Consider the following 230,686-nt stretch of genomic DNA (forward strand, 5'->3'; position numbering starts at 1 on the left):
TATATATATATATATAAATAGTTAATGGTGTATATGTATCTATTATATATACCAAATACAGTATACTTATTTTTCGTTGCCTGTGAAAATAGTAAAATTACTGAAAGCCACCTTAAGTCAATCCATAATGAAATCAAGTTTTAGCTTAAACTATCAAAATCAACGTTTAACAACTTGTTTGATTAATAATATTAGAATTTGAGCAAGGATTTTTTGAATGTTTATTTATAAGAATAGTTGCGTGTTTGTTAAGGAGGATTTTCCACAACAAATACGCAACTACACTTGTTTAAGCATTAATCCGCACTTATTTTTATGCAATGTTAATTTAAGTTGTTTCTATTTTCTTGAATGAATTAAATGTTTCGTGAGCTATTTCTTCTGCATCTTTAATCATATCAGTGCCTATCCAAGATGTCATTTTAAATCCTATACCTGCTGCGATTATTGGACCAACAAAAGGAACCCATTTTGAAGCTGTTTTTGCTGCCAACGTTGTACCTAATTTTTTCAGCAACACCATTATTGCCTCTTTTCCACCGTATCTTGAGGTATATTGAAGGACTTTCGTAGCGATGAATTTAGCGCTTTTTTTATCTAGCAGTTGCATACTATATTCTTGCTGTTCTGTATTAATTCCATAAATATTCTGAACTTGTTTTGACATTGCAATCATTAATGTGACGTCAACGCCAATGTCGAGACCGGGAATGGGGTTTAGACCATTTGCAGCAGCAAGTGCAGAATAGCGAGAAACAATTTTGTCAGCAATTTTTCTTTTTTCTAAAAGTATTGTCTCACTTGTTATATTTATATCAGCTATGAATCTTTCCTTCTTAAAATTATTCAAGCTCGAATATATATCTTCTAACAATCTACTTAAATCGTATTCTGATGGATAATCAGAAGATGTTAAATAAATGCCCTTAACTCTATATCCTTTTAACATTTCTGTTAGATTGTTAAAGATGATACCATATGTTTCTCTTTCATTAACACCCCTTTTTAACCCTCTATCTACTGAAAAGTCCATTTTAGTCCTGACAGCGTAAACTGGTTTTTTTATACGGATTAATTCCTGCATTAAAAACAAATCGTCTTCGTAAAATCTATCAGCCGTGACTAAAATAACACAGTCAAAATCCTGAATATTAAATTCTTCTATATACTTTTCTTTTGGAAAATTAGTTGTAGAACATCCTGGTAAGTCATAAAACAATAGACCTCCGTGTTCAATTGGTTCTTTAACATTCATAGTGGTTTCAATTTCTCCTACTTCTGCAACTTCTTCTCCTGCTATTGCATTAATTAGAGATGATTTTCCAGTACCGCTTCTACCAATAATTCCACACTTGATTTTTGCATTTTTAAAGCTTTCCAAATCTTCTTTTAATTTTTTTAATACATCGTTTAGTCCTAATTTATCGAATTCCATGTTTTACATTTATTAGTTATTGTTCTCTAAAGGTTTTGTTTGTTTAAAAAAGACCTCAAATTTCTTTGTCTTCTATTTTTTGCTTCATTTAAAGCCAATATAGGCTTATAGTATATACCAAAAACAGTATTTTATGGTCGCCTGTGAAAATAGTAAAATAACCGAGAGCCACATTACGGCATTCCGTAATGAAGATAAGTTTTAGCTTAAACTATCAAAATCAACGTTTAACAACTTAAAATGTTGAATCAACAACTAATTATGTTCTATAACCAAACCTTCATGGGTAATTTCAATGGTTTCTACAGCGGGTTCATTGGCATTGGCTTTTAAATCTGACCATTCTATTTTTACGGGAAAGGCATTGTCTAAACGCCAAGATATAACGGGTTCTTGCACTTCATTTAGTAAGGAAATGGTGATGTTTCTGCGTTCAATTGTATTGAATGCTACGGTGTTCATCCAAGTGTAGAACTCATTATCACTGTCCATGATGGTTCTTTTTAAAATGACGTTGCTGTATTTTAGTTTTCCGGGCATTTTTTTGGGATCGGAATCTGGCGAAGAGCCTTCTCTAAAATGGATGGGTTCTGTGCTTATGGATAGCCCTGATACTTCTGTGAATGCTATACGGGTGCCGCCCCATTGTACGGAAAAGTGGTTGGTGGTAAGTGGATACTTGTTCATAAAATGTTTGATTTTTAGGATTAGGTTGTGGATTTTTTTAGACACGGATTTCACTGATTTTCACGGATTACTTGGTTTATTTCAATTCTGTGGATTTGAATTTTTTGACACGGATTTCACGGATTACACGGATTACACGAACCCTCCTAACGGAGGGTGGGTTTCACGGATTTTCACTGATTACTTGGTTCTATTAAATTTCACGGATGCTATAGATTTCAAATTTGATTTAAATTTAAACTACAGTGATTTAGTGGATAGTAGAGGATGGGGGCGAACCAAATTATAGTCGGAGTAGATTGGCTTTATATAACTCCGTAATATAGTTTGGCTAGTTAAAAATAGTGATAATATTTAAATTAGGCGCGCAAAAGCAGATAATAAGGTGCTGTAGTTTAATGTTTTAAGGGGGATTGTTCAGCAGGGAAATTTCATAAAGCTTATTAACAAACTTTATTAATTGGTGCTGAAATATTCTATGTTATTGACAATAAGCGCCACAATACCGGCAAAAATGGCTATTTGGAGTAGGGCATTTAGAAGAATGAAAATTGGTTTCTTGCGGGTTGTAAATACGCGGCTGTTCCAAAAAAATATGAGGGCTACAAATAGCACAAAGCCATAACCGCCCAGGATGTCTCCCCAAATACTGATGATTATATCATTTACTACTGTTATGGCAATAAATAGGGAGGTGGCGATATAAATAAGGGATACGAGGTGTTTGGAAAAGCTTTTTTCTACACGGAAAAAGCTGATATAGGAGATGCTGATAAAAAAGGGATATAGAAAGATCCAGAAAGCATATTGGACGGCTAGATTATCTAATTTTAGTTCTATTCCTAAAATTTCATCTGTTACAAAAGCCACGTGAAGTGCCACAACGGCTATACCATAGACTAAAATTTGACCGGGGCTGGCATGATACTTTCGAAAGCCGTTATGGTAATTATTTACTATGGATTTGGGGTTTTTAAGAACTTTTAAAATGGTTGCAAAACCCGAACGTTCCATGGAGAAAAAGTTGGTAACCAAATCAACGAGCAGGGTTAGGGTATGGGTTTTCTTTTCAGAATATTTCTGTCCGCAATGGCTGCAGTAATTACCTGCTACGGCTGTTTGGCAAATGGAACAGGTTTTTTCTGGATTCATGATGTGCTTGGTTTGGTTTCAAGGTTTGGCATATAAGATACTTACATTATAATAAACCACTGGATTGAAGCCTGATATTAAAAGGTTCGCTTTACAAGACGCTTGGGTTTTAAATTGGGATCGGTGATTATTTCAAAGTCTATAACGCCTATTAATAAACCGTCGTCTGTTATAACATCTACTTTCCATAATCCGGGGCTTACGTTTTCTTTGAAGGTATAGCCACGGAATCCTTCATTTCGGCCGCCGGTGATGTTGTAGCCAATTTCATCTGTAATATCCCATGATTCCGTTTGTGTATTATAGGCTTTCCAACGGTGAATAACTGATTTTTTAATTTCGGTTGGTGCAAATATGGAGGTGAATACGTATACGTTTTCATTGGGTTGCTGGATGAATTCTATTCGGTGATCTCGCCAAAACACATACCAATCATCGCGCTCATAGGTTACTACATATTTATTGTCTACTTTTTCAATGTTGTGTGCTACCATACCCGCATCTAAAGCCAAAGGAACCGGTGGAATAAGATTGAAATAATAGAATAAATTAATGGTAATATACATGGTTATTATGATGCCGATTAATTTTCCTAGGCGTATTTCTTCCTGTGTGCTCGGGCTTTTTCTATAGATAATGGTTATTAACAAGAGGGTAATACTTAAACTAACCAAACCCGAAATAATGAAAACGGTGCTATTCATTTCTTTAAAGATAACCGGTATCATAAAGGTGAAAAACGTGAAACTGATAAAAAAGTAGACGCTAAATTGCAGGTATTTATTGGAGATTCGCTTTTTAAGAATTTCGTTAGCAAATAGCAAGGCTAATAAAATTACGAAGAATGATATGGTTTTTGAAAGGGACACACTTCGGGAAAAATAAATAACATAAGCGCTGGAAAGTCCACCGAAGAAAAACTGAATGGCTAGTGGGAAATATTCTTCAAAACGTTCTAGAAAGGTGTTTTTCCATTTGCCGTCATCCGCTAAATTATAGAGATACAACACAATGGTTAAGGAGGTCATGTGAGAACATAGAATGGTTAAATCGTAAGTGCGATCTATACGCCCAAGCGTTAAGGTATCAAAGATGAAACCACCTGTAAAGAAGAGGATGGGTGCATATTTGGAGTGCTGCCGAATAAATTTTCGGAAGCCACTATTTCGAAACTTAACAAATGTTCTTTTTAAACTCATTTTTAGATATTGCCGCTCAATTTATAAAAAAGTTGGCATTTATTATGGGTACTTATTAAATTTTTAAATGTCACGTGGGTTTATTAGTTGCAAAGCAAAGCTTGTGCCATTAACAAGGCGCCAATGGCCATAAAAACGGTATAAATATAATTTAAAAAAGCATTGTTTTAATAAGAATTCTTATTTTTTGCGACCCGTGAAGTGTTCCATGGTTTTATAAATTCCTAAAACATCGCCTGTAAACCAATCGAACATATTTATGGACATAATGGCTTGGCCAAAACGCGTTAATCTGTAAATATAGCCCGGAATGGTTACCATACGTTTGTTGGTTTCTATGGCTTTTATAATGGTGAGTGAGGCCGCTTCAGGATCTAGAATGGGAATTTTAGATTGTACGCCGTCAAACATTCCCGTATGAATATAATAGGGCATAATAGTAGTAACGTGAATGTCTTTTTTGAGTTCTTTCATTTCCAAGCGCAAACTATCAGACCACCCAATTAAAGCCCATTTGCTAGCAGCATAAACGGACATTTTTGGATTGGAGATGAGTCCGCCGGAAGAGGCAATATTACAGATGTGGCCGGAGTTTTGTTGCATCATATCCTCTAGAAAGACTTTGGAAATATGCATGGGTGCCAAACTGTTAATTTGCATGGTACTGTTTATTTCCTTTTCGTCATGTTCATGAAAAAACTTACCAACAATAATTCCGGCGTTATTGATAATAACATCTACCACGCCAACTTCTTGCTTCACTTTTATGGCGGTTTCTTGAACTTGTTGGTTATTGGAAATATCTAATTTATAGCTATAAAGGGCTGGGTTGTTTGAAAATTCGGTTAGGGTTGTATCCATATTGCTTTGGCTAATATCCCAGATAATTACTCGGGCCTGACGCTCCAACATGAGGCGTGTCATGATTTTTCCAATTCCAGATGCGCCGCCAGTGATTAATACCGTTTTTCCTTTTAAATTTTTCATGAGATTTGGGTGTGTAAGAGTTGCTTTAAGTAGTTGTTTTTTTGGTGAAATAATTCTTTAAATTTATAAATAAAAGTTCGGGAAATAGTCTGTTTATGAGCGGTAATTCAATATAGGTTACTAACTGCAAATATACGTTTGCTAGTACTTTATTTTTAATTGTTTTTACTTGGCGTAATTGCCGGTCCAGTTGGCATTATCATCGAATAAATTATGACCATTTTCACCATCAGAGCATAAAAATTTTCCAGTCCATTCACCATCCAAATTAAATAAATTATAATTGGATTTCGCACGCACAAAATAGCCCATCCATTCACTGTCCATATTATAAAATAAATAAACGTCTTCACTGGCATAAACCAACATGCCTATAACATCTGCCGATTCATTAAATAAGTGTTTTCCGTTCCAAGAACCGAATTGTGGATTTAGTCTGGCGTTGTATTTTGGGTTTATTTTTGAATTGAATTTGGGATTTAAACTAGAGGTATATTTAGGGTTGATACTCGAGGAATAGGTTGGATTTACAGCAGATGAATACTTTGGATTTATGTTGGAGCTATACTTGGGGTTTATTTGAGAATTGTATTTAGGATTGATGCTGGAATTATATTTCGGATTTAAACTTGAGGTGTATTTCGGATTCTGATTTGAGGGAATAAATTGGGCATGCAAAGGTATTGAGGCAAGTAAGAGCAGGTAAATTAGGTGTTTTAAGTTCATGGTTATTAATTTCTATTTGCGCAACCAACCTAAAATTTGATTATTGTTTATGCGCCATGTTCCGTTGTCGTTAATCAATTTAAACGTTTCTCTAGAACTAGCGAAAGGATCTGGATTTTGCTGAATTATTTCTATTTCATTGTCTTTTACTTTGGAAATAATAGATACATGACCATAGGAATTTAGCGGTGTGCCTTTATAAACGATTAAATCGTTAACACTTGGTTTTGATTGGCTCGGATTTGAGAATTGTGTTAAGTTTCGCTGTTTATTAATCTGTCCATCTTTAATATTGGGATTAAAAAAGCTTTTGGCGTGACCATAACTATCGGGCATTTTATGATTTAAATGCTCATAATAATAGCGCTTAACAAATTCCACACATTGAAATTTTAATCCTAAATTATAACCATCTTTTGTTACCCGACGCCCTTTTACATGACCAACAGAGCCGTTATAATAAACCGCCACGCCATTTAGGCTATCCACTTCTTCACCAATTTCATATTTCTGCATAAGGTTTAACTGTCCCGAAGCATAAAATGCGACGCTTGTTAAGGCCAAAAAGGCTACGATAAGGATGATGCGTTTTTTCAAGATACTTTTTAATTTATAGGTTTATTTAATAAATTATGTTGCTTACGTTTTCTTTAGATACCATTTTAATATAGTCTGTTCCAAAATTTAGTAATCGTTGTAAGTCTGTTTAATTTTCCCATGTCAGTTAAGGATGGCAGGGCTATTTCCGTTCTTCTTTTATTAATTTCCATAACATTAATTACTTTAGGTTTGTGTTTAAAAGCGAAATACCCAAAATTTTCAAACTTATTTTTTCCAAACGCAGCTTCAAAATCGGAGATGGTGGCGAAATGCTCATTATATAAATTTCCCGTTTTAATTTGCTCCAATAATAATGCCGAATAGGATTGATTAGGTTGACTGTAATGATGAATAAATAGGACTATTGGCATGCCAGCTGACATATTAGCGTTTGCTATTTTATCATGCATTTGGTTGGTGTCAATGCCAATGAGTTTTTCGCCAGGAAATCCATAGGTTGCCGTAATTTCTATTAGCTTCTCAACTTGTTTTTTATTTAATGTTTCCCAATCTCGACCAATTTTATTTCTTTTAAAAAGAATAGCTTCATAATACCGTTCTCTTATTTCTTGATCTTGTTGAAACATCTCGGTTATCATGTTTCTCACTTCCCAGTTTATGGATTCTTTATAACTATTTTCTAATCTATCTTTTTCTTTCTCGATTTCTTTTAGAAAATCTGCATATTGAAAACGGGAAATATTTTCTATCCTATTTATCTGATTCCATTTTAATCCTTGCTGGATGCCACGCCTTATGAAATAATCTAGTTTCAAAGAATCTTTGGCAAAGGCCGCAATTTCAATAGCGTTATAACAATCTCTGGCAAATACAAAATGGAAATTTTCAAATGTGGTATAATAACTATTTAGGCTGGCTTCCGGTTGGTTGTCTGCCAGCAATAGTTTACCGGTGTTAATTCCTTTGTAATAATCCAAGTAATTTTGAGAGCATAATACATTCGGAAGTACAGTAAGTAATATAATCCAGTATTTAAACTTCATGTCATTCTTTTGAAATGTTAAAAGTAAAAATAGGTATTTTATTTAGAGTATCCTTATGGGTTTCCATAACCACAATTGATTTTTTGAAGATAGGCTAGGGAAGAGTTGTAATTTTTAGAAGCGTATTAAAAGAAAAAAGACCTCACTTAAAAAGTGAGGCTTTTTTAAAATTTGAAAAAGCTTATTTTATTTTGGGTTTCAGAAAATCTAATTCCCCTGTTTTAATAACGTAGCCTATGCGAACCATACTTTCAAATTGCGAATAGTTTACTAAACTTTCACCATTTCCGAGATACCATTCTAACATAATATATTGATTTTTTGAATTAAATGGATTGTAATATAATCGGGATCTTAATGAGCCTTGTAAATTCCATTCCAGTCCTTTTCTTGCACTTACTTCCAAGAGCAATTTGTTTGGAATGAAATCATGAGCAACTGTAATTTCTGTAATACCGATATAATCAAATAAATCTGGGTTATCCTCTTTATAACCAAAAGGCGCCCATATTTCGGCCGTGATCAGCGTCTTTGGGTTTAAAGCTGTAGCATATTTTAAGTTTAAGCTATTCCAACTTCTAGAGAATATACTGTCCCTTCCATTCGAGTTGTGGTTAAACATTAATGTTGCTAATCCTTTTACATGTTTGTCTTTATCATAAATAAATTTTGCTAACCCGGCAGATGGATTAAAATTTATTTCTTGAAAAGGACTAGAAAATTCGTAAATGTTCCAGAATGATTTTTGGGTATAGGTAATAAAAAGGTACGTTTCCCATGGCAGTGCATCACGCGTTACCATTTGCTTAAAGCTTATTTGATATTTAGCGTCTGCTGTTTTAGATTCAATATCTTTATTGGTAGGTATTCCCGTAATAAAATAATTGTCCTTATGGATGGAAAACGCAGGTATTTCTTGAATCCCATTTTGTATTTCTTCCTGGGTCTGGGTTTGCGCTTGTAAGTTTGAATTAAAAATATACGTTCCTATTAAAAGAATGATTAGTAGTGGGTATTTCATGTTGATTTTATGTAAAGCTTAAGCTTTTTAAATATGGGTATAATATAAATTTTATTTGGTTTCCAAAAACAAAAAAAAACCACTATAATTAGTGAAGTCTTAAGAGAGCCTGGCCGGATTCGAAACTGTCACCGTTCCGATTTGCGGAATGCTCTTTTTAGTTGTGCTAATTAGATTTTCAATATAGATTGTAGATTTTTGTTTCTTAATAGTTCTTTCTCTTGCATAGGCTTCCAATTTATTGGTAAAAGTTTCAGAATAAACAATTATCGAGTCGTTTGAATGACCGGTATAACCTTTATGATTTGTGTTATGCTTTCTTAAACGTTCTTCAATAGCACCTGAAGTATGCCCAATGTAATAACGGTCTATAATTTTGGAATATAAAATATATAAATATGAAGAAATCATTTTATGATTTTAACGTAACAATAAGTTTATAACTAATTTACACAATTCCCCTTATTAACATAAAGATTTTTAGTGTTTAAAAACGAAAAAACTAATATAATAAATAAAGTCTTAAGTGAGCCCGACAATATTCGAACCTGTGACCGTTCCGCTTTTCGGAATGCGCTTTACAGTTTCACTAAGAAAATTCGTTAATGTATAAAAACAAAAAAACCCCACTATAATTAGTGAAGTCTTAAGTGAGCCCGACAGGATTCGAACCTGTGACCGCCTCCTTAGAAGGGAGGTGCTCTATCCAGCTGAGCTACGAGCCCGTAACTCTAATAAAATTTGTCGGGGTGGCAGGATTCGAACCTGCGACCTCCGCGTCCCAAACGCGGCGCGATAACCGGGCTACGCTACACCCCGAAAAAAACGGTTATCTAAAAAATTGCGGAGAGACAGGGACTCGAACCCTGGCGACAGTTACCCGTCGACAGATTAGCAATCTGCTCCATTACCACTCTGGCACCTCTCCAATAAATATAAAAGAACGTTCTTTTAATTCGGATGCAAATGTAACTATCCTTTCCAAAGAACGCAACTATTTTTGAAACTTTTTCAACTAAATAAAATTGTTTTTAGTTTCCTTCAAAATATTTTTATAATAACGTGCTATTAGTGAACTGATAACAGTTTTTTAGCGTGTTGATAAGAAATACTTTTAAAATTGTCAATTACTAAATTTGCGGACTCATAATTCTGGTTTTTGGAATGGAGGCTCTTATAACCCACACAATATATTCCCGCTGCATTTGCCGCTTTTATACCGTTTGTAGAATCTTCTATCACCAAACAGTGTTCTTTTTTAAACCCAGAAGTTTCTGCCGCCTTTAAAAATATTTCCGGGTGGGGCTTGGATGCTTTTAAATCGGCACCACTTAATTTCGCCTTAAAATAAGGATCCAACTCGAAACGATTAAAAACACTTTCTATGGTTTGCATAGATGCTGATGATGCTAAAACTAAAGTCACCCCGTTTTTATGGTAATCTTGAATCAGTTCCAAAACGCCATCAATTAATTGCAAACTCCCATCAGACACAAATAAACCTTTAAAAATATCACGTTTAATTTGCACTAATTCCTCGGGTGCAATAACTAATTCATAATGGTTGCACAACTGTCTGCACACATTTATGGTAGACTGGCCTGTGAAAGATTGATATTGCTGCTCCGTTACGTCTATTTCAAGCGTGTTAAACATGCCGTAATAGGCTTTGTGATGCAAAGGCTCGGTGTCCACAATTACGCCGTCCATATCAAATAATACTGCTTTTAACATTGTTTTCTTTTTAAGGGCATTAGTCCGTTGAAATATTAAAGCTTCTCAACTTTTTTACAAATTAAACCTATTCGTTCATCATTTAAATTCGTCGCGAAAAATATATACGTTTCGCCGCCATCGGCAATATTTAATTTCTTTCTGATAGTTGCAACCGATTCGGGAAAATTACGGGTTGCAATATTGGCTTTCGCTAAACCCGCTTTTTTGAATGCTTTTTTACTGTAAGGCAAAATTTTTAAAATTTCAAAAGAACGTCCAGGAAACGTAATTAAACCATCACTCGTGTATAAATGAGTGTGCTGATGTAATTTCTGAATCTGTAATTGGGTGGCGATACTATTAAAAGCACCCGATTTTAAAATGGCTGGATTAGGTTCATAAACATATTTTTTTGGCAAACTATAATCTGCTTGGGCACTAGTTTCGTTATTTAAGCTAAAATTAAAGGTTTGATTTTCTTCTTTGTTTAGATTGATGGTTTTTATGAAAATTTCCCCTTCATAATCCTTTTCTAAAACCCATAATAGTTCCTTTACGTCATTATTTACGGCTACTACATGAATTTCTTTTACAAATTTCAATTCTTGAATCCCTGATGAAATATCTAACAGAGGTGCCGTTTTAATCAGAATGCTTTTAGTTCGTGTAAAAAGAGGGTCTAAATGTTCTGGAACGTTAGGCAAACAATCTTTTAAGAAAAACACTTTTCCCTTACTATCATGTCTTCGGGAAGGGTCTATATAAAGCCAATCATACTGTGTGTTACCATTAATAACATAAGTTATGCCATCAGTATTAACCGTTTCAATATTGTTTACTCCTAATTGTTTGAAATTGTGCGTGGCGAGTTCCGATAATACGACGTTTATTTCACAATGCACAACTTTGTCTACTTTTTTGGCAAAGTAAAAACTGTCTACACCAAAACCACCAGTAACATCCAATACGCTATTTCCCTTTACTAATAGGGCCTTGTATTGGGCTGTAACTTCAGATGACGTTTGCTCAATATTTATTTTATTCGGATAATAAATTAAAGGCGTATTAAACCAAGTTGGCAATTTATGTTTACAACGTTTTTTAGCTTCAATTTGCTCCACTAATTCTTTAATAGAAGCTGATTGAGAAGGTGCTTTTCCGAATAATAAATGGGTGCTATCCGCCGTTAAATGCGACGCAATAAACTCTTGATTTTCGGTATTTAAGATGGCTGAATTCAAACGCTTTATAAATTCTTGGTTAAACCTTTTACTATTTTATTATCTGATAAAAACTCCTTCATAATTACTTTAATCACCGTATATGCAGGAATGGCCACAACCATGCCCACAATGCCGAATAATAATCCTGCAATTATAATGACTAAAAATATTTCTAATGGATGTGATTTTACACTTCTGGAGAAAATAATAGGCTGACTGAAAAAATTATCAATCAACTGTCCAACAGCAATGACTATTAAAACATATAACGTTTCAGGTAAAATAACATCACTGAAACTCGTTCCTAGATTACTGGTCATGGTTAAAATAATCATAATGCATGCGCCAATAATTGGACCTAGATAGGGGATTAAATTGATTAAAGCACACAGAAAAGCAATAACTACCGCATTTTGAACCCCTACAATCAGCAAACCAATAGTATAAATTATGAAGAGTACTGTAATTTGAAAAACCAGTCCTACGAAATACCGGGACAATAAATCCTTTATTTTTTCCATAGAACTTTTAACACGTTTTACTTTGTTATCCGGCACTAAAGTCAATAAACTATGCTCAAAAAGCTTGCTGTCTCTTAAAAAGAAAAATGAGATAAATAATACCGAAAACAATCCAATACTAAAACTTCCTAAACCACTAATAATAGCGTTTAAAAACTCTGGAATGAGTCCAAAATTAAGTGCTGTAAATAATCCAGATTCTTCCAAAGTATCTTCAATACGCAAATCGGTCACATTAAAATAAGAGGTAGCTTGGTTGTATAAATTTTCAATATTTAATTGGAGATTTTCAATATTTAAAAGTGATAAATTTTGACCTTGTTTAACCAAAAGTGGAATAAATAATCCCACCAAACCAACTATTAAGCCCAAAAGCAAAACCATAGTAATTATAACAGCCACGAGATTATTAAACTTTAAACGCCTTCTTAAAAATTGAACTATAGGTCTGCCCGTTAGCGAAATTATGGCTGAAATAGCTATATAAATAATTACGGACTGAATTTTATAAATAAAATATAGGAATATAAGGACGCCAACGGTTATACCGAGCGCTCTTAAAATACCGTTAGAAAGTTCTTTAGAATTCATGGCGTAAATATACAGATTGCATTATAAAAGTGATCTAATTAAGTGCCAAGAAGCTGTTTGGTCATTTCATATAAACAGATGCTTGTTGCCTGCACGACATTCATACTGCTATTTTCGCCAAACATATTTATATGAATAATGCTATCAGCAAGTTCTAAAACCGCATCTGAAATACCAAAATTTTCGGCGCCAACAATAAGTGCTATAGAATGGTTCTTCGGAAATTTTACAGCGTTTATGCTTTGGCTTTCTGCTGTAATTTCCAAAGCAACTATATATTGTCCTGCCGCTTTTAACTCGGTGATGGTTTGAAGCGTATCTTGAGTAAATTGATGAGTAACATATTTTTCAGTAGCTCGTGACGTTTTACTAGATTTCCTTCCGAATGCTATATCGCCACCGCAGAAAATTAATTTCTCTACGCCAAAAGCATCGGCTGTTCTAAAAATACTCCCAATATTTGGGGCATTCGTAATATTATCACAAACAATAGTAATTGGAAAGTTTTGAGGTTCGAATTTAGATGTGTAATGAGATAGTTGCATAAACGGGCTTAATTTTCAAAGGCATAGGTAATAATATTAGCACCCATTTTTAAAGCTTTTTCACGGACTTCTGGCGGATCATTATGAACCACTTCATCTTCCCATCCGTTACCTAAATCACTTTCATAAGTAAACAATAAAACTAAACGGCTTTCATAGAAAATACCAAAAGCTTGCGGACGTAAGCCATCATGCTCATGGATTTTTGGTAAACCTTCTGAAAATTTATAAAAGTTATTGAAAATAGGATGACTTGAAGGCAGTTCTACCAATTCAGAATTTGGAAAAATACTTTTTAAAGCTTCAACTACATACGGTCGCATGCCGTAATTATCATCAATATGTATAAAGCCACCTGAAATAAGGTAATTTCTTAAATTTTCGGAATCGGAATCATTAAAATAGACATTTCCATGACCCGTCATGTGAATAAACGGATATTGAAAAATATCAATACTGCCAGCTTCTACCGTTTCAGGTTTCTCCTTTATTTTGGTATTGATATTTGCATTACAAAAACGAATTAAATTGGGAAGTGAGGTTGGGTTACTATACCAGTCGCCGCCACCTTTATATTTTAATACTGCTATTTCTTGCCCAAAAAAGTTGAGCGATACCAACATTAAAAGAATCGTAAATGTTTGCTTCATGATTATTCATTAATAAATGCGACGCTGTGACAGGCAACAATTGCTGCTGTTTCGGTACGCAATCGGGTTGCACCCAAAGTTACAGGAATAAACTTGTTCTTAAGGGCTGTTTCAATTTCTTTAACACTAAAATCGCCTTCAGGACCAATTAAAATTGTGATGTTTTCATGCGGTTTTAAACATTCTTTTAAGGATTTTCTATCCTGTTCTTCACAATGTGCAATATATGTTGAGCCTTCAAAAGATTGCGTTATAAATTCTGAAAACGGTATAGCATCATTTAAAGTAGGCAAATAAGCTTGTAGCGATTGCTTCATAGCCGATTGAACAATTTTTTCAAACCGATCTAATTTAATATGTTTCCGTTCGCTATGATCACAAATAATAGGTGTAATGCTGGTGATTCCTATTTCCGTTGCTTTTTCTAAAAACCATTCAAAACGATCGTTCATTTTGGTAGGAGCAACGGCTAAATGAAGGTTATAGGAAAATGGCTTTTGCTGTTCTTTCTGAACTATTTTTGCCTCACATTTCTTAATAGCATCCATGGTGATTTCGGCTGTAAATAGCCAACCTTTACCATTGGTAATTTGAAGTAAATCGCCCATGTTTTTCCGAAGCACTTTAATAATATGCTTGCTTTCTTCTTTATCAAAGGTAAAACTATCAGTAGTTTCAGAAATATGTGGATTGTAAAAAAGCTGCATACTTATTTTTTTTCGACTATTTTAAGGACTTTAATCTCCTTTATTTTTTTAGGTTGATGTGAATTTAAAACCAAGTAATACCAGGATTTTTCCTTTAATTCAAAAGCAAATAAATCCCGTTGACTTCTAGGAACGTTGATAATGACTTTCTCTAAATCTGGATGAATGCTGCCTGGAGCAAACCAACCTGTATCACCATTTTTTTTCGCATTATTATCAATAGAATACTCTTGGGCTAACTTGCTAAATGGAATACCGGATTTGTATTTTTTAGTAATGGTTTTAATCAGTATTTCAGCTGCTTCAGCATCCATTTTATTACCATCAATAAAGATATAACTAGCACGATAATGGATTGTGCTAAAACGGTCTACTACTTTATAACGGGTTTTTTCAAACTGACCATCTACGGTGGCAAAACCTGTACTGAAAAGGCTCTTTGCCAATTCAGTTTTATGGTTGTCTTCATTAAAAGTAATAAAGGTATTGGCTTTACTGGGATGGGAATCTAAATAGGCTTGGGCTTCTTCGGTATTTGTAACGGCCTCAAATGTGGGCGCTACCGACTCTTGAGCGTGTAGGACGCTGTTGAGGCAAAGTAGGATTAGTAGTATTTTGGGCATGATTGGGATTGTTTAGTACACAAATCAACTAAAAAAATTGATGTTCACAGCAAAAATGTGAGAACATTATTAACAGAAGGTGATAAAAAAAACAGAATTCTCAAATTTTTAGCCTGGATGATGCTGTTACACTCTGTTCACTAAAAAGACCTTCTTTATATTTTAAATAACCCACAATGGCAATCATAGCAGCGTTATCTGTAGTGTATTCAAACTTTGGTACATAGGTTGTCCAGTCAAATTTTGTTTCGCCATCCTTTAAAGCTTGTCTAATTCCAGAATTTGCTGAAACGCCGCCGCCAATAGCAATATGGTTTATGCCCGTATCTTTAGTTGCCAATTTCAATTTATCCATTAAAATTGCGATAATAGTATATTGAATAGAGGCACAAATATCATTTAAGTTTTCTTCAATAAAATTAGGGTTCGCTTTCGTCTCTCTTTGAATAAAATATAAAATTCCCGTTTTTAATCCTGAAAAGCTAAAATTAAGGCCGTCCACTTTCGGTTTCGTAAATTTAAAAGCTTTCGGATTTCCTAATTTGGCGCGTTTGTCTATTTCAGGTCCTGCAGGATAGCCCAAACCGAGTATTTTTCCACTTTTATCAAAAGCTTCACCAACAGCATCATCAATAGTTTCTCCAATTACTTCCATCTCAAAGTAATTAGAAACGGTTACAATTTGGGTATGTCCGCCAGAAATAGTCATGGCTAAAAATGGAAATGGTGGTTTTTTAAAATCGTTCTCTTCTATAAAATGAGCCAATATATGGGCTTGCATGTGGTTAACGTCTATTAGCGGAATATCCAAACCGTATGCTAAAGATTTAGCAAAAGAAGTTCCCACCAAAAGAGATCCCATTAAACCAGGACCGCGCGTAAAAGCTACAGCGTGCAATTGATGTTTAGAAATACCAGCCTTTTTTAAAGCTTGATCTACCACAGGGACTATGTTTTGTTGGTGTGCTCTAGACGCTAATTCAGGAACAACGCCACCATATTCTTCATGTATTTTCTGACTCGCCACAATATTGCTTAAAATACGGCCGTTTAACATCACTGAAGCCGCGGTATCATCACAAGAAGACTCAATTCCTAATATGTAAATATTTTCTGTAGTCATTTCTAATAATTGGGCATAATAATTGTTAATTTTGAGGGCAAAGTTATAACTTTAAAAACGTATCAAAAAATTTTTCAAAATACTCGCACGTCTAGTGGCAACAATCTTGCTGCTCTTTATTATCTTGGTGCTTTTGCTATCTCTTCCGGTGGTGCAAACGGGTATTGCTAAACATGTTACGCAAAGATTAAATTCAGAATTTAAAACAAATATAAATATTGAGCGTATTGGCTTGCAAATAAATGGGGAAGTGGATATGAAAGGCGTGTTAATTCGCGACTTTAAAAAAGACACGCTTATAAGTGCTACAGAGTTAAATACCTCTATTATAAGTTTTCGTAACTTATATAACGGTCGTCTTGTGTTTGGAGATATCGATTTAAAAGATGTAATTTTTAATCTGGTTACTTATAAAGGTGAAACAGTAACAAATTTAGATGTATTTGTTGCGCGTTTTGATGCCGATAATAAAGAAAATAAAGAAAGTTCATTTTTCATGTCTTCTAGTGATGTCACCATCCGAGATGGTATTTTCCGTATGACCAATGAAAACAATGACGTGCCTAAAATATTGGAGTTTACCAATATTTACACCAATGCCACCAATTTGCTAATTAATGGTCCTAATGTAAGCACTCGTATCAACACATTGGCGTTTGATGATAGTCGGGGTTTGAAAATGAAAAATTTAGTCACCAATTTTTCCTATACTAAAGAGCAGATTTTTCTAGATAATTTAGATATTAAAACCGAAAACTCCATTTTAAAAGGTGACGTGAAATTCAATTATGATCGGGAAGATTTACAATTTTTCACAGACAAAGTTTTATTAGACGCGCATTTTACGGAAGCCGATATTGCTTTAAACGAGTTAAACATTTTTTATAATGAATTTGGTATCAATCAGCATGCTACTTTTAGTACACACGTAACGGGGACGCTAAATGATATGACGCTTTCCAATTTAAAATTAAACACCTCCAGTAGTCGCATTTACGGGGATTTACATTTTAAAAACCTGTTTACTAAAGACAAGGGGAATTTTTATATGAAAGGAGATTTCACCAATCTCTCTTCAAACTATAGAGATTTAAAAGCCTTGTTGCCAAATGTTCTAGGAAATTCAATTCCATCGGCTTTTGATAGGCTTGGACGTTTTACTATTGTTGGACAATCCGAAATTACAACGACTGATATTAAAGCCATTTTGCAAATTCAAACGGATTTAGGCTATATAGATTCCAATTTGGAAATGAAAACCTTTAGCGATGTAGATAATGCGAGTTATAAAGGTAAAATTGTTTTCAAGGATTTTGATATTGGACGATTCATGGAAAACCCAAAATGGGGAAAAACATCCTTAAACTTAAATGTAAACGGAAAGGGTTTTAGTTTAAAAGGTTTGAATACCAAGCTTTTGGGTGATATTTTCGCCATAAATTATAATGGATATGAGTATAATAATATAGAGGTTTCTGGTAAAATAGGTAATAATATTTATGATGGAACTATAGTTTCAAACGATGAAAATTTAAAGTTGAAGTTTAATGGTTTAGCAAATTTCAATAAAAAAATTAATGAATTCGATTTTGAAGCAGATGTAGATTATGCCAATTTGAATGCTATGAATTTTGTGAAAAATGATAGTATTTCTACATTTAAAGGTTCTATAATCATGAAAGCCACTGGTACTACGGTTAATAATGCCATTGGTACGTTGCAGTTTTATGACACGTCTTATATTAATGAGCATGATGAATACTTTTTTGATGATTTTGAAATTACCTCCAGTTTTGAAAAAGAAGTGCATTTTATAAATGTGAATTCACCAGATATTATAACCGGTCAATTAAGCGGTGTTTTCCTTTTTGAAGATATTGGGAAACTTTTTGAAAACGCCATTGGTAGTATTTACGCCAATTACCAGCCCTATAAGGTGATGGAAAATCAGTACATCGATTTTAATTTTAATATTTATAATAAGATTGTTGAGGTTTTTGTTCCAGATATAGAATTAGGCAGCAACACTTATATTCGTGGACATGTTGAGAGTAGTGAGGATGAATTTAAACTCACCTTTAAATCGCCAAAAATTAAACTTTTTGATTATTTCGCAGATAAAATTTCATTGCAAGTCGATAATAAAAACCCGCTTTTCAATACTTATGTGGAAGTGGATAGTATCAATACCAATTTTTATAATATTTCGAAATTCAACCTAATTAATGTGACCTTAAAAGACACGTTATTTATGCGTTCTGAATTTAACGGTGGCAAAAACAATAGTGATGTTTACAATTTAAGTTTTTACCATACCATAAATAAGGAAAACAAATCTGTTGTCGGTTTTAGTCGTTCGGATGCTACTTTTAAAGGAAACACCTGGTTAATTAATCCAAACCGAAATAATAAAAACCGTTTGATATTCGACAATAAATTTAAGAATGTCAAAATAGACTCTTTTTTGATGAGTCATAACAATGAGCAAATTCGTTTGATGGGAGCCTTAAGAGATTCGACCTACAAGGACATTAAAATGAACTTCAAAGACGTAGATTTGGCCAAGATTACGCCCACAATAGATCGGTTAGATTTGCAAGGAAATGTAAATGGGAAACTAGATATTTTCCAGCAAAATGGGCAATATCTGCCAGATTCAAACATAACTATTGATGATTTAGAAATTAATGGATTAGTTTTAGGTTCTTTTGATGCTCAAATTCGTGGTAATGAATCATTGACTAACTATTCAGTTTACGCCAAGATTAAAGATGATCAAACTGAATCTTTATCGGCAATTGGTATTATAGATGTAGCCGAAGATGTGTCCACGATTGATGTGAATTTGAATTTCAACAACTTCAATCTGTCGCCTTTAAATCCGTTTTTAGATGGTGTTTTATCTAATATTCGAGGCGATGTTACCGGTTTAACAAAAGTGCAAGGTAGCCTCAAGAAACCTGAAATTAATGGAGATTTGGTGCTTAATAATGGCGGACTAACAGTTCCTTATTTGAATGTGGATTTTGATTTTGCTAATAAGTCGTCGGTGACGCTGGATAATCAGAGTTTTGTTTTTAATAATATTAAAATTAGGGATACAAAATACAATTCCAACGGTGTTCTAAACGGGTTTATTAAGCATGTTAATTTTTCTGATTGGAGTTTAGGTATTGATATCACTACACCACGATTATTAGTTCTCGATACCCAAGAAGAAACGGAGCAAGCACCTTATTATGGAACTGGGTTTATTGGTGGTATTGCCAGCATTAAAGGGCCAACAAGTGATTTGGTAATTAGTGTAATAGGCGAAACCAAGGCGGGGACGTCATTTGTAATACCTCTCACAGATTCTGCCACTTTTGGTGACAATTCTTTTATTCATTTCTTAACGCCTGAAGAGAAATTAGCAAAAGCTATGGGTGAAGAAATTCGGAATCAAAATATTTCAGGACTAGAATTAGATTTTGAACTGGATATTACCCAAGATGCCGAAATTGAAATTGTAATTGATAAAGTTTCTGGTAGTACCATTAAAGGAAGCGGCGTTGGTGGTTTACTTATTGATATCAACACAAACGGTAAATTTAATATTTATGGTGATTTTGCCGTATTTCAAGGCGTCTATAATTTCATGTTTGGTGGAATCGTTCAGAAGAAATTTATTGTAGAACCAGGAGGAACATTAGCGTGGGAAGGAGATCCGTTTACGGCACAAGTGAATATTAGTGCTATTTACAAAACACAGGCTAATCCATCGCCTTTGCTGGATAACCCCATTAATAGAAGTATTCCCGTCCATGTTTTTACTAATTTAAGTGGACCTTTGGAGAAACCACAAATAGAATTTGAATTCGAATTTCCTACTGTAAACTCTACAGTGAGATCCGAGTTGAATTACCGCTTGGATTCTAAAGAAGATCGTGATAACCAAGCTTTATATTTATTAGCAACCGGGGCATTTTCTAACCGGTTAAATGATATTAATATTACAGGAACGGTAACCGAGCGTTTAAACGGAATTATTAATGGTTTCTTTTCTACTAGTGATAATAAAGTGAATATCGGTGTGAATTTTGAAGCGGGTGAAAACACGCCCGATTACCAAACCGATGACCGATTAGGTGTTACCTTGCAAACCAACATTAGCGACCGAATTTTGATAAATGGAAAAGTTGGTGTTCCGGTTGGTGGCGTTAGTGAAACCGTTATTGCCGGCGATGTGCAAATCGATTTTCTTTTGAATGATGAAGGTACCTTAACCGCTAAAGTTTTCAACCGTGAAAACAGTATTCGAAATTTTGGTGAAGAAATTGGCTATACTCAAGGCGTTGGTATAGCATGGAATGTGGATTTTGATACCTTTAGTGAGCTTATTCAAATTATTTTTAAAGGGAAACAGGAATACGAAGCTGAAAAAGCCAAGGAAGCAGAAGAATCTGAAGACAATGAAAAAGATATTCCAAAATATATAGGTTTCAAAGAAGAAGAAACGGATAAATAGAAGCGCAAAAATTCATAATTATCTTATAAAAAAGCTGAAACTTCAAATTGGTATTAATTAAAACGCTTGAGTTTTATATCAGTTATTATTTTATTAGGAATAGCACGGTTTATAGTTATTCTTTACTAGATTTACTTAAATTAGCAATACATCATGTCTAAAAAGATTAAAAAAATAGGAGTTTTAACATCGGGTGGCGACGCTCCTGGAATGAATGCTGCAATACGTTCTGTTGTTAGAACCTGTGCCTATCATGAAATAGAATGCGTTGGTATTTACAGAGGTTTTGAAGGGTTAATTGAAGCCGATTTTAAGCCACTTTCTGCGCGAAGTGTTAATAATATTATTCATACGGGTGGCACCATGCTAAAATCGGCTAGATGTCAGGAATTTAGAACGGATGAAGGTCGACAAAAAGCACATGAAAATCTTAAAAATGCCAATATAGATGCTTTGGTAATTATTGGAGGAGATGGAAGCTTTAACGGCGGTTTAGTGTTTAATAAAGCGTTTAATTTTCCAATTATTGGAATTCCTGGTACTATTGATAATGATATTTTTGGAACCAATTTCACTTTAGGTTTTGATACAGCTATAAATACGGTAGTTGAAGTTATTGATAAAATTAGAGACACGGCAAGTTCCCATAAAAGGTTATTTTTTGTAGAAGTAATGGGTCGCGATGTGGGCCATATTGCATTAAATGCGGGTGTTGGAGCAGGAGCGGAAGAAATATTAATACCAGAAGAAGATTTAGGTTTAGAGCGGCTTTTAGAATCTTTAAGACGCAGTAAAAAATCCGGCAAATCATCTAGTATTGTTGTGGTTGCTGAAGGTGATAAGATTGGAAAAAATGTTTTCGAATTGAAAGATTATGTGGAAGAAAATATGCCAGAATATGATGTGCGTGTTTCGGTTTTAGGCCACATGCAGCGTGGTGGATCACCATCGTGTTTTGATCGGGTTTTAGCTAGTAGAATGGGTGTGAAAGCTGTAGAAACACTGTTGGAAGGTAAAACCAATTTTATGGTGGGTATTATTGATAATAAAATAACGCTTACCCCATTGGAAAAAGCCGTAAAAGGTAAAACAGAAATAAATAAAGAGCTATTACGTGTGTCAGATATTATGACCACTTAATAATTAATACTAATAAGAAATAGAGAAGAAGATGTCAAAATTAAAATTAGGTATAAACGGATTTGGAAGAATAGGTCGCATTGTTTTTAGAGCAAGTATACAAAGACCAAATGTTGAGGTTGTAGGTATTAATGATTTATTAGAAGTAGAGCATTTAGCTTATTTATTAAAATATGATTCGGTTCATGGTCGTTTTGATGGAACAGTGGAAGTAAAAGATGGCCATTTGGTGGTAAATGGAAAAACGGTTCGCGTAACGGCAGAACGCGATCCAAAAAACTTAAAATGGGATGAAGTGGGTGCCACGGTTATTGCCGATTGTACAGGTATTTTTAAAAGTATTGAATCAGCGCATGGACATATTGATGCTGGCGCTAAAAAAGTGGTGATTTCAGCTCCAAGTAAAGATGCGCCTATGTTTGTAATGGGTGTAAATCATAAAGATGCTAAAGCGTCTGATACCATTGTTTCAAATGCTTCATGTACCACGAACTGTTTGGCTCCTATGGCGAAAATTATTAACGATAATTTTGGCTTTGAAGAAGGTTTAATGACCACTGTTCACGCGGCAACATCATCACAAAGCACCGTGGATGCGCCAAGTGCCAAAAACTACCGTTTAGGACGCTCTGCATTAAATAATATTATCCCAACTACTACTGGTGCTGCAAAAGCAGTTGGTATTGTGATACCAGAGTTAGATGGTAAAGTAACCGGAATGGCATTTCGCGTACCAACAGCAGATGTTTCTGTGGTAGACTTAACTGTAAGAACCAAAAAAGAAACCTCGATAGAGGAAATTAAAAAAGCATTTAAAGATGCTTCAAATGGCGCTTATAAAGGTATTGTAGGCTATACGGAAGATGCCGTTGTTTCGCAAGATTTTGTTGGTGAAACCAATATTTGTGTTTTTGATGCCGATGCATCTATAGAATTAAATTCTAAATTCTTTAAAGTAGTAGGATGGTATGATAATGAGTTTGCCTATTCCTATAAATTAGTTGAATTAGCAGAGCACATAAACAGTTTATAAATTAAACGACACCTCAATCCGCAGGATTATAATTAATTGTAGTCTGCGGATTTGTTCTTTTTAGAAAATATGATATTAATAGTTGATAGTGGTTCTACAAAATCGGATTGGATTTCAGTTGATGAAAATGGCAAGCATGTATTAAATAAGATAAAAACTAAAGGTTTAAATCCAGCCATTTTAAACAAAGATGAATTGTTTGAAATCATCAATAATCATCCCGAATTGCAAAAACATAAATTGCTTGTTGATCAGGTCTTTTTTTATGGTGCCGGTTGTGGTACAGAAAAACCACGATTACTTTTAAAATCTGTTTTGGAATCTATTTTCCCCAACGCAGAAGTGGAGGTGAAAGAAGATACCTATGCAGCCGTTCGTGCTACTTTAAATGCGCCAAATGAAGCTGCCGTAGTTTGTATTTTAGGAACTGGATCTAATTGTAGTTATTTTGATGGCAGTAATCTGCATCAAAATGTGAAATCTTTGGGTTATACAATCATGGACGATGCTTCTGGAAATTATTATGGAAGACAATTAATTCGGGATTATTATTTTAATAGTATGCCAGAATCTATCCGAAAAACTTTTGCAGATACCTATAATATAGAAGCGGATGATATTAAGTTTAACCTTTATAAACAACCTAATCCAAATGCGTATTTAGCAGGATTTGCGGAATTTATGTTCAAAAATAAAGAATCAGTATATATCCAGGAATTAATTAAAAAAGGTTTGCGTTTATTTTCAGAAACCATGATTTTGCAGTTTGAGGACGAAATCAAAAAAATTCCTGTTCATTTTGCGGGTTCTATTGCGCATTTTTCAAGAGAAGAAATTTTAGAAGTGGCCAAAGAATACAATTATACTGTTGGTAATATTGTAAGACGACCTATTGATGGTTTGGTTAATTATCACACAAACAGCAACACATAATGGAAATAGCAATTATTGCACATGATGGCAAAAAGGCCGAAATGGTTCAGTTTTTAAATGAACATAGAGACTTTTTTCATCAAGATCATATAACGTTAGTTTCTACGGGAACTACCGGAAATAAGGTTGAAAGCGCTGGCTATAAAGTAAAGAAATTATTATCAGGTCCTCTCGGTGGCGATGCCCAAATAGCAGGTCGAGTAGCCGAAGGCTTATGTAAAATGGTATTGTTTTTCAGAGATCCATTAGCCAAACATCCACATGAACCCGATGTTTTAATGCTTCTGCGTTTATGTGATGTGCATGATGTACCGTTAGCAACAAATCCGGCAACGGCCTTACTTTTAATTAAAGGTGTGTCGGCTTCAAATTAAAGTGATTCTATAACAGTTGGTTTAGATTAGTTGCCAAGGCGAAAACCAACAATTATTTTTACAAAGTGTTATTAATCAATTTTTATTGCGTTCCAAGTCCTTCAATAATATAAGATTCAGCTAATAATTTTATTTTTTCGGAATCGACTTTATTAAGTTTAAAATCAATTTGCTTTATTAGTTTCCCCTTCTTGAAATATAGTTTGGTATTTATAATTGTATCTAATTCTGTTTGTTTGTTTGAAAATTGTAGGAATTTAGCAAAAATCAATTTTTTCTCTTTATAATAAAATTCAAAGTATGCTATGGAGTCATTTGGATGAGCTGTTTCGGTTATTATACGGTAAAGTTTGTTTTTTTTGTCAGTTAACTCATATGTTGAAGTTCCACCAATAATTTCTCCGTTTAAATTCTCCGTATTGAATTCTGTTATAGATTCATTTAAGTCAGTTCGATTTTCTATTTCTTTTACGTGATTTTTGATTTCAGTAATTGTTTTATTTACTGAACAACTTGTCAGAATAACAAAAATTAATAATATGCAGATTCGTTTTTTCAAATAATTTACAACAATAAAGTACAACTAACTTCTTCCTACTTAACAGCCATCACGCTAATTTCTACATTCACATATTTTGGTAAATTCGCCACTTCTACAGTTTCACGTGCTGGTGCCGTATCTGAATTGAAATAATTAGCATAAACACTATTTATTTTTCCGAAATTGCCCATATCACTAATAAATATGGTCGATTTAATGACATTTTCAAACGTCATGTCTGCAGCTTCTAATACTGCTTTTAAGTTTTGCATAACTTGTTCAGTTTCCAATTCTATAGTTTCTAAAACCAACTCATTAGTTTCAGGATTTATAGCAATTTGTCCAGACGTATAAAGCATATTACCAACTAAAACGGCTTGATTATAAGGTCCAATTGGAGCAGGTGCGTTTTTGGTATTGATTATTTTTTTCATAATAAAAAGGATAAGAAATTTAGAATTATAACCTTTGGTCTGGTTGTCTACGTTTATCGTATTTAATATCTTTTAGGATATTAGATTTAATACCAATAAAGAAATACCAAGAGCTTCTTGAGCTAAATGGTACCCAACTTAAATTCATACGCCAGCTTAATAAATCGCGCTCAAAACGTAATTGTGTGTAGGTGAAACCTTGATTTTTAAAATCATAACCAGATGATGCGCCAATAGTCCATTGAGGTGCTATTTCAACATCACCTGAAAACATTAAAGAATGTGATGAAATTTCATTTTCTCTACGTGCATTCCCATAATTGGCAGCGTAAGCAAACTTTATATCCCATGGGATTTTTTGAGTATATAATTTACTGGGTTCCTTTTGCTTCTCATCATCTTCTTTGTCGTAATAACTTTGATCTGAAAAATCTTGGGCACGTCCAAATAAATCATCGTCACGACCACCACTTCGTAAATTTTCTTCTTGACTTCTGTCATTATCTGAACCATCAAAATCACGACTAGATATAGAATAACTCATGGTAATATTGGCGCTGGTTAATCGGAATAAACTACCGCCATTATCTGTATTAAATTTATCAATTTTATTGTTGTTGTTATCTAAAGCGTACGGATCCATTGTAGCACCAAAATTAATGGACATTTTGTTCTTTAAAATTTGTGTGCTACCAGACATTCTTAAAGGACTCCAATTTAAAGAATCGCCTGCCACGTTATATGCTGTTGAAAAATTTAAGTTATCTAATAATTTAATTTTTCGCGCTTCAGTTGCTGAAGAATCTTTATCGCGAACTTTAGCTTCAATATTATTAGATAAGCTCATACCAATGGAGCTGGAATAGCGGTTGTTAGGAACACCAAAAATTCCATTTTCAAATCGCGTATATTCTTCTTCCGTAGTTGTTAATCCGTCTGCACTAATTACTTCAAAAGTTTGATAATATTTACTAAAAGATGGGTTGATGTTATAGCTTATAGATGGTCGCATAACGTGACGAATTTGCTGAATTTTTCTGTCTTTTCCGTCTTTTCTGAAATCGAACATACCATAAACGGTAGTTCCTAAACTGGTACTAAAATTATAAGTTCTAAAGGCATCAAAGCCTTTAATACTTTGTGTTATAACCTTTTCTTCGTCTGGATCAAAATATTTTTTAACCGTTTCAAAAACCCACGTTTCATCATAAGAGGTACTGGCGCTTAAACTTAAATATTTTAAAATTTTAAAGTTGGTGGTTAAGGGAATACTATGTTTGATGCCATTTTCGGCATTATCCCACATTTCTTTTTTAAAGAATAAGGAATCCGTGGTTAGAATTTTATTTTCTGCACGCACATTATACTGAAAGTTAACATTTTGAATAATCCCTTTTTTAACGCCTTCACGAGGTGCAAAAGGGAAAATACGACTCACACTGGCTTGAACTGTAGGCAAAGTCATATTTATAACTTGCGTATTCGTGTTTTGTGAATGTGTGGCTGCTGCACTAAAATTTACTTGAGGATCTCCCTGAAAGGTTTTAGAATATGAAACGGAAGACGCCAAGGTATTATTTAAAAAACTTGGTGCGTTTACTTGGTTTATGGATGTTTGGTAGTAATTACTACTCCCTAAATTCACGGATGCAGCAAAGCGAGAACTTGGATTGGCTTTCGTATCTTGCGTATGTGACCACCGAATATTATAAATATTTGATTTCCCATAATCAGGAAAACCACGCTCACTATTAATTAAGTTTTCATAGCGGAAGCCTAAATTCCCGCGAAATCGGTATTTATTAGCATAAGAACTTTCCATACGCAAACCATAACTACCATTGGTGTAATAATCGCCTAAAACGGCCAAATCAAAATATTCACTTAAAGCAAAATAATAACCACCATTTTGAATAAAATAACCGCGATTACTTTCTTCTCCAAAAGTTGGAATTATAACACCCGAAGTTTGCTTATTCGTTAAAGGAAAAAAACCGAAAGGTAAACCTAAGGGCGTCGGAACATCGGCAATTACCATATTGGTTAAACCAACGACAATCTTTTCGCCTGGAACAATTTTTATTTTATTAGCTTGAAAATAATATTCTGGATTATCTATATCTTTAGCCGTGGTAAAACGTCCTTTTTGTAAAAAAATAACGGAATCGTTGACTTTTTTGGTGACAGGTGCAAATATTTTAATATCGCCTTGTTCGGTGTTGGAATTATAAATTAACGCTTTTTGTGTTTTGGTGTTAAACTTTATAGAATCGGGTTTTACTTCGTTATCCAATTGCTTAAAAATAGGCGCTTGCGTGTAAACACCTGTAGAATCTGTAATACCTTTAGCAAAAACCGTATTCGTATTATAATCAATTATAATAATTCCAGCCTTCAGCTCCATGTCTTCATAATACACTTCGGCTTCATTATACATGTATAATTTCTGCTCCTTATTATTAAAGGATGTATAATCTGTAGCCTTATATTTTACAGGCCCTGTAAGCATTCCTGGCTTTGGTTTTACCGTATCTTTTACTATGGAATCTTGACCTTTTTCGTTGGTAACCGGTTTAATGGCATTGCCAACACGTACATTTAAGCTATCGTTATCTTTGCTTGCTTCAACCGTAATTCCAGATTTGGGCAAATCTTGACTGAAGCCAAAAGTGTTGATAAACACTGTAAAACTTAAGGCAAAAAGTATGTGAAAGTTGTTTGTACGCAACGCTTTTAAATGTATTTTTGTAAAAGTATGGCTCGGTTTTTGAATTGTCAAAATTACATATATTTTTTGTGATTAAATTAATATAAGTGAATTTTCCAAAATTAAAATAAACGAACAAAAAAGTTGTTATATCCTATATGAAAACGAATGTATCTATAAGTTTCTTATTTTTCACCTTACTTTTAACAGTATCTTCAATAAATTCCACATTTGCCCAAGGTAAATCTGGTAAATTTGTAGTGGTTTTAGATGCCGGACACGGTGGTCATGATCCTGGGAATCTTGGAAATGGTTTTAGAGAAAAAACGATTGCTTTAAATATTGTTTTGGAAGTGGGTAAGGAGCTTGAAAAAAACAAAGAAATTACCGTTATTTATACTCGTAAAACAGATGTATTTTTAAAATTGCGTGAACGTGCCGCTATCGCTAATAAAGCGGATGCGGATTTGTTTGTTTCCGTGCATTGTAATGCGTTTTCAAATAGTGCTTACGGTACCGAAACCTATGTTTTAGGTCTGCATGTTAACGAACAAAACTTTAATGTAGCTAAAAAGGAAAATGAGGTTATATTTTTAGAGGACGATTATGAAAAACACTATGAAGGTTTTGATCCAAACTCTCCGGAATCTTTAATTGGTTTAACGTTGATGCAAGAGGAATATCTGGATCAAAGTATCCAATTGGCTAGTTTCGTTGAAAACAATTTTACAGGAAAATTAAAGCGAAAAAGTCGTGGTGTTAAACAAGCCGGATTTTGGGTGCTTCATAACACCTATATGCCAAGCGTATTGATAGAAACTGGTTTTTTAACCTATAAACCAGAAGGTCAATATTTAAACTCTAATAAAGGTCAAGATGAAATGGCCATGGCTATTAAAGAGGCTATTTTAGATTATAAGAATAATTTAGATCAAAATGTGGGCGATTTTTTTCAACCTGGAAAACTAGATAAGGCTATCGACAAAATTTTGGAAGCTCCAGTTGTTTATGAGGGGATCACGTTTAAAGTTCAAATTGCCGCTAGTTCTAGAAAAATAATGGAGAAACCTTATAATTTTAAAGGATTAGATCCTATTTCTCGTGAGGAAGTAGATGCCTTATTTAAATATTATTATGGAGCCACTTCAGATTACAGTGCTGCCAAACGTCTCAAAGCCGAAGCAGATGCCAATGGATATGAGGGTTGCTTTATTGTTGCCTTTAAAAATGGTAAGCAAATTCCATTAGATGGCGTCCTAAAATCATCTGCTAATTAGATGCATTCTTTACAAATTTATTTATAATTTTGTTTAATAACTAAATAACCCCACTTTGAAACTATCAAAAGAAGTTAAAACTGCCATATTAGTAATTTCTGGAATCGTTTTTCTCGTTTTTGGAATTAACTACCTTAAAGGAATCAATCTATTGGATGGTTCTAATACGTACTATACCGAATTTGATTATAATGCACTTGCAGAATCTTCTGCTGTAACCATCAAGGGTAACAGCATTGGTCAGATAAGATCTATTAAATATGTACCGGAAACCAGCAAAACATTGGTAGCTTTTACTGTAGATAATGATTATAAATTCCCTGTAGATAGCAAAATACGTTTGTATTCTTCAGGTTTATTGGGTGATAATGCCATTGCTATTATTACTGGAAAATCTAACGAGATTGCTGAAGGTGGTGCCAAATTTGAATCTGACATTGAAAAAGATTTAATTTCGCAACTTGCTGGCAATTTTTCAGACATTAGTTCTGATTTAGGGTCAACATTAAAATCCGCTGATACCTTATTAATAGGTATCAATAAACTTATTGAAGATGATGGTGAAAAAGGTTTAAAAAATGCTATCGCAGAATTAAATGCCACTATTCAATCTTTTAATGCTTTGTCTAATTCCGTCAATTCTTTAGTGTCTAGAAATGAAGCTAATTTAACATCTGTTATTCGAAATTTTGATTCTATAAGTGGAAATTTAGCTGTTGTAACTGCCGATTTGAAGAAAGCAGATATATCTAAAACACTTGATAATTTAGACAATACTTTAGCTAATGTAAATAATGTTTTGGCCGATTTAGAAAATGGTCAAGGCACCATGGGCAAATTGCTAAAAGATGATAAATTATATGATAATTTAGAAATTGCTTCTATGCAATTAAGAGAATTGTTGCAAGATGTAAAACTGAATCCTAAACGTTATGTAAACGTATCTGTTTTCGGTGGAAAAAATAAGAAAGACTTCGAGAAACCTGAAGACGAAAGAGAATAAACCAAGCCACCTATGAATTATATTCCAAACATACTTTTTGCCATTGCATTGATTATTGGTATTGGCTATTTTGCATCAAATGTCAAAAAACTACTCCGAAACATCAAATTGGGCCAAGATGTGGACGTTAGTGATAATACATCACAACGTTGGAAAAACATGATAAACATTGCGCTCGGTCAAAGCAAAATGGTAAAACGTCCAGTTTCTGGATTTTTGCATGTTATTGTTTACGTGGGCTTTATTATTATCAATATTGAAGTTCTTGAAATAATAATTGATGGTTTATTTGGTACACATCGTATTTTTTTAGAAGTATTACCAACGTCAGTTTATGGATTCCTTATTGGTTCTTTTGAAATATTAGCCGCTTTAGTTTTTATAGCAGTTGTAATCTTTTGGATGAGGCGAAATGTGATAAAAATTAAACGTTTTTGGAAAGCTGAAATGAAAGGCTGGCCTAAAAGTGATGGGAATATCATTCTTTATATAGAAATGGTTTTAATGACCTTGTTTTTAGTCATGAATGCCACGGATACCTCATTTCAAGCTATGAATTCCGGAAACATTATAAGTCAATTTATTGCGCCAATGTTTAATGGTTTACCTGAAGCAACAATTATTATTATTGAACGTGCTGCATGGTGGGTGCATATTTTAGGAATACTAGCATTCTTAAACTATTTATATTTTTCGAAGCATTTACACATTCTATTGGCTTTTCCAAATACCTATTATGGCAAAGTGAGACCAAAAGGGCAACTAGATAATTTAGCAGCGGTAAGCAAAGAAGTTAAAATGATGATGGATCCAGATGCTGATCCTTTTGCTGCTCAACCGGAAGAAGATGAAAATGACGTTCCAGCTAAATTTGGTGCTAGTGATGTTCAAGATTTAAATTGGGTTCAACTTTTAAATGCCTATACCTGCACAGAATGTGGACGTTGTACTAGTGAATGTCCTGCAAATATTACGGGTAAGAAATTATCACCGCGTAAGATTATGATGGACACGCGTGATAGGCTAGAAGAGGTAGGTAAAAACATGGATGCCAATAAAGGTGTTTTTGTAGATGATGGTAAACAACTATTAGACGATTATATTACTCGTGAAGAATTATGGGCTTGTACTTCATGCAACGCGTGTGTAGAAGCTTGTCCAGTAAGTATTGATCCGCTTTCTATAATAATGGATATGCGTCGTTATTTAGTTATGGAGCAAAGTGCTGCGCCATTGGAGTTAAATAATATGATGACAAATATTGAGAACAATTCAGCACCTTGGCCATACAACCAAATGGATCGTTTAAACTGGAAAAACGAATAAACTATAATTTATAAACTTAAAAATCATTAAGAATTCAACTTTCACATATAGCTTATTAGTTGCTTCATTTCTTTTTTTTGGAATGGAAGTAATACAAGCGCAAAATTATGCGAAAGATTCATTACAGATTAAAGTTTATACCCAAATTACTTATAAAAGCAAAGAAGCCAAAGACATTAAATTGATAAAGGTTTTTTGCGATTATTGTTCAGATGAACAAACAAGTAAAATAGGTTATGCCGCATTGCGTCGGTCTTATGACGAACGCTATGATCCGGAAAATATATTGATAAATGGCAAAAAGAAACTCGCTATCATTATTCGTATTGATAAAAGTGATTTTTTAGCCATGAATGAGGAGATAGAAAACGAAAAGTCGCCATAATAACAAGTTTAAAGGTCGATTATAATGAAAAGAGAAGACGCAGATAAATTTTTACATGAGAAAGTAGAAGCAGGCGAAAAAGTGAGTCCTATTTTACCTGAAGGTGTAAAAAATTATTTAATAGACATTGATGGTACCATCACAGATGATATACCAAATGAAGAACCGGAGCGTATGGAAACTTGTGCGCCATATCCAGACGCTTTAATTACTTGCAACAAATGGTTTGATGAAGGCCATTTAATATGCTACTTCACTTCCAGAACAGAACAGCACCGCGAGGTTACTGAAAAATGGCTAGTAAAACACGGATTTAAATTTCATAGTTTATTAATGGGAAAACCACGAGGTGGAAATTACCATTGGATAGATAATCACTTAGTGAAGGCCACACAATACAAAGGAAAATTTACAGATTTAGTTGATAAAAAAGTCACCATTCAAGTTTTTGATGATGGTAAACATGAATAATAATATTATGAGCGAGCAACTTAGAGTGCCAACTATGGCGGAATATATGGCAGAAGGCAAACAACCAGAGGTTTTATTCTGGGTTGGTTGTGCGGGAAGTTTTGATGACAGAGCCAAAAAAATAACAAAAGCATTTGTACGAATTTTAAATAAATCAAATGTGGATTTCGCGGTTCTTGGTACCGAAGAAGGTTGCACAGGTGATCCAGCTAAACGTAGTGGAAATGAATTTTTGTTTCAAATGCAAGCGGCTTCAAATATTGAAGTTTTAAATGGTTACGAAATAACTAAAATTGTAACTACCTGTCCACATTGCTTTAATACCATGAAAAATGAGTATCCAGAGCTTGGTGGAAAATATGAAGTTATGCACCATACCCAATTTTTAAAGTCCTTATTAGAAGATGGACGTTTAACTATTGAAGGTGGTCAATTTAAAGGCAAACGCATCACGTTTCATGATCCTTGTTTTTTAGGTCGTGGAAATGGTGTTTATGAAGCTCCTCGGGAATTAATTCGCAAATTAGATGCTGAATTAGTTGAAATGAAAAGCTGTAAAAGTCGTGGCTTATGTTGTGGAGCTGGTGGTGCACAAATGTTTAAGGATGCTGAAAAAGGCGATAAAGAAATTAACGTGGAACGCACCGAGCAGGCCATGGAAATTAAACCAGAAATTATTGCTGCTGGCTGTCCATTCTGTAACACGATGATGACAGATGGTGTTAAAGCCAAAGACCAAGAGGCAAATATTCAAGTTATGGATATTGCGGAACTAATTGCAAATGCTGAAGATTTATAGAACCTATGAGCTTTTTTGAAAGAAATAAAACATATATCAAATTAGGAGTTATTTCCGGAATCATGTTTGCCCTTATTATGGTGGCATTCGATTATTTTATGGACAGAGACTTCCTATTTTGGAAATTCGCATTACATTTTGTGCTTTTCGGATGTTTTAACGGTTATATGGCGTATAGAAAGGTGAAGAAAGAAGAAAATAAACGTAATAAGTAAAACGGAATGTCGTGAAAAGTGAGAAAACTTCGTTCAAATCACGTCTTATTTTTGGTCTGGTTGCTGGTTTTTTTAGCGGTTTTGGAATTTTTCTTTGGGATTTTTTTGAAGAAGAACCCATTGTCATAGAAAAATATGTTTTTCAAGCAGTTTTTACTGGACTTTTTATGGCATTAGCCTTTGGCTATAAAGTGGATAAGAAGAATGAACCATGAGATTCAATTCAAAAACCATTAAAATAGGATTGATTTCTGGTGCTATCCACGGTCTCATTTTTGCTTTAGGTATGGCAGGTTTTGACTATGCAGATAAGCAGCCTTTTCATTTAAATCAGTTTTTGTTTTATTTCATCACTTTTGGAATAATAATGGGACTTACAGCAGTTTATACGAATACTAAAAAGAAAAATAATGTTAGTAGATTTTAATACATTACCCGAAGAATCACGTGTTTGGATATTTCAAGCCAATCGCACATTTACAGATGTTGAAATTGAAGAAATTACTTCAAAACTGGATGTATTTGTTGAAAATTGGACGGCTCACGGAAGTGATTTACAAGCTGGCTATACTATTGAGTATAAACGATTTATTATTTTGGCGTTAAACCAAGATTTAAATAAAGCAACGGGTTGTTCAATTGATGCATCCGTGCATTTTATCCAACAATTGGAAAAAGAATACGACGTGGATTTAATGGATAAAATGAATGTATCCTATAAGCAAGGTGAATTTGTAGCCTATAAAACGTTAACCAATTTCAGAAAAATGGCTAAAGAGCGTGCGGTTTCTAAAAACACCATCGTTTTTAATAATTTAGTGAATACTATTGCTGAATTTAAAGAGCATTGGGAAGTTCCTGCAAGTGAAAGTTGGCATGCGCGCTTTATGAAATAGTAGCTATAAATATTGTTTTATTCTCCTAATTTGAAAGTTTAACCTTTGAATTTTCAGGAGGATTGAAATCAAATAATTTTCGGGAAAATTTCTTTCTTATTTTCTTGAAAAATTAGGCGTCTTATATCAATAATTCTTCAATAGCTTCGTTATAAATCTATCTTAAAGTCTGTTATTATTCCTACTAAAATTGGTAATTTGGCACAGAATCTGAATCATATCTTAAAAATAATTCCTCTTCAAATATGCGATTACTCGTTTTTCTAGTTCTTTGTATTACGACCAATTCATTGGTTTATGGGCAAACGCCAGATCCTTTGTTAACGGCAGACGCCCAAGCACAAATGAAATGGGTAGATAGTATTTATACAGGAATGACATTGGATGAGAAAATTGGCCAACTTTTTATGGTTCAGGCTTTTTCAAATAAAGATTTACGCCATGAAAATATTATTAGTCAGATGGTGACTAATAATCATATTGGTGGCATTATATTTTCTAAAGGAGATCCAGTTAGTCAGGCTAAATTCAATAATGCTTTACAAAAAGCAGCTAAAACCCCCTTATTAGTTGGCATGGACGCCGAGTGGGGATTGAGTATGCGTTTGGATTCTACCTATGCTTTTCCGTGGAATATGACATTGGGTGCTATAAAAGATAATAAACTTGTTGAAAAAGCAGGGTTTAATATTGGCGAGCATTGCAAGCGTTTAGGCGTACATTTCAATTTTGCTCCAGATATTGATATTAATATAAATCCGAAGAACCCTATTATTGGTAACCGTTCATTTGGAGAAGATCGTGAAAACGTAACGGAAAAAGCAACGGCGTTTATGAAAGGCATGCATGATGCAGGCGTTTTATCAAGTGCGAAACATTTTCCAGGTCATGGAGACACTGATACCGATTCACATTTGGCTTTGCCAACGCTTGATTTTAATTTAAAGCGTTTAGATTCTATTGAATTATATCCTTACAAACGCTTAATTAAAGATGGTGTTTCTAGTGTTATGGTTGCGCATTTAAATGTGCCAGCTTTACAACCAGAAGTGGGCTTACCATCCTCTTTATCCAAACATATTATTACAGATATTCTTAAAGATCAAATGGGTTTTAAAGGCCTAATTTTTACTGATGCTTTAAATATGAAAGGTGTGGCTAATTTTAGTAGTCCAGGTGATATTGATTTGGCAGCTTTTCAAGCAGGTAATGATATTTTACTTATTTCTGAAGATACACCAAAAGCGATTGATAAATTGAAAGAAGCCTATGAGGCTGGAGCTATTTCAGAAGAACGTTTAGCACATTCGGTTAAAAAAATATTAAAGGCGAAGTATAAAGTAGGATTAAATAAATTGAAACCTGTTGAATTGAAAAATTTGGTTTCAGATTTAAATAGACCTCAAGACGATGTTCTTTATGAAAAATTAATTGAAAGCGCCATTACCGTTGTTAAAAATAAAGGAGATATTTTACCAATCCGAAATTTAGAAACAAAAAAAATCGCCTATTTGAAATTAGGTGATGACGATGGTTCAGATTTTTTAAGAGGACTTCAAAAATATGGTAAAGTTCACGAAGTTGTTGGTGATAATCTTAATGAAGTTATTGAGAAATTAAAGGCTTACAATACAGTAATTATAGGTTTTCACCGTTCCAACACAAGTCCTTGGAAAAGTTTCAATTTCACGGATAAAGAGCTCGTTTGGCTTTATGAAATATCAAGAACCAATAACGTTATTTTAGATGTTTTTGTAAGACCATATGCTCTATTGGATTTAAAAACGTTAGAAAACATTGAAGGTTTGGTTGTTAGCTATCAAAACAGTCCAATAGCTCAAGATGCGTCTGCACAAATTATTTTTGGAGCCGTTCAAGCTCAAGGTGTTTTGCCAGTTTCCATAGGAAACGGTTACGTTGCTGGAAACGGATTAAATTTGTCTAGTTTATCTCGTTTAGGTTATGCCATCCCAGAACGCGTGGGTATGAGCAGTGAAAAATTGAATAAAATAGATGCCATTGCTCAAAAAGCTGTAGATGGAAAAATGACGCCTGGAATTCAACTATTGGTAGCTAGAAAGGGAAAGGTTATTTATAATAAAAATTTTGGAAAACATACGTATGAACCTAATGCCGAACCAGTCAAGTTTAATGATATGTATGATGTGGCTTCACTTACCAAAATTTTAGCAACCTTGCCTTTATTGATGGAATTGGAAGAAAAAGGCGCTGTAACATTGGATACTAAATTATCTAAAATTCTTCCAGATTATGCTAATTCTAATAAAAAAGACATCACTTTAAAACAAATGCTTTCGCATTATGCGCGCTTGAGTCCATGGATTCCCTTTTACTTTAAAACCTTGGATGCTAATAAAAAACCAGACCCTAGATATTATAGAAATGAATCTGGCGGGAAATTTACCGTAAAAGTGGCCAATGAATTATACATGCGCGCGGATTATCAAGATTCTATGCAGAAAATTATTAAGGATACAGATTTGCTTAAAAGTTTAACCTACCGTTATAGCGATTTGCCCTATTTTATTCTTAAAAAATATATTGAAAATTATTATGATAAAGGTTTAGACGAGTTGGTTCAAGATCATTTTTACCAATCAATGGGCGCCAATCACACAACTTACAACCCGAGCAGTATTTTTAGTGATATTAATATTGTACCATCAGAAATTGATGATTATTACCGCTATCAAAAAATTCAAGGTTACGTGCATGATATGGGTGCGGCTATGCAAGGTGGAGTTGGCGGACATGCGGGTATTTTTAGTAACGCCAATGATGTGGCTAAAATTATGCAAACCTTCCTGCAAAAAGGATTTTATGGTGGCAAGCGCTATTTTAAACCAGAAACTTTAGATAAATTTAATACCTGTTTCTATTGTGATCAAAATAACCGTCGTGGAATTGGTTTTGATAAACCGCAATTAGGAACGTCGGGACCAACGTGTGGTTGTGTATCTATGTCTAGTTTTGGGCATTCTGGATTTACAGGAACCTATGCATGGGCAGATCCAGATGAAGAAATTGTTTATGTGTTTTTAGCGAATAGAACATTTCCAAGCGCTGGAACAAATACCTTATTAAAGGAAAATATTAGAACTGACATTCAACAATTGATTTACGAAGCTATAATCGATTAAATTTTGATTATTTGTATAGAATTTCAATGTTTTACGACCAATGGTTGAAATGTAAAAATTATAAGTTTTCGTCTCATGGAAACTTAAAATAGAACACAGATAGGAATGAAAATAGGAATCGTATGTTATCCAACTTTTGGAGGTAGTGGCGTTGTTGCAACGGAATTAGGAATTGAACTTTCAAAACGTGGTCACGAAGTCCATTTCATAACCTATAAACAGCCTGTTAGATTGGAATTATTAGGTAGTAACGTACATTTTCATGAAGTTACGGTTCCAGAATATCCATTGTTTCATTATCAACCGTATGAGCTAGCACTTTCTAGTAAATTGGTAGATATGGTAAAGCTTCATAAAATTGAAGTTTTGCACGTGCATTACGCCATTCCTCATGCCTATGCCGCTTATATGGCTAAAAAGATGTTGGAGGCAGAAGGCATCAACTTGCCATTTGTAACAACCTTGCACGGAACTGATATTACGCTTGTGGGAAGCCATCCTTTTTATAAAACAGCTGTTACTTTTAGTATTAATAATTCGGATGCAGTAACATCAGTTTCTGAAAGTTTAAAAAAAGATACTTTACGCTTATTTGATATTACAAATGAAATTGAAGTTATAACCAATTTTATTGATATTGGTAAGTATGTTAATAATTTCACGGATTGTCAACGTGCTATGATGGCTAAAGATGAGGAACGTATTATTACCCATGTTAGTAATTTCCGATCTGTGAAACGTATTCCCGACGTTATTAAAGTGTTTTATAATATTCAAAAGGAACTACCAGCAAAATTAATGATGGTTGGTGAAGGTCCCGAAAAAGAAGACGCTGAAATGTTAGCTAAAAAATTAGGTATCGAGGATAAAGTTGTGTTTTTAGGAAATAGTAATGAAGTTGACCGGATTTTATGCTTTTCAGATTTATTCCTTTTACCATCTCAAACGGAAAGTTTTGGATTAGCAGCTTTGGAGGCTATGGCTTCTGGAGTTCCTGTTATTTCAAGTAATTCTGGTGGAATCCCTGAAGTGAACGTTCATGGGGTTTCTGGTTATTTAAGTGATGTAGGTGATGTGGATGATATGAGTAAAAATGCGCTGTCTATTTTGAGAGATACAGACACTTTAAACACCTTCAAAGCTCAAGCAGCAAAAGAGGCCACTAAATTTGATATTTCTAAAATAGTACCACAATATGAAGCTATTTATGAAAAAACGTTGGCTAAAAGCAAAATCCTAAAATAACAACGCTTTCTTCAATCTAAAAAATTTTTATATAGTTTTATTTTATAACTTGAGATTTATTTTTAAAATCTCTATAAAATGAACAGAAAAAATTTCCTAAATCTAACCGCTAGAGCGGGCCTTTTTCTTGGTCTTACACCTAGTTTATTAGCAGGTAACCGTCAAGATAATTTTCAAGAAACAGAAGCTGTTAACGCTGTTTTAGAGGTTAATAAAGCCAAAGGAAATATGGTAAGCTTTGCCGATAAACCTATCGATAAAGTCCGTGTTGGAATGATTGGAATGGGAAATAGAGGAGCTGTACTTATTCAAATGTTTGAATATTTAGTAAAGCATAACCATTCTGAAATTGTTGCACTTTCCGATTTAAAAGAAGCTAAAGTCCAAAAACAAAACGATTATTTAAAAACCATTCAAGATACAGCCGCCGATTTATATTTTGGAGGTGAAGATGAATGGAAAAAAGTGGTTCAACGTGATGATATTGATTTGCTGATTATTGCAACGCCTTGGAGCTTCCACACCGAAATGTGTATTTATGGCATGGAAAACAATAAACATGTAGCCTGCGAGCAGCCTTTAGCCTTAACCATGAAAGATTGTTGGAAGCTAATAGAGGTTTCTGAACGTACTGAAAAGCATTGTATGTACATGGAAAATTGCTGTTTTAATGGCGAGGAACTTTGGGTACTTAATATGATTGATCAAGGGGTTTTTGGTGATATTAATCATGCAGAAGGCGCTTACATTCACGATCTCCGCAAACACATGTTGGATGACACCTATTATGAAGATCATTGGCGCATAAAACATCATGAAAAACATAATGGCAACTTTTATACCGGTCACGGTTTAGGACCTGTTAGTTTTTACATGGATATTGGTCGTGGTGATAATTACGATCATATGGTTAGTATGAGTTCTAGAGAGCAAAGTTTAAGTGAAGCTGCCAAAATGGAGAATTTTGAGACTCAAAAGTTTGCTTGTGGCGACATGAACACCTCATTAATTAAGACGAAGAAAGGCAAAACCATCATGCTTCAATTTGATACGCATACGGGCAGACCTTATTCCAGATTAAACACTGTTACCGGAACGAAAGCGGTTCATGAAGGTTATCCATCTCGTTTATATGTTGGACATAAGGAATTGCAATGGGGACATTCTTGGTTAAAAGATGAAGAATATCAAGATTACAGAGAGCGTTATGATCATCCCCTTTGGAAAAAATTACGAACGCAAATTGATGCCAATGCTGTTGGACATGGCGGAATGGATTTCGTGATGATTTATAGAATGATTCGTTTTTTGAATCAAGGTTTACCTTTGGATATTAACCTATACGATAGTGTTCTTTGGAGTGCTATTACGCCTTTATCGGAAATATCAGTCAATAATAATAGTGCTAGCACAAAAATCCCGGATTTTACAGGTGGAACTTGGGAGAAGCCACGTAAAAGTGAGATATTAAGAGATATTATGTAAACTGCGTTTTGGTGATTTTTTTAATAGCATCTAAATTATCAAAAACAGATTGTAAAAGGGTAAACTGATTAGCAGCACGATCTAAATTATGAGTGGGATAAGCCGTTTTATAATAGGTGTCGTTATTCAAGAAATCCGTTAAAAAGCGCAACCCCATAATATAAATGATGGTTTGAATTCCTAATGGTAGATAGGCTATTTCTTGAGAAGTAAGAATTGCTTTTGTTTTTACTGCAAAGCCTTCGCAATAAGCAGCATAAAGCTCTAAATTTATCTCAATTTTATTTAAATCGATTTCATCTTCGGTTGCAGTAGCACAAATAGAACGCACTGAATCTCCAAAATCATAATGCACCAATCCGGGCATAACGGTATCTAAATCTATAACCGCTAATCCATTGTGGTTTTCATCAAATAGAATATTAGATAATTTGGCATCATTGTGTGTAATTCGAGTAGGGAAGTGGTTTGCAGTTTGTAAAGTTGCTAATTTACACATGGCTAATTGGTGATTTTTAGCAAACAGAATCCAATCCGCTGTCTGTTCTTTTCTGTTGAAATTGGCTTGTTTTAAAGCGGTTTCAAATTGCGAAAAGCGCCAAGGAACCGAATGAAAATCTTTTAAAGTTTCGGTAATAGCTTCCGAAGAAATAGTTTCAGTGTTTACTATAAAATCGCCATACAATTTCCCGGCTTCAAAGGCGAGTTTTGATGATTCTGCTATTTCAATCGTTAACGCGTTAGGAATAAAACGCATGACATTCCAAAAGGCATTTTCATGTTTAAAAACGTATTGGTCTTGAGCTGTTTTTAAATAGGTAACCGCTTGGTAAGGTGAATTTGTCTTTTTATAATTGGCTTGTAAATGCGCGCTAACCAGTACTTTATTCGCAATGACCGCTTCAGCATTTTTAAATACAGCACTGTTTAATTTTTGAACAATAAATTTATCATCTTTTTTATCCGTTACTAAAAAGGTATCATTAATATGACCCGATTGCAACGTTTCTATTTGTATCGATGAATTGTCAATTCCGAAAATTTCACGTATATAATCAAGATTACCTATCATTACCAGAGTTTTTTAGGGTACATATTGGCATCAACAAACGTTTGGATTTGTTTTCGGGCTAATGGTTCATCAGCCAAATAGGTAATTCCAAACCAAGCATCATCCGTGGCTAGCACTTGAATGTTATTTTGTTTATTTTCAATGAGATAATTAATAATATAGGTAATGTAAAATTCATCTTTTTCAAAATCTGATATAGCATTTAAAAATTTCAGAAATAAGGCATCAGCAACATTAAAAACAGAAGCTTTAAATCCCCAGAAATTCATGGAAACTAACGTTTCGGGGTTTAATATGTTACTTTTTTTATTATTCTGAACAGTAATATCACCAACATCATTTTTAATAATGGCAGTTTGTTCATCTATAGCTGTTAAATAATTTTTAGAATCCGTTTTACAAATTCCACGAGATACAGATCCGTTTTCTGATAAGGTGTTTTTTAACGCATAACCAATCAAATAATGATTTGTATTCTCATCATTAAATAGGGCGCCAAACATCAGTTTAAAAGCCTTTCTTCCATAAAAATCGTCAGCATTAATCAATGTGAAATTAGAAGTGACGATTTTTTTTAATGCTAATAAGGCATGACCAGTTCCCCATGGTTTTATGCGAGATCTGGAATCTTTTAATTCCTTATTTTGAATCACAAAATCTACAGTAATATTTTCAGGAAATACGCAAGAATATCGAATTTTAAAAGTTTCAAAAGTTTCGTCACTGACAATAAAAACGATGTGATTATAACCCACTTGAATAGCATCATAAATACTGTAATCCATAATAGCGTAGGTGCTATAAACAGGGTGTAATTGCTTTAAGCTCCCAAAGCGAGATCCCATTCCAGCAGCCATAATTGCCAAGGTTTTTTTTGTCATAAAACAAATATAAAAAAAGCACGTCCATAAAGGGCGTGCTTTTGTGTAATTGAAAATTTTAAAGAAATTAGAATTGGTATCTGACACCTAATCCAATATCAAAATCTAAATCATTATTGTCATAATTGCTGTTTCCAAAACCTAATTCTGGTCTGAAATCTAACGATAATAATAATGGGAAATCAAAACTGTACTCAATACCCACAACGCCTGCTAAAAACACAAAGGCATCTGAATCATCACTTTTGTAAAAATCTTTGCCTCTGTAATAATCATTATCAACTGTGTAAGCCCCAAAGCCTACACCAGGTCCTGCATACCAGTTAAAACCGCCTTCAATATTCCAAACCCATTGGTACAGACCAGCTACTTTAAATCCATCGTAATATTTACCGTCTCTCCAACCTAAATCAAATTCCAAACGGTTGTTGTCTCCAATAGCGCGTTGGTAGGAAATTTCTGCACCAAAACCATCGCTATCACCTAATCGTAATCCAATAGCATTTTTAGATATTTCTTGTGAAAATCCAATTGCAATAAATCCTAAACTGGCTATAATAGCCAAACATGTGTTTTTCATAATTTATTTATTTTATTAGTTTATCTACGTTTAATACGAAACAATAGATCATTTAATTTGTAAAAAATAACACTAAAATTAATGAAATTCTTGTTAGTTTTAGTGTTATACAAATATAAGCAATTTGAAGACATTTTTACTAGGGCTAAAACAAAATTTAAAAGGGGATTTACATGATGATAATCTGATGAAATCCCTTTATGCAACGGACGCTTCCGTGTATAGAATGTTGCCGCTTGCAGTAGCGTTTCCAATGGATGAAGCTGATATAAAGATACTTATTAGTTTTGCTCAAAAACATAAAACATCTTTAATTCCTAGAACGGCAGGAACGTCTTTGGCAGGACAATGTGTAGGGACCGGAATTGTAGTAGATGTATCTAAATATTTTAACCAAATTTTAAGTTTCAACGCGCTCGAAAAAACGGTTACAGTGCAACCTGGAGTTGTGCGTGATGTTTTAAATAATTACTTAAAGCCGTTCGGTGTACTTTTTGGACCCAATACGTCTACATCCAACCGCTGTATGATTGGCGGTATGGTTGGTAATAATTCATCGGGAACTACGTCAATCCAAAATGGCGTAACCCGTGACAAAGTAAAAGCACTAAGCACAATTTTAAGCGATGGAAGTGAGGTTGTTTTCTCTGAAATTTCTTCAGAAAACTTTCAAAAAAAATTACAATTAGAAACTTTAGAGGGTGAGATTTATAAAACCATTTATTCTGAATTAGCTCCAAAAAGTGTACAATCCCATATTTTAAAAGAATTTCCAAAACCAGAAATTCACCGTAGAAATACAGGTTATGCTATTGATAAATTGCTTGATTCTGATGTGTTCAGCAATTCCGAAAATCCTTTCAACATGTGTCAGTTGCTATCTGGAAGTGAAGGCACTTTGGCTTTTACAACTTCTATAACACTTAAGTTAGACGAACTACCTCCTGCAGAATCTGCCCTTATCTGTTTACATTTTGCTTCTATTGAAGCCTGTTTAAAATCGGTTGAAACTGTTATGCAGCATAATTTGCATACTTGCGAAATGATGGATAAAACCATTTTAGATTTAACCAAACACAACAAAACCCAACAAGCCAATAGACAATTTGTGGAAGGTGATCCAGAAGCAATTTTGATGTGCGAAGTTCGCTCCAATTCAACGACTGATTTAGATTTACAAATTGAAAACTTGCTAACTGTCGTTTCAAATCTACACTTAAGCTATGCGCAAGTTGTTTTAAAAGGTGAAACCATAAATCAGGCTATGGAATTACGCAAAGCGGGATTGGGTTTATTGGGAAATATTATAGGTGATAAAAAAGCGGCAGCTTGCATTGAAGATACGGCTGTAGCCTTGTCAGATTTATCCAGTTATATTTCAGATTTCACCAAACTCATGGCTAGCTATAATCAAAAAGCAGTTTATTATGCGCATGCTGGAGCAGGTGAATTGCATTTGCGACCTATTTTAAATTTGAAGCAACAAGAAGATGTTGTTTTATTTCGAAAAATAACAACAGATGTCGCAAGCCTAGTAAAGCGTTATCAAGGCTCTATGAGCGGCGAACATGGCGATGGCATTGTGAGAGCTGAATTTATTCCGCTTATGATAGGCCAAGCTAATTATGACATTTTAAAGCGCATAAAATCAGCCTTCGATCCGCATAATATTTTTAACCCGGGAAAAATTGTAGATGCTTTTCCAATGGATGAAAATTTGCGTTATCAGCCCAATCGTGAAGAACCCCAAGTTGAAACGCTTTTAGATTTTTCAGCGTCATTAGGTATTTTACGTGAAGCAGAAAAGTGTAATGGGTCTGGCGATTGTAGAAAATTGCCTGAATTTGGCGGAACCATGTGCCCAAGCTATCGCGCCACTAGAAATGAAAAGGATACCACCCGTGCGAGAGCAAATGCCTTGCGCGAATTTTTAACAACGTCGGAAAAGGCAAATAAATTCAATCATAAAGAGTTAAAAGATGTTTTCGATCTATGCATTAGCTGTAAAGCCTGTGCCAGTGAATGCCCAAGTAGTGTAGATGTGGCTACTTTAAAAGCTGAATTTGAATACCAATATCAAAAAGAAAATGGCAGTAGTTTGCGCACCAAACTGTTTGCTTATAATAACAAGTTGAACGGATATGGTAGTCGTTTTTCGGGACTTACTAATTTTATATTTTCAAACGGATTTACGAGCATTATTATTAAAAAATCTTTGAGAATTGCAGATGAAAGAAGTCTGCCATTAATTTCAAGTAAAAGTTTAGGTGAATATATTTTAAATTCTAACAATCAAGTTAATAAAAATTTTATAAAAACTATTTATTTCTTTAATGATGAGTTTACAAATCATTTAGATACTGAAATTGGTAGAGATGCTTTACATCTTCTAAAAGCATTAAATTATGAAGTGAAATTTGTAAAACATGAGGAATCTGGTCGTGCCTTTATATCCAAAGGATTTTTGGAACAGGCTAAAAAATTAGCTAATAACAACGTTACTGTTTTTTCAGAAATCATTTCGGAAACAACGCCATTAATTGGTATTGAACCTTCGGCTATTTTAACCTTTCGTGATGAATATATTAAGTTGGCCAATAATAAAGAAGCAGCCGAGAAACTCGCAAAAAACACGTTTTACATCGAGGAATTTCTACAGCAAGAAATCGCTTTAGGAAATATAACCCCCAATCAATTTACTTCAGAAATTGAAACTATAAAATTTCATGGGCATTGTCATCAAAAAGCATTGAGCAATCAAAAAACGAGTTTTGATATATTAAATCTTCCTAAAAATTATAAGGTTACTATTATTACTAGTGGCTGCTGTGGCATGGCTGGTAGTTTCGGCTATGAAAAGGAACATTACGAAATTAGCATGCAAATAGGCGAGCAGACTTTATTTCCAGCAATTCGTAAAGCTTCAAAAGAAATAGTAATTGCAGCAAATGGCACGAGCTGTCGTCATCAAATTTTAGATGGTACTAAAAGGCAGGCTTTACACCCCATTACGATATTAAAACGGGCTTTACTTTAAAACACTTTATCCAAGGGGATTCGTTTAAGATTTCCATAAAAAAAGCAACTATTTATGAAAGGTAATTTAAATTCCATTTTTGTTTCTGTGATAATACATTTACATTAGCAATAAAATTGGTTTATGGCAGGAAATTCCTTCGGAAATTTATTTAAATTATCAACGTTTGGCGAATCGCATGGCACCGCGATAGGCGGCATTATAGATGGTTGTCCTCCGGGTTTAGAAGTCGATTTTGAAGCCATTCAAAGTGAATTAAACCGTCGGAAACCGGGACAATCTGAAATTGTTACCCAAAGAAAAGAACCCGATACAGTTGAATTCCTTTCAGGTATTTTTGAAGGAAAAACAACCGGAACGCCCATAGGTTTTACCATTCATAACGCCAATCAGAAATCCAAAGATTACGCCCATATTAGAGATGTTTACAGACCAAGTCACGCCGACTATACCTATGAAAAAAAGTATGTTATTCGCGATTTTCGTGGAGGAGGCAGAAGTTCAGCACGTGAAACAGCATCGCGCGTCGTGGCTGGCGCTTTGGCTAAACAATTTTTAAAAACTATTAAAATCCATGCATATACATCTTCAGTAGGTGATATTTTCTTGGAAAAACCTTATCAAGATTTAGATTTTTCTAAAATTGAAGAGAATGTTATTCGTTGTCCGGATTCGGAGACTGCTGAGCGCATGATTAATCGTATTAAAGTCATTAAAAAAGAAGGTAACACGATTGGCGGCACCGTAACATGTGTTATTCAAAATGTTCCCGTGGGCCTAGGCGAACCTGTTTTCGATAAGCTTCACGCCGAATTAGGTAAAGCCATGTTATCTATAAATGCGGTTAAAGGTTTTGAATATGGCAGCGGTTTTTGTGGTTCAAAAATGACAGGTACCGAACATAATGACTTGTTTAATGTAGATGGCAGTACAAAAAGTAATCTTTCTGGAGGTATCCAAGGCGGAATTAGCAATGGCATGGATATCTATTTCCGAGTAGCCTTTAAACCGGTTGCCACCATTATTCAAAAGCAAGAAGCCTTAAATGCAGCAGGCGAATTAGTAGAAATGCAAGGTAAAGGTCGTCATGATCCTTGTGTTGTTCCTAGAGCAGTGCCGATTGTGGAGGCTATGGCGGCATTAGTCTTAGCAGATTATTTCCTAATAAATAAAGTTTATAAATAGAATATTATATAACGATTATATAAAATAACGTATGAAAAAACTCGCATTACATTGGCAAATTATTTTAGGAATGCTTCTCGGTGTTGGCTTTGCTTTAATTATGGCCAATTTTGAATCTGGAAGTCAAATAGTAACGGATTGGGTAAAACCGTTCGGAACTATTTTCATTAATATGCTGAAACTTATTGCGGTGCCATTAATTTTAGGATCGTTAATTAAAGGTGTTTCAGATTTAAAAGATATTTCCAAACTATCACAAATGGGAGGTCGTACAATAGGTCTTTATATTTTAACCACTTTAGTTGCCGTTTCTATTGGTTTAACAGTGGTGAATGTAATTAAACCAGGAAAATCTATTTCAGAAGAAACGCGTAATGAGCTTGTAGAGAGCTATAAAGGTGATGCCGACGGGAAAATTGCGGATGCCGAAAAACAAAAGAATGCGGGACCGTTGCAGGCTTTAGAAGATTTAGTTCCAAGTAATATTTTTCAAGCTGCTAGTGATAATGGCAATATGCTTCAAGTAATTTTCTTTGCTATTCTTTTTGGAATAGGACTTATTTTAATTCCTGAAAAAAAGTCTGCTCCTGTAAAAGAGTTTTTTGATAGTTTTAATGAAGTGATTCTGAAACTAATAGATCTTATTATGTTGGCTGCACCTTACGGTGTATTTGCTTTATTAGCAGCTTTAGTCGTAGAAGCACCGAGTGCAGATTTATTTAAAGCGTTAGGATGGTATGCGTTCTGCGTCGTATTAGGGTTGGCCATCATGATGCTAGTATATGCATTATTGGTCTATGCCGTGACTAAAAAAACACCTAAATTCTTTTTTAATGGTATTGCACCAGCGCAGTTATTAGGCTTTTCAACAAGTAGTAGTGCTGCTACATTGCCTGTAACTATGGAACGCGTTGAAGAACATTTAGGCGTAGATGAAGAAGTTACAAGTTTTGTTTTACCAATTGGTGCCACCATAAATATGGATGGTACTAGTTTGTATCAGGCTGTAGCTGCTGTTTTTATTGCGCAAGCTTTTGGAATGGATTTAAGTTTTGGTGTACAATTAGGTATTATTGCAACGGCAACATTAGCTTCTATTGGAAGTGCAGCTGTTCCTGGCGCGGGAATGGTTATGTTAGTTATTGTTTTAGCTCAAGCGGGAATTCCTGAAGCTGGATTGGCTTTAATTTTCGCTGTAGATAGACCGTTAGATATGTGCAGAACCACGGTAAATATCACAGGAGATGCAGCCGTTTCTATGATTGTGGCAAAATCTGTTGGTAAGCTAGGTGAACCTAAAGTTAAAAATTGGGATGATGATTACGTAAAAAAACATAAGCAAAATCAGTAAACATATTTAAAATGTTATATAAAGTAGATAATCAACACATACACTTTCAAGCGAAATTTTAAAATGCATTACATATATAAATCGCACTTAATTTAACTAGGTGCGATTTTTTTTGTGACTGTTTTTGATTTCCAATTTAATATTCTGGTGGTACGAACGTATTTTTAATTGATAAGAAAAATGAAAATAACTTATCTCAAACTATTGATGCTATTTGCAGAGACGGTTTCGTAATTGCACAAGAATATGTTACAGAAGCCACGGGATGCGATACATGCTTATTTACTATGAATGGCGAAGGGTTAGAGTAGGTGATGATTATGCCATTATGAAGCGGGTGAATGCATCAGGTGAAATTAGAAGTAATATTCATGCCGGCGTCCGACCAGAAAAGCTAAAATTACGGATCAGATTATGAAGTTAACGGATATTGTGCGTCCTAAATTAGTACAAGATGGTATGTTTTTAGATGGAATTGATATTGTTGGCGAGAAGCTTATGGAAATTAACGTATTCAGTCCTGGAGGCTTAAATGTTATGATTCAAATGTGTAGTATCGATTTCGCTACGCCAGTAATTGAATCTATAGAAAGAAAAGTATATTATAAGAGTATGTATTCAAATTACTTGTATAATAGCCGTTTGGCAAGGTTGTAATAATTAAAAAACCTTAAAGTCGTTTGGGTCTATTGGAAAAAATCCCAACACTTTAATTTGTGTAGACTATCACGTATTAAAGAATTTGATTCGTTCCTAATTAACAGAAATTAGGGTCATATTAACCAACGTCTTTAAGGTTTTTTTTATAAAATTTAAGATATTTCTTTTTTTGAAAATAGTATAGCACTATTACATATAGTAGCGTTTTTAGTGAGTCAAATGCACAGTTCAATTAGATTATCTAAAATAAGAAAAGCTTAATAAGAATGGGAAAGTGGGTGTTTATAAGTGTTGTAGAATCCAGAATATGTTTAATAAATTAAAACTATTCACCACTAACAATTCGTCCATCAACCATCGTTAATTTACGGTCGGCCATATTCGCTAATTCTTCATTATGTGTAACAATTACAAAAGTTTGCCCAAATTCATCACGCAGTTTAAAGAATAAATTATGCAGATTTTCTGCTGATTCACTATCCAAGTTTCCTGAAGGTTCATCTGCAAAAAGTATTTTCGGATTGTTAATTAAAGCCCGAGCTACAGCCACACGCTGCTGTTCACCACCCGAAAGTTCATTGGGTTTATGATGATAGCGATTTTTTAAACCTAAAAAGTCTAATAATTCGGTCGCTCGCTTTTCCGCAACCGCTTTAGGTGTTTTTTTGATGAATGCTGGAATACAAACATTTTCAATGGCTGAAAATTCAGGTAATAACTGATGAAATTGAAATATAAATCCAATTTCTTCATTTCGGAATTTAGCCAAAGCTTTATCTGATAATTTACTAATATCAGTATCGTTAATCGTAAAAGTAAACGGTTCTTTTTTAGAAGGCTTGTCTAGCGTTCCTAAAATTTGCAGAAGCGTTGTTTTTCCTGCGCCTGAAGCACCAACAATGGAAACAATTTCGCCTGCTTGAATTTTTAAATTTACACCTTTTAATACGTGTAAATCATCGTAATATTTATGAAGGTTTTTTGCTAAAATCATGTTTGTAAAATGTAATGGCAATGTAATACTTTATACAGCGTTTTTCAATTATGAATATGTTTTCTTACGGAATACTTTCTTAATATTATTATAGTCAATAAAGTATTGAATTTTCAATGAAAAGGAGTTTTGAATGGGCTGCGTTAATAAACGGTCGAAGTTATTGGTGAAATTTAGTTCGGCTTCTGTGTCGTAATTAAAAAGTTGATTTCTATATAAAGCCGTTAAAAAACTTCCAGGTGCAAATTGCCAAGAGTAGCTTAAATCTAAATTCCAAGTACTAAAATTAATATTAGGATCATCTAAACCCGCATCGCTAAACGTAACATTGGTTTCCTGTAATCGCCCATTATCTTGAAGTAAATAGATGTTATCATCATACAAAACGGTACTCCAATAATTTCTAAATGTTAGGTTTAAGGAATGAAATGGATTAAAATTATAAGAACCCGTAACACTGTTTATCATTGTTTTTCTATCGCGATTACCGAATATAATAGCGTTTGGCGTATTATCAGCATAGCCGCGATCACCATTTGTTTTTTCATAATCAAATGAATAAATAATCATGACTTTTTCGCTTAATCGAATTCGAGGACTGATGCTTAAGCCAATTGCATTGGTTTCTCTGTCCTTTTCAAAAGTTGTTGTTCCACTTAAATTAATATCAATAGCAAATTTCTTATTATAATTAGAAGAAAACCAAATACCACCATTTAGTACATTTTCATAAATGAAATAGCGGCCTTCTTCGCGCGGTTCAAAATAATCATATTGTTTTCCTGCTTCAAAATTAACATTCCCTCCAAAACCATCAAGCTTTTTCAACTGGCCAGAAAATGAAACGGCTATTTGATTTCCTGTATAGGTATTAGGATTTGCCAATCTACTATAATCAATAAAAGCATTAAAATTATAATTGTTGAAAATTCCTGTAGGTTCAAATGTTCTATAAGAACCTTCTACACCGAAATTGCTAAAATTATTTCTAAACTGAAGTCCTAAATCATTAATATTATAAACGTCATCAGCATATTCATGGCCAAACCAATATTGCCAGTTTCCAAAAACTTTAGCGAATTCTACTTTATAACTGTAACCTGTTTCGTCTTCAGTTTGTAAGTTAAGATGGCTCATTTTCAATTCTGTAACCAAGTTATAGGTATTTTTCTTGGTTGTTAAATTGGCCAGAAGTCCGGTAACATTGGCATCTCGAAAATGGCCATTTCGGGTTACGTTTGTATTAATTAAACTTACAGACGAGTTTTGATTGAATTGCTGATCTATTACAAAAATATTATAATTAGCCAATGGTTCCACGAATTCATTTCGAGTGGAATTGGTATTCGTATTTCTAATTTTAGCGTTTGTTTTACCCGTTACGGCATTAAAAACGCCTACGCCCAAACCTTTTTTGGTTCTTCCAGAAACTTTAATAGCATTGATAACCTTTACATTTTCGGGAAAATCTTGAACTTCCTCGTCCGCATTTAAAGAAACAGCTCCGGTGGGTCCACTTCCAACACGACGGGAGAAAAACAAATTACCTTTTGTGAAAAGATCTACGCCTTCAGTAAAAAATTGACGTTGCTCTGAGAAAGTTTGTTCAAAGGGTCCTAAATTCAGTTCAACCTGATCAAATCCTGCCTGGCTGAAATCGGGAATAAGTGTCGCATCCAAAGTGAAATTTTCGGTGATACCATATTTCAAATCCATTCCGGCGTTAAATTGTGTTTCGGTTTCACCGTCATAGGAATTAACTATACCTGAAATAAATGGATAAAAAGTTAAACGCGTTGGCGGATTTAAGTTTTCCAATCCTTTCAATTCTCCATTGTAAATACCGGCATTACCTTTAGTAACATCAATAGGATTCCAAGTGTATTGCGAACGATCTCGATGAATATGTCTATGAATTTGCATTCCCCAAGTTGGTGTTTCCTGATTAGAAAAACGCAAGTTGCGATAAGGTATTTTCATTTCAACAATCCAGCCATCATCTACAATTTTTACAGCACTATCCCAAACGGCATTCCAACCAAAATCTTCACCAATTCCTGGCGAATTAATGGCATCAGCTTGCGTTCCTGAACTAAACACGAAAAATTCAGTGTCATTTTGTCCATCGTTATTGGGGTTTAAAATAAAGCCGAAAAAATCAGATTCACCAAAATTATCGCGACTCGTTAATTGACGCATGATGTTTTTAGGATTATCATATAAATATGCTCCAACATATATAGCATCATCATCATAGGTTATTTTAACAACCGTTCGGGTTTCAGGCGTTTCTTTAATTCCCATTTGAGGGCTAAATTGTATAAAATCTTTAGCTTCTTGGGCTTGTTTCCAAGCAACATCATCTAAAATGCCATCTATTTTTGGAGCAGTGCTAGTTCTCGCAATATTTAAGGATTTTTTCTCTTGAGTAAAAGCAGAAATATAACAAAGGGAAAATATAAAAAGGAATAGCCCGTTTTTCATGTGATTTTTTAATTGATGGTTTATTATATTCTAACAGACTCTGAAAAGACGACTTTGTTACAATTTAAATACAAATCTAAAATCCTAATGATAAAATTATTCTTAAATAAACGTTAAAACCTCGGACAAGGTATGGATGAATTAAGTTTAGAATGAATTAGAAATCCATTTATATAACAAATAGCGCTATAAATTCGTTTTCTAGCTATCTGACAGATCGCACTTTGAAATTTTTGGAATAAAATTTGTAACTATTATTTATAAATAATAAAATGTCATATGACTTTAAATAGATTAAGTAAATCAAAAAAACTGGCATTAGGTATCTTTTTCGATGCCATGGGTTATGTTTCCTTTGTTTTTCCTCCGTTTGATTTTATTTGGGCACCATTGTCTGCTTATTTAATGAGCAAAATGTATGCGGGTAGAAAAGGGAAAATAGCCGCTATTTTTAGTTTTGTAGAAGAAGCCCTGCCATTTGTAGATATAATTCCATCGTTTTCAATCATGTGGTTTTATACTTTTTATATGTCAAGAGAAAGCAAGAAACTAGATTTAGTGAGATAAAAAAAGAGTGATATAAAAATCACTCTTTTTTAGTTTCAATTTATAATGAATACGTGAGACCTAAACTAAAATTTCGTCCCATATTATAAATGCCATCTTGTTTTAAGCGTGATAGGTGATTTATATATGTTTTGTCTGTTAAATTAGTTCCGGAAACTGTTATGGCTAAATCATTTTTAAACAATTTTACATTTCCTCCGAAACCAGCACTTAATAAGTTATAACCATCTGTTTTAGTTTCAAAAGCACTTATATTTCCTTGTTTAAAAACGGACTGTAGTTTAACAAAGGCATAAGAATTTGTCACTTCCTTAATATCAAATTCCACACGAATGCTGTTACTAAAACTATTAGCTGGAATTAACGGTAGATAATTATTAGAATCCAATTTCCCTGTTACCGTTTCAAAACTACTTTCATAGTGCAACCAATCTAAAGGATGTGGATGAAAATGCAGTCCTATTTCGCCACCATAAAGTGCGGCATCATCTTGAATATAGTTATAAACCGGTTGATCCATTAAAAAAGTGCCATCTGGCGATAAAAAGATATAATCGTTAATGTGATTATAGAAACCATTCACAAAAAATTCAATATGTTCATTTTTAAACTCTAAAGCTAAATCCGTTTGGAAATTCTGTTCATTATTTAAATTAATATTTCCAACTTCATATCTATTAGTTCCATGATGCACGCCGTCTGACGTTAATTCTGCTAAATTAGGTGCTCTAAAACCAGAAGCTAAATTTAATCGAGCAGTGATATTTTGCGCTAAATCTGTTTTTAAACCAAATGCGCCGTTAAAGCTGTTAAAACTTTTATTCAAGTTATTATCTATTTGAATCCAGCGGTTGTCATATCGTGCGCCAATTTGGAAGTCCACTTTATTAAAATGAATATGTGACATGGCTAGAAACCCAAAATCATTAGTTACGGCATCTGGAACTAATTCCTCTTCCCCGTAATTAGTGTTTACTTGATTCATACCTTGAACACCAACAATAGTCTCAAATTTACCCATAACAGGTAAATGATATTTTACATCATAATTAGCCGTTTTTAGTTTCATGTGGAGTGCGGGATGCATTTCGCCATGGTCTTCCTCTAAGTGATCATCTTCGTCGTGACCTTCGTGGTCATGATCGTGCTCATCTTCAAATTCTTTTCGGTCGTTGTATATATAACCTAAATTAAATTCTAATTTGGAATTATTAAAAAACACCGTAGAACGTGAGCTAAAAATATGATTATTTAATTCTTGATATGGTAACAACGGCATTCTATTGGTAGATTGTTCGCCTATTTCTTCTGGAATACCCAATTTAGAATGGTTGACATTATAGCGGAAATCCGTTTTAAAATTCGTGTTTTGATAACCAACCCCGGCTTTAAAGTCTTGCTCTTTAAATCGTGTATTAGTTACGCGGTAATCGGCTGTTTTATAATCTGAATGCTCTGTAACACTTCCTCTGAATAATACTTTAAAAGCCTCACCAGAGGCTTTATAACCAGCACCCGTGTTGTAACCTTGTGTATTTGAAAAATAGGTTCCTCCAAAATCGGCGTTTTCAGCATTATCTCTAGCAAATCTTTCCGGATTAATATACAATACGCCTCCAAGCGCATCGCTACCATAAAGCAAGGATGCCGGACCTTTTATAACTTCAACACTTTCCACGCCAGCATCGCTTAAGCCTAGACCATGCTCATCACCAAATTGCTGATTTTCTAATCGGACGCCTTGCGTATAAACTAAAACGCGATTAGAGCTTAAACCACGAATAACCGGTTTGGTAATTCCTAATCCGGTGCTTACACCTTCCACACCAGCAATATTGGATAGGCCTTCGCCTAGTGTAACGGCTCCCGAAGCTTTTAATTCTTTAATAGTTTGCCTTTCCACCTTCATAACATTCTCACTTTGAAGTTTGTGGAATGGCGTGGAAATAATGACGGCTTCCATCTCAATAGCGGAACTTTTCAAGGTAAGTTCAATCTTTTTGGCAGTTGGAATAACGAGGTTGAAGGATTTGGTTTCGTAACCAACAAAAGAATAAACGAGTGTATAGGTTCCTGAAGGTAAGTTGTTAATTGAAAATTGACCGTTCTCGTCGGTAGTTGTTCCTTTTTCTAATTGTGGAAAATAGATGTTAACATAAGGTAAACCATCACCCATATCGGCATCTGTTACGACACCCTTAATACTGTTTTGACCAAAGGCAATTGAAACCACGGACAAAAACAACAGATTTAAAATTGTTTTCATGTTTTAAAGTATAAATAGTTATAAAGTTTTTTTTTAAATAAAACGAATACTAACTATTCTCTGGGGGACCGCGAAGGGAAAAAGGCAGCTGTTGAAATGCACTTAAAAACACGTATTGAGACGTGCTGATAGCATGATTTTCTAATGTTTCTAAAACATCAAAGTTATCAGGAATAGGAAAGAAATGATTGGATAATTTAAATTTATAGAATTCACATTCCAAATCAAGCGTATGGAAGTGTGCTGTAGATTTATTAAGGCAAACTTCATGCACATGGTTTTCAAAAACATGACCCATTTTTACAGCAGCAGGAAGCAGAACAGCCAATACTAAAAGTATCGAAAATCCTTTAAAAATAATGTGTTGCTTAATTTTTTGCATTAATCTAAAAAACGTTTTAATCCGAATCGTCGGAGCATTTTCTTTTCAAACTCCCAGAAAAATTTGAATTGTCCAAATAACCATCCATACGTTACTAAAAGAATTTGATAAAATATGAGACCAATAATAATGAATAATAACCAATAGAGTAGTGGGTTTAAGTTTTCTTTAGTAATTCCAATATATTTTATAATCGGTCTACCAATTAACAGAGAGGAACTACCCGTAATAGCGAATACAATGAAAATTCGGATAATTTCCCATCTATAGGTAACTATCCATCGGGTTTCAAGCTTTTTAAATAACCACAAAATTATTTTTAAAAGTATAACAAATAAAATGCTTATATAAAGTAGAAGAAAATTTATATTTTCTGAAAAAGGGAAAAGACCAGCTAATTTAAAACAAGAATATAAGAGTCCAATAAGTCCTAAAGCCGGAAAAAGAAGCTGCCAGTTATGTTGAATTTCCCAAGATTCTTTGAATTTTTTCATGCCGCAAATTTGGGTGCAAAGATACTTTAAAATCTAGGATTATGCGAAGATAATTGCTGATTATACTTTTCTTGGAAAAACACGAAATAATGATAGAGTAAATAATTAACATCAAAACCATAATCTATGTCTGGCTGATAATTTATACTTGTTTCATAAAGATTTGAATTATAAGAAGATGATAAAACCCGACTGTTCCATTCGGTTACATAGATCCTGTTTTTCCCCTCTAGAAAGGATTTGGTATAAAAAGATTTTGGTTTAGCGCGACTTGCCATCCAAAAATCAAAGCCGGTTTCAATAATGATGATTTCATATTCTAAATCATAATTGGCAATTTTAATAGTGTCTTGAGACTTTTCGGATTTGCTTTCAGTTTTAGAAATAATTTTTTTTGAAGTACTACAACTAACCAAAAAGAAGGTTAATAGGAGTAAGCTATATAGCGTTTTCATAATATGAATTTTATTAAAAATACGAAATTATCGAGCATTTTTATTACAAATTGATGCTATTTAATAAAAAAGTCAGACGGTGAAGTCTGACTTTGATCATTATACTATTTTATATAATTTATTTCCCAAAAAGTCCGCCCAACATACCGCCAAGTCCGCCTTTCTTTTTACCACTATTTAAAACCATATTGGCTACATCATCCATGATACTTCCGTCGCCATCAGCATCTAAAATAGATTCTAAAAAGCTTTGTTCATTGTTTTTTGAATTTCCGCCTAAAAGACCACCTAATAAATCTTCAACTCCAGAAGAGCTATTTACATTTTTTTCTCGACTCTGTTTTCCAAGAAGACCCATAAGTATAGGAGCTGCAACTTTTAATATTTGTGCAACAGAATTGGCATCCATACCTGTTTTTAAACCGATTGCTTTTTCTACATTCGATTTCTTATTACCTAAAACATGGTTAAGAATCTTATCGCCTTCGTTAGTAACCGACGTATCAACACCACCAGAGAAAAGTTCCCCTAAATTATCTAAAATACTACCATCATGTTTGCTGCTATTTAAAGCGCCCATTAAGCCTTCTGCGCCTTGAGAAGACGCCGCATTTCTTTTCATGGCTTGCATAAGTACAGGCAGTGCCATGGTTAATACATCTTGCGTTTTGCTTTCAGATTGTTTGGATTGGTCAGCAACACCACTAATAATGGTTTTGCCCATATCACTATTTAATAAGTCTAAAATACCTGCCATAATTATATGTTTTTAAAAATTTGTACCGTTCAAGATACTAAAAATTTTATAACTTTTCTGTTTTCAATATGCTGATAATTTGTGCGGCAAGTTCTGTTCCAATTCGGTCTTGTGCTTCGTTGGTTGCGGCGCCTATATGTGGCGTTAAAGACATTCTGCCATTCATTAATACTTGAATTGCTGGCGTTGGTTCCTCTTCGAACGTGTCTAAACCAGCAAAAGATACTTTTCCAGACTCCAAAGCTTTTACTAAAGCAACTTCATCAATAACACCACCACGCGCGGCATTTATAATACCAACACCATCCTTCATTAAATTGAATTCGGTTTCAGTAATAACGTACTCGTTTTGCATAGGCACGTGCAAAGTGATAAAATCGGCTTTCTTTAAAATTTCATCAGTTGGTTCGGTAAGAATTTCAACGTTAATAAACTGACCGTTATAAAACTCAACTTTAATAGTGGCTTTGCCAACATACTTGTCGCTAGCAATGACGCGCATTCCAACACCAAGTGCAATTTTAGCAACTTCACGACCAATTCGGCCAAAACCTATAATTCCAATCGTTTTTCCACGAAGTTCTACACCATTTGCATAGTTTTTCTTTAAAGATTTAAATTGTGAATCGCCATCCAAAGGCATATTTCGGTTGGAATCATATAAAAACCGAACACCTCCAAAAAGATGTGCAAAAACAAGTTCAGCAACCGAAGGAGCGGACGCAGAAGGTGTATTTATAACATGAATATTCTTTTCACGCGCATATTCCACATCAATATTATCCATACCAACGCCACCACGACCAATAATTTTTAGAGAAGGGCAGCTATCAATTAAATCTTGACGAACCGTTGTAGCGCTTCTAACCAATAACACATCAATTTGATGCTTGTTGATGTAGTTAGCTAATTGTTCTTGTGCTACAGTTGTTGTTAAAACTTCAAATCCCGCTTGTTCCAAAGCATTTATTCCACTTTTTGAAATGCCATCGTTTGCTAATACTTTCATCAAAAAACTCGTTTTTCATTCCCATAAAAACAGGAATGTTTTATTTATAAAATTTGATTATTTTTTCTACTAATGACTGAACGAATACCTTAAATTTAAGCCTTACGCTCTAAATCGCTCATAATATCAACTAAAACACCAACACTATCTAAAGGTAACGCGTTATACATAGAAGCACGATACCCACCAACACTTCTATGGCCGCTTAAACCATTGATGCCTTCTTCTTTCAGCATGGTTTCAAAAGTTTCTTTTAAATTATCGTTCGTTAAATTAAAAGTAGCGTTCATTTTAGAGCGATCGTCTTTCATAGCATATCCTTTAAACAAGGGGTTTAAATCAATTTCACTATAGATTAACTGTGCTTTTTTGTTGTTTTCTTTTTCAATAGCGGCAATACCGCCTAAATTTTTAAGCCATTCCAAGTTTAACATGGATGTGTAAACCGCAAAAACTGGTGGCGTATTAAACATACTGCCGCTGCTTATTTGAACTTTATAATCCATGATAGAAGGAATTTTACGAGATACCTTACCTAAAATATCCTCCCTAACAACCACTAGAGTCGTTCCTGCTGGACCAATATTTTTTTGTGCACCTGCATAAATTAAATCAAATTTGGTAAAATCTAATTTACGTGAAAAAATATCACTACTCATATCACAAACCATTGGAATATCGCAATCAGGAAACGAATTCATTTGCGTTCCATAAATGGTATTATTAGATGTGCAATGGAAATAATCGTAATCTGAAGGAATATCGTAGCTTTTTGGAATAAAGTTGAAATTGGCATCTTTAGAAGACGCTACTTCATAAATATCATCATAAATACGGGCTTCTTTTATCGCTTTATCACTCCAAGTTCCTGTATTTAAATAACCAGCGCGCTTTTCAAGTAAATTTAATGCCACCATCATAAATTGTGTGCTAGCGCCACCTTGAAGAAATAAAGCTTTATACCCTTTGCCTTCTAAACCTAATAATTCCAAAGCTAATGCACGTCCTTTTTCCATAACATCCACAAAGGATTTACTTCTGTGCGAAATTTCGATTAGCGATAAGCCGTTATCAAAATCTAATATAGCTTCGGATGCTTTAAGCAACACTTCTTTAGGTAAAATGCAAGGTCCTGCACTGAAATTATGTCTTTTCATGAAATAATGGTTTGATGTTTACTATAGTTTCCTCAAGAATATCTGGAGAAATATGGAAATTATTTTTAATATATGATTCTTACAAAGGTGCTAAATTCTCTTAAAACAGATGTTAATTATTCAATAACTTATCAACTAATTTTTAACAAAAAAGCCAATGTATCGACGTTATCTGCATAATCCCAAAGTTGGGGATTTTGAGTTTGTCCGAAAGGAATTTCCGTATCAAATAAACCGCTGGAAACCACACATTGTATTTTGTCTGAATCGGCCGCCAATTTTTCTTTTAAAGCAGCTGCATCTTCATAATATTCATAGAACATAGTGGCAATAGGCGAGGCGTAGCTGCTATCTTCCTTGATCATTAAGAAACCATTTTCTAACATGGCAAATTCACTCATTAAATAAACAGCTTTATTATAATCGTAATTATTAGCGTATTTATTTTGATGAATTATGGGATGCCATTTGTACATAGCTTTAAAAAATTGTTCAAAATCATAGTCTTTTGGCACTAATAGCTTGGAAACATTTCGGCAGCCTAAACCATAATATCTGAAAATATCTTCAGAAAGGCCTTCTAACTCCGCTTCCGTTTCATTACCAGAAAGCACGGCTAAAGAATTTCTGTTTTTTCGTATTATAGACGGTTTATATCTGAAATAGTATTCAAAATATCGCGCTGTATTATCGCTTCCTGTAGCAATAACGGCATCAAATTTTTCCAGTTTACCAGTTGTAAATGTTATTTTACCTTTGAATTCAGGTTCGACGGTTTCCAAATATTTCCCTAAAAAAGGGAGTAATTGTTTATCATTGCTTGACTGTTTTACTACCACATCATGACCAGAAATTAACACCGATAAAAAGTCATGAAAACCAACTAATGGAATATTTCCCGCCATAATAATTGCCACCTTATTTGGTTTTATTTCCTTAAAGCTATAGTTTTCTATCCATTGGTTAATGTTTCTTTCTGTCAATGATTTAGACCATCCATCTATTGAGTAAATAAGATTCTCTTTGGTAAACCAAGCATTGTGTTCGTGGGCTAATTTTAGTTGATGTTTAAAGCCATCAAAAAACAAGTCGTTATGCAAAACAGCGCTATTTTTTTCAAAAGGTTCTACTGAAAATTGCTTGAGAAATTTCCCTAATTCAACAAACGCGTTAATTCTTTGTTGTAAATCCATGTATGATTTGGTTATGAAAGGTTTTGGCTTTATTTTTGCAATTGCAAATTTACGTAAAGCAAACGAGCAACAAAAGGTTTTAATTCTCATAAATTTTATGAATTTTTAGAAAACCTTTATTAAAAATAAAATCGGAAGATTAAAAAATATATAAAACAATGGCAATTATAATAACAGACGAATGTATTAATTGTGGTGCCTGCGAACCAGAATGTCCTAACAATGCTATATATGAAGGGGCTGATGATTGGCGCTACAAAGATGGTACCAGTTTAAAAGGAAAAGTTGTTTTACCAAACGGTAAAGAAGTGGATGCGGAAGAAGCGCAGGAACCTATAAGTGATGAAATTTATTACATTGTTCCAGATAAATGTACCGAATGTCAAGGTTTCCATGATGAACCGCAATGCGCGGCAGTTTGCCCTGTAGACTGTTGTGTACCTGATGATGCACATGTAGAAACTGAAGAAGAATTACTAGGAAAACAACGTTTTATGCATCCTGATGCGTAAATTGAAGTTTATGTGAAAAATTAATATTGGGCTAGTCCTTATATTATAAGACCTCAAGTGAAAGCTTGGGGTTTTTTGTTTAAAATTCCAAAAACATCAGGTTTATAAGGCTTCAGATGGTTAACTATTATATGAGAAATTCCATTAAACATATTTTAAAATCCCTAATAAAACTAAACAAGTAATTACTTACCTTTGCGGCTGCTAAAAGAAAACTGAAGGCAAAAAAAATAAGTACAACATTTTAAAAATAGATTCCTGCTTTCGCAGGAATGTGAGATATGAAAGCAGGCATCGTAGGATTACCAAACGTAGGAAAATCAACTTTATTCAATTGTTTATCAAATGCCAAGGCGCAAAGTGCAAACTTTCCATTTTGTACTATAGAGCCTAATATTGGTATTGTAAACGTTCCAGATCCAAGATTGGAGAAATTGGAAGAATTAGTAAAACCTGTGCGTGTACAACCAGCGACTGTTGAGATTGTTGATATTGCTGGATTGGTTAAAGGTGCGAGTAAAGGAGAAGGTCTTGGTAACCAGTTTCTTGCTAATATTCGTGAAACAGATGCTATTTTACATGTAATCCGTTGCTTTGATGATGAAAATATTATTCACGTTGATGGCAATATAAATCCTATTCGCGACAAAGAAACCATTGATATGGAGTTGCAGTTTAAGGATTTAGAAACAGTTGATAAAAAATTAGAGAAAGTAAAGCGTGCGGCTAAAACAGGTAATAAAGAAGCCCAAAAAGAAGAAGCCGTTTTATTAAAAATAAAAGCAGGTTTAGAATCTGGAATATCGGTTCGTGCTTTGGATTTTACGGAAGATGAAGACATCGATTTTGTAAAACCAAGTCAATTTATTACAGACAAACCAGTTATGTATGTTTGTAATGTGGACGAGGGTTCAGCAACTACTGGAAATGCTTATGTAGATTTAGTTCGTGAAGCGGTTAAAGACGAAAATGCCGAAGTATTGGTTTTAGCAGTTGGAACAGAAGCAGACATCAATGAATTGGATGATTATGAAGAACGTCAAATGTTTTTGGCAGATATTGGTTTAGATGAGCCAGGTGCTGCAAAATTGATTCGTTCAGCCTATAAGTTATTAAACCAACAAACCTATTTTACAGCCGGTGTTAAGGAAGTTCGTGCTTGGACAGTTGATGCAGGTGCAACAGCGCCGCAAGCTGCAGGTGTTATTCATACTGATTTTGAAAAAGGCTTTATTCGTGCCGAAGTTATTGCTTACAATGATTTTGTTCAATTTGGTAGTGAAGCTAAAGTAAAAGAAGCAGGAAAGATGCGGGTAGAAGGGAAGAATTATGTCGTGAAAGATGGCGATGTCATGCATTTCTTATTCAACGTCTAATTTATTATTGAATTGCAAAGTGATTTTATTTTGAATGATGTGAAATAAACTCCTGATTTTCAATTATTAGCTATTAGTTCCAAGTTTCTTTCCAGATTAAGTTTGAAAATGGGATTAATCCTTCGAAAAAAAGAATTACATTTAACTTTAAAACTCGAAAATAATCATGGGTAAAAAACTTCTAATTTTTATATTAATTGCAATTGCGGCATTTGTAGTACTGGTGTATGTATTTAAAATTGTATTCATAACCGCCTTAATTATCTCCGGAGTTATCATTATTGCTCCATTGCTATATTTTGCATTTCTCGCAGGAAAGTCTCAAGATTAAAGTGCTCATTATAAATTTTTAAATGCTAGCTTTATGAATAGATTAGAATAATTTCTATTTTATCTAAAGTCATTTTGCGCGTTAATGAAATGAAAATTTCTTTTACCTATAATATGTTGGAGGTTTTAGAATATTTCTTTTAACGCCAATTTTTATAGTTTTTAGTTCGTATTCGGATACGATCCAAGCTATTTTTAGGTATTATTAATTTTAGTTCTATATCCCTAAAGCTTTTCTTTAAATGGCATATTTAGACTGATATTCTTCAAAATATTAAAAAATTGTTTCCTATTTATTATAAGGCCATGTTCTCAACAACAAGCCCTTTTTTATTGTTAATTACTTTACATAATAGAGGTTTCATTTTTTCAAGCGAAACCCTATATTAGCAACATATCCATAATAGCCCAAATTATGTCTCAAGAAACCGCATATACTGAAGATAATATCCGTTCACTGGACTGGAAAGAGCATATCCGTATGCGTCCTGGAATGTATATTGGAAAATTAGGTGACGGTTCTTCAGCAGATGATGGGATTTACATCTTAATTAAAGAGGTCTTAGATAACTCCATTGACGAATATGTTATGGGAGCTGGGAAAACCATTGAAATTTCTATTCAAGGAAGTAAAGTCACGGTTCGTGATTATGGTCGTGGAATTCCGCTTGGAAAAGTGGTAGATGTAGTTTCCAAAATGAATACTGGTGGAAAATACGATAGTAAGGCTTTTAAGAAATCGGTTGGATTAAATGGTGTAGGTACCAAAGCGGTAAACGCACTTTCTAGCTTTTTTAGAGTTGAATCTACACGAGATAATAAATCGGCTTCAGCAGAATTTGCTCAAGGAAATTTAACAAATCAAGACTTATTAGATGATACGTCACGACGAAAAGGAACTAAAGTTTCTTTTGTACCTGATGAAATAATCTTCAAAAATTATAAGTATCGTAACGAGTATGTTATTAAAATGCTTAAAAACTATGTCTACCTAAATACAGGTTTAACCATAGTTTTTAATGGCGAAAAATATTATAGTGAAAATGGTTTGAAGGATTTATTATTGGAAAACTCCAATGCTAACGATCTTTTATATCCTATTATCCATTTAAAAGGAGATGATATTGAAGTGGCGCTAACCCACAGTAAAACGCAATATAGCGAAGAATACTATTCTTTTGTTAACGGACAAAATACCACACAAGGTGGAACGCATTTAGCGGCTTTTCGTGAGGCGCTTGTTAAAACCTTTCGTGAATATTACAATAAAAACTTTGATGCTTCTGATGTTAGGAAATCAGTTGTTTCAGCAGTTTCCATTAAGGTAATGGAACCTGTTTTTGAAAGTCAGACTAAAACAAAATTAGGATCTACCGATATGGGTGGCGATTTGCCAACCGTAAGAACCTATATTAACGACTTTGTAAAAACCCAACTCGATAACTTTCTTCATAAAAACCCTGAAACCGCGGATAAAATTCTGCGCAAGATTCTTCAGGCCGAACGGGAACGTAAGGAGTTGTCTGGAATTAGAAAATTAGCAAAAGATAGGGCTAAAAAAGCCAGTGTTCACAATAAGAAACTGCGGGATTGTCGTGTACACTTTGGCGATACCAAACACCCAAGGAATTTAGAATCTACCTTGTTTATAACCGAGGGTGATTCAGCTTCTGGAAGTATTACCAAATCACGTGATGTAAACACCCAAGCGGTTTTTAGTTTAAAAGGTAAGCCTTTAAATTGCTACGGATTAACGAAAAAAATTGTTTATGAAAATGAAGAATTTAACTTACTCCAAGCTGCTTTAAATATTGAAGAATCTATAGAAGATTTACGCTATAATAACGTGGTAATCGCTACCGATGCCGATGTGGATGGCATGCATATTCGTTTGCTATTAATTACATTTTTCTTACAGTTTTTTCCAGAATTAATAAAAGACGGGCATTTATATATTTTACAAACGCCTTTATTCCGAGTTCGTAACAAGAAAAAAACCATTTATTGTTATTCTGAAGAGGAACGTAGAAGCGCCTTAGAAGAATTAAAACCTAAACCGGAAATTACCCGATTTAAAGGTCTTGGTGAAATTTCGCCAGATGAATTTGTCCATTTTATCGGAGAAAATATTCGTTTGGATCCTGTTATGTTAGATGATAATATGTCTATAGAAGATTTATTAAGTTTCTATATGGGCAAAAACACACCAGACCGTCAAGAATTCATTATTAATAACCTTAAAGTCGAACTCGATATTGTTGAAGAAGTAATATGAGAACGAGTAACGAAAAAGTAAAAAATGTCATCATATCGGTATATTTCATATTGATTGTACTTGCGGTATTGTGGCTTACTATTTTTAGAGCTTTTAGCGATATTGATAATAATCCAATCATTGCTTTCTTCGTTATTGCCGCTATTTTTATTGCCGTGTTTTTCTCGGTACATTTTATTTCTAAATATTTTGAATATGATAGCGATGGCATTAAAGTCGTGGTCACTAATAAAGGTTTATTGTTATCAGAATATTTTAATTACCGAGAACATCATATTGAGTTTGAAAAATCCCGACTTACAGCCTTCAAAATAAACAACTATTTTCTTTATAAAGAATTAGTGCTTTTTATTACTAGCAAAAACGGAAATCACGTAAAAAAAGAGCGATTTAATATCACTTTAGTAGCTAAAAAGAAATCTAAATATATGCGTCAATCTTTAAGTAAAATGGTGAAAAAGAATAGAAAAGAACAGAGTTAATGAGCGACGAAATAGACGATATCTTACCAGAACCGGAAGAGACTAAAGAAACGATTACCAGAATTACTGGTATGTACAAAGAATGGTTTTTAGATTACGCATCCTATGTTATTTTAGAGCGTGCGGTTCCTGCTATTGAAGACGGTTTTAAACCAGTTCAAAGACGAATTATGCATTCCATGAAGGATTTGGATGACGGTCGTTATAACAAAGTGGCTAATATTGTTGGGCATACCATGCAATATCACCCCCATGGTGACGCTAGTATTGCGGACGCTATGGTGCAAATTGGTCAAAAAGATTTGCTTATTGACACCCAAGGTAACTGGGGAAATATTCTAACTGGTGATAGTGCGGCAGCTTCACGTTATATTGAAGCGCGAATTTCTAAATTTGGGTTGGATGTTGTTTTTAACCCTAAAATTACGGAATGGCAATCTAGTTATGATGGTCGCCGAAAGGAACCCGTAAACCTTCCTGTTATGTTTCCGCTTTTATTAGCACAAGGTGGCGAAGGAATTGCCGTGGGTTTATCCACTAAAATATTACCACATAACTTTATAGAATTAATTGACGCTTCCATAAAACACTTGAGTGGAAAGCGTTTTATAATATATCCTGATTTTCCAACAGCAGGAATAGCGGATGTATCGGATTATAAGGACGGACTTCGAGGAGGGAAAGTTAGAGTGCGTGCAAAAATTTCGCAACTTGACAAAAACACTTTAGTAATTAATGAAATTCCCTTTGGAACCAATACCTCGTCTTTAATTGATTCTATTTTAAAAGCCAACGATAAAGGCAAAATTAAAATCAAGAAAATTGAAGATAATACAGCCGCAAATGTGGAGATTCTTGTGCATTTACCAGGCGGTATTTCACCAGATAAAACTATTGACGCTCTATACGCGTTTACCAGTTGCGAGTCGTCAATTTCGCCTCTAGGCTGTGTCATTGAAGATAATAAGCCGCTTTTTATAGGGGTTTCGGAAATGTTAAGACGTTCAACGGATCATACGGTTCTGCTTTTAAAAGCAGAATTGGAAATTCGTTTGGGTGAGTTTGAAGAACAATGGCATTTTGCATCTTTAGAGCGGATTTTTATTGAAAATCGGATCTATCGTGATATTGAAGAAGAAGAAACTTGGGAAGGTGTTATAAGCGCCATAGATAGAGGATTACAGCCACATATTTCACATTTAAAACGTAAAGTAGTTGAAGATGATATTGTGCGGTTAACGGAAATTAGAATTAAACGTATATCTAAATTTGATATTGATAAAGCTCAACAAAAAATTGATGCTTTAGAAGAGCAAATTGCTGAAGTTAAACACCATTTAGCAAACTTAATCGCTTATGCCATTGCTTATTTTGAGCGTCTTAAAAAGGAATATGGCGCTGGCAAAGAGCGCAAAACTGAAATCCGCGCTTTTGATGATGTAGATGCGACCAAAGTAATTATCAGAAACACCAAATTATACGTTAATAGGAAAGAAGGTTTTATTGGAACGTCTCTTAAAAAAGATGAATATGTTTGTGACTGTTCCGACATTGATGACATTATTGTTTTCACCAATGATGGGATTATGATGGTTACCAAAGTGGACGCGAAAACCTTTATTGGCAAAGATATTATTCATGTGGATGTTTTTAGAAAAAAAGACAAACGTACCATCTATAATATGATGTATCGCGATGGTAAAAATGGACCCACTTATGTTAAACGCTTTGCCGTAACGTCCATGACGCGTGATAAAGAATACGATATGACCAATGGTTCGAAAAATTCGGCATTGTGGTATTTTTCTGCTAACCCAAATGGAGAGGCTGAAGTAGTAACCGTTCATTTACGTCAAGTAGGAAGTATTAAAAAGTTGAAATGGGATGTTGATTTTGCAGATATTATAATTAAAGGTCGCAGTTCTAAAGGAAATGTAGTAACTAAACATGCCATTAAGAAAGTAGAACTTAAAGAAAAAGGCGTTTCGACTTTAAAACCGCGAAAAATTTGGTTTGACGATAATGTAAAACGTTTAAATGTGGATGGACGCGGCGATTTAGTTGGGGAATTCCGAGGTGAAGATCGGATTTTAATAATTAGACAGTCTGGTTTCATAAAAACTATCGTACCAGAAGTCACCACACGCTTTGATGACGATATGATTGTCATGGAAAAATGGATTCCTAAAAAGCCAATTTCAGCCATTTATTTTGATGGCGAAAAAGAACGCTATTATGTAAAGCGTTTCTTGGTGGAAAATGAAAGTCGCGAAGAATTGTTTATTTCCGAACACGAAAATTCCCAGTTAGAAATTGTTTCCACAGATTGGAAACCCATGGTAGATATTGAATTTACTAAAGAACGCGGAAAAGACCGCAAAGATAATTTGGAAGTGAATTTAGAAGAATTCATTGCTGTTAAAGGAATTTCCGCTTTAGGTAATCAATTAACGAAAGACAAGGTAAAACAAATAGATATGTTGGACCCTTTGCCTTATGAAGCACCAGAAGACATTCCTGCACAAGATTTAGATGTGGTTGATGAAACGGAAGTTAGTGCTGAAACGGATGAAATTTCAAACAGTAATGACTCTGATGAACTATATGATGAAGACGATGACGATGATACACCTACAGGCGGCGTAGATGATAAAGGTCAAGCTACGTTATTCTAATGCCAAATTAATTTCTGAAATGGGAGGAAGCGCCCCAAAGGAATGCTAAAACTCCAGCTATTATAAGCGTGTAATAAACATTAGGGTTGGATTCTTTAAAGAAAATAGAGGCAAGAATTAAAGCTGTAGAGATAAGGTATAAAGCTTTAGGATTGATTTTTTTCATAGGAATAAAATTCTAAAAATATAAATATTAAAAGGTGTTCAAATTAAATTGAACACCTTTTTTATTTTTTCTTTCTTTTTGAAATTCGAAAGTTTAAAAACTCTACAAATAACGAGAAGGCAATGGCGAAATATAAATAACCTTTTGGTATGGCACCAACCGTTTTTCCGAATAATTCGGTATCCGATAAATGCGCAGCTTCTGTAATTAGCATAAAACCAATTAAAATTAAAAATGCTAAACCTAATAATTGAACACTAGGATGGGCATCAATGAATTTCCGAATAGGATTGGCAAAACCAATCATAATGCCAATGGAAATAACGACAGCAATAATCATTAAAACTAAATTGTAATAATGATTTTCATGAAGGTTATTGGTCATACCTACTGCCGTTAGTATAGAATCGATAGAAAATATAAAATCGATAATCATTATCTGAACAATAGCTTGACTTAATGTTTTTATCTTTTTTCCTTTTACTTCATTTTCATCATGACCTGGATCTTCTACTTTCTCGCGAATTTCCGATGTACTTTTATAAATTAGAAATAAACCTCCGCCAAATAAAATAATAGCTTGACCACTAATGCCTATATGTAACCAATCCGTATCAAAAACATAAAATGGTTTGGATAGGCCAATTAGAAAACTGACAAAAAATAATAGTATAATACGCTGAACCATGGCTAATAGCAAACCAATGTTGGTAGCTTTACCGCGCTGATCTTCCGGCAACTTATTAGCTGCAATGGAAATAAATACAATATTATCAATACCCAGAATAATTTCCAGGAATGTTAATGTTAATAACGCCATGATGGCATCTGTGGTGAGCAAAAAATCTAACATATTAGTTTATGCGTGTTGCTGTTCCTTTTTGTTTCGTTTTATCTCCAATATAGGAATATTCAAAAGTATAGGTAGAATAAGTTGTGGTTAAAATTTTAAGATGAATATCCTTCTGTTCCTGCATGTTTTTAGGATTAATGGTCCTAAATATTACTTCACAGTCATTAATCCAACGTACTGTTGTCGAATCCACGTGACCTTTATAAGTTTCTACTTGTAAATCTTTTGTTCTGGTAAAAACAGAGTTGTACGTGGAATCATTAATAGTAATAGCACTTGTAAATGTACCTGTTTGGTAATCTGTGCAATTACGCTCTACTTCGTAGCAGCTTACAAAGAATACAAAAAAAAGGCATAAAAGAATTCTCATAGTTCATGTTTTGAACAAAATTAAGAAACATTACCGTACTGCAGCCTTCTTGAGAATGAATTATTTGAAAAAATATTTAGAAAGTTTTCAATTATTGAAATTTTTAAAAGTTCCATCCTTAAAGAAAATAACAATGCGCTCAATATCTTTATTCGTATCCGCAGAAAGTTGATTTAAACTTTCAGGAATATTATTGGAAATTTTTTCTGATGCAGATTTTGGAATAGGATTTACAATTGGAGTTGGAGCATTTGAAATTGGCGTCGACTCCGATTTAGGAAAAGTACCTTTCCCATTTAGTAGCCAATATAATTCTACAGTTGGATAAGTATCTAAAACTTTCATCACAAAATCCAAGCTTGGCTTATTTCTTCCCGATAAAATATGGGAAATACTCGAGCGTTGAACACCTACTTTTTCGGCAAAAGAGGAGGCTGTTTCATCATGGAATTTGATGACTTTTTCTAGTCGTTTTGAGAATTCTGGGCTGTTTATCACTGTAAACTGTTAATGCTGTTAATTGTAATTACAAATGTAAATATTATTTACAACAAACCCTTGTTAAATATCCTAAAACCACTACTTATAATAAACATAAGCTTTATATAATAAACTATAAATTACTGAAAGATAATTAAATACATAATAAATAACTAATGCGATATTTTCAACTCTTAAATTTTCGATATACCCATAGTATTCTGTATACATTCGTATACAAAGTGTCTTATTTTGTTGTTTACAAATGTAAATAAGTATTTGTTTACCTTTGTAACATGACAAATTTACAGATGTATCATAACGCCTTAAAAACCGAGTATAATAGCTACAGAGAATCCCATTTAAATGGTCGGTATATTACCGGTTCTAGGATTGCCCCTTTGCTAAAAAAACTAGGTGAATATTTTAAAATTTATGTTGAAGGATCGTCTGTCCAGAAACGTCCCATACATTCCATTCAATTAGGAAACGGTATAAAACGTATTTTGATTTGGTCACAAATGCACGGAAATGAATCCACGACGACCAAGTCTATTTTCGATTTAATAAACTTTTTGAAGGTCAATAATTCTATTTTAGAGTCTTGTACCTTACTAATAATTCCCATTTTAAATCCGGATGGCGCCGAAGTTTATACGCGTTTAAATGCTAATGCAGTCGATTTAAATAGAGATGCGCAAGCGTTAACACAACCTGAAAGTCGTATTCTTCATGAGTGTTTCCATAAGTTCAGACCCGATTTTTGCTTTAATCTGCATGGGCAACGAACCATTTTTAGCGTCGGAGCAACTTCCAAGCCAGCCACTGTGTCATTTTTGTCGCCTGCAGAAAATGAAGCGCGTACAGTTACTAATACGCGTAAAATAGCTATGGAGCTCATTGTATCCATGAATGCTGAATTGCAAAAGCTGATTCCTAATCAAATAGCTTTATATGACGATGGTTTTAATTTGAATTGTGTGGGTGATACTTTTCAGGCTTTGGGTGTTCCAACCGTATTGTTTGAAGCAGGACATTTTGAAAATGATTATAATCGGGAAGAAACGCGCTTTTTTATATATCATGCATTAGTTGTGGCTTTAAATACCATTGCTAGTCATGAATTAACAGGTTCTAATTATCAAGATTATTTTAGTGTACCTCAAAATGATAAATGCTTTTTTGATCTTATCATTAGAAATGCCATGCATAGTGGAGAACGCGTGGATATTGCTGTACAATACCAAGAGCGATTGGAGGATGGAAAGATTCTTTTTGTTCCTAAAATCGAAAAAATGGAGCGTTTAAATGGGTTTTTTGGTCACAAAGAATATGATGCGGATGGTAATGCCATCTCAAATATTGATATGTCATCTATAGAAGCTGGTCAGGAAAGCGATTTCATAATGTTAAATAATGCTAAATATTCATTATTAAAGGCTTAAACTTCATTTTATAGATATAATATTTAGAAATATTATCTTATTTTTGCTTTTTATTTAAAGAAATTATAAAAATGGCAAAATTTAAATTAGACGACGTTGATCATCAGATTCTAGAAATGTTGATTGACAATACACGAGTTCCCTTCACTGATATCGCCAAAAAATTGGTTATATCTGCTGGAACGGTTCATGTTCGCGTAAAGAAAATGGAAGAAGCAGGAATTATTAAAGGATCATCTTTAACCTTGGATTACAAGAAATTAGGATATGCTTTTATAGCTTATGTGGGCGTTTTTCTTCAAAAAACATCTCAAACAAAATTTGTTTTAGAGCGTATAAATGAAATTCCTTATGTTACTGTAGCGCATATTACTACAGGTAAATTTAATGTATTCTGTAAAATCCGCGCTAAAAATACAGAACACGCAAAAGAAGTAATCTTTATGATTGATGACATAGAAGGTGTTTATCGGACAGAAACGATGATATCTTTAGAGGAAAGCTTAAATGATAAGAAAAGATTAATGCATTCTATTTTTAATAACATGTAATTTTCTTTCTCAAAATATTAAGGACAAGCGTTTTCATTAGAAAGCGCTTTTTTAATGCATGTAAATACTAAATTTATGTTTTCAAATCAAATTCCCGATACTGAATATGCTGATTTTTATGCTAATTACATTAAAAAAAGTGGTTCTTTAAGTTTATTAAGTGGTTTGGGGCAGGGTATGCAGCAAACGGAAGCTTTTTTCAATTCGATTCCTGAAAATAGATTAGAATATCGATATTCAGATGGAAAATGGACCATAAAAGAAATTTTGCAACATCTAATTGACACCGAACATGTTTTTGTGTATCGCGCTTTACGTTTTGCAAGACAGGATAGAACGCCTTTGCCAGGTTTTGAGCAGGATGATTATGTTTTAGCTAGTGTAGCGAACCGAAGAACCCGCGAGCAATTAATAAATGATTATTTGGATTTAAGAGAATCTACTATTTCCCTATTTAGTAGTTTTTCCAAAAAAATGTTAGAGCAAATTGGTAATGCAAGTGAGGCTGATATGTCTGTAAGAGCTATCGGTTTTATTTTAATAGGCCATGAAAAACATCATATTGACATTATAAAAGAACGCTATTTATAAAAATTTAAGCTTTGTAATATTCAAAAGCTTTCATAATGATTTCGTTGCTTACTAAACATTTGATACGTGGTTTCCCCATTTCTTCTAATAGTACAAAGTTAATGTTTCCGTGTTCGTTTTTCTTATCATATTTAAGAAGTTCAATTATAGCGTCATAATCGGAGGGAAGGATTATAACATCTCCAAAAATACGTTTTATGAAACTTTTAATAGTGTCGTTTTCTTCTTTAGGGAAACCGGCCAATTCTGTTGAAATATAATTGGCTAAAATCATTCCAATGGCAATAGCTTCGCCGTGTAACAAGGCTTCTTTTTCAGGGTTACTCAAAAAATACGATTCGATAGCATGGCCTAAAGTATGTCCATAATTTAAAGTTTTTCGCAGATTTTGCTCTAATGGATCTTGACTAACAATGTTATTTTTGATAACAACAGATTCGTAAATAAGGCTGTCATAATCACTAATGGCATCTGTAGAAAATTTATTCCAATACGTTCTGCTGTAAATTAAGCCATGCTTTAGCATTTCCGCTAATCCGGAGCGCATTTGGTTTTCGGGTAACGTTTCTAAAAAACTGGTGTCAATTAAAACCATTTCTCCAGAATTTATTACGCCAATCTGATTTTTTAAATGGCCTAAATCCACGCCAGTTTTTCCACCTACTGAAGCGTCAACCATTGCTAATAGTGATGTTGGTACATTTATATAGTTAATTCCACGTTTAAATGTAGAAGCTACAAAACCTCCAAGATCCGTAACAACGCCACCTCCTAAATTTATAATGAGGCTTTTTCGGTCTGCGCCAAGTTCTGATAATGCGTTCCAAACGCCCACACAAGTATCTATAGTTTTGTGCTCTTCACCTGATTCAATTTCTATAATTTCAATGGTACAAGACGTTTCTAATTGTTCCAAAAACGGCGTTAAACATACATTGTGCGTATTTTCATCAACTAAAATAAAAATAATAGAATAATTTTGCGCCTCTAAATGACTGTTTAAAGCTGTGTAACAATTTGAATTAAAGTATATTGGGTAATTTTCGGATTGTATAAATTTCATGAGATAAATGGAAAAAAATAAAAGGTAAAATAAGGTGTTTTTTTTATAAATAAGTAGTTGAATGATAATTATCTTTGCATAATTTTCAATTGTTATGGAGGACTTAAAATTATTTGACAATACCGAAATTGCTTTTCAATTAAAAAGTAATAAGGAGTTAGACCGCGCACATTTTCTTTTCAAAATGATATCTAACGAACCCTTGGTACAAATAGGAACAGCGCTTACAAACTTCGCTATCAAGTTGCATTTGCCAGTAGAAGGCATTATTCGTGCTACGGTTTTTGATCATTTTTGTGGTGGCGTCAATGAAGAAGATTGCCTAGATGTAATTGATGATATGCATACCAAAGGTGTGAGTTCGGTTCTAGATTATTCAGTAGAAGGGAAGGAAACCGAAGCACATTTTGATGGTGCTATGGAAAAAACCTTAAAAATAATTCGTTTTTCAGATGATAGAACAGCCATGCCAATTGCTGTTTTTAAGCCTACAGGCTTTGGTCGACTCGCTTTATATCAGAAAATTGGTGAAGGGAAAACGCTTACCGAATCCGAGCAAGAAGAATGGAATCGCGTGGTTGCACGATATGATGCAGTTTGTAAATTAGGATTAGAGAAAGATGTCGAAATTTTAATTGATGCTGAACATAGCTGGACTCAAGATGCCGTAGATCATTTGGTTACAGATATGATGCGCAAGTACAACAAAGATAAAACTATTGTATATAACACCTTGCAGATGTATCGCCATGATAGAATGGCTTTTCTAAAGGAGCAACATGAGTTAGGTAGAAAAGAAGGCTTTTATTTAGGCTACAAAATTGTTCGTGGCGCTTATATGGAAATAGAGCATGAACGCGCTTTAGAATTGGGGTACCCAACACCAATTTGCGAAAGTAAATTAGATACAGATGAAAATTTCAATGCAGCTGCTCAATATATTTTAGATAATATTTCTGAAATCTCCGTATTTGTTGGGACACATAATGAATTGAGTAGTTATATGGTCATGGATCTTATGAAAGAGAAAGGTCTTAATATTACTGATAATCGTGTTTGGTTTGGACAACTGTTTGGTATGAGTGATAATATAAGTTTCAATTTAGCCAACATAGGTTATAATGTTGCTAAATATGTTCCTTTTGGACCCGTTAGAGATGTTATGCCGTACTTAATTAGACGTGCCGAAGAGAACACGTCTGTTGCTGGGCAAACAGGACGTGAACTCATGTTAATTAAGAAAGAAAAAGCAAGACGTAAAGCCGCTAAATAGATTTTCCTATTTACGCTGCCACCACTTTTTAGAGTTCGGATTTTTGCCGTAACCATAGCCGTAACTGTTGGCTTTTTTCTGGTTCACACTGTTTAAAAGTATCGCCATATTTGGTAAGCGCTTTTCTTGATACATAGTTTCTGCAATTTGCAAACGTCTCTTATCAAGATAATTGGCGCGAACAACGTAAATGAATAGATCAGCATGTTTACTTATTAAAAGTGTATCTGTAACCAAACCTACTGCAGCAGTATCTACCACTATATAATCATATTTGTTGTCTACAGCGTCAAACAATTCTTGCATGCGGCTACTCATTAATAACTCTGCTGGATTCGGTGGTATAACGCCACATGGAATAACATCCAAATAGTCATTTCCTTCTAATTTCACAATTACATCTGAAAGTTGCAAACTCGGATCACTTATATAATTCGTTAATCCCATGTCATTTTTAACATTCAAATAATTGGTTGCTTTGGGTACCCGAATGTCCGTTTCCATTAAGAGTACTTTTTTGTTAGTGTAAGAAATGGAAAGTGCTAAATTGATGGAGGTATGCGACTTTCCTTCTTTGCTAGTAGTGGATGTAATAAAAATAACTTTAGAGTGTTTGGATACGCTTTTAAGCATAAATTCAATATTGGTACGCACCATTCTGAAAGCTTCTGCTTTCGGTGAATAATCAATTTGTTTAATAAGTTGTGTGCGTTTGCTAGATTGCGGAATATCACCAATAAACGGCACATCAATTAATTTCTTAACATCTTGCGCTGTATGAACTTTGGTATCCAATAAGGTTAAAAGATAAATAATACCAATTGGTAAACTAAACCCTAAAATTAAGGCTGCTAAAATAATAATAACGGATTTCGGTGCTACTGGCGTTCCTGAAGCATAGGCTTTATCCACAATTTTAGCATTTGGAGAGGAAACACCATGTGTTATAGCAGATTCCTCGCGCTTTTGCAATAAATACAAGTATAAGGATTCCTTGATGTCTTGCTGGCGCTTAATATCTTTAAACTGACGTTCTTTTTGTGGAGCAGAATAGATTTGGGAGTTAATACGCGAATTTTCAGCAACCAAACTATTATAAGCAATCTGACTTGTGGATTTTTTACTACTTAAACTTTGAGCTAAATCTGCTTTTAATTGGCTAATCTGATTGGTTAAGTTAACAACCGTAGGATTTATTTCACTGGAATTCTTTAAAATCCGATCACGTTCTTGCACCAAACTATTGTGGCGCTTGGCTACTTGTCCAATGTTTCCATCTTCAATACCCATGTTTAAGGGTAATAAATCCGAAGGATTCTGATTACTTGCTAAATGATCACGCATATAATCTATTAATTGCAACTGCATACCAGTTTCGGTAATCTTCGATTCGTTTTCTTTTTCCGTTTGAAGGAAAATGGTGGATTGGGTAGAAAGGTTGGTCAGTTTGTTTTCCTGCTGAATATCTTCGGCCGTTAAATCTACTATGCCTAGTTCACGTGAAACACCTTCTAATCGATCATTAATGAAATTGGAAGTGGCTTCAACCACCATATTCTTGTCATTAATAACATCCTCGTTATATTTTATAATTAATTTATCTAAAAAGAGCTGGGCTTTTTCGCGAACGTTATCATTAATGGTCAGTTTTATTATACTGGATAATTCTGTGGTTTGAATTTGAAGCTTGGTTTTATAATCGCTGGTAACTTTGGCTAAAGGTTTAATGCGGATGGTGATATCTGAACCAATTTTTGTAGCATATTGACCAATATTAGGTGTTATAATAATATTGCCAAAGCCAGTTTCTACGTTCTTTCCAAAATCGTATAATACACCTTCTATATCGTCATGCTTTTGCGTATTTCCTTTTAAAATTTTGCTATCTTGAGGAATTCCTTTAAAAATGAAGTCTTTGGAAGAATTAATTCGAATATTAAATGTCGTATCAATAGTATGCAAGATGGAATCTGTTGCACTAAAATTGATGTATAATGGCGGATTTGTATAAACTTCATGAGCTTGAATGCGTCCTTCAACGAAAAACTGAATATTAAATTTTAAGTCTTTAACAACACTAGCAATAAGATTTCGGGATTTGATGATTTCAATTTCATCTAAAACATTATTCTGATCGTTACTAAACAAGCCATAATTTTGAAGACTAGAAATTTCGGGTAATTTCCCTTGAGATTTGTCGTCTCTAATTTTTATAGTAGCCTTGGCTTGATATTCGTAGCTAGCGTATCTTAAATATACAATAGCCAGAACCAATGCTGAAAGAACACATAAAAGTATAAACTTCCATCTGTTTAAATAAGGCTCGATTAAATCTCTAAAATGCGCAGTTTGTTTCATGAAGTATAACGTGTAAAAGCTTTATTTAACTAAAAATATGGCAATAATGGTTGCTAATGTGCCAATAGCTGAAATGATTACACCATTGTTCTGGTTGTAAGATGCTGAACGTACTTTGGCAGAATTTGGTTCAATTACTAACACATCATTTTGCTCTAAATAGTAGTTAGGCGATGTTACGGTGCTAATTTTTGTTAAATCGAATTTGGTGAACACTTTTTTACCATCGCGTTCGCGAATTAAAAATACATTTTCACGTTTTCCATAAATGGTTAAATCGCCTGCCAAACCTAAAGCTTCCGTCAGTGAAATACGTTCATCTTCAACCGTGAATGTTCCAGGATTTCTAACTTCACCCAAAACCGTTACCGTAAAATTTATTAAGCGAATATTGATAACCGGATCCTTAACATATGCACTAATTTTATTTTTCAAAAAAGATGTGGCGTCTTCACGAGATAAGCCACCTAGCTTAATACTTCCTAATACTGGATATTCTATAAGGCCATTTTTATCTATAATATAAGTAGGCATTTTTAAATCGGCATTTGCAGAAACGGATGACACACTATAAGAAACTGCTGGCAAATTAAAAGGCGCTACAGCTTCGGCATCACCGCCAATACTAATAAAAATTAAATCGTTTGGTTTATAAACAAGATCGGCATGCATTACCAAATCGTTATTTTTATTCACGGCTTCATCTTGAAAATAGATAATTTCTTTACTTGTTACGCAAGAAGATGCTACAACTGCGAGTAGGAGTAGACTGAAATTTTTAAGGATTTGTTTTGTAATGTTCATGGTTGGTTTGGTTTAGTTTAAAACATCATATGTTGAATTATTCGGGTGATATTCCGATACAATATCTTTAATTTTTGATACAATTTCAATGTTTTGCGAAGTAGAACTCAATAAACATAATTCTTTTATCAGATGTTCAGTTCTATTAATATTCACGGGTTTGCATTTAGCAATCATGATTTTTTCGTTATAGGTAGGCTTAATATTTTCACCTTCTATCAGTAATTCTTCAAATATTTTTTCTCCAGGTCTTAATCCGGTAATTTTTATATCAATATCTGATGGGTATTTTAATCCAGATAAAGCAATCATGTTTTTAGCTAAATCAAATATCTTAACGGGTTTTCCCATATCAAAAACAAATATTTCATGACCCAATCCCATGGCGGCAGCTTCTAAAACAAGCAAACTTGCTTCGGGAATTGTCATAAAATAACGAATAATATCTATATGGGTAACGGTTAAAGGTCCACCGGCTTCGATTTGTTTTTTGAATAGCGGAATTACCGAACCATTGGAGCCTAAAACATTACCAAAACGGGTAATTATGAATTTGGTTTTGCTTTGCGAATTTTGCTGACAACAAATTAGCATTTCGGCAATACGCTTTGTGGCACCCATTACATTTGTAGGGTTTACGGCTTTATCTGTTGAAATTAAAATGAATTTATCTGCGCCATACTTTTTAGACAAATACACCGCATTTCTAGTTCCCAAAACGTTGACACTAACAGCTTCATAAGGATTTTGTTCCATTAAAGGCACGTGTTTATAGGCGGCAGCGTGGAATACAATTTCTGGTTTGTATAAATTGAAAATAGCATCTAATCGCACTTTATTCCTAATGTCCGCTATTATAGGCGTAACATTTGGAATACCGTTTCTAGATAATTCTTGTTGCAAATCATATAAAGGCGATTCGGCATTATCAATCAGAATTAAATTTGAAAAATTAAAAATAGACAGTTTTCTAACCAATTCGCTTCCTATGGAACCAGCAGCACCTGTAATTAATATGGTGCGATTACTATATTCATCATGTAAAACGGGATTGTCAATATTAATAGGTTCACGTCCTAATAAATCTTCAATCTTAATATCTTTAATTTGTCCGATGCTTAAATCGCCATCAATCCAAGTTTGAACGGCGGGAACAATTTTCACATTTAAATTTAGTGCGAATAATTTACTCGTAATTTGAAGTAACCTCGTAGAATCAATATTCTGTATGGATATAATAACAGAATCTATTTGATGTTTTTCTATAAATTCTTTTGTCAGATTTTTAGAGCTGTAAACATATAAGAGGTTTATTTTTTTACCAACTTTACGCTCATTGTCATCAATAAAGCCAAAAACATCAATGTCGCTCTTCGCATCGCTAGTTATAGCGCTGTATGTAATAATACCTGAATCGCCCGCGCCATAAATTAGTACAATACTTTTTTTAGTATCCTCGCCATCCGTTATTAAAGATCTATAAATGGACTTAATGAAAAATTTAGCGCCGATAAGAAAAAACATATTCAACAATAAATGGATATAAATAATAGATCCGGCAATATCGAAAATGTTGTTATAGTTATATTTTCGACTTAAAAAAGTAGTAACAATTAATAGTGTTGCTAAAATATTAACTCCAATAACAATATTTACCACATCCTTAAAGCCTGTAAATCTAACCACGCCTTTATGAGAGCTGACCAGCAAAAAACTGATTATTCCAGCAAGCACTACAAATGGAATTTGCTTTAAAAACATGGAGAAATCAAAGTCGATAGCAAAATTATAGCGAATTAAATGGGCGATAAAAAAAGTAAATGCAATAATACATGAATCGAATAGGAGCACTAACCATTTAGATGCGTAGCGATTTGATAATTTCCGTAAAAGACTATATATTTTATCCAAAATAATTTTTTATAACCTGTATAACACGATCTAGTTCCATATTTGATAAATTAGAACCGCTCGGTAAACAGAGGCCGCGATCAAATAAATTATCGGCAATGCCATTTAAATAATTAGGGTAATTTTTATAAATAGGTTGTTGATGCATTGGTTTCCAAGACGGTCTTGCTTCAATGTTTTCAGATATTAGAGTATTTAAAATACCATCTCTTATTTCTTTATTAACAAATAAAATTGCTGTTAACCATCTATTTGAGTAATAATTGTCTGGTTCTGTTAAAAATTCTATTTCTGAAATATAGTGAAGTGCCTTCTTATAATAATCAAAATTTGCTCTTCTAGCGGAAATTCTATTGTCTAAAACCTGCATTTGTCCGCGACCAATGCCAGCTAGAATATTGGACATTCTATAATTATATCCAATTTCGGAATGGCTATATTCAATTCCTGGATCCTTTGCTTGAGTTGCTAAAAAAACGGTTCGTTTTTTATTCTTAATATTTCTAGAAACCAAAGCGCCACCGCCGGAGGTTGTTATTATTTTGTTTCCATTAAAAGACAAAATAGAAAAATCGCCAAATGTACCGCAGGGTTGACTGTGGTATTTGCTTCCTAATGCTTCAGCGCTGTCTTCAATAACGGCAATCTGGTGCTTTTTAGCAATGGCGTGTATTTCGGTTACCTTGTATGGCATTCCATATAAATTAATAGCAATAATTGCTTTTGGTTTTTTACCTTTTTCTATTCGGTCTAAAATTGCTTTTTCAAGCATTACAGGACACATGTTCCAAGTTTCACTTTCGCTATCAACAAAAATTGGTGTGGCACCAGCATATATTACTGGATTCACAGAAGCAACAAATGTCTTTGTTTGACATAGCACTTCATCACCTTGCGTAATATTCAAAAGCTTCAGCGCTACATGTATGGCTGCCGTTCCTGAACTTAATACTGCAACATGCGATTCGTTTCCGAGATATAGTTCCAAATCACTTTCAAAACCATCTACATTAGGACCTAAAGGCGCAATCCAATTAGTTGAAAAAGCTAGGTTTATAAAATCTTGTTCATGACCACTCATATGTGGCGCTGATAACCATATTTTAGATTTCAATCCCGAATCATTTTTTGTCATGGTAAATATCTATGTTTAAATAGTTTCCGTCAAATAAATACGACAAATAACTAATTTCTACGTTTTTTGATTTTTTGAAAATTACAAGCGTCCTTTTCATCGCGAGTATTGTCCGTTTATCGTAAAAGGACGAACTGCACATTTTTAAATTCTAAAAATATACGCATTGAACCCTATAAAAAGTGCTTTAATTTCTTAAAACCGTTTAAGTTTTTTGAATGATAAATATGATACTAATTACCGGAATCAACTTGTAAAAGTTACCGTTTATATAGTTTTTTTTCAAATACATCTAATAATTGCCTTTGGACTGATGATTATTCATTTAAATATCTAATTTTAAACTTGAGAACCAAACATTCATCATGATTAAAAATCCTTTTTCTTCAGATACTTTTGAAACTATCTGGTTAAAACATTTCAATAAAAATAATCCCAAAATCAAGCCCAACTTTATTTCGCCTGTATCTTTTTACAAGCATAATTTGCCGTCTTGTTATATAAATACGGGGAATAAATTAACCAATGGTTTAACGTACCAATTGAATAGCGATGCTGAAGATTTCAAAGGAAATGTATATTTAGTTCGTGATATTCCTTCTTATCAAGATGTGGCAGGCCCAGAACCTACAAGCGATTTAAAACGGAAAAAAATCTTTCAATATGAAGGTTATATTACACGAGTAGGCAACTACGAATCATTAGATTCCTATTTAAACACGATATATAAATCCAACACCCGCTCTAAACTTCGGAGAAACATGAGTAGGTTAGAGGCTAGTTTTGATGTGGATTATACTATGTATCATGGTTCTATTTCTAAAGAGAAATTTGATATTGTATTTTATAATTTCTATAAGCTTTTTGAAAAACGTTACACAAATAAAGGCGAGCCTTGCGGTGAATTAGAACCGTCATTATGGACTTTTTATACCGAATTAGCTTATAACATGATAAATGAAGGAACCGCCTCTTTATTTGTTATTTACTGTGATAAAAAGCCTATTGGCATTACATTTAGTTATCATTTTGATACGATTTTGGTAGAAGCATTAACTGTTTTTGATATTGATTTTTATCGCTATAACATTGGACATACCACGATTTTAAAAATGTTGGAATGGAGTTTTAATAATGGTATTAAAATTTTTGATTATACCCAAGGTGATTTTGAATACAAAAAGCGCTGGAGTGACGATTCGTATCAAACGCATTACCATATTTTATATGATTCAAAATCTTTAAAAAGTAGACTAGTAGCTAATTTTTTAGAAAAATATTTCAATTTTAAACGTGAATTTCGAGATCGGAATTACAGCACGAAAGTTCATAATTTAAAATATAAATTAGTAGGTGGTGCCAGAAGTAAAGCGGTGTTACTTGATGCTTATAAAGTTGAAGTTATAACAGATGAAAATTATTTAAATAACATTTCAGAACCGATTGATTTAGAGCTAGATATGTATTTTTCGCAACGTAAAGCTTTATATGATTATTTGTATATGAATCCAGAACCTGCCAAGAATATCAAAGCTTATTTATACCATAATAATACAGTTTTAGTGAAAGGAAAAACCAATCTTTTTAACGTGATTAAAGATGAAGCTTAATCCTTTTACATCTAAAACATATCAAGAAATATGGTTGAAACATTTTTCTGATAATCCAAATCCCAAACAGTTTCCATTTATAAAAGACTTGTTGTTTTTTAAACATCGTTTTTTGCCTTATTATATCAATTCTGGTCGAAATATGACTAATGGCGTAACGTATGAAATTGATTCTAATGTTGATAATTTGGAAGGCAAAACTCAAGTAATTTATGATGTGCCCGATTATTGTGAAACAAACGAAAAATTAGAAAAGAAAAATTTGAAAATTTGGAAAGTTCGCCAGTATAAAGGATTTTTAGCAGATTTAAGTGGATTTTCATCCTTTGAAGATTATTTTCAAAATACATTACATTCGAAATCTAGAAATAAATTCAGAAGTACCTTAAAGAAATTTGAAAGCTGTTTTGATGTGAAGTATGTCTATTACTACGGCCCCATTTCTATGGAGGTTTATGAATCCATGATGGCGAATTTCAAAGATTTGGTAGAAAGTAGGTATAGTAATTTGAAAATTGACACAACCTTAATAAATGAATGGCCGTTTTACCATGAATTGGTATTTCAAATGCTGCAAGAAAAAAAAGCATTAATTGTTAGTATTGAAGTTTCGGGAAAACCCATTTCAATGTCTTTAGCTTTTTTAGGTGAAAACACTCTAGTTGGAGCGGTTAAAGCTTTTAACACGGACTATTATAAGTTTAATGTGGGGCATATTGAGATAAGTAAGTTTATAGAATGGTGTTTTGATTATGATATGGACGTTCTAGACTTTTCAAAAGGGGAATATGAGTATAAAACGAAATGGACCAACACTGAATATGTTTATAATTGCCATGTTTTATGTGATTCATCCAGTATGACTTCAAGAACTACTGGAAACTTATTGGTGAAATATTTTGAATTAAAACAGTATTTGAGAGATAAGAATTTTAATCTATTTGTTGCCAAAACACGCTTTAAAATTAAAAATTTAGGTTCTAAAAAGGAAAATGTACTTCCATTTAAAATTCTAAAGGTAGATACAGATTTTGATGTTAATCAATTCGAATTGGTGTCATTAAACGCCGAAATAAAAAACTATCCCTTTTTGAAACGATTGGTTTTAGATGGGCTGTACCAAAAACCAGAAGCATTTTCTGGGTTAAAAGTTTATAAATCTGTTGAAAATCAATCAGAAAAACCGAAATACGCCATTACAGGAATTAAACAGAAATATCTTATTCAAATTCTTTAGCAAGGTAAAGTTCCGCCAATCCAGACATGGAGACACTTTTAAAATTATGACTTTTCTGCAAGGCGGCAAACTGTTTAAAAATATCTTCTAAATTCTTAAAGTTTTCGTCCATATTTTTTCCGAAATTATGAGGATGCCACCAAATATGGTAAATTTCATTCTTTTTGGCTGCTTGGGCTAGTCCTTTATTGATTCTGGAAATACGCAAGGGCTCTAATAAACTCAATGTTTTGCTATAAGGTCTAAAAAACTTGCTAGAAGGAATATTTACAATACCATGGCAATTTTTCAACGCAGTTATCGGATAGGTATTGTATCCAGACACGTTGCAATAGGCATCGAGCAATCTAAATGCTTTATGACTTGGCTTGTCTAATTTTTCAGTATCATGTGTGTCAAACATCCAATGTTTCTCTGTTCCGCGATAGCAAATAATCCCGTATTTGGCACAAAGCTTTAAATAGGTTTCATTTATTTGGTTTCGCGGGAACACAACGCTTTTAATGGTAATATTTTTCTGTTCGGCAATAGTTATGGCTGCTACAATGTCTGCTTCAAATTGATGCGGTGTTTGGCCTTCTTCATTAACGTAATAATGACTAAAAGTATGACTTGCTATTTCGTGATTGCCATTTTCTCGAATAAGTTCAATTAAAGAATGTGCATAATGAAATGGGTCAAGTGTTTCGCTTTCGCCTATCCCGTCAATTAAGCCGTAAGGACTAAAGCGCTCATCTAAATAAGTGGGTTTATCGTTTGGTAGCGCTGCTAATAATTCTTCCTTATTTTTCGCAAATAAGAAACCGACTGTTGCAAAACTTAAGGTTATATTATATTTATCTGCTAACGTTAAAAGCCTAGGAATGACTTGGCGCACATTGCACAAATTTATTTCATAGTCGGAAGTTGTTTTCACGTCAAATAAACCCCAGAAGAGTTCAAAATCCAATGAAATAACTAAAAAGCCGTTTTTTGTATGCATTAACCTAAAATAGTTAGAATGGTTTTAGTAATAATTTTTAAGTCTACTAGTAAGCTTGCGCTGTTGATATACTTTTTATTCAGTGCTATTTTTTGAGGTAAAATGGTATTGATATATAAATCTTCCGGGTTTTCGGCTTCCTTTAATAATTCAGCTTCATTTCGAAAAACAATTGAGGCATAGTCTGTTATGCCAGGCTTTACGGATAATATTTGCATATCATCCGCGGAGTAATAATTAACATAATGTCGAACTTCGGGTCGCGGTCCAACAATACTCATGTTTCCTATAAAAACATTGATTAATTGTGGTAGTTCATCTAATTTATACTTTCTTAAAAAAAAACCTGTTTTGGTAACTCTTGGATCGTGATCGCCAACGGTGAGTAAGCCTTTTTTATCCGAGCCAACAAACATGGTTCTAAATTTAAAAATTTTGAAATCTGAATTTCCTTTCCCAACACGAACCTGTTTGTAAAATACAGAACCCTTGGATTCTAGCTTTAAAATTACTGCTATTAGTAATAGTAAAGGTAGCAATAATATTATACCTATTAAAGAAAAAACGATATCAAAAAGACGTTTTAGCATAGGCAAGATTCCACAGCATTTTCTACTGTATTAACAATATATTCAAGCTCATGTTCTGTAAGTTGTGGGTAAATAGGTAATGATATTTCTGATTTAAAATTATCATAAGCCATTGGGTAATCCTCTATTTTATAACCCATATTTTTGAACAAAGTTAATAATGGTAAAGGCTGAAAGTGCACATTTACAGCAACGCCTTCACTAGAAATTTTGTCTATAATAGCATCGCGCTGTTCTTCAGTGATGTCTTTAATCCTTAAGGCATAAAGATGGCATGAAGACAATTTATTGGCATTTTTGCAAGGCGGAATTATAGCCCATGATTTCGTTTTAAAATAATCTTGATAGTAGTTATAAATAGTTTCACGTTTGGCTAAAATATGGGAAAAATACTCTGGCATCTGTGCAACTCCAATGGCAGCCAAAACATCTGGCATATTTATTTTCATGCCTGGATAAATAATATCGTATTTCCAACCGCCAGCTTTGGATTTGGTGAAAGCATCCTTCGTTTGACCGTTTAAAGCAAAACAGCGCATGTAATTATATTCTTCTTGATTGTTGAATGGCTCCGGAAGATTTAATGAAACTGCGCCGCCTTCAGCCGTTGTAATGTTTTTTACAGCATGAAATGAAAATACCGTAATGTCCGCAGTTAAACCAACATATCTATTTTTGTATTTGGCGCCAATAGCATGTGCGGCATCAGCAATGGTAATAATTCTATTTAAAACGGTCTGCTTTTCAGATTCCGCTTTAAAAAGTGATTTTTTATTTTCAACTAGTTCTTGAATCTCATCATAATCGCAAGGCCATCCGGCAATATCGACAGGCATAATAGCTTTAGTTTTATGGGTAATTGCTTTTTCAATGGCAGCGACGGAAATATTAAAATCTGAATTTACATCTACCATAACAGGCGTAGCGCCAACATGCATAACAGCTAAAGCCGTTGCGGAGTAAGTATATGCAGGAACAATAACCTCATCACCCGGGCCAATTCCATACCATTTTAAAGCGAGCATGAGTCCGGAAGTAGCAGAATTAACGCACAATGTATTTGGTACGCCAACATACTCACAAACTAAATCTTCCAGTTTTTTAACTTTAGGTCCCGTAGTGATCCAGCCCGATTTTAATGAATCGGTAACTTCGTCAATAACCGCTTGGTTTATATAGGGTGGTGAAAATGGAATTTTCATAATTTATGATTGTTTAATAGCTTCCTCAAATATACTTATATATTGTTTAGATACGTTTTCCAAGCTGAACGTTTCAACTCTTTTTAAGGCGTTTTCAACTAATTTATTAGCCAAATTCTTATTTGTTGCTAATTCAATAAGCGTACTTGCCAAAGCCTCAGCATTTTTTGAAGGAACTAGAAGTGCTTCTTTATTATGTTGTGCAAATTCCCGAACGCCTGTTACATTGGTTGAAACAATGGGCAAGCCAACAGCTGCCGCTTCCAATAATACGCGAGCAAAACCTTCACGAAAGGTTGGTAAAACAAAAGCATCAGCTTCTAATAGTAGACTTTTTACATCTTTTTGTTCACCTAAAAATTCAGCATGCGATTTATAGCTTTTTATAATTTTTTTATTCAGGCGTTTGGAGTTTTCTTCAATAGGACCAACAATTTGAAATTTAAAATCGTAGCCTTTTTCGTGACAAATTCTGGCAGCTTCTAATAAAAAAGTAATGCCTTTTTCATAAACAATCCGAGCTACACAGATAAATGTAAACTGTGAATTGGCTCTTTTTGCAAGACCATTATAGTTTTTTAATTCAATGCCGCTACTATAAATTAATTGGTAATTATTGTGATTTATTAAGTTGTGTTTAAGGAATAAATTCTTGTCGTCATCATTCTGAAATACGGTTTTAAAAACTCTGTTTTTTACTCTAGAATGCAAAGCTTTATACACGCTGCGTAAACTTCTATTTAGAATAGATTGAGATATAAAAACAGTGCCTAAACCTGTGATTGTTCGTGTTATAGGCGTGTTTGTTTTAAGTAGAGATAAAGGTAGTAAAAAAGCAGGCTTTGTATCAAAAGTATGAATAACATCAAATCTATTTTCAGTAAAAAAAGTACGAAACCAAGTCATGGTTTTATAATCTGAAACCAAGGATAAGCTTCTATTTAATGGGTAATTGTGATAGCTAATATTATCAGGAAAATCCATGCTGCTCGTTCCAATAATAGTCACCTCAAATCCTGCAGCAATTAAATACTGCGAGATACTGATGCGCTTGTGTACATCTTCACCACCAACTAAACATATTTTTTTCGACATGAAATTTATTTACAAATTGATTTCTCGTTTTGTTTGATAATTCTTTTAATAGGATTCTGGATTATAAAGTGAAAAATACCATTTCTGAAAACTATAAAACGTCCATACTTTGTAGCTGTTATCTTCTTTTCCTGATATATGATTCTGCACCAAAGGCCTGATATAATCACTATTAAATAAGCCCTGTTTGGTTAATAATTTAGAATTTATATAACCTTCCAATTCTGTTTTTAAGCCGGCTCGTAACCAATCACCAACAGGAACAACGAAGCCCTTTTTAGATTTCTCTAAAAAACCATCTGGAAACTCATGTTTAAAAGCTTCCTTTAAAATGTGTTTTTTACTCCAACCTTTCAATAAATAATTTTCAGGTAAACTGTTTGCGAAATCCCAGAGCGTTTTATTTAAAAAAGGCGCTCTACATTCCAAGGAATTCAACATACTCGTGCGATCTACTTTCACCAACATATCACCCTCAAGACTCATTAATTTATCAATTTCACGGTATTCATGCAAAGACTTTGGTTTATTAATATGCGCTTTGTAATGTGCAAACGGATTTGAAACCCGAAAATCTGGATTTAATAATTGCGCACTGTCATTTTCAAAACCTAACGAGATAATGTTCCAGTAATTTTCGCCTGAATAATCAATAGCTTGAATCAATTTTTTTAGTTTGAAACGCTTTCCACGATTATCATCTTTAGTAGATAATAAACTGGTGAACAAAGGTTTTGTGCTGTTGTGAATAAACTCGGGAATAAACTTGGTGTATCGCGTATTTAAACCGCCCATATAATACTTGTTGTATCCACCAAAAACCTCATCACCGCCATCGCCCGTTAGTGCGACTTTTACAAAATCACTCGTTTTTTTAGAGACTAAATAGGTTGGGAGCGCTGAAGAATCTGCAAAAGGTTCATCAAAATTCAATAAAATAGCATCAATATGTTCTTTGATATCATTTTCTGAAATTATGAATTCATGATGATTGCTATTAATTTGTTTGGCAACCAATTTAGATTTGTCGGTTTCATCAAAATCAGCTTTTTCGAATCCAATTGAAAATGTATCTATTTTGGTTGATGACAACTGCGATAATCCCAGACTTACAATAGAAGAATCTACACCGCCTGAAAGGAATGTGCCAATTGGAACATCACTAACTGTGCGGCTTTCAATACTCGTCATCATTAAATTATGCAATTTAACTTTGGCATCTTGAAATGAAATATCACTTTTATAATTTGAAATTTCATTTATTTCAGAAATTGATAAACTATGATCATCCAAGTCATAACTTATAAAATGATTGGCTTCTAATTTCTGAATTCCTTCATATATAGAAAAAGGAGCTGGAATATACGTAAGTTTAAAAAATAGATTTAAACCAATTTTTGAAATTGGAGGTTTATTTGGTAATACTTTAATAATGGATTTTAATTCCGAAGCATAATAAAAACCATTCGCTGTTTGGGTGTAATACAATGGTTTCTCCCCAAAGAAATCGCGCGCAATAATAAGTTTGTTCTTCTTCTTATCATGAATACTAAAAGCAAACATGCCATCAAGTCTTTTAAAGGAATCTGGACCTTCAGTTTCGTAAAGTTTTAAAATAACTTCGGTGTCAGTTTCTGTTTTAAAAGTGATTTTTTTTAACTCTAATTCGCTTCGTAATTTTCGGTAATTATATATTTCACCATTAAAAATAATGGTAATGCTATTGTACTCATTTGAAATAGGTTGCTTGCCTGTATGTAAGTCAATTATTGATAATCTTCTCATGGCCATTCCAACACAATGCGTTTCGGAATGATCTTGATAAAAACCAGAATCATCAGGTCCGCGATGAATGATTAATTGGTTCATTTTCTGAAGCGTATTTAAAGCATCTTCAGGAGTTGTAAAAGCTGTATTTATGAAACCGTTTATACCACACATAGACCTAAATACTATCGATTAATAGTTTCACTTGCGCACCAATATGAGAGATATCATAGGTTTTTGAACGCTCATAACTTAAGTCGCTATACTTTTCGCGGATAACCGGATTTTGCTGTAAAAACTCTATGGCTTTTGACAATCCTAAAGCGTCGTCCACATTTACTAATAGACCAAATTTTGCTTGAGCAAAGGATCCATTGGGTATACTGATTTGTTCATTATCATTTAATAACTCCAATGGACCAGACATGCAATTGGTACTAATAACTGGCAAACCAACACACATAGCCTCTAGAACTACATTAGGAAAGCCTTCTGTTAAAGAACTCAATACAAAACAATGTCCTTTTTTAATATAGGATTTTACATTGTTTACGTTCCCATTAAAATGTATACGATTGGTTACTTGACGTTCATTGGATAATTCTGTGAGTTTATCTTGTAGATGGCCGTCGCCATAAATTTCTAAATAGAATAAACTAGGAAGTTTGCTTATGGCTTCAATAATGCTTTTCTGATTTTTAACTGGAATTAACCTGCCAACTGTAACGACTTTGAAATCTTTACCTAAATCCTTGTAAGGCATTATTTCCGGCTTAATAGGTTTGGTTATAATAGGATTGTAAATAACGCTGGTATCAATTTTTAATTTGTAATTATCAATCAAATCTTTATTGATGTAGATGGAATTTGAAAATAATTTATCGTTTTTATTATAAAAGTAAGGGATTAACAATTTTGTAAAGAAATAGGTAGCTTTTCCGTCTTTGTACATAATAGAAGGGAAGCAACGCTCACTAATAATAGTTTTTAATTTGGAATTGAACATTTTTGCAATACCATTTAGAAAGTTCTGGCGTACTAAAAACGATATGGCCACATCAATTTTCTCTTCTTTTAAAACTTTTTGATATTTAAAAATGAATTTGAAATAATCTAAAGTGCGACCGAATACAGTGGTTTTAAAAGTTTCATTTTCTTTGGATAAAATAACAACTCTAGCGTCTTTGTGAATTGGTAGTTTAATTTCATTGTAGAGCAAAATTAAAGTCACATCATAATATTTAGTGAGTTCATGTAATAATAAACTGACTACTTTTTCCGCTCCACCATATCCGATAGCAGAAACAAAAAGCGAAATTTTTCGTTTTTCAGACATGCTGATTATTTTGTGATAAATTTAAAAACAGACTCGTATATTCATTTATAATATTAGTGCTATTAAATTTACGTTTCACTACCGCGCTAACGGTTTCAGGATTAAATGGAAATTCGTCATTTATTTGATTTAAATACGCTAAATAATCCTCTTTCGTATCGGCAACATAGCCATTTTTCCCATGTTCTATAATTTCGTCTAATCCACCAGGCGCATTAAACGCCAAGATGGGTGTTCCGGCTACGCAACTTTCAATAAGCACATTAGGAAAACCTTCTACGTAAGAACCTTGGAGAAACAAATCACTAGCCGCTAAATACTTTTCCACGTCATTGGTGTAATTAATATATTTGATGTTTTTTGTTAAGCCCTTGTTATCAAGCATTTCAAAAATACTATCTTTTTCCATACCAGAACCTATTATTGTGTATTCAAATGGAAATTTTAGTTCTGAAAGCACCTCAATAAGCCGTTCATGGCCTTTTTCTTTACTTAATCTACCAATAGTAATAAGCTGAAGTGGTTTTGACGAATCGCGCGCCATGCCTTTAAGCTTGAAATCTTTAGTAATCGGGTTATTGATTAAAACCGTTTTATCAATAGGAACTTTATAATTGGCCACCATATCCTTTTGCATGTCTTTGGATTGGCAAATAATACAATCCACTAATTTGTATGCCATAACAATCATAGCCTTTGGGAAGGCTGAATTGGTATATGGATTGTGCTCATTTAAAACTGTTAACACATTAGCTTCACGCGAAACAAATTTTGTTTTCCTAAAAAAGGGCGACATAAAAGCAATCATGGTATTAAGATGCACAATAGAGCTAACAACAATATCAGGTTTATGCTTTCTGAAATATTGATGTAAACGTCCAAAAGCCTTCAAAACTCGGGATTTATTTAAGTATTCTATATGTAAATTTTCTAATTGATAAACCGTATCCTTTTCATAACCTGTAATTAGCAGTGTTACTTTGAAAACTTCAGTATCTAAATTTTGAGCAACATAAGATAAAATACGCTCGGCCCCGCCTGCAGCTAATGATGGTAGAACAAATATAATATGGATTCTTCTTTTACTCATTATTTTATAGTGTAGCCTTTTCCATTGGTGTTTAACCATTGTTTTAGTACCAATAATTTCCAAATTAATGGATAACGATTCCAGCTTCCATCCATATGTTGCTGAATCATTTTATACACTTCATCAGCATCAATATTTGGAATTTGCTTTAAACTCACCATATCCAATTCTGAAAGCACATAATCTTTTAATTCGTTTTTAAACCATTCGGCAAAAGGCATGGTAAAACCTGCTTTTGGTCTATCAAATATATTTTCGGGTACATATTGATAGAGCACATCTTTTAAAATGCGTTTCTGAATTTTGCCATTATACTTAAAGTCTGTAGGTAAGGATTGCGCGAACTCTACAACACTATGATCCATAAGTGGTGCTCTTGCTTCTAGAGAATACGCCATCGTTGCCCGATCTACTTTAGTGTTGATATCCCAATTTAGATAGGTTTTTATATCAAAATCGGTTAAACGTTCATAAAGATTTTTGTTGGAGTGAAATAAATATTTCTTTTCGGGGACATCGGTATAATCGAAATCCGATTTTAACCAAGACATATTAACGCCCGTAACCGAAGCAATATAAAGTGAATTAATATCGTCATATTCCAAACCTTTGCCAATCATTTTAAGTTTATAGTAAGGTGCTAATCCAGCTGTTTTGGCTACAGTGTTTCTTATAAAATTCGGTAAATTATAGAGATGATTCACCTGTTTCATCCACTTATAACGCTCGTAGCCTATAAAACTTTCGTCGCCACCATCTCCAGACAAAGCCACTGTAACTTGTTTGCGGGTATGTTTGGCCAAAAGCATGGAAGGAATTGCGGAAGAGTCGGCAAAAGGCTCATCATAATAATGACTAAACGTGTCAATCAAATCCAATCCTTCATTATAATTACACTCTATAATATGATGATCTGTTTTTAAATGGTCGGCAACTTGTTGTGCATATAAGCTTTCATCAAAACCTTTCTCATTAAATTTCACTGAAAAGGTTTTTACTTTACTAGAAGTGGTTTGAGTTGCTAAAGCGGCAACTACTGAAGAATCCACACCGCCTGAAAGGAAAATGCCTACGGGAACATCTGCAAATAAGCGCGTAGAAACCGCATTTTTAACTAAATCATCTAATTCTGAAACAGCTTCTTTATAATCGCCTTGATAGGGTTTCTTGTTTTCTGTATCAATATCCCAATAAACTCGTTCTTTAAAATCGTAGTTGTTTAAATTCAGCGAAAAGCAATGGCCAGGCTGCAATTTTTTTATTTCATTGAAAATAGAATGTGGATCTGGAACGGCACCCCAAGCTAAATAGTAGCTTATAGCTTTATTGGAAATGGTTAAATGTTCATGATGCATTTGAATGGATGACAGTTGACTGGCAAATTCAAATTGTTTGTCTTTTAAGAAATAATAAAACGGTTTTTTACCCAAACGGTCACGCGCGCCAAAAAGCTTTTGCTTCGTTTCATCATAGATTACAAATGCAAACATCCCGTCAAAATGGTAAACGCAGTCTTCGCCATATGCCATGTAAGCCGCACACATAACTTCGGTATCACTGGTTGTATGGAATGAATATCCCTTTGTTTCTAATTGTTCTTTTAAAACTTTAAAGTTGTACACTTCACCATTAAAAACAATGTGGATGGTTTTGTTATAGGTAAAAGGTTGATTGGAGCGTTCGTCAATATCTACAATAGCTAAACGGTTATGACCAAAAATAACTGGATTAACTTCGTTTCCTAAAAATTTGAAGTCCAATTTGTCGGGACCTCTAAATTTGGTGCGTTCCAGTTTATCTTGAACTTGATGTTTAGTGTAAGCTATTGTTGATCCGTAAATTCCACACATAGTTAATCTGCTTTAATTTCTTCTTCTAAAGTTGAATCTTGACGTACTTTATGATATAACCAAATGGATATAAAAAGAACATCGTATTTGTAAAAATAATTATGTGCTACCATCAGATAACCAAATATAGCTATTGCTAAATAGGCATATTCTTGATGGGTCTGTAAATATCCAAAACTCCGTATGGTTATAGCCAAATAGATGATGATAATTAATAAAAATGACAGAATGCCAGCTTCGCCTAATACCATTAAAAAGGTGTTGTGTACGCCGTATTCTATCGAAACCAGACTAGAACCGCCCGTCATGGATTTGTATCCGGCACCAATAAGCATATTATTAGTTATCAAATCCGAAAAATAGGCCCAAGTTTCATCTCTAGAACCTTCGGTTATAGTTTGCATTTCAACTTCTTCACTATCTCCAAAAAGACTATGTAAAGCAGAAAAGCGCGATTTATTAAGTTGAAGCGTGGAAGCAGTAAAAATAACAACCAAAGCTACAGCGCCAACGGCGAAAGTTTGAATATTTTTTTTATCAGTAAAAATAGAAAGTAAATTTATGAGGACTAAAAACAGCATAAAGGATCTTGAAAGCGTGAAAATTCCACAGATAATAAATGCAAACTGAATGAGTAGTTTTAGCTTGTAGTTTTTAACAATATAGGAAAGTGCAAAACCGAATAAACAGATAAAGCCCGCTTTATTGGCATTCAAATAAAAGCCGCCATAGCGACCAAAGGCATCGGGAAAAACAAGAGCATTTATAGCGATACTTATGGCACCAATTAATAGAAATATCAGCAATTCTTTGGCAGTTGTGTCCTTGGTAATTTCATTGATACAGAATATGAAAATGAAAAACCGAACGGCATCCTTTATAAATTCACTGGTATCGCCAAAATACTGTAAACCTGAAAATGTAAAATAGCTCAATCCTAAAATGACAAATGGCCAAACCGGTTTAGATTTTTTAGAAACAAAAAAGTAGACGATTATAGCAACAAATAGCAATAGGTTAGTGATAGCACCCACAGATGCTCCAAAATGTTGCAAACCAAATGTAGGTACATTTAGAAGTATCAGAATTAACGCTATGTATTTAACTATTTTCATATGTTAACCTTAACTCGTTAAAAGTTGCTTTTGCTTATTAGTATAATTATAAAACACGAATATTTTTAGAACTTGTATTATGGTTGTACATAAGGCAATCCCAATCAATCCAATCCATTTCATTAAAATAAAATCTAATATAATATTTAATAACATGCTTCCTAAAGACACATAAGCCATAAAAGCATTTTTATTGATACTGGTTAAAAACTTCACAAATAAATTCCCACAGATTATAAAGGGAACACCAATGAGATATATAATTTGAATTTGCGAAACGATAGCCGTGTCATCAGCTGTAAAGCTATCTCTTTCAAATAAAAGCGCCACAATTTCTCTGGAAAATATACTGGCAATAACCATAATGGACATAATGACAATAAATATCCATTTGTTTAAAAGATATAAGGTTTTAAAAGACTTTTCAGGATTGTCTATAGTCATTTTAGAAAAATAGGGTAAAAGCACATTTCCTAAAGCAATAATAAAAATAGTTGTAAAAAATGCTGGAATCTTCATCCCGTAATTTAAAGCCGCAATTGATCCTACAATTAATTGAGCTGCAAAATATTGATCGGTTACTGGAATTAAACCAGTTAAAAATCCTGAAGATACTTTGGCAGGAACCTGCTTAAACATTAAAATGGCGTTGGCACTTTTAAAATCAGGACTTGCCAATTTTAAAATCCGTTTTTTTAATGCAATGGCAGCTAGAAATAATAATTGAAGAACGCTTCCTATTAACATACCAATGGCAAGAACACTAGTACCTAATTCGTCTCGGTAAAAAACCACACATATAATCATAACAATAGATGTTATAATTGGGTATAGAGATGAATAGGTGAATTCACCATAGATGTTTAGTAAACCGCTAATTAGGGAGGTTAAACCCCAAATTAGAATACAAGGCAATAAGTAATGAAATTGTGTAATAATTAAGTTGTAATAACTTGAGGTATGTCCACCGAAAAAGAGTTCTAAAAAAACGTCTGTGAATAAGTAGGCAATAAGCATAAAAACTAATGAAGTCACTATGGTTACAGCAAAACTAGTAGATTGAAATGCTGCAATATTCTTGTTTGTTTTTTCTTCGGCTATATAATTAGGAATAAAGACAGAGTTAAACGCACTCAAAAATACTTCGTTAATAAATCCTGGTAATAACAAAGCTATAAAAAATGTATCCAATAATTCCGATAGGCCAAACTCGCCAGCAATTACAACTTCCTTGTAAAAACCGAAAAACTTAACCAAAACCGTAATTACACCTACAATAATAATGTTTGCAGCTGTAGAATTATGTCGGACCTTATTATAAAGGTTTTTTATAACATGCGTTATTTTCACAAATACTAGGTGTTTTTTAATAGTTTTTTAAAGGGCCAGCCTATAATAAATAATACTTTCAATAAAAAAGGATTTATAGCATTCACATAGGATTTTAAAGGATAATTTAAATAATAAGCCGCTCTTAAAAGGGTTAAAATGCGTTTTATAAATAAGCTTGGATATTTTAAGAAATAGTCTTTATAAAACCAGTTTAGAATGCATAGCGAATAAAGCGCCATTCCAAAAGCATCTTTTTTATGATTTTGAATAGATATCGCATTTTCACTATCTAAATAATAAATACGAAGAATATGATTTACATATTTGGTTTGAAAACCTTCTTTGGCAATAAGTTCCCAAATAATACCTTCTGGAATATAGCCTTTGGCGAAAATAGCCTCATTTACTTGAATGCCTTTTAAAACAGATGTTTTAGTAAATCCCCATTTTTCTGTCGCCTCTAAATGTTCACGAGATGATAAGAAGGTATTGCTGTAATACGGTTGTTTTTCAAAAGCTTTTCCTACTAAATTTCCGTTTTGATCTTCACATAAAACAGTAACGCCACTTATGTTGGGTTTTAAGGCGTCTGGAATTTCATCATATTCCTTACTTAAAAGTTCTAATGCTTTTGGAACACAAGCATCATCGGAATCAAAGGGCAAAATAAATTCACCTTGCGCTAAATGAATAGCTTGAAAAAAGCAAGCCATTTTATGTTTATTCACCGCATTATTAATGTAATTTATAGGGAATGACGCCGTTTTTATGAGTGATTCAATAACATCGTGAGAATTATCAGTAGAACCGTCATTGATAATCACCAATTCAAAATCTTTAAACGTTTGATTTTCCAGAGATTTAAAAACGCGTTCTAAAGTATCGGCTCTATTATAAACAGGCGTGAATACAGTAAAACGATATATGTAATTAGCGTTTGGTTGTTTGGAGTAGGATGGAAGTAAAGCTTGTAAATTCATATTCAAGTTATAAAGCTTCAGTTATTAATTTATTCCACTGCTTGGTAATATTTTTGGTGTCATATTTTGCAGTGCTTTTTTTAGCTGCTGTTCCAAATTTTTCTCTTAAATCAGGATTAGTCATTAAAATTTCTAACTTACGCTTGAGCATATCTTTATCTCCAACAGGCACTAGAAAACCATTCTCTCCATCATCAATAACTTCCGATGGTCCAGATGGACAATTAGTGGATACACAAGGTAGTCCGAAAGCCATAGCTTCCAATAAAGCGTTTGGAAATCCTTCAAAATTAGATGTAAATGCAAAAATTTCTGCAAGATTGTAATATTCGTGAATACCGTCCACACTGCCAATTAACTCAACAGATTCTTCTAAATTCAATTGTTTTATTCGGGCTGCTAACGCAGGTTCTAATGGACCTTCGCCAACAATTTGAATTTTCCAATTTTCCGTATTCATTTCAGCGAACGCTTCAATTAGTAATTGCTGATTTTTAACAGGATCCAATCTGCCAACACTTAAAATTATTTGTTTTTTAACTATGGAATCGTCGTGGAGTTTTAAAAGCGCATCGGAGATGGGGTTTTTAATAACGGCTAATTTATTAGCATCTAGAAAATTGTTGAAATACCCTTTAATACTCTCGGTCTGAATTATCAGTTTCGAGCAATAGGGATATGTTTTTTGTCTTATTTGAGACCAAAAATTGGATATTGGATCATATTCCGGATGTGTCCGTTCACTAATTAAACAAGGTATTTTGGCTAATTTACAGGCCAGAATGGTGTAAACATTTGTGGTTGTCATAAAACCAATGGCTAAAGCTATCTGTTCTTTTTTAATAATCTTGTAAATTCCTTTTACCATGCTAAAGTTATTAGACAGGGAATCCACGAAATTCATATTTTGATTATACTGTTTTTTACAGGAAATCCGCGTAATCCTGGAATTTAAAGCATAAAATGGCTCCACATCATATAAGGTAATAATGATAACATGGTAAGTTTCAACAAAAGCATTTGCTAGCGTACTTAACACGCGTTCTGCACCACCAGATGTTAAACTGGTTATAACAAAAGCAATTTTTGGTTTATTTATACTGGTTTGTTCTGATTCAGAATGGTGAATAGACATATGTTTTAATTGATATAGCGGGTTAAAAGTATATATTTTTTTAGTTAAAATGCCGCTACACCCTATTAATTAGATTAAGTACAGATTTATAATATAAACAGCATGATGCTTATGAAATATTCATTTTCTATTTTGTTGATAACATGTTGATATTTAGTAATCAACAAGTCTTGTAATTTATTATAACAATGTATATTTGCGCTCCTTCCAAATCTGCACATAAACGAATAATTTACCAATATCATCGATTAAATGTACAATAAGTACTACAAAATGCATTTTCAGTAGTTTTTTCCTTACAGAAAAGATGTATTTCATCGAATATTTAGTTATAAATTGTTTTTGTTTAACGCTGAATTCATAGTTTCGCACTGATTAATAGCAAATTGCCTCACATGAAGAATGAAAAAAGAGGAAAATTTCTTATCAAAGGAATTTTCATGAGTATGTTTCTGTTTATATGTAATACCGCCAATATTAGCGGTCAGTCATATCCAGCGCAAAACCAATTACCCAATGTCAGTTATCAGCCTTACCAACAACCAGCAGCAGCGCTCCCAGGTTATTTAGATACGTTTACGGAACCGCTCTCTGGTAGTTCTATTACCAGAATTACGGATAGTAATACCTTTGGAGTTACAGGTCAGCGATTAAGGCATAACTATAGTAAAGATCAAACTTGGAATAGCGACGAAACTTTAATTAAAATGGCTGGCTATCCTGCTGCTATTTTAGATGCTGAAACTTACGAGTTCTTATATTGGAGTGATATTCCATCTTATGGTCGTTGGTCTAATTTACAGCCAAATATTATGTTTGGAACAGATGGTAATACATTCGTGTCTCATAATGTTAATACAAACAGAAGAACCCTACTTCATACATTCTCGGATTATGCATCTGTAGATTTTGGTTATGGAGAAGGAAATCAAGATAAATTTGACCGATACGTTGGTCTTATAGGTAAAAATGGAAACAACACTACCTTAATTGTTTATGATATTTTAAATAATGTCATCACAGGAACCAAGAACATTGGAACCAATGGAAATCAGCTGGATTGGTTTTCGGTTTCGCAATTAGGTGGTTTTGCCGTAGCGCAATATAAAACTGGCGGAACTAGTGCTACCCAAGGTATTAAATCATATTCTATAAACATGACTAATGAACGTCATATTTATCATAACCCGGCACATGGTGATATGGGTGTTGATCAAAATGGAAAAGAAGTCATTGTAGAATATGGCGGTGAAAGTGAATGGAATTCAGGATTTAGCCTTTATATGGCACGATTAGATGGTCAAGGAGTAACCAAATTATTTCCCTATATAAATGGCAAAGGTATTTGGGGTGGCCATATTTCCACGCGAAATACGAATAGACCAGGATGGGCTTATATTAGTGAGCAGTGTTGTCCTACCAATCCTGTAGCACCTGCTGAAATTTTTGCCATTAAATTAGATAATTCAGGAACTATAGAACGTTATGGTAAACATAATTCTGCACCATCTACTTATTTGCATGAAACACAAGTTGTACCGAATAGAAATGGTACAAAAATGATATTTGCGAGTAACTGGAATGATTCTCGCGTTATTGGTCAAAGTGGATCTCCATCTTTTGTTTTGGAATATCCACAAGCCTCACAAGGTATGACGGTTAATGCTGGTAACGATATTGCAATTTGTTTAGGGCAATCTACCAATTTAACAGCTTATGGAACAGGCGGTACTAATTTCTCATGGAATACGGGTGCAACTACGCAAAACATAGAAGTTAATCCTACGGAGACTACAACTTATACAGTAACACTTACAAATCCATCTGGAGATACCATATCAGATGACGTAATTGTTACGGTTAATCCAATTCCTGTTGCAAATGCAGGAAATGATGTAACTATAAATTCAGGAGGATCGACAACACTTACGGCAACTGGAGGTTCTACTTATTTATGGAATACAAATGCTACTACGGCTCAATTAACGGTAAGTCCTACTGAAACGACTACTTATACGGTTCAGGTCATGAAAAATGGGTGTTCATCAGAAGATACGGTAATCGTATCAGTTGCGCCTTTACCCATAGAGGCCGATGCTGGTGATGACGTAGCAATATGTTACGGAGAAACAGTCACCTTAACGGCATCGGGAGGATCAAATTATGTATGGAGCACAGGTGAAGCTTCACAAAGCATAACGGTTAGTCCATTGTCTAGTACAAATTATACAGTCACAGTTTCTAACGGTCAAGCCTCGGCGTCTGATTCGGTTTTAGTAACTGTAACGCCATTACCTATAGCAAATGCGGGTAATGATATGACTATTGCAAGTGGAGAAAGTGCCACTTTAACAGCATCAGGCGGAAACTCTTACGTTTGGAATACGGGTGCAACAACTGCTAGTATTTCAGTGAGTCCAACGCAAACAACAACGTATTCGGCTGTGGTTACCAAAAATAATTGTTCAAGTGAAGATACTGTAACAGTTACGGTTGAAACTTCAAATCCACCAATTACGGCCAGCGCTGGTGATGATGTTACAATTTGTGAAAATACATCAACCATATTATCGGCAACCGGCGGCACAAGCTATGAGTGGAGTACCGGTGAAACAACTTCAAGTATTGAAGTAAGTCCTGCGTCTACAACAACCTATTATGTTATGGTTTCTGATGGTACTTCTTCAGATTCTGATTCCGTTGTAGTAAACGTAAATCCATTGCCAAATGTAAATGCTGGTAATGATATGACTATTGTAAATGGTGAAAGCGCTACTTTAACAGCAACAGGAGGAAATACATACTTATGGAATACAGGTGAAACTACGTCTAGTATTTCTGTGAACCCTAGCCAAACGACAACTTATTCTGTTGTAGCGACTCAAAACAACTGTTCTAGCGAAGATTCGGTTACAGTAACGGTTAATCCTGCGCAAACTACTATTGAAGCGAGTGCCGGAAATGATGTAACCATTTGTAAAAATACATCAACAACTTTAACAGCGTCAGGTGGTTCATCTTACTCTTGGAGCACGGGTGAAACGACACAAAGCATTGAAGTAAGTCCTGTAAATACTACTACTTACACGGTTGTAGTTTCTGAAGGCGATGCCTCTGGTTCGGCTTCCGTTACAGTTACGGTTAGTCCTTTACCAGTGGCGGTTACTAGTTCAGAAGTTACCATAGAATACGGTCAATTTATAACGCTTTCAGCTTCTGGAGGAACAAGTTATTTATGGAGTACAGGTGAAACTACACAACAAATTTCTGTAAGTCCAACTTTTACTTCAGTTTATACGGTTGAGGTTTCCAAAAATGGTTGCTCTGTAGTAAAAGACGTGCAAGTGAATGTGGTTGAATTAGTGTATGCTGATGCAGGAGAAGATGTTGAAGTGTGTTCAGATAGTAGTGAAGATTCGTCGGCGACATTACGTGCAACCGGTGGTTTATATTACCAATGGAGCACGGGTGAAACCACACAAAGTATAACTGTTAGTCCAACTGAAACAACGTCTTATGAGGTTACCGTTTCAAATGGTTTTTCTGTTGAAACAGATAGCGTTAACGTGATTGTTAATCCATGTTTGTCAACTATGAACCCGACACCAGAAGATTATATAACTGAAATGATGGTGTTTCCAAATCCGGCTACTAGTGAAATTAATGTGAAGGTTTCAGGTATGTCTAATGACACCACTGTACGTTTGTTTGATATGTTAGGTCGCTTAATACAAACGGAAGCTTTAGGTGTAACTTCAAATGGTGTGGTAACCAAAAAGATTAACGTTTCAAATTACCCGCGTGGTATGATGCTCGTGAGTATCACCCAAAACGGGAAAGTAATAACCAAAAAAATTATTTTAAAGTAGTTAGTTAATTTTAAATACGTAGAAAGCTATCTGAATGGTATATTTAGGTAGCTTTTTTATTTCCACATAACTTCTAAAATGGTAGCAATACTATCACAATTTTCTATTTTCATATCTAGAAGAGCATCTTGAGTTCTCCCTTCTAAAAAATAAATACCACAAGGTTTTTTTCGCGTATCACTTTTGGAGAATACAATATCGCCATATTTTAAAATATTTTTTAAAGTTGCGCTATCAATAGATCTTGCCAGAATTTCTTTTTCGGCATCTGGACTGATATGTAAAGTTTTGAGATTGATATTTTTTAAAACGCGAGCTTCTGGTCCGTAATCACAAGATACTTTTTTACCATTTAAAAAAAAGGCCAATAAAATCAGGCCAATAGAGAATCCGCCCAGGTAATACCCAATACGATGTAATAATTTCACAGTTAAGAGTTTTGAAATTTAAAAAATAACCGACTAAAAGATCAATAAGTTAATATCGCTATGTTTTAAGTCGAACCATTCACCAACTAATTTGCTGGTTAAAATGCCGTGGTAAAAATACAACCCATTTTTTAAACCCCTATCAAAACGTAAGGAATTTTCAAGTCCGCCATCTTCGGCAATTTTTAAAAGATAAGGTGTGCAAATGTTACTAATGGAAATAGAAGCCGAACGCGAATATCTGGCAGGAATATTAGGGACGCAATAATGTGTGACGCCGTGTTTTATAAAAGTTGGTGTTTTATGAGAGGTCACTTCGCTAGTTTCAAAACAACCGCCCATATCAATACTAACATCAATTATAACAGAACCAGCTTTCATATTGGCTACCATAGATTCTGAAACAATTACGGGCGCCCTATTTTTTCCGCGAACTGCTCCAATAACCACATCACAGCGTTTTAATGCTTTTGAAAGATTCTTGGGTTGTAATGTTGAGGTAAAAATGGTGCGACCCAAATTAGTTTGAATACAGCGTAATTTAGTTATAGAATTATCAAAAACTTTAACATTGGCACCTAATCCAATAGCGCCGCGTGCCGCAAATTCCCCCACAGTTCCGGCTCCTAATATCACGACTTCTATAGGTGGCACTCCACTTATGTTACCAAATAAAAGACCGTTACCACCATTTACATTACTTAAAAGTTCTGAAGCAATTAATACGGAAGCTGTTCCCGCAATTTCGCTTAAACTCCGCACAGCAGGATAAGCGCCATCTTCATCACGAATAAATTCAAATGCCAAAGCGGTGATACGTTTGGCCGCAAGCGTTTCAAAATATTTTTTGTTTTGGGTTTTCAGTTGTAAGGCTGAAATAAGGATGGTTTGCGGATTAATGAGTTTTACTTGATCTAGAGTAGGAGGTTCCACTTTTAAAATCATGGGACAAGCATAAACTTTAGCTGGGTCTTTGGTGATTTCTGCGCCAGCTTCACTGTAATCTTTATCACTAAAATTAGCGCCTTTTCCGGCTCCAGATTCCATTAAAATACGGTGGCCATTACTTGTTAAAGCGGAAACAGCATCTGGAGTTAAGCAAACACGTTTTTCTTGAAAAGCCGTTTCTTTAGGAATGCCAATAAATAACTCGCCTTTTTTCTTATAAATTTCCAGAGTTTCCTCTTGTGGAAGTAATTGCTGTTTGGTAAATGGCGAGAAAGATTTTGACATAAGTTGACGCATTTTAAGTGCTAGTCAAATTACGAATTAATTTTTGAAAGAATAAAGTGTTTTCTAAAAATACTGCTTAAGCTTGCCCCAGAAGGAAGTTGGAGTCAGCATAAACTCATCTTCTAATTGTTGTAAAGATTTATTAGCGTTGTTTATCTTATTTAACATTTTAGCACGAACCAGATAGATAGAAGGTACTATTATAGCCATTACAGGTACTAAATAGATTAATTGCAATTCGTCAACATAAGATTGGTCTTCATTAAATAAACCTATTATTTGGTATATATACATTGAAATTGGAACGAGCAATGTATGATACCACCAATGACGACAGGTAAAAAACCAGATTAAAAGAAAAAGTAAAGGAATTAGCTTGCCAGTTAAGAGCCACATAACAATATTTGCATCTCCATATCCGATACTCTCGTAGGTAAACATAAAAGTGTCCCAAGTCTTTTCACTTGGAACACTTTCATATAAATAAAATAAATAAGGAGTAATAGCAATAAATGTTGCTATAATACTTCCTAAAATAATAACACTTTTATCCGTGTTTTGGAACTCTGATCTTGATTTTTTCAACTTTGGTTGTTTGTTGGTCATTTAAGTCGATAATGTTAGTTGCTTGGGCTGTAAAAAACATTCCACCAAAAATTGCGATTGCTAATAAATACTTTTTTGTTCTCATTTTATTAAGGGATTTAATTAATTAATTAATCCAAATGTATATGAGACGTGCATTTAAAAATAGCTCGAAATGTTAAAATTATGTTAAAATTAACGTTTTTTAAAATTTCCATTACGGTTTTCCCGTAAAAACACTCCGTTTGAGCACTTCGTTGTTTTCTACACTTTTAAAAAACAACTTTATGTAAGCGTTAATTGTCTTTTTTTTAATTCTAAAGGCTCTAATGATAGAATATGATATCCGTCCGGTAAGAGCTCTTTAATAATTTCTGGCCATTCAATAAATAGCCAATTATCACTCTGTAAATAATCCTCTATTCCAAAGTCGAAAGCTTCTTCTATGGAATTCAATCGGTACAAATCAAAATGATAAATATTGGAAGTAGGCGTTTCATACGTATTCACTAATGAATAAGTAGGACTACTAACAACATCCATACTTCCTAATTGTTTAACCAATGCTTTGATTAAAGTTGTTTTTCCAGCACCCATTTCGCCATTAAATAAAATGGTTTTGTGTGATACGGAATTTATAACCTTTTGAGCCACAGCTTCTAGGCTGTCTAAACTGTATTCTAAAATCAAAGTCAAATTAATTATGGGCAATTATACGGATTAATTTTCGAAAAAACTAACAGAAAATGCACTTCGTCGGATTTATTTGTATTTCAAAGATTAATTATTTGGGATCGAGTACAATAAATGGTATGATCATTTCTTCTAAAGACACGCCACCATGCTGATACGTATTGCGATAATAGCTGACATAATGATTATAATTATTCGGGTAAGCAAAGAACAAATCGTTTTTAGCAAAAATGAAAGAACTATTCATGCTTAAAGAAGGCAGATGAATAGATTTTGGATCTTTGGCAACCAACACATCTTTGCTCTCATAAGTTAAACTACGGCCTGTTTTATAACGTAAATTCAAGGATGTATCTTTATCGCCAATAACTTTAGACGGGTTCTTAACATTAATGGTACCATGATCCGTGGTTAAAATCAATTTGAACCCCATTTGTTGCGCTTGTTGAATCATTTCTAGCAAGGGTGAGTTTTTAAACCAACTCTGGGTAAGTGAGCGATATGCTTTATCATTAGATGCTAATTCTTTAACCACATCCATTTCAGTTTTAGAATGTGACAACATATCCACAAAATTATAAACTACAACTGTTAAATCGTTTTCTTTAAGTGTTTTAAAACTATCAACTAATTGCTTACCATTTTTTAAATTGGTGATTTTGAAATATTTAGTTTTCAAGTTTTGTAAACCTAATCGTTTTAATTGTGCTTGCAGAAATTCTTCTTCATACAGGTTTTTTCCACCGTCATCAATATCATTCTTCCATAAATCGGGATGCATTTTTTCCATATCAGACGGCATTAAACCTGAAAAAATAGCATTTCTGGCATATTGCGTAGCTGTTGGTAGAATACTATAAAAGGCTTCTTCTTTGCGTTTCTTGTAATAGTTGCTAACGACTGGTTCAAATGCCTTCCATTGGTCATAGCGTAAATTATCAATCACCACTAAAAGCGTAGGTTGTTCCTTACTAATTTCTGGAACCACTTTATCTTTAAACAAATTATGAGACATAATTGGTGCATCTGTATTCGGTTCAAACCATTTTGGATAATTTTTATCTATAAATTTCCCAAACTGGGTATTGGCTTCTGTTTTTTGAGATTCTAAAATTTCAAACATGCCGGAATCTTCAATATCTTCCAGCTGCATTTCCCAATAAATTAGCTTTTGATATAAAGCCACCCATTCTTCGTAGCTGTTCACCATGGTTAAATCCATAGCTATTTTTCTAAATTCCTGCTGATAATTAGAAGTTGTTTTTTCAGAAACTAAACGTGAATGGTCTAAATTTTTCTTCAAACTCAACAGAATCTGATTTGGATTTACGGGTTTAATTAAATAATCGGCTATTTTGTTACCAATAGCTTCTTCCATAATATATTCTTCTTCACTTTTTGTAATCATCACCACCGGAAGCGTGTCGCGTTTTTCCTTAATTTCGTTCAAAGTTTCCAAACCAGTTAATCCTGGCATGTTTTCATCTAGAAAAACAATATCAAAATTTTGCTCTTCTAAAATCTCCAAAGCTTCTGAGCCACTCTTACAAGGCGTAACTTTATAGTTTTTTTGCTCTAAAAAGATAATATGGGGTTTTAGCAAGTCAATTTCATCGTCAACCCAAAGAATATTTATATGGTTCATGTATATTTGTTTTTATTATTTATAATATGATAGCAAGCTTGCAGACAAAAAACAAACTCAAGATATTTAACGATCCAATTTACGGTTTTATTACCATTCCGAATGCGTTGATTTTCGATTTGATTGAGCATAAATACTTTCAACGACTCCGCCGAATTTCTCAAATGGGTTTATCGTATTTGGTTTATCCCGGTGCGCACCATACACGTTTTCATCACGCTTTAGGTTGTATGCATTTAATGCAGAAAGCCGTTCAAGTACTTCGTTTTAAAGGGGTTGATATATGTTCTGAAGAAGAAAATGCGCTCTATATTGCTATACTTTTACATGATATTGGCCATGGTCCTTTTTCGCATGCCATGGAACACAGTATTGTAAATGGCGTGTCTCATGAGCATATTTCATTGCAGTTTATGGAGGTTTTGAATGCCGAATTTAACGGAAGTTTAACGCTAGCCATCCAAATATTTAAAGGCGAATATCACAGACCATTTATGTGCGCCTTAATTTCTAGCCAATTTGATATGGATCGGGCCGATTATTTAAAACGTGATAGTTTTTATACAGGCGTTGCAGAAGGCAATATTAACAGCGATCGATTAATTACAATGCTAAATGTGGTTGATGATGAATTGGTAGTAGAAGAAAAAGGAATTTACAGTATCGAGAAATTTTTGGTTGCTAGACGCCTTATGTATTGGCAAGTATATTTACATAAAACAGGAATAGCTGCAGAGCAATTACTAATGCGTGTATTGCAACGTGCAAAAGAACTAACGCTACAAGGTTTTGAATTAGAAGCTAGTAAAGCATTACAATTTTTTTTGAAAAATAATATTCAATTAGAAAATTTTGATAATGCAACTTTAGATACATTTTCCAAATTGGACGATTATGATATTGTATCAGCCATGAAATCTTGGCAATATCATGATGATTTTGTTTTGAAAAATTTATGTGATATGCTAATTAACAGGCAATTACTTAAAGTTAAACTCAAAAACAGCGAAATTAACCCTGAAAAACTCCAGAAGTATATTAAAAAATTAATGATTAAATATCAGGTTTCTGAAGAAGAAGCGCAATACTTTGTATTTACGGGCGCTATTTCAAATCAAGCCTATGAGCAGCACCAGCAGCCTATTAATGTATTAATGCAAAGTGGAAAAATTCAAAATATTGTGAAAGCTTCCGATCAATTATATTTAAAAGCGCTCTCAAAACCCATCACTAAATATTATATATGCTATCCTAAAGATAAAATGTAATACATTTTTTCTATTTTTGCTTTCAATGAATTTTACAGCAGAACAAATCGCGGGGATATTAGATGGTGAAGTTGTTGGCGACTCTACTATTGAAGTTTCCAATTTATCTAAAATTGAAGAAGGGAAAGAAGGTGAATTAACATTTCTCTCAAATCCGAAGTACACGCCCTATATATATACTACTAAAGCTTCTATTACTATTGTTAACAAAAGCTTTAAACCCGAAAAACAAATCCACACAACTTTAATAAAGGTGGATGATGCTTATAAAGCGTTTTCTAAATTACTTGAATATTACAATCAAGTAAAAATGAATAAATCCGGTATTGAACAACCAGCACATATTTCAGAGTCCGCAAAACTGGGTGAAAATATTTACATTGGTGCTTTTTCATATATAGGAAATAATGTGCAAATAGGCGATAATGTTAAAATATATCCGAATTCCTATATTGGAGATAATGTAGTAATACAGGACAATACGGTTATTTTTGCAGGTGTAAAAATCTATTCAGACTGTATTGTGGGTAGTTATTGTGTATTGAATTCTGGCGTTATTATTGGCGCAGATGGTTTCGGTTTTGTACCAAATGAAGAAGGAGAATACACTAAAGTACCACAAATTGGTAATGTTATTCTTGAAGATTATGTAGATATTGGTGCCGCGACAACTATAGATCGTGCCACTTTAGGTTCTACTATTATTAGACGTGGTGTTAAATTGGACAATCAGATACAAATTGCTCATAATGTTGAAATCGGTAGAAATACCGTTATTGCAGCGCAAACAGGCGTTGCGGGATCTACGAAAATTGGAAAAAATTGTATCATTGGGGGTCAAGTTGGAATTGCCGGCCATTTAATAATTGGTGATAATGTTAAAATTCAAGCTCAATCAGGTATTGGAAAAAACATAAAGGATAATGAAGTATTGCAAGGGTCGCCATCGTTTAACTATAGCGATTGGAATAAGTCTTATATTCACTTCAAGAATTTACCAAAAATTGTAAAGAACATAATAGAATTAGAAAAAAAAGTAGATGGGAATAATTAATACGGATATCAAGCAGAAAACTATTGCTAGTGCGGTTTCTCTCCAGGGCGTAGGTTTACATACTGGTAATGATGTGACCTTAACATTTAAGCCAGGGCTGGAAAATTCTGGTTTTGCATTTAGACGCATTGATCTAGAAGGTAGCCCAATTATTGAAGCGGATGCCATGTATGTTACCAATACGCAGCGTGGAACTTGTTTAGAAAAAAATGGCGTAATTATTCAAACTTGCGAACATGTTTTGGCTGCTTTAGTGGGTATGGATATCGATAATGCTATTTTAGAAATAAATGCAGCAGAACCACCAATAATGGATGGCTCATCTAAATTTTTTGTTGAAGCTATTGAAAAAGCAGGTATTGTAGAACAAGATGCCTTTAGAGAAGAGTATGAGGTAACAAATGTTATTTCTTATACGGATGAAGAAACGGGCAGTGAAATATTAGTTATGCCTGCAAAGGAATACCAAGTCACTACTATGGTGGATTTTGGAACCAAAGTTTTAGGGACTCAAAATGCATCTATTAAAAATATGTCGGAATTCAAGAAAGAAATTTCCGATTCTAGAACCTTCAGCTTCCTTCATGAAATTGAAACACTTTTAGAGCACGGTCTTATTAAAGGTGGCGATTTAAATAATGCTATTGTTTATGTAGATAAAGAATTATCGCCTGAAACCATGGCGAAATTAAAGATTGCTTTCAAAAAAGATTCTATTTCTGTAAAGCCTAATGGTATTCTAGATAATTTAACCTTGCATCATCCTAATGAGGCTGCACGACATAAACTTTTAGATGTTATTGGCGATTTAGCTTTAATTAGAACCCGCATTAAAGGTAAGGTTATAGCTAATAAACCAGGTCATTTAATTAATACTCAGTTTGCGAAAAAAATGTCCAAACTGATTAAAAATGAACGTCGTAATCATGTGCCCAATGTCGATTTGAATCAAGAGCCTTTAATGGATGTGAATCAAATTATGGACATGTTACCGCATAGACAACCGTTTTTATTAATTGATAAAATATTCGAATTGACCGATTCAGGCGTTATTGGAATGAAAAACGTTACCATGAACGAGCCATTTTTTGCAGGTCACTTTCCTGGAGCACCGGTTATGCCAGGTGTTTTAATTGTGGAAGCTATGGCGCAAACAGGTGGAATATTGGTTTTAAGCACGGTTCCAGATCCTGAAAACTATCTGACATTTTTTATGAAAATAGATAAAGTAAAATTCAAACAAAAAGTAGTTCCAGGAGATACGCTTATCTTTAAATGTGATTTAATTACGCCCATTCGTCGTGGTATTTGCCACATGCAAGGTTATGCTTATGCCAATGGGAAGCTTTGTGCAGAAGCGGAATTAATGGCGCAAATTTCAAAAGTAAAATAATAAAATAATCGATTAGCAGTTTTAAATAGTTGCTAATAATACGTACCAATATAATAACAAGCGTTAAAAAATGAATCAACCACTAGCATACGTGCATCCAGGAGCTAAAATTGCCAAGAATGTTGTTATTGATCCTTTTACAACTATTCATAATAATGTTATTATTGGTGAAGGCACATGGATAGGGAGCAACGTGACCATTATGGAAGGCGCTCGAATTGGTAAAAATTGCAATATTTTTCCTGGTGCTGTAATTTCAGCAACACCTCAAGATTTAAAATATAAAGATGAAGATACCACTGTTGAAATTGGTAATAACGTCACCATTCGGGAGTGTGTGACCATAAATCGTGGCACCACAGATAGAATGAAAACCGTTATTGGCGATAATTGTTTAATTATGGCCTATTGTCACATTGCACATGATTGTGTAGTGGGTAATAACTGTATTTTTTCAAATAATAGCACATTGGCAGGCCACATCACAATAGGTGACTATGTGGTTTTAGCGGGAATGACGGCTGTTCATCAATTTTGTTCCATAGGTAATCATGCATTTGTAACTGGAGGGTCTCTAGTAAGAAAAGATGTTCCGCCATTTGTTAAAGCAGCACGCGAACCCTTATCTTATGTAGGAATCAATTCTGTGGGATTAAGACGTCGTGGGTTTTCAACCGATAAGATTAGAGAAATTCAAGATATTTATAGAATACTATATCAAAAAAACTATAACAATACCCAAGCGGCTGAAATAATTGAAGCAGAAATGGAGGCAACTCCCGAACGTGATGAGATTTTACAGTTTATCAAAGATTCGCAGCGTGGTATTATGAAAGGTTACTTTAAGTCCAATTAAAGTATCATTAAATTACTTTACAACAAACAATTTTACACTAAAATAATATGGCATCAACTTCAGATATTAGAAATGGATTATGTATCCGGTTTAATCATGATATTTATAAAATAACCGAATTTTTACACGTAAAACCTGGCAAAGGTCCCGCTTTTATAAGAACTAAAATGAAAAGTGTTACCACTGGGAAAACCTTGGAAAACACGTTTTCAGCCGGTCATAAAATTGATGATGTTCGTGTGGAAACACATAAATTTCAATTTTTGTATAATGATGGTGAGTTTTATCATTTCATGAACACGGAAGATTATACCCAAATCCGTTTATTAGAAGCCGCTTTAGACAGAGCGGATTTAATGAAAGAAGGTGAAGTAGTAACTGTTTTAATTAATACAGAAGATAATTTACCGCTTTCCGTAGAAATGCCTGCTAGTGTTGTTTTAGAAGTTACAGCAACAGAACCAGGGGTTAAAGGAAATACGGCAACAAATGCAACTAAACCGGCAACAGTAGAAACGGGTGCTGAAGTAAACGTGCCACTTTTTATTAACGAAGGTGATAAAATTCGTGTGGAAACAGAAAAAGGAACTTACAAAGAGCGAGTTAAAGAATAAGCGTGAAATTTCCAAAAGCACATACACTCAAAGAAATAGCGACATTGCTTCATATTAATTATGTTGGCGATGCTGATTTTCCCGTTTTGGGCATGAATGAAATTCATGTAGTAGAAGCCGGCGATATTGTTTTCGTTGATCATCCTAAATATTACGACAAAGCTCTGGCGTCTGCCGCTACAATAGTTCTCATTAATAAAGAAGTAGACTGTCCAGAAGGAAAAGCACTTTTAATTAGTGACGATCCATTTAATGACTTCAACAAGCTAACCAAGCACTTTAAACCTTTTCATGCGGCATCTAGTTCCATTTCGGAAACGGCTAAAATTGGAAAAAACACCGTAATACAACCCAATTGTTTTGTTGGTCATAACGTGGTAATTGGTGATAATTGCGTCATTCATTCTAATGTTAGTATTTATGATGATACCGTTATTGGTAATAATGTAAATATTCAAGCGGGTACTATTTTAGGTGCTAGTGCATTTTATTATAAAAATAGACCAGAAGGTTTTGACCCTTTAATTTCTGGAGGTCGTGTTGTTATTCAAGATCATGTAGATATTGGCGCACTTTGTACGATTGATAAAGGCGTAACCGGAGATACTACTATAGGTGAAGGCACTAAAATTGATAATTTAGTTCAAATTGGCCATGATACTATTGTTGGAAAAAAATGCCTTATTGCTTCACAAGTAGGAATTGCTGGCTGCGTAATAATTGAAGATGAAGTAACTATTTGGGGACAAGTAGGCTGCGCAAGTGGTATTACCATTGGCACAAAAGCTATTGTTCACGGACAAACTGGCCTTACTAAATCTGTTGCGGGACATAAAACCTATTGGGGAACACCGGTTCAGGAAGCTAGAACTTTACTGAAAGAAATGGCGTCTATAAAACAGATACCTAAAATAATTGAAGAATTAAAAAACAAATAAATGACTTCAAAAGCACTAATTAAATCATTTTACGAATCTGATTTGGCAAATGATGAAACAGTAATAGACCAGTTTTATCATAAAGACTGTATAATTTTCTGGAATAGTAGCAAAGGATTATCTGAACGGAATTTTGATGAAATTTCACTTTTCTTTAAAGGGGTTAGAGAGTCTTATAATGATTTACGGTTTGATACGACTCATTTATTAGAAGAAGATAATTTGGTAACGGCTCGTTACACATTGTATGCGTGTACCATAGAATCTGAAGGTGATGAAATACCACTTGCCCATTATATCTGCATTTATCATATAAAAGATAATAAAATTCATCGTGCTTACGAGATTAGTCAGCCAGCAGATAAGGATACAATAGATTCCAATGCCTTTTCTGAAATAAAACTTTAAAAAGACTTTACAAATAGCGGGCAAAGCATTACTTTTGTCTCGTTTTAAAAACATAAAAAATCAAACTTAAATGAGCGTTTTAGTTAATAAAAATTCAAAGGTAATAGTTCAAGGATTTACAGGTAGTGAAGGAACATTTCACGCTGGCCAAATGATTGAATATGGAACCAACGTAGTTGGTGGTGTAACACCAGGTAAAGGTGGACAAACACATTTAGACAAGCCAGTTTTTAATACAGTTCAAGAAGCTGTTGATAAAGCGGGTGCTGATACGTCCATTATTTTTGTACCGCCTGCATTTGCTGCAGACGCCATTATGGAAGCTGCAGATGCTGGTATTAAAGTAATTATTACAATTACTGAAGGTATTCCTGTAGCAGATATGATTAAAGCTGCTCACTATATTAAAGATAGAGATTGCCGTTTAATTGGACCTAACTGTCCAGGTGTTATTACGCCAGGTGAAGCTAAAGTTGGTATTATGCCAGGTTTTGTTTTCAAAAAAGGAACGATTGGTATTGTTTCTAAATCAGGAACATTAACATATGAAGCGGCTGACCAAGTTGTAAAACAAGGTTTAGGTATTACAACAGCTATTGGTATTGGTGGCGATCCAATTATTGGAACAACGACTAAAGAAGCGATTGAAATGCTAATTAACGACCCAGAAACAGAAGCCGTTGTTATGATTGGTGAAATTGGAGGTCAATTAGAAGCAGATGCGGCATATTGGTATAAAGCAAGTGGTAGTAAGAAACCAGTTATCGGATTTATTGCTGGTGAAACTGCTCCTGCTGGACGTACTATGGGCCACGCTGGTGCCATTGTTGGCGGAAGTGATGATACAGCGCAAGCTAAAAAGAAAATTATGAGAGAATGTGGTATTCACGTTGTGGAATCACCTGCTGAAATAGGTAAAAAAGTTGCTGAAGTTATGGCATCTTTGTAAACCCATGATATTGTAAAATGAAAGGCTGTCTTATTGAGATAGCCTTTTTTTTTTGCTTTATATATTTAAGGGTTCAAAAGAATAAAGCATCTCAAAAACATTGTAATTGCTAATAAGGATAGTCCAATTTTTTAAGAAACTTTTTACAACTTGATTAATACATTTATGTTTTAATATTTCTTAAGTATTCTTTGTCTTTAACAATAGAACAGATCATAGTTTAAAAAAATGATTTATTTTATATCTTAGTTGATTCTAGGATTAGTTATAACCAAAAAGTTATCTTTGGTAGTTGAAATACCAACATAAAAATTTATATAAATGACATTATTAAAAGGAAAAACAGCCATAATTACAGGCGCAAGTCGTGGAATAGGTAGAGGTATTGCTGAAGTTTTCGCCCAACATGGTGCAAACGTTGCTTTTACTTATAGTTCTTCTGTGGAAGCAGCTAATGAATTGGAAAATGAATTAAATGCCCTTGGCGTTAAAGCTAAAGGCTATAAAAGTAATGCCGCTAGTTTTGATGAAGCCCAACAACTTGCTGAAGATGTGCTTAAGGAGTTTGGAAGTATTGACATTTTAGTAAATAATGCAGGTATTACAAAAGATAATTTATTGATGCGCTTAAGTGAAGCCGATTTCGATACCGTAATTGAAGTCAACTTAAAGTCGGTTTTTAATATGACAAAAGCTGTGCAACGAACCATGTTAAAACAACGTAAAGGTTCTATTATTAATATGAGTTCTGTGGTTGGTGTTAAAGGTAATGCTGGACAAACCAATTATGCAGCTTCCAAAGCAGGAATTATTGGATTTTCAAAATCTGTTGCTTTGGAATTAGGCTCCAGAAATATTAGAAGTAACGTCATCGCTCCAGGTTTTATTGAAACTGAAATGACGGCAAAATTAGATGAAGCTACTGTAAAAGGTTGGAGAGAATCCATTCCATTAAGACGCGGCGGAACACCAGAAGATATTGCCAATGTTTGTGTGTTTTTAGCAAGCGATATGTCGGCGTATATTACAGGTCAAACTATTAATGTTGATGGCGGAATGCTGACTTAATTTATGGCAAGTACAACCATAATTTATATCATTTTATCTGGAATCATAGCGCTTTTATTAGCGCTTTTTCAGTATGTATACAAGTCAAAACCTACTCGGACTAATGCCATTCTAGCTGGCTTACGTTTTATTACTATATTTTCAATTCTACTACTTTTGGTGAATCCGAAGTTAGATTCTGAAACCTTTTATAATGAAAAGCCCAATCTAATAATTGCGGCAGATGACTCGAATTCTATGGCGTTTTTGAATCAGTCGGATAGTGTTCGGAATCTTATTCAAGCTTTTAAAAATGATGCGGATTTAAATAAAAAATTCACCATAGATTATTATAAGTTTAGCAATGATATTTCGCTGAATGATAGTTTAGAATTTAGCACCAAGCAAACCAATATAGATAAGGCTATTAAGGGTTTACAAACTATTTATAAGAATACGGTTGCGCCAACTATTTTAATTACGGATGGGAATCAAACCTATGGAAATGATTATGAATACACGGCTAAAAGCTATAAGCAACCTATTTACCCGATTGTTTTAGGGGATACAACCAAGCATGTTGATTTAAAAATCACCCAATTAAATGTGAATAAATATGCCTTCTACAAAAATAAATTTCCTGTTGAAGTCATTTTGGTTTATAATGGTGAAGAAACAATAACCTCCGAATTTAAAATCACGAGTGGCAATGCCATTTTATTTTCAGAAAAGGTATCCTTTAGTAAAACGAATAACTCCAAAATCGTTCAAGCAACATTAACAGCCAATCAAGTTGGAGTTTTTACCTATCAAGCCGTTATTGCGCCCATTTCCAACGAAAAAAACGTTATAAATAATAGTAAAAACTTTGCTGTTGAAGTTATAGATGAGCAAACGAACATTGCCATAGTAAGCGCAATTCTGCATCCTGATTTGGGTGCTATTAAAAAAAGTATTGAAAGTAACGAACAGCGCACGGCTAGCATTTTAAAGCCAAACGCTTTTTTGGCGAGAATAGACGAATTTCAACTCGCTATTTTATACCAACCTAATGCTAGTTTTAAAGCGGTTTACACCAAATTAAATGCTGATAATAACAATCGATTCGTTATTGCAGGAACACAAACGAGTTGGCATTTTTTAAATGGCGTGAGCGGCAATTATCAACATGATTTAATTTCGCAAACGGAAAATTATCTAGCTGAAAAGAATACTAATTTTTCTGAATTTATCATTCCAGATGTCGATTTTGATGCGTTTCCACCTTTAGAAGGACAATTTGGAAATATTAATATCTCTGTTCCCTTTCAAACATTACTCTACAAACAAATAGGAAGCATCACCACAGATAAACCATTATTAATTACTCTTGAAAACCAAAATAGGCGAGAGGCGCTTCTTTTAGGTGAAAATATATGGAAGTGGCGTTCTCAAAGTTATTTAGATCAAAATTCCTTCAATTCATTCGATGATTTTTTCGGAAAAATGGTACAATATCTGGCTTCCAAAAAACGACGCGAACGCTTAAGTTTAGAATACCAATCATTTTATGATGGGAATACAAACGTTATTTTACAAGCCCAATATTTCAATAAAAATTACGAGTTTGATAATCGCGAAACCGTTTCTATTGCTATTACCGATGTTATTTCAAAAGAAACTAAAATTATTCCTTTAGTGCTTAAAAACAATAATTTTGAAGTGGATTTAAGCAATCTTCCTGCTTCAGATTACGAGTTTACGGTTAAGGCAAATACAAGCAATATATCCAAGTCTGGTAATTTCAAAATATTAGATTTTAATATAGAGCAACAGTTTACGAATGCCAATTTCTCTAAATTAAATAAATTGGCTTCTTTACATGGCGGTCAGACTTATTTCATGAATGATTTCCAAGATTTAAAAACAAATATACTAGCTGATAATCGGTACGTAACCATAGAACGAGCCACTAAAAAAACCGTATCTTTGATCGACTGGAAATACTTGTTAATTTTAATAATTCTAGCCCTTTCGGCAGAATGGTTTTATAGAAAGTATAAAGGTCTTATTTAAACTTAAAAGAATAATTAAACTATGGAAAAATTTCCTAAAATTGGATTACCTATTATTATTGCAATTGTAATTTTAATAGTTGTTATTGCTAAATCAGCTGTTACTATTGGATCAGGTGAAGCAGGCGTATTGTACAGAACTTTTGATGAAGGTGTTGTTACAAATGAACCACCATTGGGAGAAGGTTTCCATGTTGTAGCACCTTGGAACAAGGTTTTCGTTTACGAAGTACGTCAACAAGAATTGGTGGAACGTATGAATGTACTGTCGTCTAATGGACTAGATATTAAATTAGAAGCATCTATTTGGTTTCAACCAGCCTATGAAAGTTTAGGAAAATTACATCAAGAAAAAAGTGAAATGTATAAAGAGCGCGTGTTGTTGCCAGCTATTCGTTCTGCAGCAAGAAGCGTTGTAGGCCGTTATACGCCCGAACAATTATATTCTAGTAAGCGTGATGCTATTCAACAAGAAATTTTTGAAGAAACACAGAAAATCGTTAAAGATCAATATATTCAATTAAACGAAGTTTTAGTGCGTGACGTAACCTTACCAGGAACAATTAAGGACGCCATTGAACGTAAATTAAGACAAGAGCAAGAGTCTTTAGAATATGAATTTAGATTGGTAACGGCAGCTAAAGAAGCTGAAAAACGTATTATTGATGCACAAGGTAAAGCAGATGCTAACCGTATTTTAAGTGCCTCTTTAAATGATCAAATTCTTCGAGATAAAGGTATTGAAGCAACTGTAAAATTATCAGAATCAGCTAACAGTAAGGTTATTGTTATAGGTTCTGGAGATTCTGGTTTACCAATTATTTTAGGTAACCAATAATTTTTTTCAAAATAAAACCCACATTATTAGGTTTTATAGAATTATTTTACAAATCTTTGTTCAGACAAAAAAAAACATGACATTTATTCAATCACATCATCATCATTTTCATACGTGCACTCAAGCAGGCTGAAAATGTATTGAATAAATTCAACATATTAAAAAACCCGTTTGAGTATCTCAAGCGGGTTTTTTGTTTTCCTTCCATTCGGATTTCATCTCGTTCAGATTTACTCAAACTACTTTAAAGTTTAACTAAAAAATCGCAGTAGCGTAAAAAATGTTATGAGTAAATTAAAAATTGCAGTTCAAAAATCAGGACGATTACACGACGATTCCATGAAAATACTGAATGAAGTCGGTATTTCCATAGACAATGGTCGCGATCAATTAAAAGCCTCCGCAAAAAACTTTCCTCTAGAAGTGTTCTATCTCCGAAACGGAGATATTCCGCAATACCTTTTAGATGGCGTTATAGATGCCGCTATAATAGGAGAAAATGTATTAATTGAAAAAGGGAATTCTATTTCAATAGTGGAAAAATTAGGATTTTCTTCTTGTCGCGTGTCATTAGCTATTCCAAAAACAGACAGCTATACTAGCATTCAAGATTTGAATGGTAAACGTATTGCCACATCCTATCCTAATACGGTTAATGCGTTTTTGGATAAAAACAATATTGAAGCCCAGCTTCATATTATTAATGGTTCTGTTGAAATTACGCCTAATATTGGATTAGCCGATGCTATTGTAGATATTGTTTCTAGCGGTAGCACCTTATTTAAAAACAATTTGCAGGAAGTTGAAGTTCTTCTTCAATCTGAAGCAGTTTTGGCTGTTTCACCTCAAATAGGCACAGAAGAAAAAGCCATATTAGATAGTTTGCAATTTCGCTTACAATCGGTTTTAAAAGCACGGAAATCGCGTTACGTATTATTAAATGCGCCAAATGATAAACTGGAACGGATTATTGAAATTTTACCTGGAATGAAAAGTCCAACGGTTTTACCCTTAGCCGCACCCGGCTGGAGTTCTTTACATTCGGTTATTGATAAAAATGATTTTTGGGAAATTATTGACGCACTAAAAAAAGCAGGAGCCGAAGGTATCCTAGTTTGTCCAATTGAAAATATGGTATCATGAAAATTATAGAAAACCCTAAAAACCAAACTTGGTTTGATCTGTTGCAGCGTCCAACCTCTACTGTTGCCGATATTGAAAAAACCGTAACCGAAATATTTAAAGATATTCAACTAAACGGTGATACGGCTGTTTTAAAATACACCGATATTTTTGATGGTGTTAAAGTTTCGGAAATGAAAGTTACCGCTGAAGAAATTGAATTGGCAAAAAGCAAAGTCAAAACAGAGCTAAAAGAAGCCATTTTATTAGCAAAGCGAAATATTAAACGGTTTCACGAAGCTCAAAAAACCGAGCGTATCGAAATAGAAACCGAAATAGGTGTTTTATGCTGGCAAGAAAAGCGAGCCATTGAAAAAATTGGACTATACATTCCTGGCGGCACGGCACCTTTATTTTCAACCGTTTTAATGTTGGCAGTTCCAGCGCAAATTGCCGGATGTACCGAAATTATTTTGTGTTCGCCACCTAATAAATTTGGTAAAATTGCAGATGAAATTCTTTACACCGCCGATTTATGTGGCGTTACTAAAATTTACAAAATAGGAGGTATTCAAGCTATTGCAGCGATGACTTTTGGTACAGAAACCATAAAACCAGCATATAAAATTTTTGGACCTGGAAATCAATTTGTAACCGTGGCGAAGCAATTAGCAACAAAGTATGGCGTGGCCATTGATATGCCGGCAGGACCTAGTGAATTATTAATTATGGCAGATGATTCAGCTGTTCCAAAATATGTGGCTGCCGATTTATTGAGTCAAGCTGAACATGGTTCGGATAGTCAAGTGATTTTAGTTTCCACATCAAAAAAATTAATTGATGCGGTACTTTTAGAAGTAGATTCACAAATGGCGCAATTACCACGAAAAGATATGGCTCAAAAAGCTATTTTAAACTCGAAGGCTATTTTGGTTCCTAATAATGAAGAAGCTTTAAAATTCATCAATGCTTACGCTCCAGAACATTTTATTATATGTGCTGAAAACGCTGAATTTTTCACTAACGGTATTCAAAATGCGGGTTCTGTTTTCATTGGAAATTACACACCGGAAAGCGCGGGCGATTATGCCTCTGGAACCAATCATACCTTGCCAACCAATGGATTTAGTAAATCGTATTCTGGTGTAAATTTGGATAGCTTTAGTAAAGCTATCACCTTTCAAAAAATATCGGAAACCGGCTTAAAAAACATCGGAAAATTCATTGAAATTATGGCCGAAGCAGAAGGTTTGCAAGCACATAAAAATGCGGTAACTATCCGATTAAAAGACTTACAATCATGAATATTCAAAATTTAATAAGACCTAATATTCTAAAACTGAAGCCGTATGCTTCGGCACGTGATGAGTTTAAAGATTTTAATGAAGCGCTCACCTTTTTAGATGCGAATGAAAATCCATTTGAAAATGGTTTAAATCGGTATCCGGATCCACAACAAACAGCTTTAAAATCGCGTTTAGCAAGTGTAAAAGGGTGCAAAACAAATCAAATTTTATTGGGAAATGGCAGCGATGAAGTTTTAGATTTAATTTTTAGAACCTTTTGCGAACCTAGCCAGGATAACGTATTATTATTACCACCAACTTATGGAATGTATGAAGTTTTGGCAAATATTAATAATGTGGAAATTCTCAAAGTCAATTTATCAGTAGATTTTCAACCGGAAGTTTCAACCATATTAGAAACAGCCAATCAAAATACTAAATTGCTATTTTTATGTTCACCTAACAATCCAACGGCCAATAATTTTGAAGCCAAGTCCATTGAAAAATTGCTACAGGAATTTAAAGGGATGGTTGTTATTGATGAAGCTTATAGCGATTTTTCGGAAAGTGAAAGTTGGATAAGTCGTTTAAACGAATTTCCAAATTTAATTGTTATTCAAACCCTATCAAAAGCCTATGGTTTAGCTGGTATTCGTTTAGGAATGTGTATGGCTTCAGCAGAAGTAATTAGCGTTTTAAATAGCATTAAACCACCATATAATATAAACCAGTTAACACAAGAAACTGCTTTAAAATGCTTGGAAAATCTGGATGTGGTTTCAGATCAAATCAAATTGATTAATGCCGAACGTCAGCGCGTTATTTCAGAATTAGAGTCGGTTGAAATTATTAAGAAATTATATCCTAGCCATGCTAATTTCATTTTGGTTAAAGTAGATGATGCCAACAAGCGTTATAAGGAATTAATTGAAAAAGAAATAGTTGTTCGCAATAGAAGTAAAGAACCTTTATGTGAAAATTGCCTGCGATTAACAATAGGAACACCCGATGAAAACACCAAATTAGTAACTGTTTTAAAAGCCTTAAAATGAAAAAAGTATTATTTATAGATCGCGACGGCACTTTAATAAAAGAACCACAAGATGAGCAAATTGACAGCTTTGAAAAACTAGAATTTTATCCAAACGTATTCCAGTATTTAGGCCGAATAGCTAAAGAATTAGATTTTGAATTGGTAATGATCACCAATCAAGATGGTTTAGGTACCGAGGTTTTTCCTGAAAACAGTTTTTGGCCAGTGCATAATTTAATTATGGAAACTTTTAAAAGTGAAAGTATTAATTTTGAAAAGGAATTTATTGATAGAACCTTTACAAAAGACAATGCGCCAACCCGAAAACCAAATACGGGATTATTAACTCAATATTTCTCTGACGATTATGATTTAGCAAATTCCTTTGTAATTGGTGATCGTTTAACCGATATGGAATTGGCAAAAAATTTAAAATCTAAAGGGATTTTAATTAACGGTGAAGCCAATTTAGGTGCAGATGAAATTTCGCTGAAAGCTGAAGCCTTGCAAGAATTTATAGCCTTGGAAACGGATAATTGGGAAGCTATTTATAATTTTCTAAAAGTCGCCGAACGTTCAGGTTCTATTGAACGTAAAACCAATGAAACCGATATTAAAATAGCTGTAAATTTAGATGGAACAGGTAAAAGTTTCATTCAAACAGGTATTGCTTTTTTTGATCATATGTTGGAACAAATTGCCAGACATGGGCAGTTGGATTTAAATATAGAGGTTAAAGGAGATTTAGAAGTTGATGAGCACCACACCATTGAAGACACGGCTATTGCCTTGGGTGAGTTATTTAATACGGTCTTGGGTTCTAAATTAGGCATGGAACGTTATGGTTTTTGTTTACCAATGGACGATTGTTTAGCCCAAGTTGCTATAGATTTTGGTGGTAGAAATTGGCTGGTTTGGGAAGCCGATTTTAAACGTGAAATGATTGGACAAATGCCTACTGAAATGTTTATGCATTTCTTTAAATCATTCACAGATGGCGCCAAATGCAATTTAAATATTAAAGCAGATGGCACCAATGAACATCATAAAATAGAAGCTATTTTTAAAGCCTTTGCAAAAGCAATTAAAATGGCTGTAAAAAGGGATGTAAACAAAATGATTTTACCAACAACAAAAGGTGTTTTATAATGAAAGTGGTACTTATTGATTATGGCGTAGGAAATATTAAAAGTATTCAATTTGCTTTTGAAAGGTTGGGGGTTTCAATAGTTTTAAGTAAGGATCCTGAAATAATACAACAAGCGGATAAAGTGATTTTACCTGGAGTTGGCGAAGCTAGTTCAGCTATGAGAAAATTGAAAGAAACTGGGCTTGATGCATTAATCCCCACACTGAAACAGCCTGTTTTAGGCATTTGCTTGGGGATGCAATTAATGTGTAACCATTCTGATGAAGGAAATACAACGGGCCTTAAAATTTTCAATACAGAAGTAAAACGATTTTCTAGTGACGTGAAAGTGCCTCAAATGGGTTGGAACACGATAAATAACTTGAAAACAGATTTATTTTTTAAGTTAAAAGCGCCTGAATACATGTACCTTGTTCATAGCTATTATGCCCAGAATTGTGCACAGGCAATTGCCTTAACGGAATATGATATTTTATATGCTTCAGCATTACAAAAAGACAATTTTTATGGTGTTCAATTTCATCCTGAAAAGAGCAGTCGCGCTGGAGAACAACTACTTAAAAACTTTATGAAATTATAACTTTTTTTTAAAATTTCAGATTAAAAATAGAATAGGCTATCAAGCTTTATTGAAAAGAAAATATGAGAATTATACCAGCAATAGATATTATTGGCGGAAAATGCGTCCGACTCACCAAAGGTGATTATAATACTAAAAAAATATATAACGAAAACCCATTAGAAGTTGCCAAACAGTTTGAAGACTCCGGTATCGAATATTTACACTTGGTAGATTTAGATGGCGCCAAAGCGAGTCATGTTGTAAACTACCGCGTTTTAGAACTTTTGGCTTCAAAAACAAGCTTGAAAATTGATTTTGGTGGCGGTTTAAAATCGGATGATGATTTGCATGTAGCTTTTAATTCAGGTGCTCGCCAAATTACAGGAGGTAGCATTGCGGTTAAAGATACCGCTACCTTTAATGGTTGGTTAACCACTTACGGTTCCGAAAAAATTATTTTAGGGGCCGATTGTCATCCTACAGAAACTGGTGGAACCATTGCCGTTAGTGGCTGGCAAGAACGCAGTAATCAAGAGGTGATACCATTTGTACAGAGTTATCAAAAAAAGGGTATTCGCTATGTTGTATGTACGGATATTTCGAAAGACGGCATGTTGGAAGGTCCCGCACTAACGCTTTATAAAAAAATGTTGGAAGCTTGCACCAATAGCAGTGCTAGGCAATCTATAAAACTTATAGCTTCAGGTGGTGTTTCCTGTATTGAAGATGTCATTGCGCTAAAAGAGTTGGGTTGTGAAGGTGTTATAATAGGAAAAGCACTTTATGAAAATAAGATTCAACTTAAAGATTTAGCCCGTTACATTTAAAATTATGCTTACAAAACGAATTATTCCCTGTTTAGATATCAAAAATGGACGAACCGTAAAAGGTGTTAATTTTGTGGATTTAAAAGATGCAGGTGATCCTGTAATTCTAGCCAAAAAATATGCGCAAACTGGTGCTGATGAATTGGTGTTTCTTGACATTTCAGCCACATTAGAAGGCCGTAAAACGCTTGTTGATATGGTTTTACAGGTGGCAAAAGAAATTAATATTCCCTTCACTGTAGGCGGTGGTGTGAGTTCTGTTGAAGATGTAGATCTTTTACTTCAATCTGGTGCGGATAAAGTGGCAGTGAATTCTGCAGCCATTAAAAGACCTGAACTCATAAAGGAATTGGCCGATAAATTTGGTAGTCAGTGTGTGGTTGTAGCCATTGATGCCAAGCAAATTAATGGATCATGGAAAGTCCATTTAGCGGGTGGCACGATGGCAACCGATTTGGATTTATTTGAATGGGCCAAAACTGTTGAAACTTTAGGTGCTGGCGAAATATTATTTACATCCATGGATAATGACGGAACAAAACAAGGTTTTGCTAATGAAGCCTTGGCGCGTTTATCAACAGCATGCAATATTCCGATTATTGCTTCTGGAGGTGCCGGAACCGTTGATCATTTTATGGACGCATTCCAAATAGGAAAGGCAGATGCCGCTCTAGCAGCCAGTGTTTTTCATTTTGGAACCATTGATATTTTAGAATTAAAAAAAACGTTACAAGAACAAAACATACCAATACGCTTATAATGACTATCAATTTTAATAAATACGAAAACGGGTTAGTTCCTGCTATTATTCAGGATGCGAATACCAAAACAGTTTTAATGCTTGGTTTTATGAATCAAGAAGCTCTAGATATTACAAATTCAACCAAACAAGTCACATTTTTCAGTCGCTCTAAAAACCGACTATGGACGAAAGGAGAAGAGAGTGGGAATTTTCTGCAACTTATTGATGTGAAAGTTGATTGTGACCAAGACACCTTACTTATTTCGGCAAAACCTATTGGTCCTACCTGCCATACAGGCGCCGATACCTGTTGGAATGAAACAAATATGTCAAATTTCGGATTTCTTACTGAATTAGAATCCATTATTACCCAACGAAAAAATGACGCTTCAGAGTCAGATTCTTATGTAGCATCTCTATTTAAAAGTGGCATCAATAAAATGGCTCAAAAAGTAGGGGAGGAAGCCGTGGAAGTGGTTATAGAAGCTAAAGATAATAATGATGATTTGTTTTTAAATGAAAGTGCCGATTTACTATTTCATTACTTAATTCTCTTGCAAGCCAAAGGCTTTACTTTGAGAGATGTGGAATCAATTTTAAAAGCGCGAAATAAATAATCTTATTTTTCTATATAGTTCCAAAAGTTCCTGAATAATTGCCCAACGATTATAAAAGCAGTAATTTTCGTGACTCATAAAAAAATCATTATAGTGTTTGAAAAGCGGTATTATTATTTGATTACTTGTCAGTATTTAGGCTATCGTTTTCATGGTTGGCAAAAGCAACCCAATTTAAAAACGGTGCACTTAATGATTGATAAAACCTTAAACTTTATTTTAGAAGGTAAGCGGTTTAAAACCTTGGGTTCTGGTAGAACAGATGCTATGGTTTCTGCAACGGAAGCGGCTTTTGAATTGTTTATTTATCATGAAATTGAAGATATAGACGTTTTTTTAAAACTCTTTAATCAGAATTTACCGCAAGATATTCGGGCTTTGAAAATCAGGCAAGTGGACGCGGAATTTAACGTCATTCAAGATTCAAAGGTGAAAGAATATTTATATGTTTTCGCCCATGGCGATAAGTTTCATCCATTTTGTGCGCCGGTAATTACCACCATTTTGGATGAATTAGATACGGAATTAATGAAAGCTGGCGCTAAACTATTTGAGGGCCACCATTATTTTAAATCCTATTGCTATAAACCTACAGATAATGGTATTTATAATCGTGAAATTCTTACTTGTGAAATTGTAGAAAACACAGTGTTTACAGCCAATTTCTTTCCAGAACAATCTTTTATACTTCGCGTGCGTGGAAAAGGATTCATGCGCAATCAAATCCGGTTGATGATGGGTGTTTTAATTGAATTAGGTAAAGGTGAAAAAACCCTTCAAGATATTGCAGATAGCTTACATTCTGACAATGAGATTATTGTTCATTATATAGCGCCTGCTTCGGGTTTAATACTCAATAAAGTAGATTTTAGTTAAATTAAGATTTCTTAATGATTTACTGAAAAAATCCAAGAACTCATGTTTTGTTAACATTTTTTCATTAAAAACTCTTATACATTAGTTAAAAAATGTTAAAAAAGATCTAAATCGACAACTTGCATCGTACTTTAATTAGTAAACCAATTTTAATCAAACAAATATTAATTAATCTTAAAACAAAGTATTATGAAAACTATCTTATACGTAGGATTATTTCTTATTTCTAGTAGCTTATTAGCTCAGGAAAAATCAAGAGATATGTCTCAAGAAACAGAAACTAAAACCGTAAGAATTGATGACGGTCGTAAAGTTGTAGAGAAGAAAGTTAAAACAACAACAACGGAGGAGAACGAAGTAAGACTTTCCGAAGAAGATGTAAACAAAGTGGATCAAGAGCGCATAATCAGTGATTCTGATAAAAAAATTACGCAAACAATAGAAATTGATAACGATGTGGATCCGTTTTATGATTCTGAAATTGAATCCATGAATTACCAACAAGACGGTAAAAATTATCGTTTTGTAAGAACAACTGCAGGTTTTGATATCGCAACGCCAGAATCAAAAGCTAATTATGGTAGCGCTATTAAGTCTACCAACTCAAATGAATACGTTATTAAAATGAATGAATTTTCAGGTACTGGCTATTTTAACAGTGATGGGAATTTCGTAATTGAATATTATGATAAAGAGAGAGACGCTTTAATTCAAAAGGAATTTATTAGTCCTAAATAATCATAAACCAGTAAATAAATATAAGACTGTCTGAAAAGGCAGTCTTTTTTTATTATTTTTAAGCTTAAAATAAAGTTATGACCTCAATTGATACCAAAGCCTTCCAATTTCTTAAGAAATTAGAAAAAAACAATAACCGCGATTGGTTTGCAGAAAATAAAATGGAGTTCAAAGCTATTGAAGCTGATATCAAAAAAGCATTCAAATCGGTTTTTGAGGCTTTAAAAGCTCATGACGATGTGGATCAATTCAAGATGTTTCGAATTTATAGAGATGTCCGTTTTTCAAAAAATAAATTGCCTTATAAAATCCATTTTTCTGGTTCCTTCCAAAGGCGTAAACCCGAACTGCGTGGCGGTTATTATATGCATTTGGAACCGAACAACAAATCCTTCATCGCCGTGGGTTTTTGGGATCCAAATAAGGAGGATTTGTTACGTATACGTAAGGAATTTGAAATGGATGCTTCGGAAATGCGCGATATTATGAAAGCCAAAATCTTTAAATCGGTTTGGGGTGAATTAGAAGGCGATGAGCTTATTTCGGCGCCTCGGAATTTTGATAAAGAGCACCAAAATATTGACCTTATAAGAAAGAAGCAATTCGTTTTCACCAAAAAATTTAGCGATGACCAGGTTTTTAAATCGGATTTTTTAGAAATTGTGAATTCTGCCTTTAAAGAAGTAAAGCCGTTCTTTAATTATATGAGTGATGTGCTCACCACCAATTTAAATGGTGAACGCATTATATAAGTTATTTGATTTCTAAAATTTCATGGGTATTTTCATTAAAAGTTATGGTGTCGCCAACCATTTTTCCTTTCAATAATTGGCCAATAGGAGAGAGCAGCGAAATACCAAAATAATTATTTTCTTCTGTATCAATAGCACCAATACTAATAGCCATAAAAAACGTGTTTTTACTAGTTTTTACAATACTTCCTAAAGACACGCCTTCCGATTTCTTTTTCGGATTAATTAATTTTAAGGTATCTAACGTTTTAGTGGCTTCAGATAAGTGTTGAGCATTTTTTTCTAAATCGTTAAATAATTTTCCGTTTCCGGAATCATCATCCATGTCATTGCTTTTATCGTTGGCTTCAATAGATTCTTTAATGGTATCAATTTCACCTTTATAACTGGCAATACGTTTGTTTACATAGCTAAAACAAGCTTGTAAAAGCACTTCTTTTTCATTCATATTTTACACAAACTGTGATTCAAACAGTTGAATATTACTAATTAATCGTTCTTTCACCAAATTCATCATGCGTTTATTTAAAGCAGATGAGTTGCCGATATACATTTTGTATTCTTCTACAGTAAACTGACCAATAACAATACCTTTCAAAGAATTTCTGAATTTCATATCCTTTTGAATGGCGTTTTCAATATAATCTATTTGCTTTTCAACATCTAAATCATAAAAAACCTGTTTATGTTTATGGGCGTAATTTTTAAAAACTTCGTTTAATAAGTCGTTTTGAAATTTTACCACTGGACGTAATGTTGCATTTTGAAAACGTTCGTCCACGCTCATGTCATCATTAAATTTTGCTGATGGAATATCAGGACGAGAGGCTAAAAGATTGTCAGATCGGTTCATGGTTTAAGTTTTAATAAATTTATGAATTCTTACAACCCTTTAATCCGTCTGAAAAAATGAATATCAACAGTTTTATTAACAAAATACCAAAAAACTATAGGCTTATAGCAGCTTTAGAGGCTGTTTTTTAAGGTCAAAATTCCATTATAATGTATCTTTGAGTATTCAAATTTAAGAAAGATAAATTATGAGATTTCATTCACGAAAATGGGTTAAACCCGAAGACTTAAATCCTAATGGCACTTTATTTGGAGGCCGTTTATTAGCATGGATAGATGAAGAAGCAGCTTTGTACACGGCTATACAGTTAGAAAATCAAAAAATAGTCACTAAATATATTTCAGAAATTAATTTTATGAGTTCGGCTAAACAAGGCGATATTGTTGAAGTAGGCATGACTGTTTCAAAATTTGGAACCAGCTCTATTACTTTAAAATGTGAGGCAAGAAATAAAATGACACGTGAAACTATTTTAACTGTAGAAAATATTATTATGGTAAATTTAGATGATCAAGGTAAACCCAAACCACATGGCAAGACTAAAATTGAATATGTAAAAGACAGAATGTAAGTGGATAGCTTTTATTGCTTTTTACAGCAGTAAATCGCCATAGCCCCATATAATAGTCCCAATCAAGCCCGTAAGAGTGGAAGCGGTAGAAAGCGCGTCATGATAAAAATCCTTTTCACGAATTTTTTTGAATTTATCACGTAAGCGTAATTCTGAATCAAATAAATTCTGGATTTCTGATTTTTTCAAATCGGCTAAAATAAACTGAACCACAACTGAAACAAAAGTCAAAATAGCGCCTGATCTAGCGAACCATGTTTCTGAAGAATGCATGGAAAAGTAAACGGATATTAAACAAAAAATAATACCGAGCATTAAAAGTATTGTAGGTGTTCGATATTTCTTTTTATCAACAATCATGGTCGCTTATATTTTGAATTTTAGGATTTGAAATATACATAATTTCCATTTTATTCTAGGATTTTATCAATTTACTGTAAATAAGTGTTTCGTCTAAATTTCTTAAGTTTCTTGTATTTTTGGCGTATTAGGCTAGCGATATTAAGCGTTTTTTGAAACCTAGATATTAAAAAATTATATAAAACTGTTTTCAGTATCTCTAATATTTTAACAGTCAGTTGTCTTAACTTCAGTTTAGTTAGACTAATTTTACCAAATAATTTTTTGGACTGCTTTACTTATTTAAGTGAGATTGATGCAATTTTAAATAATTATCTGCCTTCTTCAAGAAATTATAATACGTCACCGTAGCGAAATTCGCTGTTTTGAGGTTAATTGAGTGCCAAATCATAAAATAATCTATGGGAAACCCACAGTTTTCAAGAGTAGCTGACAATGAATTTTCAAAAGTATTACGTCAGAGAGTCAATTTATATTTCAAAACCAATAATTTAAGTAAAAAAGCAAATAGCACGATGGTCGTCAAAACCATCTTGATGCTATCGTTGTTTTTTATACCCTTAATTTTACTTTCAACTGGCCTCGTTACAAGTGTTGGCATGCTCTTTACACTATATATTATCTGTGGTTTGGGCATGTCTGGAATTGGCATGGGCGTTATGCATGATGCTATACACGGTTCCTATTCAAAAAATAAAACAATAAATAGATTATTGGGTTACACGTTTAATCTTATTGGCGCCAATGCTACCATTTGGAGAATTCAACATAATGTATTGCATCACACTTACACTAATATTGACGATGCTGATGATGATATTAATACACCTTTTTTCTTGCGATTCTCGCCGAATGGAAAACATCATAAATCGCAAAGATTTCAGCATATTTATATTTGGTTTTTCTATGGAATTTCTACGATTTTCTGGATTACCGCTAAAGATTTCGTTCGTTTAAAGCGTTACAAAAATATGGGACTTTTAAAAGAAGACCAAGAGTACAGCAAAGAACTGGTGAAAATGACGGCTTGGAAGCTTTTTTATTATTCATACGCTTTGGTGCTACCTATGATTATGGTACCTTTGTCTTGGTGGGTGATTTTATTAGGCTTTTTAAGCATGCATCTTGTTACCGGATTCTTGGTTAGTGTGGTATTCCAAATAGCGCACATTATGCCAACTACTGATTTCCCACTACCAGATAACGAAGGAAAGATGACAAATGAATGGTATCGCCATCAATTTGCAACTTCCACTAATTTCGCACCAAAAAGTAAGGTGTTATTTTGGCTTATAGGTGGTTTAAATTATCAAGTTGAGCATCATGTGCTTCCAGATATTTGCCATGTACATTATAAAAACTTAAGTCCTATTGTTGCGCAAACTGCAAAGGAATTTGGTATGCATTATCATGTTAAAAAGAGTATTTTTCATGCTATTGTTGATCACACTAAAATGCTTCGCATGCTTGGCAGAGATGAAATTATAATTAAAGCAGCATAAATATATTAAAAACGTAAAGTAAAATAACAGACCTCATGTTAAAAAAATTAATGAATAAATTGTTTGGTAGTTCTACGCCAACAATGAAAGAAGGAACCGTAAAATTTTATAATAGATCCAAAAAATTTGGCTTTATTACTATTAATGATACAGATGAAGAAGTTTTTGTTCACGCATCAAACCTTATCGATAAGATTAGAGAGTCGGATAAAGTTACATTTGAAGTTGAAAAAGGAGATAGAGGCTTAACAGCCATTAAAGTGCGCAAAGCATAATATAGAAATAGTAGTATATATAAAAAAAACCATCAGTTATGATGGTTTTTTTTATGCTTGTAAGTTAAAAGTTGGCCTGAAAGTATTAAAGCTTTGGCCTATATTTTTTATTTTGAAAAGGTATAATGAAAAAGCTACTTCTTAATTTTTATCGGTTTTAAAGCAATAATGCCAACGGCGTCCAAAGCTCTGATAATAACATAGGTCATATCTATCTCATACCATTTCACACCAAAATTAGCACGACTGGCATATTTATGATGATTGTTATGATAGCCTTCACCCATCATTAAAAAGTCAAAACGAAACAAATTCTTACTGGTATTTTTCATTTTGAAATTTACGTATCCATAAATATGACCAAACCAGTTTATGATAACACCGTGAATAGGCGCCATTAAAAATGTTACTGGCAGCAGAAGCCATTGCCACCAAGCGGTTGCAAAAAAGACAAAGAATAAGGTATATAAACTAATCCACAATAGTCTAGAAAAACGGGAACCTGCAAATTTGTCGAACGCTTTCCATTGCGGAACATTTTTAGTAAAACGTGGGTCTACTTCAACACGTTCTGAATTAATATCTTGATAAATAGTTTTTGTTTTCCACATCATGGCAAACATATTATCATCATAGGAAGGGGAATGCGGATCTTGTTCTGTGTCTGTGTAAGCGTGATGCATGCGGTGCATTATACCATAGCCATAGGCACTTAAATAACTTGAACCTTGAAAAATCCAGGTTAAAACAAAGGTGATACGTTCCATGGTTTTAGACATGGTGAAAACTTGATGAGCCGCATAGCGGTGTAGAAAAAAGGATTGAAAGAATAAGCCTCCATACCAAAGCACTAAAACAAAAATTACGACAGCCATTTCTTTTTTTTACAAAGATAATTTGTCTTTGGGCATCAAACAATGAACCTAAATCAATTAAATAGCATTTTAGTCCGTTTTATAGTCGTTTACGGATTCTGCTTAAAGCTTGCGGTGTAACGCCAATATAGGAACTGATATATTTTAAGGGAATAATTTTTAGTAATTCCGGTCGTTCTTGGAACAGCTTCAAATACCGTTCTTCAGCATTTAGATTTAATAAATTTTGCTCGCGTTTAGATTTAATTAAGAAAAGACGTTCAGCCGTTAAGCGACCAATTAAATTGCCAATTTGGGTCATTTTATAAATAGCCTGCAAATCATCATAGCTGATGCTTAACAATGTAGTGTCCGTAAGTGCTTGCAGTTCATAGGCAGAAGGCGATTGCGTTAAAAACGAATCATAAGCGCTGATAAACTGATCTTTAAAACTGAAACCAAACGTGATTTCCTTTTCAGGATTTTCTTTAGGAATAAATAAACGTACCACACCTGATTCTATAAAGGAAATATGATTTTCAATATCATGAAGTTTTAAAAAAACCTCCTTTTTGGCAATCTCACGACGCTGTAATTTGGATATAAAAAATGACCAGTCAGCATCTGAAATGGAAGCTATTTGCTCTAAATAGGATTTTATTTGTTGCACGTTTTGAGGTTGAGTATATTCAACAGCCAAAGATAGGAAATTTGACCGATGATTTTTGGGTTTTTATTAGATTGGCTGGTTGCGATCCTTTTTTTGAGGGTCATTCATAACAACAAGTTTCATTTTAATTATAATTAAAAATCTGAAATATTGAAAGCTCTTTTCTTATAAAAAACTAAAAAAATAAAAGGTTATCCTCTTCAGATAACCTTTTATAGTTGTTTAATAATGAATTAATTAATATGCCATTTTTACTATTTTCGCGACCTTATCTGGCGATAAATCGTGATGTTCACCCAATCCTAACATGCCACGATCAGTAAAACGTTTTGAAATTGTTTCGGCAGTACCTTCATAATCATTGGTATATTCAGATAGTTTGGTATTGATACCTAATCCATGTAGAAAATCGACTGTTTTTTCAATGGCGGCATAAGCTTTATCGTCAGTATTACCTTCGGTTATATTCCAAACACGCTCCGCATACTGCGCTAATTTTTCTTTTTTCGATTCAAAATTATATTTGTAGTGGCTTGGCGCTATAATGGCTAAAGTTCGTGCATGATCTATACCAAATAAAGCCGTTAACTCATGACCAATAGCATGAATGGCCCAATCTGTAGGTACACCTTTTTGGATTAATCCGTTTAAAGCCATTGTGCAACTCCACATAAAATTGGAAGCTGCTTTATAATCTGTTGGATCTTCTAAAATCCGCGGTGCAACTTCAATTAGGGTTTGCAAAATACTTTCAGCAAAACGATCTTGCAATAAAGCACCATCTGGATAGGTCATATATTGCTCCAAAACATGCATAAACGCATCGGTTACGCCGTTGGCTATCTGACGCTCCGGAATTGAGGTAATTACCTGCGGATCTAATATAGAAAACTGCGGAAATAAGCCTGGACCGCCCATACCTAATTTTTCTTTGGTTTCTTTTCTAGTAATAACCGCGCCAGAATTCATTTCAGAACCTGTAGCTGGCAACGTTAAAACGGTTCCAAAAGGTAAACCAACTTCTGTTCTTTTTTTATCTACTAAAATGTCCCAAGGCGAGTGTCCTTCATATAAAGCTGCAGCAGCTAAAAATTTGGTTCCGTCAATAACAGAACCGCCACCAACAGCTAATAAATACGTGATATTCTCGGTTTTAATAACCTCTAAAGCTTCTAAAAGGACGGAATATTCTGGGTTTGCAGGAATGCCGCCAAACTCAATGACTGAAAAGTTTTCTAGAGCTGCCTGAACTTGATCATAAATACCGTTTTTTTTGATACTTCCGCCGCCATAAAGTAAAAGCACTTTAGCGTTTTCTGGAATTTCATTTTCTAATTTTTTAATACTATCCTTTCCAAAAATAATTTTGGTTGGATTTTTAAATTCAAAATTGTTCATTTTATTTTCTTTTAATATTTTTTAAAGTTTCACAACCATTTTACCGGTGTTTTTACCATCAAATAAATCGATAAAAGCTTTTGGTATTTTTTCGAAACCTTCTACAATCGTTTCAGTATAAGTGAGTTTTCCTTCTGATAACCAAGTTGATAGGTTTTTCATAGCTTCTGGAAATTTATCTTCATAATTTGAAACTATAAAGCCTTGCATAAGCGCGCTATTTTTAACTAGGAAAGGCTGAACGCTGATGCTTTTTGGAAGTTCCGTAGCATTATAAACCGAAATGGCACCGCAATTTACAATACGCGCAAATTTGTTAATACTAAATAATACAGCATCTGAAATCGGCCCACCCACATTATCAAAATAAATATCTACACCATTTGGCGCTGCTTTGGCAATATCAGCCTTCATATCGGTACTGGTATTGTAATTAATAGCGGCATCAAATCCGAATTTAGATTTTAACATGTTTACTTTTTCATCCGAACCAGCAATACCAATAACCTTCAAACCAAGAATTTTTCCGATTTGTCCAACCACAGAGCCAACAGCACCTGCAGCTCCGGACACAATAAGTGTTTCACCAACTTTTGGTTTTCCTATTTGCGTTAAACCACAATAGGCAGTTAATCCCGTCATGCCTAATACGCCTAAAAAGGCACTTAATGGTGCTTTATTTTTGTCGACTTTTAATAAACCGTCCCCTTTAGAAACTTGCTTTGTTTTCCAATCTAACATGCCCGAAACATAATCGCCTGTCGAAAATTGGTCGTTTTTCGATTCCAGAACTTTAGCAATAACACCAGAATGAATGGGTTTATTGAGCTCAAAAGGCGCTACATAAGATTTGGCATCGCTCATACGACCACGTAAATACGGATCAACAGAAACATATTTAGATTCTAAAAGTAGTTCACCTGAACTGATTGTTAAATCAGCATCTTCCGATGTAAATTCAAAATCGGAAAGTGTTGGTCTTCCTTCTGGTCTATTTTTTAATAAAATGGTTTGTGTGTTCATGTGATTGTTTTTTAATTAATTATAGTTACTAAATCGGACATCGGTTTTCTTACTTTCACTAAATTTACTAACCAATCTTCATCTATTTGTCTATATCCTAAAGGTAATAATACTGCACTACGTAGTCCTTTTTCGCGAAGACCTAAAATTTCATCTAAAGCATCTGGTTCAAAACCTTCTATTGGCGTAGTATCTACACCTTCAAAAGCAGCAGCAGCAATAGCTTGCGAAAGCGCTATATAAGTTTGTTTCGCAGCGTGATTAAAATTTTCTTCAGCATCTTTTTGTGGATACGAGCTTAATAACATTTGGCGGTAATTTTCCCAACCATCATTTTTAAAGCCACGAATGTTGTTTGTTAAATCAAACATATAATTAATACGATCGGCTGTATAGGTATCCCATGCAGCAAAAACGAGTAGGTGAGAGCAGTCAGTAATTACCGATTGGTTCCAAGCTATAGGTCTTATTTTTTCTTTTAATTGTTGATTTTTAACTACAAAAATCTCAAAAGGTTGTAAGCCGCTGGATGTTGGTGCTAAACGAGCTGCTTCTAAAATGCGTTCTATTTTTTCTTCAGCTACTTTCTCGCCATTCATGGCTTTTGTTGCGTATCTCCAATTCAATTTATCTAATAATTCCATTTATATTTTTGTAATTTTATTTTATTTATCGTTATTCTAATTATGTTGCTTTATAAAGTAAATTTATCTATTTTATATCGGTGGTGTTTTTTTTTAAATAACATCTAGTTCCTAGCGTCAAATTTTTTTTATACTATTCCAAGCTGATTGATAGGCATCTTCTAAAAGGGTTTTATCTAAATGAAAGGCGCCGCGTTTCTGTGCCATCATTAAAAATGACAGCGGATTGATTGCGTAAGCATACAGCAAGTAATTTGATACGGATTTAATAATATTTTCTTGTTTCCCGCGTTCCCAAAGGTCGAGTAGGGGTTGTAGATGTTTTATGCCTTGTTTTAAACTCGGTTCGTCTAAAATAGGTGTGTTATCACATTGGGCTAAAAAAAGTGCATTTTCAGATTCGTTGAGTTTAAAATCGGCAATGCGTTTCCATATGTTTTCAAAACCCGCTTCTACGGTCATGTCTTGATTGTAAGTGGCAAAAGCATAATCGGTATATTTGGCTTTCACTTCTATATACGTTTTGTTCAGCAAATCTTGTTTATTCTCAAAATATAGGTAAATAGTTGCTGGCGATACATTCGCCATTTTTGCTATTTTACTCATAGGCGTTGCGTGAAACCCATTATTATTCACCAATTCAATAGTGGCTTTTATAAGCGCGTTGCGTTTGTCTATACTTTTTTGAAGTTTGGCCATATTAGTTTTAATTAGGATGCAAAGATATGATAAAAATGAACGTTCATTCTTTTTTTAACAAAGGATTAAGAAAGGGAACATTTCGATGTATAAAAAAACCCACTTTAAACTTGTTAACAAGCTTCAAGCGGGTTTATAAAATTTCAAACATGCTCTAAAAACAGAGTAGGAGATAATTTCTATATCATAAAGATTCATTACTTTTTATCTGCAGTTATTAAAATGGATTTCGCGTTAACAAATTCTTTCATACCAAATCCACCGTGCTCACGTCCGTATCCAGAATCTTTTACACCACCAAAGGGCATATTTGGTTCTGCTAACCCGAAAGAATTGATAAAGACCATACCGGTGTCAAAATACGTTTCGGCAATTTTAGTGGCACGTTTGACATCTTCAGAAAAAATGCCGCCACCCAAACCAAAGCGACTATCATTTGCTATGCGAATAGCATCTGCTTCATCTTTCGCTTTAATAAGTGATGCTACAGGTCCGAACAATTCATCATCATAAGCAGGTTGGCCCGGTTTTACATTTCCCAAAACAGTCGCTGGGTAATAATAGCCGTCACCATCTTTTGGTTTGCCCCCGCATAAAATTTCAGCGCCTTTTTCAACACTCTCGGTTACTTGATCATGAAGTTTCTCTCGTAAATCTTTTCTTGCCATGGGGCCTAAATGGGTGTTTTCTTCATTCGGATCGCCCAATTTAAGTTCACTCATGGCTTTTACAAAGGCATCTTTAAATTGATCATAAACCGTTTCCACAGCAATGAAACGTTTTGCGGCAATGCAGGTTTCACCATTATTATAAATCCTTCCTTGAACAGAAAGCTGAACTGCTTTTTCTAAATCGGCATCATGAAGCACCAAATAGGCATCATTACTACCCAATTCTAGAACGGTTTTCTTCAATTGTTCTCCAGCTTGTTTTCCAATAATTTTACCAGCTTCTGGACTTCCCGTTAAGGTAACACCGCGAACTAATTTGTTTTTAATAATGGCTTCAGACTGATCATGATCAATAATCATAACGCTAAATAAACCGTCTGGCAAACCAGCAGTCTTAAAAATAAACTCTAAAAGTTTGGCCGTTCCAGTTACATTGGCAGCATGTTTTAATAACACACTATTTCCCGCCATTAAATTGGTAATGGTATAACGAATTACTTGATAACTCGGATAATTCCAGGGTTGAATACCGTAAATAATTCCAAGAGGTTTATAGGTAATAATGCCTTTTCCGCCGCTTAATAATTCGCGTTCTTCATTTTTTAAAATTTCGCGTGCATTTTCTGCGCAATAATTACAGATGGCGGCACATAATTTTACTTCTTGGTGACTTTGCTTAAGCAATTTCCCCATTTCATCGGTCATTAACTGCGCTAATTCGGATTTCTGATTTTTAAGTTCCGAACCAATGGACTGAATTATTTTGCCTCGCTCCTCAAAAGATTTTAAGCGCCAATCCATAAAAGCTTCATGCGATTTTTGAATCGTGGATTCTACATCGCCTTCACTCATATACTGATAGCTAGCTATAGTTTTTCCATTTGTTGGATTAATAGTTTCAAATTTGTCTTTTTTCGTTTCTTTTTCCATAATATTTTTATTTTTTTTCCATGAGTATGAACTACTTCTGACGCTTTCTAAAGGTCTTATAATTTCAGAATTATATTTTGCTCATTTAAAATTTTCTTTAACCGAATACAATAGTTTTTGAGTATAATTAAGAGTTTTAACCATACCTTAAGAATTCAAAGTCAGTCCATCTCGAATCAAAAAACTACTTTTGCAGATTACTAATAATGGGTTTTTTAATAGCCATTATTTATATAATATATGGAACAAAAAGACGCCAACGGATTAAATAAAACATCACGAACATTATTGCTCGCGGGAATTTTATTCGTTGCGATAAATTTACGACCAGCACTTTCCAGCATTGGTCCGTTAATAGATATGATTCGTCAAGATATTGGCCTTTCCGACACTTTATTAGGTTTACTCACCACCTTACCTTTATTAGCATTTGGTGTCGTTTCAACCATTACGCCATTGTTTACTAAACGCTTTGGAATAGGAAACACGCTTTTAGGCGCATTGATTTTACTGGCTTCTGGAATACTAATTCGATCGTCAGGAGGGATTTTCGAATTGTATTTAGGAACTATTTTATTAGGAATTGCTATTGCTTTCGGAAATGTATTAATCCCAGCATTAATTAAAAGAAATTTTCCGCATAAAGCTGGATTGGTTACTAGTTTATACTCGGGAATCATGTCACTTGGTGCGTCGTTTGCTGCTGGATTGAGTGTACCTTTGGCTATGGAACTCAATTTAGGTTGGCGGGGATCATTAGGAATTTGGGCCGTTTTGGCTGTTTTAGCTATCATTATATGGATTCCGAACATCAAACGTATTAATCGCACGCCGCCACGACGAAGTTTTAAAGAGGCCATTAAAAAATTGAGTGGCTCTAAATTAGTCTGGAAACTGGCCTTGTACATGGGACTTCAATCTATGGCTTTTTATGTTATTTTAGCTTGGTTACCGGCTATTCTATTCGACCGCGGCTTTGATGCTTCGTATGCGGGATGGATGCTTTCACTATCACAAGCTACGGGAATTATTGGTGCTATATTTATTCCAATTTGGGCAGGATCTCGAAAAGATCAGCGATTAGTAATTCTCTCTTTAGTTATTGTTGAAGTTATAGCATTAATCGGATTAATGATTCCTGGAATGGGTTTAACTGAACTTTGGGTTGGAATGATTGGAATGGTATTGGGAGGCACGTTCGGATTAGCATTATTACTCATCGTTTTAAGGTCTGATGATGCTGAAACAGCTGCTGAATTATCTGGTATTGTACAATCCATTGGTTATTTTATTGCTGCAACTGGACCTTTTATTGTAGGTGTGATTTATGATGTAACCCAAGTTTGGAATTATGCTTTAGTGTTATTGCTAATTGTTGCTTTTATCAAGCTTTTTATGGGAATTGATGTGGGAAAAGACCGAAAGGTTTAAGTTAAAAAGCATTGTTTCTTTTGAAGAAATAATCGTTGTTTTTCTGAAATTTGAATCATTTCCTTATGAAACCAGCCAAAATCAATAAATATCATATATAAATAGTGACATAAAGGCGCGGTTCCATGCTGGTATGTTATTTGATTATTTCTATCTAAAGATTGCGAAAAAATTATATTTCTATGAAAACTCAACATACAGCTTATTCTATATTAGACCTCGCTTTAGTTTCTGAAGGTCATTCACTCAAACAAACGTATAATAATGCTCTTGAATTAGCGCAGAATGCTGAAACTTTTGGTTACACCCGTTATTGGTTGGCCGAACATCATAACGCACCTAATATTGGAAGTAGCGCTACATCAGTATTAATTGGCTATGTAGCTAGTGGTACAAATACAATTCGCGTAGGCTCTGGTGGTATTATGCTACCCAATCACTCGCCATTAATCGTCGCCGAGCAATTTGGAACATTAGGTTCTTTATATCCCAACCGCATTGATTTAGGTTTAGGAAGAGCGCCAGGAACAGACAGAGAAACCGCACAAGCCATCCGCTCGGATTTTATGCAAGCCGCACAGTCTTTTCCGAATGAATTGGAGAAAATTCAACAATACTTTTCTGTAGATAATGCAAAATCGAAAGTACGTGCCACAGTGGCAGAAGGTGTGGATGTGCCTCTTTATATTTTGGGTTCTAGTACGGATAGTGCGCATTTAGCTGCAAAAAAAGGATTGCCTTATGCATTTGCTAGTCATTTTGCAACAACGCACTTATGGGATGCTATTGCTATTTATAGAGAAGAATTTCAACCGTCCGAACATCTAGAAAAACCTTATGTTATGGCTGGTGTAAATATTGTTATAGCCGATACGGATGAAGAAGCACAGCGTTTATCAACATCCTTAATTCGCATGATTTTAGGAATATTTACTGGCAAACGCGATTTTGTGCAATCGCCAACAGAAATGACTGCCGATTTAGAAGAGGTATTGCAACATCCGCAAATTCATCAAATGCTAAAATATTCTTTTATAGGCAGTAAAGCCAGCGTAAAAGCACAAGTCAAAGACTTTATAGAGCAAACGCAGGCAGATGAATTAATTGCCGTGACCAATATTTATGATGGAAAGGAACGAATCCGCTCCTATGAATTGTTTGCGGAAATTATGAAAGAATTAAACGAATAAGAATTCAATTGAAGGTCATCCTTATAAAAGTGTGATTATCTTTGTGCAAAAATAGAGTTATGTCAAAACAGTTTTCAGATCTAGGGATTAATGCATCATTACAGAAAAGTTTAATCGCTTTAGGGATTTCGGTTCCTACAGATGTTCAAGAGAAATCGATTCCTGTAATTCTTAATCAAAAAGAAGATGTGGTTGTTTTGGCAAAAACAGGAACTGGAAAAACAGCTGCTTTCGGTTTGCCTTTATTGCAGTTAATGGATGTTGAGAACACCAATGTACAAGCATTAATATTAGCACCAACCAGAGAGTTGGGACAGCAAATATTCGCTAATTTAGAATCTTTCGCTGTTAATAACCCGGAACTATCCATTGCATCTGTTTGTGGAGGTATTCCTATAAAGCCGCAAATTGAACGTTTAAAAACACCGACACATATTGTTGTAGCAACACCTGGGCGTTTGGTCGATTTAATAAAACGTGGCGCCATTTCCATCAAAAACCTAGACTATTTAGTTCTAGATGAGGCCGATGAAATGATTAGCGCTCTAAAGGACGAAGTGGATTCTATATTAAAAGACACGCCCAAAACTAGAAGAACTTTATTGTTTACGGCTACTATGCCGGGAACCATCAAGCAATTAGTTCAAAACTATATGTCTAAACATGTGGTGCAAATTGAAGCCGATATGGCAACCGTTGGGCATCAAGGTATCGATCATCAATATGTGGTTGTAGAGCCCATTGAAAAATTAGAGGTTTTACTTCACTTTTTAAATTCTAAAGAAGGCGAACGTGGAATAATATTTTGTAAAACTAAAGCAGCGGTTAATAAATTAGCTAAAAATTTAGCCATTAATAAATTCTCTTCTGGTGCCATTCACGGAAGTTTAACCCAAGGCATTCGCGACCGGATAATGGGTCAGTTTAGAGAAGGCCATATTGATATTTTAGTGGCTACCGATTTAGCGGCACGAGGTATTGATGTAAAAGAAATTTCTTATGTTGTTAATTACCATTTACCAGATACCTATGATGCGTATGTGCATAGAAGTGGCCGAACGGCGAGGGCAGGAGCAACAGGTCTTTCTTTAACTATTTTACAACAAGAAGAAGTTCAGGATATTGCCGATTTCGAAAAAGAATTAGGCATTAGTTTTACTGAATTTAAAAAAGCGGATGCACAAAGTATTGAAGAAAATAATGGTTTAATTTGGGCGAAAAAAATATTCAAGATTAAGCCCAATCGTGATGTTTCTGAAGATTTTAAAGCGAAAATAAAAACAATTTTCCATCATTTAACTAAAGAAGAATTAGTCGATAAAATTTTAGCGAATTATTTGGCGGAATCGGGTTCTGAAAACTTGAAAGTTACAGGCGATAAGAAGGTTAAAAAGAATCTTAAAAAATAACTTTTTGATTGTCCATAAAATATCATTGTTTTAATGACATATTTATGGCCATTTCAAAATAGCAAATGTTTATTCTGTTCTGCGTAAATCCGCGAAATCTGCGGGAGAACTCTTCCCAGCGCTTATATTTATTTCCCGCTGATTACACCGATGCTCGCAGATTTTTTTGCCAGTATGACAAAAAATGGTGATACAAATAATTTCATCAATATAATCTCAAGGTAATAATAAAGGTTCCAAAACCTCCCAAACATTATTTGCTACTATTTTATGACCCTTCACATTCGGATGAATGCCATCAATTTGATTAAGTGATGCGATACCGCCAACATCCTTCAAAATAAAAGGAATGAATTCTAACTTATTTTTTTGAGCTAAATCAGCATAAAGCTGTCTGAATTCTGTAGTATAAGCTTGACCCATATTTGGTGGTAATTCCATACCGGCAAGAATAATGATGGTTTCTGGGCTTTTTTCACGAACCACATCTATAATAGCTTGCAAATTGGATCGTGTTTCTGTTAACTGAACCCCTCGTAAACCATCGTTGGCGCCAAGTTCCAATAAAAAGATAGTTGGTGTTTGTTTAATAACCCAATCAATGCGGCTTTTTCCACCAGCAGTCGTTTCACCACTAACGCCTGAATTGATCACCGTATAATCCAATTTTAGAGAATCTATTTGTTGTTGCAAAACTTCAGGATAACCATCTTTGCTATCGTCCAGGCCATAGCCAGCCGTGATACTGTCACCAAAGCAGAGAATCGTTTTGGTTTTTGTTTCTGCTTCAGTAGTGGTTTCAGTTTGTTCAACAGAAGGAATGTTTTCTGTAGTTTTTTCACTTTTAGCATCGCCACAAGCGTAGAGTAGTAGCGCCAAAATAAAATAACAAAACTTTATGAGTTTAGCGGCTCTAGAGGTTGCCAGATATGAATAGAATTGGTTATTTTGAGCCTTGAACATGAGTCGTATTTAAATTGAAATTTATATGTCAAAGATATTAAAGATTACTGGGTTGGAAAAGACATATACCAGCGGTAATAAACAATTAACAGTTTTACACGATATTACCTTTGATGTTGAAAAAGGACAAACCTTCTCCATTGTTGGGCCATCCGGAAGTGGAAAAACCACCTTACTGGGGCTTTGCGCTGGATTAGATCAGCCTAATTCAGGAATTGTGGAATTATGCGGACAGGATTTAAATACTTTAAATGAAGATCAACGCGCTCAATTGCGTAACAAAGAAGTTGGTTTTATTTTCCAGAATTTCCAATTGCTACCAACATTAACAGCTCTCGAAAATGTGAGTGTTCCTTTAGAATTGCAAGGTTCTAAAGCCGCTACAACTAAAAGTATGGCTCTATTAGAAAAAGTAGGTTTAGGTGATCGGCTACATCATTATCCATCCCAACTTTCTGGAGGCGAGCAACAACGGGTAGCTTTAGCACGCGCTTTTGCGAATTCACCTTCTATATTATTTGCCGACGAACCAACTGGAAATTTGGACGAAGAAACTGGAGAAAAAGTGATTCAGTTATTACTCGACTTGAATACAGAAAATGGTACCACTTTAGTCATTATTACCCACGATTTGGAATTAGCCAACAGGACGCAGCAAATATTAAAACTTAAAGGTGGAAAAATAGTAACGAACGAACCTACATCTGTACTGTGAATAAATCCAACAAAAACCTACAATTAGCCTGGTTGTTTAAAATGGCTTTGCGCGATGCTAAAGCGAGCAAAGTACGTTTGCTGTTATTTATGGCATCCATTATCATGGGTATTGCCGCTGTGGTATCCATACAATTATTCAGTTCTAATTTAAAGGATAATATTCAGAGCCAATCCAAAACTATGATGGGTGCTGATTATATAATCGACTCCAAACAAGCACCTACAAAACGTGCGCAAACAATAATCGACTCCTTAAAACCAGATGCATCCGAAGTCAATTTTGTGTCCATGGTGGCCTTTCCAAAAAATGGCGGTACGAAATTAGTTAAGGTTCGCGGCTTGAAAGGCGACTTTCCGTTTTATGGAAAAATAAAAACAGAACCGACCAATGCTTCAATTGCTTACCAAGAGTCATCTGGAGCATTGGTTGATGCGACTTTATTGTTGCAATTCAATTTAAAACCAGGTGATTCTATAAAAATCGGGGAACTAACACTTCCAATTTCCGGCGCTTTAAAATCAATTCCAGGAAGTTCGGCTATTTCTAGTTCAGTGGCTCCAACAGTTATAATTCCCTATCGCTTTATTGAAGCTACAGAATTACTTCAATTTGGTAGTCGTAAGGAATACCAATATTTTTATAAGGCGCCACCAACTTTAGATTTAAAACAACTTAAAGATGAAATAGGTCCGAAATTGGATTTCGAAAATTCAGACTTAAATACCCATACTAGCGCTACCGAACGTTTGGGCAAAAGCTTTGATAATGTTGGAAAGTTTCTGAATTTGGCGGCTTTTATAGCCTTGTTATTAGGTTGTATTGGTATAGCCAGTTCGGTACATATTTATATTAAAGAGAAGTTAAAAGCCATCGCTATTTTAAAATGCATGGGCGCATCAAGACTTCAAAGTTTTCTCATTTTTCTGATTCAAATTGCAGGTATTGGAATAATTGGAGGGATCATTGGCTCGTTAATTGGCATTGGACTTCAAACCATATTCCCCTATCTTTTAAAAGACTTTTTACCGTTTACTTTAGAAATTAGCATCTCCGCGCAACCAATTTTAATAGGTGTATTACTAGGTCTATTTATGTCGGTATTATTTGCGCTTCTGCCTTTGCTTCGTACTTGGTATGTTTCACCTTTAGATGTTTTGCGTGTGGACGAAAAAGCATCACAAGAACCTCGAAAAATACGCTATTTAGTTTTTGCTGCTATTTTAGTATTCCTATTTGTATTTTCATTTTGGCTGATTAAAAACGCCTTATATGCCCTAGTTTTTGTAGGCGCAACAGTCATTACCTTTAGCTTATTAGCCGTTGTTGCTTTAGGTTTTATAAATCTTATTAAACGGTTTTTTCCCAAACATTGGAGTTTTACGGCTCGCCAAAGTTTATTAAACCTTTTCAGGCCAAATAACCAAACCGTTGTTTTGGTTGTGGCTATTGGGTTAGGGACATTTTTAATTAGCACCTTATATTTTACTAAAGATATTTTATTAGCTAAAACAGAAGTAGGGAAAACTGCGCAAAATGCCAATATCATTATCTTGGATGTTCAACCTGATCAACGGGATGCATTAGCAAAAAATCTTATTTCGAAAAATTTGCCAGTTCTTAATAATATTCCATTAGTCACCATGCGCATGCACAGCATTAAAGGAAATTTGGTGAATGTACTTCGTCAAGACAGTACGCGGCAAGTGAAAGGTTGGCTTTTAAATCATGAATTTAGAACCACGTATCGCGATTCGCTTACAGCTTCAGAAGAAATATTAGAAGGGGAGTGGATACCGAGACTAAAGTCTAGTGATCCTGTAATCATTTCCATTTCTGATAACCTAGCAGCCGATGCGAATTTAACGGTTGGTGATGCTGTGGTATTTAATGTTCAAGGCGTTTTGATGGAAACTACAGTGGGTAGCATTCGTAAAGTGGATTGGTCTCAAATGCAGCTTAATTTCACCATTGTTTTTCCAGCTGGCGTTTTAGAGCAAGCACCACAATTTAATGTTTTCACCACGTCAGTTTCAGATGAAGCTAGTTCAGCAGCATTACAAAGGGATCTCGTATCCAAATACCCAAATATATCTATAATTGACTTGCGTCAAATTTTTACTTTAGTAGAAGATATATTGGACAAAGTTTCATGGATTATCAATTTTATGGCATTTTTTAGTATTCTTACAGGTATCATTGTTTTAATTGGTTCCGTTAGAACCAGTAAATACCAACGTATTAAAGAAAGTGTGTTGTTACGAACGCTCGGCGCCAAAAACGCACAGATTTTGAAGATTTCGGCTTTTGAATATCTGTTTCTAGGACTTTTAGGGAGTTTAGTTGGAATTATTTTGGCACTAATAAGCAGTTTATGTTTGGCAGTATTTGTTTTTAAAGAACCATTTTCACCATCACTCATTCCTTTTCTAGTATTTTTACCAGGAATTACATTGTTGGTTTTAGGTATTGGTTTAAGCAATATTCAAACGGTTTTACGTAGTTCGCCATTAGAAGTTTTAAGGCGTGAAGCATAAATTAAAAGCTATTATTTTCTTTGATTTTAAGGCCTTTTCCGCTAATAATTACGTAAATTGAATAAATCACCTTTAATAAAAAAAATGCAAAATATACTATCTTTAATAATACTTCAAATACCATCCTATTCTCAAAAACCTGGAGATAGCGGCACTATAGATTTAACAAGACCGTTTGATTTGATTGTATTTATTATTCTACCTATTGTTTTTATAATTCTTTATTTTGCTTGGAAACGCATGAAGAAGCGCGATCAGGAATAAGGAAGCTTCATTATAAAAAATCAGGACGCACTAATCGGGTAAAAATTTTGACTAGCAATAATATCGAGTTAAATTTTTCAACCGTATTTTTAACGTTCTTCACATTGAATTTGAAACGTGTTTGAATGCTTCAATGCATAGGTTAAGACATCCAAATAGAGCTAATTAATCATCTTTTTTAATTAAGTATGCAAATGCTTCCATCCCTTTCGTATGCTCAAAAATCACTTTTATAACGCCAAATAAAGGAAGTGCTATTATAGCTCCTACAGTACCCCAAAGCATAGAAAATAGAATAACGCCAAACACCGTTACAAAAGGATTCAGGTTCGTTTCATCACCAATAATCCAAGGCGTTAAAATGTAATTTTCAACTAATTGCGCGACAGAAATCACACCAATTACTATAAGGGCGGGCGTGGAACCGGCATATAAATACGAAAGCACCACAGCTATACCACCGCCAATAATATTTCCAACATAAGGTATAATTGAAAAAAGGGCGCCAAACAGTGCCAAAAATAGCGCATACGGCACCGAACCTAGCAAAAAACCAAGGTAGTAGAAAACGAATAAAAACACCATAATTTTACTTTTCCCAAAAAGATAGCTGCTTATAATATTTGAAGAATCTTTTAAAAGCGAAGTCATTGCTTCCGCATTGGAAGTTAATTTTTGAAAGAAAGTAATGAATCTGCGCTTCTGCATTAGTAAAAGGACAATGTAAACGAAAATTATAAGGGATTGCGATAGTAAATTAAGGAGGGAAGCCAGAAAAACACCAGCAAAGCTCTCAAGCTTGTTAACTACCTTTTTATTATTCTCTATATAATTTTTATAGTCCCAGTTTAAATTTTTATTGGCCCACTCACTCAAAACGTTTAATTTTTCAGTGCCTTTTTCTTTGATGGATGGCCAGTCGTCTGACATATTATTTATTTGTGAGCCTATAAGCCAAGTGAGCAGTAAAAAAGTGACGACCATTATTAATATAGAAAGCAATATGGATAACCAGTTAGGCAAGCCCCAATGTTTAAATTTTTGAGTTAGTTTATCAAGTAAAATCGCTATTACAGCCGCAACCACAAGCGGTAAAAAAAGACTAGACCCCAAGTATAGAAGTGCCACAATACTGCCAATAATAAGAAACATCTTGATTAAATAATTCGCTGAAATCTCTATTTTGGCTTTGCTCATAAATTTCTCTTTTAAATATAATTTTCGTGTTATTGCTTTAACCTGTATGGTAAAGTTAAAAAAAATATCAATGTGCTTTCAAGTGTTCTTAATTTTTAATTGTTCAACAAGGAATTTTCAACAATTAAGATTTGGAGTAAAAGACAATTTTAAAAAACGATTTACAAAACAGAAATCCTAGCATTTTTTTTAAATTTCATTTTTAAAATGGTAAAAAAAGATTCCTTAATTGTGTGTTTTTTTAAATCTTTAAACCGGCTATAACTAAAAGGTTTTATTTATCTTTCTATCAAAATTGTAAAAAAGCGTTTAAATAAAGAAATTAGAAAAATATGGATTACATAGACTACATTATTATTGCACTAAAATTAATTGTTGGCTTAAGTATTTTAAATGTTTGGTTAATTCAGCCAACTAAACCTACAAAATGGCGTGGTGGAAATGCACAAACTATTGTGGAAGAATTTAAAGTATATGGATTATCAAAGAATTTCTGCTACGTTATTGGTTTTTTAAAAGTCAGTTTAGCCTTAATATTATTAGCGTCTATTCTATTTGATTTTCTAAATCTAATTGGAAGCATTGGTTTATCTATTTTACTTTTGGGCTCCATAATTATGCATATCAAAGTAAAAGACCCATTATATAAATCATTTCCGGCCTTCTTGTTTATAATATTGAATCTAATAATAATCTTTTTTACGATTTAGAAATATATCGAAAAGGCTTTTAATGCAATCCATAAATTTAAAACTGCAAAGGTTAAAGAAGGGAAAGATTTAATAAAATTATCGTTAATTTTTATTCGTACTGCAAATCCAGCAAGCATAAGCAAACTTAATCCTAAAGAAGCTATTATTAATAAGACAGGATTTAAATAAAGCCCTAGTAACAATCCAATTGCTCCTATCAACTGAAAATATCCAGTTAGTTTTCTATACTTTGATAAGCCATATCTAGCGAACTCTAGGACAATAAATTTGGAATAAAAGCTATTAATTCCGAAGAAAATGAAAGCCAAACCAGAAAACCAAGTCAGGAAGGTAAGTAAGTCCAAAGAATATTGTTATGATTAAAGTTTAAAACAAGATTACAAAAAAACCATAACTTATAAAGCCAACAACGTATTAATATTAAATATGGGCTATAGAATAATAGAGGTTTTAAAACCCTGAAATCAAAAGATTAGGAGTTTTAAAGATGATTGCTTTTCTATTAATTTAAATATCAATTCAATTTTTAAAGTTACATAAACATTCCTTTTTGCATCCTTATATTGAAATAATGCACAACGAAAATTCCAAGATGAAAATGCTTGGTATTCCTTCAAATGATGGGATAGATTCTCCAAAATTCATGTATCTTTAGCATTAACATATTCAGCAAAACCCCTAATAAATTTATGAAGTATTTTTCACTTATGTCCTGCCTGATTTTTATACTATTTTTTGGCTGTAATGAGGTAAATCCCAAAGGCGAAAAGCAGGTAATTAAGTTTGTAAAACAATGGAATGAAGCGCACACCCAGCTAAAGTCACCTTACCTAAAAGACTACTATATGGCTGTGGTAACCTATTACGGAAAAGAGCGCACCAGAACGCAAGTACAGGAAAATAAAAATTTTCTATTTCAGCAATTTCCAGATTATACCCAAACCATTTTAAATGATAAAATGATCATTACCAAAGAGGCTGGAAACTTTTTAGTATCATTTACCAAACATGTTAGTTACGATGGAATAGAAGCCGATTACACCTCGTTTCTTTCTGTAATGAATAAGAATGGCGATTTTAAAATATTGCGAGAAGGCGTTGATGAAAATATTGAAAATTTAGATGCGCCCATTTTTCCAAGTTTTTTAGAAAATAATGTCATTCTTTCTAATAAAAGAAAACTTTATGGCGATTTTAATGGCGATGGACTATCGGATTTTGCAACGGTAATTTCACCAGAAATAATAACAGCTAGAAATGCAGATAAACAAGTTAAAAATGCTGTAGAATGTATAGGAGGTTGCAGCAGCGTAATTATGTTTAGTAATACCGATCTAAACCCTATAACTATTAATGATGCCTACCAATCGCAATTAGAAAATCTGAAAGATCTAAACGGTGATGGTGCTGACGAGATTGGTTTTTGGGATATAAAACCGACTTCTAAAAGCCTATATGTTTTTAATGCCACCAATGGCATGTTACTTACAGAACCCATTGTAATTAACACCGCTGTTCATAAAAACCTGAAACTTATTGACGTTTTTAAAAAAACAGGACCCAATAAAATCACGGTAACACGCAGTGTAGAAGTTGACGGAAAGTGGCGTTTAAAAAGTGAAGTGGTTCTTTTGGATTAAGTAAAACTACCGATTTTGAAATTTAGTTAGTATGCTTTCTTAAAGGTAACTTTTGAATCCAGGACACCATTAATTTTGTAGTTTTATAAAGCGTATAGTATTTTAAAAGATAATTTTATCAAAAATTTAGGCACTATGTTACAAACTGTTTTATTACCCCGCGAAATTTATGCTTCAGAAGAACATAAAATGATGCAACAAATGATTCAAGATTTCATTACCAATGAAATTATAGATCAGCTGGACGAATGGGAAAAAAACGGCATGGTTTCCCGAGAAATCTGGGAACGTGCTGGCGAATTAGGCCTACTTTGTATCGATATGCCAGAAAAATATGGTGGCAGCGGATTAGATTTCAGCTTCAGCGCCTTATTCATTGAAGAACTCGGAAGGGAAGGCATCACAGGTGTCGGTTTTTCATTACATTCAGATATCGTGGCTCCTTATCTTTTAAAATATGGAACCGAAGCGCAAAAGCAAAAATATCTCCCGCAAATGGCAACTGGAAAAATGATTACAGCCATCGGCATGACCGAGCCCAACTGTGGTAGCGATCTAAAAGCCATCACAACAAATGCCGTTGATAAAGGCGATCATTATCTCGTAAACGGACAAAAAACCTTTATCACCAATGGCTACATGTCAGATATGTCCATCGTAGCCGTGAAAACCCATGTGGGAACAGACCAAGAAGGCGTATCCTTATTACTCATGGAAAGCAAATGGGACGGCTTTGAAAAAGGCATTCCGTTTAAAAAAATCGGCATGAAAGCCCAAGATACCTGCGAGCTGTTTTTTGATAACGTCAAAGTTCCCAAAGAGAATTTATTAGGAGAAGAAGGACAAGGTTTCAAAATCATGATGACCGAATTGGCAAGAGAACGATTAACCGTCGGACTCAACGCCATTGGTGGAGCAGAAGGCGCTATTGAAAAAACCATAGCCTACACATCTTCCAGAACCGCGTTCAAGCAACCCATTGCTGGATTCCAAAATACCCAATTTAAATTAGCCGAATGTGCCACACAATTACAAATCCATCAAGCCTTTTTAGATCGTTGTACACTGTTATTATCAGAGCATAAATTAACAGCCGAAAGTGCCTCCATGGCAAAATATTCCGCCACCGAAATGCATGGCAAAGTAGTGGATGAATGTTTACAATTATTTGGTGGTTACGGTTATATGTGGGATTATCCAATTGCCAGAATGTACGCAGACAACCGTGTAGCCAGGATTTACGCAGGAACCAACGAAATTATGAAATTACTCATTGCTCGTGGTTTGTTCAAAGAATTGTTTCAAGCCATGAAGTCCAATAAGAAAAAGTAATTAGCTATATTTTCACTATTCACTATTCACTATTCACTATTCATCAAAAGAATGCTTAAAATTCGAATCATTACATGTTTATTTTTAAAACTCCCAAACCTGGCCTATCGAAGATATATCGTAAAATTTGAAATGCAGATGGCGTAAAATTTTAGATAGCCTGTCTTGAGCGCAGTCGAAAGGTTTGAGCACGCAAAATTTTGATGTAATCTATATGTATCAAGCAAGTTCCTAAAATTTAGGCATCAAATGATAAATTTAGATATGGGTTCGTAAGCCTAGACTTTTTTGTTTCTTTTTTGGGCAATGCAAATCGAAGATTCACGAACACCACCAATAAAATAGATAGGAGTGGTGAGTAAAAAAGAAAACTTCAAAAATATCTGACTATTAACTTTGTCTTGGACAATATTGAAAAAAACCTACTCAAACTTATGTCGTTGTTCCGCAACAGAAGACGCATTCAACAACTCATGAAAAACCTTAATACTATTAAAATCACGGGTAATTTCTCCAGAAACCGCAATGCCTGAAATACCTGTTTCTAAAATAGCTTTAACATCATCCGTTTTTATGCCGCCAACACCAATAATAGGCGTTTCGGTTTTTAAAGCTTTCATAATAGTTTTATAACCATCCAAACCTAAAACGGGTGCTAAATTATCTTTAGTTGTTGTAAACCGAAAAGGTCCTAAACTAATATAATCAACATCTTTACTAATTAACGTTTCACAATCTTCCAAGGTATTTGCGGTACCGCCAATCATTTGCCAAGTGTATATATGCATTCTAGCTATAGTAGGGCAGACGTCCGTTTTTCCTAAATGCACACCATCCGCTTTAATTTCTTTGGCTAGTTTGTAGTTGTCGTTTATTATCAATCGCGTTTGAAAATGCGATGTTATTTCTCTAACGGCAACAGCTAATTCCAACCATTCTTTTTCAGGAACATTTTTCAAACGTAATTGCACTAATTCCGCACCAGATGAACAGGCCATTTGGATGTTTTCCAGATGTTCTTGTGTTGAATTTCCTTGAGATATATAATGTAGTTTGGGTATGATCATGTCGTGTTTTTTATTTCTGGAATATGTTTGCAAGATAAATACTTTAGATGGGAAATGGGAATCAAATTTTCTGTTTTTAGCTTAATGAATAAACATACACTACAAACTAAAACATTAGTTCAAACTAATTAATTAGTTATATTTGTTTGTATCTTATTTCTAATTTTATGAAACATATTCTCTTACCGCTTATTTTTTTATCCTGTGGTTTAGCAGCAGTAGCCCAAAGCACAACCTATTTTAAACACCTAATTTTTCGTGAAACACCATTTTCCAAAACCGAAGGAAGAATCCCACTAACAGAAGCGGTAGCCCAAAAAGTCAATCATTTTAAACTAGACTATGATTCATCTAATAGATTAATAACCGTTGAATATAAATACGCCCAAAGTCTAATCGACTTAAACAGAAGCGGTATTCTAGACGGTAAAAGAGCATTGGCTCCAAAAACGCAAATACTTTATACCGAAAATACCGAAACACGCTTGTTTTTTGATGCCGATAATCAACCAACAACCAATGGTATGGGTGTATTTAAAGAAGTATATGCCTATAATAAAAATGGAAAACGAATAGGTTTAAAGTATTTCAACAAAAATGATGAACCTATAAATAACAGCTGGAATATTTTTGAATACACCTGGAAACACATCAACACCAATTCGGTATTAGAAACCAGAAAGGATGTATCTGGTGTACAGGTTACTATGCGTCCGTATTATAAATTCTATAACGTGCTATACAAATTCAATGACAACGGCATGTTACAATCCATGAACAACGTCAATGAAAATATGGAGCTCGTAAATGATGAAACAGGAATCGCCATCGATAAAGCCATATATGATAAAAACAAAAACCTCGTACGATTTAAGTTTTTCAATGCCGAAAACAAACCAGCAGTTGGTTCATTTTTAGGAACAGCTGGCGGTTTCGCTACCTATGACACCAATGGAAATTGTCTAAAATACGCCACCGTTGGTTTAGACGGAAACTACAAAGTGGATATAAGGAGTAATGATGCGTACTCAAAATATAAGTTTGACAGTATAGGGAATCTAATCGCCTATAGCAGTTATGATATCCATAACAAAATACAGAACAAGAGAGGCGTTACAAGCGTAAAATATATCTACGATCAAGATAATCCAGTACAGCTTTTAAAAACCGAACTATACCATACCACACCCAATAAAACCGTTACGGACACTATTCTGAACAAGTTCAATACCAAAATTGAAAAAGAAAAGCTAGTCGAAGATTTTAATCAAGTTTTAGAAACCTTAAAAGACCATCCCTCACAATTTCAATTCACAGATAAAGCATCCTATGAAAACCTGGTAAACACGCAACGCGGTAAATTAAAAGATTCCATGACGGTTACCGAATTTTATCAAGTAACAGCACCTATAGTTACAAGTTTAGGCTGTTTACATACGCGTATGATTGATACGCGCTTTTTCAGAACACCTCAAAAGTATTGGTTACCACTAATCGTGTGGTTTAAAGATGAAAAAATGTATGCCCTAAACAATTGTGTCGAAAATACAGAAATGAACGCAGGCTCTGAAATTTTAGAAATTAACGGAATCACATCCAGTAACATATATCAAACACTAAAAACAACTATCTCGGCAGATGCCTTCAATCAAAATTTTTACCGAGCCGATTTAAATGTGAACTTTTTATACTACTACCACAGTTATTTTGGTTTTGCTTCAGAATACACCATAAAATTCAAGCCATATAATGCTGAAAATGAAATTACCACAACCTTTCTAATTGACGAGCCGGCTCCTAATTATAAAGTAGACATCATCAATACCCCAAGATTAGGCATAGTGATGAACAAAGAAAAGAAAACCGCTATCATCAAGATTAAGAATTTCAATTATTTCCCAACAGGCAGGGAAAATATTGATTTTTTTAAAGAGACCATAGACACCTATATGAAACAAATACAAGATGAAAACATATCAAAAGTGGTTTTTGATTTAAGAGGAAATAGAGGAGGAAACCCAGAATGCACCACATATATACTTTCCTATATAATTGATAAAGAAATTAATTTTTATGAAGATAATCAGCTCAACAAAAGCCGAAACAGACCCATTACCGTAAAACCCCAAACCACCAATAACAGTAGTAATCGTAAAATATATATGCTCACAGATGGGCGTTCTGCCTCGGCAACCGCACAAATGTTAGCCGTTGTAAAATACAATCAGTTAGCCACTATCCTAGGCGAAGAAACAGGAGGCACCTACAGCACACATCCTGGTAGAGCGGTCCCATCAACTAAAAACACAAAACTGGCTTTACAAATAGGCACAGAACGGGAATCTGTTCATGTTCCTAAATTGGCACTAGACCAAGGTATCCTTCCAAATAAAATGATTCCGATGACGTTAGAAAATCTATTAGAAAATAAGGATCTGTTGTTAGACTATATTTTTGATGACTGAATCGGTGTTTAATACAATGTTAATGACATAGATTTGTTTTAAAAAGTAATCACTTACAGGATAATTACATATTAAAAGTGTTTTATAATGTTCTGCGCTATGTAACTTGAGCTTTAGTAAAAGCTTAAGTTTAATACTTCTTTTTTTATATTTTTTTCTTGACAAAAGTTTCTCTAAAATAATAATGAAACCGAGATTACAAGGTTCATGAATTCTTTAAAAAAACAATGAGCAAGCAATGAATAAACACTATTTTTACGAAGCTACGATAGGAGAGTGGTGTGATGGATGTGGAATTTAGTAGGAAGTCAAAACTAACTAGAATATTTAATTCTTACAATTTGTTTAAATTGCAGTTAATCTAATTAATAATTTCATAAATTTAAATAGACAAACTAGGTTATTTATATGAATAATAAAACGACAATTTCTGACAATGATTTTCCTGGACTTTTCATAAGTGCAGATTATACTTCCAAAAAAGCTCAAAATTTTTTCTTAATAATGAATGCTACATTATTAATTGTTCTAATAATTACAGCTTTTGTTTCTGAAAATTTTAATCAAACAATTTTAAAAAATGTTACTTTTTTTTTATTACTAGTAGCATTAATTCTGAATATAATTATTTATTACTCTCAATTTGAAAAGACATGGTACGAAGGTAGAGCTGTAGCAGAGTCAATTAAAACCTTAAGTTGGAAATATATGATGATTTCAAGACCTTTTGAAACTTCAAATGAAAGCGAAGCGGATAAAATTTTTTTAGATTATTTAAATTCGCTAATTGGTAAAAAAAAATCTTTTTTTGATTTAGTTGGTGGGAAGTTTTCTTCTGTCAATCAAATCACTGTTAAAATGAGAAATGTCCGGAACTTAAATTATGATAAAAGACTAAATATTTACTCAACGGAAAGGTTAAAAAATCAATTGCATTGGTATAAAAAAAAATCTAATACAAATCGAACTAAAAAGACTTATTTATTCCTGTTGAATGCATGTCTAATAATTTTTATTTTAGCAGCTATAGCATTCGATTTTGAATGGATTGAAAGAATTAAAATGGTATCATTCTTAATTACTTTTATAACTTCAATACTAGCTTGGATGCAAATTAAGAATTATCAAGAATTAAGTTATTCTTATGCTTTAACAGCGCATGAGTTAAGTATTATTAGGTCAAAAACAAAGCTAGTTGACTCTGAATCAAAATTGAGTGATTTTGTAGATGACTCAGAAACAGCTATATCCCGTGAGCATACCATGTGGTTAGCTAGAAGAGATCATCTGCATCTTTTTGATAAATAGCTTTTAAAGAGTTTATGAATTCAAGTAATAATTGCTTTTAATTAGTTCAACCATAAAAAAATACGTGTAAAATTTATTACATTTATAATCTCCCTAAAATTAATTACAATTCTTTAATAATAAACCTATTTAATCCAATGTGTAATGTGATAAAATAAATAATAAGAATACAACTTATAAAATTTGCTATGGCTAGAAAATGTTACATTTCTTTCAAAACTGAAAATATTGCTTATAAAAATCATATGCAAAATAGTATGCATATAGAAATGATTGATAGATCGCTTAATGAACCTATTGATTCTTATGATGAAGATTATATATTAAATAAAATACGAAATGAGTATTTATCAGACACTACTGTAACAATTCATCTAATAGGTTCTTTTAGTGCTGAAAATAGAGGTCTTCAAGAGCAGAGATTTATAAAACGTGAATTACAAGCTTCTTTGTATAATGGTCAAGGAAATACTAAAAATGGAATACTAGGAATAGTGCTCCCAGAAATGTATAGAGCAATTTATGGTGATTCATATAATTGCAATGTTTGTGGTGGTTCACATAGTTATGTAGGAATTAATGATTCAACAACTATTAAAGAGTTTAGTGCTAATCATTATATTCAAAATACCGCTAACAATAAATGCTCTTGGTATGAAGACGAAAGATATTGTGTTTTGGTAAAGTGGGATGATTTCATAGTTAAACCTGAAGAATACATCGAATTTGCTTTTCAAAAAAGAAGTCATCCAATAGCTGATAAAACTAAAGTAAGACCACAATAACTTTAAATGAAAGGAATATTAAAATTAATAATAGGTGGAATTACAACAAAATTAGTTGTTGATCATTTTAACAAAAATAATGAAATTCCTCAAAGGAGAATTTTTATAAGTCATTCATGGAAGAAGGGAAGTGATGATTATAATCAGTTAATAAATAAATTATTAGATACAAATATTCCGTTTTATAATCATTCAATTCCAGTAGACAGAGCTTTCGACGAAAACAGGAAGATGGAGTTGGAAAAAATATTTAGGAAGAAAATGATTAATTGTAGTAAAATTTTTGTTTTAGCAACAAGGGGAATTAAGAATGATACTTTTGTAATGACAGAAATTAAAATTGCAAAATCACTAAAAAAAGAAATCATAGCTGTTAAACCTTATGGGCAAAACGGTATTCCTACTTTTATAAGAAAAAACTCCAATAAAATTATAAGTAATAATATTAATTCAATAAAAGAAGCTTTAAGATAATATATGAATGCATTAAATAGATACTATTGGCCAACGAAATATGAATCTAGAGATTCATTTATTAACCAAAACGTAAAATGTGTTTTTATCTCTTATCAAAATAATGATAAGAATGAAGCAAAAAAGATAGCTGATTATCTTATTTCTGCAGGCATAAATGTCTATTTTGATGAGTATGATGGTGATTTGAAAAGAACAAACCAAAGTAGTCAACCAAATAAAGTAACTGATTCATTATGTAAAGGAATTAATAATAGTACTCATATGTTGGTAGTTGTTTCTCCCACAACAATAATATCAAAATGGGTTCCTTTTGAAATTGGTTATGGTTATGATAAGACGGATATAGCAGTACTTTGCCTAAAGGGAATTCCCAAAAATACATTACCCGAATATATCAGAACCTCAAAAGTGATTAGAGATATTTATGATTTAAATACTGAGATAAGTAATATTAAGGGAGTTCCAAAGGATTTACTTTTAGAGAATTTTACAATTAGAAAACATAACTATTCTTATCATGATTTGAAGAATGTTATGGATGAAATTATAACTTAATTGATAGAAATAACATGATTAAATGGGCTGATTTTTTAGTTTCTAAAGAAAAATGGATTTTTAATACTAAATCGATTGATAGTTTTATTGTGCATAACGATAATGGGGATACGGTTTCGAAAGGCTATGAAAAAAATAGAAGTTGGATTGTAAAACACTTAAAAGAAGGAAAAACTTTCTGTTGCATTTACTTAGATGTTGACGGTAAATGGTCGAAGGGTGGTGGTTTAACCTTAACTGTTAAGGGAGGTTTAAGCTGGTCTGAAAATTTACCTCTAATACTTCCTAAAAGAAAATCGTTTATTAGCTATTACCATAACGACGATAAAGATTATAAAAAGAAATTTTATAACTTAACTTCAGATTTAATTATCAATAAATCAGTTGAAGATGGTGATATTAAATCTGAAAATGGACCAGAATATGTAAAACAACTCATAAATAATGGGTACTTAAGTGATACCACAGTTTTAGTTGTTTTATTAGGTCCAAAAACAAAATGTAGAAAGCATGTAGATTGGGAAATTAGTGGAGCTTTAAATTATAAAGTTGGAGACACTTATAGTGGTTTATTAGGTTTGAAACTGCCTTCCCATCCAGATTTCGGAACAGGTAAATACTCTTATATGTTGCAACCTCAAAGACTAACCGACAACCTTAAAACATACTATGCTGTAATTAGAGACTACACTACTGATCGAAAAAAACTTCAGGAGTACATTGAATTGGCTTATAAAAATAGAGCATCTAAAGCTGATAAGAGATTAAATTCTAGAATTCAAATGAAAAGTAATACTTGTAGTTAATTTTTAATAATATGAATAAAAACAAACCTAAAAGAATATTAGCATTAGATGGTGGAGGGATAAGAGGAGCATTAACATTGGGCTTTTTAGAAAAAATAGAGGAAATAGTTAGAGAAAAAGAAAATAATCCTAAACTAAAATTATGTGATTATTTTGATTTAATTGGAGGAACTAGTACAGGAGCAATTATTGCAGCAGGACTATCTATAGGTATGTCAGCATCAGAAATTAAAGATCTTTATCTGAACATTGGTGATAAAATTTTTGGTAAAAAGCGTAGTTGGTTATTGAATCCATTTAAGAGGTATAAGGCTAAGTTTGATTATAAACCTTTAGATGAAGAGTTAAAAAAAGTATTTGGAGATATTTCTATTGGGAGTAATAAAATAAAAACAGGATTATGTATTATTACCAAAAGAGCAGATACGTTAAGCACTTGGCCGATAATAAATCATCCTAATGGCAAGTTTTTTAATGAACTTAAAGATAAAAATAATAACGTAATCGGTAGAGCTAACAAAGATATTTTATTAAGAGAAGCTGTTCGTGCAAGTGCAGCTGCACCTAGTTATTTTATTCCTCAAACAATAAAAGTAAAAAACCACACTGAATTTGGAACTTTCATAGATGGTGGTATAAGTTTAGCGAATAATCCTTCTTTACAATTATTTTTAGTTGCAACATTAAGTGAATTCCCGTATAAATGGAAAACGGGTGAAGATAATATTTCACTTATATCCATTGGAACAGGTACTCACAAAAAAAAATATAATGCCAAAAAAGTTGCAAAAAAAGGACTACTAGGTTGGGCAAAAATGATACCAGAACTTTTTATGGAAGATGCAAACTATTTAAATCAAACTATTTTACAATATCTCTCCAATTCACCTACACCAAGAATAATTGATTCTGAAATATTAGACTTAAAAAATGATTTAGTCACTGAAAAACCAGCTTTACATTATTTAAGGTATAACGTTATGCTGGATAATGATGAGTTAAATAATTTAGGCTTTAAATTTAAAAAAAACGAAATAGAATCATTGCATGAGATGTCAGAATCTAAAAATAAAGAAGTTCTTTATAAAATAGGCTCAGAAGCAGCAAATAGATACATTAATCCAGTCCACATTAAATAATATTATGGAAAAGACATGCTTTGTAATTATTGGATTTGGAATTAAAACAGATTTTGAAACGGGAAGAAGTTTAAATTTAGATAGAACATTCGAAAACATAATAAAACCGGTCTTTGATGATTTAGATATTTTATGTTATCGAGCTTGTGATTTAGAGCAATCCGGAGTTATAGATAAAAAAATGTATGAGAATATTTTGAAAGCAGATTTTGTAGTTGCTGATATTTCAACATTAAATCCAAATGCTATTTATGAATTAGGTGTTAGACACGCACTAAAACCAAATACTACAATTGTAATCGCAGAAGACAAATTAAAAATTCCATTTGATGTAAATCATGTGTTCATTCATTCATACAAGCATTTGGAAGAAGATATTGGTGTTACAGAAGCTGAAAGGTTTAAAGCTCATTTAAAAAAACAGGTCGAAAAATTTATAGCTGAACCAGAGGTTGATAGCCCTATTTACACTTTTATTCCAAATTTAATTCCTCCAAGTTTTACTGAAGATGAAATTGAAGATATAAAAGAAAGTATTGATAAGTCACATTCAACATCAGATTTGGTTGAACAAGCTGAAAAGAAGAAAAATGAGAAAAAATATGATGTTGCAAAAGATTTATTAAAAGCTGCTCTTCTCAATAAACCGAATGATAGTTTTATAATACAACGCCTTGCCTTAATTACATATAAATCTAAGGAACCATCAGAATTAGAAGCCTTAAATGAAGCATTAGGGTATTTAGAGCAACTAAATCCAATTGATACAACTGACCCTGAAACCTTAGGTTTATTAGGAGCTATTAATAAACGACTATATGAGCAAACAAATGATGAGAATTTTATAGATAAATCGAGACATTATTATGAAAGGGGATTCTATGTTAAACAAGATTATTATAATGGTATTAATGTAGCCTTCTTGTATTTATTGAAAGCAAGTTTAAGTGAAAATAAATTTGATATTTATGCTAACTATGGTCAGGCAAGAAAAGTATGGATTGAGATTATAACAAAGTGGAGTAGAGTAGTTGAGTCTGATAAATTTGAAGATCGAGGAGATAAAGAATGGATATATCTCACTTTAGCAGAAGCACATTTTGGTTTACAAAACAAAGAACAAGAGGAAAGATATTTTGAATTGGCTATCAAATTACCTAATACAGCTTTTGCAAGAGCTTCTTATAACGATCAAAAAGAAAAATTATCAATAATAATTAATCAAAAAACACTAAAAAAATTAAAAGATTTATAAACTATATTAAGTTATGAGGGTTTGGCTATGATATTTTATATCCTATTCAAGGAAAGATAGCACTGATTACGCATATAATCTATCAAATCATTTTTTAAATAAAGGAATGGATGTTTAAACTTATCCAGTAACCGCAACCATCATGGTATTGCTTTGCGCAAGCTCATAAAGTTCCGTGCTAATTTACTAGTTAAACAAAAACCACCACAACCATCAGTCCCCAAAATAAAACAACAACAATAAACCTCAAGCCATTCCCCAACCATTTTCAGAAATAGTGAGCTTCAAATTTAAGTCAACTTTCCATCACAAGGGAGTTACGAACCAAGTATAATTAACAATCCAAATTAATCTAAAGAAAAAAGCGAGCGTCACGCAGTGAACTGCGAAGCACATCACGAATACCAAAAGAAAATAAAAACGCATGAGTAACTGCGAAGCACATCATGAGTTCAAATAAAAAATATTAACGCACGAATAATTCCTTTAAATGGTTTTGATTTTTTGGTTCGTTTTGCATCAAGGCAACTGCGTAGCACATCATGAGTTCCAATAAAAAATATAAACGCACGAATAAAATGAACGTAATACTATAAAAAATCCGGAGCAAGGAATTATGAATCAATTCTATTTAACAATCTAAAATTCTAAAAAGTAAAAACCCAAACGCTACGCATTACTTATAAATCAAAACCAAACAAAAAACCCACTCCAGAACATCCAGAGCAGGTTTCTCATAATCATCCCACCAAAGGCAGGCACAAAAAAAAGAGGGTTTAACCAGTAACGGCAACCTTCATGGTATTGCTTTGCGCAAACTCATAAAGTTCCGTATTAATTTCCTGGTAAAATACAATTCCAATACTCACAAATAGTGCAGAAGTAGCAGGAATAGCACCCAAGGCAGTCAAATCAACAGTAAGCGAGGTATCACCACCTACCATACCACCTAGTGGTATAGCAGCACTAATATCAGTACCACCAAGCCCATTAACAGTTTCATCAACCGGTTCATAGGTATTAGTTGCAGACTCATAGCTGTAATTACTCACATAACCAGCAGCAAGCACCAATTTAAAGTGGGTAGCACCTTCAGGAGCCGTAATAAAAGCATCCGTATTAAAGTCCACTACTTTCCATTTCGCCAAATCACGAGCGGGATCAATTTCCGGCAACGTATAAGGCGCATAAAACACACTTTTAAAAGGAAGCTGTTTGTTAAATTCAAAGTTGCGAAACATGTCTCGCATAGCAACCACATCAATATCACGCTCGCCACGTTTCCCGGCACCAGTGCTATTAATGCGTTTCATCAGGCCACTCACACGCGCACTCAAATACGAGTCGCCCATCAGTTTCACCATATTGGCAAACCCATCCCTAAAAGCCTTACCAGCTCGGGCGGAACCGCCAAATTCCATCATATTTTCCCGCGTTCGTTTATACGCAGGATCACGCATAATACGGTTTTTACTCACTTGGCTCTTGGTTTTTACCAAACTCTCGCCATTCTGTCTGTAAAACGTCAACCCATCCAGGGTGCCGTCCAGTCTAATAAATGATTTATTTCTTGCCATAATTAAAAGTTTTAGAACTGTGAGCACAGGCAATAGAGCGCAACACAATTTGGTTAATAAAAAGGAACAGACAACCATCTAATTCCCACATAGTAAAGAGGGCTAAAAATTAATTAAGTGAGAGAATAATAACATATCGATATCCCAAAACAGTAATAAGCAACCTCGCGAATCGTCACAAACTACCAGTCTGGAAATCAAACATATAAAATATATTTTTAATGCATCACAACTTTCAATTATCTGATTATCAGTAAAATATAGAAATATCAAACAATTCGTCAAAAAAACAGCTAAAACCCAAGCGTAATTTTATAATATTCTCATCGTCAGTCGAATACAAGATAAATATTCAATAAAAATGAAAACATTACAAAAACCCCAAATCTGTCAGAAATACCAAACAAAAACCAACAATAGAGGAGGAGCCAACCATGAAATATCAAGTCCAAAACAAGCAGTAAACCATAAACCACCACAACAGTAAGTCCCCAATCTAAAGCAACCATAAGTCCCCAAATTAAAAGAACAGCAATAAACCTCAAGCCATTCCCCAACCATTTTCAGAAATAGTGAGCTACCAAGCTTTAGTAAACCAGACAAAACAAGGAAGTTAAGAACCAAAGTAATTTAACATTCCAAAGTAGCAAAAAGAAAAAAGCGAACGTCACGCAGTAAACCACCACAACCATAAGTCCCCAAATTAAAAGAACAGCAATAAACCTCAAGCCATTCCCCAACCATTTTCAGAAATAGTGAGCTTCAAATCAAAGTAAACCTTCCACCACAAGGGAGTTACGAAGCAAGTATTTTTAACATTCAAAAATAACGTAAAGAAAAAAGCAAACGTCAAAAGCAAGCCATAAACCAAAGCAGCAGTAAGTCCCCAAATTAAAACAGCAGCAATGAACCTCAAGCCATTCCCCAACCATTTTCAGAAATAGTGAGCTTCAAAACAAGGTAAACCTTCCATCACAAGGGAGTTATGAAAGAAAGTAATTTAACATTCCAAATTATCATCAAAAAAAAAGCGAACGTCACGCAGTGATTTCCTTTAAATGGTTTTGATCTTTTGGTTCGTTTTGCATCAAGGCAAAATGAACAAAGTATAATTAATACTACAAAACCTCAAGCCATTCCCCAACCATTTTCAGAAATAGTGAGCTTCAAATCAAAGTAAACCTTCCACCACAAGGGAGTTACGAAGCAAGAATTTTTAACATTCAAAAATAACGTAAAGAAAAAAGCAAACGTCACGCAGTGAACCACCACAACCATAAGTCCCCAAATAAAATCCACCATCCAAAATACCAAGCACTTTCCCCAACCATTTTCAGAAATAGTGAGCTTCAAAACAAGGTAAACCTTCCATCTCAAGGGAGTTAAGAACCAAGTACATTTAACAATACAAAATATCGTAAAGAAAAAAGCGAGCGGTACGCAGTAATTTCCTTTAAAGGGTTTTGATCTTTTGGTTCGTTTTGCATCAAGGCAAAATGAACAAAGTATAATTTACACTACAAAACAGCAAGCACTTTCCCCAACCATTTTCAGAAATAGTGAGCTACCAAGCTCTAATAAACCTTCCAAATCAAGGGAGTTAAGAACCAAAGTAATTTAACATTCCAAAGTAGTAAAAACAAAAAAGCGAACGTCACGCAGGAAAATGCGGAGCATTCACGAATACCTAAAAATAAAATAACGTGCATGAGTAATTTCCTTTAAAGGGTTTTGATTTTTTGGGTAGCCTGTCCAGAGCAAAGCGAAGGATCCGCATCAAGGCAACTGCGAAGCACATCATGAATACCAATAGAAAATAAAAACGTATGAATAAAATGAACATAATAAAAGTTTTGCATCAATTCAACTGCGAAGCATATCATGAGTTCCATTAAAAAATATTAACGCACGAATAATTCCTTTAAATGGTTTTGATCTCCTGCCTGCCGGCAGGCAGATTTGGGTAGCCTGTCCAGAGCAAAGCGAAGGATCCGCATCAAGGCAACTGCGAAGCACATCATGAGTTCCAATAAAAAATGTTAACGCACGAATAAAATGAACGGAATAAAGTTAAGTATCCAAAACAAGTGTATTACTAACCAAAGTAATTAAACAATCCAAAGTAACGTATAGAAAAATCGAACGTCACGCAGTAAACCACAATCCACCACAACAGTAAGTCCTCAAATAAATTTAACAGCAATAAACCTCAAGCACTTTCCCCAACCATTTTCAGAAATAGTGAGCTTCAAAACAAGGTAAACCTTCCATCTCAAGGGAGTTAAGAACCAAGTACATTTAACAATACAAAATATCGTAAAGAAAAAAGCGAGCGGTACGCAGTAATTTCCTTTAAAGGGTTTTGATCTTTTGGGTAGCCTGTCCAGAGCAAAGCGAAGGATCCGCATCAAGGCAACTGCGAAGCACATCATGAATACCAATAGAAAATAAAAACGTATGAATAAAATGAACGTAATATTATAAAAATTCCAAAGCAAGTAATTAGGAACCAAATTAATTTAACAATCTAAAGTAACATAAAGAAAAAAAGCGAACGTCACGCAGTGAACTGCGAAGCACATCATGAGTTCCAATAAAAAATGTTAACGCACGAATAAAATGAACGTAATAAAGGCTAATAAGCTCTAATAAACCAGACAAAACAAGGGAGTTATGAACGAAACTAATTTAACAATCCAAAATAACGTAAAGAAAAAAAGCGAACGTCACGCAGTGAACTGCGAAGCACATCACGAATACCAAAAGAAAATAAAAACGCATGAGTAACTGCGAAGCACATCATGAGTTCAAATAAAAAATATTAACGCACGAATAATTCCTAAAAAATGGTTTTGATCTTTTGGTTCTTTTGTATCAACGAAATCGAAGATTCACGAACACAAACAATAAAATAGAGAAGTGTGGTGAGTACAAAAGAATGAAATATACTTTTTATTCCAATTCAACGAAGTCATAAACCAAGTATATTTATTAATCCAAAAGTCTCTAAAGAAAAAAGCGATAGTTTCCCTAACGTTTCCTTCGGGTTTAAGTCGGGTTTAAGTCGGGTTTAAGTCGGGTTTAAGTCGGGTTTCCTTCGGGTTTAATTCGGGTCCAATTCGGGTCAACATATAAAACCACTACAAAACACCCTAAAAACCCATCGCATGAGAATCGCGTATTTATAAAATTACGCACAAGTATGCAGAATATAGCAATTATAAGAATCAATAATAAACGCATAAATCAGTAGATATGTAAATGATTACCAAAGCACCAGATGTTTGTAGCGTAAACACGTTAGATTCCAAAATCTATTTATAGTTAGTTAATACCTAATCACAATTAGCTTGTACATAATCATTTCCGATATAAGTCTAAAGACGTTATATCAATGATTATGTCAAATACCGCGAAAAGCGCTATTCCCCTAATTGTTATAATATGTTCTATAATTTATATTATGTAAAATAGAATATTCTAGAATTAGGGATGCGTTTAAAACATCCCTCTATTCTAATTCTTTATAACTATTCTTTCAAACTCGCCATATCAATTACAAAACGATACTTCACATCGTTTTTAGTTACACGTTCAAAAGCATCGTTGATATCTTGCATATCAATCATTTCTATATCCGAAACAATATTATGCTCACCACAGAAATCTAACATCTCTTGGGTTTCTTTAATACCACCAATTAATGATCCAGCAACACGTTTACGTCCCATAACCAAACTACCACCATTAAATTCTTTCATCGGTTCAATAGCACCAACCAATACCATGGTCGAGTCTATTTTCAATAAATTCAAATACGGATCCATAGCATGACCAACTGGAATGGTATTCAATATAAAGTCGAAACTATTCGCATGTGCTTTCATCGCGTCTTGATCTTTGGAAATCAACACCTCATGAGCACCTAATCGCTCCGCATCTTCCGCTTTCTCTGGCGAAGTTGTAATCATCACCACGTGAGCACCCAAAGCATTGGCAAACTTCACACCCATATGTCCCAGTCCTCCCAAACCAACAATACCTACCTTATCACCTTTCTTCACCTTCCAATGACGCAATGGCGACCAAGTGGTAATTCCAGCACAAAGCAATGGTGCTGCACCTTTTGGATCTATATTTTCTGGAACGCGCAGTACAAATTCCTGATCGCAAACCACAGATGTTGAATAACCACCATAGGTTTGTCCACCCATATGTATGTCTGGACTGTTGTAGGTAAATGTCGCGCCTTTTTCACAAAATTGCTCTAAATCCTGTTCGCAACTATGGCAAGTCTGGCAAGAATCTACCATACAACCAACACCAACTAATTCCCCTACTTTAAAATTGCTCACATCACTCCCAACGGCTGTTATGCGACCAACAATTTCATGACCAGGAATCACCGGATATTTGGAACCTTTCCAATCATTTCTAACGGTGTGAATATCCGAATGGCAAACGCCACTATATAATATATCAATCTTTACATCGGCAGCTTTCAAGTCGCGACGTTCAATATCCATAGGTTCTAAATTGGCCGTGGCACTATTAGCACCATAAGCTTTTACGGTCTCTTTCATAGTTTTTTATGTTTTGTTGTGTCTTCTTTTTTGTGAATGTATAAGATACCACTCAAATTAAAGACTTAATAATTTCTTCTATTAATCTTATGTTATTTTTTCATAATCCGTGTAGCCTTTTTTACCAGGCACATAAAACGTGTCAGTATCCCATTTGGCTAATTCCAGGTTTTGCTCAAAGCGTTCCACCAAATCAGGATTAGAAATTAACGGTTTTCCAAAAGCCACCAAATCAGCATCTCCACGTTCTAAAACCGCATTGCCACTCGCCTGCTTAAAATTGGTGTTAATCATTAACGTCCCTTTATAAATCGGTCTGTACCGTTTAGCAATTTCAGTTTCCGCAAATGGCACGTCCGATACATCGTTAAACGGTTCAGATAAATGCACATAGGCTAAATCGTAACCATTCAATCTATCAATAATATAGTCGAATGTCGGAAGCGTTTCTTCATCTACCGTTATACCAAACATACCATGAGCAGACGGATTAAAGCGAACACCTATTCTATTTTCAGGCATAACCGACTTGATAGCATCCAATACCTCAAAGAAAAAACGCGCACGATTCTCTTGGCTTCCACCATAATCATCCGTTCTGGTATTAGAACACCTACTAAAAAACTGATGAAATAAATACCCGTTAGATGAATGTATTTCCACACCATCAAACCCAGCTTCCATGGCGTTTTTGGCTGCATTCTTGAAATCTAAAATGGTTTGATCAATATTGGCTTGTGTCATCGCCTTTGGCGTAACCGTATCTTTAAAACCCGTTGGTGTATAGGATTGTACCTTTGGATTGATAGCCGAAGGTGCTACAGGTAAATTCCCATCATGAAAATCAGGATGCGAAATCCGGCCTACATGCCATAACTGTATAAATATCTTACCACCTTCATCATGAACCGCTTTAGTTACGAGCTTCCACCCTTCTACTTGCTGTTGCGTATGGATACCTGGTGTATTCACATAACCAACCGCTTGCTCCGAAACTTGCGAGCCTTCGGTAATAATCAATCCAGCCGAAGCACGTTGGGCATAATAAGTGGCTTGTAAATCTTGCGTAGGAACTTTGCCGGCATTAACGGCACGACTCCGCGTCATAGGTGCCATAACCACGCGGTTTTTTAAGGTAATACTAGTGTTGAGTTTATAAGGTTCTAATAAGGCTTGTTTCTTGGTCATATATGTCTTTTGAAGTTAGATATGTATTGTTTTACAAAAATACGAAGCAATTCAGAAATAGATGAACAAGAAACGACTTATGGCTGTTAAATTTTCCTTAAGATTGTAATGGGTTTTATAAAATAGTAATGCGGACTTTCTTCTTTTTTAAACGCGAATTATTGGTTTTTTCAACAAGCGCAGTGGCCTTCTTTTTAGGGACAGCCACAAAAGCACAATCTTGTTTTAATTCAATAACACCTACTTCATGCTTTTCCAAATCCCCTTGTTTAAATAGTAAACCTGCAATATCACCTTTCGAAATTTTATCTTTTCTCCCTCCTGAAATAAATAAAGTACACCATTCAGATTCCAATTTTTTAGGTTTTCCGTCCAATTTAACTACTTGATTGGTGTCAATAAATTCCGGTAAATACTCTTCGGCCCATTGCATAACATAAGCAGTTCCTTTGGCATTCATTCGGGCTGTTCTACCGTTTCTGTGCGTGAATTCTTCAGCTTTTAATGGTAGCTGATAATGAATAATATAATTCAATTCAGGAATATCTAAACCGCGCGCTGCCAAATCGGTGGCGATGATTATTTGATGGGTTCCATTTCGAAATTTAATCAAAGCACGCTCCCGATCAATCTGTTCCATACCGCCGTAAAAACAACCGTGAGGAATATTTTGCGTATTTAGAAAATCGCTTACATATTGAATGGTATCCTTATAATTACAAAAAATAATACCTGGTTTATTCCCAATGTCATAAAGTAAATCTGCTAATGTTTGAAGTTTATCTTTAATAGGCGATAGCACTTTTTTAATTTGAATATTCGACAACTTGGTATCTAAATAATCTATAACTAATTCATTGTAAAGCCCTACGAATTCAGGAATTTCTAACCCTTGTGTAGCAGAAGTTAACACACGTTTCTCAATCTGTGGAAGGTTTTCTATAATCTCGCGCATTTCGCCTTCAAAACCAATCTCTAACGATTTATCAAACTCATCTAAAACTAACGTTTTAATGTCCGCAACTGAAAACGTTCCGCGACGTAAATGATCAGCCACACGACCAGGCGTTCCAATTAATATAGCTGGAGTATGTGCCAATTCCAATTTATCTTTTGAAAACGGTCGTCCACCATAAACCGCATTGGCTTTAAAACCGGTTCCCATTTCACGAATAACCTGTTCAATTTGAATGGCTAACTCGCGTGATGGTACTAAAATTAGCAACTGCACATTAGGACACTTAATATCCAATGCGGCTAATGTTGGCAGCAGAAAAGCTAGGGTTTTACCTGTTCCTGTTGGCGATAAAACAACCGTATTTTCAGCATTTTCTATAGCCAACAAGGCATCTTCTTGCATATCGTTTAAGGATGCAATTTGAAGTTTTGCTAAAATGTCTTGCTGTCCTTTAATGGAATTGGCCATAGTGTTATTGGTTTTTATGCGGCAAAGATACAGACTGTTTGCTTGTATTTAGAAGTTAATGTTATAGAAATATACAGAATAAGAAATATTTTGCGCATTATACAAAGTATAATCAACGAATTTGCCTAAACAAAATGATTACATTTGTGGTTATTAGAATTCTTTTGATATTTTACCTTATGAATGAATTTTTCACGAACCATACCGAGAATATATATATACTCATTGGGGTTACTATTATATGTGTTTTTCTCTTTATAGCGTTAAATAAGGTTTCTAAGCGCATTGAAAAAAAAGCAATAGAAAAAGGATATAGCGATTTTGCCAATCTCAACTTAATTAATAAAATCATTAAAATTGGCATTGTATTATTTTATCTTTTTATGGTGGCTTATCTTCTAGCTGATCAAAGTGAATTCAATATTATTGCTATAAACATTAAGAAAACCAGTTATTTAACCCTTGTTTTTATTATAACTAGTGTTGGTTACACCGTTTCAAATACGTTGTTTAATAGGATTATTAAACGGAAGGATAATCCAACGACTGTAAAGTTTTTAAAATATGTTGCTGCCTTTATAATTATAGTCATTGGTATTGCTTTTGCTGCCATGGCATTTCCATCGCTTAAAAGTATTGCCTCTACAGCACTTGGTGGTGCCGGAATTATTGCTGCTATTATTGGTTTAGCTTCACAAGAAGCGCTAGCCAATATTATTGGTGGTTTTTTTATCATTATGTTTAAGCCGTTCCAAATTTATGATACTATTAAAATTTCCAATGAAATGGTTGGCACCGTTATGGACATTACCTTACGTCATACCATTATTAAAGATTATAATAATAAAATGATTGTGGTTCCAAACGCGATCATTAATAAGGAGAAAATAGCGAATTATAATTTAGGTGATAAAAAATACTGTCAATATATAGAGCTTTCTATTTCTTACGATAGTGATGTGGATTTAGCAAAAAAAATTATTCAGGAAGATTGCGAAAAACATCCGAGTAATATAGATAACCGAACTAAAGTGGATAAGCTGAATAATGTTCCAAAAGTTCGTGTGCGGGTCATTAGTTTAGAAGATTCTCATGTAGCCATTCGTGCTTGGGTTTGGACTAGTGAATTTGGACTGGCATTTGACATGAAATGCGATTTATTAGAGTCGATTAAAAAACGATTTGATAAAGAAGGTATTGAAATTCCATTTCCCTACCGCACCATTATTACTAAAAACATGAATACAATTCCAGTTCAGAACGAATCCATAAACTAATTAAAATCAGTGATTTAAAATTAATTAGGAGGGTTTTTAAAACTCTAACAAAATTTTATGATTCTTTATCCGCAAATTATTCTATTTTCGGCCGATGCAAAAATAATATTTTGCAATTAATAACGTTAGTTGGTTTTAAACCGCAAGTTGCAGCCTATGAAATCATGTATTGCACTCCTTACTTTTTGCCTAGCTTTCAATAGTTATGGGCAAATTCTTTCGCCAAGTGGCGTATCTCCTAATCTTTTAAATTTTGTGGCTAGTAGTCATGAGTTATTAGAAACCTACGCGGCTGAAGCTGAAAAGGCTTTTTTGGTTGTAGAACCGGAAGAAACTGTAGATATTACAACTGATTATTGGGATACCAGTAAACTCAAAGTTATTTATGATACGGAGATTAAATTTCCGATTCATTTACAATTTAATGAAACAAATTATGTGTCGCCTATCTCAAAAAATAAGGTTATAACGTCTCGTTATGGCTGGAGAAGAGGTCGCGCTCATAAAGGAATTGATATTGATTTAGCAACAGGTGATAGTCTTTTTGCTATGTTTGATGGCGTTGTTCGTTTTGCAAATTACAGTTCAGGACACGGAAGTTCTGTGGTAGTGCGTCATTTTAATGGTTTGGAAACGGCTTATGCGCATTTATCAAAATTAGGTGTTAAAGAAAATGATTCTGTTAACGCCGGAGCTTATTTAGGTAAAGGCGGTACGTCTGGAAATGCGCGTGGGAGTCATTTACATTTAGAAATGAGCTATATGGGAATTAATATTAACCCAGAATATTTAATTGACTTTACAGATGAAAATCAAATCCGATCTCAAGAAATTTGGATTACAAAGGATTGGACCAGACCGGAATTACATAATAGTAAGCAACAGAGTGATTTGGATTTACTTACCTTAAAATCGCAAGCAATTGCTGCAGCCAAAAAGCCTAAAAAAGTATATGTAGTAAAAAGTGGCGATACACTTTCGCGTATTTCTTCTAGAAATCATATCAGTATTGCAGCTTTGTGCAAATTAAATAAAATCAATAAAAACGCCACTTTAAAAATTGGTCAGAAATTGGTTGTTATTTAAAAATTATTAGAAAAATGATAGTTTCAAAAAGGCGAACGTGAGTTCGTCTTTTTTTGTTAAAAAAATTATATTCTACTGCATAGAAAGTCGGTCTTGTTTTATTAAAATTCTGTATTTTGCGGCGTTCATATAAAATCAATAATCGTGAAAGTTTGTATTGCCGAAAAGCCCAGTGTTGCCCGTGAAATTGCATCTGTATTAGGTGCAAACATCCGTCATGATGGCTATTTTGAAGGCAATGGCTACTATGTAACCTTCACCTTTGGGCATTTGTGCACCTTGATGGAGCCAAACGATTATAAACCGCATTGGAAAAGTTGGGATTTGAATAATTTGCCCATGCTACCTGAAAAATTCAAAACCAAGGTCGTAGCGAATTCAGGGATTCAAAAGCAATTCAAAATTGTAAAAAGCCTCTTTGATAAAGCCGATTTGGTTATAAATTGTGGGGATGCTGGGCAAGAAGGAGAACTTATTCAACGCTGGGTTATGGACCAAGCCAATTATAAAGGACCCATTCAGCGTTTATGGATCTCATCTTTAACTACAGAAGCTATTAAGGAAGGATTTGAAAACTTAAAACCTTCTGCTGATTATGATAATTTGTATTATGCTGGATTTTCAAGAGCTATTGGCGACTGGCTTTTAGGCATGAATGCGACGCGATTGTACACTTTAAAACATGGCGGTTATAAACAAGTATTATCCGTCGGGCGTGTTCAAACACCAACTTTAGCCATGGTTGTGAATCGTTTTAAAGAAATTGAAAACTTTATATCTCAACCCTATTGGGAACTGCAAACATTGTATCGTGATACGGTATTTAGTTACGAAGACGGCCGTTTTTTGAAAATGGAAGATGGAGAAATTTTAGCGCTTAAAGTTCAGGAATCTGATTTTGAAATTCTTTCAACCACCAAGAAAAAAGGTAAGGAATATGCGCCGAAACTTTTCGATTTAACTGGGTTACAAGTGCATTGTAATAAGCGTTTCGGCTTTACAGCAGATGAAACTTTAAAACTTGTTCAAACCTTATATGAACAAAAAGTGGTGACCTATCCTAGAGTAGATACCACATTTTTACCAAATGATGTGTATCCTAAAGTGGCAGGAATTCTTAAGAACTTAACTAATTATGCCGCTTTAACCCAACCACTTTTAGGAAAGAAAATTAAAAAATCTTCCAAAGTATTTAATGATAAAAAAGTAACAGATCACCATGCTATTATACCCACAGGCGTAGAAAGCAGATTGCAATACAACCAACAACAAGTTTACAATAGTATAGTAAAACGTTTTATCGCTGTTTTTTATGATGATTGTGATGTGTCCAACACTACGGTAATTGGTCAAGCGGCTGATGTTAAGTTCAAAATAACGGGAAAAGAAATTTTAAAGAAAGGTTGGCGCGTGGTGTTCGAGAATCCAGAAAAGGATATAAAAGCAGCAGATATTTTACCTTCTTTTGTTGCGGGCGAAAAAGGGCCTCATGAGCCTTCTTTTTTAGAAAAACAAACCAAACCACCTAATCAATTTACGGAAGCTACCCTCCTACGCGCCATGGAAACCGCAGGAAAACAAATAGATGATGAAGAATTGCGTGAACTCATGAAAGAAAATGGCATTGGCAGACCATCCACGCGTGCCAATATTATTGAAACGCTTTTTAAACGCAAATATATAATTCGAAATAAAAAACAGGTTTTACCAACAACAACAGGAATTCAATTAATTGATACCATTCAAAATGATATTTTAAAATCGGCCGAACTTACCGGAACCTGGGAGAAACAATTAAAAGATATTGAAAAGGGGACTTTTAAAGCGAGCACATTTATCAACAATATGAAGCACATGGTGGATGAATTGGTTTATGAAGTAAGAAGTGAAACCAATCGTGCTAATATTTCACACGCTACAACTACCCAACGAAAAGTAGATAAGCCTAAAGCGAAAAGTATTAATACCGCCAAAGGCATGTCATCAGAAACTTGTCCGAAATGTAAAATAGGCAAACTCATAAAGGGGAAATCTGCTTATGGATGCTCTGATTATAAATCAGGATGTACGTTTGTTTTACCTTTTCAGGTTCATGACAAGAAAATTTCCGAAAAGCAATTTATACGATTACTTCAAAAAGGATCCACGGTTAATTTAAAAGGTTTTAAAACAGAATCTGCAACTGTTGAAGGTTTGTTGCGTTTTGATGACGATTTTAACTTGGTACTAGAACCTAAAAAACGCAAACAAGCTGCCGTACCGGATAAGATTATATGTCCTAAATGCCAACAGGGGCATATTGTAAAAGGACAAACGGCTTATGGATGTACCAAATATAATAAAGGATGCGATTTCTTACTTCCCTTTGAAACACTCCGGAAAAAAGCAGAAGGAAAAAAAATGACGCGGGAATTGGTGCTTGAAATCATTCATAAACATGCTTAATAGCGTTTAATTTCATAGATTGTGATAAATATCATATTTATAATCACCTCTAGAATATATTTTTACATATTGAAAACCAAAACTTACACTTATGATAACTCAAACCCTTGCACTTTACAATTGGAATAATGGCGTTGTAATGATTGCTATTTTCGCATTCGTTTGTATCGCTTTAGTCGCAATTTTATTAAAATTCGTGATGAGCGGAAAACCCAAAGAAGAACTTCAAGATCAAGACGACACGACATCTGATTTATAAATTTTAATCAATTCATTCTCGTAATGGATTGTTTTTTGTACATTTGTTAACCAAGTGGTTAAACCGAATAGTTGTTATGACAAAGCGTAAAGATGAAAATACGGAATTACAGATTTTAGATGCCGCTAAAAAAGTGTTTCAAACCAAAGGTATGGATGGCGCCAGAATGCAAGAAATTGCTGATATGGCCAACATTAACAAAGCCATGCTACACTACTACTACCGCAGTAAACAATTGCTATTTGAAGCCGTATTTAAAAATGCTTTTGCCCTGTTAGCACCGCAATTGAATATAATTTTAAATGATGATTCCTCTATTGAGAATAAGGTGAAAAACTTCACATCCAATTATATATCATTTATTATTAAACATCCCTATCTGCCGAACTTCATAATTCAAGAGTTAAATAGAAATCCAGATTTTATTGAAAAGCTTCAAGGAAATTCCACACTATTAAATATTGACAAATTTAAAAAGTCGGTAGAATTAGAAGTTAGTCAAGGTCTTTTAAAACCGATTTCAGGTGAACAATTATTCATCAATATTTTGGCCTTAAATATCTTCCCTTTTGTTGCTAAACCTTTAGTGAAGGCTTTTACAAAAGAAAATGATAAAGGATTTAAAAAACTTATGGAAGATCGGAAAACGGAAGTGTCTGAATTTATTATTCACGCCATAAAAAAATAGGTTTATGAAAAGAACTATTTCCATATTGTTTTTTCTTGCTGTGAGTCTGCAAAGTTGGTCTCAAGAGCTTTTAACTTTGGAAAACTGCTATCAATTACTGACGGTAAATTATCCATTAGTTAAGCAGCATGCCTTATTGGAAAGCCAAAATGCTTTAGAATTAGATATTATAAATACCGGAAAACTACCGCAAATAAGTTTGGATGCGCAAGCGAGCTATTTATCAGATGTTACGGAAATACCCCTTCCAAATACAGGTGTGGAACCACCTAACAACGATCAGTATCGCGTTACACTTTTTGTAAATCAGCTTATTTATAATGGCGGTGCTATTCAGGCCAATTCCCAAGTAAAATTGGCACAATTAAAAACGCAGCAAAAACAATTGGAGGTTAGCTTATATCAATTAAAGCAGCGTATTAATCAATTATATTTCTCAATTTTACTTCATAATGAATCTCTTGATTTATTAAATTCTAAAAAAAATCAGTTAGAATCGAAACTTAAAGAAGTGAAATCCGGTATTGAATACGGCATCATTCTTCCAGCTTCCGATAAAATTATCGAGGCTGAAATACTAAAAATTAAGCAGCAAAATTCGGATATCGTCAACAGTAAAAAGGTATTCATTGAAACCTTATCATCCTATATTGGTAAAACGCTAAGTGATGAAACTTCTTTTGAAAAACCACAAATAACAAGTAACCTCTCTCCTACACTTCAACGTCCAGAATTAGAGTTATTTCAGTTAAAAAAAGATGAAATTGAAAGTCAGAAGCTCCTAATTCAAAAGAATACGATGCCAAAACTAATAGGTTTTGCTTCTGGCGGTTATGGAAATCCAGGATTAAATATGTTAGATAATTCATTTCAACCATTCTATACTGTTGGCGCTAAATTAAATTGGACGGTTTTTGATTGGAATGCTAATAAAAAGAAACGCGAATCATTACTAATTAATAAGGATATGGTTGATAATGAAGCAGAAATTTTTCAATTGAATACAAACATTGAATTAAATAAATACGAATCGGAAATAGCTAAAATAACCGAAACGCTTGCCATAGATTCAGAAATCATCGCGCTCCGTAAAGATGTTTTACAAGTAACCGAATCGCAATTAAGAAATGGTGTTATCACAACATCCACCTACATTACGGAATTGACCAATTTTTACGAAGCGGAAAATTTATTTTCAACGCATAATATTCAGCTAGAATTAGCAAAGGCAAATTATAATAGTACTCAAGGAAACTAAAAATGAAACATATTCATATAATTTTTACAGCTCTTGCCACCCTAACCTTAAGCTTGGTTTCATGTGGTAATTCCAATGATAAAGCAGATGGTTATGGCAATTTTGAAGCCACGGAGATCACTATATCGGCAGAGAATAATGGCAAAATCATGGCTTTTAATGTTCAGGAAGGCGATGTTCTTAAAAAGGATGCATTTATAGGTTATATTGATACTATTCCACTGTCTTTAAAAAGAGAACAACTGTTGGTTTCCAAGGATGTTGTTGGTAGCAAATCTCAAGGTGTTCTATCTCAAATAGCTGTGTTAAATGCAAAGTTGAAAGTAGCCAATACAAACAAAACGAGAACTGAAAGCTTGATCAAAGATAATGCAGGTACCCAGAAAAATTTAGATGATGTTTTAGGTGAAATGGCTGTTATTAAGCAACAAATTAGAAGTGTAGAAATTCAAAATGCACCCGTTGTGAATGAACTAAAAAATATTGATGTTCAAATAAAACAAATAGCCGACCAAATTGAAAAATGTAAAATCACGAATCCTATCAATGGAACGGTGTTAACGAAGTATAGTGAAGCTGGCGAAATTACGGCTTTTGGCAAACCGCTTTATAAAATAGCCGATTTAAATACCATGGAATTACGTGTTTTTGTAAGCGAAACCCAACTAGCAAATTTAAAAATTGGTCAAGAGGTTCAAGTGAAAATAGATAACCAAGATACTATGACCGATTATTCTGGAATTATTACATGGATTGCTTCGCAAGCGGAGTTTACACCAAAAATTATACAAACAAAAGACGAACGTGTGGCTTTAGTTTATGCACTAAAAGTGAGCGTTAAAAATGATGGCAGTCTAAAAATTGGAATGCCAGCTGAAATGTGGTTTCAAAGCCCAAACCCTTCTAAAGGAAAAAATGAGTAAATATTAAAAACCAATAATAAATTAAATATCATGAAAAAAACACTAGTAACAATGGCAATGATGGCCGTAATTCTTTCAAGTTGTAATAACACTAAAAAGGACGAAGCTGCTACAGAAGTAAAAATGGATGAACAAATTGAAGTTGTTTCACATGAAAATGAAGAAACGCATCAATCGGGTTCAGCATTAGGTAACACTTGGATGGAAGAAATTCAAATGGATAATGGCGCAAAATGGGCAGCAAATATTGAAACGACAGATGGCGTTAACGATATGCTTAAAATGATTTCAGAAGCAAAAACAGAAACTGTTGACGATTATTTAAGCCTAGCTAATAAATTGAATGAAAGAAAAAACACGTTGGTTAAAGAATGTACAATGAAAGGGCCTTCTCATGACAATCTTCATGTGTTTTTACATCCATTAATTGAAAAAATAGATATGCTTTTAAAGACTGAAACTACTGCACAAGGTTCGGAAACATTAGAAAGTATTACAGCGAATTTAAATGCATACAACAACTATTTCGAATAAGAAATGGGCATTCATATCGAGAACATATCAAAATCTTATAAGGACGTAAACGCCTTAAAAAACATTTCGTTTGATGTGAAACCGAATGAATTATTTGGACTTATTGGTCCCGATGGTGCGGGAAAAACAACGCTTTTTAGGATTTTAACCACCTTACTAATAGCCAATGAAGGGAAAGCTTCGGTGGCTGGAATGGATGTGTTATTAGACTATAAAGAAATACGAAAACACGTGGGTTATATGCCCGGACGGTTTTCCTTATACCAAGATTTAACGGTAGAAGAAAATTTGAAGTTTTTCGCCACTATTTTCGGGACCACTATTGAAGAAAATTACGATTTAATAAAGGAAATTTATGTTCAAATTGAACCTTTTAAAGATCGACGTGCTGGAAAATTATCGGGTGGTATGAAACAGAAATTGGCTTTATGCTGTGCTTTGATTCATAAACCTAAAGTATTATTTCTAGATGAGCCCACTACGGGTGTTGATCCTGTTTCTAGAAAAGAATTTTGGGAAATGTTAAAACGTTTACAGGAAAAAAATATTACCATTTTAGTTTCTACGCCTTATATGGATGAAGCGGCTTTATGCGACAGGATTGCGCTGATTCAAGACGGAAAAATATTGCAAATAGATACACCGGAAGCTATTGTTAATCAATATCCGAAAACTATTTATAATGTTAGTGCCAACAATATGTATCAAGTAATTAAAAGTCTGAAAGCCTATTCACACCAACATAGTGTGTATCCTTTTGGTGAATTTGTGCATTATACGGATACGCGAGAAGATTTTAATACCTTGGATTTAAACCACTATTTGGAAGCGCAAAACCTAACAAATATTACAATTGAAAAAACGCAAGCTACTATAGAAGATAGCTTTATGGAATTGGCTAAATAGTTATCATGAAAATCACGAATGTTATAGAAGCCAACGGATTAACTAAAATGTTTGGTGATTTTACAGCAGTAAATGCCATAACTTTTGAAGTTAAGAAAGGGGAAATTTTTGGATTTCTGGGCGCCAACGGTGCAGGGAAAACTACGGCTATTAAAATGTTGATTGGTATTTCCATTCCTACGTCGGGAGCTGCTAAAGTAGCCGGTTATGATGTATTTACACAGGCCGAAGATATCAAGAAAAACATTGGTTATATGAGCCAAAAATTTGCCTTATATGATGATTTAACCGTTAAAGAAAACATTACTTTTTTTGGTGGAATTTATGGATTATCAAAAAGCAGAATCAAGGAAAAAACTAAAGAGTTATTGGAAGATTTAGGACTGGAAGATGTCGCTAGCCAATTGGTTGGATCCTTGCCTTTGGGTTGGAAGCAGAAATTATCGTTTTCTGTGGCCCTTATTCATGACCCAAAAATTGTGTTTCTAGATGAACCAACAGGTGGCGTAGATCCTATAACCAGACGTCAATTCTGGGAAATGATTTACAGAGCATCTAGCCAAGGAACAACCATTTTTGTAACAACGCATTATATGGATGAAGCGGAATATTGCGATCGGGTTTCTATTATGGTGAACGGTAAAATTGAAGCTTTAGATACGCCGAAAAAACTCAAAGAACAGTTTCATGCGGATAATATGAATGATGTGTTTTTAAAATTGGCACGTGGGTGAAAGTCAGTATTCAGTCGCAGTCACAGTTTTAAAACTTTATGGATCTCTGTGATTTCTCTGTGCAACTCGGCGTAAAAATAAATAAACCCGTAATAACCATTGAAATCTGCTGGAGAAAAAATAGTACTAATTTAAAAATGAGATTCCTGCCTTCGCAGGAATGAAGAGATGAAAAGATTTATAGGATTCGTTACAAAGGAATTTTACCATATTTTTAGAGATAGACGTTCGTTGTTTATTCTCTTCGGAATGCCTATTGTTCAAATTCTATTATTCGGATTTGCTATAACTAATGAAATTAATAATGTAAATATTGCCATTTTAGATCATTCCAAGGATGCTAATACGCAAGAAATTATTAATAAAATTTCAGCTTCAAAATATTTTAGTATCAATCAACTTATTGAGCGCGAATCGGATATTGAAGCCGTTTTCAAAAAAGGCCAAGTAAAAGCTGTTTTAAATTTCGAAAAAGATTTCAGTAAAAACCTTATAAAAAACCGGCAAGCAACCGTACAAATAATTACGGATGCAACGGATCCCAACACGGCAAATACCATTACCAATTATGTGAGTTCCATTTTACAGAATTACCAAATGGAACAAAATAAAGCTGTCAAAATTAATTATGTTATTGGACCGCAACCCCGAATGGTATACAACGCCGAATTAAAAAGTGTTTATATGTTTGTTCCTGGCGTGATGACTATTATTTTAATGCTGGTTTCTGCTATGATGACGTCTATTTCCATAACACGGGAAAAAGAATTAGGTACCATGGAAATTTTGTTAGTTTCTCCTATCAAACCGCTTTTGGTTATTATAGGCAAAGTGTTTCCCTATATTTTTCTTTCCATTGTTAATGCCATCGTAATTGTAGTATTAAGCATTTTCATCTTCAAAATGCCCATGCAAGGAAGTTTAATTCTATTGGCTTTGGAGAGCATCTTGTTTATTCTATCTGCTTTGTCTTTAGGAATTTTAATATCAACCGTTTCGGCAACCCAGCAAACGGCCATGATGATTTCTTTAATGGGATTAATGCTACCTGTGATTCTGCTTTCGGGCTTTATTTTTCCTATTTCAAGCATGCCCTTACCGTTACAAATAATCAGTAATATTATTCCAGCCAAATGGTTTATTATTATTTTAAAAGGTATTATGCTTAAAGGTGTTGGAATACAATTTATATGGAAAGAAACCTTGATTTTGTTGGGAATGACAGTGTTTTGCTTGGCATTAAGCGTGAAAAAATACAAAATAAGACTAGAGTAAATTAGTGCATAAGAAACTATGAAAACAATAGGCTATATTATACAAAAGGAATTCAAGCAAATCTTTAGAAATAAAGGTATGCTCCCTATTATTTTTGTGCTACCACTACTCCAATTAATTATTCTTTCAAACGCGGCTACATTTGAAATTAAGAATATAAAATTCGCCTATATTGATCAAGATCGCAGTGCTACTTCTAGAGGTTTAATTGAAAAATTTGAAGCATCTACCTATTTTAATGTTTTAGATACCTATCCCTCTCAAGCTTTGGCGAGTTCCGCCATGTTGAAAGGCGAAGTGGATGTGGTTTTAGAAATTCCTTTGCACTTTGAACGCAATTTACAAAAGGATAAAAAAGGTAATTTAGGTATTATAATTAATGCTATTGATGGCGCTGCTGCTGGCGTTACAAACGTATATGTTTCTCAAATTATTCAGAATTATAACAAATCCATTCTAATGGATGTTAAGGAATTATCTGATCAGCAAATTAAGCCGGTTACTATTGAAACCATACCGCTTTTCTGGTATAACAAAACTTTAAATTATAAAACCTACATGGTTCCCGGTATTTTGGTACTTTTAGTGACGATGATTACACTTTTTCTATCGGGGATGAACATTGTAAGAGAAAAAGAAATTGGAACATTAGAACAGATTAATGTAACGCCTATTAAAAAAAGTCAATTTATAATAGGGAAGTTATTTCCGTTTTGGATTATTGGCATGGCATTGCTAACGATAGGATTAATAATAGCATCTTTAATTTTTAATGTGCCCATGATTGGTAGTTTATTATTGATGTATTTCTACACAAGCATTTACATTTTGGTAATTTTAGGAATTGGATTATTTATTTCAAATTTCACGGACACCCAACAACAAGCCATGTTTATAGCTTGGTTTTTTACGGTAATCTTCATTTTAATGAGTGGCTTATTTACGCCAATAGAAAGTATGCCTAGATGGGCTCAAATACTAACTGAATTTAATCCTATAAAGTATTTTGTAGAAGTCATGCGGATGATTATGTTGAAAGGTTCTGGCTTTATGGATATTTTGCCACAACTTATCAAAACAATCATTTACGCGGCAATTATGAATGTTTTGGCGGTTTGGAGTTATAAAAAAACAACTTAATTTATAGCGTTTTTATAGCATTACTATTTCAAATTAATACTATGTCGGGAAATAACAAGCTTAATGATTACATTAATGTGAAAGGCATGCATAACTAATATGAAAAAGGAGTATTAATAATCAATTAAAAAATTAAATATCATGAAACATAAATCCTATTCCAAAATCTATCGAATTATCCATTGGTCCATAGCTATTTCGTTTATGCTTTTACTAATCACCATTTTCTTAAGGCTGACGTGGATGAATAAGTATAACGTGGCAGCTATTATACAAGATTATTTAATTGGAACAGGTCAAACTTTATCTGAAGACCAACTTATTACTTTAGCTAAAAAGATAAGGAAACCTATGTGGGATTGGCATATTTATATAGGCTATGTCTTGGTTGGTTTATTTAGTATTCGTTTTATACTCCCGGCTTTTGGTAAGATGAGACTTCAAAGTCCTTTTGATAAAACACTTTCTACCAAAATAAAATTTCAGAGATGGATCTATATTATTTTTTACATCTGCGTTCTTAGCTCACTTGTTACTGGGTTAATTATAGAATTAGGTCCGAAAGAATTTAAAATACCCATGGAAAATATCCACGTACTTGGTATTTACTATCTCATAGCATTTATAGTGATCCATTTGGCAGGTATATTAATAGCAGAATTTACTAATGAAAAAGGAATTATTTCACGAATTATTAGTGGTTCAAAAAAAAAGATTAAAGATTAGAACGGAATAAAATCCTGTAGAAAAGGTAGGAAATGAATTTGAAAACTTACATGTTGTTATTGTATTGCAGTCTGTGCATGTAAATCCGGGAAATCCGCGGGAGAACTCTTCCCAGCACTTATGTTTATTTCCCGGTGATTACGCAAATACTCGCAGATTTTTTTGCCTGTATGCCAAAAAACAGATATACAATAAATTAATTACCTCTAATCCTATTCCAAAGTTGAGACATTAATTTTTTTCCATCCTTGGTGTCTTTAGGTTGTTCTACAAAATAGATGTCTTTGGTTATAGGATCTTCATTAATTGAAAATTGAAAAACAAAACTTTCTGAATGTGGCTCTAAACTCAACAATCCAAAACGAAGATCATTAAAATACAGTTGATTTTCACTTTGAGAAATAGTATACCATCCTTTCGAAATATGAATCATGCGTTGCATCTTTTCATTATCAGCATAATTGGCTATCAATTCATGGTTTTTGGGGTAGCTTTCAAAAGTTATTGGTTTGGTATCAAAAAACGAGTAGTTTGCTAATAAATAGGCGTCTTCTGTTTCTACATTGGCATTCCATAAAATGGTATTTAAAGGAGCAGGACGTGTATCTATTTTGGTATATGAAACATTTTGATTTTCTAATGCTTTCTCAAATTCTGTAAAGGCTACCCACTTTAATATAAAGGTTAACGCCAAATAGGATGTACTAATTAATAAACCCATCCTGTTGTAAAATTGGCGTTTTTCAGAAGTTCGCTTTTGAAACATTGCCAAAAGCAAAAACACAATAAAAGGAACTGTATAAAGCGGATCCACTACAAAAATGGTTTTAAAAGCTAATCGCAAATCAAAAGGCCAAAACAATTGGGTTCCCCATGTGGTATGCGCATCTAATATAGGATGCGTGAAAAATGCCCAGAAAAAAAGGCAACACCAACCTTTAAAATCTTTATAGCTTTCATAGCGGCTTACTAGCCAACCAAAAACAAAAGCAAAGACAACTGAAAAAACAATGGAATGCGTAAAGCCTCGGTGAATTTCTAAAGCAGTAACCGTATCTGTAAAAAAGGACGCAATAACATCTAAATCTGGAATTGTTCCAGCAATAGCGCCATAAAGCATAGCCTTATTGCCAACTTTTTTACCTAAAACGGCTTCCCCAACGGCAGCTCCTAAAACTATTTGTGTTAAAGAATCCATGTATTACTAGGTCTAAAAATTATAGATATTAAAATGAAATGTCCCATTGAAGTCTAAAACGCCATTCATTTTGATTGAAACTTTCGGGATAGTCGTATGAAAAATGGGTAACTTCCATACTTAACTTATTGCGATGTTCTTGAAAAAAATAATTAAAGGCTAAACCATATTCCTTTTGAAGATTATTTTTAATATCCACATCTGGATTGTAATTGGCAAATACGCCAGCCATTTCTAAATTCTCTGGAACAAAATCAATTATATTGGATAAAAAGTAGCCAGCTTGCACATAAAACCCGGTTAAGGTTTGGCTGCTGTGCGTAACATAATCGTTGATTTCTTTGATATGCGATTCATGTTGCCATGAAAATCCACGATATTTAAAAGCGGTTTCTAAAAGGGCTTGATTTGTGTGAAATTGGCCTGATTCGGTATTAACAAATCCTTCTAATTGTCCGCCTCCGGAAGATGAAAACCGTGTAAAAGAACCTCTATTTGTGGATGCCGCAAAGGCAAGTAACCCAGTAGGTTTTTCATGAAACGATACATCGGATCCACTCATTTTTAACTCACGGCCAAACATATTCCATTGTAGTCGTCCAATATACATTAAATGGTTATCGTCATTTGCTTTGGCTCCTCTACCAGTTCCTGTAAGAACAGATATATGATAGGTGAAATCTGCTAAAGTTTTAGGAAATACACGTCCGTAGAATTCGACGCCTTGTTGCATATCTATGGTAAATGGTCTGTTAATAATGGAACGATCCATCATTTGCTGTTTCCCAGATGATATATAACGTTCACGACCAAAATGCGTTTTAAATTGACCAATTTGAACATTAAAAAATTGCCAACGCTCAATCATGACGCGCAAATCTAATAATCTGTTGTTTGCTAAATCATATTGCATATAATACTTTAACCACGGTTTGTACGCATTTCCACCAATTTTTAAACGCGCTCTATTTATATTAAAGCCTGTAGACCTTTCGGTGTTGAAATCGTCAAAAATGACCGGGTTCTGGTCATAGGGTGTAGAAAATCGAAATTGAAAACGAGATTCTATATGTAGTGCAAAGTTTTTGTCTGGAGTGCTAAACTGAAAGCCCTTATTAGTATATTCAATATTTATTTTTTTAGAAGAAATAGAATCAGTTTGTGCTATAAGTGATGTAATAGCTACAAACTGAATTATGAAAACAACAAAAAACTTAAGCGACTTAATCAGCATACCACTATTAAATAATATTATCCTTGCAGAAACTTAAGAATAAAAGAATCTTATTAAATAACCGTTACTTTTACAGCATTTAAACCTTTCATTCCTTTTTCTAATTCAAAAGAAACGGTGTCGTTTTCAGCAATTTCATCAATTAATCCACTCACGTGACAGAAATGTTTTTCTTGAGTTTCAGAATCAATAATAAATCCGAATCCTTTAGAGTTGTCATAAAAAGATACTTTACCTTTTCTAACGGGATCAAATTCTTCGATGTCGCTATCATCACGTTTTGGAATACTTACTTCAATGCTTTCAGCATCTACTTTTACACGCATAGAAGGATCTGGCGGTGTATCCGTTAAGTTTCCATTAAAATCAACATAAGCAAATTGGATGCCATCACTTCCTCCTTCTTCTTTGTCAACCTTACGGGCTTCCATTTTCTTGCGCTTTTCTTCACGTTTCTTTAAGCGCTTTTTCTCTTTTTCACTTTTATTAAATGTCTGTTGCGATTTTGCCATTTTTTATTTTATAGTAATTTTTAAGGGTTAAATTGAAGAAATTAAATAATAATAACATGGTTTAAAAAGAACAATGATCGTATTATAAACCTAAATTCAGATTTTAGGTTACTCCTGCAATGCGTACAAAGATAAGGTTTTAATTTACTTTTAAAAAGCTACACATGGAATTCTGCAAATTGTATACCTAAAGCCTTCTCAATATCTTGAATGCGTTGGCGTTCATCATCTAAAATAAGTGCTATAGATCTTCCTGTTTTTCCTGCTCTGGCCGTTCTTCCGCTTCTATGTGTATAATATTCTAGCATTTCTGGTAGTTGGTGGTGAATAATAAAAGCCAAATCATTAACGTCAATACCTCTTGCCGAAACATCCGTAGAAACTAATATTTGAACCGATTCATTTTTAAAAGCACGCATCACTTTATCGCGTTCTTTTTGTTGCATATCACCTTCTAGTGCACCCACTGAAAAGCCTTCGTTTACCAACGCTTCCGCTAAACTTTTAGTTCCTGCTTTCGTTTTACAGAAAATAATTCCGCGTTGTTTTTTAAATCCGTCTAGCAAATTTGTTAATACGGAAGTCTTATTTTTAATGGAAGTTCTAATGTATTGATGCGTAATATTCTCATTTACCAAAGCATTTTTATTCACTTCTATACGCACCGCTTTTGGCGACATATAGGTTTTTATAATCTTTTGAATTTCTTCCGGCATGGTTGCAGAAAATAACCATGTAAAACGTTTCCCCGATGTGTCTTTCAAAATACTATTAATATCTTGTTTAAAACCCATACTTAACATTTCATCCGCCTCATCTAAAACCAGCGTTCTAATGTTTTTAATATCAATATCACCACGCTCAATTAAATCCAATAAACGACCTGGAGTTGCTACCACAATATGCGTGGTACGTTGTAAAGCTTTAATTTGTTTTTCTATTTTTTCACCACCATAAACGCCCTCTGAAAATATTTTAGAATCTGAATATTTTGTGAATTTAAAAAGTTGCTTCTGAATTTGTTGAACCAACTCACGAGTTGGCGCTAAAATAAGTGCTTGAATTTCAGATTTTGATGGATCAATTTGGTGTAAAATAGGTAAACCATAAGCAGCCGTTTTACCAGTTCCCGTTTGTGCTAAACCTATTAGATCCGTACCTTTTTGCAATAAGACAGGAATTGCTTGCGCTTGAATTTCAGTGGGTGTCACAATATTGAGTTCTTTTAAGGCTTTAATATAATCTTTGCGTATGCCTAAATCTGAAAATGATGTCATAGTATTTTAATTGATTGGCAAAGGTAGATTTATTTGACCGTAATTATATTATTTATCAGCTAAACTCTTATGTAAGGCCAGAAGTTTACCTTTGTATTATAAATAGCTAAGCGAAAATCCATGCATCCTAATAATATTCACCTTAAACCCTATTTTTTCGAAGAATTAGTTGCGGTTAATCCTGATTTAGAACCGTTTGTTTTTGTGAATGCTTATCAAACAAAAACCATCGATTTTTCGATACCAGAAGCGGTCTATCAACTTAATAAAGCCATTTTAATTTCAGACTATGGTTTGAAAACGTATCAATTACCAAAAGGTTATTTGTGCCCTCCTATTCCTGGTCGTGCGGATTATATTCATCATTTGAAGGATTTGATTCAAACAGATTCCAAACCCGTTAAAGGTTTGGACGTTGGCGCTGGTGCAAATACTATTTACCCTATTTTGGCTACGAAAATTTATAATTGGAAAATGGTTGGTTGTGATATAAACGCAAAATCGGTGGAAATTGCAGAAAATATAATTAATCAGAATCCTAGTTTAAAGGAATTAGTAGAAATACGCTTTCAAGATAATCCTGCGCATATTTTTGAAGGTATAATCAAAGCAGATGAATATTATAATTTCACCATGTGTAATCCGCCCTTTCATGCTTCAGAGCAAGATGCATTAAAAGGTACCCAACGTAAATTGAAGAATTTGAAAATTGATTCAAAAGACATCTTGAATTTTGGCGGACAATCCCATGAATTGTGGTGTAATGGTGGCGAAGCTCTTTTTGTGAAAAGAATGATTAAGGAAAGTAAAAAATTCGGTGCTCAAGTAGATTGGTTTACAACGCTAATTTCAAAAGCAGAAAATTTACCGAAACTTACCAAACAATTAAACAAACTTGGTGCCACGCAGAAAATAATAGATATGGGTCAAGGCCATAAAATTTCACGAATTTTAGCTTGGCATTTTCATAATTAATCCAATTGATAATAACCGCATTTTAAATACGCGCCTTCTGGAAAACCTATAGGATGATCCGTGTCATGCTGGGTTTTTAAAATTAATTTATACCGTCTTTTGGACTGGGCAAAACTGGCTTTATTAATATCAAAAAAGGATTCCGCCAGAATTCTAGATGAGCACGAGGCTAAAATTAACATGCCGCTTTTGTCGGTTAACTTTTCTCCTAGTTGTGCTAATTGTGCATATTTCTTTTTAGCCAATTGAATTTCTGATTGCTGTTTTGCAAAACTTGGCGGATCAATGACCACCACATCAAATGTTTTTCCAGAGGCAATAAGTTGCTCCATTTCAGCAAAAGCATCGCCCACGATAATATTGTGTTTTCCCGAATAATCATTTAATCGGCCGTTTTCCAAAGCTATTTCTAAAGCTTGTTTGCTAATATCCAAGCTGGTCACTTCTTTGGCCTGATTGGCTAAAGCGTGTACTGAAAATCCACCAGCATAGGAAAAAACATCTAAAACGGTTTTACCTTGGCTTAATTCTCCAACCCGCTTTCGGTTATGTCTGTGATCCAGAAAATAGCCTGTTTTATGACCTTTTATCACATTTGCCGAAAAGTGAACACCATGTTCAATAAATTTAACGACTTCGTTTTCTAATGTGCCGAATATGACGTGACCATCTGTTAATCCGAAATCGGCTTGCTGCAAATTGCGACTTAAACGCATGACAACGGTTTCTACTTTTGAAATATTAATAAGCATTTCCGTAATATCATGAATGTATGGTAACCAAATTTCTGAATATAATTTGATGACTAAAACCCGATCATACACATCCGCTATTAGTCCAGGAAAACCATCATTCTCGCCAAATAATAAGCGATAACTCGTAGTTTTCGATTTTAATAAAGAAGCACGTTTTTGAAAAGCTTGCGCAATTTTATCTTTAAAAAAAGCAGAATTCACAGTTTTGGGATCGCCGTGATGCAACATTTTAATTCGAATCGGCGATGATGCATCATACAAACCGACACCAATCAAGGCATTATCTCGTTTTCTGAAAATAACAGCCACATCTCCAGAATGGCCTTCCTTGTTTATTTTCTCTATACTATTTTCAAAAACCCATGGATGCCCTTGTAACACACTGCGTTCGCCATTTGCGTTTAATTTCACAGCTAAACGTGATTGTGGTTTTGGAAACTCGGGAAGATTTAATGGCGACATGGTTTTCTAATTTATGCAAAAATAGAAAATGCATAGCAGCAAACGAGCTCCTATGCATTTTAAATTTAATTGGTAAGCTTTTACTTATTACATCTTATTTCCAAAAATATCTAATTCAACAACAGGTTTTCCTAGTTCTTTAACTTCTTCCCATTGCGTCGCTTTATCGCCAACAATAACATAAATCATATCTGATTCTTGTAAATATCGGTTGATAATGTTTTTATAATCAGCTAATGTCATGGCTATTAATTCGTCTTGGTTTTGTTCTATATAATCATTAGAATAGCCATATTTACTAATATTTCGAAGAATAGATAACTTGGCTCCTAAACTTTCGTAAGCGCGTGTATTGGCTTTTAAAAGCTTGTTTTTGGTGAGTTCAACATCTTCTTCTGAAAAATTATTCCCATAATTTGAAACCATTTCTTTAATAATCTCCAAAGATTTTAAAGTCGCATTAGCGCGAACACTAGAGCGCACCGTAAATGGCGAAATTTCTAAACTATTTCCAACACCAGAATATGCGCCATAAGTATATCCTTTTTCAATACGTAGCGTTTGAAATAATAATCCACTGGAACCGCCGCCTATAATTTCGTTGGCAAAATCTAAATTATTAGCTTCCGCATTTTTTGACGAAAGCGCTAATTTTCCAATATTTAAAACGGATTGTTTAGATTCTGGAACATCAATAAAGTAAATAGTATTTTTATTGTTTTCTGCTGGTAAGTTGAATTTTGGTAATTTTGGTGCTTCACCTTTCCAAGTATTTAAAGTGGACAAAGCCTTTAAAGTTTCAGATTTAGTCATCGCTCCTGCTAAATGAAAATTGGCATTTTGAGGAACCAAGTTTGAATAATAGGATTTTAAGTCAGCCACTTTAATGTTTTTAACCGTTTCTAAAGTTCCAGATCCTGGAATGGCAAATGGATGATTTTTCCCATATAATAACTGGTTGTATGCCAAACTAGCAATAGCATTGGGGTTGGCTTCTCTATCTTTTAAACTGGTTTCTAGACCTTGCATGAGTCGGGTGAATTCCGTTTCGTCCCAACGAGGCTCTAAAATAATTTCTTTTATAAGCGCTATGGTTTCATCAAAGTTTTTAGCTAAACAGGATCCCGTAATATGAAAATCTTCATTAGAGCTATACATATTAATGCTTGCTCCTAATAAGCCAATGGCTTCTTCTAATTCAGCAGGTGTTTTAGTTGCCGTGCCTTCTAACATTAAATTGCTTAACATATTGGAGACACCCGTTTTATTTTCTGGATCTAATAATTGGCCACCAGGAATAGTAATATCAAATTGCACTAAAGGAATTTCGGTGTTTTCAATACCATAAACCTGCATGCCATTTTCTAAATTGGCAGTCCAAACAATTGGCATTTTAAATTTCGGTAATTCACTAAAAGGAGGTTCACTCCTATCATATTTACTAACTGTTTTTTCATAATCCGCTTCTTCACCTTGACCAACTTCTTCACTGGCAACATCTTGTAAAATTTCTTCAATCCAAACTTCGGCTTTAGTGGCGTTTTTAATGGCATATGCCAATTCACCTTTAGGAACAACACTAGTCATAACATAGTTTTTGTTCTTAATATATTGGTTGTAAACGCGCATGACATCAGCAGCAGTAACGGCATTAGTTAACTTTGCTGTCTTGGTTATATAACTTGGATCTCCGGTAAATTCATTGTCTTGACCTAATTGGAAGGCTTTGTTTAAAACGGTACTAATTCCTTGATATAAATTGGTTTCTAATTCCGCTTTAATACGTTTTAAATCGCGCTCATTAACGCCATTTTCTTCAAAGCGTGATAATCCGGAATCAATAGCTTGTTTAACAGCATTTAAATCTGTTTCCGCATTGGCACGCACGCGAAATATAAATTCTCCAGCCAATTCACTGTTGGATTGGTAGGCACCAATATTAGGCGCTAATTTTTGCTCTTCTACAACCACTTGATATAAAGGTGAATTTTTAGAACCACTTAACAACTGTCCTAAAATTTGTAACGCATAAGAGTCTTTATGGTATTCCTCCACGGATGGAAAAACCATGCGCAATTCTGGAAGTTTGGCAAAATTATCTTCAAAATATAAAGATTTGGTTTTTGCTAAAGTAACGGGTTGTGGTTTCAATGCTTCCACATCTGGTCCGCTTGGTATTTCGCCAAACCATTTTTGCACCAATTCTTTAGTTTCTTGAAAGTCAATATCACCGGCAATAACTAAAGTCGCATTTTTGGCGCCATAGTATTCGTTGTAAAACTCTTTAACATCATCAATGGTTGCTGCTTGCAAATCGGGCAAAGACCCAATAACAGTCCAGTTATAAGGATGGCCTTCTGGATATAAATTTGATCTTAAAATTTCATCTGTATAACCGTAAGCCGCATTATCTACACGTTGACGCTTTTCATTTTTAACTACTTGCTTTTCACGTTCCAAAGCGGATGTGGTTACGGTATTAATCATGTATCCAAAACGGTCGGAATCAATCCATAAAATTTTCTCGAAAGCATCTTTTGGAACCACTTCGTAATATACGGTGTAATCATTAGATGTTCCACCATTACGACTTCCTCCCCATTCTGGGATCATTTTTCTGTTAGCACCAACGGGTACGTTTTCAGAATCGTTGAAACTCATATGTTCAAAGAAATGAGCGAAACCAGTTTTACCAGGCTTTTCACGATTGGAACCCACATGCATAATGGTAGCCACTGCAATTATAGGATCACTATTATCTTGATGTAGAATAACTTCTAGACCGTTATCTAAAGTGAATTTTTCATATGCTATTGAAAATTCTTTCTCTGAATTTGGCACATTTGTCTGGGGTTTGGTTGCACAGGACATACATATTCCGATTAATGCGAATAAAGCATAACGTTTTGATTGCATAATTTTTAGTTTAGAGTTTAAAGATACTGAAACTCTATAATTGCTACCAAAAATTAATCGTTAAATAGAAATGTAAGCCGTTAACGCTTGCGGCAAGAAAAGTTTTGAATTTAATTAACTATGATTTTCTTTATAAGAGATTGGTTTAAAGAAGCCACTTTTACCAAGTACATTCCAGAACTTAAATGAGAAATATCCAAGGTGTTTAAACCTGAAGTTCCGTTGTGTTGCTTAACCATTTGTCCATTGGTATTAAAAATACTGATATTGGAGTTTGGTTGTAAATTTCTAATGTTCAGATAATCAGAAGCTGGATTTGGATAGATTTCAAAAGAAACTAAACTAGGTTCATCAGCTACGCTTAAAGCATTACAGCCCGTTTCACTTGAAACAAAGTGAGATGCGATGTCAATAACCCAATTAGACAAATATGGCGCATTCGTGTTGTCTACAAAAATACAGCTTAAGTCTTCATTGTTATCAGCATTAAAAGCAGAAATCTTATCGTTTCTAGAATTACGAATATCTATAGTTTGCAATTGGTTATTGCCCAAACGAATATGACGTAATTGATCGTTCATGGAAACATCAATATGTTCTATAAGGTTATTGGTAGCGTAAAGAAGAAATAAATTAGGCGCATTAAATAATTCCAACTCTGTTATAAAATTATTGTCGCACATTAATCTTTTAACACCGCTATTTTGGGTTAAATCCAACTCTGTGAATAAGTTGTTACTAATATCAATAAAGGAAATATCAGAACAATCGCTAAAAGAAATAGCATGTAAATTATTGCTTGCACATGATAAGGTTTCCAAGTCAAAGTTATTAGAAATATTTAAAGCATTCAAGTTATTATCACCACAAAATAAAGATTCTAATTCGTAATTATTACTTAAATCTAAAATACTAATATTATTAGAATAGCACCAAAGCGCTTCTAACTTCGAATTATTAGAAACATTTAATGAGTTTAAATTATTAAGGTTTGCTGATAAAACTGCTAAATCCAGTAAGTGAGATACTGTAAGTGCTTGTAATAAATTATTGCTCACATATAATTCCTCAAGATTAATGTTTTGCGAAATATTCAAGTTTTCTATACCATTGTTTTCAACATCTAATATGGTTAGCGCTAAATTATGAGATAAATCTAACTGTGAAATATTATTATTGTAGCCGTATAAATGTCTTAAATTTACGAAAGCCTCAATACCTGTAAGGTCGTTGATGTTTTTATCATAGATATTCAAAGAAATTATACTCTCCGCATCGCTATTCAAAATAGTACCATTAAAACCATTGGTATCAATTCCTTGATTAATTAAAGCCTGCTCAAAATTGGCATCTGAAATAGCAGTGGTTGTTTGCGCATATGAAAAACCACTTAAAAGAATTAATGTGGCTAATAGGGAAAAACGGTTATTTGAAAATGTAGAGTTGGTTGAGGACAAAGTATTTGAGTTTTTATAGCGTTGTTCCGATAAAAGTATTATTTATATGTAGTTGTATCTATTATATTCGATATGTTAAACATTAAAATCGGTAATCTACTTATTGCAACCAGTTTAACGGATAAAAGCTACCGATAATTTAGTGTTAAAAGCTTGAGAAGATCCTTTTAGTAATTGTATTTTTGCAATTAATTTAAGAAGATTTTTATGTTAAATTTATTTCGTCTCATTGCCTTTTTAGAAGGAGTTTCTTATATTTTACTTCTTTTTATTGCTACACCTATAAAGTATATATCTGGTGATCCACAATATGTAAAACTACTAGGAATGCCTCATGGCGTTTTATTTATTGCCTATGTATCTTTAGCGATTCTAATCAGTAAAAAAATGCAATGGTCTAATGGTGTTTTAGCCAAGGTATTATTGGCATCTATAATTCCCTTCGGAACTTTTTATGTAGAATATAAATACTTGAAACAAGCGCAATCTTAATGAATGATTTACAATGTTTAATTTATGATTATAGCATAAACGCTGGTTTATCAGAAACTTTAGCCAAATTGGTCAATATGTTTGGCTTATTATTTGGCTTATTGGTTCTTATCTTTATAACTGATTTAGTAGCGCGTAAAATTCTAGTAAACGTTTTTAATAACGTTGCTTCTAAATCCAAGACTAATTTTGACGATTTATTAGTAAGTCACAAAGCGCCAAAAAATCTAGCGCACATTGTACCTTTAATAATTACCTTAAAATTATTCCCTTTTGTTTTCTATGATTATCCGGGGTTTGAGGAAAATATTATTGTACTTCTTAAGGTTTATGGCGTATTATTAACCGTTTGGATTATCCGCAGTATTCTAAAAACATTTGAATCTTATTTTAAAACATTACCAAGATTACGAGATAAGCCTATTGATAGTTACATTCAAGTGGGAATGTTATTTATTTGGGTTATTGGCTTCGCATCTATTTTAGGAATTGTGGTTGATATTTCCTTTGGTAAATTCTTCGGGACTTTAGGCGCGGCTTCGGCCGTTTTATTATTGATATTTAAAGATACTATTCTAGGTTTTGTAGCTAGTATTCAAGTGGCCATTAATGATTCCGTTCGAATTGGAGATTGGATTACTATGGAAAAATATGGTGCTGATGGTGATGTAATAGAAATTAACTTGGCTACGGTTCAGGTACAGAATTTTGACATGACTACAACGCATATTCCAACATACGCTTTAATATCCGATTCCTTTAAAAATTGGCGTGGTATGCAGTCTTCTGGTGGAAGACGTATTAAACGTTCCATTTTATTAAAAGCGAAAAGTATTAAGTATTTAACGGATGATCATATCGATAAATTGAAGAATATTCAACTTATTACCGAGTACTTAAATCAAAGACAAAAAGATGTTAACACCTACAATGCATCTAATAATATTGATAAATCGACACTCATAAACGGTCGGAATTTAACGAACTTGGGTATTTTTCGTAAATATATGCAGACTTACATTGAAAACCATTCGGCTATTAACAAAGACATGTCTATTATGGTACGTCAGTTAGCACCAACTTCCCAAGGTCTTCCTTTAGAAATTTATGCTTTTAGTAGTGATAAACGCTGGGCTAACTACGAATATATCATGTCAGATATTTTTGATCACGCTTTGGCTGCCGTTCCCTATTTCGAATTAGAACTCTTTGAATTATCGACAGGGATTGGCTCTTTAGATTAACTAAATTATGTTAAACTTATCTAAAAATTAGATTTTAAACATCTATAAAGTGCTTTTGGTCGTAATTATATAAACTAAAAACTCCACTATAATTATGATCAAAAAAATTTCAATTCTTGTTTTTACAAGTATCGTAATCATGTCATGTGTTTCTAAAAAGAAATATGTGGCTCTTCAAAAAGAGAATGGCGAAATAACAAGTGAACTTCAAAAAACACGTGTCGCTAAAGAAGATTTAGAAAATAAATTCGCTGAAATTCAAGCGCGAATTGATTCCTACAACACAAAGATTAGTAAGTTAACAGAAGACAACGATGCAAAGTTTGTAGCCGTTGGCGATGATATGCTTATTTCAAACGATACCCGTAAGCGCATGAATGAAACGCTTAAATTGGTAGATCCTGCCGCTTTAGCTAAAGCAGAAACTTTAAAAGATTCTATGAATTTAGCCGTAGGTTATACCTTACGTAAATCTATGGATACTAGCAGCTTAAATGAAGATGAAGATATTGCTATCAATATTGATGAAACGGTAGTAATGATTTCAATTTCAGACAAATTGCTTTTCAACACAGCTAGTTATAAAGTAAGTAATAAAGCAAACGGTATTTTACAAAAATTAGCAGATGTTATTAATTCAGAACCTAGCATTGAAGTTATGGTAGAAGGTCATACAGATGCTAGAAGTATTAATACTGGTGCAGTAAAAGATAACTGGGATTTAAGTGTATTACGTGCCACATCTGTAGTTAGAAAATTACAGAAAGATTACAAAGTAGCTCCAGAGAAATTAATTGCTTCTGGTAGAAGTTTTTATTTGCCGGTAGCAGATAATGATTCTGCGGATAACCGTTCAAAGAACAGACGTACACGAATCATCATTTTACCAAACATTAATAAGTTTTTTGCCTTAATGGCACCAAGCGAATAATATATTCACTTTTATTAATTATTTAGCCCATATAAAAAAGACTGCCTACTGGCAGTCTTTTTTATTTTGTTACTTTGTAGTTATGCTTTCAGAATCAGAAAATATCCAGCGCCAATATCAAGGTTATAAAAGAACACCGAATTTGTGGGTTGGTGATTCTATTTTTGGTATTTCACAGTTAAATATTATAGGTGATTCACAAGAAAGTTTTATAAGAAATATCCCCGCAAACATCCGACTAGGAAAACGTGTGGAGCAATTTGTTTTTAATGAATTGGAGCATGATGAAGCTATTTCTATTTTAGTTGAGAATGTTCAAATACAGGAAGAAAAGAAAACGGTTGGTGAGTTAGATGCCATCATTTCATATCATGGAAAACCCATTCATTTAGAAATTATATATAAATTTTACGTTTATGATGAAACGGTTGGAACTTCAGAGTTAGATCATTTCATTGGACCAAACAGAAAGGATAGTTTAGTAGAGAAACTGGATAAGCTAAAAAACAAGCAGCTTCCACTACTCTATAAAGTACCAACAAAATATTTATTGGAAGACTTAAATTTAAAAAGTGAAAACATGCTTCAAAAAGTATATTTTAAGGCGCAACTATTTATGCCTTTTGATAAACAAATTATTCTAAACGACTTAAATCCAGAATGTATAAGTGGGTATTATTTAAGAAAAGATGATTTAAAGCAATTTGAAGCCTGTAGTTTTTATTTTCCTACCAAACCAAATTGGTTGCAAGACCCACATAGTTCTGTGAATTGGATTAACTATGAAATAGCACAAGTAAGCTTCAACCAAATTCAAAGCGAAAAATACGCCGCTTGCTGTTGGATAAAAAATGAAAATAATAAACTTGAAAAATGCTTTATTGTTTGGTGGTAAAATGCTTATTCAGCTTCTCTGCCGTGAACTTCCAAAAAAACTTCATCAAAATTACTACGCAAATAAGCACGTAATTTTTTACGATAATCATCTTTTAGCCATTCAACAAAATTGAAGGTACTTTTGCTAATACACTTGGTATAACGGTGAATACGGTAATCAATATCATCACCAAGTTGCTTGGCCAAATCTAATGAATCCCATAAATCTTCACTGTTTTCAATACAAATTTTGGCATGATGCTCAATAGAGCGTTCCAACACAACTTTAGACGATTCTCCTGCCGTAACAGCTGCAATGTAGGTTTTCTTGATATCGAAATAAACGTCTTCAGAATTAGCGAAAGATTCGCGTAAATCGTCCGGCATTTCATAACGGAAATTTTCTTCAATTTCTTCATCCGCTAAAATTCCATCCAAATAGAAGTTTGGCGATCTAAAAATACGATGCCAATCTAAATCTGCTCCCCAAGGACCAAAACGGTGTAAATTATTCCCTAAATCTAAAACGGTAAAAGTGCTTTTGTTTTTAAGAATACGCGATCCTCTACCAATCATTTGGTAATATAAGGTAAGTGACTTGGTGGCTCGGTTCAAAATAATAGATTCCACAGTTGGCTCATCAAAACCTGTGGTTAAAATACTAACGGAGGTTAAAATAGCATCAGGTGTTTCCTTAAACCATTTTAATATTTTTTTACGCTCTCTTTTGGTATTGGTATTATCCAAATGTGCTACAGGATAACCGGCCATTCTAAACGTATCATATACATGTAGCGAGGTGTTAATACCATTATTAAAAATTAGTGTTTTTTTACCTTTAGAACGTTCTTCATAAGCTTGAAGTAACTTGGAAAGCATGTCGTTATTGGTATATAAATCTTCTGATGATTTAACGGTATAATCACCATTGGCACCAACCACTAATGAGGTTAAACCAACATTATAGGAATAGACTTCAGCTTTTGCTAAAAACTCATTTTCAATAAGCGATTCAATACTTTCACCAACAATTAACTCATCATAATTGTCCTTCATTGGTAGCTTAATGTTGGAACTTAATGGTGTTGCTGTTACGCCTAAAATAAAGGCTTTTTCGAAAAATTTAAAGAGTTTTGTAAATGAGTTGTAATGCGCTTCATCAATAATAACCAAACCGATATCTGAAATATCCAGTTTGTCTTCATTTAAACGGTTATTCAACGTTTCAACCATAGCCACAAAACAACTATACTCGCTTTGATCGTCTAAATTGGCTTTACTGTTAACCACTTTATTGTCTACACCAAACTCGGTAAGCATACCAGAAGTTTGTCGGCATAACTCAATTCGGTGCGTCATAACCAACACCTTCTTTTTGTGGTGTTTTAAATATTGTCTTACAATTTCGGAGAAAATAACGGTTTTACCACCACCGGTTGGCAGTTGGTATAGCAAATGATAATCTTCTGAAGCCTCTTCAAAACTTTTGAAAATTTTGTTAATGGCCCCTTTTTGATAGCTATATAAGTTTTTACCTTCCTTTCTATCCTCTAACTCTGATAATGAAATACTCGTGCTCATAGATTTTTCCAATGTGCAAAAATACGTACTTTTCAAGGTTTATCAAGAATTTTCTCTAAATAATTATAGATACTTTTTCAACAATGCAGTTTTAAAACTTATTTTTGCGACTTCAAAGGTATTTTGTATTTTATTAGATCATGTCTAAAACGATTCCCCAGCATTTTAAACTCTTTAAACCTTACGGATTTATTAGCCAATTTGTTATAAATGGTAAGCAAAAACGAAACAAGCGTTTATTGGGTGAATTATATGATTTTCCGGAAAATACGATGGCAATTGGTAGGTTAGACGAAACATCTGAAGGTTTATTGTTGCTCACCACTGAAGGTAAAACAAGTACTTTGATTACCAGTAGTCAAATAGAAAAGGAATATTATGTACAGGTGGACGGCCAAATAACCACAGAAGCTTTGCTCACTTTACAATTAGGCGTTAATATTACGGTAAATAGTAAACCTTATATTACGGCGCCAGGAAATGCCTTTATATTAGAAAACAATCCTGAATTTCCAGAGCGTGGAAAAAAAATTCGCGATGTTAGACATGGTCCAACCACTTGGATTTCCATTACTATTAACGAAGGAAAATTTAGACAAGTACGAAAAATGACATCTGCAGTCGGGTTTCCTACGTTGCGTTTAGTGCGCGTTCGGGTTGGAACAATACTGTTGGGAGATTTAAAAATGGGTGAAGTGGAAATGCTGGAAACAATTCAATAAAACTATTCCTTTACAACAATAAGTGTGGCTTTTACACCAGTTGCTAAATTCCACTGACTGGAGGCAATAATTTTGCCGGATTCATCCTGCACCTGCAATTCAGCCGTATTGGGTCCCGATTCACCCTGATTTAAAGCTTGGAAATCAATTTTATTAAAACCTTTAACTAAAGGCAAAATAAAACCTTTAAAATTGGATTCTAATAGTACATTGTGTTTTACAATTTCATCGTTAACAAAAATACGTACACGATCGCCGTCTGGATACATATGATCTCTATAAATAATGTTCACGCGATCTGCATTAGTGGTGAAATCGCCTAAATATTGAGTCGTAGTACTTCCCATTTGAGCGCTTTTTGGATCATTTTCATTAAAATTTAAATGCTTTTTCACCTGCTTTTCATATAATTCACCTGGATTACCAAATTTTTCAGTTTCCATAGTGAAGCCTTTATCATCCAAATTTAATTTTGAATTTGTAGGAATTGATAAGCCATTTACTTTTCCGGAGTTAGGTTTAGAAAATCCATTATTTTCAATAGGTTTAATAGAAAAGCCGCTACTCCCCGATTCCTGTTTTATGGCAGGAATGGATGTAGACATATTTGGGTTATCATTAATTTGCGAAAATGCAGATGTAACAACAACCATCATTCCTATAAATAAAATATAAACTTTCATGTTCATAAAGTAATAATCAAACTTATTCGGGTAGTTATTTCAAAAACTATACCCAAAATATTTAACTGGGATAAATATATAGTAAAATTGAGTATTTAATTAATTGAATATATGATTTTAAGAGAACATTAATAATAACGTGGCTTTTCATCGATTATTAAATGATAAGAACTATTCTTTCGATTCCGATAAAATGTTAAATTCTGTTAAATAACTACAATGTATTGCATAGTACTGTAACAGATTAGTTTTACTGTCGTCTTTCTTCTATAACAATCATTTAAACTAAAAATCATGAGAACTTTAAACAACAATCAGTTAACCAACAGAACCAACACAACTAAAAGTCATAATTGGAATCTTAAAAGACGTTTTAGATAATCTTTTTATATTCATCAATCAAAAAAATCGTGTTATGCAAGCAATAATCAAAATATTAAGAGATTCTAATGAGCTTACCAACTGTTCTCAAAAGAGAATATTTTTTAATAATAAACGCCATCAGCAAGGCACGATGTGGACAGGAATCAAACGTTATATACAGTAATTTGAATTAGTTAAAGTCGGAAGAAACCAGCATATGTTGCTGGTTTTTTTATGTAAAATTCTAGAAAGTTTAAAATTCGCTAAAGCTCTGGCTTGCACAAATAGAATAGATTTCTAATCCTCTAATCCTCTAATCCTCTAATCCTCTAATCCTCTAATCCTCTAATCCTCTAATCCTCTAATCCTCTAATCCCGTTTGGTTTCTAACAAAGGTTCATTCTTAATACCATATACAATTTGAACTTTTTTTCTACCCCACTCCTTCGCAGCTTTGATATTTAATCCCATATAAATATCAATATGATTTTTCTTTCGGCTATGCATTTTATCTTTCACAAGATATAAACCTTCCAAACCTTGAATAGAAACCGGCGTATTGTGTTTTAACCCTTTTCTAATTAAATCATTTGAAACGGCAATATATTTTAACCCCGGAAATAAGCTATCACCGAAAGCGGTAATATGTGGGTTTGAAGATGTTTGGTTGGTTACAGAATTATAGGCAGTTGCGGTGACAGTCAGATGTTGCCATGTATATTCTGGCGGATTATCTGGTTTGCATCCAGCAATAACAAGTAGGATAAGTACAATTTTAAAGGATGTCTTCATAAGCTATAACCTTTATAAAGATAGTATTTTCTAAAGAATCTATCATCCAACTAACTTTTTTTGTAACTTCACGCCTAGCTAAAAAATCAAATTAAAGATGAAATCAATTTACGTAACAAGTGTTTTAGTACTTATGTTATTCAGTTGTGAAAATGGCACAAAGAAAACTGAAATTATCAATCCAGAAAAAGAACTCGTTGTGGTAACACCAGAAATGATTGAACGCGCTAAAGGCATTCATGAACGCGTTATTACTTTGGATACACATGATGATTTTGATATTAATAATTTCACGGATTCCATAAACTACACGCAAAATTTAAAATCTCAAGTTACCCTTCCTAAAATGAAAGAAGGTGGATTGGATGTGGCTTGGTTTATTGTTTATACAGGACAAGACACCTTAACTACTGAAGGTTATAACAAGGCTCATGAAACAGCTATGGGTAAATTTAATGCCATTCACCGTTTAGTGACGGACATTGCTCCAGAAGAAATTGAACTCGCTGTAAATTCAGATGATGTGAGACGAATTTATGCTTCTGGAAAAAAAATTGCCATGATCGGTATTGAAAATGGCTATCCAATTGGGATGGATGTTAAAAATGTTGGAAAATTTTACAATTTAGGTGGTCGCTACATGTCTCTCTCTCATAATGGTCACAGCCAATTAAGTGATAGTAATACAGGTGAAAAAGACAGTATCTGGCTTCACAATGGCTTAAGTCCATTAGGAAAAGAAGTGATTGTTGAAATGAACCGTTTGGGAATGATGGTCGATGTATCACACCCTTCAAAAGAAGCTATGCGCCAAATGATAGAATTAAGTAAAGCACCAATTATAGCATCGCATTCATCTGCTCGTGCACTTTGCGATCATAGTCGTAATTTAGATGATGAGCAATTACAATGGATGAAAGATAATGGTGGCGTTGTACAAGCGGTAGCTTTTGATGCGTATTTAAACACTGAAAAAGTAGAAGCTAGACAAGAAGCTTTAAAAGGTATTCAACAACAAGTTGCCGATTCTATGGGTGTTAAATGGTATAATTCTCGCGAAGAAGTTATGGCATTAAGTAAGGACGAAAGAGAAGCTTTTTATGGTTATTACGGAGACGTTAATCGTGCAGCAAATGATAAGGCCAAAGCTATTGCAGACTTTCCTCCTGCTGTAAACGTTTCAGATTTTGTAGATCATATTGATTATATGGTTGGTAAAATTGGAATTGAACACGTTGGTATTAGTAGTGATTTTGATGGAGGCGGCGGAATTGAAGGTTGGGCTGATGCTTCTGAAACATTTAATGTAACTTTAGAACTAGTTCGTCGTGGTTATACGGAAGCCGAAATTAGCAAGCTTTGGAGTGAGAACTTATTACGCGTTCTAGATAAAGTACAAGCTATTGCTCTTGATATGCAAAAAACAGAAAGTTAATTATAATAATATATAATGAAAAACAGCATGTAAGTTTAAAACCTTCATGCTGTTTTTTTTATGTTATAATCTGATTTATATCAGAAATAAGTTGAAAATTTAATAGGATAATAAATCTTTTAAAGCCGTTTCAAACTTCCCTTTCGCTAAATATTGCGCTTCCAATTGGTTTATAAAAGGAATAGGTGTTTCCATACTAGCCACGCGCTTAACCGGCGCATCTAAATCTTGGAAACAGTTTTCCATAATCATTGCTGAAATATCAGAAGCAATACCACCAAATAGAGAATCTTCTTGTAAAATAATAGCTCTACCTGTTTTTCTAACAGATTCATATATAGCTTCCGTATCTAAAGGTTGTAAACTACGTAAATCAATTAAATCCGCTTGAATGTCTGGATTGTTATCCAAGGTTTCTAAAGCCCAATGTACAGCGGCTCCGTAAGAAATGATGGTAACATCTGCTCCTTCACGTAAACGTGCTGCTTTTCCAAAAGGAATGGTAAAATAATCCGTTGGTACATCTTGACGAATGCTTCTATATAAAGCCTTATGTTCAAAAAACAATACTGGATTTGGATCATTTATTGCCGTAGCTAATAATCCTTTGGCGTCATACGGAAATGCGGGGTAAACTACTTTTAAACCTGGTGTTTTTGTAAACCAGGCTTCATTAGTTTGTGAATGAAATGGTCCAGCTGCCACGCCAGCGCCACAAGGCATTCTAACCACTACATCAGCATGTTGATTCCAACGATAATGCGATTTGGCTAAATAATTTACAATGGGGTTAAATCCGGAGGTTACAAAATCGGCAAACTGCATTTCTACAACCGACTTTATTCCTGAAATAGAAAGTCCCATGCCAACTTCTACAATGGCAGATTCGCAAATAGGTGTATTTCTGACACGGTCTTTTCCAAATTGTGCTACAAAACCATCGGTAATTTTAAAAACCCCACCGTATTCGGCAACGTCTTGACCCATGATTACCAAATCATCATGACGTTCCATAGATTGTTTTAAACCTTCGGAAATAGCGTCAATCAAACGAATTTCTTCTGTTTTTGAATTTGGTTTAACTTCTTGATATTCAAATGATTTGTAAACATCATTTAATTCTTCCGTTTCACTAGCAATAATTAACTCTTCATTAAAAGCTAGTTGTAAATGCTCATTAATTTCATTCACAATAGCTTCTTTCTTTTCCACTTCATCAGCTTCTAATAAAATACCTTCTTCTTTTAAAAATGCTTGAAAATTTTCTAAAGGATCTTTTTTAGCCCACATATCCAAAAGGTCTTGCGGCACATATTTAGTACCACTCGCCTCTTCATGACCACGCATTCTAAAGGTTTTAAATTCTATTAAAATAGGACGTGGATTCTGACGGACACTTTCTGCCAAGTCGCGCATTTTTGTATAAACTTCAATAATATTATTCCCATCAATGATATGAGATTCCATACCGTAACCTAAAGCACGATCGGCAATATGTTCACAGTTATATTGTTCATTGGTTGGTGTAGATAAGCCGTAGCCATTGTTTTCCACACAAAATAAAACCGGTAATCCCCAAACAGAGGCTACGTTTAAAGCTTCGTGAAAATCACCTTCACTTGTTCCGCCTTCTCCTGTAAAAACAGCCGTAACTTCTTTGGTGTTTTTCAGCTTGCTCGCTAAAGCAATTCCATCTGCAACGCCCAATTGCGGGCCTAAATGGGAAATCATACCTACAATATTGAATTCTTGAGTTCCAAAATGGAAAGAACGATCACGACCTTTGGTGAAGCCATTCGCTTTTCCTTGCCATTGGCTAAATAAACGGTATAAAGGAATATCACGTGTGGTGAAAACGCCTAAATTACGGTGCATAGGCAAGATGTATTCATTGGAATTCAAAGCCATGGTGACGCCCACAGAAATAGCCTCTTGGCCAATTCCTGAAAACCACTTGGACACTTTACCTTGACGCAATAGAATGAGCATTTTCTCTTCTATTAAACGCGGCTTAAGCATGCGATGATAGAGTTCCAATAATTCACTACTATCTAGACCTAATTTATTATATGCTATATTACTCACGGATGTTGCTGTATGACTCATAAAAATAGTTTGTCAAATATACTATAAATTGAGAATTTAAATAATTATCTCATCATAATTAGTATTCCACACTTTATAATGTTTTCGTACATTTGTAATACATACTTACTAAAATCAATACATTATGAATATCATACCAAGTGTTAATTTAAAAGATTTCACATCAGGAGATCCTAAAAGAAAACAGCAATTCGTTGATGCTATAGGAAAAGCCTATGAAGACATTGGATTTGTGGCTTTAAAAGGACATTTTTTAGATGATAAATTAGTTGATAACTTATATAGTGAAGTCAAAAATTTCTTTGCACTACCTCTTGAAACCAAGCAGAAATATGAAATTGAAGGTATTGGTGGTCAGCGTGGTTATATTTCCTTTGGAAAAGAAAGTGCAAAAGGTAAAAAGGAAGGCGATTTAAAAGAGTTTTGGCATTTTGGTCAGTTTGTTGAAGATAACCCGAAATTAGAGGCTGAATATCCTAGAAATGTGGGTGTTGCAGAATTACCAGAATTCAATAAAGCTGGTAAGGAAACCTACCGTATGCTAGAGAAAACGGCTAAATATGTGTTGCGTGCCTTGGCTTTACACCTTAATTTAGAAGAAACATATTTTGATAATTATATTCATAATGGGAACAGTATTTTACGTCCTATTCACTATCCACCTATTTTAGATGAGCCCAAAAACGCCGTTCGTGCTGCAGCTCATGGTGATATCAATCTAATCACTTTATTAATGGGTGCTCAAGGTCGTGGATTACAAGTACAAAATAATAAAGGTGAATGGTTAGATGCTATTGCAGAGCCTGATGAAATAATGATTAATGTGGGCGATATGTTATCACGTCACACGAATAATAAATTAAAATCCACAATTCACCGCGTTATTAATCCGCCAAGAGAACTTTGGGGAACGTCACGTTACTCAATTCCATTTTTTATGCATCCTGTAAGCGATATGAAATTGGATGTTTTAGATAGTTGTATAGATACTAAAAATCCGAAGCAATTTGATGATATTACAGCTGGCGAATTTTTAAATGAGCGTCTGATAGAATTAGGATTAATTAAAAAATAAGCATGGATTTACAAGATCAGTTAAAAAATCTGTTTCCAGAACATATCACGGAAGAACCCGAAAACACAAGCGATACTGAAAAAGGTTTATGGATTCAGGATGATCCGTTGTTGTGTAAATATGAAAAGCGCAAAGGAAAACCCATTACTATCATAGATGGTTATACTGGAGCTTCTGAAGATTTTAAATTGCTTGCTAAAGAATTAAAAACCACCTTAAGTGTTGGTGGTAGTTTTAAAGATGATAAAATAATTATTCAAGGCGATTATCGCGATAAAATTATGACTATTTTAAAAGATAAAGGCTTTTTGGTAAAGCGTGTTGGTGGGTAATGAAAAGCAAAACGCTTCATATAACGCAAGGACAAAGTTTAACGCAAATTCTGCAGGATTTGGATATTCCTGGAACTTATTTGACATGGCAGGAAATGTTATGCGAAGGTCCTACTCCAGTTCAAGTGGATTCTCAAAGGTTTTTTGATACTAGAAGCGAATTTTTAAAAGAGGCTTATGACATTGAAGTTAATGATGAAGAAATAAAAAGTGAAATTCGAATTTTAGATAACCCAGAAGCATTCTCGGAAATTGTACTTTGGTTTACTTATGATTTATTTTGCCATATTAATTTATTAGGCGTCATTAAATTACTTCAAGAAAAAAATATAAAATTACCGCTGTATTTAGTCTGTAGTGGCCGTATTTCGGGTGAAACAAACCTAAAGGGATTAACGGAATTAACTCAAGACCAATTATTAAATCATTATGAAAGTAAAGTGCTTTTAAAACAAGAAGATGTTGAATTGGCACGATCCGTTTGGCATATATACTGCGGAAAAGATCATAATTTATTAAAGCCTTATATTGTAAAAAAATCTGCTTTTTTATATTTAAATAGTTGTTTGAAAGCGCATTTAAAGCGGTTTCCCGATTTAAAAAATGGCTTAAGCACATTAGAAGAAAATATTTTAATATTAATTAGAGATAAAAACATTAAAACCCGACATCACTTATTGGGTTATGCTTTGAATTTCCAAGGGTATTATGGGTATATTGACATGCAATTAGATAGAAAAATTGCTTCATTATCCATGTTTTTTGAGGAAACCGAAAGTTATATTAAATTGAATAGAAAAGGACATGAAGCCCTTATTGGATCTCATAATTATGCTTCAGAAATTAATAATTGCATCGTATTTGGCGGTGTGAATCGTTTAGACTTTTATTTTAGTACTGAACAAAACAAACTCATAAAAAAAAATTAAAACATGCCTATAAAAGAATCTGAACTCATTTTAAATCCCGATGGTAGTGTTTACCACTTGAATTTAAAACCAGAAAACATTGCAACCACTATTATTTTTGTTGGTGATCAAGATCGAGTAGAAAAAATTACAAAACATTTTGATTCTATTGAGTTTTCCACTCAAAAACGTGAATTTAAAACTCAAACAGGTTTATATAAAGGCAAACGTTTAAGTGTTATTTCCACAGGAATTGGTCCGGATAACATTGATATTGTTGTTAATGAACTGGATGCTTTGGTAAATATCAATTTAAAAACGCGCCAGCCTAAAAAAGAAATTACAGCTTTAAATATTATCCGAGTTGGCACATCTGGCTCACTTCAAAGTGATATTCCTGTAGACAGTTTTGTATTAGGAACGCATGGCTTGGATTTAACAGGTTTACTTCACTTTTATCAAATTGAACCAATTTCAAATCCTGAAATGGAGAACGCATTTATAAAACACACCAATTGGCACCCAAATAAGGCAAGACCTATTTTGATAGCCAATAGTTCAACTTTAGAGAAACATTTTACATCAGAAAGAACCTTTTCTGGAATTACAGCTACAGCTGTTGGATTTTACGGGCCTCAAGGCCGCGTTTTGCGTCTACCAGTTCAAGATGCCGAATTAAACGATAAAATGGATTCGTTTGAATTTAATAACAACCGAATTAGCAATCTAGAAATGGAAACTTCTGCTATTTATGGATTGTCCAAATTATTAGGACATCATGCTTTATCGTTAAATGCCATAATTGCCAACCGCGCCAATGGAACATTTAGTGAAAATCCAAAAAAAATAGTGGAAGAATTAATTGAATATACTTTGGGGAAAATTTCAACTTTATGAGGACTGTAAAAATAGGTGGTGTTCCAGAACATTTCAATTTAGCTTGGTATTTAACACTGAAAAACGGTGATTATAAAAATGAAAATATCAATCTACGCTGGTATGATTTCCCGGACGGAACGGGCGCTATGAGTAAAGCTTTACGTGATGGCGACATTGATATGGCTGTTATTTTAACAGAAGGTATTATAAAAGATATTATTGAAGGCAATCCATCTAAAATTGTCCAAACCTTTGTAAAAACACCTTTAATTTGGGGAATTCATGTAGGGGCAAATTCGAAATATAAAACACTTAATGATTTAAAAGGAACCAAAGCTGCTATTAGTCGTTATGGTTCTGGATCCCATTTAATGGCATATATAAATGCCCAAAATAACGATTGGGATTTAAATAAAGATTTGAAATTTGAAGTCGTTAATAATTTAGATGGCGCTAAAGATGCTTTGACCGATGGTTCTGCCGATTATTTTATGTGGGAAAAATTCATGACCAAACCACTGGTAGATAAGGGTATTTTTAGACGTTTGGAAGATTGTCCAACGCCATGGCCCTGTTTTGTTATTGCTGCTAGCGATGATTTTATAGCGAATAGATCTGATGAATTAAAATCAATATTAGATATTATTAATAAATCTACTGAAGGTTTTAAATCCATTCCTAATATTGATGCTGTGATTGCTAAACGCTACGATCAGAAATTGGAAGATGTACAACAATGGATCTCTTTAACTGAATGGTCTCAAAGTACCATTTCAGAAAAGAGTATTAATGCCATACAAGAACAACTTTTAGCACTTGATATTATTCCTAAAACGGTTGCTTACGATAAGTTAGTTTACAAGATTTAGGTGTTATAAAAATCTTTCAATACATGAAGTATCTTATTATTTTAGTGTTATTTTCTTTTTTTTTAATTAGTTGTAAGGCCACTCATAACGTTCAGTACTTTAAAAGTGGTATTGAAATTCATCCAGAACTTAAAGTTGCAGCAGCAGATTCTTCTTATGCTAAAGAGTTGCGCATTTTAAACAAAAATCCTTATTACACCATGATGATTTTATTTGAAGATTATGGAAGATGGGATAAAGAACTAGCACCAAAAGAAAATTATAAATTGTTTTTTGTTTGGCAAAATGTAAAGCTATTTGAAAATAGTACAGAACTTTACACCGTTGTTACGGACCTTACTGATTTGTATTCTTCTGTATGGGTTTTTGATGCGAATAAAAAGGACTGTTTAGCAGATACGTCACCTATAAAAAAAGCGATTATTAATTATTTTGCAAAAGGTATGAAGCGTGTGTCGATCAACGACGATTTTTTTACTGCCTATCGATTTACAAATCAAAATATAGTTCGGGAATAGCAAGATTTATAAAATTGATAAACTTGTGTCTAAAAACTTACGTTAGTTTATAGTTATTGGGAATAAAATTAACTCTTCTATTTTAACAGTTTTCTAATTTAAAATTTTAAAGCACCTAGTAATCATAACGTTAAAATTCTACCTAATAACGATAAATGTTAAAAGTTCCATAAATTTTAGTTAAATTGACTTATATTTGATTCTTGAGTTTAACAAAAAATTATCGCTTATGCTATTGATCATTACTATAATACTTTCTTCTTTGATTGCGATTAATTTTTTATTGCTCATATTTAGTTGCAATAAATGTACTAAAAAACCAGTCGCTAAAATTGAAAATACAGCAACATATTCAGTACAAAAACATACCGTAATCGCCACTGAAACGGTTCAATTAGCCCCAACGGGAAGCTAGAAAAAATCCAATTTAATACGCAACCTTTTTCATATTTTTGCATCTACCAATAAATTAAATATGAAATTTCTATCTGTTGCTTTCTTATCATGTTTATCACTTTGCGTATCTATGTGTTGCACAGGTGAAGATGATTATAACTACTCCAATACCGACGTTAGAAATGATTCGGTTATTCAAATTGAAGATAATGTTACCGATCTGCAAGTGGATGACACTATTTATATTACGACAACTTTAAATAACGAACAGATTTCTACAGCTAATAACACCGTTCTTTTAACGAATTATTTAAATATGGATTCGCCTGATAATTTCTATTATTACTATCTGAATTTATATAAAGAAACAGCTTATAACACCTACTCCTTAATTGAAATAAGTCCAGAAGCTATAGAAGTTTTAGAAGGGAATACAAGTATTGATTCTCAAAGTTTATTTGTGCGCTGTGAATTTAACAATACAGCTTTCATAAACAAATTTGGGATTAAACTTTTAGAGCCAGGACGTTATTATTTGGCAGGATCTAAAGATTATTATAATTCCGGTCAAGAATTGGCTAGAATAAGTGGTAATAGTTTTGGCACGGATTATATTACTATTTATTCCAATATTATCAATTCCGATTCAAATGGGCATTACTTTTTTACGGTTAACTAATTACCAATTTATAGGCAATTTTCCTTTAGCTTTTAAAATCTGATTTGCCTTACTAAAATGTTTGTTTCCAAACCAATATCCACGATTAGCACTTAATGGCGATGGATGTCCGCTGGTTAAAATAGTATGTTTTGAAGCATCAATTAACTTTGACTTCTTTTTAGCAAATCCGCCCCAAAGTAGAAAGACAACATCTTCTTGATTTTCGCTAATCGTTTTTATTACAGAATCGGTAAAAATTTCCCAACCTTTTTTTTGGTGACTTCCAGCTTCGTGAGCCCTCACGGTTAGAGTCGCATTTAATAATAAAACACCTTGCTCTGCCCAAAATAATAAATTACCATTTTCTGGATACGTTTTGTTAACATCTGTTTCAAGTTCCTTAAATATATTTCTCAAGGATGGCGGATGTGGAATAGAATCGTGAACACTGAAGCATAAACCGTTTGCTTGCCCTACTCCATGATAAGGATCTTGGCCAATGATAACTACTTTTATATCATTAAAATGGCAAGCATTAAAAGATTGGAAAATTTCAGAAGTTGGTGGATAGCAGGTTGCGTTCTGATATTCAGTTTTTACAAATACCATTAAATCTTCAAAATAGGGTTTATTAAACTCTTCTTGTAAAAAGGGTTTCCAGCTCTCGTGAATTTTTACATCCATTTCTTATATCTTTATTATGTCTGCACTAAATTAATATTATCTTTATCCTCTTAAAATAATTTCTCTTGAAAAAAATAAAATTTCCTACCGCTCAAACTATTTTATTAATAATAGCTGGATTAGTAGCTTTATTAACGTGGATTATTCCAGCCGGAAAATATGATACGCTAGCTTTTGATAAAGCTAGTAATAACTTTACACGTACGCATTTAGAAACTACTGAAACACTACCAGCAACTCAAGAGACCTTACAAACCTTAAACATAAATATTCCTATAGAAAAATTCACCAACGGTGATATTTTTAAACCTATTTCTATTCCCAATACCTATGAAGTAGTAAGTGCCAAGCCTCAAGGTTTAGTTTCTTTTTTCCAATCGCCCGTCAAAGGAATTATTGAAGCGTCGGATATCATCTTCCTAGTTCTGATAATAGGTGGATTAATTGGTATTATGAATTATACAGGTGCTTTTGATGCTGGTATTGTTTGGTTAGCTACGGCACTAAAAGGTAATGAATACATTTTAATAATTTTAGTAACGACACTGATTGCTTTGGGAGGAACAACCTTTGGTCTAGCCGAAGAAACTATTGCCTTCTACCCTATTTTAATCCCTATGTTTTTGGCAGCTAAATATGATGCTATGGTGCCATTAGCGTCCATATATTTAGGTTCTGCTATTGGAACTATGGTTTCCACCACCAATCCTTTTAGTACCATAATAGCATCGGATGCTGCTGGTATTAATTGGACAACAGGTTTAACGGGCCGTATAATAACTTTAGTTATAGGCTTAACCATCTGTATTGTTTATATTTTGCGCTATGCTAGTAAAGTAAAAAAAGACCCTACAAAATCGATCATTTATAGCCAAAAGGATGAAATTGAAGCACATTTCGGTGTAAAAAGCTCTACCGTTTTAAAGTTAACCATGCGCATGCGTTTAATTTTAATCATTTTTACCTTGTGTTTTGTGGTTATGATTTATGGCGTTTCGCAATTAGAATGGTGGTTTGTTGAAATGACTACGGTCTTTCTTGTTGGTGCTATTCTTATCGGAATTATTGGAAAAATTCAAGAAACAACTTTCGTAGAAACCTTTGTTAGAGGCGCATCCGATTTATTAGGCGTGGCTTTGATTATTGGTATTGCGCGTGGTGTTTCAGTTTTAATGAATGATGGTTTAATTAGCGACACTATGTTATATCACGCCAGCACCGTAACGGAAGGCATGAATAAAGGTGTTTTTGCAAACGCGATGTTATTTATTTACAGCGGATTATCATTCTTTATACCAAGTTCATCTGGAATGGCCGTTTTAACAATGCCAATCATGTCGCCTCTAGCAGATACAGTTGGATTTGGTCGTGAAGTTATTGTAAATTGTTACCAGTATGGTTTGGGTTTATTCGCTTTTATTAATCCAACCGGATTAATTTTAGCGTCATTGGCAATCGTAAAAGTGGGTTATAACAAATGGTTAAAATTTGTATGGCCGCTTCTTCTAATATTAACCGTTTTCACCATGATCGTTATTACGCTACAAGTGTATCTGTAATTACTTATTATTTTTAATATTAAGAAAATTTAATGTTTTTTGATTCACGGCATCTGCTTGATCAATACTTAAAAAGTGACCTGCATTTTTTATAATTTGACCTTGCCCATAAGGTAAAATTTCATTCGCCATTTTAATAGTTTTGCTATTGTTAATGGCGTCATCATCGCCAATTAAAACCAAGACAGGCATTTTAAGCGACTGCAAATCCCTTTTGGAAAAAGGTTGCATTGCCATGATAAATTTACTGATGGAATCTTTAGTATGTGATTGATAAAATTGTTCTAAATAGATTTTATTAATATTATCCACATTACTAGACATGGTTTTTAAAGTTTGCGTCGTTTTTGTATCGTCAGAAGAAAACATGGTAATAATATTCTTTAATAAGTCCATACTCGGTCTAATCCAAATAAAGGTCTGCGCCGGACTTAATAACACTATTTTTTGAATACGGTCTTGATTATACAAAGCAATCTTAACAGATAACCATCCGCCTTTTGAAGCACCCATTAAACTGAATTTTTCCAATTCCAAGGCATCAAAAATTTCATAATACCAAGGTGCAATTTCATCCACATTATCAAATGTCTTTGTGTTTAATGACTTTCCAGGTTCCAGAATAAAATCAATCGCATATACTCTATAATCTAGAGAAAACGCCTTCGCATTCGGGTACCACATGGTAGACGTGGCATTCATACCATGCAATAATACCAAAGGTTCTCCATTTTTTGGACCGCTAACTATAACATGAGCGGTTCCAACACTTGTTGGGATATATAATTCCTCATAAGGCGTGCCCCAAAGTTTTAAAGAGGCATCATAAGCTTTAAAGTACGTTTTAAATTGGGCGTCAGGATTCAGGACGTAATCTGGTTTTGCAGTATATTTTGAATAGTCTTTTTTATTTGAATGTTCATTGTTACAAGAAATTATAACTATTGCAAGCGCTAATAACCCTATTATTTTTCTAATTTTCATAAATTAATTTTCTAAAACTTCAAAGCTACATAATTTGTTTTAAAACATAATACGTATTTTTGTAATCCCAAAAAAATGCAATCCTTTGCAGATAAGGAATTTTATGATACATATTCACGAAAAAACCCTTCAAGATCTTGAGTTTTCAACCATTCTACAGCAAGTTAGCGCATTGTGCGTAACAGGTTTAGGTCAAGAAGCTGCGCTACAAATTGCACCTTTAAGTACGAAAGAAACTGCCATAAACGCACTAGCTTTAACCCATGAATACTTGGCTTCTTATTATAATGATAATCGCATTCCAAATCATGGTTTTGAAACGATTACTAAAGAATTAAAACTCTTAAAAATTGAAAACACCTATTTAGAAGCTGCAAGTTTAAAAAAAGTGGTGTCTATTTCGCTTACTGCAAACGACATCGTATTATTTCTTAAAAAATTTCAAGAATATTATATAAATTTATACGCCTACGCATCAGAAATTGAAGTAACTAAAGTTTTAATTGAAGAAATTGATACCATTATTGATCGTTTTGGCGATGTAAAAGATGACGCTTCGTCGCTCTTAATAGAATTGCGTCAAGGCATCAATAAAATAAAAGGTAAAGTAAATCAGAGTTTTGCTTCGGCCTTAAATACCTATCACAATTTAGATTATTTAGATGATATTCGAGAATCTGTAGTGGATAACAAGCGCGTTTTAGCTGTTAAAGCTATGCACAGACGCAAGGTGAAAGGTTCCATTATGGGCGGCAGCAAAACAGGAAGCATTGTATATATTGAACCTGAAACAACTTTACAATACACGCGAGAACTTAATAATTTGGAATATGAGGAAAGTGAAGAAGTTGTGCGTATTTTAAAATCACTTACCGATTTCATTCGTCCTTTTTTACCGTTATTAAACCAATATCAGGAGTTTTTAACGGAAATTGATATTATATCTGCAAAGGCTAAATACGCCAGATCCATGGATGCTATTTTACCTGAAATTAGCAACGATCGTGAATTATTTTTAAGAGATGCCTATCACCCACTTTTATATATAAGTAATAAAAATAAAGACAAAAAAACGTATCCGCAGTCCATTCATTTAACGCAGGATAATAGGATAATCGTTATTTCTGGGCCTAATGCTGGTGGAAAAAGTATCACTTTAAAAACAGTCGGATTATTGCAAATTATGCTACAATCTGGCCTTTTAATTCCTGTGCACGAGCGTAGTAAAGTGTTTTTATTCGATAGAATTATAACCGACATTGGTGATAATCAATCTATTGAAAATCATTTAAGCACCTACAGTTACCGCTTAAAACAGATGAATTATTTTCTTAAGAAATGTAACAAAAACACGCTATTTCTTATTGATGAATTTGGAACAGGAAGTGACCCTGAATTAGGTGGTGCTTTGGCTGAAACATTTTTGGAAGAATTTTACCATCGTGAAGCTTTTGGGATTATAACAACCCACTACTCCAATCTTAAAATTCTAGCAAACGAATTACCATATATGCAAAATGCCAATATGATGTTCGACGAAAAAACGCTAGAACCTATTTATAAATTGGCATTAGGACAAGCCGGAAGTTCATTTACGTTTGAAGTGGCTCAAAAAAATGGTATTCCTTACGGATTAATTAATCGGGCGAAAAAGAAAATTGAGCAAGGAAAAGTTCGCTTTGACAGAACCATTGCCAAATTGCAGAAAGAACGTTCAAAATTGGAAAAAACGGAGCAATCTTTAAAAATCAATGAACGAAAGAAAGAAGCTGAAGCTGATAAGTTAGAAGAAACGAATACGAAAATCCAAAAGAAACTAGAAAGCTATCAAGAATTGTATGATAGTAACCAGCGGTTAATTTATTTAGGACAGAAAATTGATGATTTATCGGTGAAATACTTTAATAACAAACAGAAGCGCGAGCTTATGGATGAGTTATTTAAGTTAGTTCAGATTGAAAACTCAAAACGCCAAAAAACAACTGTAAAGAAACAAAAAGCAGAAAAAGCCAAAGTACAACAGGTAAAGCAAGAGGCTGAAAAAACGGTTGCTGTCATTCGTGAAAAGAAAAAAGTTGCTAAACAGAAAGAAAAAGATAAGCCTGCAGCTCCTAAAGCCATTTTAAAAATCGGTGATCGGGTTCGTATGCAAGATGGTCGTGCCGTGGGAAGTATTGATAGCATTGAAAAAAATAAAGCTATAGTAAATTACGGCATGTTTACAACGAACGTTAGTATGGACCAATTGGAATTGGTAGAAGCGGTTAAAAAATAGGGTTTATAAAGCAAATCTATTTTAATGCGTACACTACCGATTTCTTCCTTATTTTTGTATTATGATAGACGGTTTACCAGAAAATAAACAATTAATACTTTTTGATGGTGTTTGCAATTTGTGCAACAGTGCCATTAATTATATCATTGTGCACGATAAAAATAATGTGTTTTTGTTTGCGCCTTTGCAAAGTGACGCTGGAAAACACGTTATTGAAAAATTTAAAATAGATACCAATCAAATTGATTCTATTCTTTTGTATGCTTCAGAAAACGATTTAACTTATAAATCAACTGCTGCGTTGAAAATTTCTAAAAAATTAGGTTTCCCTCACAATTTGCTGGCTATATTTTTTATTATACCCACTTTTATACGAAACGGTATTTATGATTTTATTGCTAGAAATCGCTATAAATGGTTTGGTAAAAAAGACGCCTGTATGATTCCTACTAAAGAATTAAAGGCTAAATTTTTGAATTAAATTGCCTGCTTATTTCTATATTTAAAAGTCTTGTTTTATTCATGATTTTTTTGGGCTTTAAACTTATAATTATAACAGTTATTTAACAACTGTAAGTAGCAGAATAAAACTACTTTTGCTCATTAATTATTTTTCACGAATGAATACCACAAAACATTATCTAGCTGCTACATTAGCCTTTACAATTTGGGGGTTTTTCAGTTTGGTTTTAAAACCTTTATCTGATTTTACAGCTTTTGATATTTTAAGCTATCGGTCTATTGTTGCAGCTTCTATTATGTTGGTTGTTACCTTATTTTTAAGGCCTAAAGTTTTAAAAAAGAATATTGCTGTATTCAAAGCACTTGAAAAAAAAGAGCGCATTCGGATTCTTTTTATTAATATTTTTAGTGGCTTATTTTTGGCGTTAAATTGGTATATTTTTATATATGTCATGAATCATGTAAGCGTTAAAGCTACATCATTAGCCTATTTAATATGCCCAATTCTCACCATGGTTCTGGCCTTTATAGTTCTGAAAGAAAAGCTTTTTAAGCTTCAATGGTTTTCTGTAATATTAAGTTTTACAGCTTGTATTTTATTGTCTCTAGGCAATTTTACCGATCTACTTTTTAGTATGGTAATAGCTTTAACCTACGCTATTTACTTGGTTTTACAACGACGGAATCAGGAAATGGATCGTTTTTTAATATTAACGGTTCAAATTGTGTTTGCCGTTATTATTTTAAGCCCATTTTTCTTGACTTATGAATTTGAAACGCCTAAAACTAATTATTTCTATAGTATGATTGCTTTAATAGCAGTAGGTTTTACTATAATTCCAATGTTTTTGAATATTTATGCGTTGCGTGGTTTAAATTCTTCTGTGGTAGGTATATTCATTTATTTAAACCCTTTAATTAACTTTTTTCTGGCGGTATTTTATTTTAAGGAGTCTATAACCTTTTTACAAGGTTTAAGTTATGGATTAATATTAATTTCTATTATAATTTTTAATATACCTGCTTTAAAGCATCGTATTAATAGAAGACGAGCCGCTCATATTCAATAAAAAAAGGCCTCGGGAGCAATTCGAAACCTTTTTTTTAAAACTAACTAAAAACTAAACTATGTTTAAAGTGTTTAGCACCACTATCTTGGATAGAATAAAGATAGTTATGATATCTTGATTTGTACTAAAAAACCGACAAACCGAAATTATATTTGTTGAGTTAATGATTATTGCAAAAAGCTTCTATGAAATGCTTCAAATTTTTTCGAATTCTTATATTTTAAACTTTAATATTTCGAATAATATATTTTCAAAACTGTAATTTAGTCTTTAACTATTTTCAAATTAATATGAATTAATTGTAAGGCTCCTTTCTTTCTTTTTATCGAAATGTAGTCTGTACTATTCACAAAAAAATTTAAAAGTGTCAAAAAAGTTAACCAAATCGCAACTTAAAGAATTTCTTGACGAAAAAGTTCTACAATACAATACCCGCGATTTTCTAGATACAGATCCTATTAAAATTCCCCATATGTTTTCAAAAAAAGAAGACGTTGAAATTGCTGCCTTTTTAACGGCTACCATTGCTTGGGGAAATAGAAAAAGTATTATTAACAATGCCGAACGCATGATGCAAATGCTGGATCAAGAACCGTATCAATTTATAATGCAGCATCAAGAATCGGATTTAGAAGCGCTGCAGCCTTTTGTACATCGCACTTTTAATGGTTTTGATTTTATCTCATTTATAAAAGGATTACAACATATTTATCAGAATCATAACGGACTGGAAGCTGTTTTCGCTAAACATGCAGAATTGACCAGTGTTCAACCAGCTATTCATCATTTTAAAAAGACCTTTTTTGAAATTGAGCATTTACCACGAACACAAAAACATATCTCAGATCCTTTGAAAAACTCTGCCGCCAAACGCATTAACATGTTTTTACGTTGGATGGTCAGGCCAGAAAATACAGGTGTCGATTTTGGTATATGGAAAACATTGCATACCAAACAACTGTCGTGTCCATTAGATGTGCATTCTGGTAATGTAGCTAGAAAATTGGGCTTATTAACCCGAAAACAAAACGATGCCAAAGCAGTTTTAGAATTAGACACCAATCTTCGGAAGTTAGATGCCAACGACCCTGTGAAATATGATTTCGCGCTTTTTGGATTGGGTGTTTTTGAAAATTTCTAACTTAATTCTGTATCTTTAAACATTCACTTAACTATATTTTATTTCAATGAAAAAACTACTCTTTATTATCAGTGTTTTATCGCTAGTATCTGTACAATCTCAAAATAGAAAAATCCCGGTTGATACGGTTGTTGTTACCAAACACAACGCTACTATTAATGGTGTTAGCATGGATTATTCAGCATCAACAGGTACCCAACCCGTTTGGAATAGCGATGGCGATCCCATTGCAACGCTTTTTTACACCTACTACCAACGTAGTAATGTAAAAGATGTCGCCAACAGACCCTTGGTTATTTCCTTTAACGGTGGACCTGGTTCTGCATCAGTTTGGATGCATATTGCTTATACAGGACCGCGAATTTTGAATATTGATGATGAAGGATATCCGGTTCAACCTTATGGCGTAAAAAATAACCCATATTCTATTTTAGATGTGGCGGATATTGTTTTTGTAAATCCTGTAAATACGGGATATTCACGAATGATTGAAGATAAAGATGGCAAAATGCCCGATAGAAAGAATTTCTTCGGAATTAACGCGGACATTCGCTATTTAGCAGAATGGATTAACACTTTTATGTCTAGAAATAACCGTTGGGAATCTCCGAAATATTTAATCGGAGAAAGTTATGGTGGACCACGTGTTATGGGTTTAGCGGAAGAATTACAAAGCAACCAATGGATGTATTTAAATGGTGTGATTTTAGTTTCACCAGCCGATTATAAAATCTATTCTACCGACCAGCCAATTTACTCCGCTTTAAATTTACCGTATTTTACAGCAGCCGCTTGGCATCAAAAAGCCTTGGCTCCTGCCCTTCAACAAAAGGATTTATTAGACATTTTACCAGAAGTTGAAGCTTACGCCATCGATAAAGTGATGCCAGCAATTGCTAAAGGTGGCTTTATTTCTTCGGAAGAAAAAAATGCCGTAGCCGAAAAAATGAGTTTATATTCAGGCTTAAATAAAAAAGACATTATAGATCATAATTTAAATATTCCAACTAACTTTTTTTGGAAAGAATTACTTCGTGATCGTGGTTTTACTATGGGCAGATTGGATTCTCGTTATTTAGGTGTTGATAAAATGACCGCGGGAAATTCACCTGATTATAACCCGGAACTAACCTCTTGGTTACATTCCTTTACGCCAGCCATAAATTATTATTTGCGCGAGCATTTAAATTTCAAAACAGATATGAAATATAATATGTTTGGCGATGTGCATCCATGGGATAGAGATAATGATAATACACGAGATAGATTACGCCAAGCCATGGCTCAAAACCCTTATTTAAAGGTTTTGGTACAATCGGGTTATTACGATGGTGCTACTACTTATTTTGCTGCTAAATATACAGTTGCACAAATGGATCCTGCAGGAACTATGAAAGATCGTGTTAGCTTTAAAGCATACAGAAGTGGCCATATGATGTATTTACGAAAAGAAGATTTAAAGACTGCTAATGATGATATTCGCGAGTTTATCAATAACTCATTATCTAAAGGTAAGTCGGCTAAATATTAATTCTTAAATACTTCTTCTTGCTAATAATAAAAACACCTGATGATTTATTTCATCAGGTGTTTTTTATGTTTAAACTTCTAAAGTTAAAATTATCCTTTTAGCCAAGCGTTCCGCAATTCTATTTGAGCTGCTGTAGCATCTGCTTTTGCATGCAAACTATTTCCAGTTGTAAAAGTTGGAGTAAGTGCTTTTTTAATAACAATATCTTTACCATCTCTGCTTAATACTATGTTCACTTCTTGCCCTTCAGACCAAGAAAAAACGTCTTGAAAAATACTATTTGCATTTTGTATGGTAACAGCTGTTCCGTCTATAGATTTGATAACATCGTTTGGCATAGCGCCGTTCTCTTCCCAGAAACTATTTCCTAATACATTCTCTGTAAAGAAAATCGTTCCATTTTCTTGGCTTCCTGTTACAATTAACGCACCATTTCCTTGGATATAGTTTGTCTTAATTTGGCCTTCGCCAATTTCAAGTCCTACTTTTTCAAAAAAGGATTCGTAATTAATTGGCATTTCACCAATAACATGTTTATCAAAAAATGGACGTAACGTTGGGTAAGTCATAGCTACCATTTCATCCATGATTTTATCATCATCAAATGGCTTGTTTTTACCATATTTCATCGATAGTTCTTTCATCATAGATAAAATGCCACGATTACCATTACTACCTTCACGAATTAAAATATCGATACACATACCTATTAACGCACCTTTTTGGTACACATTATAATATTGACTTGCATATGGCTCATCTAATACATTTTCACTCATTTTAGTAAAACTCATAGAATCATTCATACCACGAGAGGTGCCAATTTTATCCATGATTTTTCCATAAAACTCATCTTCAGAAATTAAATCTTGATCTACTTGAAAAAGTGTTGCGAAGTATTCTGTAACACCTTCATACATCCATAAATGTTTCGAAAATGTTGGTGCATTATAATCAAAATAATGAACATCATCTGAATGAACACCTAATGGCGTTACAATATGAAAGAATTCATGAGATACAATATCAATCATACTTTCGTCTAAAGCCTTACTGGACATAGATTCTGGCATAACTACGGTAGTAGACGTATGGTGCTCTAATGCACCAAAACCTTTAGGTGATCCTGCTTTACCATCAGATAAATACACATAAATATCATAACGAGGTGTACTATTAATATCACCTAAATATGTTTTTTGTGCTTGCATCATTTTTTGCATCGCATCTTTCATAGATTTTGCAGAGTGAATGCCGTTTGGTGAATACACACTCAACATCACTTTAATATCGCCTACTTGAAATTCTTCAACATCTAATTTCCCGTACATCATTGGGTTGTCTGTAATATCAAAATAACGTGGAGCAAAATAGGAAGACGTCATAACGCTTCCGTCTGCACTTGTTTTTGTATCTGCTAATTGTAATGAAGATGTTCTAACTATATCTGCTGGTGCAATAACATCTACTTTATATTGGCTGTTTTTTAAAGAATCAAAATAACCAACATAACCATGTAAGTTTAATAGGTAATTATTTGGTTCAATGTTCGTACCTGCTGGAGAAAAAGGGGCATCGCCGCCAATTCCACCTGTTGTTTCTTGATCAAAAGTATCATTTACATAATACGTAATGTAATCTAATTGTTTAGCATTATCAATAGTCCAAGAGTTGGTATCAATCTTGTTTGTCGCTAATGTATTTCCGTTATAATCATAAGCTTCAAACGTATCCACGTATTTTCCAAAATCACTCACAGAATACGTTCCTTGAACAACTTTAGGAAGTCTGTACGTGACCGTTTCAACCGTAAAACGCCCAGGATTAATATTTACAGGTATCTTATCATCAATTAATTTAGTGATGTCAATTACCGTTTCAATGGGGTTGCTAGTGGCTAAATCGTCACTACTTGTTTTGGTCGTGGTTCCACAAGCAACAAGCATTGCAGATAAACCAAAAATGGCTAGAGTTTTTTTCATTATAATAGATTAATTAAGTTTTTTACTTGACGCTCAAATGTACAATGTGTTACACATTTTCGTTATAACTTTTTGTTAAAATGAAGTTTAGCTATATTCGCATTATGTCTAATCCGCAGATAAGTATTGTCACACCCTTTAAAAACACCGAAAATTTTCTTTCGGAATGTTTGAAATCCATTATTGGTCAAAGCTATACCAATTGGGAGCTTTTGATTGTTGATGACCACTCTACTGACGCCAGTTATAAGCTAGTTTCAGAATTTGCGAAGCTGGATGAACGCATTAAATTGTATAAAAATCCAGGTTCAGGAATAATTGAGGCGTTGCAATATGCTTTTTTACAAAGTTCTGGAAATTATATAACGCGAATGGATAGTGATGATATTATGTTGTCAAATAAGCTTGAAGTCATGCTGGAGAGTTTAGAACAGCATGGAAAAAGACATGTAGCCATAGGTCAAGTAACATATTTTCGGGAAGGTGGGATTAGTGATGGCTATGCTCAATATGAAACCTGGTTAAATGATTTAACAGAAACCGGATCTAATTATTCTGAAATTTATAAAGAATGTGTGATTCCCTCGCCTTGCTGGATGGTACATCGCGATGATTTTATAGCTTGTAATGGTTTTAGTCCAAAAACTTATCCTGAAGATTATGATTTAGCATTTCGGTTTTATAAGCACAATTTAAAATGTATTCCCTGTTCAGAAATCCTGCATTTATGGCGAGATTATAATGCACGTACGTCCAGAACGCATGAACATTATGCCGAAAACAATTTTCTAGAATTGAAAGTGCATTATTTTTTAGAATTAGATTATCAGACTTCTAGACCTTTAGTGCTTTGGGGAGCAGGAAAAAAAGGTAAAACGGTCGCGAAATTATTGCAAAAACAAAATATACCATTTTACTGGATTTGCGATAATCCTAAAAAGATTGGCAAAGCTATCTATACTATTACGTTACAAGATGCTTCTTATCTAAAAACGTTTAACAACCCGCAATGTATAATCACGGTTGCCAATAAAAAAGAACAGACATTTATTAGAAAACAGCTATCAGATTTAGAGATGAAATCAGAAATCGACTACTTCTTTTTTTGTTAATCGTTTAATTTGTTGTTAAAAGGTTTTCTATTTCACTGTAAACACTATTTTTGTAGGAAACACTATTAGGAATGCAGTTTAAAAATCCTGAATTACTTTATGCGCTATTTTTGCTCCTTATTCCCATTATTGTTCATTTATTTCAATTGCGCAAATTTCAAAAGGAATCTTTTACCAATGTGGCTTTCTTAAAAAAGGTAACCCTTCAAACACGCAAAAGTTCTCAAATTAAAAAATGGCTAACCTTATTAACACGAATGCTTTTATTGGCATGCGTTATCGTAGCTTTTGCACAACCTTTCACTTCCAAAACCAATAGCCTTAATACCACACCAGAAACCGTTATTTATTTGGATAATAGTTTTAGCATGCAAGCCAAAGGCGATCAAGGAGAGTTATTAAAACGTGCGGTTCAAGAATTGGTAGAAAATTTAAATCCGGATGATCAAATTTCATTAGTTACCAACACGGCCGTTTATAAAAATACCACACTAAAAAGTATTCAAAATGATTTGTTGAAACTGGATTATTCAGCCAATCAATTACCCTATGATGCGGCTATTTTGAAAAGCTCCAAACTTTTTAGCAAATCCCCGAATATGAATCGGAATCTGGTTTTTATTTCTGATTTCCAAGAGCAGAAAAAAGCATTTGAAGCGCCCAATGATTCATTTTATAAAATACACGCTGTTCAATTAAAACCAGTAAATACGCAGAATATAGCTATAGACAGTTTAAGTATATCAAGTACTACGGCAAGTAGCACTACTTTACAAGTTTATTTAAAAGCGACTGGAAAAACAAATACGTCAGTACCAGTTTCCTTATTTGATGGCGAAAAATTACTAGCAAAAACAACTGCCAACCTTACGGAAAAAGCTATTGTAGCGTTTACACTTACGGAAAAAAGTATTAGTAATGGCCGAATAGTAATTGATGATATCGGTTTACAATTTGATAATGATTTGTTTTTTAATATCAATGAATCTGCAATAATCAACGTTTTAACCATTCATGAAAAAACGGCAAGCAACTATTTAGAGCGTTTATTTGCTTCTGAAGAATTTGAATTAACAAGCACAAGCTTAAATCAATTAAATTATAGTGCTATTGAAAAGCAGCAATTAATTGTTTTAAACGAATTGGAAGCTATTCCCAGTTCTTTAAGTAATTCCCTTTCAACTTTTATGAAGCAAGGCGGATATGTGCTAGTTATTCCGGCAGCTAATTCTCAAATAGAAACGTACAACAAGCTTTTAGGCCTCTATGGTATTCAAAGCCAAGCAGCCATCACCTCTGAAAAACGTGTAACCCGAATTAATTACGCACATCCTATTTATAAAAATGTGTTTGAGAAACAGGAATCCAATTTTCAATATCCAAAAGTGAATACCTATTTTCCAATTTCGGCTACAAATAGTTCTGTAGTATTATCCTTTGAAGATGGAAAACCTTTTTTACTGACCCAAAAGCAGCTAGCGGTTTTTACAGCGGCTTTAAATTCAGATAACTCTAATTTTAGCGAATACGATTTAATTGTACCAACCTTTTATAATTTAGCGCGACAAAGTATACAAAAACCGCAATTATATTATATCATTGGTGCCGAAAACAAATTTGATATCCCCGTAAATTTGGAGCAAGATGGTGTCGTGTCATTAGCCAATGAAACGGTGAGCATGATTCCTATGCAACAATATTTTAATGATAAAGTAACTATAACAACCATTGATAATCCAGATATAGCAGGTGTTTACCGTATTGAAAATAAGAATTCAGCCATTGGCAACGTCAGTTATAATTACAACCGAGAAGAAAGTGATTTAAGTTATCAAGATTTAAGTCAGTTGGAAAATGTTGAAGTCAGCGATTCGGTTATCTCCATATTCGAAACTTTAAAAAGTGATACAAAAATCAATGCGCTATGGAAATGGTTTGCTATTTTTGCACTAGCTTTTATTATTATTGAAATGCTCATATTAAAATATTTTAAATGAACGTACTCATAAAATATGCCACAATAATTGATTCCAAAAGCGATTTTCATAATCAGACTGTCGATATTTTAATTGAAAAAGGAATTATCACCGAAATAGCATTAATTGTTAAAAATACTAAGGATTATAAAGAAATTAGCTTAGACAATCTACATGTGTCTCAAGGTTGGTTTGATAGTAGCGTCAGTTTTGGAGAGCCAGGTTATGAGGAGCGCGAAACCATACTTAATGGTCTAAAAACAGCTGCTCACTCGGGTTTTACAGCGGTTGCACTCAACGCCAACTCCAATCCCGTAATTGCTAGTTATGCTGATATTTCACTAGTAAAAGCCAAAGCACAAAATCATGCTGTTTCCTTATACCCTATCGGTGCTTTAACTAAAAATGGTTTAGGCGAAAATATGGCCGAATTGTATGACATGAGTCAGGCAGGAGCAGTTGCTTTCTACGATTACCAGAAACCAATTGAAAATCCAAACCTGATGAAAATTGCCTTGCAATATGCCAGTAATTTTGATGGATTGATTTTATCATTTCCGCAAGAATCTCGCATTTCCAGATCGGGTGTTATGAACGAACATATTTCCAGTACGCGATTGGGTTTAAATGGAAATCCCACTCTAGCCGAAGAATTACAAATAGCTCGCGATTTATTTCTTTTAGAATATACGGGAGGAAAATTACACATTCCAACCATTTCTTCTGGGAAATCCGTGGAGCTGATACGTGAGGCTAAAAAGAAGAAACTAGATGTAACGTGTAGTGTGGCAATTCACAATTTATTCTTTACGGATGAAGCGTTAGAAACTTTCAATTCAAACTTTAAGGTTTTGCCTCCAATTAGAACGAATTCAGACATTAAGGATTTAATTGAAGGTATAAAAGATGGTACCATAGATATGGTAACATCAGACCATAATCCCATAGATATAGAACACAAAAAAGTAGAATTCGATCATGCTAAATATGGCACGATTGGGTTGGAATCGGCTTTTGGAGCTTTACAAACGCTATTCTCCGTTAAAAAAACGGTTGAAATTTTAACCAAAGGAAAAGAACGTTTCGGTGTAGAATCTACGTCTATTTCAATTGGAGAAAAAGCCAACTTAAGTCTGTTCAATCCGAAAGAAACCTACACGTTTAGTAAGAAACATATCATATCCACTTCTAAAAACGCCATTTTTGAAGGTTCAGAATTGAAAGGAACGGTATATGGTGTTGTTGCCAATAATAAAATGATATTGAAATAATGATGACAGAAGAAACTATTAAAGAGGGAAAAACCATGGCTTTAGTTGCCTACTTCACTATTGTTGGTAGTATTATTGCTATTATCATGAATAGTGATAGAAAAAACCCGTTTACCTCATTTCATGCCAAACAAGGACTGGGTTTAAATTTAACCTATATGATTGTAGGCTATTTTATTAGCTCTTTTGACAGTTTTGCAATTTCCATTGGATTTTGGATTGCCATAGGTGTACTTTTCATGTACGGAATTTATTCAGCAATTACAGAAAACTGCAAACAAGTACCGCTTTTAGGAGCTTTGTATCAAAAATTATTCGCAACAATAGCTTAAATATGTCTACACAACCTTTACATTATATAACCAGACCTTCTACTTTAAAAGAAAACGCGCCTTTACTCATTTTATGTCATGGTTATGGTAGCGATGAAAACGACTTATTTTCTTTTGCAGAAGAACTTCCGGAAGAATTATTTATCATTTCACTTCGTGCACCACACGCCATGCAACCTTATGGCAATGCTTGGTATTCCATTAATTTTGATGCAGATAAAGGCAAATGGAGTGATGATGAGCAAGCTAAAGATTCCCGCGATCAGATAGCCCAATTTATAGATTACGCTTGTGGAAAATATCCGGTTAATAACGAAAACGTCAATTTACTTGGGTTTAGTCAAGGCACCATTTTAAGTTATGCTGTAGCTTTAACCTATCCTGAAAAAATAAAAAATGTAATTGCGTTGAGTGGTTATATTAACCCGAATATTATTCCAGAAAACCCATCAGAAAAGGATTATTCTAATTTGGATTTTTACTGTTCTCATGGAAGTGTAGATCAAGTTATTCCCGTGGATTGGGCAAGACAAGCACCTAAATTTTTAGAAAATTTGAACATTAAGCATCAATACGCCGAGTTTCCAGTTGGTCACGGCGTAGCACCACAAAACTTTTACGATCTTAAAAAGTGGTTAATTGATAGGATATAAAAAAGATTCTACCACTTTGAAAGTCAATTGCTCATCTTCACTTAAATTATAAGTTAAGAACATTTCGCCCCAATATTTTCCATCGGTAAAATTGGCAATAATCCATTTATGGTTTAAAACCCTAACTTGATCAATCATCATTTTTCCACCGTTTAATGCCGCATAAGGAATTAAGGGATGCTGATCGCCTTTCACTAAATTCAATTCGTATAATTGATCTTTAATAAACGGAATAAGCTCATTTACGCGGTAGCCTTCAGCTTCTAAATAACTTAAAGCGGATTCTGTATTCATCACAGAAAATTCAGATAAATCCATAACTTGATCGCGCAAATTAGAAATAGTATCTGCAAATTTCCCCGCATCTCTTTCATGATGGGCTACTTTTTTATCAATGATGCCTTCGTAAGAATCCAAAATTCGCTTGGAATTTACATATTGAAACACGACTAAAAGTAGTGCGAAAATAAACAGGTACATAAATATTTTATTCTTCATTATATGGTAATTTGTAAGTTATCGTAAGCTAAAAAAACATTTTCTGGTAAAGACTGTTCTACAATATCGTGGAACCCTAACATATGGCTGATATGCGTTAAATAAGCACGTTTGGGTTTTACTTGGGCAATAATTTTTAAAGCTTCTTCTAAATTTAAATGTGAAGGATGCTCTTTTTCTCGCAATGCATTTATTACTAAAACATTTAAGCCTTTCAATTTCTCTAATTCAGCAGCTTCAATGGTTTTCATATCGGTTACATAGGCAAAATTCTCAAACCGATAACCGAAAACCTGGAGATTATAATGCATAAAATCTATAGGCATGACTTCCATATTACCTAAAAGAAATGGATTGTTTTTTACTTCATTAATCACAACACTTGGTGCACCCGGATATTTGTTTTCTGTTTCAAAAATATAATCAAACCGACGTGTTAATTCCCTTATAACTCGCTTGTGTGCGAAAATAGGAATAGCACCTTGCCTAAAAAAATAAGGTCTAATATCATCCAATCCAGCTGTATGATCGGCATGCTCATGGGTAAAAATAACACCATCTAATTTGGTGCAATTGGCGCGTAACATTTGCTGTCTAAAATCTGGACCACAATCAATGACATACGTGTACTTTTCCCATTCCACAAGTACCGAAACCCGTAAACGTTTATCTCTAGAATCCGTGCTTAAACAGACGGGATGATTACTTCCAATAACAGGAATTCCTTGTGATGTTCCAGTGCCTAAAAACGTTATTTTCAATAGTTTTAATTTTAAAACAAAAATAAGGTTATTTTTTTGTTTGACCACCCGTTTTAATACCTTTGTGCCTCAGAAATAATCGAAGTTTAGAATGGAAATTAGCTTAAAAGGTGATAAAGAGTTTAATGAGATTCCGTCATTAAACACAAAGGCACTTCGTATTAATTTAAACGAAAATATTTACGGAACTTTTTCCGAAATTGGCGCTGGCCAGGAAACCGTTCGTAACTTTTTTAGAGCTGGTGGTGCTTCTGGCACGATTGCAAAAGCCATGTCTGCTTACGATAAAGATTTTAGCGATGCCATTTATGGCATAGAAGCAGATGGGCGCTATGTTACAGAAACACGTTTATTAAAAATGCTAAACCATGAAATTGATATCATGGAAAAGCGTTTAACTAGAGATAAGCATCCTAATAAATTATTCTTTTCTTACGCCAATACCGTTGCCACCATTGATTTTGCTAAAAAATTCAAAGGTCATGGTTGGGTAGGAATTCGCTATCAAA

The 230,686-nt window shown here is 33.8% G+C and carries 213 protein-coding genes and 3 tRNA genes (1 of these 216 cut by a window edge); 119 read left to right on the forward strand and 97 right to left on the reverse strand.

The annotated features are described in order from the left end of the window. Positions 1-328: 328 nt before the first annotated feature. Together ES674_RS11180 and ES674_RS11185 are read right to left on the reverse strand one after the other, a co-directional pair. Positions 329-1,435, reverse strand: a complete 1,107-nt coding sequence (locus ES674_RS11180; RefSeq protein WP_148404138.1) for a GTPase — start codon at positions 1,433-1,435, stop codon at positions 329-331. A 255-nt stretch (positions 1,436-1,690) separates the two neighbouring features. Further along, positions 1,691-2,122 carry a phage tail protein gene (locus ES674_RS11185; protein ID WP_148404139.1) on the reverse strand — a complete coding sequence of 144 codons (432 nt, stop codon included), beginning with the start codon at positions 2,120-2,122 and terminating at the stop codon, positions 1,691-1,693. A 7-nt stretch (positions 2,123-2,129) separates the two neighbouring features. Here ES674_RS11185 and ES674_RS11190 point away from each other — a divergent pair, with 7 nt between their 5' ends. Then, the gene (locus tag ES674_RS11190) at positions 2,130-2,411 is read left to right on the forward strand and encodes a hypothetical protein (protein ID WP_148404140.1); all 282 of its coding nucleotides are present in this window, start codon (positions 2,130-2,132) and stop codon (positions 2,409-2,411) included. A gap of 167 nt (positions 2,412-2,578) precedes the next feature. Here ES674_RS11190 and ES674_RS11195 read toward each other — a convergent pair whose 3' ends face one another. The 19 genes from ES674_RS11195 to tsaD all read right to left on the reverse strand — a co-directional run bounded on the left by ES674_RS11195 (position 2,579) and on the right by tsaD (position 16,510). After that, a complete protein-coding gene (locus ES674_RS11195; RefSeq protein WP_148404141.1) occupies positions 2,579-3,274 on the reverse strand; it encodes a hypothetical protein in 696 nt (231 codons plus the stop codon). A gap of 77 nt (positions 3,275-3,351) precedes the next feature. Then, the gene (locus ES674_RS11200) at positions 3,352-4,473 is read right to left on the reverse strand and encodes a DUF2914 domain-containing protein (RefSeq protein ID WP_148404142.1); all 1,122 of its coding nucleotides are present in this window, start codon (positions 4,471-4,473) and stop codon (positions 3,352-3,354) included. A gap of 180 nt (positions 4,474-4,653) precedes the next feature. Then, positions 4,654-5,460 (reverse strand): SDR family oxidoreductase, encoded by an 807-nt coding sequence (locus ES674_RS11205; RefSeq protein WP_148404143.1) that lies wholly within the window; start codon positions 5,458-5,460, stop codon positions 4,654-4,656. Between the two features lie 165 nt (positions 5,461-5,625). Then, positions 5,626-6,186: a hypothetical protein gene (locus ES674_RS11210; RefSeq protein WP_246126028.1), complete on the reverse strand. Its 561-nt coding sequence runs from the start codon at positions 6,184-6,186 to the stop codon at positions 5,626-5,628. A 12-nt stretch (positions 6,187-6,198) separates the two neighbouring features. After that, complete coding sequence (locus tag ES674_RS11215) at positions 6,199-6,783, reverse strand: CHAP domain-containing protein (RefSeq protein ID WP_148404144.1); 585 nt, start codon at positions 6,781-6,783, stop codon at positions 6,199-6,201. Positions 6,784-6,848: 65 nt separating this feature from the next. Then, complete coding sequence (locus tag ES674_RS11220; RefSeq protein ID WP_148404145.1) at positions 6,849-7,790, reverse strand: TraB/GumN family protein; 942 nt, start codon at positions 7,788-7,790, stop codon at positions 6,849-6,851. A gap of 181 nt (positions 7,791-7,971) precedes the next feature. Then, positions 7,972-8,811 (reverse strand): phospholipase A, encoded by an 840-nt coding sequence (locus ES674_RS11225; RefSeq protein WP_148404146.1) that lies wholly within the window; start codon positions 8,809-8,811, stop codon positions 7,972-7,974. 99 nt (positions 8,812-8,910) lie between these two features. After that, positions 8,911-9,222, reverse strand: coding sequence for a GIY-YIG nuclease family protein (locus tag ES674_RS11230; protein ID WP_211359289.1), 312 nt, complete (start codon positions 9,220-9,222; stop codon positions 8,911-8,913). Positions 9,223-9,462: 240 nt separating this feature from the next. Further along, positions 9,463-9,536, reverse strand: a tRNA-Arg gene (locus ES674_RS11235). Between the two features lie 19 nt (positions 9,537-9,555). Continuing rightward, positions 9,556-9,630, reverse strand: a tRNA-Pro gene (locus ES674_RS11240). A 25-nt stretch (positions 9,631-9,655) separates the two neighbouring features. Continuing rightward, positions 9,656-9,739, reverse strand: a tRNA-Ser gene (locus ES674_RS11245). Positions 9,740-9,879: 140 nt separating this feature from the next. Beyond that, entirely contained in the window at positions 9,880-10,545 is a 666-nt protein-coding gene (locus ES674_RS11250) for an HAD family hydrolase (protein ID WP_148404147.1), read from the reverse strand. Positions 10,546-10,580: 35 nt separating this feature from the next. Then, entirely contained in the window at positions 10,581-11,768 is a 1,188-nt protein-coding gene (locus ES674_RS11255) for a class I SAM-dependent methyltransferase (protein ID WP_148404148.1), read from the reverse strand. Between the two features lie 5 nt (positions 11,769-11,773). Then, positions 11,774-12,862 (reverse strand): AI-2E family transporter, encoded by a 1,089-nt coding sequence (locus ES674_RS11260; protein WP_148404149.1) that lies wholly within the window; start codon positions 12,860-12,862, stop codon positions 11,774-11,776. A gap of 38 nt (positions 12,863-12,900) precedes the next feature. Further along, positions 12,901-13,407 carry a TrmH family RNA methyltransferase gene (locus ES674_RS11265; RefSeq protein WP_148404150.1) on the reverse strand — a complete coding sequence of 169 codons (507 nt, stop codon included), beginning with the start codon at positions 13,405-13,407 and terminating at the stop codon, positions 12,901-12,903. 8 nt (positions 13,408-13,415) lie between these two features. Next, entirely contained in the window at positions 13,416-14,057 is a 642-nt protein-coding gene (locus ES674_RS11270; RefSeq protein WP_148404151.1) for a DUF4159 domain-containing protein, read from the reverse strand. Between the two features lie 2 nt (positions 14,058-14,059). After that, positions 14,060-14,764: a 16S rRNA (uracil(1498)-N(3))-methyltransferase gene (locus ES674_RS11275; RefSeq protein WP_148404152.1), complete on the reverse strand. Its 705-nt coding sequence runs from the start codon at positions 14,762-14,764 to the stop codon at positions 14,060-14,062. Positions 14,765-14,766: 2 nt separating this feature from the next. Next, positions 14,767-15,387, reverse strand: coding sequence for a peptidylprolyl isomerase (locus tag ES674_RS11280; RefSeq protein ID WP_148404153.1), 621 nt, complete (start codon positions 15,385-15,387; stop codon positions 14,767-14,769). Between the two features lie 100 nt (positions 15,388-15,487). Further along, positions 15,488-16,510 carry a tRNA (adenosine(37)-N6)-threonylcarbamoyltransferase complex transferase subunit TsaD gene (tsaD, locus tag ES674_RS11285; protein ID WP_148404154.1) on the reverse strand — a complete coding sequence of 341 codons (1,023 nt, stop codon included), beginning with the start codon at positions 16,508-16,510 and terminating at the stop codon, positions 15,488-15,490. 94 nt (positions 16,511-16,604) lie between these two features. Here tsaD and ES674_RS11290 point away from each other — a divergent pair, with 94 nt between their 5' ends. The 5 genes from ES674_RS11290 to ES674_RS11310 all read left to right on the forward strand — a co-directional run bounded on the left by ES674_RS11290 (position 16,605) and on the right by ES674_RS11310 (position 24,497). Continuing rightward, a complete protein-coding gene (locus tag ES674_RS11290; RefSeq protein ID WP_246126029.1) occupies positions 16,605-21,017 on the forward strand; it encodes a translocation/assembly module TamB domain-containing protein in 4,413 nt (1,470 codons plus the stop codon). Between the two features lie 153 nt (positions 21,018-21,170). Then, a complete protein-coding gene (pfkA, locus tag ES674_RS11295; RefSeq protein WP_148404155.1) occupies positions 21,171-22,157 on the forward strand; it encodes a 6-phosphofructokinase in 987 nt (328 codons plus the stop codon). Between the two features lie 31 nt (positions 22,158-22,188). Continuing rightward, entirely contained in the window at positions 22,189-23,190 is a 1,002-nt protein-coding gene (gene gap, locus ES674_RS11300; protein ID WP_148404156.1) for a type I glyceraldehyde-3-phosphate dehydrogenase, read from the forward strand. A gap of 69 nt (positions 23,191-23,259) precedes the next feature. Then, positions 23,260-24,123 (forward strand): N-acetylglucosamine kinase, encoded by an 864-nt coding sequence (locus ES674_RS11305; protein WP_148404157.1) that lies wholly within the window; start codon positions 23,260-23,262, stop codon positions 24,121-24,123. Then, positions 24,123-24,497, forward strand: a complete 375-nt coding sequence (locus ES674_RS11310) for a methylglyoxal synthase (RefSeq protein ID WP_148404158.1) — start codon at positions 24,123-24,125, stop codon at positions 24,495-24,497. The genes ES674_RS11305 and ES674_RS11310 overlap by 1 nt, the downstream gene beginning before the upstream one ends. Before the next feature lie 82 nt (positions 24,498-24,579). On the opposite strand, the gene ES674_RS11315 is transcribed toward ES674_RS11310, so the two are convergent. Genes ES674_RS11315 through ES674_RS11325 form a run of 3 tightly spaced genes read right to left on the reverse strand, consistent with a single transcriptional unit; the run spans position 24,580 to position 28,251 of the window. Continuing rightward, positions 24,580-25,056, reverse strand: a complete 477-nt coding sequence (locus ES674_RS11315) for a hypothetical protein (protein ID WP_148404159.1) — start codon at positions 25,054-25,056, stop codon at positions 24,580-24,582. Positions 25,057-25,091: 35 nt separating this feature from the next. Then, positions 25,092-25,472: a RidA family protein gene (locus ES674_RS11320; protein ID WP_148404160.1), complete on the reverse strand. Its 381-nt coding sequence runs from the start codon at positions 25,470-25,472 to the stop codon at positions 25,092-25,094. A 25-nt stretch (positions 25,473-25,497) separates the two neighbouring features. After that, positions 25,498-28,251 carry a putative LPS assembly protein LptD gene (locus tag ES674_RS11325; RefSeq protein WP_148404161.1) on the reverse strand — a complete coding sequence of 918 codons (2,754 nt, stop codon included), beginning with the start codon at positions 28,249-28,251 and terminating at the stop codon, positions 25,498-25,500. 86 nt (positions 28,252-28,337) lie between these two features. Here ES674_RS11325 and ES674_RS11330 point away from each other — a divergent pair, with 86 nt between their 5' ends. The 13 genes from ES674_RS11330 (at position 28,338) to ES674_RS11390 (ending at position 40,442) form a co-directional block, all read left to right on the forward strand. Further along, complete coding sequence (locus ES674_RS11330) at positions 28,338-29,456, forward strand: N-acetylmuramoyl-L-alanine amidase family protein (RefSeq protein WP_170234007.1); 1,119 nt, start codon at positions 28,338-28,340, stop codon at positions 29,454-29,456. Positions 29,457-29,511: 55 nt separating this feature from the next. Next, positions 29,512-30,459, forward strand: coding sequence for an MlaD family protein (locus tag ES674_RS11335; RefSeq protein ID WP_148404162.1), 948 nt, complete (start codon positions 29,512-29,514; stop codon positions 30,457-30,459). Positions 30,460-30,471: 12 nt separating this feature from the next. Next, complete coding sequence (locus ES674_RS11340) at positions 30,472-31,785, forward strand: (Fe-S)-binding protein (protein WP_148404163.1); 1,314 nt, start codon at positions 30,472-30,474, stop codon at positions 31,783-31,785. Between the two features lie 82 nt (positions 31,786-31,867). Beyond that, on the forward strand, positions 31,868-32,170 hold the full coding sequence (locus ES674_RS11345) for a hypothetical protein (protein ID WP_246126030.1): 303 nt from the start codon (positions 31,868-31,870) through the stop codon (positions 32,168-32,170). A gap of 24 nt (positions 32,171-32,194) precedes the next feature. After that, positions 32,195-32,641: an LNS2 domain-containing protein gene (locus tag ES674_RS11350; protein WP_148404164.1), complete on the forward strand. Its 447-nt coding sequence runs from the start codon at positions 32,195-32,197 to the stop codon at positions 32,639-32,641. Between the two features lie 7 nt (positions 32,642-32,648). After that, on the forward strand, positions 32,649-33,440 hold the full coding sequence (locus ES674_RS11355) for a (Fe-S)-binding protein (RefSeq protein ID WP_148404165.1): 792 nt from the start codon (positions 32,649-32,651) through the stop codon (positions 33,438-33,440). Between the two features lie 5 nt (positions 33,441-33,445). Further along, positions 33,446-33,655 carry a hypothetical protein gene (locus ES674_RS11360; protein WP_148404166.1) on the forward strand — a complete coding sequence of 70 codons (210 nt, stop codon included), beginning with the start codon at positions 33,446-33,448 and terminating at the stop codon, positions 33,653-33,655. 11 nt (positions 33,656-33,666) lie between these two features. Next, positions 33,667-33,870 carry a hypothetical protein gene (locus ES674_RS11365; RefSeq protein WP_148404167.1) on the forward strand — a complete coding sequence of 68 codons (204 nt, stop codon included), beginning with the start codon at positions 33,667-33,669 and terminating at the stop codon, positions 33,868-33,870. Continuing rightward, the gene (locus ES674_RS11370; RefSeq protein WP_148404168.1) at positions 33,867-34,082 is read left to right on the forward strand and encodes a hypothetical protein; all 216 of its coding nucleotides are present in this window, start codon (positions 33,867-33,869) and stop codon (positions 34,080-34,082) included. Before ES674_RS11365 ends, ES674_RS11370 begins: the two co-directional genes overlap by 4 nt. Continuing rightward, entirely contained in the window at positions 34,066-34,551 is a 486-nt protein-coding gene (locus tag ES674_RS11375) for an ABC transporter ATPase (RefSeq protein ID WP_148404169.1), read from the forward strand. Before ES674_RS11370 ends, ES674_RS11375 begins: the two co-directional genes overlap by 17 nt. Before the next feature lie 245 nt (positions 34,552-34,796). Next, on the forward strand, positions 34,797-37,712 hold the full coding sequence (locus tag ES674_RS11380; RefSeq protein WP_148404170.1) for a glycoside hydrolase family 3 N-terminal domain-containing protein: 2,916 nt from the start codon (positions 34,797-34,799) through the stop codon (positions 37,710-37,712). Positions 37,713-37,817: 105 nt separating this feature from the next. Beyond that, positions 37,818-38,957: an N-acetyl-alpha-D-glucosaminyl L-malate synthase BshA gene (gene bshA, locus ES674_RS11385; protein WP_148404171.1), complete on the forward strand. Its 1,140-nt coding sequence runs from the start codon at positions 37,818-37,820 to the stop codon at positions 38,955-38,957. A gap of 78 nt (positions 38,958-39,035) precedes the next feature. Next, the gene (locus ES674_RS11390) at positions 39,036-40,442 is read left to right on the forward strand and encodes a Gfo/Idh/MocA family protein (RefSeq protein ID WP_148404172.1); all 1,407 of its coding nucleotides are present in this window, start codon (positions 39,036-39,038) and stop codon (positions 40,440-40,442) included. Here the strand turns inward: ES674_RS11390 and ES674_RS11395 are convergent. The 3 genes from ES674_RS11395 to ES674_RS11405 form a co-directional block, all read right to left on the reverse strand. Continuing rightward, positions 40,435-41,514 (reverse strand): phosphotransferase enzyme family protein, encoded by a 1,080-nt coding sequence (locus tag ES674_RS11395; RefSeq protein ID WP_148404173.1) that lies wholly within the window; start codon positions 41,512-41,514, stop codon positions 40,435-40,437. The two genes, ES674_RS11390 and ES674_RS11395, sit on opposite strands and share 8 nt — an antisense overlap. After that, entirely contained in the window at positions 41,514-42,395 is an 882-nt protein-coding gene (locus ES674_RS11400) for a sugar phosphate nucleotidyltransferase (RefSeq protein WP_148404174.1), read from the reverse strand. The genes ES674_RS11395 and ES674_RS11400 overlap by 1 nt, the downstream gene beginning before the upstream one ends. 67 nt (positions 42,396-42,462) lie before the next feature. Further along, positions 42,463-42,975, reverse strand: a complete 513-nt coding sequence (locus ES674_RS11405; protein ID WP_148404175.1) for a porin family protein — start codon at positions 42,973-42,975, stop codon at positions 42,463-42,465. Between the two features lie 124 nt (positions 42,976-43,099). Between ES674_RS11405 and ES674_RS11410 the strand changes: the two genes are divergently transcribed. From ES674_RS11410 to ES674_RS15715, 5 genes are all read left to right on the forward strand, one after another. Further along, on the forward strand, positions 43,100-46,012 hold the full coding sequence (locus ES674_RS11410; protein ID WP_394348510.1) for an FAD-binding and (Fe-S)-binding domain-containing protein: 2,913 nt from the start codon (positions 43,100-43,102) through the stop codon (positions 46,010-46,012). Positions 46,013-46,135: 123 nt separating this feature from the next. After that, positions 46,136-47,197 carry a chorismate synthase gene (gene aroC, locus ES674_RS11415; protein ID WP_148404176.1) on the forward strand — a complete coding sequence of 354 codons (1,062 nt, stop codon included), beginning with the start codon at positions 46,136-46,138 and terminating at the stop codon, positions 47,195-47,197. A 31-nt stretch (positions 47,198-47,228) separates the two neighbouring features. Next, complete coding sequence (locus tag ES674_RS11420) at positions 47,229-48,548, forward strand: dicarboxylate/amino acid:cation symporter (protein WP_148404177.1); 1,320 nt, start codon at positions 47,229-47,231, stop codon at positions 48,546-48,548. Positions 48,549-48,751: 203 nt separating this feature from the next. Next, positions 48,752-48,859: a hypothetical protein gene (locus ES674_RS15775; protein WP_394348515.1), complete on the forward strand. Its 108-nt coding sequence runs from the start codon at positions 48,752-48,754 to the stop codon at positions 48,857-48,859. Positions 48,860-48,962: 103 nt separating this feature from the next. Continuing rightward, positions 48,963-49,205 (forward strand): ATP-grasp domain-containing protein, encoded by a 243-nt coding sequence (locus tag ES674_RS15715; RefSeq protein WP_148404178.1) that lies wholly within the window; start codon positions 48,963-48,965, stop codon positions 49,203-49,205. Positions 49,206-49,533: 328 nt separating this feature from the next. On the opposite strand, the gene ES674_RS11435 is transcribed toward ES674_RS15715, so the two are convergent. Both ES674_RS11435 and ES674_RS11440 read right to left on the reverse strand, forming a co-directional pair. Continuing rightward, complete coding sequence (locus tag ES674_RS11435; RefSeq protein ID WP_148404179.1) at positions 49,534-50,202, reverse strand: ABC transporter ATP-binding protein; 669 nt, start codon at positions 50,200-50,202, stop codon at positions 49,534-49,536. Between the two features lie 48 nt (positions 50,203-50,250). Then, positions 50,251-52,686, reverse strand: coding sequence for a DUF5916 domain-containing protein (locus ES674_RS11440; protein ID WP_148404180.1), 2,436 nt, complete (start codon positions 52,684-52,686; stop codon positions 50,251-50,253). Positions 52,687-52,965: 279 nt separating this feature from the next. Between ES674_RS11440 and ES674_RS11445 the strand changes: the two genes are divergently transcribed. Beyond that, positions 52,966-53,253, forward strand: a complete 288-nt coding sequence (locus tag ES674_RS11445) for a hypothetical protein (RefSeq protein ID WP_148404181.1) — start codon at positions 52,966-52,968, stop codon at positions 53,251-53,253. Between the two features lie 40 nt (positions 53,254-53,293). Here the strand turns inward: ES674_RS11445 and ES674_RS11450 are convergent, their stop codons facing one another. The 8 genes from ES674_RS11450 to ES674_RS11485 all read right to left on the reverse strand — a co-directional run bounded on the left by ES674_RS11450 (position 53,294) and on the right by ES674_RS11485 (position 60,966). Next, entirely contained in the window at positions 53,294-55,519 is a 2,226-nt protein-coding gene (locus ES674_RS11450; protein ID WP_148404182.1) for a TonB-dependent receptor, read from the reverse strand. Positions 55,520-55,568: 49 nt separating this feature from the next. After that, entirely contained in the window at positions 55,569-55,901 is a 333-nt protein-coding gene (locus ES674_RS11455; protein ID WP_246126031.1) for a hypothetical protein, read from the reverse strand. After that, positions 55,901-56,395: a DUF6787 family protein gene (locus ES674_RS11460; RefSeq protein WP_148404183.1), complete on the reverse strand. Its 495-nt coding sequence runs from the start codon at positions 56,393-56,395 to the stop codon at positions 55,901-55,903. The genes ES674_RS11455 and ES674_RS11460 overlap by 1 nt, the downstream gene beginning before the upstream one ends. A 26-nt stretch (positions 56,396-56,421) precedes the next feature. Beyond that, positions 56,422-56,850 carry a DUF6146 family protein gene (locus ES674_RS11465; protein WP_148404184.1) on the reverse strand — a complete coding sequence of 143 codons (429 nt, stop codon included), beginning with the start codon at positions 56,848-56,850 and terminating at the stop codon, positions 56,422-56,424. 118 nt (positions 56,851-56,968) lie between these two features. Further along, positions 56,969-57,607, reverse strand: coding sequence for a DUF937 domain-containing protein (locus ES674_RS11470; RefSeq protein ID WP_148404185.1), 639 nt, complete (start codon positions 57,605-57,607; stop codon positions 56,969-56,971). Positions 57,608-57,653: 46 nt separating this feature from the next. After that, positions 57,654-58,616 carry a D-2-hydroxyacid dehydrogenase gene (locus tag ES674_RS11475; RefSeq protein WP_148404186.1) on the reverse strand — a complete coding sequence of 321 codons (963 nt, stop codon included), beginning with the start codon at positions 58,614-58,616 and terminating at the stop codon, positions 57,654-57,656. A gap of 95 nt (positions 58,617-58,711) precedes the next feature. Continuing rightward, a complete protein-coding gene (gene serC, locus ES674_RS11480; protein WP_148404187.1) occupies positions 58,712-59,773 on the reverse strand; it encodes a 3-phosphoserine/phosphohydroxythreonine transaminase in 1,062 nt (353 codons plus the stop codon). Positions 59,774-59,904: 131 nt separating this feature from the next. Continuing rightward, positions 59,905-60,966: an acyl-CoA reductase gene (locus ES674_RS11485; protein WP_148404188.1), complete on the reverse strand. Its 1,062-nt coding sequence runs from the start codon at positions 60,964-60,966 to the stop codon at positions 59,905-59,907. A 158-nt stretch (positions 60,967-61,124) separates the two neighbouring features. Here ES674_RS11485 and ES674_RS11490 point away from each other — a divergent pair, with 158 nt between their 5' ends. The 5 genes from ES674_RS11490 (at position 61,125) to ES674_RS11510 (ending at position 68,616) form a co-directional block, all read left to right on the forward strand. Beyond that, the gene (locus ES674_RS11490; RefSeq protein ID WP_148404189.1) at positions 61,125-61,478 is read left to right on the forward strand and encodes a 4Fe-4S dicluster domain-containing protein; all 354 of its coding nucleotides are present in this window, start codon (positions 61,125-61,127) and stop codon (positions 61,476-61,478) included. A gap of 281 nt (positions 61,479-61,759) precedes the next feature. Then, positions 61,760-62,854 (forward strand): redox-regulated ATPase YchF, encoded by a 1,095-nt coding sequence (gene ychF, locus ES674_RS11495; RefSeq protein ID WP_148404190.1) that lies wholly within the window; start codon positions 61,760-61,762, stop codon positions 62,852-62,854. 745 nt (positions 62,855-63,599) lie between these two features. Further along, positions 63,600-65,459 carry a DNA topoisomerase IV subunit B gene (locus tag ES674_RS11500; RefSeq protein ID WP_148404191.1) on the forward strand — a complete coding sequence of 620 codons (1,860 nt, stop codon included), beginning with the start codon at positions 63,600-63,602 and terminating at the stop codon, positions 65,457-65,459. Then, entirely contained in the window at positions 65,456-65,941 is a 486-nt protein-coding gene (locus tag ES674_RS11505) for a hypothetical protein (protein WP_148404192.1), read from the forward strand. Before ES674_RS11500 ends, ES674_RS11505 begins: the two co-directional genes overlap by 4 nt. Then, positions 65,941-68,616: a DNA gyrase/topoisomerase IV subunit A gene (locus ES674_RS11510; RefSeq protein ID WP_148404193.1), complete on the forward strand. Its 2,676-nt coding sequence runs from the start codon at positions 65,941-65,943 to the stop codon at positions 68,614-68,616. The genes ES674_RS11505 and ES674_RS11510 overlap by 1 nt, the downstream gene beginning before the upstream one ends. Positions 68,617-68,623: 7 nt before the next feature. Here ES674_RS11510 and ES674_RS15425 read toward each other — a convergent pair whose 3' ends face one another. The 4 genes from ES674_RS15425 to ES674_RS11525 all read right to left on the reverse strand — a co-directional run bounded on the left by ES674_RS15425 (position 68,624) and on the right by ES674_RS11525 (position 70,503). Next, positions 68,624-68,782, reverse strand: a complete 159-nt coding sequence (locus ES674_RS15425) for a hypothetical protein (protein ID WP_170234009.1) — start codon at positions 68,780-68,782, stop codon at positions 68,624-68,626. 61 nt (positions 68,783-68,843) lie between these two features. Further along, a complete protein-coding gene (locus tag ES674_RS11515; RefSeq protein WP_148404194.1) occupies positions 68,844-69,635 on the reverse strand; it encodes a TerC family protein in 792 nt (263 codons plus the stop codon). 1 nt (position 69,636) lies between these two features. After that, positions 69,637-70,005: a DNA topoisomerase IV gene (locus tag ES674_RS11520; RefSeq protein WP_148404195.1), complete on the reverse strand. Its 369-nt coding sequence runs from the start codon at positions 70,003-70,005 to the stop codon at positions 69,637-69,639. An 87-nt stretch (positions 70,006-70,092) separates the two neighbouring features. Then, a complete protein-coding gene (locus ES674_RS11525) occupies positions 70,093-70,503 on the reverse strand; it encodes a helix-turn-helix domain-containing protein (RefSeq protein WP_148404196.1) in 411 nt (136 codons plus the stop codon). Positions 70,504-70,781: 278 nt separating this feature from the next. Between ES674_RS11525 and ES674_RS11530 the strand changes: the two genes are divergently transcribed. From ES674_RS11530 to ES674_RS11540, 3 genes are all read left to right on the forward strand, one after another. Next, positions 70,782-71,930, forward strand: a complete 1,149-nt coding sequence (locus ES674_RS11530; protein WP_246126032.1) for a M14 family metallopeptidase — start codon at positions 70,782-70,784, stop codon at positions 71,928-71,930. A gap of 71 nt (positions 71,931-72,001) precedes the next feature. Next, on the forward strand, positions 72,002-72,481 hold the full coding sequence (locus ES674_RS11535) for an Lrp/AsnC family transcriptional regulator (RefSeq protein ID WP_148404197.1): 480 nt from the start codon (positions 72,002-72,004) through the stop codon (positions 72,479-72,481). Positions 72,482-72,556: 75 nt separating this feature from the next. Continuing rightward, a complete protein-coding gene (locus ES674_RS11540; protein ID WP_148404198.1) occupies positions 72,557-73,072 on the forward strand; it encodes a DinB family protein in 516 nt (171 codons plus the stop codon). 4 nt (positions 73,073-73,076) lie between these two features. Here ES674_RS11540 and aroB read toward each other — a convergent pair whose 3' ends face one another. Then, positions 73,077-74,135: a 3-dehydroquinate synthase gene (aroB, locus tag ES674_RS11545; RefSeq protein ID WP_148404199.1), complete on the reverse strand. Its 1,059-nt coding sequence runs from the start codon at positions 74,133-74,135 to the stop codon at positions 73,077-73,079. Between the two features lie 94 nt (positions 74,136-74,229). Here aroB and ES674_RS11550 point away from each other — a divergent pair, with 94 nt between their 5' ends. Further along, positions 74,230-75,408 carry a proline dehydrogenase family protein gene (locus ES674_RS11550; protein WP_148404200.1) on the forward strand — a complete coding sequence of 393 codons (1,179 nt, stop codon included), beginning with the start codon at positions 74,230-74,232 and terminating at the stop codon, positions 75,406-75,408. A 6-nt stretch (positions 75,409-75,414) separates the two neighbouring features. Here the strand turns inward: ES674_RS11550 and ES674_RS11555 are convergent, their stop codons facing one another. From ES674_RS11555 to ES674_RS11570, 4 genes are read right to left on the reverse strand one after another with little or no spacing between them, the layout of a single operon-like run. Then, the gene (locus tag ES674_RS11555) at positions 75,415-77,766 is read right to left on the reverse strand and encodes a GumC family protein (protein WP_148404201.1); all 2,352 of its coding nucleotides are present in this window, start codon (positions 77,764-77,766) and stop codon (positions 75,415-75,417) included. A gap of 21 nt (positions 77,767-77,787) precedes the next feature. Next, on the reverse strand, positions 77,788-78,570 hold the full coding sequence (locus ES674_RS11560; RefSeq protein WP_148404202.1) for a polysaccharide biosynthesis/export family protein: 783 nt from the start codon (positions 78,568-78,570) through the stop codon (positions 77,788-77,790). A 12-nt stretch (positions 78,571-78,582) separates the two neighbouring features. After that, positions 78,583-80,481, reverse strand: a complete 1,899-nt coding sequence (locus ES674_RS11565; RefSeq protein ID WP_148404203.1) for a nucleoside-diphosphate sugar epimerase/dehydratase — start codon at positions 80,479-80,481, stop codon at positions 78,583-78,585. Then, positions 80,474-81,616 (reverse strand): aminotransferase class I/II-fold pyridoxal phosphate-dependent enzyme, encoded by a 1,143-nt coding sequence (locus ES674_RS11570; RefSeq protein WP_148404204.1) that lies wholly within the window; start codon positions 81,614-81,616, stop codon positions 80,474-80,476. Before ES674_RS11570 ends, ES674_RS11565 begins: the two co-directional genes overlap by 8 nt. Positions 81,617-81,981: 365 nt before the next feature. Between ES674_RS11570 and ES674_RS11575 the strand changes: the two genes are divergently transcribed. Next, complete coding sequence (locus ES674_RS11575) at positions 81,982-83,226, forward strand: GNAT family N-acetyltransferase (RefSeq protein WP_148404205.1); 1,245 nt, start codon at positions 81,982-81,984, stop codon at positions 83,224-83,226. Then, positions 83,216-84,463 (forward strand): GNAT family N-acetyltransferase, encoded by a 1,248-nt coding sequence (locus ES674_RS11580; protein ID WP_148404206.1) that lies wholly within the window; start codon positions 83,216-83,218, stop codon positions 84,461-84,463. The genes ES674_RS11575 and ES674_RS11580 overlap by 11 nt, the downstream gene beginning before the upstream one ends. On the opposite strand, the gene ES674_RS11585 is transcribed toward ES674_RS11580, so the two are convergent. The 12 genes from ES674_RS11585 to ES674_RS11640 are packed head-to-tail and all read right to left on the reverse strand — an operon-like array spanning position 84,447 to position 98,937. Then, entirely contained in the window at positions 84,447-85,445 is a 999-nt protein-coding gene (locus ES674_RS11585; protein WP_148404207.1) for a polysaccharide deacetylase family protein, read from the reverse strand. The two genes, ES674_RS11580 and ES674_RS11585, sit on opposite strands and share 17 nt — an antisense overlap. Further along, positions 85,445-86,035, reverse strand: a complete 591-nt coding sequence (locus ES674_RS11590; protein WP_148404208.1) for a sugar transferase — start codon at positions 86,033-86,035, stop codon at positions 85,445-85,447. The genes ES674_RS11585 and ES674_RS11590 overlap by 1 nt, the downstream gene beginning before the upstream one ends. After that, entirely contained in the window at positions 86,029-87,237 is a 1,209-nt protein-coding gene (locus ES674_RS11595; protein WP_148404209.1) for a DegT/DnrJ/EryC1/StrS family aminotransferase, read from the reverse strand. The genes ES674_RS11590 and ES674_RS11595 overlap by 7 nt, the downstream gene beginning before the upstream one ends. 3 nt (positions 87,238-87,240) lie before the next feature. Then, on the reverse strand, positions 87,241-88,332 hold the full coding sequence (locus ES674_RS11600; protein ID WP_170234010.1) for a glycosyltransferase family 4 protein: 1,092 nt from the start codon (positions 88,330-88,332) through the stop codon (positions 87,241-87,243). Positions 88,333-88,377: 45 nt separating this feature from the next. Beyond that, entirely contained in the window at positions 88,378-90,273 is a 1,896-nt protein-coding gene (gene asnB / locus ES674_RS11605; RefSeq protein WP_148404211.1) for an asparagine synthase (glutamine-hydrolyzing), read from the reverse strand. 4 nt (positions 90,274-90,277) lie between these two features. Further along, positions 90,278-91,435, reverse strand: a complete 1,158-nt coding sequence (locus tag ES674_RS11610; RefSeq protein WP_148404212.1) for a glycosyltransferase — start codon at positions 91,433-91,435, stop codon at positions 90,278-90,280. Continuing rightward, a complete protein-coding gene (locus ES674_RS11615) occupies positions 91,428-92,525 on the reverse strand; it encodes a glycosyltransferase (protein WP_148404213.1) in 1,098 nt (365 codons plus the stop codon). Before ES674_RS11615 ends, ES674_RS11610 begins: the two co-directional genes overlap by 8 nt. Beyond that, positions 92,525-94,375, reverse strand: a complete 1,851-nt coding sequence (gene asnB, locus ES674_RS11620) for an asparagine synthase (glutamine-hydrolyzing) (protein WP_148404214.1) — start codon at positions 94,373-94,375, stop codon at positions 92,525-92,527. Before asnB (ES674_RS11620) ends, ES674_RS11615 begins: the two co-directional genes overlap by 1 nt. 2 nt (positions 94,376-94,377) lie before the next feature. Continuing rightward, entirely contained in the window at positions 94,378-95,490 is a 1,113-nt protein-coding gene (locus ES674_RS11625; protein ID WP_148404215.1) for an O-antigen ligase family protein, read from the reverse strand. 9 nt (positions 95,491-95,499) lie between these two features. Further along, a complete protein-coding gene (murJ, locus tag ES674_RS11630) occupies positions 95,500-96,840 on the reverse strand; it encodes a murein biosynthesis integral membrane protein MurJ (RefSeq protein WP_148404216.1) in 1,341 nt (446 codons plus the stop codon). Positions 96,841-96,845: 5 nt separating this feature from the next. Next, the gene (locus ES674_RS11635; RefSeq protein WP_148404217.1) at positions 96,846-97,802 is read right to left on the reverse strand and encodes a glycosyltransferase family 2 protein; all 957 of its coding nucleotides are present in this window, start codon (positions 97,800-97,802) and stop codon (positions 96,846-96,848) included. A 7-nt stretch (positions 97,803-97,809) separates the two neighbouring features. Next, positions 97,810-98,937: a glycosyltransferase family 4 protein gene (locus ES674_RS11640; RefSeq protein WP_148404218.1), complete on the reverse strand. Its 1,128-nt coding sequence runs from the start codon at positions 98,935-98,937 to the stop codon at positions 97,810-97,812. Between the two features lie 395 nt (positions 98,938-99,332). On the opposite strand from ES674_RS11640, the gene ES674_RS11645 reads away from it, so the two are divergent. Further along, entirely contained in the window at positions 99,333-102,806 is a 3,474-nt protein-coding gene (locus ES674_RS11645; protein WP_148404219.1) for a T9SS type A sorting domain-containing protein, read from the forward strand. 56 nt (positions 102,807-102,862) lie between these two features. Here ES674_RS11645 and ES674_RS11650 read toward each other — a convergent pair whose 3' ends face one another. The 5 genes from ES674_RS11650 to porX all read right to left on the reverse strand — a co-directional run bounded on the left by ES674_RS11650 (position 102,863) and on the right by porX (position 107,390). Further along, a complete protein-coding gene (locus ES674_RS11650) occupies positions 102,863-103,234 on the reverse strand; it encodes a DUF4258 domain-containing protein (protein ID WP_148404220.1) in 372 nt (123 codons plus the stop codon). A gap of 33 nt (positions 103,235-103,267) precedes the next feature. After that, complete coding sequence (locus ES674_RS11655; protein ID WP_148404221.1) at positions 103,268-104,467, reverse strand: alanine dehydrogenase; 1,200 nt, start codon at positions 104,465-104,467, stop codon at positions 103,268-103,270. Between the two features lie 63 nt (positions 104,468-104,530). Beyond that, a complete protein-coding gene (locus tag ES674_RS11660) occupies positions 104,531-105,073 on the reverse strand; it encodes a hypothetical protein (protein WP_246126033.1) in 543 nt (180 codons plus the stop codon). A gap of 264 nt (positions 105,074-105,337) precedes the next feature. Continuing rightward, positions 105,338-105,742, reverse strand: coding sequence for a tRNA (adenosine(37)-N6)-threonylcarbamoyltransferase complex ATPase subunit type 1 TsaE (gene tsaE / locus ES674_RS11665; RefSeq protein WP_148404223.1), 405 nt, complete (start codon positions 105,740-105,742; stop codon positions 105,338-105,340). 94 nt (positions 105,743-105,836) lie between these two features. Continuing rightward, entirely contained in the window at positions 105,837-107,390 is a 1,554-nt protein-coding gene (gene porX / locus ES674_RS11670; protein ID WP_148404224.1) for a T9SS response regulator signal transducer PorX, read from the reverse strand. Between the two features lie 38 nt (positions 107,391-107,428). On the opposite strand from porX, the gene ES674_RS11675 reads away from it, so the two are divergent. The 22 genes from ES674_RS11675 to ES674_RS11780 all read left to right on the forward strand — a co-directional run bounded on the left by ES674_RS11675 (position 107,429) and on the right by ES674_RS11780 (position 128,514). Continuing rightward, entirely contained in the window at positions 107,429-108,658 is a 1,230-nt protein-coding gene (locus ES674_RS11675) for an HD domain-containing protein (RefSeq protein ID WP_148404618.1), read from the forward strand. A gap of 25 nt (positions 108,659-108,683) precedes the next feature. Further along, a complete protein-coding gene (gene lpxD, locus ES674_RS11680; RefSeq protein WP_148404225.1) occupies positions 108,684-109,712 on the forward strand; it encodes a UDP-3-O-(3-hydroxymyristoyl)glucosamine N-acyltransferase in 1,029 nt (342 codons plus the stop codon). Further along, entirely contained in the window at positions 109,699-111,105 is a 1,407-nt protein-coding gene (locus ES674_RS11685) for a bifunctional UDP-3-O-[3-hydroxymyristoyl] N-acetylglucosamine deacetylase/3-hydroxyacyl-ACP dehydratase (protein WP_148404226.1), read from the forward strand. Before lpxD ends, ES674_RS11685 begins: the two co-directional genes overlap by 14 nt. Before the next feature lie 70 nt (positions 111,106-111,175). Next, complete coding sequence (lpxA, locus tag ES674_RS11690; RefSeq protein WP_148404227.1) at positions 111,176-111,961, forward strand: acyl-ACP--UDP-N-acetylglucosamine O-acyltransferase; 786 nt, start codon at positions 111,176-111,178, stop codon at positions 111,959-111,961. 47 nt (positions 111,962-112,008) lie between these two features. Further along, the gene (efp, locus tag ES674_RS11695) at positions 112,009-112,575 is read left to right on the forward strand and encodes an elongation factor P (RefSeq protein WP_148404228.1); all 567 of its coding nucleotides are present in this window, start codon (positions 112,009-112,011) and stop codon (positions 112,573-112,575) included. A gap of 2 nt (positions 112,576-112,577) precedes the next feature. After that, a complete protein-coding gene (locus ES674_RS11700; protein ID WP_148404229.1) occupies positions 112,578-113,513 on the forward strand; it encodes a UDP-3-O-(3-hydroxymyristoyl)glucosamine N-acyltransferase in 936 nt (311 codons plus the stop codon). Then, positions 113,514-113,921, forward strand: coding sequence for a nuclear transport factor 2 family protein (locus tag ES674_RS11705; protein WP_148404230.1), 408 nt, complete (start codon positions 113,514-113,516; stop codon positions 113,919-113,921). 70 nt (positions 113,922-113,991) lie between these two features. Beyond that, complete coding sequence (sucD, locus tag ES674_RS11710) at positions 113,992-114,870, forward strand: succinate--CoA ligase subunit alpha (protein ID WP_148404231.1); 879 nt, start codon at positions 113,992-113,994, stop codon at positions 114,868-114,870. 321 nt (positions 114,871-115,191) lie between these two features. Next, complete coding sequence (gene fabG, locus ES674_RS11715) at positions 115,192-115,938, forward strand: 3-oxoacyl-[acyl-carrier-protein] reductase (protein WP_148404232.1); 747 nt, start codon at positions 115,192-115,194, stop codon at positions 115,936-115,938. Between the two features lie 3 nt (positions 115,939-115,941). Then, the gene (locus tag ES674_RS11720; RefSeq protein ID WP_148404233.1) at positions 115,942-117,972 is read left to right on the forward strand and encodes a VWA domain-containing protein; all 2,031 of its coding nucleotides are present in this window, start codon (positions 115,942-115,944) and stop codon (positions 117,970-117,972) included. Between the two features lie 21 nt (positions 117,973-117,993). Further along, positions 117,994-118,809 (forward strand): prohibitin family protein, encoded by an 816-nt coding sequence (locus ES674_RS11725; protein ID WP_148404234.1) that lies wholly within the window; start codon positions 117,994-117,996, stop codon positions 118,807-118,809. 285 nt (positions 118,810-119,094) lie between these two features. Continuing rightward, the gene (hisG, locus tag ES674_RS11730) at positions 119,095-119,952 is read left to right on the forward strand and encodes an ATP phosphoribosyltransferase (RefSeq protein WP_148404235.1); all 858 of its coding nucleotides are present in this window, start codon (positions 119,095-119,097) and stop codon (positions 119,950-119,952) included. Further along, positions 119,949-121,235, forward strand: a complete 1,287-nt coding sequence (gene hisD, locus ES674_RS11735) for a histidinol dehydrogenase (RefSeq protein WP_148404236.1) — start codon at positions 119,949-119,951, stop codon at positions 121,233-121,235. Before hisG ends, hisD begins: the two co-directional genes overlap by 4 nt. After that, positions 121,232-122,269, forward strand: coding sequence for a histidinol-phosphate transaminase (gene hisC, locus ES674_RS11740; protein WP_148404237.1), 1,038 nt, complete (start codon positions 121,232-121,234; stop codon positions 122,267-122,269). The genes hisD and hisC overlap by 4 nt, the downstream gene beginning before the upstream one ends. After that, positions 122,266-123,399, forward strand: a complete 1,134-nt coding sequence (gene hisB / locus ES674_RS11745) for a bifunctional histidinol-phosphatase/imidazoleglycerol-phosphate dehydratase HisB (protein ID WP_148404238.1) — start codon at positions 122,266-122,268, stop codon at positions 123,397-123,399. The genes hisC and hisB overlap by 4 nt, the downstream gene beginning before the upstream one ends. Further along, positions 123,399-123,980 carry an imidazole glycerol phosphate synthase subunit HisH gene (gene hisH / locus ES674_RS11750; protein WP_148404239.1) on the forward strand — a complete coding sequence of 194 codons (582 nt, stop codon included), beginning with the start codon at positions 123,399-123,401 and terminating at the stop codon, positions 123,978-123,980. The genes hisB and hisH overlap by 1 nt, the downstream gene beginning before the upstream one ends. A gap of 62 nt (positions 123,981-124,042) precedes the next feature. Next, positions 124,043-124,789: a 1-(5-phosphoribosyl)-5-[(5-phosphoribosylamino)methylideneamino]imidazole-4-carboxamide isomerase gene (hisA, locus tag ES674_RS11755; RefSeq protein WP_148404240.1), complete on the forward strand. Its 747-nt coding sequence runs from the start codon at positions 124,043-124,045 to the stop codon at positions 124,787-124,789. Between the two features lie 4 nt (positions 124,790-124,793). Next, complete coding sequence (hisF, locus tag ES674_RS11760) at positions 124,794-125,549, forward strand: imidazole glycerol phosphate synthase subunit HisF (RefSeq protein WP_148404241.1); 756 nt, start codon at positions 124,794-124,796, stop codon at positions 125,547-125,549. Beyond that, positions 125,549-126,148: a bifunctional phosphoribosyl-AMP cyclohydrolase/phosphoribosyl-ATP diphosphatase HisIE gene (gene hisIE, locus ES674_RS11765; protein ID WP_148404242.1), complete on the forward strand. Its 600-nt coding sequence runs from the start codon at positions 125,549-125,551 to the stop codon at positions 126,146-126,148. The genes hisF and hisIE overlap by 1 nt, the downstream gene beginning before the upstream one ends. Before the next feature lie 93 nt (positions 126,149-126,241). Beyond that, a complete protein-coding gene (locus ES674_RS11770; protein ID WP_148404620.1) occupies positions 126,242-127,024 on the forward strand; it encodes a tRNA pseudouridine synthase A in 783 nt (260 codons plus the stop codon). A 189-nt stretch (positions 127,025-127,213) separates the two neighbouring features. Further along, positions 127,214-127,762, forward strand: a complete 549-nt coding sequence (locus tag ES674_RS11775; protein WP_148404243.1) for a hypothetical protein — start codon at positions 127,214-127,216, stop codon at positions 127,760-127,762. A 77-nt stretch (positions 127,763-127,839) separates the two neighbouring features. Then, positions 127,840-128,514, forward strand: a complete 675-nt coding sequence (locus ES674_RS11780) for a DUF2461 domain-containing protein (protein ID WP_148404244.1) — start codon at positions 127,840-127,842, stop codon at positions 128,512-128,514. 1 nt (position 128,515) lies between these two features. On the opposite strand, the gene ES674_RS11785 is transcribed toward ES674_RS11780, so the two are convergent. Both ES674_RS11785 and ES674_RS11790 read right to left on the reverse strand, forming a co-directional pair. After that, a complete protein-coding gene (locus tag ES674_RS11785; RefSeq protein ID WP_148404245.1) occupies positions 128,516-128,962 on the reverse strand; it encodes a GreA/GreB family elongation factor in 447 nt (148 codons plus the stop codon). Positions 128,963-128,965: 3 nt separating this feature from the next. After that, entirely contained in the window at positions 128,966-129,367 is a 402-nt protein-coding gene (locus ES674_RS11790; protein WP_148404246.1) for a glyoxalase, read from the reverse strand. A 187-nt stretch (positions 129,368-129,554) separates the two neighbouring features. Here ES674_RS11790 and ES674_RS11795 point away from each other — a divergent pair, with 187 nt between their 5' ends. Further along, positions 129,555-129,938 (forward strand): acyl-CoA thioesterase, encoded by a 384-nt coding sequence (locus tag ES674_RS11795; protein ID WP_148404247.1) that lies wholly within the window; start codon positions 129,555-129,557, stop codon positions 129,936-129,938. Between the two features lie 21 nt (positions 129,939-129,959). Here the strand turns inward: ES674_RS11795 and ES674_RS11800 are convergent, their stop codons facing one another. Then, positions 129,960-130,211 carry a hypothetical protein gene (locus tag ES674_RS11800; protein WP_148404248.1) on the reverse strand — a complete coding sequence of 84 codons (252 nt, stop codon included), beginning with the start codon at positions 130,209-130,211 and terminating at the stop codon, positions 129,960-129,962. 488 nt (positions 130,212-130,699) lie between these two features. Between ES674_RS11800 and ES674_RS11805 the strand changes: the two genes are divergently transcribed. After that, positions 130,700-131,800 (forward strand): fatty acid desaturase family protein, encoded by a 1,101-nt coding sequence (locus tag ES674_RS11805; protein WP_148404249.1) that lies wholly within the window; start codon positions 130,700-130,702, stop codon positions 131,798-131,800. Positions 131,801-131,850: 50 nt separating this feature from the next. Further along, positions 131,851-132,075, forward strand: a complete 225-nt coding sequence (locus ES674_RS11810) for a cold-shock protein (protein ID WP_394348512.1) — start codon at positions 131,851-131,853, stop codon at positions 132,073-132,075. 134 nt (positions 132,076-132,209) lie between these two features. Here ES674_RS11810 and ES674_RS11815 read toward each other — a convergent pair whose 3' ends face one another. From ES674_RS11815 to ES674_RS11845, 7 genes are all read right to left on the reverse strand, one after another. Next, on the reverse strand, positions 132,210-132,950 hold the full coding sequence (locus ES674_RS11815) for an acyl-CoA desaturase (protein ID WP_148404250.1): 741 nt from the start codon (positions 132,948-132,950) through the stop codon (positions 132,210-132,212). A 79-nt stretch (positions 132,951-133,029) separates the two neighbouring features. Further along, the gene (locus tag ES674_RS11820; protein WP_148404251.1) at positions 133,030-133,599 is read right to left on the reverse strand and encodes a Crp/Fnr family transcriptional regulator; all 570 of its coding nucleotides are present in this window, start codon (positions 133,597-133,599) and stop codon (positions 133,030-133,032) included. Positions 133,600-133,836: 237 nt separating this feature from the next. Then, positions 133,837-134,997 (reverse strand): iron-containing alcohol dehydrogenase, encoded by a 1,161-nt coding sequence (locus ES674_RS11825; protein WP_148404252.1) that lies wholly within the window; start codon positions 134,995-134,997, stop codon positions 133,837-133,839. Positions 134,998-135,018: 21 nt separating this feature from the next. Continuing rightward, positions 135,019-136,020 (reverse strand): NADP-dependent oxidoreductase, encoded by a 1,002-nt coding sequence (locus ES674_RS11830; protein ID WP_148404253.1) that lies wholly within the window; start codon positions 136,018-136,020, stop codon positions 135,019-135,021. Positions 136,021-136,031: 11 nt separating this feature from the next. Beyond that, the gene (locus ES674_RS11835) at positions 136,032-136,664 is read right to left on the reverse strand and encodes an NAD(P)H-dependent oxidoreductase (RefSeq protein WP_148404254.1); all 633 of its coding nucleotides are present in this window, start codon (positions 136,662-136,664) and stop codon (positions 136,032-136,034) included. A gap of 117 nt (positions 136,665-136,781) precedes the next feature. Then, positions 136,782-137,363, reverse strand: coding sequence for a TetR/AcrR family transcriptional regulator (locus tag ES674_RS11840; RefSeq protein WP_148404255.1), 582 nt, complete (start codon positions 137,361-137,363; stop codon positions 136,782-136,784). A 197-nt stretch (positions 137,364-137,560) separates the two neighbouring features. Beyond that, a complete protein-coding gene (locus ES674_RS11845; protein WP_148404256.1) occupies positions 137,561-138,964 on the reverse strand; it encodes an NAD-dependent succinate-semialdehyde dehydrogenase in 1,404 nt (467 codons plus the stop codon). A 240-nt stretch (positions 138,965-139,204) separates the two neighbouring features. Here ES674_RS11845 and ES674_RS11850 point away from each other — a divergent pair, with 240 nt between their 5' ends. The 3 genes from ES674_RS11850 (at position 139,205) to ES674_RS11860 (ending at position 142,994) form a co-directional block, all read left to right on the forward strand. Then, positions 139,205-140,395 carry a CynX/NimT family MFS transporter gene (locus ES674_RS11850; protein WP_148404257.1) on the forward strand — a complete coding sequence of 397 codons (1,191 nt, stop codon included), beginning with the start codon at positions 139,205-139,207 and terminating at the stop codon, positions 140,393-140,395. 182 nt (positions 140,396-140,577) lie between these two features. Beyond that, a complete protein-coding gene (locus tag ES674_RS11855; protein WP_148404258.1) occupies positions 140,578-141,585 on the forward strand; it encodes an LLM class flavin-dependent oxidoreductase in 1,008 nt (335 codons plus the stop codon). Between the two features lie 59 nt (positions 141,586-141,644). Then, positions 141,645-142,994 carry a DEAD/DEAH box helicase gene (locus tag ES674_RS11860; RefSeq protein WP_148404259.1) on the forward strand — a complete coding sequence of 450 codons (1,350 nt, stop codon included), beginning with the start codon at positions 141,645-141,647 and terminating at the stop codon, positions 142,992-142,994. Positions 142,995-143,210: 216 nt separating this feature from the next. Here ES674_RS11860 and ES674_RS11865 read toward each other — a convergent pair whose 3' ends face one another. Further along, on the reverse strand, positions 143,211-143,957 hold the full coding sequence (locus ES674_RS11865; RefSeq protein WP_148404260.1) for an arylesterase: 747 nt from the start codon (positions 143,955-143,957) through the stop codon (positions 143,211-143,213). A gap of 25 nt (positions 143,958-143,982) precedes the next feature. Between ES674_RS11865 and ES674_RS11870 the strand changes: the two genes are divergently transcribed. From ES674_RS11870 to ES674_RS11880, 3 genes are all read left to right on the forward strand, one after another. After that, the gene (locus tag ES674_RS11870; RefSeq protein WP_148404261.1) at positions 143,983-144,672 is read left to right on the forward strand and encodes an ABC transporter ATP-binding protein; all 690 of its coding nucleotides are present in this window, start codon (positions 143,983-143,985) and stop codon (positions 144,670-144,672) included. 41 nt (positions 144,673-144,713) lie between these two features. Continuing rightward, positions 144,714-147,209, forward strand: coding sequence for an ABC transporter permease (locus ES674_RS11875; protein ID WP_148404624.1), 2,496 nt, complete (start codon positions 144,714-144,716; stop codon positions 147,207-147,209). Between the two features lie 84 nt (positions 147,210-147,293). Then, on the forward strand, positions 147,294-147,473 hold the full coding sequence (locus ES674_RS11880) for an adenylosuccinate synthetase (RefSeq protein WP_148404262.1): 180 nt from the start codon (positions 147,294-147,296) through the stop codon (positions 147,471-147,473). A 165-nt stretch (positions 147,474-147,638) separates the two neighbouring features. Here the strand turns inward: ES674_RS11880 and ES674_RS11885 are convergent, their stop codons facing one another. Beyond that, positions 147,639-148,670 carry an AI-2E family transporter gene (locus tag ES674_RS11885; RefSeq protein WP_148404263.1) on the reverse strand — a complete coding sequence of 344 codons (1,032 nt, stop codon included), beginning with the start codon at positions 148,668-148,670 and terminating at the stop codon, positions 147,639-147,641. A gap of 332 nt (positions 148,671-149,002) precedes the next feature. Between ES674_RS11885 and ES674_RS11890 the strand changes: the two genes are divergently transcribed. Then, complete coding sequence (locus ES674_RS11890) at positions 149,003-149,380, forward strand: DoxX family protein (protein ID WP_148404264.1); 378 nt, start codon at positions 149,003-149,005, stop codon at positions 149,378-149,380. On the opposite strand, the gene ES674_RS11895 is transcribed toward ES674_RS11890, so the two are convergent. Then, entirely contained in the window at positions 149,377-149,727 is a 351-nt protein-coding gene (locus ES674_RS11895; protein ID WP_148404265.1) for a DoxX family protein, read from the reverse strand. The two genes, ES674_RS11890 and ES674_RS11895, sit on opposite strands and share 4 nt — an antisense overlap. A 345-nt stretch (positions 149,728-150,072) precedes the next feature. Between ES674_RS11895 and ES674_RS11900 the strand changes: the two genes are divergently transcribed. Next, the gene (locus tag ES674_RS11900) at positions 150,073-151,023 is read left to right on the forward strand and encodes a hypothetical protein (RefSeq protein ID WP_148404266.1); all 951 of its coding nucleotides are present in this window, start codon (positions 150,073-150,075) and stop codon (positions 151,021-151,023) included. 135 nt (positions 151,024-151,158) lie between these two features. Continuing rightward, positions 151,159-152,355, forward strand: a complete 1,197-nt coding sequence (locus ES674_RS11905) for an acyl-CoA dehydrogenase family protein (RefSeq protein ID WP_148404267.1) — start codon at positions 151,159-151,161, stop codon at positions 152,353-152,355. Between the two features lie 422 nt (positions 152,356-152,777). On the opposite strand, the gene thiE is transcribed toward ES674_RS11905, so the two are convergent. Beyond that, positions 152,778-153,422 carry a thiamine phosphate synthase gene (gene thiE / locus ES674_RS11910; RefSeq protein ID WP_148404268.1) on the reverse strand — a complete coding sequence of 215 codons (645 nt, stop codon included), beginning with the start codon at positions 153,420-153,422 and terminating at the stop codon, positions 152,778-152,780. Positions 153,423-153,589: 167 nt separating this feature from the next. Between thiE and ES674_RS11915 the strand changes: the two genes are divergently transcribed. From ES674_RS11915 to ES674_RS11950, 8 genes are all read left to right on the forward strand, one after another. Next, on the forward strand, positions 153,590-155,887 hold the full coding sequence (locus tag ES674_RS11915; RefSeq protein WP_148404269.1) for a S41 family peptidase: 2,298 nt from the start codon (positions 153,590-153,592) through the stop codon (positions 155,885-155,887). Between the two features lie 408 nt (positions 155,888-156,295). Beyond that, positions 156,296-157,195: a DUF4231 domain-containing protein gene (locus ES674_RS11920; RefSeq protein ID WP_148404270.1), complete on the forward strand. Its 900-nt coding sequence runs from the start codon at positions 156,296-156,298 to the stop codon at positions 157,193-157,195. A 188-nt stretch (positions 157,196-157,383) separates the two neighbouring features. Continuing rightward, positions 157,384-157,980, forward strand: a complete 597-nt coding sequence (locus ES674_RS11925) for a TIR domain-containing protein (protein WP_148404271.1) — start codon at positions 157,384-157,386, stop codon at positions 157,978-157,980. Positions 157,981-157,986: 6 nt separating this feature from the next. Then, positions 157,987-158,454, forward strand: a complete 468-nt coding sequence (locus tag ES674_RS11930; RefSeq protein WP_148404272.1) for a TIR domain-containing protein — start codon at positions 157,987-157,989, stop codon at positions 158,452-158,454. 3 nt (positions 158,455-158,457) lie between these two features. Beyond that, positions 158,458-159,012: a toll/interleukin-1 receptor domain-containing protein gene (locus tag ES674_RS11935; RefSeq protein WP_148404273.1), complete on the forward strand. Its 555-nt coding sequence runs from the start codon at positions 158,458-158,460 to the stop codon at positions 159,010-159,012. A 14-nt stretch (positions 159,013-159,026) separates the two neighbouring features. Continuing rightward, complete coding sequence (locus tag ES674_RS11940; protein WP_211359290.1) at positions 159,027-159,818, forward strand: TIR domain-containing protein; 792 nt, start codon at positions 159,027-159,029, stop codon at positions 159,816-159,818. A gap of 11 nt (positions 159,819-159,829) precedes the next feature. Further along, positions 159,830-160,957: a patatin-like phospholipase family protein gene (locus ES674_RS11945; RefSeq protein WP_148404274.1), complete on the forward strand. Its 1,128-nt coding sequence runs from the start codon at positions 159,830-159,832 to the stop codon at positions 160,955-160,957. 4 nt (positions 160,958-160,961) lie between these two features. Continuing rightward, complete coding sequence (locus tag ES674_RS11950; RefSeq protein WP_148404275.1) at positions 160,962-162,212, forward strand: tetratricopeptide repeat-containing protein; 1,251 nt, start codon at positions 160,962-160,964, stop codon at positions 162,210-162,212. 776 nt (positions 162,213-162,988) lie between these two features. Here the strand turns inward: ES674_RS11950 and ES674_RS11955 are convergent. Then, positions 162,989-163,789, reverse strand: a complete 801-nt coding sequence (locus tag ES674_RS11955) for a hypothetical protein (RefSeq protein WP_148404276.1) — start codon at positions 163,787-163,789, stop codon at positions 162,989-162,991. 361 nt (positions 163,790-164,150) lie between these two features. On the opposite strand from ES674_RS11955, the gene ES674_RS15720 reads away from it, so the two are divergent. After that, entirely contained in the window at positions 164,151-164,276 is a 126-nt protein-coding gene (locus tag ES674_RS15720; protein WP_262712264.1) for a hypothetical protein, read from the forward strand. Positions 164,277-167,319: 3,043 nt separating this feature from the next. Here ES674_RS15720 and ES674_RS11960 read toward each other — a convergent pair. The 3 genes from ES674_RS11960 to ES674_RS11970 all read right to left on the reverse strand — a co-directional run bounded on the left by ES674_RS11960 (position 167,320) and on the right by ES674_RS11970 (position 170,986). Then, positions 167,320-168,372, reverse strand: coding sequence for an NAD(P)-dependent alcohol dehydrogenase (locus ES674_RS11960; protein WP_148404277.1), 1,053 nt, complete (start codon positions 168,370-168,372; stop codon positions 167,320-167,322). A gap of 87 nt (positions 168,373-168,459) precedes the next feature. Continuing rightward, positions 168,460-169,560: an alkene reductase gene (locus ES674_RS11965; RefSeq protein WP_148404278.1), complete on the reverse strand. Its 1,101-nt coding sequence runs from the start codon at positions 169,558-169,560 to the stop codon at positions 168,460-168,462. A gap of 115 nt (positions 169,561-169,675) precedes the next feature. Then, the gene (locus tag ES674_RS11970) at positions 169,676-170,986 is read right to left on the reverse strand and encodes a DEAD/DEAH box helicase (protein ID WP_148404279.1); all 1,311 of its coding nucleotides are present in this window, start codon (positions 170,984-170,986) and stop codon (positions 169,676-169,678) included. A gap of 179 nt (positions 170,987-171,165) precedes the next feature. Between ES674_RS11970 and ES674_RS11975 the strand changes: the two genes are divergently transcribed. The 13 genes from ES674_RS11975 (at position 171,166) to ES674_RS12030 (ending at position 184,237) form a co-directional block, all read left to right on the forward strand. Then, positions 171,166-172,263: a mechanosensitive ion channel family protein gene (locus ES674_RS11975; RefSeq protein ID WP_246126034.1), complete on the forward strand. Its 1,098-nt coding sequence runs from the start codon at positions 171,166-171,168 to the stop codon at positions 172,261-172,263. Positions 172,264-172,419: 156 nt separating this feature from the next. Then, positions 172,420-173,349 (forward strand): M23 family metallopeptidase, encoded by a 930-nt coding sequence (locus ES674_RS11980; protein WP_148404281.1) that lies wholly within the window; start codon positions 172,420-172,422, stop codon positions 173,347-173,349. A 144-nt stretch (positions 173,350-173,493) separates the two neighbouring features. Next, the gene (locus ES674_RS11985) at positions 173,494-175,794 is read left to right on the forward strand and encodes a type IA DNA topoisomerase (RefSeq protein WP_148404282.1); all 2,301 of its coding nucleotides are present in this window, start codon (positions 173,494-173,496) and stop codon (positions 175,792-175,794) included. 91 nt (positions 175,795-175,885) lie between these two features. Continuing rightward, a complete protein-coding gene (locus ES674_RS15430) occupies positions 175,886-176,053 on the forward strand; it encodes a hypothetical protein (RefSeq protein ID WP_170234012.1) in 168 nt (55 codons plus the stop codon). A gap of 76 nt (positions 176,054-176,129) precedes the next feature. Then, on the forward strand, positions 176,130-176,741 hold the full coding sequence (locus ES674_RS11990; RefSeq protein ID WP_148404283.1) for a TetR/AcrR family transcriptional regulator: 612 nt from the start codon (positions 176,130-176,132) through the stop codon (positions 176,739-176,741). 4 nt (positions 176,742-176,745) lie between these two features. After that, positions 176,746-177,999 (forward strand): TolC family protein, encoded by a 1,254-nt coding sequence (locus ES674_RS11995; RefSeq protein ID WP_148404284.1) that lies wholly within the window; start codon positions 176,746-176,748, stop codon positions 177,997-177,999. A 2-nt stretch (positions 178,000-178,001) separates the two neighbouring features. After that, positions 178,002-178,922: an HlyD family secretion protein gene (locus ES674_RS12000; protein WP_148404285.1), complete on the forward strand. Its 921-nt coding sequence runs from the start codon at positions 178,002-178,004 to the stop codon at positions 178,920-178,922. Positions 178,923-178,952: 30 nt separating this feature from the next. Then, on the forward strand, positions 178,953-179,456 hold the full coding sequence (locus tag ES674_RS12005; RefSeq protein ID WP_148404286.1) for a hypothetical protein: 504 nt from the start codon (positions 178,953-178,955) through the stop codon (positions 179,454-179,456). A 3-nt stretch (positions 179,457-179,459) separates the two neighbouring features. After that, entirely contained in the window at positions 179,460-180,362 is a 903-nt protein-coding gene (locus ES674_RS12010; protein ID WP_148404288.1) for an ABC transporter ATP-binding protein, read from the forward strand. A 5-nt stretch (positions 180,363-180,367) separates the two neighbouring features. Further along, on the forward strand, positions 180,368-181,096 hold the full coding sequence (locus ES674_RS12015) for an ABC transporter ATP-binding protein (RefSeq protein WP_148404290.1): 729 nt from the start codon (positions 180,368-180,370) through the stop codon (positions 181,094-181,096). 168 nt (positions 181,097-181,264) lie between these two features. Then, positions 181,265-182,371 carry an ABC transporter permease gene (locus ES674_RS12020; RefSeq protein WP_148404291.1) on the forward strand — a complete coding sequence of 369 codons (1,107 nt, stop codon included), beginning with the start codon at positions 181,265-181,267 and terminating at the stop codon, positions 182,369-182,371. Positions 182,372-182,389: 18 nt separating this feature from the next. After that, a complete protein-coding gene (locus ES674_RS12025; RefSeq protein ID WP_148404293.1) occupies positions 182,390-183,511 on the forward strand; it encodes an ABC transporter permease in 1,122 nt (373 codons plus the stop codon). 141 nt (positions 183,512-183,652) lie between these two features. Beyond that, positions 183,653-184,237 carry a cytochrome b/b6 domain-containing protein gene (locus tag ES674_RS12030; RefSeq protein ID WP_148404295.1) on the forward strand — a complete coding sequence of 195 codons (585 nt, stop codon included), beginning with the start codon at positions 183,653-183,655 and terminating at the stop codon, positions 184,235-184,237. A gap of 196 nt (positions 184,238-184,433) precedes the next feature. On the opposite strand, the gene ES674_RS12035 is transcribed toward ES674_RS12030, so the two are convergent. The 4 genes from ES674_RS12035 to ES674_RS12050 form a co-directional block, all read right to left on the reverse strand. Continuing rightward, positions 184,434-185,435 (reverse strand): metal-dependent hydrolase, encoded by a 1,002-nt coding sequence (locus ES674_RS12035; protein ID WP_148404297.1) that lies wholly within the window; start codon positions 185,433-185,435, stop codon positions 184,434-184,436. Positions 185,436-185,463: 28 nt separating this feature from the next. Further along, on the reverse strand, positions 185,464-186,669 hold the full coding sequence (locus ES674_RS12040) for an OprO/OprP family phosphate-selective porin (protein WP_148404299.1): 1,206 nt from the start codon (positions 186,667-186,669) through the stop codon (positions 185,464-185,466). Between the two features lie 53 nt (positions 186,670-186,722). Further along, positions 186,723-187,181 (reverse strand): cold-shock protein, encoded by a 459-nt coding sequence (locus ES674_RS12045; protein WP_148404301.1) that lies wholly within the window; start codon positions 187,179-187,181, stop codon positions 186,723-186,725. 158 nt (positions 187,182-187,339) lie between these two features. Further along, positions 187,340-188,458: a DEAD/DEAH box helicase gene (locus ES674_RS12050; protein WP_148404303.1), complete on the reverse strand. Its 1,119-nt coding sequence runs from the start codon at positions 188,456-188,458 to the stop codon at positions 187,340-187,342. Between the two features lie 102 nt (positions 188,459-188,560). On the opposite strand from ES674_RS12050, the gene rlmF reads away from it, so the two are divergent. After that, positions 188,561-189,433 carry a 23S rRNA (adenine(1618)-N(6))-methyltransferase RlmF gene (rlmF, locus tag ES674_RS12055; RefSeq protein WP_317132054.1) on the forward strand — a complete coding sequence of 291 codons (873 nt, stop codon included), beginning with the start codon at positions 188,561-188,563 and terminating at the stop codon, positions 189,431-189,433. On the opposite strand, the gene ES674_RS12060 is transcribed toward rlmF, so the two are convergent. The 3 genes from ES674_RS12060 to ES674_RS12070 form a co-directional block, all read right to left on the reverse strand. Next, the gene (locus tag ES674_RS12060) at positions 189,430-190,650 is read right to left on the reverse strand and encodes a class I SAM-dependent rRNA methyltransferase (protein WP_148404307.1); all 1,221 of its coding nucleotides are present in this window, start codon (positions 190,648-190,650) and stop codon (positions 189,430-189,432) included. The two genes, rlmF and ES674_RS12060, sit on opposite strands and share 4 nt — an antisense overlap. Positions 190,651-190,737: 87 nt before the next feature. Continuing rightward, positions 190,738-193,566: a M16 family metallopeptidase gene (locus tag ES674_RS12065; protein WP_148404309.1), complete on the reverse strand. Its 2,829-nt coding sequence runs from the start codon at positions 193,564-193,566 to the stop codon at positions 190,738-190,740. Positions 193,567-193,676: 110 nt separating this feature from the next. Then, positions 193,677-195,023: a T9SS type A sorting domain-containing protein gene (locus ES674_RS12070; protein ID WP_148404311.1), complete on the reverse strand. Its 1,347-nt coding sequence runs from the start codon at positions 195,021-195,023 to the stop codon at positions 193,677-193,679. A 207-nt stretch (positions 195,024-195,230) separates the two neighbouring features. Here ES674_RS12070 and ES674_RS12075 point away from each other — a divergent pair, with 207 nt between their 5' ends. The 4 genes from ES674_RS12075 (at position 195,231) to ES674_RS12090 (ending at position 198,585) form a co-directional block, all read left to right on the forward strand. After that, a complete protein-coding gene (locus ES674_RS12075; RefSeq protein ID WP_148404313.1) occupies positions 195,231-195,515 on the forward strand; it encodes a DUF3817 domain-containing protein in 285 nt (94 codons plus the stop codon). Next, positions 195,515-196,759, forward strand: a complete 1,245-nt coding sequence (locus tag ES674_RS12080) for a mechanosensitive ion channel family protein (RefSeq protein WP_148404315.1) — start codon at positions 195,515-195,517, stop codon at positions 196,757-196,759. Before ES674_RS12075 ends, ES674_RS12080 begins: the two co-directional genes overlap by 1 nt. Before the next feature lie 97 nt (positions 196,760-196,856). Beyond that, complete coding sequence (locus ES674_RS12085) at positions 196,857-197,690, forward strand: OmpA/MotB family protein (protein WP_170234016.1); 834 nt, start codon at positions 196,857-196,859, stop codon at positions 197,688-197,690. A gap of 82 nt (positions 197,691-197,772) precedes the next feature. Then, a complete protein-coding gene (locus ES674_RS12090; RefSeq protein WP_148404319.1) occupies positions 197,773-198,585 on the forward strand; it encodes a DUF1853 family protein in 813 nt (270 codons plus the stop codon). Between the two features lie 5 nt (positions 198,586-198,590). On the opposite strand, the gene ES674_RS12095 is transcribed toward ES674_RS12090, so the two are convergent. Beyond that, the gene (locus tag ES674_RS12095) at positions 198,591-200,147 is read right to left on the reverse strand and encodes a DEAD/DEAH box helicase (protein WP_148404321.1); all 1,557 of its coding nucleotides are present in this window, start codon (positions 200,145-200,147) and stop codon (positions 198,591-198,593) included. Between the two features lie 140 nt (positions 200,148-200,287). Here ES674_RS12095 and ES674_RS12100 point away from each other — a divergent pair, with 140 nt between their 5' ends. Beyond that, positions 200,288-200,869, forward strand: a complete 582-nt coding sequence (locus tag ES674_RS12100; RefSeq protein ID WP_148404323.1) for a pseudouridine synthase — start codon at positions 200,288-200,290, stop codon at positions 200,867-200,869. A 2-nt stretch (positions 200,870-200,871) separates the two neighbouring features. Here the strand turns inward: ES674_RS12100 and ES674_RS12105 are convergent, their stop codons facing one another. Both ES674_RS12105 and ES674_RS12110 read right to left on the reverse strand, forming a co-directional pair. Continuing rightward, complete coding sequence (locus ES674_RS12105; protein ID WP_246126035.1) at positions 200,872-201,552, reverse strand: hypothetical protein; 681 nt, start codon at positions 201,550-201,552, stop codon at positions 200,872-200,874. 732 nt (positions 201,553-202,284) lie between these two features. Next, positions 202,285-202,707: a 3D domain-containing protein gene (locus ES674_RS12110; protein WP_148404327.1), complete on the reverse strand. Its 423-nt coding sequence runs from the start codon at positions 202,705-202,707 to the stop codon at positions 202,285-202,287. Positions 202,708-202,804: 97 nt separating this feature from the next. Here ES674_RS12110 and ES674_RS12115 point away from each other — a divergent pair, with 97 nt between their 5' ends. Next, positions 202,805-204,142, forward strand: a complete 1,338-nt coding sequence (locus tag ES674_RS12115; protein ID WP_148404329.1) for a dipeptidase — start codon at positions 202,805-202,807, stop codon at positions 204,140-204,142. 99 nt (positions 204,143-204,241) lie between these two features. On the opposite strand, the gene ES674_RS12120 is transcribed toward ES674_RS12115, so the two are convergent. Beyond that, positions 204,242-206,248 (reverse strand): alpha-ketoacid dehydrogenase subunit alpha/beta, encoded by a 2,007-nt coding sequence (locus ES674_RS12120; protein WP_148404331.1) that lies wholly within the window; start codon positions 206,246-206,248, stop codon positions 204,242-204,244. A gap of 124 nt (positions 206,249-206,372) precedes the next feature. On the opposite strand from ES674_RS12120, the gene ES674_RS12125 reads away from it, so the two are divergent. The 7 genes from ES674_RS12125 to ES674_RS12155 all read left to right on the forward strand — a co-directional run bounded on the left by ES674_RS12125 (position 206,373) and on the right by ES674_RS12155 (position 211,904). After that, complete coding sequence (locus tag ES674_RS12125) at positions 206,373-207,323, forward strand: isopenicillin N synthase family dioxygenase (RefSeq protein WP_148404333.1); 951 nt, start codon at positions 206,373-206,375, stop codon at positions 207,321-207,323. A gap of 2 nt (positions 207,324-207,325) precedes the next feature. Next, on the forward strand, positions 207,326-207,655 hold the full coding sequence (locus tag ES674_RS12130; RefSeq protein ID WP_148404335.1) for a translation initiation factor: 330 nt from the start codon (positions 207,326-207,328) through the stop codon (positions 207,653-207,655). Next, entirely contained in the window at positions 207,655-208,584 is a 930-nt protein-coding gene (locus ES674_RS12135) for a DUF1835 domain-containing protein (protein WP_148404337.1), read from the forward strand. The genes ES674_RS12130 and ES674_RS12135 overlap by 1 nt, the downstream gene beginning before the upstream one ends. A gap of 3 nt (positions 208,585-208,587) precedes the next feature. Beyond that, a complete protein-coding gene (locus ES674_RS12140; RefSeq protein WP_148404339.1) occupies positions 208,588-209,460 on the forward strand; it encodes a nucleoside phosphorylase in 873 nt (290 codons plus the stop codon). After that, positions 209,457-210,311 carry a substrate-binding domain-containing protein gene (locus tag ES674_RS12145; protein WP_148404341.1) on the forward strand — a complete coding sequence of 285 codons (855 nt, stop codon included), beginning with the start codon at positions 209,457-209,459 and terminating at the stop codon, positions 210,309-210,311. Before ES674_RS12140 ends, ES674_RS12145 begins: the two co-directional genes overlap by 4 nt. 23 nt (positions 210,312-210,334) lie before the next feature. Then, positions 210,335-210,829 (forward strand): hypothetical protein, encoded by a 495-nt coding sequence (locus ES674_RS12150; protein WP_148404343.1) that lies wholly within the window; start codon positions 210,335-210,337, stop codon positions 210,827-210,829. A 475-nt stretch (positions 210,830-211,304) separates the two neighbouring features. Then, positions 211,305-211,904, forward strand: coding sequence for a hypothetical protein (locus ES674_RS12155; protein WP_148404345.1), 600 nt, complete (start codon positions 211,305-211,307; stop codon positions 211,902-211,904). Here the strand turns inward: ES674_RS12155 and ES674_RS12160 are convergent, their stop codons facing one another. After that, positions 211,905-212,570, reverse strand: a complete 666-nt coding sequence (locus ES674_RS12160; protein WP_148404347.1) for a uracil-DNA glycosylase — start codon at positions 212,568-212,570, stop codon at positions 211,905-211,907. Positions 212,571-212,635: 65 nt separating this feature from the next. Here ES674_RS12160 and ES674_RS12165 point away from each other — a divergent pair, with 65 nt between their 5' ends. After that, positions 212,636-214,129, forward strand: a complete 1,494-nt coding sequence (locus ES674_RS12165; RefSeq protein WP_148404349.1) for a YfcC family protein — start codon at positions 212,636-212,638, stop codon at positions 214,127-214,129. Here ES674_RS12165 and ES674_RS12170 read toward each other — a convergent pair whose 3' ends face one another. Continuing rightward, a complete protein-coding gene (locus tag ES674_RS12170; RefSeq protein WP_148404351.1) occupies positions 214,130-215,113 on the reverse strand; it encodes an alpha/beta fold hydrolase in 984 nt (327 codons plus the stop codon). It lies immediately after the preceding gene. 103 nt (positions 215,114-215,216) lie between these two features. On the opposite strand from ES674_RS12170, the gene ES674_RS12175 reads away from it, so the two are divergent. From ES674_RS12175 to ES674_RS12195, 5 genes are all read left to right on the forward strand, one after another. Further along, positions 215,217-217,388 (forward strand): endonuclease MutS2, encoded by a 2,172-nt coding sequence (locus tag ES674_RS12175; RefSeq protein WP_148404353.1) that lies wholly within the window; start codon positions 215,217-215,219, stop codon positions 217,386-217,388. A 61-nt stretch (positions 217,389-217,449) separates the two neighbouring features. Then, positions 217,450-217,869 (forward strand): thiol-disulfide oxidoreductase DCC family protein, encoded by a 420-nt coding sequence (locus ES674_RS12180; protein WP_148404355.1) that lies wholly within the window; start codon positions 217,450-217,452, stop codon positions 217,867-217,869. A 139-nt stretch (positions 217,870-218,008) separates the two neighbouring features. After that, positions 218,009-218,920: an EamA family transporter gene (locus tag ES674_RS12185; protein ID WP_148404357.1), complete on the forward strand. Its 912-nt coding sequence runs from the start codon at positions 218,009-218,011 to the stop codon at positions 218,918-218,920. 364 nt (positions 218,921-219,284) lie between these two features. Then, positions 219,285-220,061 (forward strand): TIGR02757 family protein, encoded by a 777-nt coding sequence (locus ES674_RS12190; RefSeq protein ID WP_148404359.1) that lies wholly within the window; start codon positions 219,285-219,287, stop codon positions 220,059-220,061. Between the two features lie 46 nt (positions 220,062-220,107). After that, on the forward strand, positions 220,108-221,592 hold the full coding sequence (locus tag ES674_RS12195; RefSeq protein ID WP_148404362.1) for a S10 family peptidase: 1,485 nt from the start codon (positions 220,108-220,110) through the stop codon (positions 221,590-221,592). 89 nt (positions 221,593-221,681) lie between these two features. On the opposite strand, the gene ES674_RS12200 is transcribed toward ES674_RS12195, so the two are convergent. Next, positions 221,682-223,574: a M61 family metallopeptidase gene (locus ES674_RS12200; protein ID WP_148404364.1), complete on the reverse strand. Its 1,893-nt coding sequence runs from the start codon at positions 223,572-223,574 to the stop codon at positions 221,682-221,684. Between the two features lie 80 nt (positions 223,575-223,654). Here ES674_RS12200 and ES674_RS12205 point away from each other — a divergent pair, with 80 nt between their 5' ends. The 5 genes from ES674_RS12205 to ES674_RS12225 all read left to right on the forward strand — a co-directional run bounded on the left by ES674_RS12205 (position 223,655) and on the right by ES674_RS12225 (position 228,918). Beyond that, positions 223,655-224,686, forward strand: coding sequence for a glycosyltransferase family 2 protein (locus ES674_RS12205; RefSeq protein WP_246126036.1), 1,032 nt, complete (start codon positions 223,655-223,657; stop codon positions 224,684-224,686). Positions 224,687-224,757: 71 nt separating this feature from the next. Then, the gene (locus ES674_RS12210; RefSeq protein ID WP_148404366.1) at positions 224,758-226,683 is read left to right on the forward strand and encodes a vWA domain-containing protein; all 1,926 of its coding nucleotides are present in this window, start codon (positions 224,758-224,760) and stop codon (positions 226,681-226,683) included. After that, positions 226,680-227,933, forward strand: a complete 1,254-nt coding sequence (locus tag ES674_RS12215; protein ID WP_148404368.1) for a dihydroorotase — start codon at positions 226,680-226,682, stop codon at positions 227,931-227,933. The genes ES674_RS12210 and ES674_RS12215 overlap by 4 nt, the downstream gene beginning before the upstream one ends. Continuing rightward, positions 227,933-228,265, forward strand: a complete 333-nt coding sequence (locus tag ES674_RS12220; protein WP_148404370.1) for a DUF4870 domain-containing protein — start codon at positions 227,933-227,935, stop codon at positions 228,263-228,265. The genes ES674_RS12215 and ES674_RS12220 overlap by 1 nt, the downstream gene beginning before the upstream one ends. 2 nt (positions 228,266-228,267) lie before the next feature. After that, the gene (locus ES674_RS12225; protein ID WP_148404372.1) at positions 228,268-228,918 is read left to right on the forward strand and encodes an alpha/beta hydrolase; all 651 of its coding nucleotides are present in this window, start codon (positions 228,268-228,270) and stop codon (positions 228,916-228,918) included. Here the strand turns inward: ES674_RS12225 and ES674_RS12230 are convergent. Both ES674_RS12230 and ES674_RS12235 read right to left on the reverse strand, forming a co-directional pair. Continuing rightward, on the reverse strand, positions 228,901-229,416 hold the full coding sequence (locus ES674_RS12230; protein WP_246126037.1) for a hydrolase: 516 nt from the start codon (positions 229,414-229,416) through the stop codon (positions 228,901-228,903). The two genes, ES674_RS12225 and ES674_RS12230, sit on opposite strands and share 18 nt — an antisense overlap. Further along, positions 229,416-230,177, reverse strand: coding sequence for an MBL fold metallo-hydrolase (locus ES674_RS12235; RefSeq protein WP_148404374.1), 762 nt, complete (start codon positions 230,175-230,177; stop codon positions 229,416-229,418). Before ES674_RS12235 ends, ES674_RS12230 begins: the two co-directional genes overlap by 1 nt. A 91-nt stretch (positions 230,178-230,268) precedes the next feature. Between ES674_RS12235 and ES674_RS12240 the strand changes: the two genes are divergently transcribed. Next, a protein-coding gene (locus tag ES674_RS12240) for a TonB-dependent receptor (RefSeq protein ID WP_148404376.1) crosses the window boundary here: on the forward strand, positions 230,269-230,686 show its 5' portion. The gene runs 1,040 nt beyond the window's last position; 418 of the gene's 1,458 nt are visible here — the first part of the coding sequence; it begins with the start codon at positions 230,269-230,271; its stop codon lies off the right edge, out of view.

Origin of the sequence: Bizionia myxarmorum (assembly GCF_008086205.1) — a bacterium.
GTDB lineage: Bacteria > Bacteroidota > Bacteroidia > Flavobacteriales > Flavobacteriaceae > Algorimicrobium > Algorimicrobium myxarmorum.

What these genes read in the sequence shown, in the direction of transcription:
- ES674_RS11725 (WP_148404234.1), top strand. Translation starts at nt 117,994, where the DNA reads ATGGAAAAATTTCCTAAAATTGGATTACCTATTATTATTGCAATTGTA.
- gap (WP_148404156.1), top strand. Translation starts at nt 22,189, where the DNA reads ATGTCAAAATTAAAATTAGGTATAAACGGATTTGGAAGAATAGGTCGC.
- ES674_RS11865 (WP_148404260.1), bottom strand. Translation starts at nt 143,957, where the DNA reads ATGTTCAAGGCTCAAAATAACCAATTCTATTCATATCTGGCAACCTCT.
- ES674_RS11465 (WP_148404184.1), bottom strand. Translation starts at nt 56,850, where the DNA reads ATGAAAACGCTATATAGCTTACTCCTATTAACCTTCTTTTTGGTTAGT.
- ES674_RS12205 (WP_246126036.1), top strand. Translation starts at nt 223,655, where the DNA reads ATGAAGTTTAGCTATATTCGCATTATGTCTAATCCGCAGATAAGTATT.
- ES674_RS11980 (WP_148404281.1), top strand. Translation starts at nt 172,420, where the DNA reads ATGAAATCATGTATTGCACTCCTTACTTTTTGCCTAGCTTTCAATAGT.
- ES674_RS11950 (WP_148404275.1), top strand. Translation starts at nt 160,962, where the DNA reads ATGGAAAAGACATGCTTTGTAATTATTGGATTTGGAATTAAAACAGAT.
- ES674_RS12090 (WP_148404319.1), top strand. Translation starts at nt 197,773, where the DNA reads ATGCTTTCAGAATCAGAAAATATCCAGCGCCAATATCAAGGTTATAAA.
- ES674_RS11705 (WP_148404230.1), top strand. Translation starts at nt 113,514, where the DNA reads ATGACTTCAAAAGCACTAATTAAATCATTTTACGAATCTGATTTGGCA.
- ES674_RS11585 (WP_148404207.1), bottom strand. Translation starts at nt 85,445, where the DNA reads ATGCATACAAAAAACGGCTTTTTAGTTATTTCATTGGATTTTGAACTC.
- ES674_RS11560 (WP_148404202.1), bottom strand. Translation starts at nt 78,570, where the DNA reads ATGAACATTACAAAACAAATCCTTAAAAATTTCAGTCTACTCCTACTC.
- ES674_RS12075 (WP_148404313.1), top strand. Translation starts at nt 195,231, where the DNA reads ATGTTAAATTTATTTCGTCTCATTGCCTTTTTAGAAGGAGTTTCTTAT.
- ES674_RS12140 (WP_148404339.1), top strand. Translation starts at nt 208,588, where the DNA reads ATGCCTATAAAAGAATCTGAACTCATTTTAAATCCCGATGGTAGTGTT.
- ES674_RS11200 (WP_148404142.1), bottom strand. Translation starts at nt 4,473, where the DNA reads ATGAGTTTAAAAAGAACATTTGTTAAGTTTCGAAATAGTGGCTTCCGA.
- ES674_RS11550 (WP_148404200.1), top strand. Translation starts at nt 74,230, where the DNA reads ATGGAGGACTTAAAATTATTTGACAATACCGAAATTGCTTTTCAATTA.
- ES674_RS12065 (WP_148404309.1), bottom strand. Translation starts at nt 193,566, where the DNA reads ATGCAATCAAAACGTTATGCTTTATTCGCATTAATCGGAATATGTATG.
- lpxA (WP_148404227.1), top strand. Translation starts at nt 111,176, where the DNA reads ATGAATCAACCACTAGCATACGTGCATCCAGGAGCTAAAATTGCCAAG.
- ES674_RS12225 (WP_148404372.1), top strand. Translation starts at nt 228,268, where the DNA reads ATGTCTACACAACCTTTACATTATATAACCAGACCTTCTACTTTAAAA.
- ES674_RS11330 (WP_170234007.1), top strand. Translation starts at nt 28,338, where the DNA reads ATGAAAACGAATGTATCTATAAGTTTCTTATTTTTCACCTTACTTTTA.
- ES674_RS11880 (WP_148404262.1), top strand. Translation starts at nt 147,294, where the DNA reads ATGCAAAATATACTATCTTTAATAATACTTCAAATACCATCCTATTCT.
- aroC (WP_148404176.1), top strand. Translation starts at nt 46,136, where the DNA reads ATGGCAGGAAATTCCTTCGGAAATTTATTTAAATTATCAACGTTTGGC.
- ES674_RS11860 (WP_148404259.1), top strand. Translation starts at nt 141,645, where the DNA reads ATGTCAAAACAGTTTTCAGATCTAGGGATTAATGCATCATTACAGAAA.
- ES674_RS11805 (WP_148404249.1), top strand. Translation starts at nt 130,700, where the DNA reads ATGGGAAACCCACAGTTTTCAAGAGTAGCTGACAATGAATTTTCAAAA.
- sucD (WP_148404231.1), top strand. Translation starts at nt 113,992, where the DNA reads ATGAGCGTTTTAGTTAATAAAAATTCAAAGGTAATAGTTCAAGGATTT.
- ES674_RS11210 (WP_246126028.1), bottom strand. Translation starts at nt 6,186, where the DNA reads ATGAACTTAAAACACCTAATTTACCTGCTCTTACTTGCCTCAATACCT.
- ES674_RS12160 (WP_148404347.1), bottom strand. Translation starts at nt 212,570, where the DNA reads ATGGATGTAAAAATTCACGAGAGCTGGAAACCCTTTTTACAAGAAGAG.
- ES674_RS12110 (WP_148404327.1), bottom strand. Translation starts at nt 202,707, where the DNA reads ATGAAGACATCCTTTAAAATTGTACTTATCCTACTTGTTATTGCTGGA.
- ES674_RS12100 (WP_148404323.1), top strand. Translation starts at nt 200,288, where the DNA reads ATGTCTAAAACGATTCCCCAGCATTTTAAACTCTTTAAACCTTACGGA.
- ychF (WP_148404190.1), top strand. Translation starts at nt 61,760, where the DNA reads ATGAAAGCAGGCATCGTAGGATTACCAAACGTAGGAAAATCAACTTTA.
- ES674_RS12115 (WP_148404329.1), top strand. Translation starts at nt 202,805, where the DNA reads ATGAAATCAATTTACGTAACAAGTGTTTTAGTACTTATGTTATTCAGT.
- ES674_RS11640 (WP_148404218.1), bottom strand. Translation starts at nt 98,937, where the DNA reads ATGTCTATTCACCATTCTGAATCAGAACAAACCAGTATAAATAAACCA.
- ES674_RS11925 (WP_148404271.1), top strand. Translation starts at nt 157,384, where the DNA reads ATGGCTAGAAAATGTTACATTTCTTTCAAAACTGAAAATATTGCTTAT.
- ES674_RS12230 (WP_246126037.1), bottom strand. Translation starts at nt 229,416, where the DNA reads ATGAAGAATAAAATATTTATGTACCTGTTTATTTTCGCACTACTTTTA.
- ES674_RS11280 (WP_148404153.1), bottom strand. Translation starts at nt 15,387, where the DNA reads ATGCCCAAAATACTACTAATCCTACTTTGCCTCAACAGCGTCCTACAC.
- ES674_RS12050 (WP_148404303.1), bottom strand. Translation starts at nt 188,458, where the DNA reads ATGACATCATTTTCAGATTTAGGCATACGCAAAGATTATATTAAAGCC.
- ES674_RS12105 (WP_246126035.1), bottom strand. Translation starts at nt 201,552, where the DNA reads ATGAAAGTTTATATTTTATTTATAGGAATGATGGTTGTTGTTACATCT.
- ES674_RS11900 (WP_148404266.1), top strand. Translation starts at nt 150,073, where the DNA reads ATGAAGTATTTTTCACTTATGTCCTGCCTGATTTTTATACTATTTTTT.
- ES674_RS12120 (WP_148404331.1), bottom strand. Translation starts at nt 206,248, where the DNA reads ATGAGTCATACAGCAACATCCGTGAGTAATATAGCATATAATAAATTA.
- ES674_RS11855 (WP_148404258.1), top strand. Translation starts at nt 140,578, where the DNA reads ATGAAAACTCAACATACAGCTTATTCTATATTAGACCTCGCTTTAGTT.
- ES674_RS11615 (WP_148404213.1), bottom strand. Translation starts at nt 92,525, where the DNA reads ATGAGTAAAAGAAGAATCCATATTATATTTGTTCTACCATCATTAGCT.
- ES674_RS11350 (WP_148404164.1), top strand. Translation starts at nt 32,195, where the DNA reads ATGAAAAGAGAAGACGCAGATAAATTTTTACATGAGAAAGTAGAAGCA.
- ES674_RS11310 (WP_148404158.1), top strand. Translation starts at nt 24,123, where the DNA reads ATGGAAATAGCAATTATTGCACATGATGGCAAAAAGGCCGAAATGGTT.
- ES674_RS12060 (WP_148404307.1), bottom strand. Translation starts at nt 190,650, where the DNA reads ATGTCGCCATTAAATCTTCCCGAGTTTCCAAAACCACAATCACGTTTA.
- ES674_RS11475 (WP_148404186.1), bottom strand. Translation starts at nt 58,616, where the DNA reads ATGAAAGTATTAGCAAACGATGGCATTTCAAAAAGTGGAATAAATGCT.
- ES674_RS11520 (WP_148404195.1), bottom strand. Translation starts at nt 70,005, where the DNA reads ATGAGAATTCTTTTATGCCTTTTTTTTGTATTCTTTGTAAGCTGCTAC.
- ES674_RS11835 (WP_148404254.1), bottom strand. Translation starts at nt 136,664, where the DNA reads ATGGAATTATTAGATAAATTGAATTGGAGATACGCAACAAAAGCCATG.
- ES674_RS12145 (WP_148404341.1), top strand. Translation starts at nt 209,457, where the DNA reads ATGAGGACTGTAAAAATAGGTGGTGTTCCAGAACATTTCAATTTAGCT.
- ES674_RS11720 (WP_148404233.1), top strand. Translation starts at nt 115,942, where the DNA reads ATGGCAAGTACAACCATAATTTATATCATTTTATCTGGAATCATAGCG.
- ES674_RS11500 (WP_148404191.1), top strand. Translation starts at nt 63,600, where the DNA reads ATGTCTCAAGAAACCGCATATACTGAAGATAATATCCGTTCACTGGAC.
- ES674_RS11450 (WP_148404182.1), bottom strand. Translation starts at nt 55,519, where the DNA reads ATGAAAACAATTTTAAATCTGTTGTTTTTGTCCGTGGTTTCAATTGCC.
- ES674_RS12080 (WP_148404315.1), top strand. Translation starts at nt 195,515, where the DNA reads ATGAATGATTTACAATGTTTAATTTATGATTATAGCATAAACGCTGGT.
- ES674_RS15720 (WP_262712264.1), top strand. Translation starts at nt 164,151, where the DNA reads ATGAAAACATTACAAAAACCCCAAATCTGTCAGAAATACCAAACAAAA.
- ES674_RS11595 (WP_148404209.1), bottom strand. Translation starts at nt 87,237, where the DNA reads ATGAAAATTCCATTTTCACCACCCTATATAAACCAAGCGGTTATTGAC.
- ES674_RS11220 (WP_148404145.1), bottom strand. Translation starts at nt 7,790, where the DNA reads ATGAAGTTTAAATACTGGATTATATTACTTACTGTACTTCCGAATGTA.
- ES674_RS11420 (WP_148404177.1), top strand. Translation starts at nt 47,229, where the DNA reads ATGAAAAAACTCGCATTACATTGGCAAATTATTTTAGGAATGCTTCTC.
- ES674_RS11990 (WP_148404283.1), top strand. Translation starts at nt 176,130, where the DNA reads ATGACAAAGCGTAAAGATGAAAATACGGAATTACAGATTTTAGATGCC.
- ES674_RS12010 (WP_148404288.1), top strand. Translation starts at nt 179,460, where the DNA reads ATGGGCATTCATATCGAGAACATATCAAAATCTTATAAGGACGTAAAC.
- ES674_RS11830 (WP_148404253.1), bottom strand. Translation starts at nt 136,020, where the DNA reads ATGAACACACAAACCATTTTATTAAAAAATAGACCAGAAGGAAGACCA.
- ES674_RS11600 (WP_170234010.1), bottom strand. Translation starts at nt 88,332, where the DNA reads ATGTCGAAAAAAATATGTTTAGTTGGTGGTGAAGATGTACACAAGCGC.
- ES674_RS11260 (WP_148404149.1), bottom strand. Translation starts at nt 12,862, where the DNA reads ATGAATTCTAAAGAACTTTCTAACGGTATTTTAAGAGCGCTCGGTATA.
- ES674_RS11825 (WP_148404252.1), bottom strand. Translation starts at nt 134,997, where the DNA reads ATGAACAATTTTGAATTTAAAAATCCAACCAAAATTATTTTTGGAAAG.
- ES674_RS11320 (WP_148404160.1), bottom strand. Translation starts at nt 25,472, where the DNA reads ATGAAAAAAATAATCAATACCAAAAACGCACCTGCTCCAATTGGACCT.
- pfkA (WP_148404155.1), top strand. Translation starts at nt 21,171, where the DNA reads ATGTCTAAAAAGATTAAAAAAATAGGAGTTTTAACATCGGGTGGCGAC.
- ES674_RS11340 (WP_148404163.1), top strand. Translation starts at nt 30,472, where the DNA reads ATGAATTATATTCCAAACATACTTTTTGCCATTGCATTGATTATTGGT.
- ES674_RS15425 (WP_170234009.1), bottom strand. Translation starts at nt 68,782, where the DNA reads ATGAAAAAAATCAATCCTAAAGCTTTATACCTTATCTCTACAGCTTTA.
- fabG (WP_148404232.1), top strand. Translation starts at nt 115,192, where the DNA reads ATGACATTATTAAAAGGAAAAACAGCCATAATTACAGGCGCAAGTCGT.
- ES674_RS12180 (WP_148404355.1), top strand. Translation starts at nt 217,450, where the DNA reads ATGATAGACGGTTTACCAGAAAATAAACAATTAATACTTTTTGATGGT.
- ES674_RS11345 (WP_246126030.1), top strand. Translation starts at nt 31,868, where the DNA reads ATGGAAGTAATACAAGCGCAAAATTATGCGAAAGATTCATTACAGATT.
- ES674_RS11380 (WP_148404170.1), top strand. Translation starts at nt 34,797, where the DNA reads ATGCGATTACTCGTTTTTCTAGTTCTTTGTATTACGACCAATTCATTG.
- ES674_RS11470 (WP_148404185.1), bottom strand. Translation starts at nt 57,607, where the DNA reads ATGGCAGGTATTTTAGACTTATTAAATAGTGATATGGGCAAAACCATT.
- hisC (WP_148404237.1), top strand. Translation starts at nt 121,232, where the DNA reads ATGAATATTCAAAATTTAATAAGACCTAATATTCTAAAACTGAAGCCG.
- aroB (WP_148404199.1), bottom strand. Translation starts at nt 74,135, where the DNA reads ATGAAATTTATACAATCCGAAAATTACCCAATATACTTTAATTCAAAT.
- ES674_RS12045 (WP_148404301.1), bottom strand. Translation starts at nt 187,181, where the DNA reads ATGGCAAAATCGCAACAGACATTTAATAAAAGTGAAAAAGAGAAAAAG.
- ES674_RS12220 (WP_148404370.1), top strand. Translation starts at nt 227,933, where the DNA reads ATGATGACAGAAGAAACTATTAAAGAGGGAAAAACCATGGCTTTAGTT.
- ES674_RS11810 (WP_394348512.1), top strand. Translation starts at nt 131,851, where the DNA reads ATGAATAAATTGTTTGGTAGTTCTACGCCAACAATGAAAGAAGGAACC.
- ES674_RS12040 (WP_148404299.1), bottom strand. Translation starts at nt 186,669, where the DNA reads ATGCTGATTAAGTCGCTTAAGTTTTTTGTTGTTTTCATAATTCAGTTT.
- hisIE (WP_148404242.1), top strand. Translation starts at nt 125,549, where the DNA reads ATGACTATCAATTTTAATAAATACGAAAACGGGTTAGTTCCTGCTATT.
- ES674_RS11435 (WP_148404179.1), bottom strand. Translation starts at nt 50,202, where the DNA reads ATGATTTTAGCAAAAAACCTTCATAAATATTACGATGATTTACACGTA.
- hisB (WP_148404238.1), top strand. Translation starts at nt 122,266, where the DNA reads ATGAAAAAAGTATTATTTATAGATCGCGACGGCACTTTAATAAAAGAA.
- ES674_RS11535 (WP_148404197.1), top strand. Translation starts at nt 72,002, where the DNA reads ATGGCAAAATTTAAATTAGACGACGTTGATCATCAGATTCTAGAAATG.
- ES674_RS11540 (WP_148404198.1), top strand. Translation starts at nt 72,557, where the DNA reads ATGTTTTCAAATCAAATTCCCGATACTGAATATGCTGATTTTTATGCT.
- ES674_RS11845 (WP_148404256.1), bottom strand. Translation starts at nt 138,964, where the DNA reads ATGGAAAAAGAAACGAAAAAAGACAAATTTGAAACTATTAATCCAACA.
- ES674_RS12015 (WP_148404290.1), top strand. Translation starts at nt 180,368, where the DNA reads ATGAAAATCACGAATGTTATAGAAGCCAACGGATTAACTAAAATGTTT.
- ES674_RS11575 (WP_148404205.1), top strand. Translation starts at nt 81,982, where the DNA reads ATGATTAAAAATCCTTTTTCTTCAGATACTTTTGAAACTATCTGGTTA.
- ES674_RS11270 (WP_148404151.1), bottom strand. Translation starts at nt 14,057, where the DNA reads ATGAAGCAAACATTTACGATTCTTTTAATGTTGGTATCGCTCAACTTT.
- ES674_RS12210 (WP_148404366.1), top strand. Translation starts at nt 224,758, where the DNA reads ATGCAGTTTAAAAATCCTGAATTACTTTATGCGCTATTTTTGCTCCTT.
- ES674_RS12195 (WP_148404362.1), top strand. Translation starts at nt 220,108, where the DNA reads ATGAAAAAACTACTCTTTATTATCAGTGTTTTATCGCTAGTATCTGTA.
- ES674_RS12135 (WP_148404337.1), top strand. Translation starts at nt 207,655, where the DNA reads ATGAAAAGCAAAACGCTTCATATAACGCAAGGACAAAGTTTAACGCAA.
- ES674_RS11555 (WP_148404201.1), bottom strand. Translation starts at nt 77,766, where the DNA reads ATGAAACAAACTGCGCATTTTAGAGATTTAATCGAGCCTTATTTAAAC.
- ES674_RS12035 (WP_148404297.1), bottom strand. Translation starts at nt 185,435, where the DNA reads ATGGATTCTTTAACACAAATAGTTTTAGGAGCTGCCGTTGGGGAAGCC.
- ES674_RS11395 (WP_148404173.1), bottom strand. Translation starts at nt 41,514, where the DNA reads ATGATAGGTAATCTTGATTATATACGTGAAATTTTCGGAATTGACAAT.
- ES674_RS11275 (WP_148404152.1), bottom strand. Translation starts at nt 14,764, where the DNA reads ATGCAGCTTTTTTACAATCCACATATTTCTGAAACTACTGATAGTTTT.
- ES674_RS11795 (WP_148404247.1), top strand. Translation starts at nt 129,555, where the DNA reads ATGAGATTTCATTCACGAAAATGGGTTAAACCCGAAGACTTAAATCCT.
- ES674_RS11635 (WP_148404217.1), bottom strand. Translation starts at nt 97,802, where the DNA reads ATGAATTTACAAGCTTTACTTCCATCCTACTCCAAACAACCAAACGCT.
- ES674_RS12215 (WP_148404368.1), top strand. Translation starts at nt 226,680, where the DNA reads ATGAACGTACTCATAAAATATGCCACAATAATTGATTCCAAAAGCGAT.
- asnB (WP_148404214.1), bottom strand. Translation starts at nt 94,375, where the DNA reads ATGTGTGGAATTTACGGATCAACAATAGCTTACACTAAACATCAAGTT.
- ES674_RS11355 (WP_148404165.1), top strand. Translation starts at nt 32,649, where the DNA reads ATGAGCGAGCAACTTAGAGTGCCAACTATGGCGGAATATATGGCAGAA.
- ES674_RS12175 (WP_148404353.1), top strand. Translation starts at nt 215,217, where the DNA reads ATGATACATATTCACGAAAAAACCCTTCAAGATCTTGAGTTTTCAACC.
- ES674_RS12125 (WP_148404333.1), top strand. Translation starts at nt 206,373, where the DNA reads ATGAATATCATACCAAGTGTTAATTTAAAAGATTTCACATCAGGAGAT.
- ES674_RS12150 (WP_148404343.1), top strand. Translation starts at nt 210,335, where the DNA reads ATGAAGTATCTTATTATTTTAGTGTTATTTTCTTTTTTTTTAATTAGT.
- ES674_RS11775 (WP_148404243.1), top strand. Translation starts at nt 127,214, where the DNA reads ATGAAAACTATCTTATACGTAGGATTATTTCTTATTTCTAGTAGCTTA.
- ES674_RS11935 (WP_148404273.1), top strand. Translation starts at nt 158,458, where the DNA reads ATGAATGCATTAAATAGATACTATTGGCCAACGAAATATGAATCTAGA.
- ES674_RS11180 (WP_148404138.1), bottom strand. Translation starts at nt 1,435, where the DNA reads ATGGAATTCGATAAATTAGGACTAAACGATGTATTAAAAAAATTAAAA.
- asnB (WP_148404211.1), bottom strand. Translation starts at nt 90,273, where the DNA reads ATGTGTGGTATAAACGGTTTCATAAATACAGCTTTTACAACTCCTGAA.
- ES674_RS12095 (WP_148404321.1), bottom strand. Translation starts at nt 200,147, where the DNA reads ATGAGCACGAGTATTTCATTATCAGAGTTAGAGGATAGAAAGGAAGGT.
- ES674_RS12155 (WP_148404345.1), top strand. Translation starts at nt 211,305, where the DNA reads ATGAAATTTCTATCTGTTGCTTTCTTATCATGTTTATCACTTTGCGTA.
- thiE (WP_148404268.1), bottom strand. Translation starts at nt 153,422, where the DNA reads ATGATCATACCCAAACTACATTATATATCTCAAGGAAATTCAACACAA.
- ES674_RS12000 (WP_148404285.1), top strand. Translation starts at nt 178,002, where the DNA reads ATGAAACATATTCATATAATTTTTACAGCTCTTGCCACCCTAACCTTA.
- ES674_RS11940 (WP_211359290.1), top strand. Translation starts at nt 159,027, where the DNA reads ATGATTAAATGGGCTGATTTTTTAGTTTCTAAAGAAAAATGGATTTTT.
- ES674_RS11995 (WP_148404284.1), top strand. Translation starts at nt 176,746, where the DNA reads ATGAAAAGAACTATTTCCATATTGTTTTTTCTTGCTGTGAGTCTGCAA.
- efp (WP_148404228.1), top strand. Translation starts at nt 112,009, where the DNA reads ATGGCATCAACTTCAGATATTAGAAATGGATTATGTATCCGGTTTAAT.
- bshA (WP_148404171.1), top strand. Translation starts at nt 37,818, where the DNA reads ATGAAAATAGGAATCGTATGTTATCCAACTTTTGGAGGTAGTGGCGTT.
- ES674_RS11515 (WP_148404194.1), bottom strand. Translation starts at nt 69,635, where the DNA reads ATGTTAGATTTTTTGCTCACCACAGATGCCATCATGGCGTTATTAACA.
- ES674_RS11785 (WP_148404245.1), bottom strand. Translation starts at nt 128,962, where the DNA reads ATGAATGAAAAAGAAGTGCTTTTACAAGCTTGTTTTAGCTATGTAAAC.
- ES674_RS12005 (WP_148404286.1), top strand. Translation starts at nt 178,953, where the DNA reads ATGAAAAAAACACTAGTAACAATGGCAATGATGGCCGTAATTCTTTCA.
- ES674_RS11850 (WP_148404257.1), top strand. Translation starts at nt 139,205, where the DNA reads ATGGAACAAAAAGACGCCAACGGATTAAATAAAACATCACGAACATTA.
- ES674_RS11405 (WP_148404175.1), bottom strand. Translation starts at nt 42,975, where the DNA reads ATGAAAAACACATGTTTGGCTATTATAGCCAGTTTAGGATTTATTGCA.
- ES674_RS11490 (WP_148404189.1), top strand. Translation starts at nt 61,125, where the DNA reads ATGGCAATTATAATAACAGACGAATGTATTAATTGTGGTGCCTGCGAA.
- ES674_RS11960 (WP_148404277.1), bottom strand. Translation starts at nt 168,372, where the DNA reads ATGAAAGAGACCGTAAAAGCTTATGGTGCTAATAGTGCCACGGCCAAT.
- ES674_RS11885 (WP_148404263.1), bottom strand. Translation starts at nt 148,670, where the DNA reads ATGAGCAAAGCCAAAATAGAGATTTCAGCGAATTATTTAATCAAGATG.
- ES674_RS11570 (WP_148404204.1), bottom strand. Translation starts at nt 81,616, where the DNA reads ATGACAAAAAATGATTCGGGATTGAAATCTAAAATATGGTTATCAGCG.
- ES674_RS11390 (WP_148404172.1), top strand. Translation starts at nt 39,036, where the DNA reads ATGAACAGAAAAAATTTCCTAAATCTAACCGCTAGAGCGGGCCTTTTT.
- hisH (WP_148404239.1), top strand. Translation starts at nt 123,399, where the DNA reads ATGAAAGTGGTACTTATTGATTATGGCGTAGGAAATATTAAAAGTATT.
- ES674_RS12030 (WP_148404295.1), top strand. Translation starts at nt 183,653, where the DNA reads ATGAAACATAAATCCTATTCCAAAATCTATCGAATTATCCATTGGTCC.
- ES674_RS11840 (WP_148404255.1), bottom strand. Translation starts at nt 137,363, where the DNA reads ATGGCCAAACTTCAAAAAAGTATAGACAAACGCAACGCGCTTATAAAA.
- porX (WP_148404224.1), bottom strand. Translation starts at nt 107,390, where the DNA reads ATGAACCATATAAATATTCTTTGGGTTGACGATGAAATTGACTTGCTA.
- ES674_RS11580 (WP_148404206.1), top strand. Translation starts at nt 83,216, where the DNA reads ATGAAGCTTAATCCTTTTACATCTAAAACATATCAAGAAATATGGTTG.
- ES674_RS11945 (WP_148404274.1), top strand. Translation starts at nt 159,830, where the DNA reads ATGAATAAAAACAAACCTAAAAGAATATTAGCATTAGATGGTGGAGGG.
- ES674_RS11790 (WP_148404246.1), bottom strand. Translation starts at nt 129,367, where the DNA reads ATGAACCGATCTGACAATCTTTTAGCCTCTCGTCCTGATATTCCATCA.
- ES674_RS11485 (WP_148404188.1), bottom strand. Translation starts at nt 60,966, where the DNA reads ATGGATTTACAACAAAGAATTAACGCGTTTGTTGAATTAGGGAAATTT.
- hisD (WP_148404236.1), top strand. Translation starts at nt 119,949, where the DNA reads ATGAAAATTATAGAAAACCCTAAAAACCAAACTTGGTTTGATCTGTTG.
- ES674_RS11370 (WP_148404168.1), top strand. Translation starts at nt 33,867, where the DNA reads ATGAGATTCAATTCAAAAACCATTAAAATAGGATTGATTTCTGGTGCT.
- ES674_RS11230 (WP_211359289.1), bottom strand. Translation starts at nt 9,222, where the DNA reads ATGATTTCTTCATATTTATATATTTTATATTCCAAAATTATAGACCGT.
- ES674_RS11530 (WP_246126032.1), top strand. Translation starts at nt 70,782, where the DNA reads ATGACAAATTTACAGATGTATCATAACGCCTTAAAAACCGAGTATAAT.
- ES674_RS11955 (WP_148404276.1), bottom strand. Translation starts at nt 163,789, where the DNA reads ATGGCAAGAAATAAATCATTTATTAGACTGGACGGCACCCTGGATGGG.
- ES674_RS12130 (WP_148404335.1), top strand. Translation starts at nt 207,326, where the DNA reads ATGGATTTACAAGATCAGTTAAAAAATCTGTTTCCAGAACATATCACG.
- ES674_RS12185 (WP_148404357.1), top strand. Translation starts at nt 218,009, where the DNA reads ATGAATACCACAAAACATTATCTAGCTGCTACATTAGCCTTTACAATT.
- hisA (WP_148404240.1), top strand. Translation starts at nt 124,043, where the DNA reads ATGAGAATTATACCAGCAATAGATATTATTGGCGGAAAATGCGTCCGA.
- ES674_RS11185 (WP_148404139.1), bottom strand. Translation starts at nt 2,122, where the DNA reads ATGAACAAGTATCCACTTACCACCAACCACTTTTCCGTACAATGGGGC.
- ES674_RS11930 (WP_148404272.1), top strand. Translation starts at nt 157,987, where the DNA reads ATGAAAGGAATATTAAAATTAATAATAGGTGGAATTACAACAAAATTA.
- ES674_RS15715 (WP_148404178.1), top strand. Translation starts at nt 48,963, where the DNA reads ATGAAGTTAACGGATATTGTGCGTCCTAAATTAGTACAAGATGGTATG.
- ES674_RS12025 (WP_148404293.1), top strand. Translation starts at nt 182,390, where the DNA reads ATGAAAACAATAGGCTATATTATACAAAAGGAATTCAAGCAAATCTTT.
- ES674_RS11250 (WP_148404147.1), bottom strand. Translation starts at nt 10,545, where the DNA reads ATGTTAAAAGCAGTATTATTTGATATGGACGGCGTAATTGTGGACACC.
- ES674_RS11195 (WP_148404141.1), bottom strand. Translation starts at nt 3,274, where the DNA reads ATGAATCCAGAAAAAACCTGTTCCATTTGCCAAACAGCCGTAGCAGGT.
- ES674_RS11375 (WP_148404169.1), top strand. Translation starts at nt 34,066, where the DNA reads ATGTTAGTAGATTTTAATACATTACCCGAAGAATCACGTGTTTGGATA.
- ES674_RS11445 (WP_148404181.1), top strand. Translation starts at nt 52,966, where the DNA reads ATGACTTTAAATAGATTAAGTAAATCAAAAAAACTGGCATTAGGTATC.
- ES674_RS11400 (WP_148404174.1), bottom strand. Translation starts at nt 42,395, where the DNA reads ATGACAAAAAAAACCTTGGCAATTATGGCTGCTGGAATGGGATCTCGC.
- ES674_RS11915 (WP_148404269.1), top strand. Translation starts at nt 153,590, where the DNA reads ATGAAACATATTCTCTTACCGCTTATTTTTTTATCCTGTGGTTTAGCA.
- ES674_RS11625 (WP_148404215.1), bottom strand. Translation starts at nt 95,490, where the DNA reads ATGAAAATAGTTAAATACATAGCGTTAATTCTGATACTTCTAAATGTA.
- ES674_RS11460 (WP_148404183.1), bottom strand. Translation starts at nt 56,395, where the DNA reads ATGAAAAAATTCAAAGAATCTTGGGAAATTCAACATAACTGGCAGCTT.
- serC (WP_148404187.1), bottom strand. Translation starts at nt 59,773, where the DNA reads ATGAAAAGACATAATTTCAGTGCAGGACCTTGCATTTTACCTAAAGAA.
- ES674_RS11205 (WP_148404143.1), bottom strand. Translation starts at nt 5,460, where the DNA reads ATGAAAAATTTAAAAGGAAAAACGGTATTAATCACTGGCGGCGCATCT.
- ES674_RS11225 (WP_148404146.1), bottom strand. Translation starts at nt 8,811, where the DNA reads ATGAAATACCCACTACTAATCATTCTTTTAATAGGAACGTATATTTTT.
- ES674_RS11965 (WP_148404278.1), bottom strand. Translation starts at nt 169,560, where the DNA reads ATGACCAAGAAACAAGCCTTATTAGAACCTTATAAACTCAACACTAGT.
- ES674_RS11890 (WP_148404264.1), top strand. Translation starts at nt 149,003, where the DNA reads ATGGATTACATAGACTACATTATTATTGCACTAAAATTAATTGTTGGC.
- ES674_RS12200 (WP_148404364.1), bottom strand. Translation starts at nt 223,574, where the DNA reads ATGAAAAAAACTCTAGCCATTTTTGGTTTATCTGCAATGCTTGTTGCT.
- ES674_RS11800 (WP_148404248.1), bottom strand. Translation starts at nt 130,211, where the DNA reads ATGCATTCTTCAGAAACATGGTTCGCTAGATCAGGCGCTATTTTGACT.
- ES674_RS11510 (WP_148404193.1), top strand. Translation starts at nt 65,941, where the DNA reads ATGAGCGACGAAATAGACGATATCTTACCAGAACCGGAAGAGACTAAA.
- ES674_RS11610 (WP_148404212.1), bottom strand. Translation starts at nt 91,435, where the DNA reads ATGTCTGAAAAACGAAAAATTTCGCTTTTTGTTTCTGCTATCGGATAT.
- hisG (WP_148404235.1), top strand. Translation starts at nt 119,095, where the DNA reads ATGAGTAAATTAAAAATTGCAGTTCAAAAATCAGGACGATTACACGAC.
- ES674_RS11305 (WP_148404157.1), top strand. Translation starts at nt 23,260, where the DNA reads ATGATATTAATAGTTGATAGTGGTTCTACAAAATCGGATTGGATTTCA.
- ES674_RS11645 (WP_148404219.1), top strand. Translation starts at nt 99,333, where the DNA reads ATGAAGAATGAAAAAAGAGGAAAATTTCTTATCAAAGGAATTTTCATG.
- ES674_RS11660 (WP_246126033.1), bottom strand. Translation starts at nt 105,073, where the DNA reads ATGACCAACAAACAACCAAAGTTGAAAAAATCAAGATCAGAGTTCCAA.
- ES674_RS11815 (WP_148404250.1), bottom strand. Translation starts at nt 132,950, where the DNA reads ATGGCTGTCGTAATTTTTGTTTTAGTGCTTTGGTATGGAGGCTTATTC.
- ES674_RS11870 (WP_148404261.1), top strand. Translation starts at nt 143,983, where the DNA reads ATGTCAAAGATATTAAAGATTACTGGGTTGGAAAAGACATATACCAGC.
- lpxD (WP_148404225.1), top strand. Translation starts at nt 108,684, where the DNA reads ATGAATTTTACAGCAGAACAAATCGCGGGGATATTAGATGGTGAAGTT.
- ES674_RS11265 (WP_148404150.1), bottom strand. Translation starts at nt 13,407, where the DNA reads ATGCAACTATCTCATTACACATCTAAATTCGAACCTCAAAACTTTCCA.
- hisF (WP_148404241.1), top strand. Translation starts at nt 124,794, where the DNA reads ATGCTTACAAAACGAATTATTCCCTGTTTAGATATCAAAAATGGACGA.
- ES674_RS11780 (WP_148404244.1), top strand. Translation starts at nt 127,840, where the DNA reads ATGACCTCAATTGATACCAAAGCCTTCCAATTTCTTAAGAAATTAGAA.
- ES674_RS11905 (WP_148404267.1), top strand. Translation starts at nt 151,159, where the DNA reads ATGTTACAAACTGTTTTATTACCCCGCGAAATTTATGCTTCAGAAGAA.
- tsaD (WP_148404154.1), bottom strand. Translation starts at nt 16,510, where the DNA reads ATGACTACAGAAAATATTTACATATTAGGAATTGAGTCTTCTTGTGAT.
- ES674_RS11440 (WP_148404180.1), bottom strand. Translation starts at nt 52,686, where the DNA reads ATGAAAAACGGGCTATTCCTTTTTATATTTTCCCTTTGTTATATTTCT.
- ES674_RS11505 (WP_148404192.1), top strand. Translation starts at nt 65,456, where the DNA reads ATGAGAACGAGTAACGAAAAAGTAAAAAATGTCATCATATCGGTATAT.
- ES674_RS11360 (WP_148404166.1), top strand. Translation starts at nt 33,446, where the DNA reads ATGAGCTTTTTTGAAAGAAATAAAACATATATCAAATTAGGAGTTATT.
- ES674_RS12170 (WP_148404351.1), bottom strand. Translation starts at nt 215,113, where the DNA reads ATGAAAATTAGAAAAATAATAGGGTTATTAGCGCTTGCAATAGTTATA.
- ES674_RS11590 (WP_148404208.1), bottom strand. Translation starts at nt 86,035, where the DNA reads ATGCTAAAACGTCTTTTTGATATCGTTTTTTCTTTAATAGGTATAATA.
- ES674_RS11455 (WP_246126031.1), bottom strand. Translation starts at nt 55,901, where the DNA reads ATGCAAAAAATTAAGCAACACATTATTTTTAAAGGATTTTCGATACTT.
- ES674_RS11875 (WP_148404624.1), top strand. Translation starts at nt 144,714, where the DNA reads ATGGCTTTGCGCGATGCTAAAGCGAGCAAAGTACGTTTGCTGTTATTT.
- ES674_RS11920 (WP_148404270.1), top strand. Translation starts at nt 156,296, where the DNA reads ATGAATAATAAAACGACAATTTCTGACAATGATTTTCCTGGACTTTTC.
- ES674_RS11975 (WP_246126034.1), top strand. Translation starts at nt 171,166, where the DNA reads ATGAATGAATTTTTCACGAACCATACCGAGAATATATATATACTCATT.
- ES674_RS11970 (WP_148404279.1), bottom strand. Translation starts at nt 170,986, where the DNA reads ATGGCCAATTCCATTAAAGGACAGCAAGACATTTTAGCAAAACTTCAA.
- ES674_RS11685 (WP_148404226.1), top strand. Translation starts at nt 109,699, where the DNA reads ATGGGAATAATTAATACGGATATCAAGCAGAAAACTATTGCTAGTGCG.
- ES674_RS15430 (WP_170234012.1), top strand. Translation starts at nt 175,886, where the DNA reads ATGATAACTCAAACCCTTGCACTTTACAATTGGAATAATGGCGTTGTA.
- ES674_RS12020 (WP_148404291.1), top strand. Translation starts at nt 181,265, where the DNA reads ATGAAAAGATTTATAGGATTCGTTACAAAGGAATTTTACCATATTTTT.
- ES674_RS11655 (WP_148404221.1), bottom strand. Translation starts at nt 104,467, where the DNA reads ATGTCAAAATCTTTCTCGCCATTTACCAAACAGCAATTACTTCCACAA.